Below are 230,686 nucleotides of genomic sequence, written 5' to 3' on the forward strand. Positions count from 1 at the left end.
GATACACTCGTTACTTCAACGGGTTTTAAAGTGTATGAAGGTTTGGATCTGAAAATCGGGACAGGTTCTATGAATGATGGAGATTTTAAATTTATCAGAACCAATGCTTCTTCGTTATTCAATTATTCTTCAACCACAGGCTATCAAGGTCTTGCGAATCAGGCAAATTCTTTTAAAAGAAGTAATTCCGGGCTGACATTTAAAGTGAAAAAAATAATGCCGAGAGGAAACAAAAAAAATGGCTTCGTGTACTATGCTAAAATCGGAAGCGGTCTCATGAACTATGAAGTAGATCTGGAAAATGCAATCAGATCAGGCGAAGTAATTGTTCCCGATGAATTTTTACCTAAAGAAAAATCTCAACATATAAATTCAGAAACAAAATATGACCGACTGAAAAAAATCAAGGAACTCAAAGATTCAGGAGTTTTATCTGAAGAGGAATTCCAAAAGGAGAAAGATAAAATAATGGCTGAAAAATAGCTTTTATGCAAAACCGTTCTGTTTTCAGGGCGGTTTATTTTTTTCCTAACATCTAAAGATATTTTACTCTATTTTTACAAACATCTAAAGCAGGATAAATTTATAATGAACAATGAAGTTTTTTATAAAAAATCACTGACTTCAGATAGTCAATAAACTTATAACTAACAGGCACAAAATAAATATGCAGAATTATTGTAAACAACTGTTTTTACTTTTCACCTCTTTCCTTCTTCTTTCTAATCTGCTATTTTCCCAAACAAAAAAAGCTGTACAAATTGATTCTTTAATGAAACAGTTCAGCCAAAGCGGAACTTTTAACGGAAATGTTTTAGTTTCAAAAGATAATAAGATCATTTATAATGCTTCTTTTGGTTTTACGGATGCTACAAAAACAAAGAGACTGACGGGTGAAGACAGGTTTAATATAGGTTCGATCACAAAAGAATTTAGTGCTGCTGCTATATTACAATTACAGGAGCAGGGAAAATTGAAAACAGAAGATCATGTTTCTAAATATATTCCGGAATTACCCAAATGGGCAAATGATGTTACCGTAAAAGATTTATTGCAATACACAAGCGGTATTCCCGATGTAAACTGGAAAAAAATTAAAAATGATAAAGATCTTTTCGATGGTTTATTGCTTGTAGATTCCCTGGAATTCAAACCTGGAACGGATTACGGTTATAACAATAATAATATATTTCTACGTCATTTTATCGTTGAACGATTAACAGGAATTCCCTTTAATCAATATGCAGAAAAATTTATTTTCAAGCCTTGTCACATGACTTCTTCTATGATGACTCCTTTTGAGAATGAGCAAAATATGGCTAAAGGATTTAATATTGATTTAGTGCCAGACAAAGCTGATCTGCCTATTACCGGAGGAACTTATTTAACGACTACAGATTTATTAAAATGGACAAAATGCCTTCATTCAAATAAAATAATGACCGAAATTTCTTTATTTGAACTGGGACAGCAATTTAATCTCCCGGAAACTCAATCATCTATGGGGGAAGCAAAATTTAAAAACAAAAAATTGGTTGAGCATATACATGATGGAAGAGCCGGAAACTATGAAGCTCTTTTGGTTTCTGATCTGGACGAAAAGCTGACCATTATTCTGCTGGGAAATAATTATCACGGAAAGCTATTTGAAATTTCTGATGCAATTAAAGTTATTATGAATAATAAAAAATAGTATTTTTCAATACGTCATTAAGTCAAATAAATACTTATTGAGTAATTAATATAACAGTTATAGTGATCTAAAAATTATGACCATTCAAGACCAAATCAAAGAATATATCAATAGCCAACCAGAGCCAAAACGTAATGATATGATGGAACTTCATCATAACATTCTGGAACTTATGCCGAACTGCAAACTCTGGTTTCTGGATGGAAAAAACAGTGAAGGTAAGATTGTTTCCAACCCTAATATCGGATACGGAGCTTATACTATTTCATATACTGACGGAACTACTAAGGAATTTTATCGCATTGGAATAAGCGCCAATACAACAGGAATTTCTGTGTATATTATGGGTATTGATGATAAAACTTATTTAGCACAGGCATTCGGAGAAAAAATAGGCAAGGCTAAAGTGACAGGATATTGTATTAAATTTAAGGCATTGAAAGATATTCATATTGAAGTTCTCAAAACTGCAATACAGTATGGTTTTGCACAAAATTCTTAAAATTGACACATCAAAACCATTAAAATTTAAAGACCATGAACATAAAAAAAATTCTAAAAACCATAAGTATTACCCTTGGAATTATTATCATATTTCTTATCGCAAGTAACTTTATCTGGCTGAATGACAGGGAAAACCTTCTATACAAAATACAACAGTACATTACATACAATGAAGAAGACTGGAAAAACTATGAAACCAATCAAAAAATTCTGGCAGAAAACCCTTCCGGAACAAACCAGACAGTTGTAGTAGAATCGGTTCCAGATTTCCATCCTTATAATATTGATCTATTAACCGGAAATACGAAAAAAGAGGAATTAAAGAAAATTGAAAATGCTCATTTTGAAAATTTAGTCCCGGCAAGAAAGAGTCCGGATGATGAAGATGCTCAAATTGCTCTGATCAAATTAACACAAAGACGATTGACCGATGTTATCATCAATCAAAAATTAAGCATCAAGATCGGAAAATGCTACGAGAACCCTGATAAAGGAGAAAACTATAGTTGTGTAAGCTGTATGATCCTTCTGTACAATAGAGAAAAAAATGATTGGCAAGAGGCTCCGGACGGAGAGAATTTCCTTGATAACTCTTATGATTTTTATCAGACCTCTGAAGGTGGAGAATGGGAAGCAAAAGATTTGTCAATGTATATTCCTTATGATGATGCCCTATTTAAAAAGTATGAAAACAAATCCAGATAAATTCTGATAATAATTAAAATAAACCGATAATGTCAGACGCAGAAAAAATCATTAATGATATCAATATATTTTTAGAAAAATCCATGTTGAAAACCTCGCAAATTACCAAGGAGGAAATTATTGATTTTATTGAGAAAAAATGGGCTGAAGCTGATGAAGAAAAATATGAAAATTATTCGGCATATATAATCAGCAGCAGAATGATTCACGAATATATGTGGAAAAAGGATTTCAGCAATATGATGCGGTGGCTAGACATTTTAAATCTTCACAATGCTTCCAGAAATACCCCTTCCTATTTCCGTCATTACTATGCCGGAAAATGTTGCCTGGAATGTGGTAATGAAGAAAAAGCACTCGAATATTTCAATCTATGTTATACTGAAAACGCAGATTATATTTTTTCTCAGGATTCGTTCTGCTATGAATTTTTCAACAGACATCTTGAACACCCAAGAGATCTATCCCACAAAGAAATTCAGGAATATGAATCCGCGGATTATACTCCATTGAAATTAGAATACTGGCAATCTTTTTTCAATGAAGACAACGACGAATTTGACTATGAAATTTGGGATGAAAATGATGAATACACAGATGAACCAACACGGGAACAACACAATGGATTTGATTATTTACAAATAAATCAAAAGATGATCTTAGAAAACATCTTATCTGAACTGTTAAAAAAATATCCTGAATTACAAAAAATATATAATTATCCGGAAGAAGACAAAGTTGATTTTATGCCGGATTTAAATAACATTCAAGGTTTTGCTACTCTCTTATCTCCAAACGGTTTTTATATTACTTCAATAATTAAAAATAATCACCCGTATATTGGTATCAGCTTTTCATGCTCATGGGATTGTGAACACGGGCTTGGAATAATGACTCATAAAAATAAAGTGATTGAAATTGGAGAAGCAGATGTTGCTTTTAGTAGCTGGGCAGCTGAGGATGATTTATAATTCATTCAAAGTCCAAAGTTCTGTGCTTAATTTTCAAAAATTCAATCAATATCAATGAAATTTATTTTTTTCCTATTATCTCTTCTTTTTCCATTACATATTTTAGCCTGTAAGTGTGATGGTGAGCCCACTTTAAAAAGTTCTTTTAAAAATGCTACGTTTGTTTTTATCGGCGAAATCTATGATATAACTGAAGTTCCGTCCGGATTCAAAACTTCTCAAAATATATTAAGCAAAGTAAAAATTAACACCATCTATAAATCTGATTATCCAGATGATTTTTATACAGAAAATGCAACTTTAATAGGCTCTCCGCTTAACTCTTGCCATGTTCAGTTCAAAGAAAAAGGAAAATACCTGATATTTGCATATTCTCAAAAAGACACAGATTTTCTATACTCTGATCACTGTTTTGTTCAAAAAAAACTTCAGGAAGTTTCTCCAGATGACTTAAAAGAACTGCAAAAATTAAGCAATGATCACCTTAAACAATTACAGGATCAAAATACTCCAACAGAGATCGTTGAAATTATTGATAAAGATTTTCATTCACTTACTCATACCAATAAAAAATTGAGAAAAGAAATTTCAAAAATCAATGATGAGAATAAAAAATTAAAAGTAACTGTATATTCTGCAATTATTATTTTAATATTTTTAATTATCATTTTGATACTATTTAAAAGAAAAATATTTAACTATAATTCCGAAGGAAATATATAATTTCTGGATCATATTTTACTTACTTTTATCATTCAATTTTCCACGATGAAACTCAGATTATTTTTTATTTTTTTCACTTTTTCAATTATAAAAATCCTTGCTACAGGGCAGGTACCGGACAGAATCATTATTAACAATAAAGAATACAAATTATTAAATAATCCTCTCGAAAAATATTTTGATGAGCATCCGGATGAACATCCCGTTTATGGAAATAAAGACTTAAAAGAAGGAATAAATGAAGTAATAACGATAGGTACAAGCTCAAATCACCGAGGCTATATCGCGACATTTAAAATTGAAAATAATATCCTGAGTGTAGTAGATATTAAGATTCTAGATGTAAATTCAGATAAATACGAATATATTTCTGTTTTCAAAAAAACATTCGGTGACAAAAAAATAGAACTCAATTATTCTGGAGTATTGATCATTCCACAAGGAAAACTGATTCAATCTGCGGATTTCGGTTACTCATCTTTATATGATAAATATCAGGTAATAACCGTTCAGCGCGATAAGATTGTAAAGGATAAAGAGCTGGATCAGGATGGTTTTATAAGGTTTAAAGTTGATCAGTTTGAAGCCTATAAAAAGACTGAAAAGTATAAAGCCGATGTTAAAAAATATCTTGAAGACTGGAATGACAGTAAAAAATCGGATCTATCCAGAGAAAACACCCGTGGAATGTCAAAAAAAGAAATTGCTCAACTGAAAAAAGAGTATGAAACACCACCTAATGAAGAATATATTGAAAATTTTCTTTTCGTAATTGAAAACCTGGATGATATTATAGTGGATTACTAAATATATATTTTATTTCATATGTTTAAAACACATGCTTTTCTTCTCATTCTCCTACTCGTTCTCTGCACAGGCTGTAAAGAAAAAATAAAGCATGATGATCATTTTGTAATCTATCAGGTAAATCCTAAAACACAAAACATAAAATTCTACTGGAAAAATAATAGAAATGAAACTCTGAAAAGTATCGAACATTTAAAAAATGAAGTAGAATCCGGCAATGAAAAATTAATATTTGCCATGAACGGAGGAATGTTTGAACCGGACAACTCCCCGAAAGGACTTTATATTGAAAATTTTAAAATCCTCAAATCAATAGATACTCTCAACGGTTCCGGAAATTTCTATCTGCCTCCCAATGGAATTTTTTATATTACCAAAGACAACCAGGCTGGGATTGTAGAAACAAAAAAATACAAACAAAATACAGCGACCAGATATGCTACCCAATCCGGTCCGATGCTGCTGATCAATGGTAAAATAAATCCAATATTTAAAGAAGACTCTAAAAATCTGAATATCAGAAACGGTGTCGGAATTTCAGAAAATGGAGACGTTATTTTCGCGATGTCTAAAAAGGAAATTAATTTTCACAACCTTGCGCAACTCTTCAAAGAAATGGGCTGTAAAAATGCTTTATATCTTGATGGATTTGTTTCAAGAACTTATCTTCCTGAAAAAAACTGGATTCAGAAAGATGGAAACTTTGGAGTGATCATAGGAATTACAGCACCTCAATAAATTCTTTTTTCCACCATAAAATATACTTAACTTTCTTCAGAATTTTAAAGACAAATTAACTTCATCACTAACTATTAAACATGAAAAAAATCATATTAGATCTTGCAACCACCCTAGATGGATTTATTGAAGGACCCAACGGAGAAATTGATTGGTGCATTATGGATGATGATATGAATTTTGATGGTTTTATATCCGAAATTGATACTATTTTCTATGGAAGAGTAAGCTATGATGCATGGGGAAATTATGAACCTACTGAAAATGCAGCTCCGGAAGAATTGGAATTCTGGAAAACCATTCATGCAAAGAAGAAATATGTATTTTCAAGCCAAAACCGGGAAGATGAGAAGGCAACATTCATCCATTCTGAGCTTGTGGAAAAAGTTTCGGAAATCAAAAAACAGAGTGGAAAAGATATCTGGCTGTATGGCGGAGCAGGTCTTATCAAAACTTTTATTGATAATAATCTGATTGATGTTTACAGAATATCTGTACATCCGATTGCATTAGGGAGTGGCAAACCTCTTTTTGAAGATTTAAAAGAAAGGTTAAATTTAAAACTGGTTGAAACAAATGTATTCAAATCCGGCGTGGTACAACTTATTTATCAACCAATTATTCCTCTGAAATGAATATAAAATTTGACTCCATTATCCTCTATGTTCAAAATATCAATGTATTGAAGTATTTTTATGTTGAAAATTTTAACTTAAAAGTACTCGAAGAAGATAATGTATGGATTCTGATGAATACAGGATCTATAAATATTGGACTTCATAAAATTGGAGAACAATATCTTGAAAAAATGGCAGAAGGACATCAGTTTGACAATAATACAAAGCTCGTTTTTCAAATAGATACAGATATTGAATCAGCAAGAAATGAATTACTCTCAAAAAATGTTCAGATGAGAGAAATCAAAACTTTTGAGGGGTATGATTTCTGGTTATGTGACGGAATAGATCCGGAAGGAAATGTTTTTCAGCTTAAATGTAAAAAGTAAATAATGATTTATCTTAAATCAACAGGCAATCCTATATCATAGTTGAATAAAAAGATCGGCTGAATGGCTAAATTGTATTAAACAGATGTAATAGACCTTCTCTTACAACTGTCTTATAATAAAAAAATACATGAAATCTATTTTAGCATGCCTTATTTTACTATTGGCAGCTCAGCCTGTTTTTTCACAAAAGGCTAAACAGCTTGAACAATTATTCAATGCTTATGACAAAATGGGCGGCTTCAGCGGATCTGTTCTTGTTGCAGAAAAAGGAAAAATTATCTTCGAGAAAGGTTACGGCTACAGAAACGGTCCCAAAAAAGACAAAAATACAAACAACAGTCTTTACCGTGTTTTCTCCACCACCAAAATGTTTACTGCAACTGTTATTCTGAAACTGGAAGAAGAAGGAAAATTATCTTTAAATGATAAACTGTCCAAATACTACCCTACTTTTCCTAAAGGAGACAACATTACCATTGCCAATCTTCTTTCTCATACCTCCGGAATTCCCGATGAAACCTCCTCAGAAAATACAGTAAATGAAGAAATACTGATGAAATATCTTGCTTCAAAGCCATTAGATTTCTCACCGGGAACCCAATGGAACTATTCCAATTCCGGATACTATATTCTTGGACATATCATAAAAAAAGTAACGGGAACAGACTATGATAAAGCTATTGAAAATTACATTCTCAAGCCTTTACAGATGAATAACAGTGGTTTTCATTTCAATGAAGTTACTGATGAAAATAAAGCTTTGGGATATGAGTTTTTATCAGATAAAATGTCCAACGAAGCTTTACGTTTCAAAACAGATCACCCTTTTGCGGCAGGAGCTATGTACTCTACCGTTGGCGATATTTTTAAATTTAACGAAGCTTTTAAAAACTATAAAATCCTGAAAAAAGAAACTGTTGAGAAAATGATCACTCCTTACCTTAATGATCATTATGGATTCGGTTGTGATACTTCGATCATAAATGGTAAAAAAAGAATTGGACATGATGGTGGCGGACCTGGTTACCGAAGCAGATATTACAGAATTCCTGAAGATGACATTTGTGTTATTGTACAATCAAATTACAACTTATCATTCACAGAAATGATTGTTCCACAGATTGAAGATATACTATACAACAGACCTTATAGCATTCCTACTAACAAAAATATTAATCTACAGGAACTGAAAAAGCTGGAAGGAACTTATATTGCTGATGGCACAAAATATTATATCAATATCATAGACGGACAGATTATTTTAAATGGAGGAAATTATGCAAGACTTCCTTTGCTTCCGATTACCAATACAAAACTTCAATTTAGTGAAAAGTTCACTTTTACATTTCAGCCTGACAAAACGGGAAAAATTGAAAACATTACCATTCATTTCTTTGATGGCAGTGTAAAGACCGGTAAAAAAACGAATACGACTCCTGTATGGGGAATTATCGGCGATGCGACTCCTGCGGGATGGGGAGAAACCGATATTCCGTTACAGACAGATACCCAAAAACCAAACGTCTATTTTCTTAAAAATTATAAAATGAAAAAAGGTGGGTTCAAATTCAGATGTGATAATCGCTGGGGCTATAATTTTGGATTGAATAACGATGGTAAAAGCATTGCCATTGAAGCCTACGATTTCCAGATAGAAGAAGATGGTATGTATGATATTGTATTTGATATGACCAATAAAATGATCCCTCAATACAGCATAAAAAAATCTGTTCTATAATATTTAATACTAAAAAATTAAAAACCGTTCTTTTCGAGCGGTTTTTTTGATTTGAAACTTTGGGTTAATATTTTTCTTACTTTTATATAATCCAAAATCACCATTGAAACCAATAAATATTAATATTATGAGCCTAAAAGCATTAATCACCAAAACTGTTCAATACAATAATTGGGTTGTGAATAAATACATTGACTGGTTATCCACAAAATCTGATGAACAGCTTAACCAGGAAACAATTTCCAGCTTCCCTACCATTTTAATAACTCTGCATCATATCTGGCAGACACAGGAATATTGGTGGAGCCATATTTCTGAAAACAATAACTTTGATTTTGCAAAAACAACTGCTGAAACAAGTAAGGAAGAAGTTTTTAGAAACATCAAAAACAATTCACAAAAATTGGTGGATTATGTGGAAGGTTTATCCGAAGAAGAGCTTTCAAAAAATGTCAAGATTGAATCCCAATGGTTTCAGTGTGATTTCTCAAAATATGAATACATCCAGCATGTGATTCTTCACGGAACTTATCACAGAGGACAAATTGTAACGATAGGAAGAAATGTAGGCATAACCGATGCTCCAATGACGGATTTCAACTATTGGAATATTTATAAGGATAAGGAATAAGATCTAAAAAGAATTTCGTTCAATATAGATCATGAAGGCTGCAAAAAATATTATCAATCGTTTTACTTAAGATTACTTTGAATATATCGTAGAAAAAAATATTTATTTCCTTCTCTATTTATTTTTTTTCGCATATTTTCGTTCAAAAATCAACCATGAAAAAAATCTTAAAATTCTTAAAGTACGTTGTACTTTTTGCTGTTACTGCTATCTTAATATCAATCCTCTATGTATTCATAAGCAATAAAATTTTTATAGGAGGCAAAGACTCTGCATTTACAGATTATCTCAGTAAAAATAACGTACAGCTTACGGATAAAATAGACGGTAAATTATTTGACAGTGATTTTTACAATTCTCAGGTTATACTTTTAGGTGAAGTTCATGGATATGCCGACAATCAAAAGCTGGATCAGTATTTTCTGAAATTTTTGAACCAAAAGGCAGGAATCAGATATTATATTGCTGAAATAGATAGTGCGAATTCTCATAAACTTAATCTTTTTCTTCATGGCAGCACAAAAGATCAAAATCTGCTTAAAGAAGTAGTAATCGCTATTCAGAAAAGAATTCCTCAGCAATCCAGTAAAGAGCTATTGGAAAAATGGAATGACATTTATGATTACAATCAGACATTAAAAGATTCTTTAAAAATATCAGTGATTGGCGTTGACACAGATTTCAATGATAATTCCCATAAGATCTCCAGAGATTCGGCAATGATTGTTAATTTTAAAAACTCAGTAAAAAAACTAAATATTGGAAACGAAAAATTTTATGGACTTTTCGGGTTTTATCATGTTCTTCAACATGCTATAAAAAAAGATGGAAAACCTTTTGCCGAAAGACTTAAAAATTCAGGATTCAAAACATCCAGCATTGTAAGCTATACTTTAGACAGCGAAATGTATCTTCCGAAAAATCCACAGTTCCCTACTCCTGAGGATCAAAAAATAGACTGGATCAATGCTGATGGACCCTTTATGCTGGTAAAAGGAATTAATGATTTTAAAGAATTAACGCAACCGAACTCCATGACTTTATTCAAACTAAATTCTAAAGATTCGCCTTATCAAAATTCAGATAAACTGATTTCTATTAAATCCAGAATGTTTGGAGAAAGTTTTACACCACAAGAGAAAACCAACACTCTGGATTATTTTCAATATATGGTATTATTGAAGAATTCAAAGGCATTAACACCAATACAATAGATATTTTACAACTGCATATTATTTCAATGAAAAAAATTATTCCGTTTTTATTACCGTTCATGATTCTTTCCTGCTCAACGAGGAAAACAGCATCTAATGTTGATAAAAATTTTGATTACAACAGACTAGAAAAGGTGCCTGACAGTGTAAAAGTTGAAAATATTGTTATTAAAAACCTTTTCAAGCATCAGCTGCTTGCCAATAGAGACACTCAATACGACTCAACAAGGATTGTTAAAAATGTTTATCTGCCTCATAAAAAACTATGGGACAGCTGCTATGGGGTAATTTTCGGTGATGAAAATGCTCATCTTTTCAACAATCCTAAAGGTATGATTACATGGAATAAAAGTCTGTATGAAAAAAATAAGCAGGATTTTGAAAATAAAGCCAATACCGTTTTAAGTATTGATCTTAAAAAACAGCTTAAACAAACCCTGACTAAATTCAACAAACTGGTTCCCTATAAGCCTACAGCAAAAATAAGTTTGATCTTTACGCCCATCACAGGAATTATTTTCGGAGGATGTAATAATGATCAGTTTGCTTTGGAACTGAATTATAAAGGTGCCGATCTTCTGTATACAATTGAAAAAGGACTTCCTCATGAACTGAATCATATGGTTTATGAACATTTCAGGAATGCTGACCCCAATAGAAATACCGCTCTGAATCAAACCATTGACGAAGGATTTGCATGCTATTTTACATATGAATTCTTTGACAGAAAAATCCCGAAGTATGAAACGGTCAGTATTTCTCAACAAGATTGGGATTGGTTTATCAAAAATGAAAAAAAGCTTTACACTGAATTAAAACCTTACTTTTCTGATACTTCAGGAAAAAATCCATTGCTTCAGAATGATAAGATAAAATTATTTCCTGATGCTCCGAAAAATATTAATTACTGGATGGGATTCAGAATTATCGAAAAGTATGTTGAAAAAAATGGTCCCGATTCCTGGAAAGATGTTTACCAGTTATCTGTGAGAGATCTTTTGGAAAAAAGCAATTATGAAAAATTCATAGACAGTTTATAGTTATCCACAATTTCTAAAGCAAATAAAATCGTCATAAAACCTATATTTCCCTCTTCCAGAGGGGTTTTTCATTGATATCCGTTCCTAATTGTTCAAAAGTATGTGGATAACTTTTCCACATTGATCTCAGCTTTATCAACAAAATGTGGATAACTTTTTAAACACTCTCAAAAATAGCAAACAAAACACTAATAATCAAAACATTAAATTAATTTACTTATTCACAGTAGTTTTCCAACAAATAAAAATCAATGTGAATAATTGATTGTGGATAACTTTTTTAATCGATTTTATTATACTTACTCATAAAGACAATACTTTAACAAAGTATATTTTAAAATATTCCTATACAGAAGCTTATTTTAAAAATTTATATTTTGTTTTTTCGTAAGTTCGTTCTACAAAAAAATCACCCATTCTTACTCTTCTGCTAATAAAAATGAGATGAAAAAAATATTATTCGGGATTTTATTATTTATTTTTCAATGGAGTTTTTCTCAGAACTTACCTTCTTATGAGAATTTTAAGCACTACTCAATTCTTAAAAAAAACGATACCATTAATTACTATGTATATTCGCCCGAAAAGATCAGTAATACAACCGGAATACTTTTATTCATACATGGATCCGGAGCTTTCCCGATGTTTAATATCACTAAGGAAAATAAATCAGTCTCTGTAGTTTCAACGATTCCTTTTGATCTTGAGAAGCTTCCAAAAGATTATGCTTTCATTGTTGTATCCAAAAAATGTGTTCCCTTTGCAACGATTAATCAAGAATACCGTCCTTCAAAATGTTTTTATGAAAATGAATCTCTTGATTACAGAGTTTGGCAATATGATAATGTTATCAATGATCTCAATAAAAAAATAAAGACTCCTAAAAATACAGTAGCAATTGGGCATTCGGAAGGAAGTGATGTTGTTGCAAAACTGGGAACAGTGAACAAAAATCTTACTCATATTGGTTTTTGGTCAGGAAGCGGTAACAGTCAATACAATGATTTTGCCTTAATGATCAGGAAAGAAGTAAGCAAAGGGAAGATTGATGAAAATCTTGCAGCCAAAAAATTAGACAGTCTTTACGAAAAATTAAGTGAAATAGAAGCTCACCCTAATGACATTGATAAATTTTGGCAGGGTAATACGTACAGAAGATGGCATCAATTCTCAGAACCCGCTGTTGAAAACCTGTTAAAAATAAACGTTCCTATTTTCGTTGCTATTGGAACCAAGGATCAGGCAGTTCCTGTTGAATCCTCTCTCCTGATTAAGTCTGAGTTTATCAGAAGACATAAAAAAAATCTTATATTCAAAACATATTCTGATTATGATCACGGATTTGAAACAGTTCCCAAAGATCCTAATGAAGAACCACAGGACAAATGGATGGATGTTTTTAAAGAATTTATGGATTGGGTTGAAAAAAAATAAGCCAATAACGATCTCCATTTGTAGAATTTAATTAATTTAATCTACTGAAAATCAAATTAAAAAAAGTTATCAACCTGCAAATGATCGTATTCATTAAAAATATATTCATCATTTTATTTTCTCTCACCATAATGAGTTGCAGTACTCAGCGTAAGGAAAATTTTAAGGCAAAAGAAATTTATAAGTCTGAAAACTTAATTATTACTCAGATTTCAGAGAACTCTTATATTCATACTTCTTTTAAGCAAACCAATGATTTTGGGAATGTTCCCTGCAATGGGCTTATTGTTAAGAATAATCACGAGACCATTGTTTTTGATACTCCTACCAATAATCAAAACTCGGAAGAATTAATTCATTGGATCACTGAAAATCTTCATTCTAAAATAAATGCTGTTATTCCCACTCATTTTCATGATGACAGCTTGGGAGGATTACAGGCTTTTCACTACAAAAAAATTCCTTCTTATGCCTATTCCGGAACTATTTCTTTAGCAAAAGAAAATAATTTCGTGGTTCCTGAGAACAGTTTTAATGATTCTATTGTTTTAAAAGTGGGTAATGAAAAAGTTATCGTCAAATTTTTCGGTGAAGGTCATACAAAAGATAATAGTATAGGTTATTTTCCAAGTGAGAATATTCTTTTCGGAGGGTGCCTTTTAAAAGAGCTTGAAGCGACCAAAGGTTATCTGGGTGATGCGAATGTTTCACAATGGTCTGCAACTGTTGAAAAAGTAAAGAAAGAATATCCGAATGTACAAATTGTAGTCCCGGGACATGGTGAGTATGGAAATAAACAATTACTTGATTATACTATAAAACTATTCGGAATTCAATAGAAATTACCATCATTCTACTGAATATCAAAGAACATAATTTTCATTTTAGTATAATTTGATTCTTCTCTTTTTCTTATAAAATCAGGATTACAGCAAGATATTCTTCGTTTTCCAAAGGCTTTTTGTAATTTAGATTTCTTTAAAACCAATTCAACCTCATCATAAAATAAATTTCTATGGAAAAATATGCAGTATCATCGGATCGACAGAAAATTCATTATAAGGAATCCGGAAATGGAAATACAGCAATCATACTGATACACGGCTGGCTTGGCAATGCTGAATGGTGGGCAGACCAGGAAAATTATTTCAAAAATGATTATCGTGTGATACAAATGGATCTTGCCGGGCACGGAAAATCTGATTCTACACGAAAAGACTGGGCAAGTGCTTTGTATGCAGATGATATTAAAGCAGTTGCAGAAGCTGTAGATGCTCCGGAAATTATTCTTGTGGGACATTCCATGTCAGGAGCTTATGTTCTTGAAGCATCATTGAAAATTCCAAACGTAAAAGCCATTGTTTTGGTAGACACATTAAAGGATCTTGATGAGTCTTTTACAAAAGAGCAGGCAGAAGAAATCATGTTCACTCACTACCGTCGGGATTTTAAATATGCTGTAGAAAACTTTCTTCCTCAATATCTTTTTGCAGAGCAAACACCGAACGCTGTAAAAGAAAGATTGCAGCATGAGTTTCTTCAAAATGATTCGGAAAAGGCAATCAATGTACTCAAACCTTTATATGCAACAGATTTCAAAAGAATTGCAGAACAGGTTCAGATCCCGGTAATAGCTATTAATTCTGACGCATCACCCACCAGCCTTGAAAATAACCGTAAGTATTTAAAAAACTATGATTATGTAACAATCAAAGGTGTGGGGCATTATCCAATGCTTGAGAAGCCTGAAGAATTCAATGTAATCCTTGACGGAGTTTTAAAAAAATTAACCTAAAAACCTCAATTCACGGCTGCAAATCATGCAAAACACTAAGATATTTACCACCGCTTTTGCCAGTGTTTATCCACATTATGTTCAGAAAGCAGAAAAGAAAGAACGTACCAAACAGGAAGTAGATGAAATTATCTGCTGGCTTACCGGATATGATGAAAAGGGTTTACAGAAACAACTGGATAAAAGAACTGATTTTAAAACTTTTTTTGAACAAGCTCCTCAGATGAATCCTAATGCATCATTGATACAAGGCGTGATCTGTGGTTATCGTGTAGAAGAAATAGAGGATGAACTGATGAGAAATATCAGGTATCTGGATAAAATGATCGATGAGCTAGCGAAAGGAAAAAAAATGGAAAAGATTTTGAGAGAATAATTTTCTGCGATCTTAATTATTAAAACTGCAGAAATAATCTACTATAGATATTTTAACACAATTAAATGAAAAAATTACAACGAGAAGACATTCAGATTCTCAGCAGATACAGTGATTTGTCTGAGAAAGATGTCAGTGAAATTCTTAACCAGAATATTTACAATCAAAAACCAGCGTGGGAAAAATTCTTAAAGCTGATTTTTATAAGCCTTGGTATAGGTTTTACTGTATCCGGGATTATTTTCTTTTTTGCCTACAACTGGGCAGAATTACCAAAGTTTGCAAAAATCGGATTAACGGAAGCATTAGTTATAGCAACTACTAGCTTAGCTTTATTTCTGAAAATCAATAATAATATTCGGAACATTATTCTTACGGGAGCATCGGCGCTTGTAGGAGTTTTATTTGCTGTATTTGGACAGATTTATCAGACGGGAGCCAATGCCTATGATTTCTTTCTGGCATGGACTATTTTCATCACTCTTTGGGTAATTGTAGCTGAATTTGCCCCTTTATGGCTTATGTTTATCGCCCTGGTGAATACTACATTGGTTTTGTATTCACAACAGGTCGTTAAGGATTGGGACGGATCAATTGTCACGACTTTGCTTTTTATTTTAAAGTTTTCAGGAAAAACCTATATCGGTTGAATACAAGTCTTTTATAGAGATTCTCAAAGAAGTCAAGTAACGATTTGGTAACGGTGCTTATTGCTTTGCTTTTCAACGTGTTTCCGTTAGCTCAAAGCAAATATACAAAATTTTAATTTTTCGTTATCAATATATTTATGCAGTTTCTACTCTTCATATATACTTTGAATATTTCTAACAGTTGATTTTAAATCATCAATCAAGCTTTGAGGTTTAAGTACTTCAAGGTTTTCTCCAAAGGATAAAAGTTCCATAAAGAAATCGTGTGTAATGAATAGTTTGAGCTGTATTCTTAATTCATGTTCATTGTCTATCAAAATTTGTTGAGAATCGTGTAACGGTAATGATTTGATATATTTCCCTTGGAATGCATTGAAAGAAAGAATTACATCTTCTGGCTGATGACCGTTCGGACTGATAATACCAAAGCAGTATCTATAATGTTCATTTACATCAAAATCCTTTGGGAAGTTGAATTTCTTATTCAAAATTTCTAAATCTGTTAAACGGTCAAGGGCAAAACTCTTTATCTTATCATCACCTAAATCTTTTGATAAGACATACCATCTGTTTTTGAATTCTTTCAGAGCATATGGTTCTACTATGCGTTCAGTTAACTCATCTTCCCAATATTTTTGATACACAAATTTTATTTGAATCTGATTTTTAATAGCATGAAGTACTCCATACAGATGTTCAGTACCTTGAGGTTTCCGTTTTTCAAAATGAATATGCTTAGAAAGCCTATCTGTTAAATTCAAAGCATTAAAGGTGTCGAAAGCTTCTAATATCCTTTCATTTGCTTCTGGTTGTTCATCAAAATCTATGTAATAGACTTTTTTAGAAAAGTCAAACAAAATATCGATATTGTATAAAGAACGAATATCGTCTCTATCTCGTTGAAATGTACGCTTTGAAATATTGAAATTGTAAGCTTGAATTTCTGATTCCAAGGCAAGATATTCTTCAATTTCAGCAAATGTTGCAGGTCGTTTTCTTAATTTTTTTATGATGATATTATACCTTGCTATTGATTCTCTTTTTGACATAACTTATGATAAATAGATGCGTTAATATACTGAATGTTTTTGTATTTTGTTTTTCCATAGTTGGAATGATTGTGACCAAATATGTGGTATTTTGGTGCCAACTGAAATATAAAATTACTAATTTCTTCACTGCCAAATCCATTGTCTAGAATACCGTAAGGAGGGTAATGTGACGCAATGATGTCAATTTTATTTTTCGTTTCAATACCATTATAAAAAGGGAAAGCACTGATTCCCATTATGTTTATTTCACTTATTACTATCGCTTCGTCATTTAACCAAATAATGTCTTTAGGAATCAATCTTTTACCCCATTCTGGTTCAAACTCGAAAGGCAAATCATGATTTCCGTGAATAAATATTTTATGAGGTATTTCTAATTGAGCGTACCATTTAAAAAAATCCAAAACTTCATCCATATCTCCTGCATTACAAATATCTCCACAATGAATTACAATCTGAATGTTTTTAGGAATATCGATTAAACGATGTTTGCCATGCGTATCTGATAACAATAAAATGTTTTGGCTTTTAATTTTAATCGTGTGCATAGCCAAATCCAATTTTAGTTGTTTTTGTTATTATGGATTCCTCGCTACAAAATGAATGTATTTCTTCAAAGTTGGTCATTGTGCCGTGAACGATTTCCTGTATTTCACTTTTACGAATAATATTATCTATCTGTCCACCTGAAAAGTCAAATTTATCTGCGAGTATTTGACAACTCTTTTCATCTAAATGTGATAATTTTGATTTCCATATTTTAGCTCTTACCTTTTTTGTGGGTTTCTTGAACTGTACTTTAAATAAAAATCTTCGTTCAAAAGCAGTGTCCAAATTATTAGCTAAGTTGGTAGTTGCCATTAAAATACCTTCAAAGTTTTCAAGCTCTTCCAGTATAATATTTTGAATAGCATTTTCAGTTTGAGCCACATTGGAATTACTGTTTTCTTTCCTTTTAGAAATAATGGCATCAGCTTCATTGAAAAGTAAAATAGGTGTTAGTTTAGATTCTTTTGCATAAGCTCTGTAATCTGTGAAAATACGTTTAATGATTTTTTCACTTTCGCCAAACCACATGGATTTTGACTGACTGATTTCCACTTTCATTATTTCTCTGTCTGTAGCTTTTGCCAATTGTTTTACAATTTCGGTTTTTCCTGTTCCAGGTGCGCCATGTAACAAAACTGCAATTCCTTTGGGTAAACCTTTATTTGTTAGTCTTGTCTGTGTTTCATTAAACTTGTCTTCTTGAAGTAAATTTTGAAGTGTTTCTAATTGATTCATCTCGCCCCTATCAAAAACCAATTCACGATAAACAATTTCCGAGGGAATAATGATATTATCTTTTCTCTTTTTGTTTAGAAAAAGTTTAATGTCACAATCATTCAGAAGTTGAAGAGAAGTGTCCGTCAATCTCATTTCTGTATCATTGAAAAATTGAGCTTCTATAATTTCAACCAAATTATTGTTAATAAGGATATGATTGCCAGATAACAATTTTTGTACTTCATTTACTCTCTCTGATGGACTATCATAAATACCATCCAAAGCTCTTCCAATATCTGTAGATTCATTTCCTGATACTGTTTTCCATATTAGGTACAAAAACATATAAGCATCCTCTGTGCTAAAGTTGAATTGCTTTACTTTTTCTATTAACGGAAAATGTGTGTTGTCTGCAATCAATTTTTCAACTTCTCGAAATAGTTCAAAGGTTGAAATTTTATCATCGTCCCGTTGGTCGCCCAGTTTGTATAACTGTTCTAACAAATCTATTATACCATTTATCTTCTTCTTGTTGATTTTGGGCAAAGGTTTGTTTTGCAAAATAGCTTCTGTTATTTTTTCGTGAATAACAAATTGGTCATTAGCTCCCGCCAATTTCACACGGTGTCTTGATTTCTTTTTTTCAAAAATCCCAACTTTATGTAAATACTCAAAATCATCGCTGTATTCCAAAATTTTCATTGGATTACAATCAAAATACTCTATCAAATCGTTCAAATCAACAGTGTCTCCTTTGTAGTTTAGAGCAAAAACCATTGCAATAAAAAAGGTTTGATTATCCGATGTTTTGAAATATTGGGAAAGTGTATGTAGTTCAGATTTTATGCTTTCAAAAAATAAATTTTCAAGCTTACAATTTTTTGATTGTTCGTACACTTTCCCAATGCTTTCCAGAATTTGTTTCTTTGTAATACTTGTCATAAACCTATCTTTTTTGACAAAGGTATATCGAGAGTAAGACAAAGCATGGCGTGGTTGTGAAGATAGAATGCTTGTTATTTATGTAAAACCAAACAATTCCGATATTTCTAAATATCGGAATTGCTCTCATAAAGATTTAAAACTTCAACAAGAGGGATTAATTCATCAATTAAGTTTTCACAACTTAAAATATAGCAGTTTCTCTCTTCCTCAAATTTAAAAGATGAATGATTGAATTCTTTATCCAAATTGTAAACAACCCAACTGTTATTGATTTGTTCCAATTCAACACCATTTTTTAAATGTAATCTGCTAAAATTTGAGTATTGAGCACAAGAGTCAGATTCATTGATATGAATTCTAACATTTTGTGGGCTATGATATCTAAACCAAAATACAAACGGATTATGATGATAAGAATTCAAACTTTGGTTATAAAAAATTTCAACTTTATTCTCATAATTCTTTGTATAAATAGGGTGGTCAAGTATAGTTTTATACTTGGGGTTTAAACAGTACCATAACCAACTATCTTTATAGCTTTCTATATTTTCTGAAACTTTGGTTTCAATAAAATTTTGCCAATCACTAATGTTTTCTTTGGAAAATATTTTAAATAACTCTTCAAAATTTGACTTAATTTCTTCATCTGGCGATGCTAACACCCGATGCCATTTTCCTTTCTGTCCGAAAAATCTAAACTCTCCCAAGTTTGAGTATCCTACATTTATGGAATAATCTCCGAAACACAATAATAGACGGATAATATCTTGATAAGATACTTCTCTATACAAGCTATAAAAATTATCTGTAATGTTTTGTAACTCATCATTGGTATATGAAGTAAAATCAAAATTGAAAATCAACCCTCTTAATGTTGAATGGTCTTCAATCTTGAAAATTAAATCTTTTCGAAAAATATCATCTTGAAAAAGATTATATTTTGCTATTTCGTATTGAATATACTCTTTTCTAAAAGATACTGGTGTAGTATTCAGATTTTGAAAAGGATTAGATATTGATAACGAAAAAACAGTGTTTAGTATATCGTTGTAATAATCTGTTCTTAATTCTGAATCTAAAGATGTTTTGTTTTTCTGATTGATATTGTTGATGTAATTTCTAATAATTCGTAAAAAGTCTTTTAAGTCAGAAGTGACATTTATAGAATCTGCTTTTGCGATATAATTTAACCATCCAAATAATAAAAGATTTTCAAAATGTGAGAAATTATCATTGTTAAATATTTTCAGAATGGGATTTAGTGATGGCTGGTTAATTGCTATTCTGTCTTTCTGAAATTTTTCAGAGAAAATATCACCAAAATAATCTACCCATTCGTTGTACCCAAGCCCAATTACTAAATCAAAGATTTGAATTAATATTTGCAGGTTTTCTTCTTTTGAATAAATAATATCAATAGCTACATCATTGAATTGATAATTTCTACCAATATTATCTTTATAGTATAGATATTCGGTTATTTTTCTGATAAATGAAAGCATCAATTCATCACATCGCTTCGTGAATTTAGAAACATCTTGTTCTACATCGACCGTTTTATTGAAACTTTCAATCGTGAATTTCCAAAAAGCATCTAACCATACACCATCTATTTTTTCTATGAAAAATTTAGATGATTTATGTGATGATATTACATTTTCAAAAGAAGCCTTAAAATTTTCAAAGTCTGCAAGAGGTTTACCTCTTGCATTCATTTTTATGTATAAATTGTCGCCTAATCCGTATTCATTAATTTGTAAAAAGTGAAAATTAACAGGTCGTTTTTCTTTTAATGTTTCGAATGAAATATCTGAAAAAAGTTTTGATACCTCTTCCAATGTTTGTAGAATGCCTTTTACAGTTGGGTCATAGTCCCAATTAAGATTGTACCATGGCTGGTTTTTTATTGTACAAACTATTTTTTGCGTGTTTTCTTCTGTTTCAATTCTTATTTTTTCTATGTTTTCATCTTTATTTAATGATTTTAAAAATTCTTTAGCAGATTGTCTCGTCTTGTAACTAAACAAGTGTAGACCATTTTCATAAAAAGACACATCGTCTTTAAAAGCAAGAAACCAATAGATAATATACAGCGTGGTTAATCTTTGCTGACCATCAAGAGGAATAAAAGTTGAATTTTCAATATAACCATACACAAAATCTAAATTCAGATATTTATCACTTCCATTTTGACTTTCTCGCATAACGCTGTGTAAATCTTTAAGAAATTTTTCTCGGATATAAGCCGTTTTTTCATCATTTCGACCTTGAGCATAATCTCTCTGAATCATTGGGATTTCTATTCCATTTTCGATTTGAATATGTTCTTTTGCGATATTTTTCCAAACAAAGATATTATTGGTTAATATATCTAAGAGCGTATAATTAATATTCATAGGTTTCTAAATTTTGGTTTTTACAAAATTCATCTGCTCCTGAATTTTGAATAAGTATTCATCTCTGTCTTCTAAAGTCCAATAATTAAGGTGTTTTGGATAATCTGAATAGTACTTTAAGAAAGAGTTTTTTGTTGCGTTTGGTATGTAAAGACCGTTTAGCTCAAAATCAATTATTGACTTTCTTTTCACCCCAAATGCACTATTTCCTAATGAAGAATTTTTTTTCGTATCCAATAATGCCATATTAGAAATATGATGTTCTCCAATCAATTTTTCAAATGGTATCTTTGATTTTTTACTGATACTTTCCATATTGTTCTCTTTGTAATCAAGATTTTCTAAAACTTCTCTGGATAAATCTTCAAATTGTAGTTTAAGGTTTTTTGCATTTGTGTCCTTTAATTCTACAATAAGGTTTTCTATTCTATCAGTTAATTCATCATCAGAATCTATTGTTTTAAGAACTTTTTTGTGGTCTTCAAGCCATTGTGAATACTCACTTTGTTTTACATCTAAAGCATTTTGTGGATGGATGTGTTCCAAACTCCATTTAATTTCTTTAACTTTTAATTGCTTGAAAGGAAATCTATTAGTTTTGGAACGGTATACTTCCATTACATTGAAGAATACTAATGTTTTTTCAACTTGATTGTAAGAATTTTTATAATCTAAATCTTCAATCTTAATATAACAAAAACGTTCTTCTATTTCCTTGAAAAGGTACTTGACAAATAATGTCTTGTTGGATTCTTGATACTCCTTTATAAGAATTAGTAGATCGGCACCATCCCAAATAAGTAATCCTACTAAATGATAATATTCGTGATTTGAATACCAATCTTGAAGGATGGTAAAATATAAGTCAATTTCATTCCAATTCGACTCAATAAAATCATATTCTTTAGACTCTCTAGATTTAACATAAAGCGGATAGTAATATCTAAAGACATCAAACTCTTCTTTTATCGCTATATTTTTATTTCGTACAATTAGTTGAAAGATATAATCTATTCTGGTTGCTAATTTGTTTTCAGATTTAGTAATAAAATTCCAAAAATCATCGTTTTGTAAGGCATTTTCTATTTGATTCCATTTGTTAGAAATATCTAATTGATGCGTATATATATCTTTTGATTGATTTTCAAAATTCGCTTTACTCAAAAACAATGCTTTTATTAATTCTGCATTAGTTAAACCTATCTTTCCACTATTCAATCGGGTAAATACTTTTACAAGTTCTTCTCTGTTGCTTTCTTCGACATCGTACCAAATTACTTCAACTTTTTCCAACAGAGTTTGAAAAATATTCATTTCGATATTAGAATCAATTTTTGTTTCTTTCTTAATGTTCAGCCAAGAATCAATTACTTTGTAAGCATTTGATATGTGTGAGAAATCGGGATTGGAGTAATCAAAAATTCCTGTGTCTAATTTTTTGAAAAAATCTACACAATTTTGCCTTACTTCAAAATCTAATTGGAATTTTTCATCAATAAATCGTTTGAATCGAGTCAACAATATGTATATGGTTGTTAATCTCTGCTGTCCATCAATTATTTCATACTTGTTTTCTTCAATCTTACTTACTACAATAGGTTGCAAGCAATAGGACTCTTGTTTAGTCACATACACTTCATAGATATCATCTAAAAGTTCTTCAACTTGTTTTTTATCCCAACGATAGCCTCGCTGATAGGAAGGGATAAAATAAATATTATCCGAGAAATTTATCTCTTTAATTTTTTTAGGTTCTATCATATTTTATTATAAACTATTACTTTGCAAATGTATCAAAAACAATTCAGCACAGGCTTTAGCATCACTTAAAGCATCATGATGATTTAATGAAATTTTATACTGATTACACAATGACGCTAAATTTTGTCTAAAAAGACGATACGTGCAATGTTTTTCATATTTGGGGTTTTCCATGCCATAATATTCCAATGTTTTTTCTAAAACTGGAAAATCAAAGGACAAACCATTGTGAGCTACAACGGCTTGTCCTTTGATATAAGGTTCTAATTTATGCCAGACTTTGTCAAATGTGAGGGCTTCTTTTGTCATATCTGGAGTAATGCCATGAATATCTATAAATCGATCCCAGTAATAATTATTAGGAGGTTGTATTAATAAATTGATTTCATCCGTGACAATACCATTATTGACACGAACAAGCCCAACCTGGCAAATACTCCAACGATAACCTTGTGCAGTTTCAAAGTCTATTGCTGTAAAACACTCCATTTATAAAGCAGGTGCGTGTTTCCCCTTACCAACACCATTTGGATGTCTATTACAGGTACCACTTGTTAGGCTTGAAAGAGAAGAATACTTTGTTCCACAATACTTACAGACATACTGCGATTTCTCGCTTCCCTCATATAGTTTATGTTTCCCCTTACCAGCACCATTAGGATGTCGATTACACGTGCCACTTGTTAGACTTGATACGCTGGAATACTTTGTTCCGCAATACTCACAATAATAATTTGCCATAATCTATAATATTTTATATTATGCCTACTCTCAAAGTTTTCAGCTTTCCTTATTTTACATAGCAAAAATACTTAAAGACTAAGTCAATCCGTGTCACACTCTAAATTAAAAAAAATAGCACTAAGAATCTGTATATTATCTTCTATGTTTTGGATGTTTTTTCTTCTTCATCCGATTAGCAAACTGCTCTTCTTCGTAATCCTCGCCTTGTGCATCGGATAACAGGCTAAACAATCCCAAATCGGTATTAGGCGAATGTTCCTGTGAGAGAAACTCAAAAAGGTCTTTTGTCGGTAGATTGTCTATTTCATTTGCTTTAGAAACAGGGTTATCTTGTATCTTCAATTCGGGTTTATTGTCATTGTTCCACCAATCGTTAAACATATTTGCCGATAAGTTTCTGTCTAATTGTGAGCCGTTCCAAACGGTTCGAACTTCGTGATCAATAAAGGTCATACCGTAAATTCGTCCTTCACTATTACGCCTTACAACTGTATTAATACCCTGCTCGGTCAACTGCTTTTTAAAATCTGTTTCGTTGCTTGTGGTATGTATGGCAAGCTCCACCGTGTTTTTTAGAACAGACCTTGCAGGATTCGCTTTCATTTTCTCTTTGGACTGTTCAAAGTGTTTTTGGAGTTGTGCCACGCCTGCGTCTTTTCCGAATAAAGATGCTTTGAACGGATTACTTACTTTGTTCCCATTTTCGTCCAATGCCACATAAACCAATCCGTTTACGGTTTCACCGTTCCGTTCGCCTTTGACTTCTTCCGCTGTGATGTTGAACAGAGACAATAAAGCATTGTAACTGCCCATAGTTGAAAAGCTGTAATATTTTGGCAGATGCCGTACTACCGAAGCAATCTGACTTTTGATGTCGCCTTTGTGGCAATCCACAGGTTTTAAAACTTTGTTGGCTTGTTTCTGCTCCTGTTGGGTGGCTTTTTGCAGATTGTATTTCGTTTCCAAATCCCTACAGATTGCCATTGAGCGTTTGTGGTCGTAATCATCGGGTATTTTCTTTCCGTCAATACCTACACAAGTTGAAACAATGTGTATATGCGTTCTGTCAATATCCGTATGCTTGAAAACTATGTAAGGTTGATTGCCGTATCCCATACGTTCCATATACTCCTGTGCCATCGCCGTAAACTGTTCATCGCTGACTTTATCCGCAGGATCTGGGTTCAGTGATATATGCCGTACCGTCTTTTCAGTTTTAATATTTGCAGACAAATATGGCTCAAAGCACTTATTAAAATAGGCTAAGGAATACCTGCCGTCCACCGTATCGGGTATCTTGTTCAGTAATAAAACCGCTCCGTTTTCATTGTCCACTTTCTGCTGATTATATAAAATTGCACCATACATATTGCTTCCTTTTCCAATTTTTGCAATCATATTTTTATTCTTTATTTAGATATTTCTTTTCAAATTCTTCGGTAAGAATTAAAACCTTTTGCAATAATTCTTTCATTTCTTTGGTCTCCTTTTCCAATTTAAAGAGGTATGCAGATGCTTTTTTATCTGAAAAGTTGGCGTTCAAAAGCTTTACAATTTGATTGTAATTCGTTGCTATTCCTCGAAACTGACCGAAAAACTTGGTCAAACCTGCGTGGTATTCTATCGCATCCATATCAATTTTTACGGTCTTTACCGTCTTCTGAAAGATGCTAGCCGTAATGAAATGAGCCGTTACTTTCATTCCCGACTGGTCAAAAAGTGCAAGAAACTTGGCACTGTCCTCATCATTCAGATTAAAGGAATACCGATGAACCGCAGGGTCAATCTTCGGTTTTCGCCCTGTCTTTTTAATCTGATTTCTATTTTTCTCTTCCATAATATCCATTTTTAATTTTTAATAAACGTGCGACTTCGGAGCCGTTTCCAGCCCCCTGCAAGGGCAAGTGCTTTTGAGGTGCCGAAATTCATTTCGAGTACCTCAAAAGATAACTTGCTCTGAACAGGAGTTCAGAAAAATCCGTTTTGCAAACGGATTGTAGTTAGCAGGGAAAACCCATAGCTTCCATTACAAATTTCGGTAAGACTATTTGAATAACAGATATTTACAATCACGACAATGAACGCCAAATGCTACCTTTGAGTGCCACATCAACATAGACTGGAATTGCTTTCGCTTCCTTTGTATATGGTTAGCTGGCTGATTGGTTATAACCTTAACTATGTAGCCAATCAGCATAAATCCCGACAGCAAATCTGCGTGATTGAATGCAGACGAATTACAGATTTTTGAGTTAATGAATTAACCAATTAAGGGTATGCAGGTGCTTAGGTAGTTACATAAATACAACAGTATATACAGCTGATTGCTTAGTTAACCAAACAGCTAATTGGATATAATATTAAAAATGAGAGATATGATACACGAAGAAAACAAAAATCAGCAACCCGAAAAAGAGGATTTCTCTATTGAAAATTTCATAACTGATGAAAATAAACAATCTTTCACGGAACAACAGGCAGTAACACATCGGGAAGATTTTGTCAAACCCAAAGTAGATGAGGAAGCTATTATGCGTGTAATGGCAGGCGAAGAACCTTCGGAAACTGAAACGGAAAACACAAAAACACCTGAGAGTAATACAAAAAGGATGACTTACAAGCCAAAGAAGCTGACCAAAGAGGACTACTGCGGACGGTTCTTCAAAATTCCCACGACAACGGCAAGCAGGGGGAAATCAGTGTATGTACGGCAGGAACACCACGAAACATTTAACAGGCTTACAAATATTATGGGCATCGACAAACTGACGATTTATGCGTATCTGGACAACATTATCGAATACCACTTTCAGGAGTTCGGGGAATTGATTAGGGAAATCTATGACGAGAAACACAAACCGTTGTTTTGATAACTATACGTGGTGGGTGGTACGTTTCTACCTCTTAAAATTATTTTCCAAAAGAAAAAAACAGAAAAAAAAGAAAGCCATTTTAACAAGGGGGAAAGGCGGAAAAACCAAAAGGAAACGGAATAAGTCCCGAAGGGTGGCAGGGCACACAACAAACTCGGCGAAGCCACCATATTTGCCCTGCCATTATGCCGTAGTCTTTTGGTTGGGTGGTGCGGTGGCTGTCCACCTTATCTTTGCTCCCTTTTTTATTCTTTTTTTAATCAATTCCAATCAAAGAAAGGGTACAAAAAACACGTAAGGGCTAAGGATAGGGTGTTTTTTGTATGCTTTCCTTTATCCTTACAAAACTCTTTAAATGTGTGAGGGCTTTGCGAGGAAAATTTAAAGTGTTTTGAGGATTACTTTCTATTCATGTTGTGCCAACATAAGCTAAATACTGCCACATAATGCCAAATGAAAACAATACATTCCCTTGTGTTCTATATTGGGTGCAAATTTTGAACCTATGGCACAAAAAGTAATACCTGACAAAGAGCAGAAAGAGAAAGAACATAGTCCTTTGATACAGGTTGATAAGCAGAGCGACCCGATTTCCAATTTCATCGCTAATTTAAAACGTCAGTTCAGGGAAGCAAAAGGCTTAATAGATTGGAACAAACTATTCGGGGGAAAACGTACTGAACAACAAAAGCAGACTTCCGAACCTGAAAGCATAATAGGTGCGACAAAAACGCTTATCCGTTCGGACTTCAAAAATGAAGAAAAAAATCAGGCTATACAGACCAATAAAAAGCCTGCTTTAAAAAAGGAAAATACAATCATAACGCAACAGTCTCGTCCTAAAAGTAATAAACCAAAGTTAGGATTATAGCCTAGTATTTGGCAACTGTACGCCAAATACCGCCATCGGATGCAACATTAAAATGACCTATGTGAATAGCTTTTATTTTAGAGGTTTAAATGATGCAGATATGGAAATAACAGTTTTAGACATTCAGATTTTGAAAGCATTGCATAGGGAAGTTAAGGAAGTTTCCAATTTGATAGCGGAAATGACTACACCCTACAAAGCACTGCAACAGGCAACTAAATGGCTCGACCAACAGGAAGCCTGCCAATTGCTCAACATCAGCAAAAGAACGTTGCAGACGTATAGGGCAAAAGGCATTCTTGGAGCAACGCAAATTAATCGGAAAACGTATTTCAGATTATCCGAAGTGGAGTTAATTATGCAGGGAGAGCGACCATTAAAAAAGCAAAAGAAATGAAACAGATTGGAAATTCAAACGAAGATACGCTTGCCTTGCTCGAAACTGTGGTAGGCATCAAAAATGAACTGTTGTATATCAGAGAATATTTCCACCCATTACTAAAAGGGGAAATCTACCTGTCAGGCGAACAGGTTTGCGAGATGTTACATATAAGCAAACGGACATTGCAACAGTACAGAGATGACGGACTGATACCTTTTATCAAACTCGAACGGAAAATCCTTTTCCGTGAAAGCGATATTGTAAAAGTATTGGAAGATAACTATCAGCGTTAGCCCATTAAATGAATGCTTTGAAACTGTAACCCGTATCGGTCAATTAAAGAAACAGCCCACTGCTTAAAGCGGTGGGCTGTTTTACATTATATAACTTACTTTATTAATGTTAAATCAAACGTTTATTATTTCTTTAAGCCTTGTCGATATATTTTTCCAATTTGTGTCAAGATTAACAGTCCGTATCTGAATTTTATGATTGTCATATTTAAAATCTAAATCATAATCTCTCTCAATAGTTGGGTACAAAAGTATTCCAGTTGCCATTTTAGTTTTTTCACTACCATCTTGCTGATTTAATAAATAACTAAATAGCTGATATAGGTTAGATGACCTAATTCGCTCTTTGTCGTAATTGACAGTCATTGTCTCTTTATAGTATTTAGCATCAATAATTATCTTTTTTTCTTCATTTTCCAATGAAATATCAGTTTCCATTTGAGGTAGATACTGATGACTTTCAATATCATCTTCTTGAAACTGCCATTTAATTATTTCTTTTTTAACAGTATTAAATTTTCTCTGCTCAATACGATAAAAATTTCTAATAAACGCTTCAAACAACTGATTCATTTTCTTTTCATCCCTTGTAAAGTCAGAAAATTTGTATTTTCCTTTTTCTTCTGATGGTAATGTACTTTGAAAAATAAGATGACATACATTCATCACAAAACCATAAAAACGATTATTTCTGTTTAACTTGATTTGTTTAAAGTGACTTCCTTTGATTTCAATTAAGTCAACTCCGAGTAACATTTTTTGCAATTTTGCTAATTCCATTTTTAGGATAGGGTCAATGCCTTTTGTTCTTGTGAGCCTATAAATTGTTGAGACCAAAATTTGATTTGTGATTATATTGGCAGAGAAATCATCATAAGTACAAACAGTTTTTTGTTTGAAAAGTAAATTTCCCTTGAGAGTCTGACTGATTTCAATTTTGCCTTTAATCCCTGAAATTTCTTCTTGGTGGTCAATATAGCTTTTATCGATTCCTCTTTTGAGTAAAAGCTTTGAAGATGTAATTAGTACCTTAGCAAATAAATCAAGTAATTCTGTTTTGTCATCTATAGAAACATCAACACGCTCTTTTTCGTCTAACTTATTCCAAGCATAGCAAAGCAAAAAGTATATATTTTCAATTGGGATTGCCATTTTTTATCTTGAAAGCTGTTTTAATATATCAGAAACTTTTGAAAGATCGTCAAACCAAATCTCTTCCAGCAACGGCTTTAGTTCATAATTTAATATGTCCGACCACCATATATTTTCAATTCCAGCATTTGAGTATGTACAAAAATAGCTATGTCCAATTTGAAAGCCTTCTCCAAGGTTAACATCTTCTCTTATTTTGATATTTAATTTTGAAATTGAAGTGCATATGTGTTCAATAATTCCCTCTGATAAACCTTTGTCACTTAAAAACGAGCGAAAGTTTAGACCATAATCAGGCTGTAAAGAAACAAAAGCAAATCTTCTTCTCAAAGCATAATCTACTATTGCAAGAGAACGGTCAGCTGTATTCATTGTGCCAATTATATACAGATTTTCTGGAACATAAAATCGGTCTTCTTCATCTTCTGAATATGTAAGTTTTAATGCAAATTTTTCATCTCTTTTATCAGCTTCAATTAACATCAATAACTCGCCAAATATTTTACTTAGGTTACCTCTATTGATTTCGTCAATTATGAAAAAGAAAGGACGGTCAGGATGAGCCAACGCTCTTTGACAAAATGAGTAAAAAATCCCATCTCGTAAATCAAAACCTCCTTTTTGGGTAGGGCGTAGACCTTGTATAAAATCCTCATAACTATAAGATTGATGAAATTGAACCATTTCAATATTAGTATCTTTTATCTCTTGCATAATTTCATATGCAAGTTTTCTAGCGATAAAAGTCTTTCCTACACCTGGAGGACCTTGTAGAATTATATTTTTCTTCCGCTTTAATAGAGAAACGGTATTCGAGAAATCTTCTTCACTGATAAATGGTTTGTCTGCATCTTCAGAAAATTTGTAACTCTTGATGTTTTCAGACTGAAGGAGTTTTTCTGTGATAATATTTTTATTATCAATGATCTCTCTTATAATTTCATATTCTTCCTCTGTCAACTTGAATAAACTTCCTTGGTTATTTATAAAAACTTCACATTCTTGAAGCGAGGGATTGTTTTTCAAATCATTCCAATGAATAGGAATTTCTAATTTTTCAATCAGTTCAAACTCAATTTCTTCTCCTTTGACTGTATTATGAATTCCTTGTGTAATTTCATAAATAGCTTTTATTTGCTTAGTAGGGGTGCTTTCATACCCAATCATTAAATCACCTCTTTTGGTAGCTTCGAAATGTTTGTAGATTCTTCTTTTGTTTCCTTTTTCATTATGGGTGGTATAGGTCTGTTTCTCCCCAACATTATGTTTACTAATTGACCAAATTTTTGGATTTGCATTTAACCACCAATAATTTATGTCGTCATCTGGTTCGTGAGTAGTATCTTGTGGTAATTCAATATCTCTATTCTCTTTAACTTGCAATGTTCTGTTCAATAAACTATGAAACTTGTCTTCGGGTATGATTAATTCTTCTGTAAGATTAAATTTTTCAAAAGTCTCTATAAATATTTTCCACTCGTTTGAATAGAAAGAGTTAATTATTTTTATGAAATCTGTTTCAGGATAATGCTTATAATAATTGCCTTTACCTTTTTTTTCGAATCCTCCTATTTTCTCAATTATTTCTTCATAAGCTTGTATAATTTGTGTATCTTTTTCTGATTGAAATGCTAACTCAAGATAGGCGTTGGGATTTTCAATATCCCAAAAATTAAATACCAAACCTGCTTGTCTAGTTTTGTTTTTCCAATCACCTTTATTTACCAAACCGAGAAAAATGTAATGACTTCCTTGAAACCAATATCCTTTTCTAAGTCTTTCACTATCTTTTTTTCTAAGCCAAAAAGTTAGGTCAGTATATTTTTCTTCTTTGAGTTTCAGTAAATGTTGAAGGATTTTATCGCTCCAATTTATTATCAGTTCTTCTTGTGTCATACTTTCTTTTTTGCTCCTGATTTCGGTATTTTCTTTGCTGTTTGTATAACCCCGAAACTGGTCAATATTTATACTATTTTAACTTTTGGTAGATATTATTTTTATCAATGCCTAAAGTACAAAAAAAGCCAAAGCGGTTAGCATTGACTTTAATACTTATAATTTATAATGATTTTTCAGAGGCTCGCAACAAAGGACTCCTCCATACCCTTAAATTTATGCGATACCTTTTGCATATCCTTTCCGACTTTCTCGTTGAGTATCTTGGCGTAAATCTGAGTGGTAGCAATGTTTTTATGCCCTAGCATCTTGCTCAAACTTTCAAGCGGAACACCCTCGCTTAAAAACAGAGTGGCAAACGTATGACGTGCCAAATGAAAGGTTACTTTCTTTTCTACAAGGCAGTCAATCAGTTGAGATATTCTCTTTAAGCTGTCATTACAAACCGTATTTGATGGTACAGGAAATACCTTTCCGTCCTTTGACAATCCTGCATATTTTTCAATAATCATTTTCGGAATATCCAAGAGCATCACGTTTGACGATGTAGCCGTTTTCTTTCTACGTACAATAATCCACTGGTTACCATCAAAGAAATCCTGAATATTACTGTTTTTAAGTCCTTTCATATCCGAATAGGAAAGCCCCGTAAAACAACTGAAAACAAACATGTCTTTAACTAATTCGTCTTTCTTTTTCTCGCAGTTGAACGTTACGAGCTGTTCCAATTCATTACGCAACAGATAACCACGGTCTTTATCCTTTTTGGTATTCTTGTACTCGCTGAACGGATTAAAAGCAAGGTGCTTTCTGCTCATTGCCAATCGGCAAAGTGTAGTAAATCCAATCATATACAGCCAAATGGTGTTGTGTGTTAAACTTTGGTCGTCACGCAGGTAGTAATCAAAGTCCTGCACAAAATCAGGTGTAAGGTCGTTAAAGGGCACATCGGAATAGCCGTATTTTGTAAGTGCAAAATTTTGAAGATGTTTCAAAAGTATTTTGTATTTACTGCGTGTGCCATTCACTCGAAGTCCACTATTAACCTTTTTCTCATAGTCGGACAGGAACTGTTCATAGAATTTGAAAAAGGTCAATTCTCCGCTTTCCATTCCAAGAACGGCATTTTTAAGTTTAGCACTGTTTACAGCTCCCTCGTTCTTCAGGATTTTGGAATAGCATTCCTCAATACCCGAACGAATTTTGTCAAGTTTGCTGTTTGTGTCTTGGGCTTCTCGGCTTTTACCTAAAACCCTGCCGTACTTCAAATCCCAATTTGTTGCGGAAATATCCAGCTTTGTACTGAATGCAGACTGTTTGCCGTTTACGGTAATCCTGCACATAACCGTGACTTTTCCGTTTTTCTTTGGGGCGTTCTTTTTAAGGTAGAACAATACCTTAAACGTTGATTTTTTTGTCGTTTCCATACTCACAATTCTTAATGATAAAATTAAACCTATGTGAGCTACGGAACAATATGAAAAACTATGCAGAAAGCTGAAATACAGTATTTTAAAACGATTGTTTCTAATATTTAAAAGTAACGTTTTAGTAACCTTACTTTTGCCAAACCTCGCTTTTTCCTGCTTTTTGCCTCATTACCAAAAAATCACAAAACGGCTGTAAAGCCTTTATTTACAACCGTTTTGCCTGTTATTAATCTTTAATGTATTTTTACTGAAACTTTATTTTAAATACAGCAGTTCTTATTGGTTCACTTCTTCTTTCACATTATAAAAAGTCTGTTCAGGTTCCGAACTGGTTTTCCAATATTTTGTCATTAGCAATTGTCTGCATAGCAACTTTTGGAGTGTCCTTAGGAATTATAGACAGACACACTTCTTCATCATTTTTTATTTTAAGTGTTCTCAGCATTATCACATATGCATTGGGAATCTGGTATGGGCTGAGAACTAAAAATAGTTTTTATTTTGCCATTATTCCTTTCAGTATTGTCTTTATTATTTGTTCAGCAATATTCAGAGTGGCAGAGAATGAAGGAACATACCTTGTCGTTTCTTTATTTGTGATTGTCAGTATTACGCTTATCATTAAAAACCTGATGAACCTTCAAAAAAAATGGAAAAATGAGAAATAAAGAAGATATTAAAAAACTGATGAATGAGCTTCAGGCAGGAAGTCATAAAGAGATTCGTTTTGATGAAGAAGCTGTTTTTGCAGCTTATGAAGAGAAAAACACGAACCATCAATCATTATCCATTAAAATATTATCCATTTTTGGTGGGCTGCTAGCCTGTATTACGTTCCTGGCATTCATGTTTGCAACCAATATGTTTGAATCGGAGACAGGAATGATAATAACCGGGCTTATCTGTATTACAGGATCTTCTCTTGTCAGCAGATTATCAAAAAAAACAATTATGGATACGTTGAGTGTTACTTTTTTCATCACGGGGTTTGCATTACTTGCTTTTGGTTTATCTAAGGATGAGAATAGTATTTACATATCTTTCAGTATTCTGGCATTATGTACAATTTTGTTTGTACAGAGTTACATACTTTCTTTTATCTCAATATTAATTATAAATGGATGCATCGTAACATTTGCAATAAGCAACGATCTTAATATCCTACTACATATCATTATTGCTGTTCAGGCACTGTTCATTACTTTCCTATTTTTACAGGAAGCAAAAATAATTACCACCAATAAAATATTTTCAAAACTATACGACCCTATCCGGACGGGAATGATGTTTTCATTTATTTTTACTTTGGCTACTTTAGGAATAGATCTTATCAGAAATATTGATATTTCTTTTAACTGGATTCCTTCTGCCATTATCGTTCTTGCCATTCTGTATGTAGTCTCGCTTTTATTTAAAAAACTAGAAATTACTAATACAACCCATAAAGTTATTATCTACATTTCCACTGTTTCAATGTTATTACCTACTTTATTAACTCCTACCATAGCGGGAGCAGTTCTTATTCTTCTGTTAAGTTTTTTCGTTAATTATAAGACAGGATTCGTACTGGCGATCATTGCCCTTATTTACTTTATTGGTAAATTCTACTATGATCTATATTTTACTTTACTGACAAAATCCATAATTCTGTTTGTTTCCGGGGTTATCTTTTTGGCAATTTATTTCTTTACTCACAAAAAACTGACAGAAAATGAAAAAATATAAATGGATCATCATACTTTTAAATTTAGTACTGCTACTTGTATACTTCAATTATTCCGTGGCAGAAAAAGAAACTTTACTAAAAGAAGGGCAACCCATTTTATTAAAGCTTGCACCCGTTGATCCCCGTTCACTCATGCAGGGCGATTACATGAACCTGAGATATGATATTTCAAATAATATTAATGCTGAGCAAATCCCAAGACGAGGCTATTGTGTAGTAACACTTGATCCAAAAGGCATTGCCCAATTTGTTCGTTTTCAAAAGGACCAAACTCCATTAAAAACCAGTGAACACCTCATCAAGTATACTTCTCCCAACCAATGGAATATCAATATTGGTGCAGAATCTTTCTTTTTTCAGGAAGGACATGCAGAAAAATATAGCAATGCAAAATATGGTGGAATAAAAACAGATAAAGACGGAAACAGTCTCTTGATAGGATTGTATGATGAACAATTAAAACAAATTAAATAAAAAATGTATAAAATATTGTTAGTTAAATTTCTACTTCTTTTTACAAGTATGAATTTCTATTCTCAAAACATCAATCTAAATGAGTATGAAGTTTACCTTGGAGATGTTTTAATCTATAAGCAAGATTTCATAGAGCAAAACAAATCTTTTAGTGAAGAACAATTAAAGACGATTCAATTCAAGCCTATTACAGATGGTTTTAAGAAAACATATTATTTAAGTGGTAAAATATCTTCAAGTGGTAAGATTGAAAATTTAAAAGAAAATGGAACTTGGGAATACTGGCATCCTAACGGTCAGATAGCACGTAAAGGTGAATTCATTGATGGAAAACCAAATGGAAAACACGAATATTGGTATGAAAACGGAAATCTTAGAGCTATTGGAAATTGGAAAAATGGAGTATATGACGGAAAATGGGAAATGTATAGTGAAGATGGAAAGCAGAAAATTATTCAAAATTATGAGAACGGAAAAGAGATTTTATAAAAACTCCTTAATAAATTTATAACTATGTTAGCTCTTCACATTGAGTACCTTGTATGAAGAATCCATAACTTATTGATAAAAAAAATTGAAGACACTTCGCCATTTCAAAAAACTTCCCGAAATTAGCAGCCTGTGCATTAAATTTATTCAATGAAATAAAAATTTAAATCAAAACATACAGTAAAACTTAGTATAAGTTTTCTTCGGGGCAGGGTGAAATTCCCTACCGGCGGTTACAGTCCGCGACTCCTTTCTTTTGAAGGGACTGATTTGGTGAAATTCCAAAACCGACAGTTAAAGTCTGGATGGGAGAAGAAAATGAGATGAACAGTAAGATTCCTTATGGGCTCTTATTGTGGCGTATTTCATTTCCATGTACCGAAGACTATTTTAACTTTTAAAAGTAAAATAACATGGAAAAATTATTAGAACAATTTGGAGCAACCTCCAAAGAACGTGTAGAAAAAGCACTTTCAACTTTACAACAGGGAAAAGGTATTCTTTTAGTAGATGACGAAAATCGTGAAAACGAAGGCGATATCATCTTTCCCGCTTCCACTATTACAGAACAGGACATGGCACTTTTGATCCGCGAATGCAGCGGCATCGTTTGTTTATGCATTTCCGAAGAAAAAAGTAAGCACCTGAACTTACGTCCGATGGTGGAAAACAACAATTCAAAAAACCAGACAGCATTTACCATCTCTATTGAAGCTAAAGAAGGTGTAGAATCAGGAGTTTCAGCAAAAGATCGTGTCACTACAATCAGAACGGCTGTAGCAGCAAATGCTCAGGCAGAACATATCGCCAGCCCGGGACACGTTTTCCCTTTAATCGCGAAGAAAGAAGGAGTCTTTGAAAGACGCGGACATACTGAAGGCAGTGTAGATCTTGTAAAAATGGCAAATCTTGGTGATGATGCTGTTCTATGTGAACTGACTAATGAAGATGGTTCTATGGCAAGACTTCCGGAAATCGTGGATTTTGCCATCAAGAAAGGAATGAGCGTTGTTACTATTGAAGATATTTATGCGTACCGCAAAATGATTATGAGTAACTAGACATACAACAATTTAATGCACAGAAAAACCGCCTGATAGAAAATTATCAGGCGCGTTTTATTTTATGATCATATTTTTTAAAAAGTAGCAGCCGGAGCTGTATCATTGTTCAGTTTTTTCTGGATTTCGGTTTTCTTTCCTTTAGAGAAATCATAACTTAAGCCTAATACAAACATAGATTTATTGTTCATAATCTGGGTATGAATTTTATAATCTACCAAACTTTCAGGTAAGCTTTTCGTTTTATACTCTGACGGCATTCCCATCCAGTACATTCCTGTGGAGAACGTCCAGTTTTTATGTTTATAGCTTACAAAAATGTTATTCTGATTTTCATTGGTATTGAGAAACGCTCCGCTGAGGCTATAGGTAGGAATATTAAACTGATATTGCAGAGAAAAAGCTTTATACTCTGAAGACAGCACAAAATAATTTCCCAGGAAATCATTTTTAATCAGTGCTCCGGTACTTGTTTTTACCATTTCGGAAGTAGGTGTGATTACAGCTTTTACAACAAGTAAATTATTTCCGAAAGGTTTATAAGATCCTGTAAGCTGTATTCCGTATCGCTGCCCGCTTTTTCCATTTTCATAGGTTAAAGCATATCCACCCAATTCATCCAAAACATAATACTGATTGATTATCCTATCCGTATACCTGTAAAATAACGCAGCATTAAAGTCAAAATATTTATTATTAAAAGAATACGTCAAATTATTGGAGAATACCTGTTGAGATTTCAGAAAGGGATTTCCGCGTTGTACAATATTGGGAACCAATTGTACAATATTACTGCTCAAAGCATTACTCCACGGGCTTACCGGGCTGTAACTTCCTGTAAAACGAAGATTCTGATTATTTTTAAGCTGATATCCAAGAATAACTTTGGGTGTGAAGGTCCATTCATCAAAAACATTTTCTGCACTTTTATTATGAATATTGGTAAGCCCTGCCCCTACCCTATAACTGAACTGATCTACCTTTCCGGAGAATTCCGTATAAAAATACTGTTCCAGATAATTTACATTGTACTGAGAGTATCCTGCAAGATTATTCAGATCATTTGAAATAGAAGACCTTGAGATACGATAGCCTGACGAAAGTTTTCCAGCTTTAAAATCATGAACATGAACCAATTCTCCTACAAAACTTGTTTGTGTTGCCTTTAACATCATATCATTATCATATACAGAAAGTCCTGAAGCTGTAATCCATTCTTTCGCTGTTTCGGAAGTATTGGTTGTGTAATGAGAACCGACAAGATTGATACTCAATTCATCTTTTTCACTAATCTTTTTGGAATAATACAGATCCAGTTTAGGAATCACATAATCTGATCCGTTATTTTTAAACATTGAATGCTCTTCACCCAAGTTATCCTGTGTAAAAATACTTTGCCCGACACCTTTTGAAAACCTGCTGAAAATATCCATATTCAATTTTGCCTGAAAAGCATAATCATCCGGAACCATTCTCGTATATCGTAAAGCAATATTCTGAAAAGTATATCCAAAGTGGTCTTTTCTGTTTTCATCCGAACGGTAATGGCTTCCGTTCAGTTGATAATCATAGATACTGTTTACCCTTCTGTCGTTATAATCTCTCAGACTCAAAGAATATTCAAGACCAAAATTATTTTTTCCTTTGGTATAATTGGCATAAGCTGAGCCGTTAATAAATCCAGTATTCAAAGCTGAAAAGACTTCTGCACCAAAAACATATCCTGTTTCTGTAGATCTTGTAAGAATATTAACCACTGTATCTGCTCTCGTTGCCCATCTTGCCGGCGGAATATCATAATACTCCACTTTTACCACTTCACCGGGAGTCACACTTCTGATCTGTAAATCCGTTGCTTCTACTCCATTGATAAGAAACAATATTGTTCCGCCTTTTGTACTGGTAATGGTATTTCCCACCAGGTCCAGTTGCAATTCGGGAAGAGTTTGCAGTAAATCTTTTGCATATCGCGCCCGTTCTAAGGCTTCTTTATCAAAAGTGTATACCGCTTTATCAGCAAATTGTTTTTTTCGTTGCGTCTTTACAATCACTTCCTGAATTTCTTTAGTATCTGAGACCTCTACTGTATCATTCTTGCCTTCTTGTGCCAACATAAAAGTTCCACAAAGGATGAACATGGTATATATAGTTTTTTTCATATCAGAAATAGAATTATACTTTTATGACAATCAATTCCTGAAATCCATTACATTGAATTTTATTTTAATCGTAAAAGCATTTTATCATTAAGAATAAAAACATTTTCTTGACTATCTAAATTATTATGTTAAATTCAGCCCGTTTTTTGCTGTTAATTTTTTACACCTCAAAATATAAGATTATGAAAAAAATAATCCTATTCATTCCCTGTCTATTATTTTCAACATTAGGAGCACAGGAGAATCAGGAAGTTTCGTCTGAAAAGATGAATATTATCAAGACGAATGTTACCGCTTACGCATTCAGGAATATCAACTTGTCTTATGAACGCGCCATTAATCAATGGTTTTCTGTAAACATTGGTTTCGGGACCATGCCGGAAGGAAAAGTTCCTTTTATCAATGCTTTTCTAAAAGATAAAGATGAAAAAAGATTTGAAAATCTAAGAGTAAAAGCTACCAATTTCACGATTGAACCCAGGTTTTATATCGGAAAAGGTTATGGAAAAGGGTTTTATTTTGCTCCTTACTACCGATATTCAGACGTTTCTTCCAATACGTTTGATTTCTACTATGATTATAACGGACCCAATGGAGTTACTTATCAGATCCCGCTTAAAGGTCAAGGAAACACCAGTGGAAACAGTGGCGGGCTGATGGTAGGTGTGCAGTTTTTTCTTACCCGAAGTCAAAATCTTGTGCTGGATTTCTGGATTGCAGGTGCTCACTACGGAAGCGGCAAAGGTGATTTTACAATGACCTCTGATTATGTTCTTACTCCGGATATGCAGTCTCAATTAAAAAAGGAAATCGAAAATCTGGATATTCCGTTTGTAAAATATACCGTGGAAACCAATGCCAATGGAGCTAAAATAAAAGTGGATGGTCCCTGGGCTGGTTTCAGAAGTGGGCTTTCTTTAGGATATAGATTTTAAAATAGTTTTGATTGAGCGTTGCTGTTCATTATTTTTTATGCAATAAATCTTAAGCTTGATCGTCAATTCTGAAAATTTGTATCTTCAGCACCGCAATATATTAAAACTATGAACTCATCTTCCATCACCACAGGTCAAAGAATCAAAGCCATTGTGGGCGGGTCTATCGGAAATCTTGTAGAATGGTACGACTGGTATGCTTATGCTGCATTTGCAATCTATTTTTCCAATTCATTTTTTCCGGATTCGGATCTGAATGCTCAATTGATGAATACTGCCGGAATATTTGCCGTCGGATTTCTCATGCGTCCCATCGGAGGATGGATGTTTGGAAGTATTGCTGATAAAATTGGAAGAAAAAGAGCAATGACACTTTCTGTTTTACTGATGTCTTTCGGTTCATTGCTTATTGCTTTAACTCCCACTTACAAATCTATCGGAATACTTGCTCCACTGATACTACTTCTGGCTAGGCTTCTTCAAGGATTAAGTGTGGGTGGAGAATATGGTGTATCCGCTACTTACCTCAGCGAAATGGCAACGCAAGACAGAAGAGGATTTTATTCCAGTTTTCAATATGTAACGCTAATTGGCGGGCAACTTATCGCTCTTGGAATCCAGCTTATTTTACAGAAATTATTATTGACAGAAGCTCAGCTGGAAGATTGGGGATGGAGAATTCCTTTTGTAATCGGAGCCCTACTTTCCGTTATTGCTTTATATTTGAGAGCTAATCTTCATGAAACAGAAGCTTTTGAAAACAAAAAGAAGGTTGATGAAAAGAAAAAAGGAACGGTAAAAGAACTTTTAAAACATCCTAAAGCTTTACTTACGGTAGTCGGATTAACATTAGGTGGTACATTGGCTTTTTATACCTACACAACATACATGCAGAAATTCCTCGTCAATACGGTTCATCTTACCAAAGAGGAATCTACCTTGATCTCATTTATCACTTTATTCATTTTTGCGTGTCTTCAACCTGTATTTGGAGGATTGTCCGATAGAATTGGGAGACGTCCGCTTCTTCTTGGATTCGGTATTCTTGGAACATTGTGTACAGTTCCGCTTCTTACTGCACTTAGCACTACAACTTCCATGTGGGGTGCGTTTTTACTGATCATGGCTGCTCTTATCATTGTTAGTGGCTACACCTCTATCAACGCAGTAGTAAAGGCTGAACTTTTCCCTTCTGAGATCAGAGCACTTGGTGTAGGTTTACCCTACGCTATTACAGTAGCTGTTTTTGGAGGAACGGCAGAATATATTGCACTTTGGTTTAAAAAGATCGGATCAGAAGAATACTTCTATTGGTATATCACCGGCTGTATATTATTTTCTCTTGTAGTGTATATGGGAATGAAGGATACTAAAAAGACTTCAACACTGGATAAGGATTAAAATCTAAAATATTTAGTTCAAACAAATATGCGCCACAGGTTCTCTGTGGCGCATATTATATTTTTAATGATAAGCTTGTTTAAATTTTTCTATCATACTGTCCAGATTATGACGCTGAACATACACGCTCTTTACCTCTTCATACCTTGGAGATTTATAGAAAACTTCATGAAAATCCATACTTCCGTTTCCTACTTTTACCACTCTCTGTACTTCGATATTCAACTTTTTCAATTCGTCTTTAAAGACTTTAAATTCATCTTGGATATTATTGCTCATTTATATTTTTGGATTTAATTAAAAAAATATTATTTACACCAGACACCCTTCTGATATCAGGGGTACCATCTAAAATTTTGATTAAAGTTAATAAATTTATCAATATCAGCATAACACTTTAATATCATTTTGTTGATTTTTTTACAAATACTAAGTTTATTTTAAAATATCTATACACATTCCGTATTTTTAACCTTATCAAAATTTCTAAAACGACTATGAATATGAGTGATTATTGCTTTAATTAAAAATATTTTTGTTGCCGTTTTACCTTTACTGGAAAGCATTTGAAGGAAGAGAGACATTTTTTTTGAAAAAAAATTCAAGTAAAGTGTAACATTTTAAAAAGGTTCGTCTCTAAAAGACAAATAAACCTTAAAACTTTAGAAATCATGAAAAAATTTACATTCCTTCTTATCATCATGTTATTTTTTGCTGCTATATGCAATATATTCGGACAAACAAAAACTTATCCTTTTGAAGTCAAAAAGACAGGAAAAGGAAAACAATCTTTAATTTTTATTCCCGGTTTTGCTTCTTCAGGAGATGTATGGAATGAAACAGCGGCAAAATTTGAAAAGGATTTCACATGCTACACCTTGACTATGGCAGGATTTGCCGGTACAAAGCCAGAAGCTGAGCCAAGCTTTAAAGAATGGGAAAAAGGAATTGCTGCTTATATTAAAGATCATAAAATTGAAAAACCAATTATCATCGGGCATAGTATGGGTGGAGGTTTTGCCCTTGCGATTGCAGCAGATTATCCTGAGTTGGTAGGTAAAGTTGTTATTGTAGACACATTGCCTTGTCTGGCGGCAATTTCTGACCCTAATTTTACAGCGAAAGAAAACAATGACTGTTCTTCTATTATCAGTAAGTTTACAGCGATGTCTGATGATCAGTTTCATCAGATGCAGACTCAATCGATTCCAAGACTTTTAGCAGAAACTTCCATGCAAAATACCGTTATTGACTGGAGCATGAAATCAGACCGAAAGACATTTGCTAAAATGTATTGTGATTTTTCCAATACTGACCTTAGAGAAAAGATTAAAAACATACAGTGTCCGTCTCTTATTCTTTTAGAATCTTACTTTGCATTCATGAAACCTGCTATTGAAACACAGTATAAAAACCTTAAGAATGCCGATCTTCAATATTCTACCAAAGGACTTCATTTCATTATGTATGATGACAAAGATTGGTATTTTAATCAGTTGAATAAATTCTTATTTGCGAAATAATGGTGTTTGAGGATATATATGAGCATTACTGGCAGAAGATATTCCGTTTGTGCATGGGATATGTTAATGATTCAGAAATGGCTCAGGATCTTGCTCAGGAAACCTTTATCATCGTCTGGCAACAGCTTCCAAAATTCAGGAATGAATCAAGCATCGGGACCTGGATCTTCAGAATTGCATCAAACAATTGTCTCCGGCAGATTGAAAAAGAAAAAAGGTTTTCAAAAACTGATTTACCCATCAATCTTGAAGAAAAGAAACAGGAATCTATGGAACCTCAGATCCAAATGCTTTATCAGCTGATCTCCGAATTGCCTGAAACAGACAGAATTATTATCTCCCTGGAACTGGAAGAAGTGAAACAGGCTGAAATTGCACAGATTGTAGGACTCTCGGAGGCAAATATCAGAGTGAAAATTCACAGGATAAAAGAAAAATTAACACAAAAATTTAAGCAAAATGGATACTAATATAGATTTCAAAAATATATGGAAACAACAGACTTCCAACAAGCCAGACTTAAAAGAACTTTTGGGAAAGCTTAAGAAATTCAAGAATGAAAATCTACGTAAGATCATCATTATGAATACTTTACTCATCGCTACATCTTTAGGAATTGCTTTTATCTGGTATCGTTATCAACCGCAATTAATCACTACCAAAGCAGGCATTATACTCGTTATTTTAGCAATGGTTATCTTTCTTTTCGCATATAATAAAATGTTTATGATGTTTTATAAAATTGATGATACACAATCCAATAGCGAGTATCTACAGAGTTTATATGTGGTAAAGAATAAGCAGAAATTCATGCAGACTACAATGCTTAATACTTATTTTATCATGCTGTTCCTCGGGATTAGTTTCTATATGTATGAATATACTACACTCATGACGCTTACTTCAGCTGTCATTGCTTATGCTGCTACCTTTTCATGGATTGCTCTCAATTGGTTTTATGTAAGACCGAAGACCATAAAAAAACAAGAAGCAAAAATTGATGGATTAATTAATAAATTTGAAGAAATAAACAAACAATTAAAGGATTTATGAATTCTTCTGAAAATAAAAACCACTGGGAAACAGTATACGAAACCAAAACTCCTGATCAGGTAAGCTGGACGCAAAAAAAGCCTGTTACCTCACTTGAATTCATCTACTCTTCCGGATTGGGGAAAGATGCAAAAATCATTGATGTAGGTGGTGGAGACAGTAACTTAGTAGATTTTCTTCTTGCGGAAGGTTATGAAAATATTACCGTTTTGGATATTTCATCTAAAGCACTGGAAAGAGCCCAGAAAAGATTAGGGGAATCTGCTCATAAAGTAAAATGGATTGCTACAGACATTACAACATTTCAACCCACGGAAACTTATGATATCTGGCATGACAGGGCGGCATTTCATTTTCTTACAACTCATGAACAGGTTTCCAGATATGTCGATATTGCAACAAAATATGTCACTGGATTTATGATTCTGGGAACTTTTTCTAAAAACGGACCGACAAAATGTAGTGGATTGGAAATTACACAATATAACGAAGCATCTTTAAGTGAAAAATTCAAATCCGGTTTTGAAAAAATAAAATGTATCACTGAAGATCATACAACACCTTTTGATACTATTCAAAATTTTGTATTCTGCAATTTTAAAAAGGTTTAGTGAATTATTGCACTTTTTATTTATCTTTAAAAAACAAAAAACATTAAATAAAAAGCAATGAAAAAACTATTATTCCTCTGTATAGCAGGGACTTTATCTATGTCCTTGTATTCACAAACAGGAGAATTTCAATTATGTGGAACTGATGAATTAATGCAAAAACATTACGCCAGATTCCCGGAACAAAAAGCTAATGAAGATGCGTTCAATCTGGAATTGTCTCAGATGATCAAAAGCGGAAAACTGGCTTCAAAACTAAACAGAAATGCAGTGTATGAAATTCCTATCGTAGTACACGTTGTAGGAGACGGAAGTCCGATAGGAACTGCTTATAACAAATCTGATGCTGATATTATTGCCTGGGTTAATTATACCAATGGTGTTTTTGCAGGAAATTCTTCCAGCGGAATGGCATCCACAAGCTCTGTTTTACCTATAAAGTTTGTTTTTGCAAAAATAAATCCAAATTGCAACCCTACTAGCGGAATCAACCGAATTGATGCATCCAATCTCCCTAAATACGTAAATGGTGGCGTGAATAACGATAATACCACCAATGCAGTAACCGCTGCAGAAATCACTGCAATGGGACAATGGGATACTGGTAAATATTACAATATTTATGTTGTTAAAAAACTTACATCTAATTCAGGAGCTTTAAATGGTTTCGCCTATTATCCTGAAAGCAGCCTCGATTATGCTTTCATGTCATCAAGTGCTTCAGCTGTAAATGCACAGACCTTAGCCCATGAATTTGGTCATGCATTAGGGCTCAAACATACCCATGACGGGTATAATGCAACTACAGGAGCTTGCCCTACCAATAACGATTGTACGCTGGATGGTGACCTTGTTTGTGATACAGAACCAATGAAGAGCCTTTATCATCCTACAGTACCTTCTACCTGTCAAACCGGGCAAATTAATCCATGTACTAACCAAACCTATGCAGGAGGAGAAAGAAATATCATGGCTTACACATACTGCTTTAGAAATTTATTCACACAGGGACAAGCAGACAGAGCCACTGCACAGCTTCTCCGTTACAGACAATCGTTGATAGATTCTCCTGTTGCTTCTACAACCGCTATTGACAATAATGCTTCACTTACTACAGCATGTGTACCTACATCTATAACAAATCCAGGAAATTATAGTATTGGTATTACGTCTGTAAAGTTTGCAAACATCAATAACTACTCTACCAATTATACCTCTGCAGCCAATAATTTCTACGAAAACTTTACAGGAACCTATTGCTTAGGAATTACAAAAACCACCCTTCCACAAAATACAGCAACAACACTTACGGTTGCCCCTGGAACATATAATGCCCACACGATAAAAGCATACATAGATTACAATAATAACGGACAGTTTGATGAATCTACAGAATTAATTCTTAATCAAAGTGGAATAAACTACGGCTCATTTGCTACAGCTTCTGTAACACCTCCAGCAAATGCTGTAACCAACACTCCTTTAAGAATGAGAATCATTGGAGATCTTAATGGTACTAGTATTACAGGATGTTATACTCCTAGATATGGGCAAGTAGAAGACTATACAGTAATTATTGAACCTCAGGCTTCATTATCGGTACAAAACAATATGAAGGCAAATGATTCATTCATTGTGAAAGATGGAAGCTCAGTATATGTAAAAAGTGATGCAAAAATTTCTACTTTACATATTTATGATGCTTCAGGAAGATTACTTACTTATAAAACAAATGTAAACACATCAGAATTAAAAGTTCCGGTAAATCAAACCAATACAATCATAACAGTTGCAGTTGTTTTAAAGGATGGAAAAACCATTACTCAGAAAATAAAATTCTAACACTTTGTAAATAAAAAAGAGAGCGGTTGCTCTCTTTTTTAGTATTAATTTAACTTCTTTAATATTTTTTCATCAGACCTATAAATTAACAACCCATGAAAAACTACAAATTATTCCTTTTCATTGCATTTTTTTTCTCAGTATTTATTTCTGCCCAGAAAACAAATGAAATTGTTGTTCTTACTCAGCAAAAAGGAAAGAAACATGAAATAAAAGAAGAAAATATTCCTCACTTTATTCAATTTGGACTTCTTTCAAAAAGCCACGAAGAATTCAAGAAAAAATACCAGACAGGTGTAGTATATCAAAACTGCGTAATAAGCCCTGAAATATCAAAACAAGCTTCGGAAAATAATCTTGCGATTGCCAAAATTTTAACGGAAAAATATGGTAATGCCTGGAAAAATGATCTTGGATTTATTCCTTATGGATTATGATTTTTTCTCTTCTTCCAATTCCACCTCCACCTCATGACGCAATTGAGCTTTGTAAAGGGTAGAATAATATCCGTTCTTATCTAAAAGATCAAGATGTTTTCCTTCTTCCACAATCTTACCGTGCTCCATCACAATAATCTTATCTGCTTTTTCAATGGTGGAAAGTCTGTGGGCAATAATGATTGATGTTCTGTTTTTGGTAATTTTTTCTGTTGCTCTCTGAATCAGTTTTTCACTTTCATGATCGATAGAAGAAGTTGCCTCATCCAGAATCAATATTTTCGGATCTGATAAATAGGCTCTCAAGAAAGACAATAATTGTCTCTGACCTAAAGAGATCGATGATCCTCTTTCGCTTACCACATAATCATATCCTCCCGGAAGCTGCTCAATAAACTGATCTACCTCAATTTCCTTAGCACCTGCTTTTATTTTTTCTAAAGTAATTGTGTCATCTCCAAAAGAAAGATTTTCAAAAATGCTTCCATGGAAAAGAAATACATCCTGCAATACCACTCCGATATGACTTCTCAGATTATAAAGTTCATAATCCTTTAAATTCACATCATCGATAAGAATATTCCCGGAATTGATATCATAAAGCCTCGTGATCAAACTGATAATAGTAGATTTCCCGGCACCTGTAGCACCTACAATAGCTACAGTTTCTCCAGGATTTACTTTAAAATCAATCCCTTTAAGTACTTCCTGTTTTTCATCATAGGCAAAATGTACTTTCTGGAATTCTATTTTACCGGCAAAGTGATCTTTTTTCACTATGCCTGTATTCGGCATCGAAATTTCCTCATCCATTAATCCCAACACTCTTTCCGCTCCTACAATACCTCTTTGGATGTTATTGAAACGGTCTGCAATCTGTCTTAAAGGACGAATTAACATTGAAATATATTGAATAAAGGCAATCACAACCCCTGCGCTGATCGTAATATATCCACCATAAAACAGGATAAACCCGATAAATAATGATGAAATAAGTTCTACAACAGGGAAAAACAATGAAAAGATAAAAACAGTTCTCAATAAAGCTCCTTTCAAGGTAATATTGATATCATCAAACTTCTTGAATTCCGATTCCTGTCTGTTAAAAACCTGAATAATAGACATTCCCGCCAATCTTTCCTGTACAAACGAGTTTTGGTTAGCCGTCCAGTTTCTTTCATCTCCAAAAGCTTTTTTAAGTCTCTTCTGGAAAAATCTGGTGATCACTACCATTAAAGGTAAAATTGCCAGCGTAATATAACTCAGGTGAACATTTGTACTGAACATCATTACCAAAACAAAGACAATTCTCAGAATATCCCCAAAAACCATCAGGAAACCGTCTGTATAAACGGTTGCAATAGTTTCCACATCTCCTACGGCACGGGTTACCAATTGCCCGATCGGAGTTTTATCAAAAAATGATGTTTTAAAATAGATCAGTTTAGAATACAATCTCTCCCTGATATCTCTGATTACATTTTGAGAGATAAAGTTTGAAAAATAAACTAAAAAGAAGTTAAGAACGGTTTCTGCAAACACTAATCCCACCAAAATATAGATATGTTTCATCATCAAAGCTTTATCCTGTAGCTTGGTGATGTCATTATCCACTACTTCCATGGTAAGATATGGTCTGTAAGTAGAAACTATTGAAAGTATTACGGAAATTATTAAGGTAAGGATGAACCATGAACGAAATTTCATTCCAATAAAGAACAGCCTTTTTACAATTCCCCAGGTATCTTGTTTTTTCATTATTCGAATTGAAGAAAAGAATTAAAATTCTATGCAAAAATAATACTTTATAAATTCTCAGCCTTTACAACTTTTGCAAATCATCATAGAAAATTCCAGATACCTATCATTTACAGAATGAATATCTTTCGTCTGTGAAAAGGTTCTATTATTTAATCCTCTGAAATTTCTCCGATCTTTTGTATATCAATAGAAGGCTTATAAAGTTTCTCTCTCTTAAATTTTCTGGCAAGCACCTCATAAACAGCCCAAACTGCAACAAGGGAAATCAACCAGCTGACAATATTTACCGCGGAAAACCCTGTATAATTTACATTATCCAAAGATTCAGGATTAGTAGAAGCCAAATAAAACCCATAAGAAAGTCCTAAAATAACCTGAGTTCCTAAATATACACCTATGGCAAGAAGCCCGAAATGCCACTTTACCTTTCCAAATCTCTCAGCTAATTGTGCATAATACCGGTAAGCACCGATAAGAATAATAATTGATAACATGATTAAATAGTTTTTTAGTTTTTATTAGAATTCGTAACCTACATCCACAAGATACAATCCGTGGGCAGGTGCAGAAGTTCCGGCAGCATTGCGGTTTTTGTCTTCAATGACTTTACGCATATCTTCCGGTTTCAGTTTTCCGGTACCGATCTCTACCATTGTTCCTACAATAGCACGAACCATATTTCTCAGAAAACGGTTGGCAGAAACAGTGAATTTTAGTTCAGCCCCATTCTGTTCCCATTCTGCTTTATACATTTTACAGATATTGGTCTTATTGTCGGTTTTTAATTTTGCAAAACTTGTAAAATCCTCATATTCAAATAAGATTTTACATGCCTCGTTCATTTTATCAATATCGATCGGTCTTTTCCAGTGTTGCCATGCAGATTCCTGGGTAAATGGATTTTTTGACAAAGAAATATAATATTCATACGTTCTATAAGTTGCATCAAAGCGTGCATGAAAATCATCTTTCACCTTAAAAATCCTTTCGATGGAAATATCCGGAGGCAGAAAACTGTTCAGTCTGCGTGGAAGCTCATCACTAAGCTCCTTTTCAGTATCGAAATGGGCAAATATTTTCTTGGCATGAACCCCGGTATCCGTTCTTCCGGCACCGGTAGTTTTAATTTCTTCTCTTAAAATCGTGGAAAGCGCTTTTTCCAGTTCTTCCTGCACAGAAATCGCATCCGGCTGTATCTGGTAGCCGAAATAATTCTTTCCGTTGTAAGAAAATTCAATAAAGTATCTCAAAGTATTATAATAACTCCACAAAAATACTTTAATTTAACGAAATATTTGTTGAAAAGTCTTTGATAATATTACAGTAAATCCTTATGAAAATTCCTATTTTTGCAATCGTATGAAAAGATGGTACCTTTATCCTTTTTCCCTTGGTTATCATTTGGTAACGGGTATCCGAAACACAATGTATGATTGGGGAATTTTTAAGTCAACAAAATTTAAGACACCGATAATCAATGTCGGGAACCTTTCTGTGGGCGGAAGCGGAAAATCACCAATGGTGATGTATCTTGCCCAATATCTATCCAAACACTATAGAACCGGAGTCCTTTCACGTGGCTACGGAAGGCTGACCAAAGGGTACGAAGTGACCAATTATGACAGCAACTATAAGATGGTAGGTGACGAAGCCATGCAGCTTTTTGAGCGTTTCAAAAACCGTTTTGTTATTGCTGTATCCGAAGAACGTGTTCCCGGTGCCAAGAAAGTGATTGAAGATATGGATCTGGAAGTTCTGGTTTTGGATGATGCTATGCAGCACAGAGCCATCAAACCAGGATTTAATATTTTGATGACTGATTTTAATGATCCTTTCTTCAAGGATTATCTGCTTCCTGCCGGTGATCTTAGAGAATCAAGATCAGGATATAAAAGAGCAAATATTATCATGGTCAGCAAATGTCCTGATGAACTGACTGAGGAAACGAAAAGATATTATATCTCAAGGATAAAACCTGCTTATAACCAAAAAGTATTCTTTTCATCTATCGGATACGACGAAAATGTGTACGGAAAAGATAAAATGCTTCCGGATAATAATCTGAACTATTACGATATTTTACTGATTACAGGAATTGCCAACCCTAAACCTCTTTTGGAACACCTGGCAAAATTCTCAAAAAGAGTTAAGCATTTAAAATTCAGAGATCATCATAATTTCACGGATGATGATATTAAAAAAATTCTTGCTGAGTATAAAAAATTAGGAGAATATAAGCTGATATTAACCACAGAGAAAGATTACGTTCGTCTGAAAACTTTTGACTATCTTAGAGAAATTGTTTACTACTGGCCGATCAATGTCATCATTGATAAAAAGGAAGAATTCAATCAAATCATCTTAGATTATGTTAGAAAAAATTAAAGAGACAGCTGATTTTATCAAAAATATAATTCAGGAAACTCCTGATTTTGCTGTTGTTTTAGGATCCGGACTTGGAAAATTACAGAATGAAGTAGAACCGATCCACGTTTTAGAATACAAAGACATTCCAAATTTTCCACAGACCACAGTAGTTGGGCATACCGGAAAACTTATTTACGGAATTCTGGAAGGGAAAAAAGTTTTAATGATGAGTGGGCGCTTTCATTACTATGAAGGACATTCCATGGAAACAGTAACTTTTCCAATCAGGGTTTTCCATTTATTAGGAATTACAAATCTAATTCTTTCCAATGCTTGTGGCGGAGTGAATCCTGCGTACAAAATTGCTGATATCGTTATTTTAAAGGATCATATCAACATGATGCCTGAGCACCCGCTTCGAGGTAAAAATATTGATGAACTCGGACCACGATTCGTGGATATGAGTGAACCTTACAACAAAAAGATGATCGCCGTAGCAGAACAGGTTGCTTCAAATCAAAATATCAACATTCACCAGGGAATTTACGTTGCCCTGCAAGGTCCAACATTTGAAACTCCAGCCGAGTACGGAATGATCAAAGCCATTGGTGGCGATATGGTAGGAATGAGTACCGTTCCCGAAGTTATCGTAGCAAAACATATGGGAATGGACGTTTTCTGTATGTCTGTTATTACCGATCTTGGCGGACCAGACATTGCTTTTGCTGTTTCTCACGAAGAAGTTTTAAATGCAGCCAATAAAGCCATGCCGAATGTAATCACCGTTGTAAAAGGATTGATTAAAAACTATCAATAGGAAACACAAAATAGATTTAAACACTATTATATTTATCGCCACAAATGCCTGTTTTTTATTTAATCCTTGCATTCGTGGCAAAAAAATATTTCGGAAGAAAACCGGCTTTCCTCAACATTTATACAAGATCCATAGAAAATTTCAATAATATAAATTTTTACCAATTCATAAAAAATCAATCTAAGATTGCAAAGCATTGTTTAGATTTGTATAAATGAAATTGTAAGAAATGAAAAAGTTGTTATTAATATTTATGATAGGATTATTTGGATTAAGTTATTCACAAAAAGTTCCTACCGTTCTTAAAACCGGTTTCTCCAAAGAAGCCTTAGCTCAAAAACTGGAAGATGAAGAAGGAAAAGCAATTACAATCCAACAGATTCTTGATCAGCATAAAGGAAAAGTTTTAGTAATAGACTTCTGGGCAGGATGGTGCAGAGACTGTTTACTTGCACTTCCGAAGGCTGAAGTATTAGAAAAGAACAACCCGAATGTAGACTTTGTATTCCTTTCTCTGGAAAGATCTAAAGAAGGGTTTGATAAAAGTCTTGTAAGATTCAATATGAAAGAGAAGGATAATTATTGGTTTGCCTCCGGATGGAAAAACAACTTCAATAATTATATTGATCTGAACTGGATTCCACGATATATGATTATCGACCAGAAATCGTCTATAGCAAAATATTATGCTATTTCTCCGGAAGACCCTGAAATTCAGCAAACCATAGACAAACTTTTACAATAACTTTAAATAACAAACATATTATTAAGCACTTACTTCAAGTGCTTAAATTTTTTATCTATATTAATTTAAACCATGATCACAAGAGAAGCCACAGAACAGGATTTAAAAATTCTTTTAGAATTTGAACAGGGAATTGTTACTGCAGAAAAACCTTTCAACAGTACATTGATTGACGGAGAGATCCATTATTATGATCTGAGACATTTTATAAAATCACCTGACGCCACTTTAATTGTTGTAGAGGATAAGGATGAAATTGTCGCGTCTGGCTATGCATTAATCAGAGAAACAGAAAAGGATTATTATAATTTTAAAACATACGCTTACCTAGGGTTTATGTTTGTAAAACCTGAATACAGAGGAAAAGGAATTAATAAAATTATTACCGATGAGCTTGTAAATTGGGCAAAATCGAGAAATATTTCAGAAATAAGACTGGATGTATATGCACAAAATGAATCTGCCATCAAAGCATATGAAAAAGCAGGTTTTGAACCATTATTACTCACAATGAGACTGAAAGAATAAATAAGGTATGAAGACAGAAACAGAAAGTAATCTTTTTATCTAATTCTTCTTCCATTCTATAAAAAATTTACCGTAAATAAATGAATCCATATCTTTGTATATGGATTTTTCTTTGCCCCTTCGTAAAATTATTCACGTAGATATGGATGCATTCTATGCTTCCGTGGAGCAGCATGATAATCCAACATTGAAAGGAAAGGCAATTGCTGTAGGAGGTCAGCACCGAGGTGTGGTAGCCGCAGCTAGTTATGAAGCAAGAAAGTTTGGTGTACGTTCCGCTATGCCTAGTAAAACGGCAAAAGAAAGATGCCCTGACCTTATATTTGTCCCACCGCGTTTTGCCCGATATAAAGAGATTTCTAAACAGATCCGTGAAATTTTCTATGAATATACTGATCTGGTAGAGCCATTATCTTTAGATGAAGCCTATCTGGATGTCACCGAAAATAAAAAGGAAATGGAATCTGCTAATCTGATTGCCAGAGAAATCCGTCAGAAAATATTTGAACAAACGGGATTAACTGCTTCCGCCGGAATTTCTGTAAATAAATTTCTGGCAAAAGTCGCTTCTGACATCAATAAACCTAACGGTCAAAAAACTATTCATCCTGATAAAGTGGAGAGCTTCCTTGAAGAATTACCTGTGGAAAAGTTTTATGGTGTTGGGAAAGTTACGGCTAATAAAATGTTTAGTTTAGGGATCTACAAGGGAAAAGATTTAAAGAAAAGATCACTGGAAGATCTGATGAGAATTTTTGGAAAATCAGGGCAACATTATTACAATGTGGTTCGCGGTATTCATACTTCTGAAGTAAAACCTCATCGTATTCAGAAAAGTGTGGCAGTGGAAAGAACATTTTTTGAAGACCTTTTTGATGAGCAGCAAATCAATGAAAAACTGGAAAGTTTAAGTCAGGAACTTCACCAGCGTTTACAGAAAAACAATATCCTCGGAAGAACTTTAACCTTAAAAATTAAGTATAAAGATTTCTCTCTTTTCACAAGAAGTATAACTCGCGAAGAATATTTTAACTCCCCTGAGCAGTATTTCAATACCGGAAAAAAGCTTTGGGAGCTCCGCCCGTTTGATAAAGCAGTCCGTTTGCTTGGTCTCTCTCTTTCTCACCTTAATACAGAAGAAAAAAAACTGGTTTCCGTTCAACTAAAAATCCCGTTTAAGGAATTTGAAAATTTATAGGTAATATTTTTTTGCTAACTTGTATTCACCAAATCAGCAAATTATGAACCCAACAATGATTCAGTTTTTCCACTGGTATTCTGAAGGAGATGGAAAATTATGGAACGAAGCTCAGAAACAAGCCAAATATTTAGCGAAACTTGGAATTACCTCTGTATGGTTTCCACCCGCCTATAAAGGAACGAATGGAGGATACTCGGTAGGCTACGATGCTTATGACCTTTATGACCTTGGAGAGTTTGATCAGAAAGGAACTACAGCTACCCGATATGGAACTAAAAACGATTATTTAAAAGCAATCAAGGCTTTAAAAAAACAAAATATAGAGATCATAGTCGATATTGTACTGGGACATAAGGCAGGCGGTGATGAGCTGGAAAAGTTCAAAGCGGTAAAGGTAGATGAGAATAACAGGGAAAAAGTAATTTCTGATGTTCTTGAAATAGAATCGTATACTAAATTTACATTTCCAGGGAGAGGAAAAAAATATTCTGATTTCGAATGGAATTTCACATGCTTCAGCGGCGTGGATTATGCGGAAGGAATGGATTCACATATTTACAAAATACAATCTGAATATGGCGATGACTGGGAAGAAATGATTGATAATGAGAAGGGAAATTATGATTACCTGATGTATAATGATATTGAACATCGAAACCCTTTTGTAAGAGAGGAGCTTAACGATTGGGCAAAATGGTATTTTGATCAAACTGATTTTGATGGAGTCCGACTGGATGCTTTGAAACATATTTCTTTTGATTTTTACAAGGAATGGCTTACTCTACTCCGCTCCAATACAGGAAAAAATATTTTTGCTGTGGGAGAATACTGGGCTCCAGGATATCTTCATCTGCTTCAGAAATATATTGAGGTGACTGAAGGTTGTATGAGCCTTTTTGACAGTTCATTGCAGAATAACTTTCATAATGCATCAAAGGAAGGAGCATCTTATGATTTAAGACGAGTTTTTGATGAAACTCTTACGCAGGCTGATCCGATGCATGCTGTAAGCTTGGTTGCCAATCATGATACGCAGCCTCTTCAGGATCTTGAAGCGCCGGTTGAACCATGGTTTAAGCCTATTGCCTATGCCTTAATTCTGTTACGAAAGGATGGTTATCCATGTGTATTTTATCCTGATTTGTATGGTGCTCATTATATTGATAAAGACCGGAATGGAAATGAACAGGAAATATTCATGCCGAAAGTGGATGGTATTGAAGCGCTTTTAAAAGCCAGAAAAGAGTATGCTTATGGAGAACAGCAAGATTATTTTGAAGATGCAAATTGCCTTGGCTGGGTTCGCAAAGGGGATGATCAACATTCCGGATGTGCTGTTGTTCTAAGTAATAAAGATGCTTACAACAAGCCTATGGAAGTGGGTAAAAACTATTCAGGAAAGAAGTTTAAAGACGTATTGAAAAGGTTTAAAAATAAAGTAATCATTGACGAAAACGGTTGGGGAGATTTCCTTGTTCCGGCTGGAAATGTAAGCGTCTGGATTCCGGAATAAAATATAAAAGCGTACATCAGTGATATACGCTTTGTTTTTTATCCTTCCGTAATATTAGCATTTAATACCTCGGCAATTCCTTAGATCCATAGCCCATTCACAGCAATAATTGTCTTCGTTATAAAAACAACATATTCTGTCTCTGATGATGATTCCTCCTTGTACGTGTTTAAGTTCCTCTCTGTCAATTTTTCTTGCGTTCTGAAGGTTTTTTGTTTTCATAGTTCAATGTTTTAGAATTTGGTTTTATAAATATAATGAAAAAAACTTTATTAAAATTCACAATCGCCTATAAAACAATGAAATAAGAATTTAAAATCACACAAATAAAACATTTCAATTTAAATTAATAACAATTCATTCATCATTAATTACGATTCTATCTTCTGTATTTTTAAGATTTCCGGACGCTCAGATTGGTCAGAAATTTTTCCCGTTCTGGCAAATTCTGCCCAAAGTGCCCTCAATTTCTTTCCATGTTCATGAATATTTTTCCACGGGATATCTTTTAACATTTCCGAAGATTTCCATGCTTCTTCATTTCCAAAGATCAGAGGAAGGTCTATACAGTGAGGCGCTCCGATATGATTATCTTTTAACCTTGAATGTATTCTGAATAAATAAACATTTCCACCGCCTTTTGCATGATTTTCTGCGAAAATTTTAGCGGGGGTTCCGTAGATGAGATCGGTAGTTTTTTCAACCGTTTTATCCATGATTTTTAATCCCAGACCTTTCCCAAAATATTTATTTAAAGCTTCTGAGGTTTTAAGGTAAAAGGCGGTTTCATCATTATTCAATCCTATCAATACGTCATATTTTTTCGCAGTCGATCTCCACTTTTCTACCGATTCTTCTTCACGGCATAAAGGAGGAAAACCATATTGAGTACCAAAAGGCATTGCTGCTTTCAAACCATATTTTATGACAGACGGAACAAATTGTCCATAATCATCCATCATTTTATAAACATCTGTTTCGTCTTTAATGATTTCTGTTTTCTTCAAAAATTCAGCAGACATTTTCTGTCTTTTATGACGTAATCCCAAAGGTGCACTTTGAATAATTACTCTTTGAAATAAATGATCAACCCCCTCGGAAATCATCAAATGTGCGATAGCATCCCCACCGGAAGACTGCCCAAGCATCGTAATATTATCTGCATCTCCGCCAAAGTCTTCAATATAATTTTTGATCCATTTTAAAGCTTCAATCATATCCAACAGGCCCAGATTCGGAGCTCTTTTTTCATCTCCGCCTAAAAAACCAAAGAGTCCCAGACGATATGAAACAGCTACCACAATGATATTCTGTTCTTTTACCCATTCCGCAGGGTCAGCAGTAGGTAAATCCCCACAGCCTATTTCATGAGATCCCCCATGAATCCAGATTACAACGGGAAGTTTTTCATTTTCAATAATATGTTCCGGACGGGTTATAGAAAGATATTGAGTAGATTCATCCGGCTCAAATTCATCAACAGGGGTTGCTCCAATCATTTTTTCAACCAATGGACTCAGCTTCTGCGGGCAAACCGGTGTTTTATCCGGAAAAGTAATATCCATACCAGAATATTCTACAGGAACGGGCTTTTGAAATCTTTCGGAACGGGCATAACGAATACTTTTTGCCTTGATCACGCCTTCTTCTTTCAATGCTGTAATTTTTCCGAATCTGGTATTGAAAACATAAGTTTCTTTCTGCTGTGGTTTCATGCTAAATGTTGAAAACTTTTACCATTAAAGATAATTCTGTTTTTTGAGAATAAAAAATTAAACTTGTCTTTTTAAACTCAAATACTCCTAATGAATACATTAATTTCCAGAAAAATAATTTGTCCTCAATAAGTCTTAATTTGGATGAGATACCCTTGAAAATCCGTGCATCCGTGGTATAAAAAGTATAGCCACGGATGCACGAATTTTTTCTTTATGTGTATTTTTTAATTTTAATGAATTTGTTTCTTTAAAGAATAATTTGTGGGAGTTCTGGTTGCAATTAATTCAGGGTTTTATATTCGCTTGGTGAAACTCCTACTTTAGTTTTGAACAGTCTGGTAAAATGCTGGGGATATTTGAATCCTAAATCGTAAGAAATTTCACTTATAGATTTTCCATGATCTAAGATCTGTTCTTTGGCAATATCTATCAATTTGTTGTGGATCAATTCCTGTGGAGAAATTCCCAGTTCTTTTTTGATAAGATCACCGAAATAATTTGCTGACAGGTTTAATTTTTCTGCAAAATAATTGACCATTGGAAAACCTATATTCTTTGGATTATCAGACTTTAAATAATCATCAACGAGATTTTCAAATTTACCAATCACCCCCTGATTGATATGATCTCTTGTAATGAACTGACGGTCGTAGAAACGCATGCAATAGTTCAGGAAGAGTTCAATATTATTTACAATTAATGATTTACTATGTTTATCAATGGATTGCTCCAGCTCCAGTTTTATATTTTTAAAACATTCAAGGATAATTTCTCTTTCTTTTTCTGAAAGATGCAATGCTTCATGTACGTCGTACGAAAAGAAGTTGTACTCTTTTATATTTTTTCCAAGATTGGTTCCTTTTAACAGGTCTGGATGAAAAATCAAGGCAAAGCCTGCGGGTTGAACATAGTTTCCGTTGTTATAAATTCCATAGGTCTGCCCCGGGGCAATAAAAACCAACGTTCCTTCCTGATAATCATAGCTGTGTTTTCCATATTGCATATCTCCACACATGACATCTTTAAGAAAAACGGTATAAAAACCAAATTTTCTCCTATATTGGCAAATAGGGGCTGATCTGGAAAAATCAATCACACTTACTAACGGATGCAGTGTTTCATGATTTGCCATTTTATTATATTCTGAGACGCTGTTATAGATTTCAACCTCCTGATTTTCCATGAAGTATATTTTTATGATTCAAAATTACCAATTTCCGGCATAACAGATATTATGTCTGTAAAATTGGTAAGTAATTCGGTAATCTGTATAAGTAAGATTTCTCTAAAAGTTTCGACTTTTGTACCGTTATGGAAACTTTTAATACAAACATTTTTCCGAGGGGAGAAAAAGCTCCTTCGGACTATTTTTCAGGAGGAACAGCATGGGTACACATCATAAAACCAAATGAAAATCAGCTCAACTGCCAGATCGGAAATGTAACGTTTGAACCCGGCTGTAGAAATAACTGGCATTTTCATGGTGGCGGACAGATTTTAATAGTAACTTCAGGAACAGGTTTTTATCAGGAGAAAGATAAGCCGGCACAAATTTTACGTCCTGGAGATGTTGTTAATATTCTTCCGAATGTTATCCACTGGCATGGGGCAGCTCCTGACTGTGAATTCACTCATATTGCCATCAATACCAATACTCAAAACGGAATTGTGGAATGGCTGAATTCTGTGACAGATGAAGAGTATAACAATTTATAAAAAGAATTTATTAATCTAAAAAATAATCAAATGAACACATTTACAGTAAAAGCTTATGGTGCTGAGTCTACCACGGCAGATCTGAAAGAAATGAATATTGAAAGAAGGGATGTCACTTCAAAGGATGTAGAAATTGAGATTCTATATTGTGGAGTATGTCACTCTGACCTTCATACGGCAAGAAACGATTGGGGCGGAACTATCTACCCTGCTGTTCCGGGACATGAAATCGTGGGAAGAATTACAAAAGTTGGAAGTGAAGTTACCAAGTTTAAAGTAGGTGATCTTGCAGGAGTAGGATGCATCGTAGATTCTTGTGGACATTGTAACAGTTGTAAACATGATCTTGAGCAATATTGTGAGAATGGATTCACGGGGACTTATAATGGAAAAGACGAACACTTAGGGGGTCATACTTTTGGTGGATATTCCCAAAAAGTAGTTGTGGATTCTCACCATGTTTTAAAAGTTCCTGAAAATCTTGATCTTGCTGCTGTAGCTCCTCTTCTTTGTGCAGGAATCACGACCTGGTCACCATTAAAGCATTGGAATGTTGGACCGAATTCTAAAGTAGCAGTTGTAGGTTTAGGGGGATTAGGGCACATGGCAATCAAGCTGGCGAAAGGTTTAGGTGCGGAAGTTACTTTATTTTCAAGAACGCCAGGAAAAACTGAGGATGCAAAACAATTGGGGGCTGATCATGTTATCATTTCTACGGATGAAGCACAAATGGATTCTGTAAAAGGGAAATTTGATGTGATCATTGATACGGTTCCTTATGTACATGATGTAAATCCTTATGTAACAACTTTAAATATCAACGGAACGCATGTTCTTGTGGGATATTTAGGAGGACTTGAGCCTATCCTGAATACAGTTCCTATGATTCTTGGAAGAAAATCTGTAGCAGGATCCGTAATTGGAGGTATTGCTGAAACTCAGGAAATGTTAGATTTCTGCGGAGAGCATAATATTGTTTCTGAAATTGAAATGATCAAAATGAAGGACATCAACGAAGCGTACGAAAGGATGCTTAAAAGCGATGTAAGATATCGTTTTGTGATTGATATGCAGTCTTTATAATTTACGTATAAGATTTTTTAGAATAAGATGGCTACCTCTGTGAGGTAGTCTTTTTTTTTGCCACGAATTCACTAATAAACTTATTTGCTTATGAGGCTTAAATTCCTTTCTAAAGTTACATAGATTAAGAATTATCCTTTATATATGCTTGTACATTCTATATTATTTCTTTCCATATCCTGAAATGCCCAATCTGCCATAGCATCAATAACAGGAGCGAGTTCGTTACCGGCTGTACTCAGTTTATAAGTAACATGTGGCGGAACAACAGGTCTTGCTGTTCTTATGATCAGCCCGTCTGCTTCAAGCTGTTTTAAATGCTGAATCAACATTTTTTCCGTTACGGCCGGAATGGCTTTCTTCAGTTCACTGTATCTTTTCTCTCCAGTGGAAAGGTTGAACAGAATAATAGGTTTCCAGAAACCACCGATCCTTTCCATGACATACATCACAGGACAATCCTGCACTATTTTTTTGTTTTCCTGAATGGTAGAACTTTCTTTAATTGCTGTCATAACATACATACTTTAGGGTAAGTACTTGTATAAAAGTAAGTACAAATATAACTTTGTCTCAGGAAATAAAAAAATATTTTTCATAAAATTTCTTCACCGAAATCAGTTTTAAGATATTAATACTCAACAATTACAAACAATAAAAAATTTAAATATGAAAATTATAATCACAGGATCACTCGGAAATGTAGCTAAACCTTTAGCAAAGCAATTGGTAGAACAAGGACATGATATCACAGTAATCAGCAGCAATGAATCAAAAAAACAAGACATTGAATCTTTAGGAGCAAAACCTGCTATCGGATCTATTACTGATGTTGATTTTTTAACTCAAACATTTAACGGAGCCGACGCTGTATTTGTCATGACTCCTCCCGCAATCAGTGCAGATAATATTGTTCAGAATACCATCGATGCCGGAAAAAATTATGCTGAAGCATTAAAAAGCACAGGAGTAAAAAGAGCTGTAATGCTAAGCAGTGTAGGAGCGGGATCTCCTGTAGAAAATGGTCCGATCAAAGGGCTACATCATATTGAAAAGCTATATCAGGAAATTGACAACACCTCATTTACATTCTTAAGAGCGGGATATTTTTATACAAATTTCTTTAATGATATTCCATTGATTAAAAATGCTGGAATTATTGGTGGAAATTATCCTGAAAATACAGAAATCCCAGTAGTCCATCCTACTGATATTGCTAAAGCAGCAGCAGAGGAATTGGTAAAAAATGAACCCGGAAAAAATATCAGATATATTGTAAGTGATTCCCGAAAGGCATCTGATTTCGCGAAAGTGCTTGGCTCCTCAGTAGAAAAACCTGAACTTCCATGGGTAGAGTTTTCGGATAAAGATTCTTTAAACGGAATGCTACAGGCTGGTTTGCCTCAGGATATGGCTGAACTTTATGTGGAAATGGGATTGGGAATGAAAACCGGAACTGTACAAAAAGATTTTATTGAGCATGGATCTCCAGTAAACGGAAGTGTAAAATTAGAAGATTTCGCTAAAGAATTTGCTGCTCAGTTTTAATGAATTCTATACTAAATAATAGAAATTGTATTTCTTGTTAGACGGTTTAAAATAATAGTTTCGGCGCACCTTTGGTGCGCCGAAACTATTATTTTTTAGAATGATAATATTATTTCTTTTCTTTTAATATCTTTTTCAATACTTTGATTTTTCCATCGATAGGCTGATCAATTTTTAACCCTAAAATATCAGCAACAAGCGGATAAACATTTACATTAGCAAATTCATCGATCACCAGATTGTTTTTAAATTCCGGTCCCCAAGCGTAGAATGTTGCCTTCATTTCAGGAACTGTTCTTGGGTTATAACCATGTTTTCCGACTGATGTTTTTTTACCTTTTTCCAGGAAAATCTTCGGTGCTTTTGGTAATAAAAGAATTTGTCCTATTCTGTTGTACTGATCATCTTTTGTTGCAAAATGTAAGTATTTAGGAAGCTTTTTATCCAGACACACTTCATAATCGCCTGTTTTATTGGCTTTTAATTCTTTGTAAACCGCTTTTACCTCATCCGGATTTTTCACGTATACTCTTAAAAGTGTCTGAGAATTATAAAAGTCAAATCTGGTTTTATCAAAAAGAAGAGCCGGGATTTCCAGTGGAGTTCCACCATCTACTTTTATCATTCCGTGATCGGAAACGAATACAAAGTTGACATTTTTTAATCCTAAATCATTGACTTTCTGAACTAGCTCCCCTATTGCCTTATCAATCAGATGTACAGCGGTTTCTGTTTCTTTGGTATCAGGACCGTAATGATGTCCGCTTCCATCTACTTCAGGGAAGTACAACGAAATAAAGTGAGGTCTTTTATCTTCAGGAAGCTTTAACCAGTTGACAACTTTTTCCACTTTTTCCGAAGGTGTAAATTTTTCGTGATATGGATAGTAATAAGAAGGTCTCATTCCACCTGCATCACTTGCAGAACCTACCCACATTAATGAAGCAGACACTACACCTTGTTTTTCAGCTAATCCCCAAAGAGGAATTCCTCCATACCAACTTCCGTCTTCTGCATTTTTTTTATTGCTCATCGCATAAGTTTCCTTTCGCTTATAATCATAGAAAAAATTGTCTATTAAACCGTGATGTGCTGGATACATTCCCGTAATAAGGCTCCAGTGGTTGGGGAAAGTAATGCTTGGATAACTTGGAATCATTGCTTCAGCTTTTACACCGTTCCCGGAAAGTTTCAGCAGATTTTCAGCATTGTATTTATTTGCGTAATCGTATCGGAAACCATCTGTGGAGATCATGATAACATATGGTTTTGATTGGGCTTCCACACTATTTTGTCTACCCGGAACGACTACCTGAGCCGTATCCACATTTACCTGCTGGGCAAAAACTGTTAAGGAAATAAACAGCAGTAAAAAATGTATTCCTCGCTTCATTATTTAAAATTTTTGGCAAAGTTACATTCTCTACTGCTCCCTGAAAAGTTTAAGAGGTTAAAAGTATATTAAAACCAATTATTTTTGAATTAAACTAAATAGTTCTTTTCATTTCAAATTGTGATAACCAGTTTTCAAGACCGATTTTCTGATCAAGAAACTCTTTGGTCTCTTTGGAAACATCGTCTACATTATTGATAGCAATTGGACTTCCATCAACAATAGTTTTGAAAAGCATCCTACCTATTCCTTGTTTTCTGTATTCTTTATGAACAGCAACCTGAAGTACTTTTCTCGCTGTGGAATTGTAAATAATATACCCTACAAGCTTGTCATCAGCATAAGCTCCCATAGTTGTGTAAATTTCAGGCATAGGATCCAATACATAAACAGATCCTTGCCAGGAAGGTTCAATATCCCAGAAAGAACGAAGACTATCCCATTGGAACTCTGCCATTTTCTTTATAGTGATCTCAGCGTTTTCCTGTTCTGAGCGAATATTTCCTCTAAAGCAAAGCAGTTTTCTGACAATTTTAAATCCTAAGTTTTCATAAGCTCTGATTGCAGCTGCGTTCCCTTCAATCACCTCCAATAACAATACCTCAGCATTTCTTTCTTTTAAAACAGGGATAATAAAGTCATACATTTTTCTAACCAGACCTTTTCCTCTGCTTTCCGGAATAACTCCTGTTCCGCCATTATAGATGATTTTCTGTCCGTCTTCTATTGCTTCAGACTGAAGAATAAAGCTTACTAATTTTCCATCTTCAAAACCACCTACGGAAATATCCATATTTAATTTTTCTGCGGCAATTTTTGAGGTAAGCACTTCTTTCGTTAAGTGAAAAGGAACAATATAATCTGAGAAAGACAGATTAAATACTGTTAAAATTTCATCTACACTTACATTTGTCAAGGTTCTAAACTCCATTAGTCTTTATTTAAATTATTACCATTCTCTGTCAAGGTCTTCTTTCCAGTCGTAAGGCATTAGTTCTTTTAAGGTTACAAATACTCCGTTTTTCACTTCGATTATCGCATTAAGATTGTCTTTCGACAACTGGCTCATCAGTTCTCTGCATCGTCCACATGGTGGAACAGCGTTTCCATCATTTCCTACAGCAACGGCTGCTTTAATATGGCTTTCTCCATTTTTCAACATTTCAGCCACGGCACTGTGTTCGGCACAAAATCCCATAGAACAAGCTGTGTCTATGCTAATTCCTGTATATATATTTCCTGCTGCTGTTTCAATTGCCGCTGCTACTCCACCATATTCTATAAAATCATTCAGTATCGTTGATTTTGCAAATTGGCTGGCAATTTCCTTCAAATCTTTTCTCATGAAATTCATTTAATTTGATTATTTAAATACCATTGAATCGCATTCTGTTCTTCTTTTTTGATAAAAGGATCTTTTCCCTCATTATAATCATTGCCATCAATCCATTCCAGCTGACTGAGTTTTTCCTTTAATTGCTGATATTCTTCTTTAATATCGGGATGGGAACGGAGATAATCCCGAAATGCAATGTGTCGAAGCCAATGTTCTGATGACGTTGGAATTGTATGAATATGTGCTATACGAAGCTGATGATTGTGTAGTTCTTCGGGAATTTGATCACCTAAATGAATAATTTCAGGAAAGCCTAAGGTCTGAGGTTTATCTTTAAGCTTAATAAAAAACCGCCGGTATGGCATTTCTTCGTTATACTTTTCATAATAAACATAATCTTTTCCCTGTAATAGAGATGGAATCTGATCTAATTCCGTTTCATTTTTTACACCGATCATAATATCAATAATCGGTTTGGCAGACAAGCCCTCTACTGAGGTACTTCCGATATGTTCAATTTCCGGCTGTAAGAAACCAATATTTTTTTCCAGATCTTTTTTAATGGATTCAAATTGTTCTTTCCAAATCGGATTGTATTTTTCAAAAGTAACTTTCATGGAAATTGTGGTGACTAACAAATATATGAAAAATTAGTCAAATCCTTTATTATTAGGCATCTCAAGATATTTCATATGGATACTAAAAATAGTACCTCTTAAAAAGAAGAGGTACTATTTAATATATTTTAATTGTTAGAAATTATTCTTTGATCATTTTGTCATAAGAAACACTTCCATCCTTGAGTCTGATTTCAAGATAATAGTTTCCAGATTGTAGATCTTCAATATTAATATTTTGTTTATCAGGGATTATTGATTTTATTTTTCTTCCAGTTGCTTCGTAGATTTCCACAGATTTGATTTTCTCAAAGTTTTTGAAGTTCACACTTGTTTTTGCCGGATTAGGATAAACATTTACTTTTTTGCTATTGGCAAATACTTCATTTGTTGACAAAGTACTTGCTGTCATTGTTAATGTTGCATATCCTCTTCCTGCATCATGATAGCCTATAGACGGACTTGATTTCCTTGCATAAAAAATATTAATCGTTCCAGCAGTATTAGGAACGGTAAAATCTCCGCCTCCACCCGAAAGTGATCTTGTTGCTACAATGGTTCTGATACTTCCAGCCACAGTATTAGATGTTTCTGTCCAATCCTGAGAAGGATCTGCATTAGGTGGATTCCCGAAACCGGTAAACGTATAATCTCTGTTTGCAGAAGAATTATATATAAATCCATCGGCTCCTGTTGCCATACCAGTACTTCCAAAACCAATTCCAAGCATTGAATTACTGTCACCTGTCAATGTAAGTGTTACTCCAGTAGGAGTTGTATCTAATTTCACCGTCATGGATGTAGCCAATAGATTGACCACTCCTGACGAAAATTGTGCCCAGGCAAAATTTGCAAGAGCTAAACTCAGTGTTAGTAAAGTTTTTTTCATATCAATTTTTTAAGAGATTAATGATTTCCTTGTTGTTCGTTTGTAATGCATATTCAAAAGGGGTCATTCCCATTGAATCTTTTCTGGATTTGTCTGCTTTGTACTTCAGAAGCAGCTCAACCAAATCTTTGTTTCCAAATTTCACTGCCCAGAATAAAGGAGTATATCCTGTAGCATCTGCAATATTAGGATCTGCACTTCTTTTCAATAAAGATTCTGTCAGTTCTCTGTTATACTTTACTGCTAGTCCCGCCAATGCAGTTCCTTCTCTACTTTTATAGTTTACATCTTTTACGTGATCAATCAGGAATTTTGCCACCTCTATATTCCCCCTGTAACATGCCAGAATGAGAGGTGAAAAACCACCCTCATTAGTTTGGTTAATGACATCAGGGTTTTGTTTCATCAGTTCCTGAACTTCAGTTACAGTACCAGATCTTGCAATATCAAATATTGATTTTACCTGAGCTGTTAGAAGTGAGCTTAAAAAAAAGCCTGTCAATACAATTAGATTTTTCATTGTTTCGTCAATATATATTTATACTCCACATTTACACTTTCAGCTATTTTCTTCGTTACCATTTTAGGAATTGTAACTTTATACTCTGCAGGTTTTGCCACAAAATTCCCTTGCACATAGATTTTGCCATCCTTTGCATATATTGTTGCCGCTGAGGTAACCGCTTTGTCAACTCCATGAAAATTGTGAGTTCCCTGAATAGTATATTTTTGTGGGTTAGAAGTCAGTTTTGCAGCATCGAAATTGACAATCTTACCTTTGAATGTTGTTTTGGGATATTTGGCTGTTTCGGCATAGCTTTCGTTGAAGTGCTCTTCCATTAATTTAGTTTTAAAATGAAAGTTTTTGACAATTGAAACGGATGCTATTTCTCCATTATCGGCATTTAAAACCACCAGATTATTATCATCCGAGGCGTAAATATCTTCGAATAAAGGCACAGAAGCTTCAAAGTTCACAATCCCTGTTTTGGAACTGTATTTTTGAGCATAGGTATAACTGACACACAGAGAAATACCCAATAATATTATTTTTTTCATATCAAATCTTTTTAATTTTCAATTAATCCATCGGCTTTCCATTTAAGGAAAATATTGATTTGTGTAGCAGATAAAGAACCTCCTTTTGGCATTTTCTGCTGATCACCATTTGCTCTTTGAATCCTGTCCAGAATACCTTCTATATTATTTTTTACCTGTTCATAATTTGTTAATGGTTTAAAGCTTCCGGCAGAGTGACATCCTATACAGTTATTTTCTATGATTGGTTTTATATCCGCGGTATAGTTTACAGCCACTGTTATAGGGGTATTATCTGAAATTTCTTCATATGTTCTGCTCTCACAGGCAATTATTACCATTGCCAAGGATACTGTCAGTAGGTATATTAACTTTTTCATATTAAAAAACTCTATAAAGATTAAACCCAAAGAAAATATGTCCTTTCCCCCAGTTTCCTGATGCATTTGTAAGGTATCCTATATCGGAATTGATCTGGGAATTGGTAAATAAAAGCTGAAAAACATGTCCCCCGGTTTCTATATCTACTCCCAGCGATAATGGATTTTTATAGAAACTGTGATTATCGAAATTCACAAAATATTCTGCATTCAGAGATATTCTTTTTGAAATTTTATATCGTCCGCCCAAGCCTGCTAAAAATTGGTTTTTATCTTCAATATTGGGTTCGTACAGATTTTTATGAACGTACGAAGGGGTGAGCTGTAGTGAAAGTTTATCACTGAATCTTCTAGAAATCAAAGCCTGGGTAAGGTATGCAAGTCTGTCGTTGAACTTAAGATGCGGATAAGTGTCTTTATCCAGATCCGTATTGGCTGCCACTACATTATAGCCTACGATATCTACAGGAAAGTTATCGTTTTGTCTCACCAGTCTGTATTTTACTCCACCTTCAAAGGTTTTCATATTGGTTTCCCGGGAAAGACTTACAGATACGGCATCCGTAATCCCGTAAATTACACCTAATTTGGTGGAGGCATTATCCAATCCGAAAAAGTTTTTAAACCCGGTACTTACATCTCCAAAACGGTGCGCAATGACCACGTACCATTCTTTCTTTGCGGTGAGTTTGGTAGATTGCCCGGTAACTATCTGTAGAGCTTTAAAAGCCGGTTGTGAGATTTCGGTATTGGTTTTAATGGTATCAATATCTTTCAGCAGATCTTCCTGTGAGAAGGCGAAACCTGATGTAAGTACTGATAAAAACAAGAGAGCTTTTGTCATATACAATTTGAATTAAATTATGATATAACAAACTTATCAAGTTATTAATTCAAAAATATGTGACAAAAGTCACCTTAAAAATAGTTTTTATCAATCATAAAAACAAAACTATTAAAACAATATAAATTAGATTAATCTAACATCTTCATTTACAATAATTTTGATACCTTCTTTAGTCTGTAAAATTTCGCCATCACTTTCTATTTTTTTTAAAACCCTGCTTACAACTTCTCTGGAAGTCCCCAAACTATTGGCTATCTCCCGATGTGTAATTTTGATCGGATTTTTTCCTGTGGCAGAAATCTGTTGCCCGATATAATTGAGTACTCTTTTATCCAGCCTATGGAAAACGGCATCATTGACCATATTCATAACTTCTGAAAATCGCCGATCATACTCACGATAAAAAAGTTTATTGATTTCAGGAAATCTGATTAGCCAATCATGGATCACAGAAACAGGAATGAGTAAGGCTTCAGAGTCTTCTTCAGCAATAGCGTATACTCTACTTGTATAGTCTGTAAATATTGAAGAAAAGGTCATCAGACAACTGTCATTTTCTTTGATATAATAGTAGATCAGTTCCCGCCCGTCATTCAATGTAAAAACTTTAATAGATCCTTTAATCAGAAAGGGCACATATTTATTTTTCTGACCTTCTCTAATGATCTCAGTCTTTGCTTTTATGTCTGAAATGATCCCATGCTGCTGAAGTGCTGCTAAAAATTCATTACCTAAAAACCCAAATTTATTTACAACAAAAGGACTATTGACCATATTAATATTTTTCTACTTTTTCTAGCAACAAATATATAGATTTGAAATATTGATATGATATTTTTTTGTTTTATTATATAAAATTAACAATTCAACAAAAACATTTCATCAAACACTCATCGATTTAATTTTAAAATGTTTCATTAATTTTCATCTTGTATAAAATCAAAAAAAATGCCCCGATAAAAACCGGGGCATCTTATTTATTGTAAGAAAAATCTTAAGCTTGTACGTTGTTTCCTCCTAATACGAAAGGCTCAACTTCTTTGATTTCTCCGAACTGCTGCTCGTAGTTAGCGATGTTCTGTTGAAGAGCGTTTAATACTCTTTTAGCATGAAGTGGAGCAAGAATAACTCTTGATCTTACTTTAGCTTGCTGAACACCCGGCATCAACTGAATAAAGTCTACTACAAATTCAGATGGAGAGTGGTTTACTAATGCTAAGTTAGCATAGATTCCAGCAGCTACCATTTCGTTTAATTCGATGTTGATGTTTCCGTCTTGTGGATTTTGATTGTTGTCCATTGTTATAAATTATGTTTTTAAAATTCGAAATTTGAGATTGTGAAAATATAAAAATAATTTCAAATCCCAAATTTCAAATCATTAAATTTAGTTAAGGTCTTCGAATTCTTTCTTAGAACCTACGATAACATTCTGATATTCTTTAAGACCTGTACCTGCAGGAATTCTGTGTCCTACAATTACATTTTCTTTAAGACCGTTCAGATCATCGATCTTACCTGCTACAGCCGCTTCGTTTAGAACTTTAGTAGTTTCCTGGAACGACGCTGCAGACATGAACGATTTAGTTTGAAGAGCTGCTCTTGTAATACCTTGTAATACTGGTGTTGCAGTAGCCGGTAAAGCTTCTCTTACATCAACTAAAGCTTGATCTTCACGCTTCAATTTAGAGTTTTCATCTCTTAATTCTCTTGCAGTAATCATCTGACCTGGCATGAATTCTTTAGAATCACCAGCATCTACTACTACTTTAAGACCGAATACTCTGTTGTTTTCTTCTAAGAAGTCATATTTGTGCTCAAGAGCTCCTTCTAGGAATTGAGTATCACCTCCATCCACGATAGATACTTTTGTCATCATCTGTCTTACGATGATTTCGAAGTGCTTGTCGTCGATTTTTACCCCTTGTAGACGGTAAACCTCCTGGATTTCGTTTACTAAGTATTCCTGAACAGCTGTTGGACCTTTAATTCTTAAGATATCGTCTGGAGTGATTGAACCGTCAGAAAGTGGCGAACCAGCTCTCACGAAGTCATTCTCCTGTACTAAGATCTGGTTTGATAATTTAACTAAGTAAATTTTTCTTTCTCCAGTTTTAGCTTCAACGATAAGTTCACGGTTACCTCTCTTAATTTTTCCGTAAGAAACTACCCCGTCGATTTCAGTAACAACCGCTGGGTTTGAAGGGTTTCTTGCTTCGAATAATTCGGTAACTCTCGGAAGACCTCCGGTGATATCCCCTGCTTTTGCAGATTTTCTTGGGATCTTGATTAAGACTTTACCAGCCTTAATTTTTTCACCATCGTTTACCATTAAGTGGGCTCCTACCGGTAAGTTGTATGCTTTTTGCTCAACACCTTTAGAGTCTACCACCTTCAAGGTAGGTACGGCTTTCTTATTTCTAGATTCAGAGATTACTTTCTCTTCGAATCCTGTCTGTTCATCAATTTCAAGCTGGAATGAAATACCCTGGATAATATCCTCGTATTCTACCTTACCTGAAGTTTCAGCAATGATAACCGCGTTATACGGATCCCATCTACAGATTGTATCTCCTTTCTTCACTTTATCACCTGGTTTTACAGATAATATCGATCCATAAGGAACGTTAGCTACCATTAATGGAGTTCTAGACTCATTATCAGCAACTAATCTAAATTCTGTTGAACGAGAAACCACAACCTCAGCTGTATTACCGTTTTCATCTTCAGAAGTAATTGTTCTTACTTCGTCCATTTCAACGATACCATCTCTTCTTGCAACGATAGATGGGTTTTCTGATACGTTTCCTGCAGTACCCCCTTGGTGGAAAGTTCTCAACGTAAGCTGAGTACCTGGTTCCCCAATTGATTGTGCTGCAATTACACCTACCGCTTCACCCATGTGGATCATCTTACCTGTTGCTAAGTTTCTACCGTAACATTTCGCACAGATACCTTTCTTAGCTTCACAAGTTAACGGAGAACGTACTTCAACTGCTTCTAATCCTGCTTCTTCAATTCTCTTAGCTAATTGCTCAGTGATTACCTGATCTGCTTCAGTGATTAATTCGTCACTTTCCGGATCATAGATATTGTGAAGAGATACTCTACCTAAGATTCTTTCAGAGATTTTTTCAACGATCTCGTCATTTTTCTTAAGTGCAGTAACTTCTGTTCCTCTCAGTGTTCCACAATCGTCTTCTGTAACGATAACGTCCTGTGCAACGTCTACCAATCTTCTGGTTAGGTAACCAGCATCGGCAGTTTTAAGAGCGGTATCCGCAAGACCCTTACGAGCACCGTGGGTAGAGATAAAGTACTCTAAGATGGAAAGACCTTCCTTAAAGTTTGCAAGGATCGGGTTTTCGATGATCTCCGCACCGGTAGAACCAGCTTTTTGCGGTTTTGCCATCAAACCTCTCATCCCTGATAACTGACGGATCTGTTCCTTAGAACCCCTCGCCCCAGAGTCAAGCATCATGTATACAGAGTTGAAACCACCTTGGTCAGTTTTCATTCTGCTCATGATCATTTCAGTTAATCCAGCGTTGGTGTTAGTCCAAACGTCGATTACCTGGTTATAACGTTCTGTATCGGTAATTAGACCCATGTTATAGTTAGCTCTAATTTCGTCTACAGTTTCAATTGAAGTAGCAATCATCTGCTTTTTCTCCACAGGTACTACGATATCTCCAAGAGAGAACGATAGACCTCCTTTGAATGCGTTTGAATACCCTAGATCTTTCATTGCATCCAAGAACTTCACAGTTGTAGGGAAATCTGTATCAGCAAGGATCTTACCGATAACGTTTCTCAATGATTTCTTAGTAAGAAGTTCATTGATATATCCTACTTGCTTAGGTACGATTTGGTTGAATAAGATTCTACCTACAGAAGTTTCGATTAATCTTGTTACGATTACTCCATCTTCTTTAACTGGTAGTCTACATCTTACCTTAGCATTTAATGAAACTCTACCTTCTGCGTAAGCGATTTCCGCTTCTTCAGGAGAATAGAATGCAAGACCTTCTCCTTTTACTTTCATATCTTCTGTAGAACTCAATTCTTTAGTCATGAAATAAAGACCAAGAACCATGTCCTGAGATGGTACTGTAATTGGAGAACCGTTTGCAGGGTTCAAGATGTTTTGAGAACCTAACATCAATAACTGAGCTTCAAGAATCGCTTCTGGTCCTAACGGTAAGTGTACCGCCATCTGGTCACCATCGAAATCGGCGTTGAATGCTGTTGTTACTAATGGGTGTAGTTGGATAGCTTTACCTTCAATCATCTTAGGTTGGAAAGCCTGAATACCAAGTCTGTGAAGAGTAGGTGCCCTGTTCAATAGTACCGGGTGACCTTTCATCACGTTTTCAAGGATATCATAAACTACTGGTTCTTTTCTATCGATAATTCTCTTCGCAGATTTTACTGTTTTTACAATTCCTCTCTCGATTAGTTTTCTAATGATGAACGGTTTGTAAAGTTCAGCTGCCATATCTTTAGGGATACCACATTCGTGAAGCTGTAAGTTTGGACCTACAACAATTACCGAACGCGCAGAGTAGTCAACCCTTTTCCCTAGTAAGTTCTGACGGAAACGACCTTGCTTACCTTTCAATGAATCAGAAAGTGATTTCAATGGTCTGTTTGATTCAGATTTTACTGCAGAAGATTTTCTTGTGTTATCGAATAATGAATCTACTGATTCCTGAAGCATACGCTTCTCGTTTCTCAAGATTACTTCAGGAGCTTTGATCTCCAATAATCTCTTCAAACGGTTATTTCTGATAATTACTCTTCTATAAAGGTCGTTCAAGTCAGAAGTAGCGAAACGTCCTCCATCCAATGGAACTAATGGTCTTAGTTCTGGTGGGATAACAGGAAGAACACGCATAATCATCCACTCTGGTCTGTTGATCATTCTTGTATTAGCACCTCTTAATGCTTCTACAACGTTCAATCTCTTAAGAGCTTCAGTTCTTCTTTGCTTAGATCCTTCATTGTGAGCTTTGTGTCTCAAGTCGAAAGACAATGCATCAAGATCGATTCTTTTTAATAAATCTTCTACAGCTTCAGCACCCATTCTGGCGATGAATTTGTTTGGATCAGAATCATCAAGATATTGGTTTTCTACAGGAAGAGTTTCCATGATATCAAGGTATTCTTCTTCTGTAAGGAACTCCATATTATCAAAATCAGAACCGTCTAATTTCTTAGCAATACCTTGTTGGATCACTACGTATCTTTCGTAGTAGATGATCATATCTAATTTCTTAGAAGGAATTCCAAGAAGGTATCCGATTTTGTTTGGTAATGAACGGAAATACCAAATGTGTGCAATTGGAACTACAAGGTTGATGTGCCCGATTCTCTCTCTTCTTACTTTTTTCTCAGTAACTTCTACTCCACAACGGTCACAAACGATCCCTTTGTAACGAATTCTCTTGTATTTACCACAAGCACATTCGTAATCCTTTACAGGACCAAAGATTTTCTCACAGAATAGCCCGTCTCTTTCAGGCTTGTGAGTTCTGTAGTTAATAGTTTCCGGCTTTAAAACCTCCCCTCTTGAATCTTGTAAAATAGACTCCGGTGAAGCTAAACCGATGGTTATTTTATTAAATCTACTTGATTTATTTTTATTTGACATAATTTTTTTTAGATTTTAGATTTCAGATTTCAGATTTCAGACGAAATCATCATTCCAAATTCAAGGATTATAAAATTCTTAGAGTGTCATAGTCTGACATCTTGTGTCTGACATCTGATATCTTACTCCTCTAATCTTACGTCTAATCCAAGTCCTTGTAACTCGTGAAGTAATACGTTGAATGATTCTGGAATACCTGGTTCAGGCATCGATTCACCTTTCGCAATTGCTTCATAAGTTTTTGCTCTACCAATCACGTCATCCGACTTCACAGTCAAGATCTCTCTAAGGATGTTAGATGCACCGAATGCCTCAAGTGCCCAAACCTCCATCTCTCCGAATCTCTGACCACCGAACTGAGCTTTACCTCCTAACGGCTGCTGAGTAATCAATGAGTAAGGACCAATAGAACGTGCGTGCATCTTATCATCAACCATGTGTCCTAGTTTCAGCATGTAGATAACACCCACTGTAGCTGCCTGTGTAAATCTTTCTCCGGTACCACCATCATAAAGGTGAGTGTGACCGAATTTAGGAAGACCTGCTTTCTCAGTATACTCAGTAATCTGATCAAGAGTTGCTCCATCAAAGATTGGCGTAGCGAACTTCATTCCTAATTTCTGACCAGCCCATCCAAGAACTGTTTCATAGATCTGTCCGATGTTCATACGAGAAGGTACCCCTAGTGGATTCAATACGATATCTACTGGTGTTCCGTCTTCTAGGAATGGCATATCTTCTTCACGAACGATTCTTGATACGATACCTTTGTTACCGTGACGTCCTGCCATCTTATCTCCTACATTCAGTTTACGTTTCTTAGCGATGTAAACTTTAGCCAACTTCATGATACCTGCTGGAAGCTCATCTCCGATTGAAATTGCGAATTTCTCACGGTTTTTAACCCCTTGGATATCGTTATATTTGATTTTGTAATTGTGAATCAATTGTTTGATCAATTCATTCTTGTCAGCGTCAACTGTCCAGTCTGCACCACTAACGTTTACATAATCTTCAACTGATGTTAATAACTTGTGAGTGAACTTCACACCTTTACCAATAATTTCTTCATCAAGGTCATTTTGTACCCCTTGAGAAGTTTTACCGCTTACCAGTGTATTTAATTTTTCAATTAAAGTGTTTCTCAACTCATCAAACTTAGCCTTGTAAGTGTTTTCAATCTCTTCAAGCTTAAGTTTTTCTTCAGTTCTTTTCTTTTTGTCTTTAATGTTTCTAGAGAACAATTTCTTGTTGATAACAACTCCTCTTAATGAAGAGTCAGCTTTCAATGATGCATCTTTTACATCACCAGCTTTATCACCGAAGATTGCTCTAAGAAGTTTTTCTTCAGGAGTCGGGTCAGATTCACCTTTTGGAGTAATTTTACCAATCATGATATCTCCAGGCTTCACTTCAGCACCGATTCTGATCATACCGTTCTCGTCAAGATCTTTAGTAGCTTCTTCAGATACGTTTGGAATATCAGCAGTAAGTTCTTCCATACCTAATTTAGTATCACGAACTTCTAATGAATATTCATCTACGTGGATTGAAGTAAACCAGTCTTCACGTACAACTTTTTCGTTGATTACGATCGCATCCTCGAAGTTGTATCCTTTCCAAGGCATGAACGCTACCACTAAGTTTCTACCAAGAGCCAATTCTCCTTTTTCAGTAGCATAACCGTCGCAAAGTACTTGTCCTTTCTCCACTACATCACCTACTCTTACGTTTGGTCTTAGGGTAATAGTTGTACTCTGGTTAGTTTTTCTGAACTTAGTAAGTTTATATGTTTTAGTAGCAGACTCAAATTGTACTAAATCTTCGTCTTCGCTTCTTTCATATTTAATAACGATTCTGTCAGCATCTACGTACTCTACAGTACCTGTACCTTCAGCGTTAATTAAGATTCTAGAGTCTCTTGCAACTTGTTGCTCAAGCCCTGTACCAACAACTGGAGCCTGTGGCTTCAATAGAGGAACGGCCTGACGCATCATGTTAGATCCCATCAATGCACGGTTCGCATCATCATGCTCCAGGAATGGAATTAATGAAGCGGAAATACCAGAGATCTGGTTTGGTGCAACGTCGATAAGGTTAACCTGAGCTGGCTCAACTACCGGGTAGTCACCATCTAGTCTTGCAATAATTCTGTCTGTTAAGAAATCACCATTATCACTCAATTCAACGTTTGCCTGAGCAATTACTTTATCTTCTTCGTCTTCTGCATTTAGATAAATAGGATCAGCGTTAAGATTAATCTTACCATCTTCTACTTTTCTATATGGAGTTTCGATGAAACCAAGGTTGTTGATTTTAGCATAAATACCTAAAGATGAAATCAATCCAATGTTTGGTCCTTCCGGAGTTTCAATCGGACAAATTCTTCCGTAGTGCGTATGGTGAACGTCACGAACCTCGAAACCTGCTCTTTCTCTTGATAAACCACCAGGTCCTAGTGCAGATAATCTTCTCTTGTGAGTGATCTCTGATAGAGGGTTGGTTTGGTCCATGAACTGAGATAGCTGGTTGGTACCGAAGAATGAGTTAATTACAGATGTTAAAGTCTTAGCGTTAACAAGGTCAAGTGGAGTAAAGATTTCGTTATCTCTAACGTTCATTCTCTCCTTGATTGTTCTTGCAATTCTTGAAAGACCTACTCCGAACTGTCCTGCTAATTGCTCACCAACAGTTTTAATTCTTCTGTTTGATAAGTGGTCGATATCATCAACCTCAGCTTTAGAGTTTACAAGCTCGATTAAGTGTCTTACGATTGCAATGATATCTTCTTTTGTAAGAACTTCAGTGGTAGTTGGGATATTAAGACCTAACTTTTTGTTTAGTCTGTAACGTCCTACTTCACCTAATGAATATCTCTGCTCAGAGAAGAATAATTTTTCAATAATTCCTCTTGCAGTTTCCTCATCTGGTGGATCTGCGTTTCTTAACTGACGATAGATGTACTCTACAGCTTCTTTCTCAGAGTTCGTAGGGTCTTTCTGTAATGTATTCTGGATGATAGAGAATTCATTGCTGTTTTCTTTGTGAATCAAGATAGATTTCACACCAGCATCCAAGATAAGATCTAAGTGTTCTTTTTCAAGGATTGTTTCTCTATCCAGGATGATTTCGTTTCTTTCGATAGAAACTACTTCACCTGTATCTTCGTCTACGAAATCTTCGAACCAAGTGTTCAATACTCTCGCAGCCAATGTTCTCCCTTCTACTTTTTTAAGTGCCGCTTTAGAAACTTTCACTTCTTCAGCAAGGTCGAAGATCTGAAGGATATCCTTATCAGATTCATAACCGATAGCTCTTAATAAAGTTGTTAATGGTAACTTTTTCTTACGGTCGATATACGCGTACATTACGCTGTTGATATCGGTTGTAAATTCCATCCAAGATCCTTTGAAAGGGATAATTCTTGAATAGTAAAGTTTGGTTCCGTTAGCGTGGTAAGTTTGTCCGAAGAATACACCCGGAGATCTGTGTAACTGAGTTACGATTACACGCTCTGCTCCATTGATAATGAATGAACCAGAAGGAGTCATGTAAGGAACCGGACCTAAATATACATCCTGAACCACTGTTTGGAAATCTTCGTGTTCCGGGTCAGTACAGTACAATTTAAGTCTTGCTTTTAGAGGAACTGAATAAGTAAGTCCTCTTTCCACACACTCATCGATTGAATAACGTGGAGAATCTACCAGATAGTCTAAGAATTCTAATACGAATTGGTTTCTTGAATCCGTAATTGGGAAATTCTCTTGGAAAGTCTTGTAAAGAGCTTCTGTCTTTCTGGCTTCAGGAAGTGTATCAAGCTGGAAAAATTCTCTGAAAGACTCAATTTGGATGTCCAAAAAGTCTGGAGTGATAATTTTTCCTTTCGCTGATGAGAAATTAATTCTCGGATTTCCTTGAGTTGTTGATTTTGTTTTACTCATAAAACTTTTAAGAAAGGGTTAAAAAATATTTTGATTCATTTAAAAATATCAGGAATAGAAGAAAGAAAAGGGAGAAAAGAGAGAAGACTTCAAATATTTGGCGCTATTAGAAATAGTCTTTATTCTTTTTTCTTTATTCTTAGAATTTTACTCCTAACTGCAACACTGGTATATCTTTTCACAGCGTAATGCAAAATATTTTTCTTACTTTTGAGACGGTATTACCGTAATATCTATAAACAAGAAACCCCTTTCATGCTATTACACAATGAAAGAGTTGATTTTCAGTATTTTATAAATTTACAAACAATTTTTCGCGCCAAAAGAGTGGCAAAGATACAAAAAGTTATCCACAATCACAAATAAATCATCCTCATTTTGAGGGTTTTAAAAAATAAAAGGGCTGTTCATTTCTGAGCAGCCCTTATTAATACCGGGATTTGTTATGTTTTATTGAACAATAACTTTATAAGATTTCACTGCTGATTTCGTTTCGATCTTAATGATATAAATTCCCGCAGGTAATGAAGAGGTTTCAATACCTGTACGTGACGTGAATTTATTAGTCTTCACAACCTTTCCTTCTGCTGAGAATAAAGTATAAACGCCTTCTTCTGCTGATGAAACCATAAGATTCTCACCTGCTTTTACAGGGTTTGGATATACTTTAACATCGTTAGCAGCTCCGGCAATTTCCGTAGCTCCGATAATTCTTGCAGAAGCTGCACTAGTTTTCAGGAAGGTTGCGTATGGAGAAAGTGGAGAGTTTGGAGCTCCTCTTTTCACAAGATCAGTGTCTACCAGTGCCTGAATACCGTCCTTATCTTGATCATCAATCGTAGAAATAAATCCACCACCTAATGTATCCAGATTACCTTTTCCGATCAGATACAGATCAAGGTCTACACCATTAGACATCACATCCAGGAAGTCAGGTTTATCATCTCCATTTGTATTTTTGATGCTATATTTCAATACTCCTGAATCAGGAAAAGTTTCAAGGATATCTGCGATACCATTTTTACCAACCGGAATATTATTGTCAATAATACCGTTACGATCTGTATCAATCTGATTAATAACTGAAGTTGGAATTCCTGATTCGAAAAGATCAAGAATACCATCATTATCGGAATCCAGATCAAGGTAATTAGGAACAGAGTCTCCAAGCACTGAAGTAATTATAATATTTCCTTCAGCATCATCATCCTGGAACTTACCATTATGATCAAAGTCTTCAATACTGTCAGGAATGCCGTCATTGTCGGAATCCAGATCACATGCGTCTACAATACCGTCTCCATCTGTATCTAATACAGGAGATTTGTCATTAACTACGGTACATCCTTCTGCACAATCTGGAATACCATTACCATTATTATCTATACTGTCGTCTCCTCCCGGACAACGATCGAAGCAATTCGGAACGCCGTCATTATCATCATCTTTACTTGCAAAAGCATTGTAGATATAATAGTTTTGAGGAATACGAACCGCCGTTCCACTATTGAATGTAATTTTCATACGGTTGAAAGGTCGTGTAGCTTTACCACCTACATAAAACTTATTGGAATTCGTTGTAAAGAAGTTTCCGCTAATTAAACTTCCCGAGCTTGTAAAGGTATCTGTTGCTGTATTTCCATTATATAATGTGACTGTAATATTTTCCAGAACACTTACCCCAAGAAGGTTTCCTGCTTTTTCCACTGTAAATCCTGCCATGGTGTTTGCTGGTAACATTGAATTACTGCTTACTGTTGCAAACGCTGAGAAAATACTAAAGATAGATGCTGCAGGTACTGTTGCCGTTGCATAATTAGAAGTGTTATTATCAACAATTGCCCCTGGATTTACCATTTTAGCTAAAATAAGACCGAAGATTCCAGGTCCTGACGTCCAACTTCCTCCAGTCACTAAATTTCCGGGCACTGCTGAACCGCTGGTCTGGATTTTATCATCACATTCACAAGAAACAGGTTCTTCAAAAGCATAGAAAACTTTCATTGCTCCAAAATTAAATCCTATGGTCTGGGTAATTTTTAGCCTTACTTCATTAAACGGCTTAGTAGTGGTAAGCGTTAACTTTTGTTTTCCTGAGCCGTAACCAAGAACTTTAATATTGATCAAGCCGCCGCCGTCCGACAATTGTCTTGATTCCTGACGTTCACCAAATAAGTAAGTCTCAATAGTGATATTTTTTAAAAACTCAGCACTTAATAATTTTCCCTGATCATCAGGTTCTATTACAAATCCTGTTCTATTTCCCGCAGGGTATACCTGGTTTTTATCTAAAACTCCAACTGAGTATGATCCTAAGACCCCAATCGGAAGAATTATTTTTCCAAAAGTATTTTTATTTCCATCTCCTATATTTTCTTTGTTTTCAACGAAAGAAAGTGGTGCAAGAAAACTACTGTCACCAGAAATATTACCATCTACTCCACTTCCTGCAATGATATCATCACAAATACCGTTGTTCTCTGTAGGTACTTTAGTGGGGTCAAACGCAAATGCATAATACACATTCATTGAGCTGAATACAGAAAGAACATTGGTTTGATACAATCTTACTTCATCAAATTCTTTTGTAGTTTTGAAGTGTAGAAAGATTCTGTTTTTAGTTCCTCCAAATGCAGGTACTGACGCTAACGTAGTATTACTTGTAGTCTCCTGAAGAACTCCATTTTTATAGGTACTAATTCTTAATGAATTTAAAAGAGCTACTGTGATAAAACTTGTCCCTAAATCCACATTAAACCCAGTAATATAACCCGCGGGATATGATGTGTTTTTATTTTTAACAGATATTCCGTTTCCACTGACAAGGGAAGCAAAATTCCCCATGCTCACCTTATTATCCAGATCAGCATCTATCACCGGATTCATACTTCCATTGTAACATGCTAAGCAGATTCCTGAATTATTTACAGGTTTTGCTTCTACTCCCATCCCTCGGATAGGCTCATAGCCTTGCTGTGCAAATACTACTGCTGACAATGCTAAGGTCATAAGCATTGCCGCTAATTTCTCGAATAATTTTCTGGTCATTTCTTTTTATTTATTTGGTTGTGTTTTTTTCAATTAGTAGAAAGGCTTCCATAAAGTTCCGTTACAGCCTTCATGTACACGAGCCGTAGCATTATAACGAATCGCTCCTTCCTCTGCAGAAGTACATGAAGAAGATGGACTGGTAATTCCTTTGATTTGGATAGCTGCACCTGTAGCAGTATCTGCCGTAGGAATCATATTGACTCCAAGAATAGCATTAGCACCATTACCTTTATTAAAAAAAACATGTGCTTTATTAGCATAGACTGTCTGCCCGGCTAATGCTGTTGCATTGAATCCCATTGTGATAGCTTCTACACCTGACGCGTTTCCTCCGGAACCAATCGCAATATTATTAGTAGAAACTATATTCCCTGTTCCGATAGCAATTCCGCCACTGTTTGTATTACTGTTTCCAACCGTAAGACCTGTGATACCTGTTACTGTATTTGAGTTTCCAAGCACAAGATTATTTGCTCCTGACGCTGTATTGGAATTACCAATTACTTTCGCTCCATTATTTGCTTTGTTCAGCAACCCAATAGCTACTGCCGGAAAATTTCCTTGTGCTGAAACAGTATTATCCTTTCCTAATGCTATATTGGATGAAGTACTGTTTGTCAAAATATTATTAGAGCCCCATGTAAATGAAGCAAAAGGTCCTGATGCGCTATTAGCATTTCCTCCTTGTAATGTTCCGTTGACATCTAATACTCCTTTTACATTTTTTTGAGTAGCAAGAATTAAATTTTGTCCATCACTCGTTCCCAGATAATTCCCTGTAGAAATATCGGAACCCAAAACAGCAGTGGCCGCTGTTGTTCCAGCATTTCCCACCGTACGCCAATTCTCATTTAAATTCCCCCATTTTACACCATTGAAAAAGTAGTATCCCGGGGTCACTACATCTATAGTCTGTCCGCTGGGTGAGGTTTCAGCTACAGTAACATATACAATTGCTCCAGTCTGAGCAGTTGTATAATTTTTAGCTTTTAATTGTACTCCTGTAAGCCTAGGTGCAATAACACCATCCAGCTTATTTATGTCTAATGGAGAGCCCACCACATCAAGGGTAGCTTTAGGATCACTTGTACCAATCCCAACTTGGGCAGATATTGAAAGTGAAAAAGACAAAAGTGCTAATGTGAATAATTTGTTTTTCATTGTTAGTTGATATTTGTTGTTTTTTTTGTGTGTTTTTATTTGAATATAATTCTCTTCCTTTTTCATTCATTTCATAAATGAAAAGTGATAGTCCAAGTTAGGAATCGTGAAAAAAATTGAATATTAATTTGTACAGCAGTTATCTGCCTGTCCATGATCTCACTCCCTTAAGCCATGGATTAATCTTACAACTATTCTTTTAGGATACTTATAAACCGATCCTATCATTTGTTTCCATTGACAAAAATGAATTATTCTCTGATGACAGACTTCATCATTTATAATGGCTGAAATGTAAATATCCTGCTTAGGTTTTAGTGAAAAAATATAAGTGAAATATAAATGTACATCCGTAAGAGCTATCAATGCACAGTATTGCAGTCCTTGTCTGCTTATTCTAGCAGGCACTAATTTAGTGCTTAACTTCCCTATAGCCAGCAATAATAGTAGTAATGCGAGGAGACTATAGGAAAAAAAATAAATTTTTTCCATTTGTGTTGTGTTTTTTCCTATCGCAAATATAGCATTTTTTCAAACAAAACAATATTTTAATAATAAAAATTCACCAATTCAAACAAAAACACAATATTAAATGTAAAATAAACAATAAATAAACGATTAATTAATAATAATAAATATATTATTACACTATAAGGTGCAATAATATATTAATACATTTAAGAAATAAATTATCATTAAAAAATTACAAACAAAAAAGCCTGAGCAAATTGCTCAGGCTTCTTATATTTATAATAAAATTGAAATTATTTCAATTCTACTTCAGCACCAGCTTCTTCTAATTGCTTCTTAAGAGCTTCAGCTTCGTCTTTAGAAACACCTTCTTTAATTGCAGAAGGAGCTCCGTCTACGATATCTTTAGCTTCTTTAAGACCAGCACCAGTTAAATCTTTTACTAATTTAACGATAGCTAATTTAGAAGCACCTGCAGACTTAAGAATTACGTCGAATTCAGTCTTTTCTTCAGCAGCTTCACCTGCACCACCTGCAGCAACAACTACAGCAGCAGCAGCTGGCTCAATTCCGTACTCATCCTTAAGGATAGTAGCTAATTCGTTTACGTCTTTTACAGTTAGGTTTACTAGCGTTTCAGCTAAATTTTTTAAATCTGACATTGTTCTAATGTTTTTGTTGATTATTTATTTAATTTCTTGAGTGTAATTATTCAGCACTTGTTTCTTCAGTGCTTTCTGCAGCAGCTTCTGGAGCTTCAGCAGCAGGAGTTTCTTCTACTACAGGAGCAGCTTCTTCAGCTTTAGCTTCTACAGTTTCAGGTTTGTTTTGAAGAGCAGAAACAACTCTTTGGATTGGAGACTGAAGTAATCCGATGATTTCACCGATCATTTCTTCTCTAGACTTGATGTTAGCCAACATGTCTAGGTTGTTGTCACCTAAGTAGAAAGTTTCCTGAACAAAAGCAGACTTTAAAGCTGGCTTTTCTTCTTTCTTTCTGAATCCTTGGATTAACTTAGCAGGAGCGTTTGCTGTATCAGCAATCATCAACGCTGAGTTTCCTTTGAAAGTAGGGAACATTTCAGAGTAATCTACTCCTTCGATTTGTTCCATTGCTTTCTGTAAAAGTGTATTTTTTACAACTTTTACTTTGATGTTTTGCTTGAAAGCTTGTCTTCTGAAGTCAGAAGATTTACCAGCGTTCAAACCGTCTAAATCTGCTACGTATACTACTTTTGCATCCTGAAGCAAATCTTTGATCTCTTGTATTGCTACAACTTTTTGGTCTTTTGTCATTGTCTTAAGGATTATTATTAGTTAACAGATTTAGTATCAATTGCAATACCAGGGCTCATTGTAGAAGACAAATAGATAGACTTCACATAAGTTCCTTTAGCAGCAGTTGGCTTCATTTTGATCAATGTAGAGATCAATTCCTGAGCATTTTCTTTGATCTTATCAGCGTCGAAAGATACTTTTCCAATACCTGCATGAATGATACCATACTTGTCTACTTTGAAATCAATTTTACCTGCTTTCACTTCAGTTACTGCTTTACCAATTTCCATTGTTACAGTTCCTGATTTAGGGTTTGGCATTAAACCTCTTGGACCTAATACTCTACCTAATGGACCTAATTTACCCATTACAGCTGGCATAGTAACGATAACGTCAACGTCTGTCCAACCTTCTTTAATTTTTTGTAAATATTCGTCAAGACCTACATAATCAGCACCAGCAGCTTTAGCTTCTGCTTCTTTATCTGGAGTTACTAAAGCTAAAACTTTAACATCTTTACCAGTACCATGAGGAAGAGATACAACACCTCTTACCATTTGGTTTGCTTTTCTAGGGTCTACTCCTAATCTTACAGCGATATCTACTGAAGCATCAAACTTTGTAGTGTTCACTTCTTTTACAAGAGCTGAACCTTCTTCAAGGTTATAGATTCTTCCTTTTTCTACTTTGCTTAAAGCTTCCTTTTGCTTTTTAGTCAATTTTGCCATTTCTAAATAGTTTTAAGCGTTAAAAGTTGGTTTAGCTCCTGTTACTCTTAATCCCATAGATCTAGCAGTACCTGCAACCATAGAAACCGCAGAGTCCATTGTGAAACAGTTAAGATCCGCCATTTTATCTTCAGCGATTTTCTTTACCTGTTCCCAAGTTACAGAACCTACTTTGTTTCTGTTTGGTTCACCAGAACCTCCCTTGATTTTAGCTGCATCCATTAATTGGATTGCTGCAGGTGGAGTTTTAATAACGAATTCAAAAGATTTGTCTTCGTATACTGTAATTACTACAGGTAAAACTTGCCCTGGCTTATCTTGGGTTCTTCCGTTAAATTGCTTACAAAACTCCATGATGTTCACACCTGCAGAACCTAATGCTGGACCTACTGGTGGAGAAGGGTTAGCTGCGCCACCTTTCACCTGAAGCTTTACCATTTTAAAGACTTTCTTAGCCATTGTTTGTTTTTTAAATTTGAATAATTAATGAGTTTGGAAGCATTTATTATTCAGCAGGTTATCCTACTCACCTATGATAAGCCTACTTTTTGGACTGCAAAAGTATAAAATATTTTTGAAACTACAAACGGATAACGCTGATTTTTAAAAAGTTTTATATTTTTTTTCTAAAAATCATTTTCAAGCTCAATAGTTTATAAGTTCCATAGTTTAGTCTTCAGAAAGTTAAATTGAAAAACCATGGCATTATTAAATATAAAGAAAAAGAAGAGTCAACACATACCCTTCTTTTTCAATTGATACAAACTTATTACTATGGATGAATTATTTTTTAATGAATTTCATTCCTTCCGGGATATTTTTTATTTTTAAAATATAAGTCCCTTTCATAAGATCTCTTACTTCTATGTCTCCGCGCTTCATAGATCCTGATTTCACGATCTGCCCTAAAATATCATAAATCTTAAAACTCTGATCTTCTACTCCATTTATATGAATAAGATCTACAGCCGGATTAGGATAAAGCACAATAGTTGATCTTTTATCTAAAATATCCTGAGTTCCCATTGTACCTTCCGGAAAAATTAAATTCTGAGCATACACTCCTAAAGTATTATCTGTAACTTTTTTTTCCTGAAAAACAACTACACTTTGTCCATTTACAGGTTTCAAAACTGTAGTATATGCTTTAGATGCCTGAAATGTTGCCACAGGAAGATATTGCTGAGCCCACGCAAAGCCACCATTATCATTCAGTAATACTGCATTGAGAGATACATTAAGTGCTGTTCCTTCTTTTTTCTGAACCATAAAATATGGATTCCCCCCCACGAGTTGAAGATCACTGTAATGATACATTGAAATCGCATTGACCGGGAAAACTTGTTTACCATGATCTGTTAAAAGTCTTGCCCCTGTAACTTTATCAAATTTTTGTACAAATTCTCCATTTTCACCTTGTGAGGAAGAGCTATAATTTGCGATAGACCAAATGTATTTTGTTCCAGGCTGAAAAGCGATCTTCATATCTTTTTCAAAGTAGGTCTGATTGGTATCAAAATCTACTCCTGCAAGTCCCCATGGAAGGCTACCATCTGCATTTACTCTCTGAAGATACCCGTCAAATCTCAAATTTTCTCCGGTACTGTATCCGTAATACACTACATTACCATCTACCGCTCCAGTATATTTTGCATTGTATGCTGTGGTTTTAGGTGCAATCTGTTTTGCGCTGTACCACATTTTCACTCCATCTTTTAAATTAATTTTCTGAGCAAACAGATAACTTGTAGTACCAAAAGATATTTGTTTGTGAAAAATAATTTCACATTCTTCATTAGTTAATTCAAATAGATCCGCTGGAACCGTATTTTTAGTATTATCATCAGAAATGATTTGGGTAGGGCTTGCCCATACAGGCTGTCCGGAAGGATTATACCTTTGTATTTTAGTATATTTCTGACTCGGTGGGAAATAAGCAACTGCTATATCTCCTCCTGACAAAGGCAAAATGGTAGGCAAATAAGCTTCTCCCAAACTAATACCATTAGGCCATGCTGAAGTTCCCTGTGGTGTAATTTTGAAAACATATCCTGGGGTTCCGGCGCCTGTTCCTGTAACTCCTATATAAAGATTATTGGAAGCATCTACTGCTGTTTTTTCAACCACAGTATAGGTTCCCATTGGAATCTGATCACTTACTTTGATCCCTGTAGGACCAAATTGTTTATTTCCATTCTTATCCAACAACTGAACCCAAAGTTCAAAATTCACCGGAGCCGGTACGCTTTTCCAGTAACCGATATAAGTTTTTCCATCACTTGTAGTGGCTGCAAAGGAGGAACCATTGGGAGACGTTACCAAGAGATTCTGATCAAGAGCAGCATTCCATTGTGCTTTTCCCGTAAAGCCTATTGAAAGACCTATCAAAAGAGTAAGTAATTTTTTCATAGTGGTATTGTTTTAAATATGGAGCAAAGGAATGCAATGTCTTCAAATGACATTCAAAATTCCACACACAATTACCACTTACAAGTAAAAACACACCACATCATTACCACCTACCAAAACACAATCAATTAATATTAAAGAACTTACAATTCATTCAAATATTGTGAAAGGTCTTCTTTTGTATTGGTAAGATTCATTTTTTTTCTAAGCCGTGTCCTTGAGTTTTCGATAGTTTTAGGAGTAACATTTAAAAGATTTGAGATCTCTTTTGTGGATAACTTAAGTTTCAGCATTGCTGCCAAACGTTTGTCATAATTGGTAAGTCCAGGATGTTTACGATCTAAATTGTCATAAAAGGACTCATGGATATTCAGAAAATGATATTCAAAATCTCCCCAGGAATCATGTTTTGTATTCAGCTTAATATCATTAATGATTCTTGATACTTCATCAATTTCACTGTCTTTGAGTTTAAATTTCAATACATTCACCTGTTCCAAAAGAGATTTAAAGATTTCTTCGATCTTGGATTGCTCCATAGATTTATATACAAGCATTTTCTCCTTCATCTGATTATCTATTTCCAGCTGCTTTTCTCTATTTTCAATCAATTTTTTTTCCAGCCGAAGCTTTTCTGCTTTGTTTCTGAAATTGATAAGCAGAAGAATACTGATGATGATAATCAACAGAAGGATAATAACCATCACTACATACAGCATATTTTTTTTATCCTGCTCTATTTTATCCAATCTTTTCTGCAATTCGTAATCATGCTGCACTTTTAATCTTTCTACATTCACTGCTTTTTCTTCTACATTCAACAGTTCACGAATAGAATCATACTTTTTAAAAGTTTCAGTGGAAAGTTGATAGTCTTTTTTTAATTGATAAGCTCTATATAATGTTCTCAGATAATTTGTATTATCAAAACTCACAGCATTTGCCACTGTATATTTTCCCACATTTTTGGCGTATAGCAATGCTTTATCTGGATTTTGGGTTTCGATATAGAAATTGGCAAGGTTATAATTGACCTGGTAATTTGATTTATTGTCTTCAATATGATTTTTCCTGAGGATATCCGACGCTTCAATAAGATAATTTTCTGCCTTTATATTATTTCCTTCCAAAAAATTAAGCTTACCGAAGTTCGAAAATACGAATGCCTTTAAAACGGGATCATTATACGTCTCAAAAGAAGCCAACCCCTTTTCAAAATAATATCTTGAAGAATCAAGCTTTGATAATACCAGATAAGCATTCCCTAAGTTATTAAGCGCTTTGATAGTTTCCGTTTTCCGTTTTTGTTTTTGATAAAAGACAAGAAGTTTTTTATAATAGCTAACAGCTCTTTTCGTATCGTTGAGCTGTGAATAAATATAGGCAAAGATTCCGTCTATTTTGGCAGTCTTTTCTTCATTCTTATTCAAAAACAGATAATGAGCTTTACCTGAATAATCCAAGGCAAGATCAAAGTAATTAACATCGCTGTAAATTTTTGCCGCTTCTATATAAAAATCTCCCACATCATTTTCTGAAACACTTTTTCTTGCCTGCTGTATATTGAACTCTGCTTTTTTCCAGTCTTTGAATTTCAATTCATTCGCAATATTTATATATTGCTCATAATCTTTCTTACCCTGACCAAAACAGAATACTAATGAAAATAAAAGCATTAATGTAAAAAATATATGTTTTCCCATTTCAATCAAATTCCATATAAAAGTATAAAATCATTTGAAAAAAAGCAATCAATCTTCACTAACACCCTACGAACTGTTAAAAATTTCAATATACAGCAATAAAATTATCAAATTTTATTTTCAACAGACACATTAATATTTCACATAAAAAGCCAGACTATTTTTCAATAATCTGGCTTTTTCTTTATCCTTGTTTTGTGTTTTCTGTTTAAAAACCTGAAGGTTTATTAATAGTTTGTGTAGAACCATTAGTCCCTCCTAAATCGGCATTCACATCACTGATATTATGTTTAGTGATAAGTCTTTTATAAGCCATCAGATAAAGGTCAACTGTAAAGTTGTTAAAAGTTCTGGATGGTCCTGTAGATATATTAGCGATAATTCTACTATCTGTAAATCTCGCCTTGATATGCCATGTTCCATTCTTTTTAAATGCTGCAACATCAGGAGATCCCTGCTTGTTATCATTAATCCCGTTATCACCGTAGTCAAGCATTACGTTTGTATTTCCATTATTCAGTTTGAAAGAATAATTATGTAATACTACAAGAAAATTATTAGCATCAATCTTTGTATCATAGTCTGTGATACCTTCTCCTGAAACACCAGTCAAAGTCAATTTTAAATAATTGAACAATCCACTACTTTCAAGATTCGGGTCATATAATTGCAAAGCATTTTCCGATGTCGCCAGGAAGCTACCTCCTGTCATTGTAGGTTCACCAGGGTTTCTAAGATATAAAGAATTGGTATGTGTTTTACCGTTTACGTCAAGTGTTTCCGTAGGCTTATCTGTTTTGATTCCTACTTTTCCGGTCTGGGCATTCAAAAATAATCCAAGACCCATCATCAGTGTAATATAAATTTTTCTTCCCATATTTTTTATTGCAGCCCTAGCGGCGTATTAGTTGATACTCCCGAAAATGAAGGTGCAGAAACTGAACCATTAAACGTACCCCAATCTTTAACCAAAGATTTTTCAAAAACATTTAAAGTTAGCGTCCATGTTCCGTTTTGTGCAGATACAGTACCTGCTCCTTTAAAACTTAAATTGATAGCCTGATAGTTTTTGCCATCCTTCACTACTTTGGTTACTTCTGTAGAATATGCTCCGTATAATCTTGAAGTATCAGTAGTAGTTGCAGAAACTGCGTTTGAAAAAACAGCACCTGTAATTGCTACAACATATTTATCAGCATCTAGTCCGGTATTAAGGTTAATTACTTCATCCTGTTTTACATTTTTCAAAACAACAGTATACATATTCACTGGTGCTACATTACGAAGGGTAATGTCTAATAGTTTAACTTTTCCTACTGGTGAGCTATCTTTTGAACGGGTAAGTAATAAATAGTTTCCCTTTGCAGTTGTGTTTTCAGTATCCACTAAATAAGACTCAACTAATGTTTCTCCTTCAACATCTAAAGTTCCTTTTGGGTTAGCTGTATTAATTCCAACCTGAGCTTTTAAGCCTAAAGAAGCAACAGCCACAAAGAATAATGCGGTAATTTTTTTCATTATGATATTATGTTTTTTTATTGAATTAAAGGAGCTGAAGCAGCACCTGTCGTAATAGCTTTCATATCTTGAGTAGAATTAACTTCTCTTGCATATGATCTATCATAGACCAATAAGTTAAGAGTCCATTCACCAGTTGGCAATGATGATGTTGGAGAGAAACCTTCATAATCTGCTTTCAGTCTCCATGTACCCCCCGAAGCATAAGCAAATATCTGAGGAACCGGAGTCAACCAGTCAGCAGTATTCGTTCTTATCGGTTGCGTAAATCCAAATGAAGAAATTACAACCAGGAACTTTTGAGAATTGATTTTAGTATCAAATTGATTTACCCAATCTTTATCTGTAGGATCACAAGCAATTTTAAACTGAATAATGTTAATAGGAGCCGGTGAATTTGGAACGAAAGAATCATTATAAGCTGTAATCTTGTTCTCCGGTGCCGGGGATTTGATAATGAAAGTATAGTTTTCACTAGCCCCCAGTTTTTCCATTGGTTTTTTGAAAACCATTCCTGAAGTTTTCATTGTCCCATTAACGGTAAGTTCTTTTTCAGGTTTTGCGGTATTGATACCAACTTGTGCACTCATGAATACTGCTGTACTCATTAAAAGAATCGTCGAAATAATTTTTGTCATTGTGTAGTGTGTTTAATTTTTAACGTTTCTCTTAAAAACACCATGGTTTAAATTTAAAACACAAGAATGTTCCGTACATGTGCTGAGCAATGTACCAAGTGAGAAAATAGAAAGTTTTATGGGTTAATCATCGAGTAAGTTGCAATAAGCATGCCATATGGAGTGAATGAAAATCCAAGAAAGCCCATGAACAAAGGAAAATATCATTTTATCTCAACCGTGTGATTAATAAATACCGTATAATCCCCTTGTAGAAGCACTACACTTTAGTTTAGTTTTTAAATTTTTAATAAAAAAATATTTGAAATTTTATTAAAAATAAAATAAACAGGTTAAAATATGCTTATTTTTTTTCAATAATTAATTAGTATAGAAAAATACACTTCCAAATCCTGTTAAATATATTGTATATCTATATTAGATTTGTTAAAATTAACGAATGATATGATCATTTAACCTGGATAAAACTTCGCTTTAGAAATAGAATAAACAGAGATGATTTTCCATCATCTTTAATGAAGTGATAAAGGTATTAATCTTGAAATGAAAAGAATTGTAAAAAAGATAAATATATAATTCTGAAATTGACTACCTAATTAAGAAAAAACATTACAAAAGAAAAAAGACCGCTTAGATAGCGGTCTTTTTATATTTTATAAGTATTGATTATACTTTTTCTACTTGCATGTAGCTCAATTCCATTGGAGTTTTTCTACCGAAGATTAATACAGAAACTTCAATTTTCTTTTTATCTTCAAGAATTTTCTCAACTGTACCATTGAATCCGTTGAAAGGACCATCGATCACTTTTACGTTTTCACCTACTACATATGGAATCTCAACATCGCTTGCGAATTCTGAAAGTTCATCCATTCTTCCAAGCATTCTGTTCACTTCTGATTTTCTCATTGGAACAGGATCTCCACCTTTTGTTAAACTTAAGAAAGAAATAACACCAGGGATGTTTTTGATAACGTGAGGAATTTCTCCCATCAGGTCAGCTTCAATCATCAAGTATCCAGGATAGTAAGGTCTTTCTTTAGGAACTTTTTTACCGTTTCTAATTTGAATTACCTTTTCCATAGGAATAACCACTTGAGTAACGTACTGTTCAAACCCTAAACGTTTGATTTCTGTCTCAATATAGTTTTTCACTTTATTTTCCTGTCCGCTGATAGCTTTCAGCACATACCATTTCAATTCGCTCATTTTGGGAAAATACTTTTATAATTAATTGAACAAGTTGATTAGCATTCCAATAATGTTGCTGATTGATTTAGAAAACAATTCATCAACTCCAAATGTAAATAATGCCAGAATCACTGTCGCAATAGTCACTACGATTGTAGAAGACTGAAGGTCAGCCCATTTCGGCCATTCAACTTTATGTCTGAATTCGTTATAAGAACCTTTTAAAAAATCGACAAATGAACTCATAATTTATATTTGCACGGGCACAAGGATTCGAACCCTGATCAACGGTTTTGGAGACCGGTATCCTACCATTGGACGATGCCCGTAGTTAAAAAGCTTCCGAGAGTTTCCTTTCGGAAGCTTAATTTATTTTAAGATGATTAGTCTAAGATTTCAGTAACCTGACCTGAACCAACTGTTCTACCACCTTCTCTGATCGCGAATCTAAGACCCTCGTTAAGAGCGATTGGTTGTAACAATTCTACAGTGATCTCTAAGTTATCACCAGGCATTACCATTTCTACACCTTCTGGTAAGAAGATCTCACCTGTAACGTCAGTAGTTCTTACGTAGAACTGAGGACGGTACTTGTTGTGGAATGGAGTGTGACGTCCACCTTCTTCTTTAGAAAGGATATAAACAGATGCTTTGAATTTCTTGTGAGGTTTCACAGAGTCTTTCTTAGCGATTACCATACCTCTCTTGATGTCAGTTTTTTCAATACCTCTCAACAATAGACCTACGTTATCACCAGCTTCACCTCTGTCTAGGATTTTTCTGAACATCTCAACTCCTGTAATAGTAGAAGTTAATTTTTCTTCACCCATACCAACGATATCAACTGGATCTCCAGTGTTGATAACACCAGCCTCGATTCTACCAGTTGCTACAGTACCTCTACCTGTAATAGAGAATACGTCTTCGATTGGCATCAAGAATGGCTTATCAGTATCTCTTACTGGCTCGTCGATCCACTCATCAACTGCATCCATAAGAGCTTCAACAGTTTTGAACCACTTATCTTCTGAGTCACCGTTAGTAGCTGCAGTAAGTGCTCCAAGAGCTGAACCTTGGATTACTGGAGAGTTATCTCCATCAAAGTCATAAGTAGCTAATAGATCTCTAAGTTCCATTTCAACAAGCTCTAACAATTCTGGATCATCCACCATGTCAACTTTGTTCATGAAAACAACGATCTTAGGTACGTTTACCTGACGGCAAAGTAGGATATGTTCTCTAGTTTGAGGCATTGGACCATCAGTTGCAGCACATACTACGATAGCTCCATCCATCTGAGCAGCACCAGTTACCATGTTCTTAACATAGTCGGCGTGACCTGGACAGTCAACGTGAGCATAGTGTCTTTTTACAGTTTCGTACTCGATGTGAGCAGTATTGATAGTGATCCCTCTTTCTTTTTCTTCTGGAGCAGAGTCAATTGAAGAGAAGTCTTTTTTCTCAGCAAGACCTTTGCTAGCTAATACAGCAGAAATAGCAGCTGTAAGAGTAGTTTTACCATGGTCAACGTGACCAATAGTACCAATGTTCAAGTGTGGTTTGTTACGATTAAACGTTTCCTTTGCCATGATTTAAAATTATTTATTTATTGTTTTTCAAATTTTCGGTGTGCAAATATAATGAATTTTTAAATACCAAAAACTTTTTATTCAAAAAACTTTCAATATTCTCATCCAATGAAGGACAAACCTTATATTTCGATGCATTGAGACTGCAAATTTACACATTTTTCCGGATTGAAAAAATCTTTATGAAACCTTTTACAGCCTGTTTTACAGAAAAGCCTGAAATACAGAATATTTCAGGCTTAATTAATATATAAAATGAAAGATAAATCAGGCTTGACTTAGCCTTTTAGTCCTGTTAAAGATCCAAAATATGATTGGAAAAATAAGCAGAGTAAGTACTGTAGCAGTTATAAGACCACCAATAATTACAATGGCTAAAGGCTTTTGAGATTCAGATCCGATTCCTGTGGATAAAGCTGCCGGCATCAATCCGATAGATGCCATCAGAGCGGTCATAATCACCGGTCTGGTTCTTGACTTCACTCCGTTGAGTATGGCTGTATCTATATCCATCCCATCTTTTACGTTCTGATGAAATTCTGTAATAAGAATTACTCCATTCTGTATACAGATCCCTAAAAGAGCGATCATCCCTACTCCCGCGGAAATTCCGAAGTTCATTCCTGTAACATGAAGGGCAATAATTCCTCCTATCAATGCAAAAGGAACATTTGCTAATACAAGAAGTGAGTCTTTCATATTCCCAAAAAGGATAAATAATAAGAAAAAGATCATCAGAATACTAACTGGAACAACCTGAGTCAACCTGTGTGAAGCACGCTGTTGGTTTTCAAACTGCCCTGTCCATCCTACTGAATAACCGTCCGGAAAGTCAATTGTCTCTACTTTTTTCTGGGCGTCGGCAATGGTACTTCCCAAATCTCTGTCTCGAATAGAGAATTTTATACCGATATATCTTTTAATATCATCTCGGTAAATAAATGCAGCTCCATTATCCTTAACGATATTACTGATCTCTTTTAAAGGAATTTTTGCTCCATCTTGAGTAGGAACCATTAATGAAGCAATATCATTCTCATTTCTTCTGTATTCTTCAGAATAACGAAGGCGGATTGGAAATTTTCTTTCACCATCAAACATTTCTGAAGCGGTTTTTCCTCCGAATGCCATTTCCAGGACAGCTTGTGCATCGGCAGGCATTACTCCATAAGCAGCCATTTTATCTCTGTCTAACACTACACTCACCTCAGGCTGACCTATATTTTTAATGATACCCGGATCTTTTACTCCGTCTACATCTTTAATTTTTGCCAATACTTCGTGAGCCAGTTTATCAAGAGTCTCCAAGTTATCACCGTATATTTTAATTCCATTTTCGGCTTTAAATCCTGCTACTGCTTCTGCTACGTTATCTGAAATAGGCTGGGAATAATTGAAAGTAATTCCCTGATAATTTCTTAGTTTATGATCTATTTCATTGATTAATTCATCGTAGGTTATTTTTCGTTTCCATTCTTCTCTTGGCTTAAGGTTTACCGCAAACTGTACAAAACCGAATCCATTCGGGTCTGTTCCGTCATTACTTCTACCAGTCTGTGCCAGAACATCAGTTACTTCAGAGAAACTCATAATATCTTTCTTGAGAAGGTTGGCTGTCTTCAATGATTCTTTTAATGATGAGCTCATCGGCATTTCAGCAGTGATCCAAAGGGAACCTTCGTTAAGCTGTGGTAAAAACTCTGTTCCAAGAAACTTCCCTGAAAATAATGTAACAGCTAAAAATGAAGTAGCTACAATCATACTCATTTTTTTATGCTTGAATGTAATATTGAAACCTTTTAGTACGATTCTATCCCAAAAATTCACAAACGGATTGTTCTTTTCTTTTACATTTTTATTTAAAAGGAGATGAGAAAGCACTGGAACAAGAGTTAATGTAAATATCAAAGCTCCTATCAATGCAAATCCTAAAGTAAATGCTAATGGTGAAAACATTTTACCTTCTACTTTCTGGAATGAGAAGATGGGAATCAAAGAGGTGATGATGATTAACTTTGAAAAGAAAATAGCTTTCCCTAATCCAGTTCCTGTTTGCTTGATCCAGCCGCCTTTTGCCAGTTTATTGAATTTCTCCATTCCATATTTATGGGCTTTATGGTCGAGCATTACAAAGAGTCCTTCGACCATGACGACGGCTCCATCAATGATGATCCCGAAGTCTACTGCTCCCAGAGAAAGGAGATTGGCACTCATTCCTGCAAGTTTTAGACATAGAAAAGCAAATAATAAGGATAGAGGAATGATGATAGAAACAATCAAGGTTGTTCTCCAGTCTGCCATAAAGATCAAAACGATTACCGTTACCAATACAATTCCTTCAATAAGGTTATGCATTACAGTATGAGTGGTAAAATCCATCAGGTTATCTCTGTCGTAGAAAGTCACCATTTTCACATCTTTCGGAAGGACTTTCTCATTCAGTTCTTTGATTTTTGCTTTTACTCCTACTAGAACTTCTCTTGGGTTTTCTCCTTTTCTCATCACGACAATTCCTTCTACGGTATCATCATGATTATTCAGGGCTGCCTGCCCTACTCTAGGCATTGAGCTTTCATGAACTTCTGCTACATTTTTAACTAAAACAGGGTTTCCGCTGTCATTCTGAATGGTAATATTTCCAATATCTGTAATAGATTTTACCAAACCTATACCTCTTACAACATACGCCTGTCCGTTCTTTTCAATAACGTCTCCCCCTACATTCAAATTACTCTTCGTAACGGCATCATAGACCTGAAGCGGTGTAAGATTATATTTATCTAATGCTCTAGGATCAATACTTAGCTCAAATACTTTATCCTGCCCGCCAAAAACGTTAATATCAGCAACTCCCGGAACCCCTCTTAAAGCACGATCTATCACCCAGTTTTGCAGGGTAAGCAGTTTACGGGAGTCTTTTGTTTTACTTTCCAGCGTATATCTGAAAATTTCCCCGGTTGGCCCGTAGGGTGGCTGTACTTCAGGATCTACCTCATCAGGAAGGTTAATGGTTCTTAATTGGTTATTGACCTGATTTCTGGCAAAAGTATCATCCACCCCATCGTCAAACAGAATTTTCACAATGGAAAGTCCAAACATTGTGGTACTTCTCACACTGGTTTTCTTCTGAACCGGGCTCATTGCCAATTCGATGGGTGTAGTGACAAAACGTTCTACTTCTTCTGCACTACGCCCGTTCCATTGGGTAATGATTACAATCTGGGTATTGGTTACATCTGGAAAAGCTTCAATTGGCATGTTCTTGAAACTTATAAAACCTGCAATGGCTAAAATAGCTACCCAGATAAAGGTAAATGCTTTATTCTTTAATGAAAAAGCGATTATATTTTTAATGAATTTATTCATGATAGATAAATTGATGACCTAAAAAAGTCGTTAAAAGAATTTATTTTAAATCATACAATTTTTAGCTGTTCAGGGAACGGTATATCAACAATTGATTATTCGTGATCACTTCTTCTCCTTCTTTAAGTCCATCGGCAATATAAGTAACATCGCCAACCTGCTTCTGAACTTTGATTTCTCTTACTTTCACATCTGTCCTTGACTTAAAAATTACAACAAAACTTTTATTATCATCAAAAATGACAGCTTTAGAAGGAACAGTAAGCATTGTATTACTTTCTAAGCTGGAAACCTTTATGGTTGCTTTACTATCAGGTATCAGTAAGCCATTAGCATTATCAAGTACTACTCTAGCCTGCATTGCATTGGTTTGTGGATCTATAATTTTAAAAATTTTATCAATTTTACCATCGAAAACTTTATCAGGATACGAAAGTGTGGAAACCTGCGCTCTCATTCCAAGGCTGATCTTATCTATATCCGATTCATTAACGTTCATAATTGCCCATACATTCGTAGTATTTGCCACATCAAAAATATTTTCACTTCTATCACTTCTCAGCTGCATATCTTTATTGATGCTTTTCTGAACAATATATCCGCTGATTGGTGCTACAACGCTATAGATATTTCCTTTATTTACATTATAAACCGTACTTACTGCTGTAGCACGCTGTAATTGATCTTCTGCTTTCTGTAGTTGACTTTTAGCTTCCAGAACATCTCTTTCGGTATTTAGCTTTCCTTCATAAAGTTCTTTAGCAACACGAAGATTATTCTTAGCGACAACCATATCTGTTTTTGCATCACTTACATCTTTTTGGATTTCTGCCAGCTCTGTACTTCTTATCGTCGCCAACACTTGTCCTTTTTTGACATAATCACCAAGTTCAACATTCACGCTCATTACATTTCCTCCTACCAATGGATAAACATCAATATAACTATTTTTATCTGCTGAAATTTTTCCGTAAAAGCTGTATTCATCTTCTATATTCTTTCTTTCAACCTTTGCTGTAGAAATGGAACTCAGCATAGTATTACTCAATTCAAACCCTTTTTTAGCCTGATTATTTTTTTCTTCCTCTTTTTTTGAACAGGCAATTAATGATAATGCCATCAAGACAGGGATAATATAATTTTTCATTGTTTAATAGAAGATTTTCGTTTGTACTAGTTGATTAAGTTGTTCAGCCGATTGCATGATCTCATTTTTCATATCATAGATCTGAAGCGCAGTTTCCCGGTAGCTGTCCATGAAGTCTGTAAATTCGATAAGGTTTACATTGCCTTTTCTGAAATTGGTCATCATTCCGTTATACACCAGATCCATATTCTGAAGATCTGTTGTTTTTATGTCAAGAAGCTGTTCGTATTGTGCTTTCCAGGTTTTATAAGCAGACTGAACTTTTGTTTCAAGAGTCAATTTTTGAAACTCTACTTTTTTCTGGTTTTGCTGAATTGCAAAATTGGCTTTCTCTACATTTCCTTGGTTTGCTCTCCACAGCGGTAAAGGAATTCCCAATGTTAAATTGGCTTCGTTATTAAAAGTTCCCCCAGCTTGATCCCATGCAGCTCCTACATTTAAATCCGGTACATTAAGAGATTTCTGCCATTGAGCATATAATTTGCTGTTGTCAACAAGTTTTAAATTATATCGATAATCTGCATTATTTTCCAATGCCTTAGCTTTAAGTTCTTCTTCATCTCCGAAAGGCTGTGCAGCAAGTGCTTCTTTGGCTTGGGATTCTGAGATTACAGGCTCAATATCTTCTGATATACCTGTCAAGACCTTTAAGTTCTGTTCAAATTCCAGAATATTTTTATTAATCTCAAGTTTATCATGATTCAACTGAATCACCAGACTTTGAAGCCTTACAGCATCTTTAAGAGATACATTTCCTTTTGCAGACTGTACCCGATAAGCACTTAAAAGGTCATTCATATACCCCAGTTGCTTATCTGTGTTTTCCAGTTTTAGTTTTTCGTAATAAAGATTGAAGTATGTGGTACGAAGCTGCGCTCTCAGATCAACCAAAAGTTGTGAAAACTGAAGTTGTGCCAATTCTTTGTTCGATTTTGCAAAGGCTATCTCATTTTTCTTTTTACCACCCATATAGATCAATTGGGTAATTCCTGCACCTTTTGAATGTCCTACATCAAAAAATTTCTTATCCTGAGGATTATAAGCATTGAATTGCCCACTCAGCTGAGGAAGTTCCCAGATTTTAGACTGCATAATATCTGCATCCGCCATATTAATATTGTATTGTTCGGCGAGCAGCTGGAGGTTGTTCTTCTGAAAAGCTTCTTCGCAATCCAAAAGAGACATTTGCTGTTGCGCTGCCATGAATGAGGAAACGGCCAGGCACAGCACTGCAATTCTGTTCATTATTTTTTTCTTTTATTTACAAAATTGATTCGATGTAATTAAAAGAAACTTAAAGGATGCTTAAAAAAATATTAAAAATGCCCTTAAATAAACTATTTACAGAATATCTGACACAGCCTGAAAATGTCTATTTTTCTCTAAGTATTGAATTTTACTTCTAAAATTTAATCACTGGTTTAACGAAATGACTTTATTATTTCTTCCAGAGTAGACGTTTTGAAATTTATTTTTTGAAAATAACAGTGAATTTGTTCATTAATTCTGTAGGAGAAGAATATATGATTTCTGCATCGTGATATTCCAGAATTCGTTTTACAATTCTAAGCCCTAAACCGGAACCTGAAATATTCTGAGCATTATTTCCTCTTGTAAAAGCTTCAAATAGTTTTGGCTGTTCTTCCTCCGAAATAGTATCACCGTTGGAAATCACTTCTACTGAAAGGCGATCACTTGTTTCTGTGATTAAAACACGAACCTGACTATTGTCTGAGTAAACAGCTGCATTTTTAAACAGGTTGATAAAAACAATCACTAATAATGATTGAATTCCAGGAATCGTCAGAAAAGCATTTTCAGAAGTATCTTCGGTAATCAGAAAATCAAGTTTAAGGTCCGGGTAGCTTTTTTCTACCGCTTCAAATGCTTCAAAAATTACTTCATCAATTCTCACCTCTTCATAAATACTCTGAATATTCTCCTTATCAAACTTTGTAAGAAGTAATAATGAATTGGTAAGATCGGATAATTGATAAACATCTCTCTGAATCTGCTGTAGAGAAGACAAGGTTTCTGGAGAGTGTTCTTCAAATTTAATAAGATTTTCCAACTGAAAAGCCATTCTCGTAATCGGAGTTCGGATCTCGTGTGAGGCACTGGCTGTAAAATCCTTTTGAGACTGAAATACATCATCAAGCCTTGAGATCATCGTATTAAATGATCTTGCAAGAACACTAATCTCATCACTGGAATTTTGAACCGGAATTTGCGTTGTAAGTTTATGAGCAGTAACTTCTGAAATCTCCTTGTTAAGATCTTCCAGCGGACGTAGAAACTTTTCTACAAAATAATAGCTGAAAAAACCAATAAGAAGTGTACTCATTGCATAAGACGCAATCAAAAGGTATTTAAGATAATCAAGTTTTGATTTACCATTGGTATCAAAAGCACTTGTAAGGATGTAATAATTTTCTCCATTAATATTTCTAAGAGCTGCATAGATTTCAGGAACTGTTTTTTCCGTATAGATAATTTTCTTTTTATCCAGCTCCTTCAACATGGCATTATCCCAGGTAACATTCCGGTCTTTAATCGTACTATAGATAAGCTCTTTCTGATCATTGAAAATTAAAATCTTTTCGTTCAAAAGAATATTATCTGAATTTTCATTGAAAAAAATGGGAGCTTCTTCTTCAAAATCTCTGGACTTTGATATAAAGTGAGTCGTGAATTCAAGCCGTTGCCTGAATCTTTCTTTAAACTCATCTCTTCTGAAATCATTAAAAGATAAATAAATAACAGCCATCACCATTCCAAAAAGCAATGAAAAGGCGATACTGATTGTTAAGGCTATCTTTCTTTTTAAAGACATTTTATCTATAATGGGCTTAGGTAATATCCGAAACCAGAACGTGTATGGATTAATTTTATTTTAAAATCTTTGTCGATTTTTTTCCTTAGAAAGTTGATATATACTTCTACCGTATTGGTATTGGTGTTAAAATTATGCTCCCAGACATGTTCTGTAATCTGTTGCTTAGAAACAGTTCTTCCTTGCGCTTCCGCCAGATAAACTAATAATTGAAACTCCTTTAAAGTAAGAGTAATTTCATTTCCCCCACGATATACTTTCTGCTCTGTTTTGTTAATGATCAGGTCATCAATTCGGATAATGTCCTGATCGGAATTATCTGAAGGCATTTTTCTTCTTAATAAAGAATTAATTCTTAGAAGCAATTCTTCAAATTGAAATGGTTTTACCAGGTAATCATCAGCAAGCCTTGTAAAGGCGTCTTTTTTATCTGAGATGTCTCCATAAGCTGAAATAATAATGATAGGGGTATTCTTATCAAAAGAACGAATGGTTTGGCAAACATCCAATCCATTTATTTTAGGAACATTAATGTCCAGTAAATAGAGATCATAAGTATTGTTCTTAATCTGGCGAAGAAAAGTTTCTCCGTCATAGATTTTATCACAGGTAAAATTGTTTGATTCTAAAAATCGGCAAAGCTCTGCAGAAAGAATGAGATCGTCTTCTAATAAAAGAATATTCATCAAAAATTATTTTACACGAATTTAGCGAAAATTTTCATGATGATTATGGATCAATGACAAAAGTTAAGAAGAATAGGAAAGTAAAGATTCCTCCATTAGGAAAATTCAGGATTTAGTTTTTATATTCTAGCGGTTTAAAGGCAAGACTCTTTTATTATTTTTTTAAACAGTTGTATAACTATTTTTCTTTACGAGCTCTTTATAATTCTAAAATCAGAATATTTATTGTGTGCTTGTTTAGTATAGTATTAATTTAGGAAGCTTCATTTTTTGAAAACTAGTATCTTCATCAATGAATAGTATTTCGAACTTTTAGGAAAAAAAAATCCCGAAGAAATTCGGGAGATTCGAGAGCCAACTACGGGACTTGAACCCGTGACCTCTTCCTTACCAAGGAAGCACTCTACCGCTGAGCTAAGTCGGCATCAATTAAAAAAATCACACTGAATAGCGTGATTTTTATTGAGCGGAAGACGGGGGTCGAACCCGCGACATTCAGCTTGGAAGGCTGACGCTCTACCAACTGAGCTACTTCCGCAATTTTGTTTCCAAAACTATTGGTAAACGCTTTGCAAAACTAAGAATTAATTTCTAATTCTGCAAACTTTTTTCTAATATAAAATATAGTGGGGAGAGCAGGATTCGAACCTACGAAGCCGAAGCAACTGAGTTACAGTCAGTCCCATTTAGCCACTCTGGAATCTCCCCAGATATTTTATATTAAATTGAGCCTCCAGAGGGATTCGAACCCACGACCCCGAGATTACAAATCACGTGCTCTGGCCAACTGAGCTATGGAGGCAATTTAACAATTAGACTGAAAGCGATTGAGAAACTCTACTCTACACATTTCAGTGTTAAAAAAACATCACCGATTAAAGTGATTTTATTGAGCGGAAGACGGGGGTCGAACCCGCGACATTCAGCTTGGAAGGCTGACGCTCTACCAACTGAGCTACTTCCGCAATTTTGTTTCCAAAACTATTGGTAAACGCTGTGCAAAACTAAGAATTATTTTTTAATCCTGCAAACTTTTTTTTAAAAAAAATATAGTGGGGAGAGCAGGATTCGAACCTACGAAGCCGAAGCAACTGAGTTACAGTCAGTCCCATTTAGCCACTCTGGAATCTCCCCAGATATTTTATATTAAATTGAGCTTCCAGAGGGATTCGAACCCACGACCCCGAGATTACAAATCACGTGCTCTGGCCAACTGAGCTATGGAAGCATTTAAATAACAAAGAATTCAAAAGAACGCTGTTCCCTTTTTGCGAGTGCAAATATAGAACGGTTTTTTTGAATTCTCAAATATTTTATAAACTTTTTTTTACTTTTTTTTCTATGCCATTTCTTTTTTCTTGATTAATAGCTTTTTAGCTGTATCAACACAAAGGTCCAAACTTTCTTCAAAACTTACAGAAGTCTTCTTTACTACGATATCGTCACCCGGAACCGCCAAAATAATCTCAGCTGTCTTATTAGCTTTATCAGCGTTATTTTCTACTTTTAGAAATACTTTACACTCTTGAATTTTATCATAGAATGTATCTAGCTTGCTTACTTTTTTCTCGATGTGTGATTCTAGTGGTTCGTGTGGAGTTAAACCAATTGATTGAACTGTGATCTTCATAATTCTTCTTTTTTTGACGCTCGAGGATGAGCTTGATTAAACACTTTTTTCAATTGTTCAATATTAGCATTCGTATAGACTTGAGTACTGGCAAGACTGGAATGCCCTAATATTTTTTTTACTTTGGAGATCTCCGCCCCATTATCCAATACGTGAGTAGCAAAGCTATGCCGAAGGATATGAGGACTTTTTTTTTCTTTCGTTGTAACAAGACTAAGATACTTATTAACTACCACATAAACAAATTTTTCGTTGAGTTTTTTCCCTTTCTTATTGACAAAGAAATATGATTTAAATTCTGTCTGTGGATTTCTTATTTCCAAGTAACTTTTAAGTAGTTCAGACAAATCATTGGAAATAGGAACTACCCTTTGTTTATTCCCTTTTCCTATGATCCTTAATTCATTTTCATTTAAATCTACATGTTCAAATACCAGACCACAAAGTTCTGCCTTACGCATTCCTGTTTGATAAAGTACCTCTATTATAGATTTTTCCAATATATCATCGATATGATCAAACACGTGCTCACTAAGATCCGTCATTTCTTCTTTAGACATAGGAATCTGTTTTTCAGCATAAAACTTTAAGGAAGAAATCCCTTCAGTAGGAGAAACTTTGATCTCACCAATTTTTAAAAGAAATAGATAAAAACTTCTAAGAGATGAAAGTTTCCTATTAATACTTCTTTTGGAAATATTATTCTCGCTTAATTCAACAATAAAGTTTCTGATTATTTTCTTGGTTGCCTTGGTTATATCTTCTGAAGATTCAGTTCGCATATAGAAATGGAAAAAGTCGTCAAGGTCTTTTTTATAGCTTGTAATAGTATGAGGAGAGTACCTCTTTTCGAACTGCAAATATTCTAAAAATTTATCCAGCATCGTTATAGTATAAAAACAAAAAATTCACTTCTCAAATATAAGAATTTAAGAAGTGAATTAATATGTGGTTAAGAAAAATCTTAAGCCTGCTCTTCCTTGCTAAGTGCTCTTTGTTTGTAAGCAGCTTTCAACTTAGATTGTCTCAAAGTTACAGAAGGCTTGATAAACGCTTGTCTAGATCTTAATTGACGAACTGTACCTGTTTTATCAAATTTTCTCTTGTATTTTTTTAAAGCTCTATCGATGGATTCACCATCTTTTACTGGAATTATTAACATATTTTACATCTCATTTTGGATTGCAAAACTAGGCATTTTTTCTTAGAACACAAAATATATTACGACAAAGAATTTCAAGCAACCATAAAAACTATATAAAAATATAGTATTGAAGGACATTAGCACAGAATAATAATTTTATCCACAATGAAGAAATAATCCTATTTATAGTCTTTTCTCTATTCATTTCTATTCAACTTTCTCATTAAAGTAAATGAGAGTAATGATATATAAACAAAAAGCTTTATCTTTGCATTCACTTTATTCATGGGGTTGACTGGTTTCGACAGCAAGACCAATGGGTAAGTAAGCATGCAGAGAACCGTAGCGCGATCTCTATAATCCCTTGCTACAAAATTTTAACTGGCAACGAAGAGTTCGCTCTTGCAGCTTAATATCGAAGTATAGTAGATCAAGCGTTTTCCCGAAGATTTCAGTAGGGAAGCAAGATATTCCACAAATGCTCTGTTCTGCGGCGTTTGATTCTGGGATATAGGAATGCGGAAATAAGGTTTCAAATGCTTCGGCTGAAACTCGAAAACTTTAGAAGATAAGCTGGAAGTTGGGTGTCTATCCTCTGCCTTCAGTCGAAAATTAATGGTAGAATAAGCATGTAGAAAGCTTATGTATTGCTTGTTTGGACGAGGGTTCGAATCCCTCCAACTCCACTATAAAAGAGAATTTGTATTATACACTTTCTCTTTTTTATTTTTGTGCCCGAAAATGTTCCCAGACTTTAATACAACTTTGCTACTACCCATAAAGAATGGATACAATTCATTTATAATAGTTAAAACTGTTTAACAAAACAAATATAAATATTTTAATTGCTATTTAATTCTAAAAAGGTAACTTTAGACAAAAACCATGTCAAATATTTATTGGCCGGTCTATAAGAATCTTGAAAGAGGAGTGTTAGACCTTAGCTACAGCATCCACATTGACGATACTCAATTAGCTGTTTATTCATCACAAATTTCCGACCTAATACTAAGAGCATCAGCAGAGATAGAATCCATTTCCAAAGAGCTATACAAGCAAAACGGTGGCATAAAAACAGAAAGAATTAAATATGATACAGACGCTCTTGTACATTTAAACGATTTGTGGAAGTTAGAATCCAAAATAGTTTTAATTAGTTCTACTAATTGCTTTCAAACCAATAAAGAATTAAAACCCTTTATACAAGATGAAGCAAGCACTATCCATGGAAGATTAACATATAGTTGGAATAACTCTTATCAAAATCTAAAACACGACAGAGCAAACTCCCTTAATTTTGGTAGTATAAAATATCTTTTTGATATTATGTCCGCTCTTTTTATATTAAATTTATACTATAAGAGCGAAAGTATCTTACTGTATGACGATACCAATGGATTAAATTTTCCAATTAGTCTTGGCTCTGATTTGTTTTCTATTAAACTCCATAAATGGGTTGGTCATGACGGAGAATTCAATTTTAAGAAAGAAAATGACTTCGATGAATGCCTCTATTATGTTCATTATACAGAGTCAACTTTTGAAGAAGTCAAAGCAGGGTCTGAAAAAGCTCAAGAAAAGTTTAAAAAATTAGTTGAAGAGCATCCAAAGTATATTGAATATATAACTACAAATCTCCACAATACTTATCAGGGAGATAACTTCGCTTATGATATACTTGGACAAGATGAACATTTCAAAATTACTATAGAATCACATAGAGAATACTTTGAAATATTAAGGAAAGCGAACTATGAGGCTATCATCAATAAACAAGACTTTTAACAGCTTTTTGCTAGATTTAAAATATTGTGCAGTAGTTGTTAGATAGAGCTACAATCCGTGGCTCTAATGACTTAGCTTAGGTACAATATAAAGCTATAAATTTATAGTATACTCGTAAATCTTGTCTACCATTTTCTTAATACCTTCTTCAATTTTATCATTGTCAACACGAACCTCAAAAGCATTTTCATTGTAATTTGCCCTCAAAACTATATAAGTATCATTATTTTCTATTAATATAGTGATTTTAATACCATTTGGTACATTGTTATATCCATATTTTTTAAAGTCACTATAACCCAAGAGATATTCCGTAGATTCTATTGAACTAAACAATGTATTGTCAAGATTAATTGTCTTTTTATTACTGTTTTTATCGATAATTGTTGTAACTGTAATTAATTCCAAATGTTTCTGTTGAATATTATCTACCTTTTTGATTTTAGTAACAATTTTAGATGAAACCTCTTTATTGTTTAAGCCCAAGTTACTATATTTCTCACCTACAGAACCCTTAACTTTTAAATTATAATTGTTATTCTCTACAATTCTTAACACTGGCTCAAAGATTTGATTTCTTTCTTCATCTGTATAGTTATTCAAAATTGTTGCTAGCTCCGTATTGGTAATATCATTATCCAAAACAATTTTTTTATAATTATCACCAACATTATCAGCCCATTCCTTAACCTCTTTAAATTCAATATTGGATTTCATTAACTTATCCGTTGATAAGCCAATTTCAAAACTACCAAAATTTAAATCTACCATCCTTAAATCAGTATCAGCAAAAACAGATTTTAATACTTTATTTCTTTTGTTGTCTTCTGGTATTATACTATTAAATTTCTTCTCAAAATCAATTGTCACAAAGTGTTTAAAGGATGTTGATAAGTTGGTTAACAAAGTGTTTGTTAGCTCTCTTAATCCTATTGTATCCCCATACTTTCTATCATTCGTAGAAAACTTTAAATAAAAAGCATTTTTTCTTAAATCATGTAAATAAAGCTTTCTGTTATAGTCGTTAATCATTTCATAATAAAATGAATTTTCTAATGGCTCATACTCAAGGAAAGAATTAGTTTCTGGTAAGTAATCCTCAGATAAACTTTCACATAAAATAGATTGTGTATTTATAACCGTCCCTTCATAGTCTTGCTCAAGTATCAAGAGGATATTATTACCTTTTATAATTTCACGCAACGAAATTGATTTGGTTAAATATTTTAAGATGGTATCTGTATCTATTTCAAAGAATAGAAAGACATCATAATCTTCGATGCTATCAACAAGATACAGAAAATAGTCTTTTTCATTTAGCTTTAAATGAGAAAGTATTGGTTCATCTAAATAGATTATATCTTCTACTTTCTCAAATGCTGATAAATCAAAGTATGAATTAGTTTTCATCTTCTATAATTTGGAAGTTTGTAATTAAATCAAAACTACTTTTGGGATAAAAAGTGTAATGATGTTTTTTATTGCCTGACTGATGTTTGACACCATCTTCATCTTTCACTTTACATAAAGCAATTGCATTATATTTTTTTCTAATATTCTTAGATAAATTATTAAGCTCTTGAATTGCTGAATCTTTGCTATTAAATGTTGATAACCCCCACGCTAAGCAGTTGTTAGCATGCTTTGGTCTAACTCCATTAGGCACAAAGGATTCTATAAGATTATCCTTATGAACCCATCTAAATAGAGTAAGTTCACCCTTCTGACCATCAATCGGACAATTTTCTATTTTATTTATATGTTCTTGGTGTAGCAAATCCATTTACAAATCTAATATGTTTAAATTAGCCAGCAACAAATATACACTATTCATAATCTTGAACTACATAGTTTTTAATAACCTATGACAAGTCAAATTACAGTATAAATCTATTACTTTATTAGCCCTTCAATTTACAAACTATCCTTCTTATGGAAATACGGGAAACCATAATCAAATCATCTTATGCCTTGGCAATCCAATTTCTTGCTCTTGTGGATATGGCTTTCTATATGTTAAACTAATATCTTCCTTAATGTTAGTTTAAACTATTTGAGCCATTCTTGGGTCTGGAATAAAGGGCATTTTTGCCATTTTTTTAATGGTTACTGTAGGGAAATGAAAATCAACCCCAACAGTTCCTAGCAATAAATAACAGCCACCTCCTTGAAATGGATATTTTTCACTACAATCAGCAAAATGAGCAGTATCAAAGTATTCCCCTTCAGCATCAATCCAAGTACCGAAAAACATAGTTCCTCTATGAGATTGAATGGAAAGACATTCGAGAGATTTGGGAGTTTGCAGGAAGCATCAACACAAAAGAGCTAGAAACTCCCAGCAATGATATTGATGAAATAAAAAAATGCTTGAAACTTTAAGAGCTGATATTATTAATATTAAAACTAAATATAGTTAAATCAATCTTGTAAACATGTCTACTTTATTTATGTAACCAAATAATATTTCTATCTCCAAATCTTTAGAATCATATCTACTTTTCATTTCTGTAATAATCTCATTTATACCCTCCATCATTACTACTGGTCCAGTAACCACCACTATCAATAATTTTTTATAAGCAAGAAGTCTAGCATGTTGAACTGAACTACTCAACATCCTTGTCAATCTTTTTCTCAAGTATGAATCAAGCCTAGTGACGTATAAAATTTCAACGCCACTCTCTTTACCATCATCATCACTTAATATAATATCTGGAAATCCACTTTCATTGGACATTACATAGGAACCCGCATTGTTCTCTAATAACCACATTTTAACTTTCTGCTCAATATCACTATGAGTTTGATGATTATTAACTATATCATTTAAAACAATTTCATGAAGATTCTGTTCTTGTTCTTCAATTTCAAGTTCTTTTACTACATCATCATTTGCTCCAAAAAGACCTAGGAGTTCAGAAAGTTTAATTATGTTAAAAGACTTATTGGGAGCTTTAGTTCTAAATTCTGTAATTAGTTCAAATCTAGGATATAAAGCTTGACCTTCGCTTTGATAAAACCAATCTTTTTTCTCATCACCTGAAACGAATACAACATCTTTATTATATTCCTCTGCTAAATGTAAGATGGTATACCAAATTAACAAATCACCTATACCCTTATCTCCTTTGTTCTCGTCTTCAAATCCTGGAGGTATTTTATGGTCATATCTAAATTTTAGCTGAGCCTCTATTTCGGCTTCATTAATCTCTATATCAACCACAACATTTTCTTTAAATAAGGATTTGTAAACTTGGCTAACTGGGTCATCCCAAGACCAGTTTCTTACATGTTCTATTATTGCTCCTATTTTTTGTTTATACTCTTTTATCTGTTTATCAATTTCCTTTTCTTGGTTTATTAGTTCATCATACTCCGGTAGCCCATTAAGCAAAGGGAATTTACCATCGTATAGATTTTGTGTCTTACTACGCTTTCTAGTTAATTTTGAGAATAGTTCTTTTAGTTTTTCAGGTCTCGTTTTTGCAAACTCTCGTGCAACTTGACCAGGAACAAACAATCTCTTTTCTTTAATTATTTGAGTATATACCTTCTTTATTTCATCAACACTTTCAGAGCTAGTAGTATATGGTAAGACTAAAGCATTTGTATCAAGGACGAATAAGCATTTGGATTTAACCAAAGAAACGGGTGAACCTGACAATGAAAAAATATCGCTTGCTTTTGGAAAAAGTTTATTGTTTATAAAGATGTCCTTGTTAGCCATGGTAATTAGTAATTATAGTTAATAATAGAGCTAAAGATACCTATAAAATAAGAAAACACAAAATGTAGATAACCTGCCCACCTATACAGATTACATCGCCCCCTATAAATTTCGATTTAGGTTATCCCCCCGACAAAAAAAGACAAAAAAAAGCTATATAAAACACTATCTCTCAAAGTTGTTTTAATTTTAGACTAAAGTCTAAATGTGACACATTAAAGGTTCATTAAAACCGATGATATAAAAGGTTTAAAATGTATCAAAAATACCTACTTTAAATTTGGTACAATAAAAAAGATTTTGTATATTTACTTTAAATAAAAAAGCCTAGTAATATTGGCGTATCACTAGGCATATCAATAAATTTTAACTCTTACTTAAAATTATCGACTATGGCAAATTTACAAAATTGTCTCGACAATTGTGCCATTTACTGTGGCACTTATGCAAAGTACAACAACGGAAGCTTGTTTGGAAAATGGCTCAATCTTTCAGATTATTCAGATTATGAAGAACTTTACCAAGCTATGAAAGAGCTTCACGGCGATGAGGAAGAACCGGAATTCATGTTTCAGGATTATGAATTCCCAAAATTCTTTATCAATCAGGGGGTTAATAAGTGAAAGTCACATTTCAAGTGACATCTATGAGATTGCTGAGAAAATCAACGATTCGGGCTTAGAATTTGAAATCATTGAAGCCTACGTAGATTGTATTGGTAACTATTTTAAAGATACAGAGGAGCTTTTAGATAGGGTTTTGGATTCTTATTATGGTGAATTTACTTCAGATGAAGACTTTACACAGGAAATGTTAGAACAAGATGGTAGCATTCCAGAAAATCTTCCTTCTTACATCTTCATAGACTGGCAAAAAACAGCATATAATTTCATGTTTGACTATTCATGCTCAAACGGACATTATTTCAGAAATTAACTATAACCTTGCACCCTGTTATCAGGGTGCTTTATACGATAATCAAATGAAAGCAAGATATATCAGGGTTTCTACTGGAAACCAGAATACAGCGAGGCAATTACATAAAAGCCACCCCAATGAGAAGCTTTACATTGACATTATTAGTGGAGCTACACCATTCAGTCAACGACCGGAGGGGAAAAAGATGCTTGAAGACATAGAAGCTGGTTTAATAGATTATATTTCGGTGCATGCTATTGACAGACTAGGAAGAAACCTATTTGATATTTTAGCTACTTTAGAGTTTCTAAATGAAAAGAAAATAATTTTAGAAGTCGATAATTTAGGGTTGAAAAGCCTAGTTAATAATAAGCCTAATTCAGCTTTTAAACTAATTATATCAGTAATGGCTAATATAGCTGAAATGGAAAGGAATTCACTCCTAGAAAGGCAACAAGAGGGCATAAAACTAGCTATAGCACGAGGCGTGTACAAAGGAAGAACTAAAGGCTCGAAGGAAACAGATGAACAGGTTTTAGATAAATATAAAGAAGTCGTTAAATATCTAAAAAAAGGACAATCTTTGAGAGATATAGCAAAACTGTGCAAAGTTAGTTTAGGAACTGTTCAAAAAGTTAAGAAAATTATAAATCAATAATTCATACTATGATTTTTATAGACACACCTGAAAAGGTAAATAATTTTATTATCTCTAAAATAAACTTTCAGGATAATGAAATCGAACTTAATAAAAAATATTACATATTAATAGAGGATGAACCTTTTGAGGTAGATTCTGAGGATTATGATTGTTCGGATATAAATTATAAACAGTTTCTATCTCAGCCTGATATTAATTTCATAATTCAAAAGTATGAAACCTTATTAGTTTCAGAAATAGAATACTATCAGCAGGATTTCATTACAACTGTTGCCAATAACTTTAGAGCCTATAATACAGAACTGAGCCAAAAGAAGTACTATGAAAACACAATCTTATCTCTAAAGAACTGTATTTCTCGATTTACAGAAAAGTTAGATGGTAAAGATGATTTCAATATTCCTTTAAATAAGATTCAGAGAATTACTATTACTAACATAAATGATGCACACACAGGAATTATACGTATGCTTAATGATGAATATGATAAGTACATCAATCCCACTATTAAAGTTGATAACCTTAGAACTATATTTGGTTTAGACCTACACTTTATTACAAAGCTACATACTGAGCTTAAAGCATATGAATTATTGAGCACCTCTATTTCTAATGATTCATTTTTTGAGATATTAAATATTAATTACAGAGGTGAAGATAAAATAATCCTAAAACTAAACAACTTGAACGAGTTTTACTATTTAGTAAGGTATTTAAAAGAAAAGTTTTCAAGTAAACATATGGATTTCTACCAGCAAATTTCAGATAGGTTTTTAGTTGATACAAACGAGAAAACTAAAATACATCTAAAACCCAAAAAGATATCCGGAGGAATCAGTGATTTAAATAACCAAGTTACAAGTCGTGAAGTTTCAAAGAGCTCAGAAATCAAAAATGTAGTTATAAACTTAGGATAAAAGAACACAATCCCCCAAAACCACTATAAAACCACTGTAAATCAGACAAATAAATTCAACCAAACAAAGATATTCCCTCAATAATCCCCCAAAATCCAGTGTATTCTTGTATTTGAAAATCAATAAAATACAAGATTATGTTCAGAACTTATAAAAATGTAAAAACAACCTATTCAACGACCCAATTTTCAGACCTTCAGGAAGTGATTAACTATATCAAAGATGGTTCAAGACCTGAAGTAGAAAAAATTAAAAAACTAAGAACTTTAGAGAAAGGAACTAATGAATTTGATAAAATAAAAGAGCTTCAGCTACCATGTGTTCTCTGGAATTTTACCACCAACGGTAAACGTAGAACAGAAGACATAATCCAGTCTACAGGCTACATTTATTTCGATATTGATGATAATTTAGACTTTAAATTCAATCCAGAATACTTCACAGCTCATTGGAGGAGTGTAAGTAATACGGGTTACGGGTGTATTGTTAAGGTTTCGGGAGTTAATTCAAGTAATTTTAAAGAGGCTTTTAAGCATATAGCAGAGCTTTTGTCTATTCCATTTGACCCGAAAGTAAATAGCATTAGTAGGGTTAATATTCTTTCATATGACCCAGATATATGCTATAATGAGTATGCACAGACTATAAAATGTAGTTTTCTGTCTACTGATGACATTGCAGATATTAATACAGAAAATCACCAATCCAGTAGTAACTTTAGAGAATTTTATAGTTATAACCGGAATGGTGAAAATGTTTCAATCAGGTATGATAATCTGGAAGAAAGGAAATCCCAGATTTCAATAAACTATGATGAAAGAGGGGTTTGTGATTTAAAAGATAATAAGCTGCTTTATTCCAGAGCAATAATTCCTAAAAACATCAATAATGGTAGAAGAAATACTATATTATCTAATATAGGAATAATGATTATTGCTTTAAATCCTGAATTATCTGATGGTGGATTTATTGAGTTTATAAGGAAAGTAAACCAAACTTGTTGCAGACCTTCAATGTCAGATAGTAATATAATGTCTATTTGCAAGAGTATTTTAGACAAAAGAGAAATATGGAAGCTTATTCCCAACCAGAAAAAAAGGTTTTTTTTTGACCCTTTAATGGAGCTTACAGCAACTCTAAAACAAAGCCTTGCCAGAATCTATGTAAATAAATATAGAGGAGAGTTAAAAAAACAGTCAATAAGTGATTCTTTTGCTGGTCTGCTTAGTGAAGGTAGAAAATTTAAGATTAAAGATATACAGGAAGAGACAAAGGCTTCCCCCACAACCATTGCTAAATACCTTCCTGAAATACTAATGGAACAATACGGAGGTGATATTGACCACATGCAGCCATTTTTCAATGCTAAAAAACAAATTCAAAAGTTATTGGCTACTGCTGCTTAGGAATGCTCAAGTTGTACAGGAATTGTACTGTTGTTAGATTCCAGTATTAGAAATACCCATGAAAAAGGTTCTATCATACTGAAACAACACAAAAGCTATTTTACAAGAAATAGAATTGAAACATTCAGTTTGATTTAATACCTTTGTCCTACTTCAACGAAAAAAAGAGAAAACTTTTGCAATTGTAATACGAATCGGCAAAATTCAAATTTGACACAAAATGCAAACAGTTTAGCTCCTTGCCATATAATGGTGAGGGCTTTCCTGTTATGTGTCAAAGCTTTGCCGAGCTTGTATTACTAACACGGATAAGTGCCTCACTTTTTTTGTTGTTTATATCTCAGATTATGAACAATAAAATTCGATTTATATGAAACATTTATTTCTTATAGCTTTAGTAGCTATTTCTTTTGTTAACTGCTCTGGTAACGATGATGATTCAACACCACAGCAAAACAATCCTGTAACAACTCAGTACTTCCATCCCCCTCTTTTCATCCAAGGAAGCTGGAAAATCTCTAATACGTCAACAAGTTATTTCAAATTCACCAATGATGATTTTATTCTGGTAACACCTTACACCAGTTACAAGGCAGTTTTAACTCAGACAGCAGCTATGGGGCAACCTGCTAAAGTAGTAGAACAGACCTCAGACTATTACTATGAGTTTACAATAACAGCAGGTGCTTCCTCCGGGCAATACAAATTCAAGAAAATCAGTGATACAAAGATTCAATGGGTTGGTAGTACTCCTTTCTTTTTGGATAAAGAATAAACAACTTTAAAATTTAATTAATATGAAAAAAATATTACTTCCCTTAGTTTTGTTTACAGTTCTTGCAAGTGCACAAACACAACGAGACTATTATAACGAATCCTCTTCAGCAATAGACCCCGTAATAGGTATGAATAACACAGAGAGTGAGAGTGTTAAAATGGCTAATGAAGCCTTGAAAGCTAATAAACAGAGTAAAATCGGACAAAAGCTAGAAAAGTCTTTAGAAAAAGTTGAGAATTTGGAAACTCCAAAATTTGAAGATGTTTATCAAAACACCTCAACACCTGAAAATAGAAGTTATAATCAGTCTGGAAATATCCAAACCAACCCTCAAAATAACGAGGTTGACCCATTCAGTTCACCGGAAGACAAATCCCCCTCTTTTCAAGGTGAAAGAGTTAATGTTGATGAACATTATATCCAGCAACCCGACGGAAACTACATTAAAAAAAATACTGGCTACCAAAAAACGAGTAATGCTGGCAGTGATAATACAATGTTGATTGTAGTTATCCTTATCGTTGGAGCTGGAATTATCGGGGCTATCGTAACTAACAGCCAGAAAAAGCCAAACACCGACCATGATAACTTTAAATAAGTTGTATGATAAAATCCATGACTGGCTACTTCCAATGCCAGAACAGGAATGTGATATGTTTCCACCTGTAGACCATCTCTACTCTACATCATTTCAAAAAGTAGTAATGAATTATCTAAAATGGTATGGAGTTAATAAAAAAGGGAATACTACCAGTAGTAAAGTTTACCCCACATTTGTTGAAACTCTGGAAACTAAAAACATACTAAGAAAATGTGGTTTTACAACTGGTGAATACATTGAGAAACTTGTAATCTATGAGTTTCTGGAAATGAAGGAGAGAATGCCCGATTTGAATCCAGTAATGTTTGCTCACTTTTTTGAAGACAGCTACCACAATTCTAAACTTGTTAAATTTACATCTTTAGAGGTTCAAAAATTGAATCAAAACACAAAAGAGTATTATGATAAAACAAGAAGGTTTTTAATTGAAATTCAAGGCTATTTAAAGGTTAGTGATTTGAGAATCAGAATTGAGTGTATCCATACTGAAAATAAAAATTGGTTTAACCATTCCAGAGTTCAGGAATTCATAACCCCATTTTGCAAGTTAGCATTAAACTGTAATGAATTAGGCAGGTTTAGTATTACTTACTTTATTAATCCTCACTTTAAAGAGTTTATAGGGGAATCACTAGCTAATACTCTAGAAAAACAATTTAATGAGCTGGCTAATAGTGAAATCAAAGATTTAGTAAAAATGACTCCATTGAATCGAAGATATGACAAATGGTTTAAACAGATTCAGAGCATTCCAAACTATAAAGTAACTATTACAGAACAAAATCTTTTATAGATCGAAAGACAGCCATAGAACTCTTAAGGTAGATTAGAAACAATACTTCCCTCTAAATCTATGGAGGGAAGCTTTATTATCCATTTGTCTTGTAATCACATAAACCTTGCGTTACATATAATAATAATCTGATTATCATCAAGTTAATCAAAACAAAAGACAGATTGAAATTTAGTTCTAAAAACCAGTTAAATATATCATTCTTCAACAAAGCTTTGAGCAGACTTTACAACCGATATTTTACCACCAACAGAGCACTGGCATGTAGAGCTATCTAATAGCTCTTTTTTGCCTTCAATTTCAAAATCAGAAGTATTATCCCACTTAATAGGTGAAGGCATACACGAAGACTTTAAAACACTACACATTCCAAACGGTTTAATGTTAGTATTAGATTGTTTATCCTCTTCCGTAGCTTGTAGCTTTCCTTCAATCTTCATAAAAGACTGACTTGTTACTGTGAGCGGAGTTGGTGAAGTTCCTTTATCACATTTTAGCTGGGTTGTATCAATTAGATAGTTAGGCATAGTTTATTTTGTCTTTTTATCTTGCCATGTCTTTCCTCCATCAACAGTATATAAAGCCTTCCCTTCTCCATAAATCATAATTCCATCTTTATCATTATAAAAATTTACTGAGGTACATGTTTCTTTAGGAGAAATTGCATTCCAAGTATCTCCATTATCATGACTGTAGTATATGCTATATACAAGATTAGAACAATCACATTCAATACATGATTTTAAATGATAGAACCAAATAGTATTACCATTTGAATTAATATCATCAAATCTAGAACCCGATGGAATAGCATCTAATATAAAACCCCTTAAATTTATTGTTGTCCAGTCTTTATTATCCTTTGAAACTTGCAAAAGAGGATAATCTCCTTTATTACCATACTTGAAGATTAAATTTTTATACTTGAAAATTTTTATACTTGAATTATTAGCCTCTTCACTAATTTTTTTTGTAGATATATACTTATACGCGTACAATCCTGTAATTAGTAATCCAACTATAACAATAAAACTTATTAGTAACTTTTTCATATTAGTAATCTTCCAAGGTTTTAAACTCTGCTTTTCTTTTCTGAAAATAATCTATTAGACTTCCTAGTTTATTCAATTCATCAGTATTTGCTAAATCGACTTTACCATTAATTAATTTACCTTTCCTAAACGCCCTTTCATGCATTAATAATACAACCTTTCCTTCTGTTTTTCCTACCTCATCCCAGCCCCCACCATAGTAAACCATATCCAACAATTCATCTCTGACAGCTCCCCAAGAATCCGTTACCCTGTCTTTTGAAACATACTCCTTCGAATACATATCAAAATAAGGATGTGTCTCTTCCCATTTGCCATAGTCTAATTTCTTTCCTTTTTCCCTCTCCATAGCAATATTATGAAATTCAAATTTCATTTTCCATTCTGCATCCCAACCAAAAATTTTATATCCCTCTTTATACAATTCATCTGCTTCTTCCTTTGTATCTTTTTGTGAAAGCTCCCATCTATTTCCTCTATCAGTACTTTTTATGTCTTTTAGCTTATCATTAACATACCAAGTGTTTGTTCCTGGAAATCTTGCTAAAGGTTTTTTTTGGTTTTTAGCCAAGGGAAACTTAAGCTTTGAAAAGTCTTTATTATAAATTTGCCCCAAATAATAATTAATCTGGTTTTTACATTTCTCAAAATCAGTAACTACGCTCATTCTTGTATTCTTGTTATCAACAAGTACTCCTCCACTTCTATAAAAGCTTGAATAGTGGTCATTTGCATGTGAATATGAATGGTTTGCAATTATATGATTCTCATATATATCCTGCAAAATCTTTTTTGCTTTTTCTGGATAATATGAGAAGGCATACCACAAATGTACCCCTGTTAAGAAAAATGTTCCTTTGATTCCTTTTTCCTTTAGTAATTGTAAGACCTCTTCTGTTCCTGCCTGTATTCCATCATCAAAGGTTAAATAGATTTCTCTCTGGACAATCTTAACAGGCTTAGTGTCTTTCAATTCACGTATAGCCAAAATTTTAGTATCTCCCATTACTTTAGAATTAAGCTTGTTGTTTTTCTACTTTTACACTTCTCTTTAATTCTGCAAAGCCATCCTTTTTAACATTACCCGTAAGAGTTATTTCCTTTTCTCCATTATTGATGTCTTTATCATCTACTTCGTATACAGTTAGTGTAACCGATTCTCCCTCTTCATAGTTTCTGGTATAAACAAATAAACTTATTTCCTCATCATAAGATGCCATTGAAATTTCTTTATTCATTTCTGCATCCATCCATTGAGCACTTACAATTTGTTTCTCTTTAGTATAATCAAACTCCCCATTTTGAGGAAGTTTATTCATCTGAGGGGCTTTATACTCAATCTTGTCTTTAGCAGTCAATAATGAGTTTGCTCCATAAACATGCATTCTGTCTTTTGCTCCGAACTCAGTCTGTCCATCGGTATAACCTATGAATTTTTCTTTACCATAAAGGTCTAGGTGTGCTTTTGCTGATATTTCAGTATTAGTTCCAGCATTGATAATAGTTTTCTTTCCACTGTCTTGGCTTATCTCCTGCTTGGCAATAATCTTAATATTTTCACCAACATTGGTATCCATATTCTTTCCTGCTTTGGTTTCAATATTCTCTTCAATATCAAACTTAAGGTTCTTTGATTTTATGGTTATGGTTTCGGGAGCAGTAATGTTAATGTTACTTCCCTTTGTATCAAATCTCAATTCATTACCACTTTTATCGGTCAGTAAAATGCTTTCATCCTCTGTAAATACTAATCTGTGCCCACTTCTGGTCTGTAGGGATTTTACACGGTTATCCATTCCACCTCCCAAGCCTACACCACCGTGGAACATTCCACCCATTGCAAAGGGAAAATCTGGGTTATGGTATTCAAAATTGACCATTACTTGGTCTCCTATTTCTGGAACGGCCACAAAGCCTCTATTCTGGGTTATGGCATCTGTTCCCCCTGCATCTGGGCTCATCATTCGGATAAAATGGGTGTTATCATTCAGCTGCCAATCAAACTGCACTTGTATTCTGCCCTGATTCAAAGGGTCTACATTAGAAATTACAGTTGCCACTTGTGGTTCTGCTTTGGGTGTTACAAAAGCTGGTTTCGGCATGAATCCTGTTCCTTCAGCTATAGCTTCAAAGCTTCCTGTATAATAACCTCTTGCATCAACTTCGTGGGTCACCTCTGTTATCATCAAAGTTGTAAAGTGTGAAGTATCGTTACTATCCTGTTTTCTCATGTCTATATCTGCTACGCACCCTATAAACAGAAAAGGAACTGTTGTTTTTCCTGAAACCGTAAAAACTTCTACTGCTTTACTTCCTCTTGCACTCTTTTGGGAATCATCTACATCAAGAAACATATTGGCATTGATAGGAGTGGGAGTAAGTGACCTTGTTTTGAAAATATTATCATTCAACTCATAGGCTTTGGATGATAGGTCTCCTAAATGCTTAATCTCATTGTTAGAACCATTCATTTTAGCATGACTACTGCTATTATAACCAAAGTATTCAGGTTTAGTGTGTACTGCTTTTAATTCTACCTGTACATCTATAACGTTGCTTCCATAGATAAGCTGTATAGGCTTTTCAGATGGAGGGAGTTTTCCAAAATGTAGAATATATCCATCATAATAAAACTGTTCTCCATAAGCTTCTGCAAGTCTTGCAAGGTAGTTATAATGAGTTTCACAATATTGAGAACTGTAGTTAATGTAGCCTTTGTTCTGAGTGTCTATTCTGAAATCAAATTTACTCGTTCCTAATGCTTCCTTGATTATTCTGTCAGCTATGATGGAAGTATTTACAGATTGACTCCCTCCAAAACTCTGAGTGTGGGGGGCTGAATCCATCAAAATAGTTGGACTATATCCTTTAAGCACAATATTACCAAGGCTCATTTGCTCCTGACTAAATGCAATCTTTGTAATGACACCAACAAATGTTCTTTCAGGACTTTCGTTTTCAGTATCTTTATATTTAAATGTTACTGTAATTCGTTTTCCTAAAAATTGTTGGGCTTCTTCAAGATTATGGTTCTGCACTTCACCTAATGAATCATGAGCTAAAGTCAGTTCAAAATAGTGGTGTTTTCTAGCACTTTGCTGTAAACGAAAGTGTTTAAAATGACTGATAGATTTCCCCTCAACCACAATGTCAAGCTTAACCACACGGTTAATGCCTGCTATATGGTTCTCTGAAATCTTTTCAGAATTGGAAATATTCTTTCTCATTAATACTGTGGTATTTGTGTTTATATCACCAAATATAGATAAATGTATAATACCACATAAACAAATTTTGGAAAACTTTAAAAAGTGTAGTAAAACTACGATTGAGCTCTACTTAATAATAATATCAAAAATGACAAGAAGTCAACTTTTATTTTATCAAAAAGCGAGAAAAATAATAGGTATACACTTTCTTTGATTTTAGAATTCAATTTGTGAGCTACTAATAGTTCTGAATGATTTATAGTTTCAAATAAAAATGTAACACACTAACCAGTAGCTTATTTTGATAGTTGTTATAATTTCTAACAAACCATTGATAGCTTTCCCTAGTTTTGTTTTCGGTCAAAATGTTGATGCCAGGTTCTTTTGATAACCAATCATTCTTTAGAGCATAAAAATCTCCAAATCTTTCTACATTCGATGTCATTCAACTTACTTTTAACCTATAAAACCTTATAAGTATTTTACTTATATTTGTTATTAAACATTTAGCCATGACATCAAAGAAAAATGAAGAATTAGAAAATGATAACAATGCTCAAGAAAAAGCAAACAGTCAGAAAGAAGACATACGTCCAGTTTGTGGTTTAATTATGCCAATAGCTGATACAGACGGCTACCCTACAGGACACTGGAAGGAAGTAAAAAAAATTATAACATCTGTCGCTGAAGAAGCAGGATTCAGAACAAGACTTGTCAGTGAAAGCGAAGATGTACGTGTTATCCAGAAAACCATTGTGCAAAATGTTTTTGATGATGATATCGTAATATGTGATGTAAGCTCAAAAAATCCAAATGTAATGTTTGAGTTAGGATTACGGTTTGCATTTGATAAGGCAGCAGTAATTATAAAGGATGATGAAACAGGCTATTCTTTTGACACCAGTCCAGTAGAACATATTAATTATCGAAAAGACCTACGGTTTTCATCGATTGAACAATTTAAAAAAGATTTATCTTTAAAACTACTTGCTACATTTGAAAAATCAAAAGATGCTAATCATTCAATGTACTTACAAGATTTCGGAAAGTTTGTTGTCAAGGAATTAGATACTAAAACCGTATCTGAAAATCAATATATTCTAGAAAAACTGAATGAAATGCAAAGAGAAATAAGGAATATTTCGAATGCAAATGTAGCTGATGCTAAAAGAGAAATATACGAAAGTCCCAAACAGATAAAGGAATTGGTAAAATTGCTTTACAATGAATTTAAAAACGATGGGGCAATTTCTAGTAAAACTGGATTAGCAAACTTAATTAGTGATACTATGGAAAATGCACATAGCATTTTAATTTCTCCCAAAACAATTATTAGATATATAGAACAATTCAATTTAGAAGAGCTTAATTAACTCCAAACCTAAGTTGTTTAAATCATAATCTCCTGTCATGTAACAGGAGATTTTATTTATGTTAGATTTATTAAAAACCTTCTTGATATTTCAGATTTCACCAACTCGATTTCGTCATCTGTAAGGAATCCTAACGGACTATAATTAGTGTATTTTCTCTTAAATAAGGTAACCTTGTTATGATAACCTTCATCTTTTTTTACATGAGGACTATTATAAAAAGACAACTCATTATATTCATAATTTTTAATATTTTGATAAAAGATTTCAAAGTATACCTTATCAACCTTCTCAGTATTCCAAAGAATAAAAAAATTAACATCTCCAGCTATCTCATCACGATGATTATCAGAATCATCAAGAGTAAATTTCCATTTTCCCTCACCTACATCTTTATAAGTTAAGTCATAAGATGTATTCAATCTTGCATTGTAATCCTCAAGGTTAAGTTTTGCAATACTTATTTTCTTTTCAAATTCATCAGATGATAGAATCTCCTGTGATAGTCCGTTTTCAATTAAGATATTATTCATTGTTAAAGTTTTATTTAAATATACATTTTATTCTGTACACTCAACGATACCCAGAAAGCAAAAAGTTTTAATAAAGCAAAAATTAATATTGGCAGATACTCTATAACAAGATATTTAGAAACCAAGACTTTTAAAAATCTTTGCCGTTGACTTTGCTTTCTCAACATCTGTTTTGCTGATATAAGCTAACAATTGCCTTTCCGTCTTATGTCCAGTAAAGTTTAACAAGTACGTTATTGGGATTTTCTCATAGAAATTTGTAGCAAAACTTTTACGTCCAATATGAGAGGTTACAAGTTGATATTTTGGATAGTCCCCAAATACCTTCCTTGTTATTCTAGGTAAACCGTCCCTCTCAATTGTCATAACTTTTCCGTTATATAGAACCTCATTTATATCAGCTAGCTCACAGACATCTTTAATATATAGATTAAGATTTACATCAGATATTTTACGTGGAAATTCTCCTTCTCTTTTCAGTAGAATGTTTTCAACTTTTTGCAGTACTGGAATTTGCATTTTAGTTCCCGTTTTAATTTGATTAAACTCAATGTATGATTGATTCTCATCATCATGTATAATCATACTGGAATTAAACCTTAAATAATCACTAACTCTCTGTCCTGTATAGCAAGCTATAAGAAGCCAGTCCCTCGCATTGTCCAGGTGCTCATTAGGCATTATTGTTCGTTCAATTCTATCTAATTCATCAAAAGTCAAGTAAATAGATTTAGGGACATTCCTAGAAGCTTTTTCAATATCAAACGTCCACAAAAAAGTATGTTTATGAACTTCTACATCAAGGGAATCAGCAACCTTACAAATCATTTTCAGAAATTTAAGATTTCGATAAGTAGTGGATGTTTTATAGCTCTCTCGCAAACAATACTTCTCAAAATCAATTCTAAAAGAATTATCTAAATCAGAAAACTTCAAATGCTTAAAAGTCTTCTTTCTTGCCCTTACATCATCACAATAGCGTTTTATCAATTGCTTAACAACATTTGCTTTCTTAATAGTTGATTCACTTACAATATCTTTCTTCAAGCTAATGTAATCATCAATAAATAAAAGTACATTGTCAGATTGTGGTTCATCTTTTTCTGGAACGACCCTTTGGGGACAGACAGTAGCTTCAAGCCAACCTTTTACATCTATTTCAGGTTTAAAACTTCTATAATCTGAAATTATTTTTGTTTCAAGTCTAATAAGTTCTATATTCACTTCACCTAAATCATTATCTGTATTTCGTGAACTTATCACACATTTACCATTTTTCCAATCTTTTGGTTTACACTTTAAGTGTGAGATGGGTACTTTTACATCTACCTTCTTATCCCTTAACCGTACCCAAATTGTACTGTACTTGTTTTCAACTTTACCCCTGTTAAAAAAACTAACTGATGCCATAAATTTTCGATTCAAAATTGTTCCCAAAATTGTATCCGAACTCTAAAAGATAAGCATAAAACAATGGGTCTATTTTATCTTCGGGCATGTAGAAAGCTTATGTATTGCTTGTTTGGACGAGGGTTCGAATCCCTCCAACTCCACTATAAAAGAGAATTTGTATTATACACTTTCTCTTTTTTTTATTTTAGGCTTATTACACAATAAGGGAAATTAATAAGACTATATAATAATTCCAGCTATTTCATAAAAATTTATGTTAATAACTGGAATTAAAAATTATTATATCAAAATATTTTATTCTACCAATCCTGGGATTTCTTGTAGTTCATTGACTTCTACATCATAATCTATACTATCATATCCAAAGCCAAACAATTTAAAGAAATCATTTCTGTATCCTTCCAGATCTGCTATTTCTCCAATATTTTCAGTGGTTACCTTATCCCATAATTGCGATACTTTTTCCTGTATATCAGGTCTCATTTCCCAATCATCAATTCTGATTCTACCTTTTTCATCCGTTGGAATTTCTCCTGAAAATAGTTTAGTTTCAAACAATCTATAGATCTGTTCGATACAGCCTTCATGAACCCCCTCCTCCTTCATTGCCTTATATAAAAGGGAAATATAAAGAGGAATTACCGGAATCGCAGAACTCGCCTGAGTAACTAAAGCTTTATTAACTGACACGTAAGCTTTCCCATCAATATCTTTAAGTTTTTCGGAAATTTTAAATGCCGATTGTTCCAAATGATCCTTTGCTCTACCAATACTTCCGTTTCTATATATAGGAGTAGTAACTTCAGGTCCTACATACGAATAAGCAACAGTTAAGCATTCAGGAGATAATACATCTTCCTTTTTAAGGACATCAATCCATCTTTCCCAATCATCACCCCCCATTACTTCTATCGTATTGTTTACTTCTTCTTCAGTACATGGTTCTATTACAACATTAGAAACCGTTCCTGAATGAAAATCTACCGTTTTATTTTCAAAAGTTTTTCCTATTGGCTTGATAACTGAATTATAAACTTGCTGCGTATCAGGATGTACTTTTCTTGGAGAAGCAAGACTATATATTACCAAATCGATTTTCTTCAAATCAGATTTAATAAGATCTATCGTTTTTTGCTTTATTTCATTTGAAAACGCATCTCCGTTGATGCTTTTTGCATATAATCCCTTTGCATGAGCCTCTTTCTCAAAAGCAACAGTATTATACCAACCTGGTGTAGCAGGCTTTCCTTCCATTGGAGGTTTTTCAAAGAATACCCCTATCGTAGAAGAATCTGACCCAAAGGCACTCACAATTCTGGACGCTAATCCAAAACCTGTTGACGCTCCTATAACCAGAACATTTTTAGGTCCATCAGCAATTTCACCTTTTGATTTTGTAAAATCAATCTGATTGGTAACATTTTTCTCACATCCCTCAGGATGAGCTGTAAGGCAAATAAAACCCCTTACTCTTGGTTTAATAATCATAAAATTTAATTTATTACCTATCTATAATTTCAGAAAGATGACACTGTGAAGACACTGGCTTAAATCCAAGTTTATGCGCGTTACAATTTCATCAGCCATTCCGAAAATACTTCATTATATATTAAACCGACAAGATAAGAAAAATTTTAGATTGTATTCTTAAAAGAATCATTCATTAAATATCCTAATAATATTCAAGAGTGAAGGATAAAGTATTTAAAATTATTATAAAAACAAAAAGACTCTGCAACAGAGCCTTTATATTTCATTTCATATTTTTATAAAATTCATACAGCTTTTCAATATCCACAGAACAAAGAATTGGTATTACATCTTTCAGAATACTTTCATCCCATTCCCACCATTTCATTTCGAGAAGCAGCTGAATATGATATTCATTAAACCTTTTCTTAATTGGTTTTGCAGGGTTTCCTCCCAAAATGGTATAAGGTTCTACATCTCTGGTAACCAACGCGCGGCTTCCAATCACTGCTCCATCACCTATTTTAATACCAGGCATAATCATAGCTTCTGCACCTATCCAGACATCATTACCAACAATAGTATCTCCAGCCAACATGAAAGCATCTTTACTATCTTTAAAACACTCCACTTCTGACATATAAAAGAAAGGAAAACTTGAAATCCAGTCATAACGATGTCCCTGATTTCCACACATGATAAAACTGACACCGGTTCCAATAGAACAATAAGAACCAATAATCAATTTATCTACATCATCTCTATCCGGGATTAAATACCGGGCACATTTATCAAAAGAATGCCCGTGATAATATCCGGAATAATAGGAGTACTTACCGGCGATAATATTAGGATTTTGAATATGGTCTTGGATAATCTTGCCTTTAAAAGGACTTTCGAAGAAATTTTGCATTTTTTAGCTTTTAAATATAACATATAGAAATAGTAGAAAACTATTCCTTTAAATACACTTGAATTTGTTAATTCAAAAAAGCTAACGTGTTAATTTCATAACAAACAAATATAGACAAAAATGCAGAATCTTTCTCTCGATTTAATGCTCTACATGACAAAAACTAACCTTATTTAATGATTTTATCTACAAAATAAGTACACTAATCAGAAAAAATATTTTAATCCTCTATAATACAATAAAATATAAACAACTGAAAACTAAAACACTAAAGCTTATTAATCCAAAATGATATTTACTGCACCACAAAAAAGACTAAAAAAATGTTTTATCGTAAAGAATTTTATATATTTGCACCATCTAACAATTAAAAAAATAATTTACTATGTCAGACATTGCATCAAGAGTAAAAGCTATCATCGCTGATAAGCTTGACGTTGAAGAAACAGAAGTAACTCCTGAAGCTAGCTTCACTAACGATTTAGGAGCAGATTCACTAGATACAGTTGAACTAATCATGGAATTTGAAAAAGAATTTAACATTCAAATCCCTGATGATCAAGCTGAAAAAATTACTACTGTAGGACACGCTATCGCTTACATCGAAGAAGTAGTAAATAAATAATATTCTTCAACAAAAAAGAAATTAAACAAAGTTTATGGAATTAAAAAGAGTAGTTGTAACAGGTTTTGGAGCAATAACGCCAATCGGAAATAATGCAAAAGAATACTGGGAAAATCTTGTGAAAGGTGAGAGCGGAGCCGCTCCGATTACTCTTTTTGATGCCACAAACTTTAAAACGAAGTTCGCTTGCGAAGTGAAAAATTTCGATCCACTACAGCATTTCGATAAGAAAGAAGCTAAAAAGATGGACCGAAATACTCAATTGGGACTTGTTGCTGCTAAAGAAGCAGTAGCACATTCTGGTATTATTGAAGATAATGTAGATAAAAACAGAGTTGGTGTAATTTGGGGTTCCGGAATCGGAGGTCTGGAAACATTTGAAACGGAAGTTTTAGGATGGGCTAATACGGAAATTCCTAGATTCAACCCGTTCTTTATTCCTAAAATGATTGCAGATATGACACCAGGTCAAATCTCAATTGAATATGGTTTCCACGGACCAAATTATACAACTGTATCTGCTTGTGCTTCTTCAGCTAATGCTTTAATTGATTCCAAGATGCTTATCCAATTAGGGAAAGCAGACGTGATTGTGTGCGGAGGCTCTGAAGCAGCCGTTACTGCAAGTGGTGTCGGTGGATTTAATGCAATGATGGCACTTTCTACAAGAAACGATGATCCAACAACAGCTTCAAGACCTTTTGACAAAGACAGAGATGGGTTTGTACTAGGTGAAGGTGCTGGATGTATCATTCTTGAAGAATATGAGCACGCTGTAAAACGTGGTGCTACAATTTATGCAGAATTATTAGGAGGCGGTATGAGCGCAGATGCATATCATATGACTGCTCCACATCCTGAAGGTCTTGGCGCTTATCTGGTAATGAAAAACTGTTTGGAAGATGCAGGTTTAACTGCTGATGAAGTAGATCATATCAACATGCATGGTACTTCTACTCCATTAGGAGACATCGCAGAATCCAACGCAATTTCAAAATTATTGGGAGAGCATGCTTTTGACATTCAGATCAATTCTACAAAATCAATGACAGGTCATCTTTTAGGAGCTGCCGGTGTTATTGAAGCTATCGCTGCGTTAGGAACTATTATTCATGGTATTGTTCCTCCTACCATCAACCATTTTACTGATGATGAAAAGATTGACAGCAGACTAAACTTTACGTTTAACACTGCCGTTAAGAAAGATGTAAAAGTAGCCATGAGCAATACTTTTGGATTTGGCGGGCACAACGCTTGCGTTCTATTTAAGAAAATCTAAATTCAATGAATGGAGTTACAGAAATACTTTTCTAAATTCCTTCTCAAAAAAAGAAAAAGACAACTAACGGAGAGAGATTATTTTCTCAGTACTGAGCTTAAAAAAGTTTTAGGTACCGAGGTACAAAATATTGCTCTTTACCGCGAGGCTTTTTCTTTAAAAAATTCTTCTAAAAATCAAGACAGCAATTATGAAAGGCTTGAATTTTTGGGAGATTCTGTTTTGGGTACAATTATTTCTTGTCATTTGTTCCAGACTTATCCTCAAGCCAATGAAGGATATCTGACACAGATGAAATCTAAGATTGTTAATAGGAAAAATCTTAATAAACTAGGAGAAGACCTTAAGCTTACGAACCTTCTGCAAAAGCAGAATAATTCTTCAGCTTTAGGGGAGAATATCTCCGGAAACTTATTCGAAGCCTTAATTGGTGCCGTATATCTGGACTTTCATTATGATGCTTGCAAAAGGATCATTTTGGAAAAACTTTTGACCCCTTCCGAGATTAACAAGCTTGAGAACAAAATTGTAAGCTACAAAGGGCTTCTGCTTGAATGGAGCCAGAAAAAGAAGGTGAATATAAAGTACGAAACCTGCGAAGAAATACAGGCTAATAAAGCTGTGGTCTTCAGGTGTCATGTATGGCTGGGAGATGAAAAGATTGCCAACGCAACGGAAACTTCCAAGAAAAAGGCTGAGGAAAAGGCAGCACAAAGAGCTTTTTATATTTTAAATAAAAAAGAAAATATACTTGGAAATTCAAAAACTTTATGATCTTGATGATATAGAATTTGAAGATATTGCCATAGGATTGGTAAGATTAGCAAAAAATATACCTGCTCATGAGTTTTTCTACAAAATAAATCAAACCAATAATCTCAACTTTTCAAGAAAGAAAGATCTTGTCTTTCATGGAGATTATTATGATTATTTTTTTCCAAGATTTGAAGCCTATCACAAGTATTCTAAGACTTGTTTCACCTTTATTTCAAATAAATCTTCTGAAAGTAAACAAAAAAAAGTTCAAACCGAGCTCTTTACAGAAGAAGAAAACATTAAATTTTTATTAAATAATCAGGTAGATGTAGAATATATTCTACATAGTTCGGAACAGTTTCCTGATTTTTCCGTAATTTTGCTCCCTGAAAATCTTGTGTTTCCAATTCAAGATTACACACTGAGTTCTGAAGAGGAACTTTATCAAATTATCCAGTATTATGAATAAGTATTTAAAGAAGACAAAAATTATCGCAACACTAGGTCCTGCTTCTTCATCGAAGGAGGTGATGTTAGATTTAATGAAAGCGGGTGTTGATATTTTCAGAATAAATTTTTCACATGCAGATTACGACTTAGTTCGAAAAAATATTGAAATAATTAGAGAGCTAAACAGCGAGTATGGTTATTCAGTGGGTATTTTAGGGGACCTTCAGGGACCTAAACTAAGAGTAGGTGTCGTAAAAGAAGGATCTTACCTGAACCCTGGAGACATTCTTACCTTCACTAATGAAAAGATGGAGGGAGATTCTACAAAGGTATACATGACCTACCAACAATTTCCACAGGATGTAAAGGTAGGTGAAAGAATCCTTATCGATGATGGTAAGCTTGTATTGGAAGTTACTGAAACAAACGAAGTAGATACTGTAAAGGCTAAAACAATTCAAGGGGGACCTCTAAGCTCTAAGAAAGGAGTAAACCTTCCTAATACACAGGTATCTCTTCCTGCATTGACAGAAAAGGATATTCAGGATGCTAATTTCATGATGGACATGGAGGTAGACTGGATCGCTCTTTCGTTTGTACGTCATGCACAGGATATCATTGACCTGAAAGAATTAATCGCAAAACATCCAAACGGTAAATTCAAAACTCCAATTATTGCGAAGATTGAAAAGCCTGAAGGTGTTAAAAATATTGAAGAAATCTTATTGGAATGTGACGGACTGATGGTTGCCCGTGGTGACCTTGGTGTAGAAGTTCCAATGGAAGAAGTTCCTGCTATCCAGAAAAACCTGGTAGAGAAAGCAAGATTCTACTCTAAGCCTGTAATTATCGCTACTCAGATGATGGAAACGATGATCAACAGCTTAACACCAACAAGAGCGGAAGTAAATGATGTTGCCAACTCTGTATTGGATGGTGCTGATGCAGTAATGCTTTCAGGAGAAACTTCTGTAGGTAGATATCCTGTACAAGTGGTAGAAAACATGGCTAAAATTGTGAAAAACATTGAAACCACTCACTTCTACCAACACAAGAATGAACCGATTGAAAAAGACTATAACTGTATCGATGAGAGATTCATTACAAACAGGGTATGTCTTGCAGCAGTAAGAATTGCAAAAACAACAAACGTTTCTGCTATCGTAACGTTGACTCACTCTGGATATACAGCTTTCCAGCTTGCAGCTCACAGACCGAACTCTCAGATTATTGTATACAGTGGAAACAAAAGAGTAATTACTATGCTGAACCTTCTTTGGGGTGTTCACGCTTACTATTATGATATGAAAAAGTCTACTGACGAAACAATCATTCAAGTAAATATGTTAACGCATAACTATGGTTATATCGAAACAGGAGACTTCGTTATCAACATCAATGCTACTCCATCATATGAAGGTGGTAAAACAAATACGTTGAGATTAACGACAGTATAAGCAATAAACAAAGCTACTTGTTAAAACATAAAAAAACTCCCGAAAATTGATTTCGGGAGTTTTTGTTTATAATATGATACGGTTCTTAATTACCTACGATCGTCTTTGCTGTTACAAACTCTTTTAAAGCATGTAAAGAAAGCTCTGTTCCATATCCTGAAGCCTTGGAGCCACCAAATGGAAAACGTGGGTCAGAACTTGTCATTCTGTTGATATTTACCGTTCCTGATTCAAGGTTCTCGATAAAGAATAACTGACGGTCTTTGTTTTGTGTCCAAACTGAATTAGAAAGCCCAAAAGGAATATCGTTAGCAATCTGTAATGCTTCTTCCGCATCTTTAGCAATCATCACCATTCCAAGAGGACCAAAAAGTTCTTCTTTTAAAATTGGATTTCCTTCTTTAACTCTGATTAAACCAGGTTTAAATTCATTTTCTGAAACTCTTTCTAAAGGAAGAATGATTTCTGCACCATTTTCCAATGCTCTGTTGAATTGAGCTTCCAACTCGTCTGCAAGATCAGGTCTTGCCATCCCAGCTAACTTTGTTTCTTTATTGAAAGGATCTCCGATTTCGTATTTTTTATATTCTTCAATGAAAACAGGTAAAAACTGATCTTCTACTTTTTCATCGATAATAAATCTTTTTGCTGCTGTACAGGTTTGACCACAGTTTTGAAGTCTTGATTTAGCTCCGGCTTTTGCTGCTGCTTCAAAATCTCCATCCTCAAAAATGATAAATGCATCACTTCCACCTAGCTCCAGTAAAGATTTTTTAATATTTAATCCAGCAATTGAAGCTACTTCTCCTCCTGCTTTTCCACTTCCTGTAAGACTTACTCCTTTTACAGCATCGTGCTCAAGGATTTCTTTTACAGCTTTATGTCCTACTTCAAGGTTTTGGAAAATTCCTTCAGGGAAACCTGCTTCCAAAAGAACTTCTTCAATGGCATTTCCACTTCCGAAACAAATTGAGGCATGTTTTAAAACAACTGTATTTCCAGCTAAAATTGCAGGGATAGCGAATCTTAGTACCTGCCAGAAAGGAAAATTCCATGGCATTACTCCTAAAATTACACCTTTCGGAACATAATGTACTTCAGAATAGGCAAATTCAGATTCTACTTTTTCGGGTTTTAAAATATTCTCGGCATCGGCGTAATAATTCATCATCAATGCACACTTTTCAACCTCAGCAATAGATTCAGAAATGGGTTTATTCATTTCAGTGGTAATAATCCTGCCAAATTTCTCTGAATTATTTTTTAGTATTTCTGCTGCTTTTGCAATTAACTTCTGCCTTTCCTCAAACGGCACTTTTCTCCACACCGAAAACGCTTTATCTGCTTTAATAAGCTTGTTTTCAATTAATTGTTCCATAATATAATTTCTGTTTTAAATTCAGCTAATGAATTTATGAGCGCTTTTAATCTAAAAGCACGATAAGGGCAGCAAATTCTATTCCTTAAGGGTAAATAAAAGAATGATTTTCTCTATCGGAAGAATATAACTTTATCTTAAATCATTAGCCATTCATTCACCAGACAAGCAGCAAGCCTAGCCGTTCTGTCTTGAATATCGAACGGCGGATTCACTTCTGCTACATCCAGTGCAACCAGTTTTTTGTTTTTAAGGATATGTCTGTAAAAATGCATAAAGGTTGCGTCTGCAAAGATACCATTATATGCCGAAGCTGAAACCCCCGGAGCGATAGATGCATTAAAAACGTCCATACAAATAGTAAGATAGGCGAAATCTACATTTTCTAACAGGTCATCAATGCGCTGATAAACGGAAGGAAGGTTTTCAAAGAATAATTCGTCGGAAAGAACATATTTCATTCCATATTGATGTGCTGTATCAAAGAGCTTGAGGGTATTAGAATTTCTCTGAATACCGATATGGAGAGAATTGATAGGTCCTTCCTGCGCGATCTGCCAGAATCCTGTTCCTGAGCTTGGTCCTACTCCTTTTTCCGGTTGCCTGTTATCAAAATGAGCATCAATATTAATAATCCCGATTTTTTGCTCTGGATAGGCAGTTTTAATACCTAAATAATGGGCATAGGTTACTTCATGACCACCACCTAAAACAAGAGATTTCCCTCCTTTTAAAAGAACTTTTGAGACATTCTTGGCAAGGTTATTCTGAGCATTTTCCAGATTACCGTCTTCACACGTAATATTTCCAAAATCCAGCATTGAGAAATTAGGAAGAATAACCGGAAAATTGGACATATTTTTCCTAATCACATCTGGAGCGTCTTTTGCTCCCTGGCGCCCTCTATTTCTCCTGACTCCTTCATCCACGGCAAAACCATGCAGTGCGAAATCATTCGTGGAAATATTGTCGTAATTCTGTTCTTCTTTTACTCTCTGAAATAGTCTGTGGAAGAGAAGTTCTTCTCCGTCCAATCTACCCTGCCAAATATTTTGAAACATATTCCTTTAAAATTCAATTTTAGTCACATCATTCTATTCAGTAAAGCTAATTAATATTGTTTAGATATAAAAACTCCTTGTGCATATTATATAAAGAATTCATTGTAAGAATAATAGTAGGTGTTTTAGACTTTATTCTCGTTGGCATTACTGCTAATAAACATTTCATTTCGCTCTTCTGAAATAATTTCCAAAAATCGTTCGTAATGTTTCAAGACATCAGAAATCAATTCATTTTTGGTAAAATACTGCACATCATAGCCTTCTCTCCCATCTCCAAAATAAGATCTTGGGTAATGGGTTTTATTATCTTCAAGATCCGGAAGGTTCTCTTCATTGATGATGTATTCTGAAACTGTTTTTATTTTATTCTCAACTCCGTATACAAAATTATTAACCACACCCTGATGAATTTCAATTTCTACTCGGGTAGGGTTTTCATGATGGTTTATTTTGGCTTCTATCCCATTAGCAGCAAATTCCTGTTGCAGATCAGTAAAAGCTTCTTTTGCTTTCACATTAATAAAACGGTCTACGGAAGTATTATCTTTAAAGGAAACGATATTTTTTAAGCGTTCTTTCCAGAATTCACCGGACCATGGAACGGTAGACACGGAGAAGTTTCGGTCATAATATTTTTGGTCAATAGCTAATCCTTTCATCAGACTTACAATGAATAAAATCACTACAATGGAAAACGGTAATGCTGTAATTAAGGTCATACTTTGAAGCGCTTTCAAGCCTCCTACATTTAATAATAAAAGTGAAAGAACAGCTAGTAAAACACCCCAGAATACAATTTGCCATTTGGGAGATTTGCTGGCATTTTTAGTCGCAATACTATTCATTACAAATATCCCAGAGTCTGCTGAAGTAACAAAAAAGATAAGGATGATTAAAATGACAAAGAATCCTGTAAATTGTGATAAAGGAAGATAATCCAGAAAACGGAACATTAATGCATCAGGATCTGAGGCAAACTGGCTCAATTGTCCGTTCGCAATATTCAAATCAAACCAGATTGCACTGTTTCCAAATACAGACATCCAGATAAAATTGAATAATGTTGGTAATATTAAAACCGCTAGAATAAATTCTCTGATTGTTCTTCCTTTGGAGATTCTTGCGATAAACAATCCTACGTAAGGAGACCATGAAATCCACCATGCCCAATATAAAATTGTCCAGTCATAAAACCATGGCAAAGCATTTTTTTCATAAACATGGGTATTGAAAGTAAGATTGAAAAAATTATTAATATAATTTCCTAAACCATCTGTAAAGCTTCCGATCAGATAAACCGTAGGTCCTAATATTAATACAAAAAGTAAAAGTCCGATCACACTGATCACATTAATATTACTCAAGATCTTCACTCCTTTTCCGACTCCGGAAATTGCCGATATCACAGAAAGCGAGACAAGAGTAACCACAATGATAATCTGATACATAAAACTATTCTCCGGAGTAATATGAAGTATATTCAATCCTGAACTGATCTGTACCACTCCAAATCCCAAAGTGGTTGTAATTCCAAAAAAAGTACAGCATAATGCAAAAACATCAATTGCATTTCCCCACTTTCCATTGATTTTATTCTTGAGCAAAGGATAAAAGCAGCTTCTTAATGAAAGTGGTAATCTATAACGATAAGCGAAGTAAGATAAAGAAAGTCCTACTACACCATAAATTGCCCACGCGTGAATTCCCCAGTGAAAAAAGGTATAAAGCTGAGCCTGTTTTGCCCTGCTTACATAATGATTATCTGCAAAAACTTCAGAGGAATAATGCTGCATTGGTTCTGCAACACTGAAATAGATCAATCCAATTCCCATTCCTGCTGCAAACAACATGGAAATCCAGGAAAAGAAAGAGTATTCAGGTTTACTGTCATTGGCACCAAGCTTAATGTTTGCATATTTACTGAAAAGCAGATAGACAAGGAAAATAACAAATAGCGTTACAGACCATACATATACCCAATTCAAGTTGACAAATATGAATTGTTTTATCTCGTTCAAGATGTTTTCAGTCGGTTTTGGATAAACTGCTGAGAGAAAACAGGTACCTATAATAAATATTAAACTCGGAATCGTGACCCCTTTGTTAAAAGTAGATCTAACATTTTGAAAATTCATCATTTTTTATTTTCGTTTATAGTATTGACAAGTCTTCCTGGTATGGGATATAGCTGTAAAAAAAGTACTGAGAAATAAGAAAATATCCAGGTTTTCCGGAATCTCCGGCGCACTTAAGAACTATGAAAAATACGTTATTTATCTAAAAATCAACGCTAATTGCAGCGCAAGATAAGAAAACTTATAGAGAAAATGAAAAATATCAGGAACTTTATGATTTTGCCTTCCTTCAATTCAAGTTTATGTATTGAATATATTTTACTTCAAAAAAAAGGAAGTTTCCTACAGATCTCACAGATTACACAGAGGATTGAAAACATTGAATATGATGCTTTTAATAAGCAACGTTTTTTAGCTTCTGGACTCATGATTTTAAGGAATAAAGATGTATAATTTTATCCACAAAAAATGTGGAAAAGAAACTCTTCCACATTCATATATTTTAGAACTTTACTTTTATTCTAGAATTTGCGGCACATAAAATTAAGGGTATTTTAATTCTTAGAAAATTCATGAATTAAAATTGTTTTTATTTAATCAACAAGGTTTCCATCAATATAAACATGTTCAGCTTTAAGGCTTCCTTGATTATACAATACATTCTGGAAATTATTAGTCTTAAAAGTTACAAAGTCTGCTTTTTTCCCAGTTTCCAATACTCCCCTGTCTTCCAGATTAAGTGCATATGCTGCACGGAAAGTCATTCCTGCTAAAACCTCAGCCGTCGTCAGTTTCTGGAATGTTGCAAGAATTGAAGCTTGAGTAATTAAGTTCCCCATCGGTGCTGACCCAGGATTCCAGTCACTCGCAATGGCAACAATAGCTCCGGCATCTAATAGTTTTCTAGCTGGTGTAAATTTTTCTCCCAGTCCTAAACTTGCTCCCGGAAGTGCGGTTGCTACCGTATCCGATTGTGCAAGAAAATCTATATCTTCATCAATAGTAGCTTCCAAATGGTCTGCTGATTTTGCTCCTACTTCTACCGCAATTCTTGAGCTTCCCGGCGTAAACTGGTCAGCATGAACGGTTATCTCAAAACCTAAATCTTTAGTTTTAAGTAAAAAATCTTTACTTTCTTCCGGTTGGAACGCTGATTTTTCAATAAAGATATCTACACGTTTAGCTAGATTCTCTTCTTTTACTTTAGGAAGGATTTCCGTAAGAATATAATTCAGATATTCAGGATTGCTTCCTTCAAAATCTCTTGGCTTTAAATGAGCAGAAAGGCAGGTAGGAACTAAAGTTGCTTTCGTTGATTCCTGTGCTTTTTTAATAATTCGAAGCATTTTCAACTCATTTTCTACGTCAAGTCCATAGCCACTTTTTACTTCAATGGTTGTAATTCCAAGATCAACAAGGAATTTAATTCTTTCCAATAATGTTTTCAATAATTCTTCTTCAGAAGCATTTCTTGTATGTTGTACGGAACTCCAGATTCCTCCACCACTTTCAGCAATCTCAAGATAGGTCTTCCCTGCATTACGCATTGCAAAATCATTGGCGCGGTTTCCACCAAAACAAATATGAGTATGTGAATCTACAAAAGCAGGCAGAACAACTTGTTCTCCTTCAGTGTGCTCGATTTGTATTCCAGGGTTTTCGCTTTTTAAGGCTTCAAAATTACCAACTCTCTGAATGGTATCATTTTCTACGATAAGTCCTCCATCAACAATGATTTCCAATTGCTCATCGGAAAGTTTTCCTCTTAATGGTAAATTGGCAAGGGTTACAACTTGCTTAAATGGTCCTATTAATTTCATTATCTAAGGTTAATGTTATAAAATAAATTATATTATCATTTATGGAAACCTGGTAAGGCAATTATAAATTCAAAATAAAATAATTCAAGTATTAATTTTCCTCTCAAAAATACTTAAAATATATCAATTCATCTCTTAATCTCAATCAATATTAGACTCTATGTTCGTGTAAACCTCAGCCCTACGATGAATCATTGCTTCAATTTAACCTTTTCTTAATCTTCATTTCAATCTTAGTCTAAATTTGCTATCTTTGAGGTAAATGAAATGAATTAATGCCAGATTTTTTACATCCAGATAAGGAAAACTACTCACGGGAGGAGTTGATGCAGGAAGAACAAATTCGTCCCCAAAGCTTTAAGGATTTTGCGGGACAAAGAAAGACGCTGGAAAATCTTGAGGTTTTTGTAACTGCTGCCAAAAGGCGTGGCGGTGCACTTGATCATGTCCTTTTACATGGTCCTCCAGGTTTGGGAAAAACTACTTTATCCAATATTATAGCCAATGAGCTTGGGGTAAACTGTAAAATTACTTCGGGTCCTGTATTGGATAAACCTGGAAGTTTAGCAGGATTACTTACCAATCTTGAAGAAAATGATGTTCTTTTCATTGACGAGATTCACCGTCTTTCTCCGGTTGTGGAAGAATATCTGTATTCTGCCATGGAGGATTATAAGATTGATATCATGCTGGAAACTGGTCCTAATGCAAGAAGTGTACAGATAGGGTTGAATCCTTTTACATTGGTAGGAGCTACAACAAGGAGCGGAATGCTTACAAAGCCAATGCTTGCCAGATTTGGTATCCAAAGCCGACTGGAATATTATTCTATTGAGCTTTTATCCACAATTATTCAAAGAAGTGCAAGGGTTCTGGGAGTGGCAATTTATGAAGATGCAGCAATTGAGATTGCAAGAAGAAGCCGTGGAACGCCAAGGATCGCCAACGCTTTACTTAGGAGAGTACGTGATTTTGCAGAAATTAAAGGGAATGGTGAAATTGAGATCAATATTACTAAATATGCTTTAGATTCTCTGAATGTAGATGAATTTGGATTGGATGAAATGGATAATAAGATCATGCGTGTCATGATTGAAAATTTCAAGGGAAAACCTGTGGGAATTTCTGCTTTGGCAACCTCTATCGGAGAAAATCCGGAGACTTTGGAGGAAGTATATGAACCGTTTTTGATACAGGAAGGTTTTATTATCAGGACTCCGAGAGGTAGAGAGGTTACCGATAAAGCTTATCAGCATTTAAATATTTCAAGACCTAGAAATCCTGGAGAACTTTTTTAATGTAAAGTTCAAATTTGGATTTAAAGCTTTAATATATAAGTTATTAATTGATGTTTGTTCCTAAATTATTTAGAAGTGAAGATTTGAATCTGATGAGGGAAATTATCAGGGAGAATTCTTTTGCTTTACTGATTTCTTCTGTTGATAAGATTCGGGCAACTCATTCCATGATGATGCTGAATGAAAGTGATCCGGAAAATGCTTATATTGAAACTCATATTTCCCGGGCAAATCCTCAGGCGAAAATACTGAAAAACGGAGATGAAGTTCTTTTTGATTTTTTAGGCGCTCATACTTATATTTCCAGCAGCTGGTATGACCATATCAATGTTTCTACCTGGAATTATGAAGCTGTACAGATCTACGGAAAAGTAGAATTAATGGATCAGGATGAACTTTACAGTCATCTGGAGAAATTAACATCAAAATACGAACAGTTTCAGCAGTGCCCCATAATGGTAAAAGATATGGGAAAGGAATTTGTAGAAAAGGAAATGAAAGGTGCCTTTGGAATTAAGGTGATTCCTACAGAAATATTTATCAAGCAAAAGCTGTCTCAAAACAGAAAGGAAAATGATTTTAACAATATCATTTCACAGCTTGAACAATCGGATGATGATGCCAGGAGAATTGCTGAAAAAATGAAACTAATAAAGAAATAATCAAAATATACATATGAAGCTATATCCAATACAATGTGGAAAATTTAAATTAGACGGCGGTGCCATGTTTGGAGTCGTCCCAAAAAGTCTGTGGGAAAAAACCAACCCGGCAGACGAAAAAAACCTGATCGAATTGGGAACCCGCTCTCTTCTTATTGAGGACGGAAAAAAACTGATCCTTGTAGACTGCGGTCTTGGAAATAAACAGGATGACAAATTCTTTGGACACTACTCTCTTTGGGGAGATGATACTCTTGATAAAAATTTAAAAAAATATGGTTTTGTAAAGGAAGATATAACAGATGTATTCCTTACTCACCTTCATTTTGATCACTGCGGTGGCGCTATTGAATGGAATGACGACAAAACCGGTTACAGACCTGCTTTCAAAAATGCACAGTTCTGGACCAATGAAAATCACTGGCAATGGGCAACGGAACCTAACACGAGAGAAAAAGCGAGCTTCCTGAAGGAAAATATTATGCCTATACAGGAAAGTGGACAGCTCAACTTTTTGCCGCTTCCTACTACTGGAAACTACGGTTTCGCACCAGATCTGAAAATGGATGTGATCTTTGTAGACGGACATACAGAAAAGCAAATGCTTCCTGTGATTCAATATCAGGAAAAAACAGTTGTTTTTGCAGCAGACCTTATTCCTACCGCAGGACATATTAATCAGGTATATGTGATGGGATATGACACAAGACCTCTTTTAACACTGGAAGAAAAAGGAAAATTCCTAAAACAGTGTATAGATAACGAATATTTATTATTCTTTGAACATGATGCTCATCACGAGCTGGCAAGTCTTAAAATGACCGAAAAAGGGGTAAGACTTGATGAAACGTTCAGTTTTAATGATGTTTTCGGTTATTAATTTTTAATTATGGAAGAATTACATTCAGAAGCACAACAGGCAGAGCCGCCCGCACCCAAGGTTATTGGATTAACAGGAGGAATAGGTTCGGGGAAAACTACAGTAGCTAAATTTATTGAAGAATTCGGTTTTCCGGTTTATTATTCGGACGATAGAGCAAAAGATATCGTGAATGATAATGAGGAGCTGAAAATTAAGATCAAAGAACTTCTTGGGGAAGAATCTTATGATGAAAACGGAGTATATGACAGAAAGTTTGTTGCCGGTAAGGTTTTTAATAACAAAGACCTTCTTCAGCAATTAAATGAGATCATCCATCCGGCAGTTCGCATTGATTTTGAAAACTGGGTAAAACAACAGACTAAGTATTTAGTATTTAAAGAAACAGCATTATTATTTGAACTAAAGCTGAACAGGCAATGCTATAAGTCTCTTTTGGTAACGGCTGAAGATAATATCAGAACCAAAAGAGTGATGGACAGAGATAATAAAACCTATCGTGAGGTAGAAGCTGTCATGGAAAAACAAATGCCTGAAAAGGATAAAATCAAAATGGCAGACTGTATCATTTATAATAATACAAATCTGGAAGATTTAAAAGAGCAGACGGAAAAGGTCATCTTTGCTATTGAATAATATATTCTTAGATTTCTTCTAAGCTTTACATATAAAAAGCCCTCTGAAAAAGAGGGCTTTTTTGTACTATTCTTTGATAAACTTCTTTTCTATTGTTTCTCCATTATCATCAATATATATTACATATACACTGTTGACTAGTTTACTTACATCAATTTTATTATGTAGTATGATGCCGCTTTCGAGTAATTGACCTGAGAGACTATAAAGTTTATAATTCGCTTTTGAACTGATATTCTTTACATGCAATACAGTATGTACCGGATTAGGATAAATCGTTATATCATTATTCTGATCTAATAAGTTTGGAGCTGCTTTTTTAGAGATTATTACTTTATAATCTTCTACTTCTCCGTTTTTGAATTTGGTACAGCTTACAGGCACTCCATCTCTTTCCATAGCCACTCTCATCACGATATATTTATTATCTGTCATACTTACAGAAGCATTAGCTGGTACATTAAATTTACCTGAGATAGGACTTGTAGAATTCGGTGACGAGATTAAGATTTTCTCATCAATATCAAAATCTCCGTTTCTATTGAAATCAATCCATACAGCAACTCCTTCGTTTTGGGTATTTCCAGTCCATTTTTTATCAATAATGATTTCGTTATCTACAGATCCTTGAATCAATTCAATAATTGTACTAGGAACTCCTGTATAATTTGTATAATTAGAAGCTCCTGAAGAGTTTTCCATAACAGGTTTTCCATTTGGTTTCACTGTTATTTTGGAAATATGCTCTCCTACTGAACTTTCTGAAATCATTTGACAGTAACCGACTGTAGGAGTTGTAAAATAATACATCGGAGTAAAATTTCCAGCTGTTCCATTACAGATATTGGCTACCTGCATTTCGTACTTAGTTAATTCCGTAAGGTTATTCAAGATCAAATTATTAACGGGTGTAGGAATCTCTGTCCAGCTTGGAATCCCCACTTTTCTATATCTGAGAATGTAAGTAGCCCCAGGAAATGGATCCCATGTAATTTCTGCCCATGTAGGTAATAATTGAATTATTGTTAATCCTGAAGGAGGCGTTTGACATTCTCTTTCTGTAGTAAATACTTTAGGATTTGAATAAGGATTTAAAGTACCGCCTATACACTGATTAGCAATTTGAACTTCATATGTCTTATTAACTTCTAAGTTTGAAAGTGTAAAGGTATTGGCAGGTGGAGCAGGTAAATTCTCCTGGTTCCACGGGATTGTCCCCACTTCCCTCCATCTCATCACATAGGTAGCACTTGCTGCAAGGGGTGACCAGGTAATCAAAGCGGAGGTAGATGTAATACTACTGATTGTTACAACGGGAGGTGTAGGATCACATTTAGTTACAAATTCATCATGAGAAAAAGTTCCGGTTGTACCGTTACATACAGCAGCTACTTCTACTTCATATAATGTTGCAGATAATAAATTCGTTAAATTAAATGTATTCATTGTAAGCGGAGGTAAAGCTACCGGTGCATTTGTTGTGGTCCAATTTAATGTACCAACGGGTCTGTATCTTACCTGGTAATTATCTACTTTGTTCGTTCGTGGCCATCGTAAAGTAGCAGAATTATGGGTTACATTACTCACTGTAATTACCGGGGTTGTTATATCGCAAGTAGGTGTACTAAAGTTGCCACCAGAAACCCAGATACTTTTATCGGTTGTACTACATGCTGAACGTACCCACCAATAATAAGTAGTATTAGGAATCAGTTGAGATAAATTCGCTGTCAGAATACTAGTGGTTCCTGTAGGAGTTGTTCCTGAATTCGGCGGTGTATTGGTTGTAGTGATATAGTATTCATATCCGTCTGCCGGCGGTGCTGCTGGAGCAGCCCAACTTAATATTGCTGTAGTTGGTGTTATCGCTGATACTTGTAAAGATGTTGGAAAAAAGCATTTTCCTAATGAAATATTATCTACTGAAGCAGGAGGCTGAGTTCCACCGTTGTTATTATTTACCCATTCAAATATCAGACGCATATCTGCACCGGCAAAAGTATTAAGATCCAAATTAGCATTAATATAGGTCTGCCACGCAGTCTGCATATTAAAATCATTACCAACTCTGACCCTTCCAGCTCCGGCAGTAATACTGGTTCCGGCTGCAGGTGTAAAAGTAGAGGGAGCAAGCCATACTCTCAGATAATCTTTAGTACTCTCCCCACCTGCTCTCCAATCGAATGAAAAAATTGTGTTTCCGGTCCCCGCAGGAATTGCAATGTCTCTGTAGGTATGCACTATACTTGAACCGGTAACATTATAGGCATTTGTATTTCCATTCGTATTAGAAATATAGATGGCATTGGGGGGATTTCCCACAGCACTTCCGTGCATCCATTTATTTGTTTGCGATCCATTGACAAAAGTAAGGTCACCGTTACCTGCACTAAAATCTTCTCTATATGGAAAAGTAGCTGAAGTGGATGGAAAACAGGATCCCAGCAAAAAGCCTAAAATAATAGTACAAAAGGCTTTCAGCAAAAAATAATGTTGTTTCATAGTTATTAGTTTTATAGTTTCTTTATAAACTTCTTATAAACACTCCTTCTGAAGCTATTGGAATTCTTTTAAAAAGATTAGGATTTAGCCAAGGTCGAACATCGCAACGTTTGGCAACAATTATTGAACAATTCGTGAAAACAATTGCCAATATATTAAGGGATTTTAATGATGTAAAAATTTTTCTCATAATTACCATTGATATTTTGTAATATTCTCACAAACTTAAACAAATTTGTCAAATACAAACAATAAAAAATAAATAATTCAACAAAAAATGATTAATAAATATTTTATAACATTAAAACCGCCATATATAAAGGAAACTTAAATATTAACTTCAACATATATTGATTTAGTTCATTAAAAACCCATCCATTTTTCAATAATAAAGCCTCCATTTCTGGAGGCTTATTCTATATGAAATTCTATCTATTATTCTTTGATAAATTTCTTCTGAGCGGTATTACCATTATCATCAATATCTATTACATAAACACCGTTAATCAATCTGCTTACATTGATCTGGTTATTCAGTAAGATACCGTCTCCGATAACCTGTCCTGCTGCATTATAAATTTTATACTTCGCTTTCTTGCTGATATTTTTAACATACAATATTGAGCTTACAGGGTTTGGATAGATCATAATATCCGTCTGATCAAGTGGATTAGGAACTCCTTTTTTGGAAATTCTTACGGTATAGTCTTCCACTTCTCCATTATTGAAGTTGGTACAACTTACAGGAACTCCGTCTCTTTCCATTGCCACTCTCATTACTACATATTTGTAATCTGTCATACTTACAAATGCATCCGAAGGCACATTGAACTTACCTGATACAGGACTGTCTCTATTAGGAGATGAAGTAAAGATCTTTTCGTTGATATCAAACTCTCCATTTCTGTTGAAGTCGATCCAAACTGAGACTCCTTCGTTATATGTATTTCCTGTCCATTTTTTATCAATGATGATCTCGTTATCTGTAGATCCCTGGATCAATTCAATAAATGTCTTAGGAACTCCTGTATAATCTGTATACGTTGATGCTCCTGAAGGATTTTCCATTTTTGGCTTACCGTTAGGAATAACTGTTACTTTAGAAATATGCTCTCCTGTTGAACTTCCTGATCCCATTTTACAGTAAATTACTGTTGGCGTGGTAAAGTAATAAGGAGGAGTATAATTTCCTGGGGTTCCGCTACAGATATTAACTACCTGCATTTCGTATTTTGTCATTTCTGTAAGACCATTCAATATTACAGTATTGACAGGGGTAGGAACTTCTGTCCAACTTGGAATACCTACTTTTCTATATCTAAGAACATACGTTGCTCCTGGGAAAGGATCCCATTTGATCTCTGCCATTGTTGGCAATAACTGAGTAATTGTCAAGCCCGGAGGTGCAATCTGACAAATTCTTTCCGTTGTAAATACTTTAGGATTTGAGAATGGATTTAAACTACTTTCTCCATTACACTGATTGGCAATCATTACCTCATAGGTTGTATAGGGATCCAAAGGAATTACACTTCCTAATACATAGGTATTTGCAGGTGATGCCGGTAGTGCAATATCTGCATTTGACCATCCCGTTACTCCTACTTTTCTCCATCTCAGTGTATAAGTAGAACTTGCTGCAAGTGGAGACCAAGTAATCAATGCTGTAGTGGGTGTTATACTACTTATTGTCACATTCGGAGGGGTAGGATCACATCTCGTTGTGAAGGTCTTAATTGCGGTAGGGGTACCAAGTGTAATTCCACAATTGGCTGTAATCTGAACCTCATAAGTAGTAGCAGGCAACAAGTTATTCAGTATATATGACACATCTGAAACATAAACATCTGTCCATACAATTGTTCCTAATATCCTATATTGAACAAGAGAGGTAAGGTTATTTGTTGCCGCTGTCCAATTCAGAGTTGCAGAATTATGAGTAACCGCATTTACTGCAAGCCCTGTTGGTGTTTCAGTACTACATGGTTTCAATTTTACAACATAATCCTCCACTTCTCCATCTACAATATTTTGACACATGGTAGGAGCATTTCCTCTTCGCAGGGCTACTCTCATCACTGTAGTTAAAGGACCAGAATAGGCATTTGCAGGAATATTAAATGTACTTGTAACAGGCGTATTGATCCCTGCAGCAGAAATAAGTATTCTTTCGGAATTTATAAATTGTCCGTCTCTGTTAAAATCTATCCATGCCGTAATTGCATCATTTTGAGTTGAACCTGTCCATCCTTTTGCTACAGAAATTTTATTATTTGTTGAACCTATTTCCAGTGTAATTAACGTAGCTGGTGTTGTATAATTTGTATAGTTATTTTGAACAGAATTATTATTCATTATTGGTAACGCTGGATTTATAGGAGTTACCATTACATTTGAAATATGATCATTAGTCCCGGTTCCGGTCATTGAACAGTATGATACGGCTGGTGTTGTAAATTGTTGTAAAGCAGAAAATGACCCTGAAGTATTATTACAATTTGTTGCTACCTGAACCTCATATTGAGTCTGCTCTTCCAAGTTTGAAATTGTATAATTATTACCAACTCCTCCTACAGGATCTATCGTAGTCCATGCAGTGGTTCCTACCTTTTTGTATCTTAATATATAGGTTGCCCCAGTACTTGCTACCCATGATACAGCAGCAGAATTAGGTGTAAGGTTAGTAATAGTAATACTACTTGGAGCGGAACTATTACATGCTTGCATATCTATTATTTTAACACCATAATCTTCAACTTCTCCATTGGCAAATAATCCACAGGCAGCCGGATTATTCAGGTCTCTCATTACGACACGCATTCTTGTCTCAAGAGGTCCAATATAAGCTGTTGCAGGTACAGTAAAGTTTCCTGACACAGGAGTAGTCTGATTATTCCCTATATTTAAAACTCTTTCGTTCGTATCAAAAGTTCCATTTTTATTAAAATCTATCCAGACACTTACAGCTTTATTAGCCATAGCACCTGACCACGATTTAGATACTGAAATTGTATTACTTATTGTTCCACGAACCAAAGTAATTAATTTTGTCACATCTGATGAGTAATCAGTATAATTATTAGCTCCCGAATTATTACTCATTGTATAAGAACTGGCAGCAGCTACTATCACATTTGATATATAACCACTATCAGTATTACTTGAAACTGCACTACAATATGGAGTTGTAAAAGTCTTAATTGGTGAAAAACTTCCCGTTACACCTGAACAAATATTTGCAATCTGAACTTCATACGTTGTCCCTGCTGATAGACCATTAATTGTTATGGTATTTGAAGTTGGATTGGGATTAGCGTTAATCCAGGCAGCTGTACCCGCTACACGGTATTGCACTAAGTAAGACGCATTATAAGATGCATTCCAGGTAACAGTAGCCGTTGACTGTGTAAGAGCTGTAACTAAAACTCCTCCTGGAGGAGTTAATACACAAGTAGGAAGAGTTTCTATCGGAGCATTTCCTATAGCATAGAATACATTATTAATAGCACTTATTCTTATTTTAGCTGTACCTCCTGTAGGAAGAGGAAATGCACTAAAATCCAATGATTCAGCACCATCATTAGCTGTAGAGGCTGTTACCACATGCCAGGTTAATCCGTTATCTGAAGTAAAATCAATTTTTACATTAGTTGTATTATAGGGAGCTGCATTGGTAGCTGCAACATCCCATGTCACAGTTGTTGGTCCGTTATTATAAACTGTTGTTGGATTTACTTTGAAAGGACCATTATTTCCTACAATAATTGTTTGAATTGCAGATTGCGTCTGCTGCTGACTGACAAGAGGATTATTATCTCTTACAGTTATTGAGAATTTTGTTGTTCTTGCTACAGTAGACACAGCTTCCCATCCATTATTATCATGTAAAACTCCGGCTAATACTGAAGACAGCTTAGGAAAATAACGTGTAGGACTTGCAGATGGAGTTAACGACCTGAATGACGCTCCTGTGGTTGTATTTCCTAAATTAATATTATCTATTGAAGGACCGCCGGAAATCATTGCATCAGCCTGTTCCCAAGTATATGTCATCGGATCGTTTTCTGCATCCGTAACTGAAGCTGTTAAAACAAAAGCCGTTCCCTTTGGAATATTATAAGTAGGTAATGAAGCAATTGCCGGAGGAGTATTTGTAGCCGTAGTTTCTATATCACATGTTCTGGTTATTAAAGTACTCTGAACCTGTTTTATACTATTATTAATAAAATAAGGATCCGTATTGGGCTGTATATCGAAAGTACCTCCGGGCGAAGGAAAGATCCCATAATTAGCTGCGTTTCCATTAGCAATTCCGGCATATGCCATAATTGTGGAGCCTGAACCAGGTTCAAATTGGGTATTGGGTGTTTGAAATTGATAAGAAAAGGTATGATTTCCTCCTAATTGATGTCCCATTTCATGGGCAACAAAGTCTATATCAAAAGTATCACCCTGAGGTCCGGAATTGGCAGGAGAAGTAAATGCAGAACCTTTTCCCTTTCCTGTACTTGGATCAGGATTACCTGGTTCTAAGCAAATACAACCTATACAACCAGCATTCCCTCCACCTCCACTTGCCCCAAACAAGTGACCTATATCATAATTAACGTCTCCAACATTAGCGGTAAGTGTTTGCTGCAACTCTGTATTCCAAGCATCAGGAGCCTGCCCTCCTGTTACCGCGGAATAAGGGTCTGTACTTGGGTTGGTATAAATAACATTTGGAAAGTTTTGTAGAATTAAATGCAGAGCAAAGTCTTTTTCATAAATACCATTTACTCTGGTAAGCGTTGCATTTATTCCTGTTAAAGCACCAGCCACTGTCCCACCAAAAAATTGAGTATATTCACCTGTTACAGATATGGCTAGCCTTAGTGTTCTGTATTTTCTATCAGAAGATCTGGCAAAACTATTAGGTTGATGATTAAAAAGCTGCCCATTTTGACGGAGCTTTTCTATTTCTTTTTTATCGTGAAGATTTTCCTCGGTAGAGCAGATGAACCCCGACTTACCTTTCTGTGTTTTTGGATGAACTTCATAAATGGTTTTATTAGCATTTGCAGGTTCAATAAATTCTGATCCTTCATTTGAAATCATCATCGATTGAAAATCATTTGGAGCAAGACTAAATCTTATGTATTTGGAGGGGTCATCAATCCCTACTCCAGCATATGAGCCCAATTGATATTGATCAGCCAGCTCTTTCACCATAACCGGAAAACTATAAACAGCAAACTGTTCTATTTTCCCACTGAGAGTAGGTATTGAAATAGTAACAGGCTTTGCATTGGTTCCTGCTTCCTCAGCTTTTGCCAGTTGTGATTTCAACAATGAAATGTCCAAAGTATAGTACCCTTTGGGATGAATATCATTTCGAAGTTCTCTTTCATTAAAAACTGTTTGAGCCCATTGTGCATGAAACATTGTGAACAAACAAAGAAAAAAGAAGGATGTAAAGATTTTCTTCATAATTTCTATCAAAAATTTGTATTAATCTCACAAAAATAAACCATCCATTACCAAAAGACAATACAAAACGCTCGATTGCATGAAAAATCACTAACAAATCATTATATAAATTAAAAAAACAAACAATAAAAAGTAATTCAAGTGAAAATTTCAACATATGTAGATTTATCTTTTAAATTATTACAAAAAAATAAGCCTCCATTTCTGGAGGCTTATTCTATATGAAATTTTATCTATTATTCTTTGATAAATTTCTTCTGAGCGGTATTACCATTATCATCAATATCGATTACATAAACACCGTTAATCAATCTGCTTACATTGATCTGGTTATTCAGTAAGATACCGTCTCCGATAACCTGTCCTGCTGCATTGTAAATTTTATACTTCGCTTTCTTGCTGATATTTTTAACATACAATATTGAGCTTACAGGGTTTGGATAGATCATAATATCCGTCTGATCAAGTGGATTAGGAACTCCTTTTTTGGAAATTCTTACGGTATAGTCTTCCACTTCTCCATTATTGAAGTTGGTACAACTTACAGGAACACCATCTCTTTCCATTGCCACTCTCATTACTACATATTTGTAATCTGTCATACTTACAAATGCATCCGAAGGCACATTGAACTTACCTGATACAGGACTGTCTCTATTAGGAGATGAAGTAAAGATTTTTTCATTGATATCAAACTCTCCATTTCTGTTGAAGTCGATCCAAACTGATACTCCTTCGTTATATGTGTTTCCTGTCCATTTTTTATCAATGATGATCTCGTTATCTGTAGATCCCTGGATCAATTCAATAAATGTCTTAGGAACTCCTGTATAATCTGTATACGTTGATGCTCCTGAAGGATTTTCCATTTTTGGCTTACCGTTAGGAATAAATGTTAATTTAGAAATATGCTCTCCTGTTGAACTTCCTGATCCCATTTTACAGTAAATTACTGTTGGCGTGGTAAAGTAATAAGGAGGAGTATAATTTCCTGGGGTTCCACTACAGATATTAACTACCTGCATTTCGTATTTTGTCATTTCTGTAAGACCATTCAATATTACAGTATTGACAGGGGTAGGAACTTCTGTCCAACTTGGAATACCTACTTTTCTATATCTAAGAACATATGTTGCTCCTGGGAAAGGATCCCATTTGATCTCTGCCATTGTTGGCAACAATTGAGTAATTGTCAAGCCAGGAGGTGCAATCTGACAAATTCTTTCCGTTGTAAATACTTTAGGATTTGAGAATGGATTTAAACTACTTTCTCCATTACACTGATTGGCAATCATTACCTCATAGGTTGTATAGGGATCCAAAGGAATTACACTTCCTAATACATAGGTATTTGCAGGTGATGCAGGCAATGCAATATCTGCATTTGGCCATCCCGTCACTCCTACTTTTCTCCATCTCAATGTATAAGTAGAACTTGCTGCAAGTGGTGACCAAGTAATTAAGGCTGTCGTTGGAGTTATACTACTTACAGTAACATTTGGAGGCGTAGGATCACATCTCGTTGTGAAGGTCTTAATTGCTGTAGAAGTACCAAGTGCTCCACCACAAACTGCTGAAACCTGAACTTCATAAGTTGTAGCAGATTCCAATCCATTGATTGTAAGCGGAGATGTAGCTGTATATAAATCTATCCATGTAAGATCTCCTAATTTTCTGTATTGTACACGATAAGTAGTAGCTCCACCAAGAACAACATCTACAGAATTGTGAGTAAGCGTTGCAACAGGGAATGTAGGTGCATTTGGAATTGTTGTACCACATGTTCTGATTCTTACTGCATAATCTTCTACTTCTCCATCAATAGCATTTGCACATGCCGTAGGAATAGATGATGAACGTTTTAACACTACTCTCATTGTAGTAGGATAAGGACCTGTATTTGCATTTGTAGGAACGTTAAACTGTGCCGAAACCGGTGTAACTGTACTTCCAGCAATACCAAGAATTCGCTCTGTTGCATTATCAAATACACCATCTCTATTGAAGTCTATCCATGCTGCAACAGCATCATTACCTGTAGATCCGTTCCATCCTTTTGCTACAGAAATTTTATTGTTCTGAGATCCTGCATCCAATGTAATAAGTGTTGCAGGAGTTGTATAGCTTGTATAGTTATTCTGCCCTGTATTATTACTCATTGGAGGAGTTCCAAGGTTAGCAGAAGTAATTGTTACATTAGAAATATGGTCATTATCTCCACTACCTGTTACCGGGCAATACTGCAATGGTAAAGTTGTAAATGGTGTAGGTGTAGACCATGATCCAAAGCTACCTGTACATTTTACAGAGATTCTCACTTCATATTGAGTCTGCTCTTTTAAAGGAGGTGTAGCTGGTACAGTATAAACGTTACCTGGAGCAGGTACTGGATTTACCGTTTGCCAAGCTCCACTTGGTAATTCTCTGTATTGTATCTGATATGTAGCACCTGTAGCAGCTATCCAAGAGAAAGTAGCACTCTTATCTGTAATGTTTGAAACAGTAATAGCCGGAGGTGTCGTAGAACATGCAGGCTGATCAATCAATTTCACTGAATAATCTTCTACTTCACCGTAGTCAAATGAACCAAATGTTCCACAAGGTGTAGAAACAGTACCATCCATCATCACGACTCTCATACGTGTAAGAAGAGGACCATTATAAATAGCTGGGTTTGGAGGAAGCGGTATAGCAAAAGTACCGGTTCCGTTTGTTACTGGAGTTGTAGTACTGCTTGAAGATGTAAGCACTTGCTCACTTGCTTCAAAAACGCCATTTCTATTAAAGTCAATCCATACCCCAACACCATAACTTGATGTTGAACCTGGCCAGAATTTAGTAACACTTATTTTATTGTTTGATGTACCTCTTACAAAAGTAATTAATCTCGTAGGATCAGCTGTATAATCCTTATAAACGTCATATCCGGAATTACTTACCATTAATGGTCCGTTTGTAGGCGTAACAACTACCTTACTGATATAACCATCTGAAGTAGTATTGGTAGGTGTATTGTTACAATAAGTAAGCGCAGGAGTAGTAAAGAACACACTTGTAGAATATGTCCCCTGGTTACCTTGACAAATAGTAGCAATATGAACTTCATACTGAGTCTGATCTGCCAAATTAAACAGAAGAGCACTACTTGTAAAAGGTGTAGTCACATTGATTGTCTGCCAAGCTCCTGTTCCTGTTCTATACTGAATCACGTAAGTAGCTCCTGCAGCCGGCAACCAGCTTACAATAGCTGTACTTGGAGTAACGTTAGAAACGGTAACTCCTGTAGGAGGTGCTGCTGAACACGGCTGTAAATCTACTGCTGTAAGCATCAATCTTGGAATATCTGCATATCTGCCAGAAGCCGTTGGAGGAGAAGCCGGATCAGGATTGTTTGTATCACTACGATATAGAATTCCTCTATTTGCTCCTGCATTATAAGATCCCCATTCCGCAGTACCTGATGTTAAACCTGGTGTGTTTTCATCAACTGCAATTACAAGGTTGCTAACGCCATCCCATACAAATGGTGCTGTTAATTGAATTGTCACCCAAGTCCCATTGGTCATTGTAGGAAGTGTCCCAGAAAACACCTGAGTCATATTACCTACAGGAACCCAATCAGTTGTACTTGAGAAGTTTGCTTTAGTTGTATTTCCTAAATAAACATTCCAACCATTATAATTAGTTTGAGGCGTTTTAGTCGTTTCTGCAAAGAACTTCACTGAAGTAATTAACCTCGTTGTTCCCAATGCTGTTCCAACTTCTGAAGCCGTATAAAGTTGTTGAGAATAATTGTATTCCCAGTTAGAATTCACCGGAAGCTGAGTTGAGATCCCTGCCCCTGAACCAATTTGTCCTGGAACAAATCTAGGTCCCGCTACCCAAGTACTCTTATCAGTTGTTGTACATACCCCTCGTACCCACCAGTAATAAACAGCACCTGTCGTTAAAGGAGATATTGTAGCAGTTGTTCCAGTTGGAACCACCAGAGAAGGAGTTGTTCCTACCACAGGAGGTGTATTTGTTGTACTATAAAAAATTTCATACCCCATTGCAGGTGGCGTAGCAGGTGCATTCCAGTTAAGAACTGCACTTGTCTGTGTTACTGTTCCTACTGTTAACGTAGAAGCTGTCAAAGGAATACATGTAGGAGGAGTTGTAAAACTTCTCGGTCCCGACCATGTACTTTGATCTGTTGTACTACATCTTGCTCTCACCCATGCGTAATATGTTGTATTAGGAATTAGAGGTGTAAGAGTTGCCGTTGTTCCTCCTGGTACATTTTGTTGAGGTATAGATGTACCTGTTGGAGCAGTGTTGCTTGTACTGTAATAAATATCAAAACCTCCTGCTGGTGCATGAGTATAAGCAGTCCAATTCAATACAGCGGTTGTTGCTGTTATAGTTCCCATTGTCAAGGTCCCTCCTGTTGGCATTGCCGGACAAGTAGCCGGTGTACTGAAAGAAACTGGTCCTGACCAAATACTTTGCTCTGTTCCACTACATTTTGCTCTTACCCATACATAATATGTACTTAGAGGAGTTAAAGGAGAAAGTGTAGCTGTTGTCCCTGTTGCAACCGTTTGTGTTGGTGGTGTTGCAGCATCTGGGGCTGTATTGGTTGTACTATAGTAAATTTCATAACCCATAGCAGGAGCAGGAGTAGGTGCTGTCCAGCTAATTACAGCATTAGTTGCTGTTACTGCTCCCAAACTTATTGCACCAGATGGTAAACATCCAGTAGCTGGAGCAAATGTTAATTGAACATTTGGTCTTTGCCCATTAAGAGTCAGGTTGTTTGTAGCTCCTGGAGGAGTAGTATCTTTTTGTAAATACAAATGCTTTGCAGTATTACTTGTATAAGTAAAAGAACCACCTGTACTACCTGTCCCAGCACCTGATCCTCCAAAATTGGTTTCAACCATCACCATAAGGTTATCTGCTCCGTTATAATAATAAGGAGTTTGTAATGCTATGGTATTCCATCCAACTGTTATATTATTTACAGTTCCATCATATACCAAAACTGCTCCCGTAGTTAAAGTATTCCAACTTTGAGCTGTAAGAGCTGTTGTTGAGCTTGGTACAGATTTAAGATATACTTTCACAGGAATATTTACAGTTACTGCCGCCGTAGCATTCCATGCAACAGACTGAATACTTCCGGAAGCACTAATTTCTGCAGACGTATAAAGCCCTGCAGATCGCTCGTACCCATAATAAGTACCTAAAGGATAAATCTGGGTACTGGTCCCAGTACCAATGGTAACTGTTTGTGCCTGCATAGACAGTCCGACGACCATACAGAGCAATGTAATGAGCACCTTAAAAGTTCGGCTCATTTTACAGAGTAAAAGTCCACTCATATTTTTCTTAATTTAATAATGATAACGATAATAAAAGAATTATAGTATTTTCAGTTTAAAGATGTTAAAATAGAATTCAGAAACATCTTATTTTACAGTTTATCTGTAGTAAAAAAGTAATTTCATTCCATAGGCTAATATTTTAATAATTACACAAATCTAATCATTTTTTCATTATAATACATTTATTAAAATGATTTTTTGGAAAAATTAAACCACAATACAACATAAAATTAAAAATAAAATAATCCCCAGAAAATCTGAGGATCATTTACTATTTAAAGTTATTATTACTTTTTAATAAATTTAAAGCTCTCTGAAATACTTCCATATTTTATGGTAATTATATAGTTTCCTTTCAACAATTCACCCACATAAACCTTATTATTATCAACAGTTCCTTTTTTAACAATTTGCCCTACTACATCATGAATTTCAAACATTGCTTTAGAAGAAACCTTAGTAATGTTTAAGATATCATTTACAGGATTTGGATAGATTCCAAAATTATTATTCTTCTTAGTAACTTCATTTGTTCCCAGAGTCTGAACTTTCAATAATTTCTTTTGAGAAGTTGTAAAGCTACCACCTGAAATCAAAGGAGTCCCAGAAGTAGTTTCAATTGAGTAGTAACCTCCATAAAACGCAAAACCATCACCATATTCATCTTCAATTGTAAATGTATAGCAGTCATCAGGTGCTAATTCCCAGTTTTGAGTAATTAATCCTGGTAAAGCAGGGGGAACTGAATCATCATAGCCAGCTCCACTACTATATACTACAACTCCTGCACTGTTTTTCAAATTCCATGTTATTTCACTTCCATAATAATCTAATTGAAGTTTGAATACCACTTTTGATGGAACTGCCATAGGAGCCCCTACATAAGTAGAAGTAACAGTATTATTAGATGCTCTCTGATCCGCACCTCCATTGGCAGTTTCAATATTAATAGTCATTGGTCCCGCCATAGTACCGGAAGCTACTGGAAGACTTAGCAACTGAGATTTATCCTGAGAAAGGTTACCTGTCCAGTTATAAGGAGCTTGAGCGACTCCGTTAATTGTATAATTAATTTTAGCTGAAGTAAGAACACTGGTTCCTCTGTTAAATAAAGAAACAGGAACATTTTGAGAAACAGCACAAGTACCAGTTGTACAAGTTCTTTCCAACTTAACTTCAGCATCGTTTGCAAATAAAGGAATAGCAACATCCTTTACAGAATTTTTCAATGAGGATCTTCTTGGAGAGTTATTCATAACAGCTGCAATTCTATCTTTCTGATTAACAGTAAAAATATTCATACAAGCATCATCAGAATAATCCATATAGTTCTGCACCATTTCCATTACTGAAGGATCGGCACAACTTTGTAATGCTGGAGAACAGCCAAAATTAGAATGATGCGCCACAGGAGTATCTGCACAGAAATCATCTCCACATTGAGAATCTCCCCAAATATGTCTTAATCCTAAAAAGTGTCCTACTTCATGGGTCATAGTCCTTCCTTTATTATAAGGATCTGCCAACATAAAATCACTACCGTAATTTATACTCCCAAAAGTGTAAAAGCCAGCTACAACTCCGTCCGTAATAGCATCTCCATTTATCGGATCCAATCCTGGAAGTGTTGAACCATCCGGAAACTGTGCATAACCCAACAGATCATCATCTGGAGAATCAAATGCCACACTCCACATATTCATATATTGATTAGGATCCCAAATAGTTTCAGGTTTTACAAAAGCTTCAATCACATCTCTTTTAAACACAGATTGACATAGATTAACTCTATCAATACCATTTGTTGGATTTCCATTAGGATCCACTTTCGCTAAGGCAAACTGAATTTGTACATCTGCTCCTACGGGATTATTATTGAATCCAGGAGTTCCTGTCATTCTACGATAATCCTCATTCATTACAGTAATCTGTGATTCTACCTGTGCATCTACAATATTAGGAGCACTTCCAACTGGCTGCCCTCCATGAATAACGTGAACCACTACTGGAATAGTAATAATACCTCCATTCTGTGATCTTTCATTTTTAGCTTTCTCAACTAATGGTTTCAGCCAAGCTTCAAACTGATCCTTAGTCATTCTTCCAGGAAAATTTCTTCTCAAGAATTCTTCATAGTCAGTAGTACCACATCTGTCGAAGCCATGAGATAAAGCCAATTCTTGTGGAGATTTTTTTTGAAACATTCCTTTTTGCCTAACTCCTTGCGCACCCAATAAACCGGCACATAATAAAGGGAGTAAAAACAAAGATTTTGAAGTAGTAGATTTTTGCATTTATAATTTTTATTAAGTTCACAAATATATAAGTTTTACAAACAATCAATAACATATATTCAAAAAATGAAAACAAACAACACGAAAACAACACATAATAATTAAAAACAATTAATAATAAAAACACAATAAACATAAATTTGTGCAAAAAAAAAAACCCCAGAAAAACTCTGAGGTTATAATATGTATAATATTTTTTTATCTAAAACTTATAGGCAATATTCCATGCAAAGCCCATATTAAATTTTGAAGAACTCTTTCCAAATCCAGGAATAATCATCGGAGATATATCTTCCTGCTTAGAGGTATATACCCAATAGCGTGGTTGAAGATTTACATCAATATAGAAATTAGATTCAAAAAGCTGTACTCTGCCCCCTAATGTTCCTTCCAACCAAAATGAAGATTGCGAAGAAGAAGGAAATGCCACCGAAGAGTTGCTACCACCAAATCCACGAACCGGAATTGCCATATATTCCTGATTATAAAATGATCCAGCAACCTTTCCTCCAGCATAAAACCCATTAAACTCGTTTTCGGGATCTTTTGCCAGCATATAAAATGCTCCCAGCTTCACAAAGGGTCCGCTTGCCTTAGCATCGTAACCATTCTTTTGATAGACATTTTTCTCAAATCCAGCTTCGGCAATTGCATGAAGATTTCCTTTTATCTTTGAAGAGATAAATCCTTGATACAATTTTCTATCTGAGAAAAAACCTACTCCGGTATTCAATACATCAAGCCCTACCATAAAGTTGGGTTCATATTTTAGTTGCTCCTTTTTCTCGGCTCCTTTCTTATCTTGCGCCCAGCTTATTATTCCTAATAAACTAAAAAACAAGGTATAGATTAGTCTTGTCTTCATTTTCTATTTGATTTTGTCCTGCTTCCAATTTAACAACAGGAGTCGTAGTTATTAGTTCTGAGGTTAAATTCTCATAAGACTTCTTCATACCGCATCCCGGAGACACATAAGTAGCTTTAGTCGTATAATTAACCCTTATTTTAGACTCAGGTCCTTTAATTGATCTCTTAAAATAAACATCAGTATAAGGCGATTCATCTACTCTTAAAGGAAAAACCTTGGACTCAATTTTTTTATCCCATCCTAATTCAACTTTTCCGGAACCATAATCTACTGATACAAGTAATGAATCAAGGGTCATAACCTTTCCATCTGTAGACCTGAAAGCTACTTTCATTCTTGGAGTTCCTTCACCACTTTCGCAGATGTCATCATCTCCGCCACAGGAAAAGAACATTCCAACGAAACATAGCATTATGAGAAATTTAAAGTACTTCATATTAAGATTTGAATCCAAATTTAATTATTTTTTAATCAGCAATGCAATATTTTCCACATGGTGAGTTTGTGGGAACATATCTACAGGTAAAATTTTCACCAATGTATAATGATCTTTCATTAAAGCCAAATCTCTTGCCTGTGTTGCAGAATTACAACTTACATAAACAACTTTTTCAGGAGAAAGCTTTAAAATTTGCTCTACAACTTTCTGGTGCATACCATCTCTTGGTGGATCGGTAATCAGAACATCAGCCTTTGGATGATTTTCCAAAAACTCATCATTAAAGACATTTTTCATATCTCCACAATAGAAAGTTGTATTGGTAAGCCCATTTAATTCAGCATGCGCAATAGCTGCATCAATAGCTTCCTGAACCGACTCTATTCCAATAACCTGCTTTGCGTTTCTCGCTACATATTGAGCAATGGTTCCAGTTCCTGTATAGAGGTCATAAACTACTTCATCACCTTTCAGGTCTGCAAATTCCAATGTTTTTCTATATAACTCTAATGCTTGTTTATAATTTGTCTGAAAGAATGATTTTGGTCCGATTTTAAACTGCAATCCGTCCATCTCTTCCATTAAATATCCTTCACCATGATAGATATTGATATCCAGATCATAGATAGAGTCATTTTGCTTTGGATTAATAGCATACACCAAAGTTTTGATCTGCGGGAATTTTTCTAATAAGAATTGGAAAAGATTTTCTCTGTTTTCTTTTTCCTCTCTGTAAAGCTGGAAAAGAACCATCCATTCGCCTTTAGAGTTTTGTCTCATCATTAAGGTTCTAAGGAAACCTTCTTGGTTTCTAACATCAAAGAAATCTAATCCGTTTTTAACACCATATTCTTTTACAGCCAATCTGATTGCATTAGACGGATCTTCCTGAAGGAAACATTCTTTAAGATCTAAAATCTTGCTCCACATTCCAGGAATATGGAATCCTAATGCATCTTTGCTTCCAAAGTTTTCCTCTGAGCTGATTTCATATTGAGTAAGCCATCTTGCATTAGAGAAAGAGAACTCCATTTTGTTTCTATAAAAATACTGTTCTTCCGAACCTAAAATTGGAAGGGTCTCGAAATCTTCGATACCACCAATTCTTTTGATATTATTATATACTTCTTCCTGCTTAAAATCAAGCTGCTTTTCGTAAGTCATATTCTGCCACTTGCATCCTCCACAAGTTCCAAAATGAACACATTTAGGTTCAGCTCTAAAAGGAGATTTCTCTAAAACCTCTACAGCTTCTCCTTCATAATATTTCGATTTCGCTTTTTTAACTCTTACATTTACCAAGTCTCCTGGAATTGCCCCAGAAACCAATACGGTTTTACCATCTTCAGTTTTACCGATAGCTACCCCTTTTGCTCCGGCAGTCAACAGCTTTATATTTTCAAGAACTAAATTTTTCTTATTCTTTCTGCTCATTCTAAAATTTTCTATTTTTCTAATCGAAACTTGGAAAGTTTCATTTTGCAAAAATACAATAAAAAAAAACCTTATCCGAGGATAAGGTTCTGATCTATATTAAAGTTTATTATTTCGCTTGAGCTGGCTGAGGTCCTGCAGGCTGTGGAGCCGTTGGATCAATCTGCAGTTGTGGCTGCATTGCCGGGTCAACTTTTGGTGCTGAAAGACCTGTTAATTTGTCTAAAATTGTCACCAATTCCTGCTCTCCAAGATTTACAAAAGATCTACTAGCAATCTTACCATCTTTGTCAATGATTACAAAGCAAGGTAATTTGAATCCATATACACCATATTTTTTAGCGATATCAGATTCCATTCCTCCTTCTCCATAAACATTTACTCCCTGGATTCCTTTCAATAAAGAATTGCTTGTTTTTGTAAATTGATCTTTAGTATCGTCTACATTTACAAATACAAAGTTCATTTTAGATTTATAGAAGTTCACTACTTCTTTCAATACAGGAACAGTAGCCTCACCAATGTATGGATTCCATGATGCATAGAAGAATAACATATAAGGTTTTCCTTTGTTTTCAGAAAGCTTGTACGCTTTACCATCTTGCTTTACTAAAGAAGCTTCAGGAGCTGCTTCACCAATTTTAAGACCGGTAATTGCTACCTGCATTTTTAAAAGATCACTTTTAATAGTAGCATCCTTGATATCTGTATCAATTAATTTTTTGATTTTATCAATATTCTGAGCTGAAGTTTTTGGGTGAATATCAGCCTGAGCCATTACAAATGCTAAAAGGTAATCTTTAGCTGTCTGAGAAAGATCTTTTTTAGTTCCTAAATATTTGGCAAACATTTCTGAAGTTGTAATATCAGTTTTTCCTTTACTGTTCGCTTCAGCATATTTTTGGAAGTCAGGAGTCATTTTTACAAGCAGATACTGTCTGTATAATGGGATTGACTTCACCATTGATTCTTTATCGCTATCTAATTGAGCCTGGTAATCTGTCAAGGCTTTAGAAGCCTTATAAGCAGGGTTTCCAGCCATTGGTCCGTGAGACATTTCATAGTTAGCAAGCAAATTAAGAATTGTTACTTTCGTATCATTCTTCTTCCATTCTAAAAGGCTTTTGCTTGGGTTATGTTTCTTTGCTAGATCTTCTACACTTTTGTTGATATCAGCTTCTACTTTATGCATTCCTTTTACAAATGCAGATTCATCACCAGCCATCAGCTGTCCTAAATTAATTTTATTTCCATAGTCACCTAAAAACTTCTGACTTGCCGTAAGGAAATCATTGTTGTTTTTAGCATCACCAGTAATCAAATATTCATTCGGGAAAGTAGCTCCGTTACCGGAAATATTAATTTTTTGTCCTTTTTCAAGATAAATCAGGTTTTGTTTGTTAGCATAATTGATCACATACATTCCATCTTTAGGAGCATCAAAGCTTCCTGAAAAATTACCATCTTTATCTAATCCTATATTAATTAGAGGTAGGGTTCCTACTCCTGAAGCTTCTACAAATTCAATTCTTTCTAATGGTGAGCCTCCAGTAATTTTTCCTTTTACCTCTACTTTTTTTGAACAAGACATCACGAAAACCGCGATGATAAACAATAAAAGATATTTTTTCATTTCAATTTTAATATTACACAAAAATACGCTTTTTAGCGTTTCTTAATTCACAGTGATTATTTTTTTTAAAAATTTTATTACGCCGATGAAAAGGGACATTCAATCAAATCATTTATCAATTTTTCAATGCTAAAAAGATAACTGAAATACAAATATCCAATACAGTTCAAGAGCCCTCAAATATATACTTATTAAATAAAGAAAGCATAAAGTCTGATAATAAGTTAACAAACTTTAACAACTTCTCATTTATATCAACAAAAATCGCCCCCAAAATGGAGGCGATTTTTATGTATTTTGAATCAATTCTATCCTTGATCTACAAGAGCAGCCATGTATTCTCTGTTCATTCTTGCGATATTTTCAAGAGAAATACCTTTAGGGCATTCTATTTCACAAGCACCTGTATTTGAACAGTTACCAAATCCTTCTTCATCCATAGCTTTCACCATGTTCAGAACTCTTCTCTTAGCTTCTACTCTACCTTGTGGAAGTAATGCATACTGAGAAACCTTAGCTCCTACGAATAGCATTGCTGAACCGTTTTTACAAGTAGCCACACAAGCTCCACATCCGATACAAGCAGCAGCATCCATAGCTTTATCTGCATCTTCTTTAGGAACCGGAATTGCGTTAGCATCCAAAGTATTACCTGAAGTGTTCACCGAAATGAAACCACCTGCAGCCATTACTCTGTCGAAAGCACTTCTGTCTACCATTAAGTCTTTGATAACCGGGAAAGCAGCACTTCTCCAAGGTTCAATAACGATAGTTTCACCATCTTTGAACATTCTCATGTGAAGCTGACAAGTTGTGATACCTGTATCCGGACCGTGAGCTCTACCATTGATGTATAGAGAACACATACCGCAGATTCCTTCACGACAGTCGTGGTCAAAAGCAATTGGTTCTTTTCCTTCGTTAATTAAGTTTTCGTTCAGAATATCCAGCATCTCCAAGAATGAAGAGTCTGTAGATACATCTGATATTTTATAGGTCTCAAACTGACCTTTAGATTTATTATTTTTCTGTCTCCAAATTTTCAGCGTAAGATGTAAGCCTTTTTTTGCACTCATAATGTTATATTTATAGGTTGGAGATTATTTGTAACTTCTAGTTTTAACCTCGATGTTGTCGTAGATCAGTTCTTCTTTATGCAACACTTCCGCGTTGATATCATTCCCCTGATATTCCCAAGCTCCAACGTATTTGAAGTTTACGTCGTCTCTTTCCGCTTCCCCATCTGGAGTAGCGTGATCCCAACGGAAGTGACCACCACAAGATTCTTCTCTGTTTAGCGCATCGATAGCCATTAATTGTCCTAATTCCAGGAAGTCTGCAACTCTGAATGCTTTTTCAAGCTCAGTGTTCATTCCTTCTCCTTCACCAGGAACTTTTACGTTCTTCCAGAAGTCGGTTCTTACTTCTTCAATTTCTTTGATCGCTTCTTTCAATCCTTCAGGAGTTCTACCCATTCCTACTTTATTCCACATAATGTGTCCTAGTTTCTTGTGGAAGTGGTCTACTGAGTGAGTTCCTTTATTATTGATGAAGAAATCAACTTTATCTTTAATTCCTTTTTCAGCTTCGTCAAACGCTGCTGAATTGGTAGGAATTGCTCCTGTTCTGATGTCTGCAGAAAGGTAATCTGCGATCGTATAAGGTAATACGAAATATCCGTCTGCAAGACCTTGCATCAATGCAGATGCTCCAAGTCTGTTAGCTCCGTGATCAGAGAAGTTAGCTTCACCAATTACGAAACATCCCGGAATTGTAGATTGCAGGTTATAATCAACCCATACACCACCCATTGTATAGTGAACTGCAGGATAAATCTTCATTGGAGTTTTGTAAGGATCATCAGCAGTAATCTTTTCGTACATTACGAATAGGTTACCGTATTTCTCCTCAACCCAGCTCTTACCAAGATCATAAATCTGCTGATCTGTAGGATTGTGAATATGTTTTTCAATAGCGGCTTCTTTACCTTTTTTCATGATCTCTGTAGAGAAATCAAGGTAAACACCTTCTTGAGTATCATTATTTTCGATTCCGAATCCAGCATCACATCTTTCTTTAGCTGCTCTTGAAGCAACGTCTCTCGGTACAAGGTTACCGAATGCAGGATATCTTCTTTCTAAATAGTAATCTCTATCTTCTTCTTTAATGTTTTCAGGTCTTAATTTACCTTCTCTGATCGCTACTGAATCTTCAATCTTTTTAGGAACCCAGATTCTTCCTGAGTTTCTCAATGATTCAGACATCAAAGTTAGTTTAGACTGCTGAGTTCCGTGAACAGGAATACAAGTAGGGTGAATCTGTACGTAGCAAGGGTTTGCGAAGTAAGCACCTTTCTTGTGAATTTTCCAAGCTGCAGAAACGTTTGATCCCATAGCGTTGGTAGAAAGGAAATATACGTTTCCGTATCCTCCTGAAGCAATTACTACCGCGTGAGCAGAGTGTCTTTCGATTTCACCTGTTACCAAGTTTCTAGCGATAATCCCTCTTGCTTTTCCGTCAACAATTACAAGGTCAAGCATTTCATGACGGTTATACATCTTGATTCTTCCTTTACCGATCTGACGGCTCATTGAAGAATATGCTCCTAACAATAACTGTTGTCCTGTTTGTCCTTTTGCGTAGAATGTTCTTTTTACCTGAACCCCACCAAATGAACGGTTATCTAGCTGACCGCCGTAATCTCTCCCGAAAGGAACTCCCTGAGAAACACACTGGTCAATAATATTTGCAGAAACTTCAGCTAATCTGTAAACATTTGCCTCTCTTGCTCTATAGTCACCACCTTTGATGGTATCGTAGAACAATCTGTATGTAGAGTCACCATCTCCCTGGTAATTCTTAGCTGCGTTAATACCTCCCTGAGCTGCAATAGAGTGAGCTCTTCTAGGAGAATCCTGATAGCAGAATGCTTTTACATTGTATCCTTGCTCAGCTAAAGTAGCTGCAGCAGAACCTCCTGCCAAACCTGTACCTACAACAATAATATCAATCTTATCTCTGTTGTTTGGTGCAACAAGGTTCATATGATCTTTATGATTTTTCCACTTGTCTTTAAGAGGACCCGCTGGAATTCTTGAATCTAATTTACTCATACTAGTATATTGATATTATTGAGTTATATAATGAAAAACTGCCACGATGATAAATCCTGCCGGAATAAGGATAGAATACCATGTTCCGAAAGCTTTGATCACTGGCGTATATTTTGGATGTCTTGCTCCGATAGACTGGAATGAAGACTGGAATCCGTGAGCTAAGTGTAAGCCCAATAGTACAAAAGAGATCACATACAAAGCGACTCTCCAAAGGTCAGCAAACTTCTCATGAAGCTCTGGCCAGAAACGTTCTGAATCAGGAGCTATTCCCTCTACATACTTATAGTTGATTTCATGTAACCAGAAATCATATAAGTGAAGCGCCAAGAAAGCCAACACAACTGCTCCGGAAATAATCATATTTCTGGACATCCATGATGAATTTACAGCAGCATTGTTAGATGCATACTTTACTGGACGCGCTTTATTATTCTTGATCTCCAATACAAATCCCATCGCAAAATGGAAAATTACTGCAAAACCAAGAATAGGCTGCATTAAGAACTGCACAAAAGGATTATAGCCCATAAATTCAGATGCTGTATTGAAAGCATCCCTGTTCAGGACTGATAACAAATTGGTTGTCAAATGCAGTATAAGAAAAATCAGCAAAAACATAGCTGATAATGCCATAGCGTATTTTCTACCTATCGTAGAACTCGTTAAACCTGCCATATAAGTTTAAATTTGAATTTCCCACAAAATTAAGAAATGTTAACAATATCGAAAAGTGAGAAATCTCACAATTAGACAGTTTGTAATCTTTCTAAATAAGAGCTTTACACGTTATTGATAAAGGAAAGTGAAAAATTAGGAAATCATTATTTCAGCTCATAAACCCGACCTTGAAAAACCATTTTTTCTATAGACTTTGGAAGCATTTTTATTTCAAAATGATCCACTCTTCTGGAAGAACAATAAGGCATAATAATAAACTGTACAACCTTGTCCCTGTCTGCGATATCCGAGATCCAAAAACATGCGGTATTTCCTTTTTTCACAGAGATAATTTCGTGTTTTCCAAATGTATGAAACAGCATTTCTTCTTTCTGATTTTCAACAATATTACTTCCAATTTTCATGATGAAAAATACAAAAACAGCTATTGTCAAATTCATGGAATTTTTAAAGTTATATTTTAAAATCATTGCTCTCAGAAAATAAATAGCAATTGATATAGAAAATAGCTCAATCAGATTCATCGGAATATTACTCATAAACAAGAAATCGACCTCAGCAAACCAGTGAATAACTTCCAAAAGAATCTGAATAACGACATCGTATATTTTCTCTATCCAGTTAAAATTCAGACCAAAAGCAATCAAAGCAGTCATAAGAAAGGAAAACACGATGATCATTTCGGAAAAAGGAACAATAATAAAGTTAGCAATGATTGAAATCAATGAAAATTGATGAAAATAATACAGCACCAAAGGAAGAGTTGCCAACTGTGCAGACAAAGATATAGTAATGGTATTAAAAATCAGTTTTTTGAAATAATTATCCTGCTTTGGAAAATATTTCAGAAGAGGTTGATTAAGCCAGAAAATCCCCAATACTGCGACAAAGCTTAGTTGAAATCCCACATCAAAAAGCTGTTGAGTATCCAAAATCAGAATTATAAAGGCAGACAAAGCTAAAGAATGAAGCAGATCAGGTTTCCTTTGAAGCAAAACAAATATAAAATATACCGTCAGCATTATACAGGAACGCAGAACTGAGCTCCCAAACCCAATGAATAACGCAAACAACCAAATAAAACCCAAGCTCAAAACAACCGCATATTTTCTTAATCTTAAAGGAATAATACGAATCATTAAAAAATAAAAAATCCCGAAAATAACAACAATATGAGTTCCTGAAATGGCTAGAAAATGAATCAAGCCTGCTCTGTTAAAATCTTTTACAGTGGCAGCATCCATTTCAGTTCTGTCGGCAAGAATAATTCCTTTTAAAAACGCTCTAGTCTTCACTGACATTTCAGTATTGTCAATTCTTTTGAGAACATCTAACCTACTTTGTCTTACTTTATCTTTAAAGTTCAGATCACGTCGCTCTGATGAAAAAACTTCACTTGAAATAAAAACCTGATATCCGATATTTTTCCGGTTTAAATATCTAGCATAATTAAATTGGTAAGTGTATTGAGGAAGCGCAGGTTTCATTATATAAGATTCCGCCTTGTAATAATGTTCAAAATCAAGTTCTTTATGATCTCCCGGAATATAAAAAATTGAGTTAAAGCTATGTTTCCCTGCCTGAGCTATTCCTTCATACTTTTTATACTTTTCTGTTGAATTTAACTTCTGGGATATTTTAAAAATAATAGTTGATTTTTTATTAATATCTATATCTGTGCTTTGAGAAATATTATTACAAAAATGGAGAATTATCCCTAAGCCAAAAAACATTACCCCAAGCAGAATAACCTTAGTCCTGTATAAAAAATAAGTAGTAAAAAAGAGGGAAATTAATATACTAAGATTAAGAATAGCCACACCATAGATGTATTTTTTTCCTAATAAACAATTATCCTGAAAAAAAATTCCAAGAATAAAACATATAGCTAAGATTAGTAAAGGTTGCTTATTCAATTTCAATCATTTGTATCACCAAAATAAGAAATTGAACAATCATTTACTATCACTGTAATTACTAAATAAAACACCCTGCCAACCTTAAAAAGATTAACAGGGCGCTTATTTTTTTGCTATAAAATTGAGCTTATACGAAAAACTTTTACTTTCCTTTCAGAAACTTATCCGTCAAGCGCTTAGTTTCTTTAATATACATCCATGGATCTTTTCCATAATCTTCGTAGATGAAATTGTCTATCTTCTTGGGAATTGCAGGTTCTATCTGTGTACCTTCATGCCATTCGTTAAATGAAGTAATTCCTATAAATTCAGGATTCACGTTAATAGCGGCATCAAACATTTTTTCATAATATTTACCATTATCCCTGCTTTTAAAATTCGCTTCATTCCATGGTCTGATTCTCGTATCTGAATACCCCGGACCCACGCAAGGAATAAAAATAAGGTGATGATCTTTTGCATATTGAGCCATATCCTTCCAGTTGGAAGTTGTACTCCCAAACACAAAACCTTCACTGGCAAAATAAGTATAGAAACCATCGAATCCTGACTTATCAAAAAACGCTGAATCATTTTTTTCTACCCATAATCCAATATACAATGCATCCAACTCCGTATTGCGTACTGTTTCCTCACCATTTTCGGAAAGTAGTTTTGACCATTCTTCCGGGGCAATTTTATAACTGTCATATACATAATACATAGGCTTTCCATCTTTTTTGTAAAAAGCAGGATGTTGAGAATATGTTGTAACAAGATAAGAAAGCTGATTTCTAAGTTCAGCAATCGTTTTATAGAAAGGTTCTATATGAAAGGCTATTTTCAAATTAAAACGCTGTGCAGCTTCAAGGTACTTCATCACGCTTTTATCTGTAAAGGAATCTTTTCCCAACCAGCTTATCACCACAACACCCACTCCTGAATCCTTCATCATCTGCATGTGTTTCTCTATGATCTTTTTGTCATTGGAACTATAATTTCCTAATGCCGGATAAAAATTAGCCCCAATATCATCACCTCCTTTGTAATGTCCAAGATTATTCCATTTCGGATTGTTCCAGTGCGGAATGATTTCATGGTTCCAATGCTGCAGACTTCCATCTGTTTGTTGATTTCCATACCATCCATAATAGAATATTTGTACTTTATCTCTTAAAGCGGTTTCTTTCTGAGCAAAAGTTTTCGAGAAAAATGTACATGCAAGTATTAACAGAAAGTTCTTTAAATGTTTCATTTCAATACAGGAATTAAAATTTCAGGGAATCTTTTCTCAGACTTTTAAAATCACCTCAGCAGCATGATCACTGGCACCTTTTCCACCAAGTTTTTCTCTTAAAAGGCTATAATCATTCAATACCTGTTCTCTTTTTGCCCCATCAAGAATATTAGTAAGCTCTTGTACAAGATTTTTTGTATTCAGATCGCTCTGGATCAATTCTTTTACCACTTCCCTATCCATAATTAAATTCACCAAAGAAATATAATTGATATTCTTCACCAGTCTTTTGGCAATGGCATAAGAGACAGCACTTCCACGGTAGCAAACTACCTCAGGAATATTCAGTAAAGCGGTTTCCAAAGTTGCAGTTCCGGAAGTTACCAAAGCTGCTTTTGAACATCTCAGTAAATCATAAGTTCTGTTGGAAACAAAATGTACATTGTCATCCACATATTTCTGGTAGAATTCTTTGGGAAGACTTGGTGCGCCTGCAATCACAAACTGATAGTCTTTAAAATGCGGCCTTACAGAAAGCATGATTTCAAGCATTTTCTCCACTTCCTGTTTTCTTGAACCAGGTAAAAGAGCAATGATTTCTTTTTCATTCAATCCATTTTCTGCCTTGAATGTCTCAATATTTATTTCCTGTAAATCTGATATGGCATCAAGCAAAGGATGTCCTACAAAATGAGAATGCACCCCATGTTTTCTATAGAAATCTTCTTCAAACGGAAGAATCACCATCATCTCATCCACATATTTTTTGATGATCTCCACCCTTCCTTCTTTCCAAGCCCAAAGTTGTGGAGAAATATAGTAAACCACTTTAATTCCCAGTTCTTTCGCAAACTTAGCAATCCTTAAATTGAATCCCGGATAGTCTACCAAGATTAAAACATCCGGTTTATTATTCAGAATATCTTGCTTGCAAAATTTAATATTGTTTAAAATAGTTCGCAGATTCATGACCACTTCAAGGAAACCCATAAAGGCAAGATCGCGGTAGTGTTTCACCAAAGTTCCGCCTTGCTTTTCCATAAGATCACCGCCCCAAAATCTAAATTCGGCATGGGAATCTTTTTGTTTAAGAGCTTTCATTAAATTGCTTCCGTGTAGATCACCAGAAGCTTCACCTGCGATAATGTAATATTTCATTTCTTCCGAAATCTTTATTATTGTTTAAACAGCCACCTAAAACCTTATTGAATCATGGGTGGTTTCTATGGTAAGGATAGAGAACAAATTAAAATATATATTGATCTTAATTCGTAAATTTGTTCAAAGATAATGATAAAAATGTCAGAAGAATTTGAAATCAGAAATAAAGTTGCGGAAAGCGGTCTTATAAATTTCGACCTCACTACTTTGCTTCCAAAAGGAGAGAGAAAGGGTATTGATCTTAAAGATTTTCTTTTCCAGGAAATGATCCTAAAGGAAAAAGATTTCCGCGAAAAAGTAGAAGCCATCAATGTTGAAGACTACAAAGATTCCTATATCTATATTTACAATTCTGTAGATACAATAATCCCTCTTTGGGCTTATTTTGTACTGACAGCAAAGCTTACCGAAGTTGCAAAAAAGATTGTATTCGGAAATCGTGAAGATCTGGAGGTTATCCTGATGCATAATGCAATCCAAACTTATGACTTTGAGGATATGAGAGGAAAGAGAGTTCTGGTAAAAGGCTGTTCGGATAAAGAGATTCCTGAAAACGCATATATAGAATTGGTAGAACAGTTAAAACCTCTTGTAAAATCACTGATGTTTGGTGAAGCTTGTTCCAATGTTCCTATTATAAAGAATTAAGATAAAATATACTCAGGAGGAGGGTTGAAAACTTTAACAATAATTATGAACCTGAAATATTTTGTCAGGCATATTTTTTGATAACTTTGATTCAATTAATACTAGAATAAACACAATGAGCTTAATCGACCTACTTACAGGGAACACGAGCAACCAGGTTGCTGAACAGGCTGAAAACAAATTTGGAATCAGTAGAAATCAAGTCATTGCCTTATTGGCAGTAGCTACCCCTCTTATTATTTCTTATCTTAGAAATAAATCTCAGGATGCAAAAGAAGCAGAAGCTTTGAACAGTGCGTTGGATAAAGATCACAATGGAAGTATCCTGAACGATCCTTCACAAATCGAAGCCAGACAAGCTGAAGGCGGATCTATTCTTGATCATATTTTTGGTGGGCAAAAAAGTTCTGTAGAGAACCAGTTATCACAAAATACAGGAATTTCAATCGATAAGATTGGTCCTATTTTAGCGATGTTAGCACCAGTGGTAATGGGATATATTGGGCAACAAAAGCAACAAAGTAATGTAGGAGCAGGTGGTTTAGGAGATCTCTTAGGAGGGATTCTTGGAAATGCATCTAACCAGGCTCAAACTCAGCAATCAAATCCTTTGAATGACATTTTAGGAAGCGTTTTAGGTGGCGGACAGTCTCAGGCATCAGGCGGAAATCCTTTAAATGATATATTAGGAAGTGTACTTGGCGGTGGAGGAAACCAACAACAGCAAGGAGGTGGATTAGGAAGCATCCTTGGAAATATTTTTGGAAAATAATTAGTTTAATTTTTTATAAAAAAAGACCAGAGAGTATTTCTTTGGTCTTTTTTATTGATTTACTTTTTAGATTTTTCTTCTACTGCCGTAAACGATTTTGAAGCTTTTCTGGGTCTTCTTTTTCCGTAGCTTCCCGAATTAATCTTACCTCTTCTTGATTTTTTATCTCCTTTTCCCATAGTAATAAGTATTTGTTGTTACTACGAATTTAAGAAATACACTCTTAAAACGCAACCAATTAACCTGTTAAAGTTTTATAAAACAAGTTGAAAGCAAGAAGACGGAGGCTATAAGTTACACCTGAATTGTTTTCCATTTTCCTTTTTTAAACAGGATAAATGCAACTATAGTGATCAATGTCTCTGCTGCCGGAATTGAAATAAAAACTCCTTTAGGTCCCATTTCCAGATATTTTGAAAGAAAATAAGCCAAAGGAATCTGAAATAACCAGAATCCGAAAAGATTAACCCAAGTTGGTGTCCATGTATCTCCTGCGCCATTGAATGCATTGATCATAACCATTCCTATTCCATAAAAAATAAATCCTACACTCATAATATGCAGTGCATTTTTAGCAAAGTCCTTGATCTCCGCTTCCTGAGTAAAGAAACTTACCAGAAAATCACCTAAGACCAGGAATATTAAACTCACGATCAACATAAAGATTACATTATACTTTACAGTCTTCATTACAGACTGTTCGGCTCTCCCCATTTCATTGGCACCCATATTCTGTCCCACTAATGTAGACGCGGCATTACTTAATCCCCAAGCTGGAAGCATAAAAAACATCATTAATCGCAATGCAGTCTGATAACCCGCAGAAGCATTTTCTCCTCCTGTGGTTGCTACTAACTCTGCAAGAAAAATCCAGCTGCATGAAGCAATGACAAACTGAAAAATTCCAGGAGTTGCAATTTTTACAATGGATTTTATCTGATCAAATTGAGGTTTAAAATAAGGCAATTTGATACGAATAAGAGTATCCGCAACTAAAAGATGATACAATTGATATATAACCCCCACACTTCGCCCGATTGTTGTCGCCAGTGCAGCTCCTGTAAGTCCCATTGCCGGAACTGGTCCAAATCCTTTAATCAAAACCGGACACAGGATTATGTTCACAATATTAGCAATCCATAAACTTTTCATGGCAATCATTGCATTTCCGGCACCTCTGAAAATTCCGTTAATCAGGAATAAAAGCATAATAATCGTGCTGCTTCCCATCATAATTCTTGTAAAGTCTTTTCCATAAGCTGCAGCTTCAGGTTTTGATCCCATCAGAATTAAAATTTCTTCAGCATAAACTACACCAAATACGCTTAAAATAAAAGTGATGATAAATGATACCAATAAAACCTGTGCGGCACTTCTGGAAGCCTGTTCTGGATTTTTCTCACCAATTCTTCGCGCTACAAGAGCCGTAGCTGCCATGCTCATTCCAATCGCAATAGAATACATTATAGAAAGTACAGATTCTGTAAGTCCCACGGTCTGAATTGCAAATCCACTTTCTTTCAGATGTCCTACAAAATATAGATCTACCAAAGCAAATACAGACTCCATAGCCATTTCCAGCATCATTGGTATTGCCAAAAGAAGAACAGCACTTCTGATATTTACCTTCGTAAAGTCAGTTTCTTCGCCGCTGAACGCTTTTTTAATGAAGTCAATATATTTTGTCATGATTTTTATTTTTTTTAAAAAACAAAAGTATTGATTCAAAATCAATTAAAAACTGACATATGAAAAGTTTTTAAAAAGAAACTACGATTAAAGTTTTAGATTGAAAACTGGGCTATCAGTAAGTATAACATTTAAACAATCTTACAAACAACAACAATTTTTTATCGTAATACAATAATTTTTTATACATTTACAACAATAAAAAAACGAACACCATGAAACTCATCGGCAAAAGATCTGCATCAACGATCTTAAATAAAATCTTATTGATGGGCTGTCTTGCTCAGCTTCTATATTTAGGTTACTTAATCTTCGGATTTATCATTGCTTATATAAATCTACATCATGGAACCCAATATTTTCCGGATACTTTTAAAACAGGAAACTTCAATAACGAGCTTGGGAAAAACTCTAGTGAAACTTTGAGCTTTCAGTTCTTGATGCCTTTTTCAGATTCTGTAACTACAGGAAATTTTACACTCCATACCCTTGCGTCAATTGTATTCTTCCTTGGATTTTACAGTGCTTTTACGTTCTATTTATTTAAAATTTTTACAGAAATGAGCATGGATATACTTTTTAATAAAAAAGTAATATAATATTTAAAACAATTTGCCAGACTTAATATATTATTTATCCCTATCTATTGTCTTATTTTATATTTCACTGAACAATCTTTTTATACTATTGATCCCATATTTATATTGCTTCATCTCGCAATAGGAATCATTATATTATTCATGATAGAATTCTTTAAAAAGGGATATGAACTACAGATACAGAATGATTTAACAATATAATTATGTCAATTATTATCAATATAGATGTAATGCTTGCCAAGCGAAAAATGCAATCTCAGGAACTCGCTGAAAAGATCGGAATTACACAAGCTAACCTTTCAATTCTGAAAAACGGAAAAGCAAAAGCTATTAAAATATCAACTTTGGAAGCGATCTGCCTTGCTTTAGATTGTCAACCCGGAGATATTTTAGAATTTAAACCATAAAAAATATACCCATGAAATTATCTCAAGTAATTAACAAAACACTTATCCTGCTGGTAGGAATACTTACAATTAACCTTGCCTATACCCAAGAATTAACGAATGAACATAAACAGATGCTGAAGTATGATAATATCGCTTACTTTTCTACATTAATCAATAAAGAGAATATCAATGTCTGTTACATAATAGAAAATAATGCCTACACTTTACTGGGACTGGCAATTAAAATGAACAGTAAAGAAGTATTTAAAAAACTTATTCATGAAAAAGCTGATCTAGAAAAATCATGTGATGGAAAAACTCCATTAATGTTTGCTGCAAAATATGGTAACGTAGAGTTTACAAAAAAACTGTTAGATCACGGAGCAAAGAAGGAAAGCAAAACTTTAAAAGGGTATACAGCATTGGATTATGCAAAAAAATATGAAAAGCCGGAAATCGTTCGGCTATTAGAATAAAGATATCTATTTGCTTTAACTTCCATATTTTGATATTTTTCATAAACTATTTAAATAATTCTTAAAGTACAATTCCAATTATTGACGATAACTTATCAATTGATCATAAAAATTAATTAGATTTGTATATTCTAAAAAAATAATTCTTATGAAAAAAATAACCTCTACAATTTTTCTGTTTGGAATTTTAGCATCTGCCAATATGCTTTCTGCTCAAATTATGACACAGGAGAAAATGAAAGCTATCCATACTGATGATGTAGCAATATTTAAAAAACATTTTGCACCAGGGGATTATAACAAATGTTTCGCCGTAGGGTCAGCCTCATATTCTCCACTTGGATTCAGTGCATCTGCGGGAAAAAATAATATTATCAAATTTCTTTTAGACAATAAAGCACAGGTCAATAAAAAATGTCAAAACATGACTCCTTTTGAAATAGCGGAAAGCGGAAAAAATCAAAAGACAAAAGATTTATTACTTTCCAGAGGTGGTAACAGAGACTAAAAAGACCTAAAAACAATATTCAAACTTCCGAAAGGAAGTTTTTTTTATTTATAAAACCTGCAAAAATCTTATCTTTGCAAACGAAAAATTCAAGGTTCGGAAAAGAACCTTAAACATTGAACTTTAAACAAATAATTATGTTTCGATCACACACAAACGGAGAGCTTTCTCTAAAGAATCTGAATGAAGAAGTTACACTATCAGGATGGGTACAGACTATCCGTGATAAAGGATTTATGATTTGGGTAGATCTTCGAGATCGTTACGGAATTACCCAGCTGGTATTTGACCAGGAGCGTTCTTCAGCACAATTGATGGAGGAAGCTAAAAAACTAGGTCGTGAATTTGTAATTCAGGCTACCGGAAAAGTTATTGAAAGAGTAAGTAAAAATCCTAATATTCCTACAGGAGAAATTGAGCTTTTAGTTGAGAAATTAACTATTCTGAATGATTCTCAGCTTCCCCCTTTCACAATTGAAGATGAAACTGACGGTGGTGAGGAATTAAGAATGAAATATCGTTATCTGGATATCAGAAGAAATCCAGTAAAAGATAAATTGATCTTCCGTCATAAAATGGCTCAGAAGGTAAGAAATTATTTATCTGATGAAGGTTTTATTGAAGTGGAAACTCCTGTTTTGATCAAATCTACACCGGAAGGAGCAAGAGACTTTGTGGTTCCAAGCAGAATGAATCCAGGACAGTTTTATGCATTACCGCAATCTCCACAGACTTTCAAACAACTTTTGATGGTAGGTGGAATGGATAAATATTTCCAGATTGTGAAATGTTTCCGTGATGAGGATTTAAGAGCAGACAGACAGCCGGAATTTACACAGATCGACTGTGAGATGGCGTTTGTAGAGCAGGAAGATGTAATGAATGTTTTCGAAGGAATGACTAAAACTCTTATTAAAGATATTACAGGTCAGAAATTCGGAGCTTTCCCAAGAATGACTTTTGCAGAAGCTATGCAGAAGTACGGAAATGACAAACCGGATATCCGTTTCGGAATGGAATTCGTAGAGCTTAACGAGCTTGTAAAAGGAAAAGACTTTAAAATATTTGATGAAGCAGAATTAGTTGTCGGAATCAATGTGGAAGGATGTGCAGACTATACAAGAAAACAGATTGATGAGCTTGTGGATTGGGTAAAACGTCCACAAATAGGAGCTTCAGGAATGGTTTGGGCTAAATTCCAGAATGATGGAGTGAAAACTTCATCAGTTAACAAATTCTACAACGAAGAAGACCTTGCGAAGATTATTGAAAAATTCGGAGCAAAAGAAGGTGACTTAATGTTAATTCTTTCCGGAAATGAAAATAAAGTAAGAGCTCAGCTTTCTGCTTTAAGAATGGAGCTTGGTAACCGTCTAGGATTAAGAAAAGGAAACGAATTCGCACCGCTTTGGGTTGTTGATTTCCCTCTATTGGAATGGGATGAAGATACTCAAAGATACCATGCAATGCACCACCCTTTCACGTCTCCAAAAACTGAAGATATTCACTTATTGGAAACTGATCCGGGTAAAGCAAGAGCTAACGCTTATGATATGGTATTAAACGGAAACGAAATCGGAGGAGGTTCTATAAGAATTTTTGATAAAGATCTTCAATCAAAAATGTTTGATTTATTAGGTTTCACCAAAGAAGAGGCAGAGGCTCAGTTTGGATTCTTAATGAATGCGTTTAAGTACGGAGCACCTCCACACGGTGGTTTGGCATTCGGATTTGACCGTTTGGTAGCTATTCTTGATGGAAATGAGGTAATCAGAGATTATATTGCCTTCCCTAAGAACAATTCAGGACGTGATGTGATGATTGATGCTCCGGCTTCCATTGCTGATGCACAGCTCGATGAATTAGAGTTAAAATTAAATTTAAAAGCATAAATTTAAAGCGGGGTATTTGCCCCGCTTTTTTATACATGAAAACTTTTATTCCACTACTTTCTTTAATTACTTATGCTTCAGGTTTTGGCGCCGTAATTTTTATAATACAGATTCTATTAAAAAAAGTAATATACCATCCTCCCAGCACAAGAGATGAAGCTAAAGAAAAATCTTTAAAATATCAGTCCATGCTAGGACTCTGTTTTACATTAAGCATCGCCAGTAATATGGTGAGCAAAGAACTCATAAAACATGATTTCATAAAAATGCTGAAAGAAAATAAGATTACTTTAGTAGAAATCAACGGGTTTTCCTTCTCTCAGGAAGATGCCGCTGATCTTTTCACAAAATTTGAGGGTGATTCCGGACGTTTTCATTGTGAGTCTTATTTAGGATATATTACTTTTGAAAATAATGAATCAATTCCTATTAAAGTTATTCAACATTGTTATGAGGAAAATCAATACATTATTGTCTCCAAGAAATATTCAACTGATGTTACAATTGGGATCATTACAACTTCAAAATTTGACTATATAAAAAATAAAACACTTTCTACAGATCAACAATAGTTCTTAGGATGATTATTTCATCTTCAAAATCTCCTCTCTTCCCGGTCCTATAGAAAGGTACCCCACCGGAACGCCTAATTCTGCTTCAAGAAAAGAAAGAAAATCTGTTAATTCTTTCGGAAGTATAGAAACATCACTGATTGCTGAAAAATCTGCATTCCAGCCATCCAGCCATTTCAATACTGGTTTAGCGTTTTCAGGAAGCACTGCTGCTGTTGTTTCAATAGCTCCACCTTTCAATTCATAATGTGTACAGACTGCTACCGATTTTAAACCGCTTAAAACATCTGCTTTTGTCAGTACCAATTGAGTAACTCCATTGATCATTACAGCATATCGTAAAGCCGGAAGGTCCAGCCAGCCAATTCTTCTCGGACGACCTGTATTGGAACCAAATTCATTTCCTTTAATTCTCAACTCATCACCTAATTCATCAAAAAGCTCTGTAGGAAATTCTCCATTACCGACTCTTGTACAGTAGGCTTTTGCAATTCCAAAGATCTCACCTATCTTTTTCGGTGAAACACCTAAGCCACTACAAGCTCCTGAAGCAGTGGTAGAAGACGATGTTACATAAGGATAAGTTCCATGATCAATATCCAGCATTGCCGCTTGGGAACCCTCTGCCAATATTGTTTTCCCTTCCACCAAAGCTTTATTTAAAAAGAGTTCGGTTTCTGTACAATTAAACTGTTTTAAAAACTCTACAGCATCAAAGAATTCTTCACATAAAGTTTCGAAGTCAGGTAACTTCATTCCTCCATCTGCAAGAAATTGATAATCTCTAACCAAAATATGTTCTACTCTTTCTTTAAAATCCAGAGAGTACATATCCCCGATTCTTACGTTTTGTCTTAAAATTTTATTTGAATATGCCTGAGCGATTCCATTCTTTGTAGTTCCTATGGTAGTATAAGCAGGATTTTCTTCCATGTAAACATCCAAAAGCTTATGAGTAGGTAATACAAAGTGAGCTTTTTTAGAAATAATCAGATTTTTTGCAGGCTGAATAGATTCGTCAAATACCTGAAGATTTAAAATTTCCTTTTTGAAACTTACAGGATCAAGAACCGTTCCTGTACCAATGATATTCTGAACGCCTTCCATAAATATTCCGGAAGGAATCATTTTAAGTGTAATTCTTTTATCGTTTCTCTTAATACTGTGTCCAGCATTCGCTCCGCCATTAAAACGCGCTGCAATATCATAATTCTCGCTGATAAGGTCAATAAATTTTCCCTTTCCCTCATCTCCCCATTGAAGTCCTAATACGATGTCCATATAATTATTTTATGATGCAAAGCTAGGTTGGTTTTAAAAGGAGACCATTGCCATTTGACAAAAACGTGTCTGTATGAATGTATAACGTAGATATTTATTAATCTAGATTCAGTTTTAAATTGGTTATTGAAGATGATTTTTTAGGTTTTGGCTAAAGCCAATTGGAATATTTTTGTAACTAAAGAACGGGTTAAAGCCCGTTCCTATTGAATATTTACAATTCCTATGTTTAAGTTATTTTTTCTACATTACTCATTGATGTTCCTTCTGATACGGCTCAATGATGAAGGCGTTACACCAAGATAAGAGGCAAGCATAGATTGTGGAACTCTGTTGGCAAGCCCCGGATAATGATTCAAAAAGTGAATATATCGGGATTTCGCATCCTGATTAAGCATGATACTTGCTACTTTAAGCTTATTTTCAGCTACAAAACCATGAATTCTGGCAAATAGTATTGGCCAAATGGTTATTTTTTTCTCTAATATTTTGAAATGATCAAGATCAATTACCAATAAGATTGCATCTGTGATCGCTTCGATATCTTCATGGGCTGGTAATTGTTCAGTAAATCCTTGAAAGTCGCCGATAAAACGTCCTTCATATATAAAGTAACGGGTGAAATCATCACCTTGTTTATTATAATACAAAGACCGGAAGACTCCTTCTTTTACAAAAGCAATTTTTTGACCTACCTTTCCTGCTTCTATAAAAGTTTCTCCTTTTTTTACAGTAATTTCACGAATGCCTTCAGCAATAAGAAGCTCATCCTGTTTATTCAGTAGTCCGAATTTTTTGATGTAATTAAAAAGTTCTTCCATATTTTTTTATCCACAGACTGTGGAAAAGTAAAGGTATAAAAGTAGAACTTAAAAACAATTGTCATTTGGTAAAAAGCTTATAAGAGCGTACATACAGAAGCTTGGAAACACATTAATCAATTGATTTTCAAAACGTAATACAATATACATATTAAGCATAATTTTGATAAAGTAAAAGCCTTTATTCATCTCATGATAAAAAAGAAGAGAAACAATCTCGTCTTTTCTATTATTCTTTAATAAACTTATGGGTAGTTTCTCCAACTTTAAGGAAGTAGACTCCTTTCACAAGACTACTTACATCAACTTTGTTGTTATTGATTAAAAGCTTTATTATTATTTTTCCGCTTATATCTATCACTTCTGCATTTGAATCTTTGCTTTTAAGATTTTTCAAATAAAGAATGTCTTTAACAGGATTTGGATAAATACCTAGGCTTACTTTTTGAGCCTCCTGATTTTTCACAGACAAAGTATTTGTGTTATTCAATACTCTGGTGATAATACCTTTACTAGGTGTTTGATGATTTCCAAACATCATGATTTTCTGATCGGGGGTTATAATAGCTGACCTCGAAGTGTCTCTATACCCCAAATCTACATCTACCACTCCATTATTCCCAAAGCCTGTATCAACAGATCCGTTTGGTTTGAATTTCTTGATAAACTGATTCATATCAATAGAATTTCCAGTAGGGCTTGCCATATGCACAACAAATATATTATTACTATTATCTAATAGTAAAGTTGGAAACAATCTATTATTATCAACATAATAATTATCACTGTTATAATAGGGTTCATTTACTATTCCATTGGTACCAAAAGTTGTATCTAAGTCTCCATATTGATTTAATTTCATTAAGGTAATAGCATATTCCCCTGTTACTGAGCTGGAAAACCCATATATATAGATATTATTATCACTATTAGCCGTACCAAAGAGATAAGTAACATAACCTGATAAAGGAGCATATTGTAAATTGTTATTATTATAGGTAGTATCTAAAATACCATCTGTGGTAAACCTAGACTTAAAAAAAATTCCATCGTACTTTTGCCCTATAAATACTAATTTTGAATCATTTTGTTGCATTAAATACCCAGAATTACTTTCTTGTAGTATTATTCCATTATTTCCAAATGAAGTATCAATAGTACCATTTTCATGAAGCCTTGCAATCATATAAACAGTTTCCTGATTAACAGATGTTTGCATACATAATAAAATCTTATTATTATTGGTTAACAGTATATTTGATAATTGAAATGGTCCCACTATTCCATTAGGGTTAAAATAAGAGTCAAAAATAGAATTATTAACAACTCCGTTATTACCGAATGTCATATCATAAGTTCCATTTTCATTTAATCGTAAAATTCTTGATCCCATTATATCTCCCAAAATGATTTTCTGATCAGGTTGAAGACACATTTTTTTCAAACGAATATAAGGGTTAGGATATACAGGCTGAATGGTTACTGTATTGAAACTACTATCTATTGTTCCATCAGCATTTAGTCGTTGAATGAAATTTGTAATATTCTGATTTGCAATAGAAGAACTCCCACTCACAAGTATTTTATTTTGAGCGGTTACAACTCCTGATTCATAAGTAAAATTGGTTGTATTATTCGGAGTATATGTAAATACTCCATTCGTTCCAAAAGTAGGGTCTAAAAATTGATTTTGTGCTGAGAAAACGGCTGCACTGAAGATTCCTAAACAAAGGAATAGTTTCTTAATCATGGTTATTATGTTTGCCAGCAAATATAATTCAATTCTATTAAGAATAATAAATAAAAATTCCTGTATTACTAATTAATACAGGAATGATTATAGACAAATATCTTATAATTATTTATTGTAAATATGCACATCTCTCTGCGGAAAAGGAATTCCGATTCCCGCCTGATCCAATGCTTCTTTACAATCAATAATAAGTTCTTCATTCATTTTCCAGAAATTTTCAGTAGAGGTACTTACTCTGATAGATAAGTTGATCGCGCTATCACCAAGCGTTGTAACCACAACTTGTGGAGCAGGCTCTGTAAGGGCAAGTTGATTCTTTTGAATTACCTCCATTAATATCTCTTTTGTTTTTCTAAGGTCTGCGTCATACGCTATACCAATATCTAAAGATGTTCTTCTCGTACCCAATTGTGTAAAGTTGGTAATACTATTATTAGAAACAACTCCATTAGGAATAATGATAAGCTGGTTTTGTGGTGTAATTAATTTCGTATGGAAAATATCAATTGCCTGTACTGTTCCGGAAACACCCGAATTGGTAGAAATAAAGTCTCCAATTTTAAATGGTTTTAATAACAAAATAAGAATTCCTCCTGCAAAATTTGTCAGAGATCCCTGTAATGCTAAACCTACGGCTAAACCCGCGGCACCAATCATAGCGACGAATGCTGAAGTTTGTACTCCCAACTGAGTTACCACAACGATAAAGAGAAGAATATTAAGTCCCCAATTGATAATATTTAAAAGGAAATGCTGTAAGGAAGGTTCCATATTACGCTTTATAAAAGCTTTTTCTACAAGCTTTTTGATCATCCTGATCATCCACGAACCAATCAGGTAAATCAATAATGCAGAAACTATTGCTGTAAAGATCTTAGGAGCCCAGGCAATTGCTGAAGAAATTAAGGTGTCCCAATGTTTTTGAATGTTATTCAATTCTAAATCGTCCATTTTTATATTACTTATTTATATTTCATATGAATATTTATTCTTTATGGTATAAGTTTTAAAAATGTGCAAAACATTGATTTTTCAAAAGAAATTTGTCCTCAACCCTATAGAGTTAAAGTCATAGCATCATTTATGAAAACAGATTGACAGCAGATCAGATATTTTCTGCTTACTGAATGATCATTTTTAAAAACCGGATCTTACCGATAAGAAATAATTTCGTGTTCTAGAATAACAAAAAAAATACCGAAGTCTATTTATATAATGACTTTTCTGACTTTAATCGGTTAAATTATGTATGATTAGGGAAGTTTTGCAGCTAAACTTTCCGGTAAAAGTCTAAGAATATGATAAATAATTTTCCATTTTAAATTCGGGACAATGGTAAAAGAATTGCCAGCATTAACGATAAACTTTGCAACGTAATCAGGCTCCATGATCAAAGATTCATTAAGTTCAAGTCCGGCATTGATCTTTGTTCTTATATAGCCGATCACCAAAGCGTTCACTGTTATTTTCCTTGAAGCCAGTTCCTGTCTTAATCCGGCAAGATATTGGGTAAATGCAGCTTTTGTACTCCCATAAACAAAGTTACTTTTTCTTCCTCTTACACCAGATAATGAAGATAGTCCGATTATTCTTTCCAGACTTTTATTACTTTCATCCATGGCAATAATGCTCAGAATAGAAACTCCCCCCATATAATTAACCTCCATCATTTGCTTTGCTCCTTTAAAATCTCTTAAAGCCTGGTGATTATCTACCAAAAAACCAGCAGCATATACTGCGATATGCGGTTTCACAGAAAGTTCTTCATAAAATTTCTGATGTGAATCAAAATTCGCAGCATCAAAATACAAAACTTGAACTCTTGAACGATCCAGATTATTAGTGTTCATAAAATCCTCCAAAGACTGTGTGTTTCTTGAAGCGGCTATTACAGAAAAGCCTTTTTCAATATATTGCTTGATACATTGCTTTGCAACATCTGAATTTGCTCCTAGAATGAGAACGGTTTTGGCTGTATTTTGATTCATATCACAAAGATAATTTTTACTAAACACTAATATCGCTAATGTTTTCATAAATCTCCTTAAACAGAATGGTTCATCCTGATCATTTGGTATAAAAAAATTGCGGCGGGTGAACAAGTTCACCCGCCGCAGCTTATTATTTTCAGACTGATTTATTTATTTTCTTCAGTTCCTGTTTCTTTTTTCTCTACTGATTTATCAGCAGTTTTAGCTTTATCTCCGAAACGGCTTTCTGTCATTTCTCTTGATACAGCAGCTTTCTCAAATTTCAGTTTTCCTGACAATGTTTCGATTACGAATCCATCATCCTGAACTTGAGCAATTCTTCCGTGAAGACCAGAAGTAAGTACTACTCTCGTTCCAACTTTAAGGTTTTCCTGAAAGTTTTTTTCCTGCTTTTGCTTCTTCATCTGAGGTCTGATCATCAGGAAATAAAACCCGACAAACATTACTCCCATCATGATCAGCATCATAGGTGAAGATCCACCCTGTGCCTGTAAAAATACTGTCAACATATTTTAAAAATTACGGTTGAATGTTCGCAGTGAACGTTAATTTTATTGGAGACTTCTCTACGTTTGCAAAAACATCAGCATATTTCTGAACGTTTCCGTCAAAGCTTGAAGAATCAAAATGTAAAGTAATTTTTCCTTTTTTTCCTGGTAAGATTGGTTCTTTTGTAAAGTCTGGAGCTGTACATCCGCATCCTGGTTTTACTTCAGAGATCACTAAAGGATTTTTTCCTGTATTTGTAATTTCATATACATGCTCTACTTTGTCTCCTTTTTTGATTTTTCCGAAATCAAAGTTGTTTTCAGATAAAGCGATAGAAGTAGATGGCTCGTTAGATACTGGCGCTGCAGGAGCCTCTCCTGTTACTGCTGCAGTAGAATCTGCTGTTGTTACCGGAGCTGCTAAAGCTGAAGAATCAGTAGCTACAGTTTCTGGGCTTTGAGTTTCTTTGTTTTCTTTTTTACATGAAACTAATCCAAAGCCTATAATTGACAAGGCGATAATTGATAACGTCTTTTTCATTTTATATTCTATTTTGATCTTTACAATATTTATCTAAAATACCATTAATGAAGATATTCGAACGGTCTGTTGCAAATACTTTTGCGATCTCGATATATTCATTAATAATGACTCTTGAAGGTGTGAAAGCAAAGTTATCAAGCTCTGCAAGTGCTGTAGACAAGATTACTTTATCCATTAGGGAAACTCTTTCCAGATCCCAGTTTTCTAATCTTTCCTCAAGCTTTTTCTCATTGTTTTCCCAGTTGTTCAGGGTATCTTTCAATAATTTGCTGGCGAAAGTTTTGTCATCCTCATCTTTAATCATTTTGATCAAAGTTCTGCTTTCTTCATCTTCTCTTAGGAATCCGATGGTTTTCTGCACCATTGAATTGGCAATATGGATATCATCGTACCATGAAAGTTCTTTATCTCCAAGATAATCATGAAAATCTTCATTTTCAGCAATATATCTTAAAAATAATTTTCCGATAAACTTTTGATCTTCTTCAAAAGAATATCCTTCTTCTTTCATGAAATCCTGATAACGTTTTCCAGCAGTAATTCTTTGGAAAGTCTTCACCAATAAATCATCATGCATATCCCATTTCAACTGCTTGTGCTGACCTGTGAAGAATAATCTTTCTGGATTTTCTTCCAGTTTAAGCAATACCTGGTTGTTGATGAATTTTTGGTTAGGATTAATATCAGCATCGGTTTTAAGAAACTTATTCTTACCGATTTCAATTTGATGTTCAGCCAATTCTTTTAGACTTACTAAAAAGTTAAGCTGATAGATATAGAGATAATAGATTTTCTCTATACCAGCGAACATGTTTTTCTCTAAAACATCAAATTTCATAGGGTTCTGATAGTATGAATACACTGACTGTACTACTTTTTCACGGATTTGTCGTCTTCCTAACATTCAAAGAGCTTTTTAATGAGTGCAAAGATACAAAATTTAAAATTGATTGAATTCGTAGTGTGACTACATTTTTGTAATTTTGTAAAACTATATGAAAGCGCTAAAAACCTTAAACCCTTATTTTTGGAAACACAAAATACTATTGTTTTGGGGGGTACTATTTATCATTGCCAGTAATTTTTTTAATATATATAAAGTTCAGTTTGTAGGAAAGTCTGTAGATGAGCTTACAAAAAGTGGAAATCTGGGCTTTAACAATCAGGTTCTGATCTATGTCGGGATCATTGTGGGATGTTCTCTTTTAACTGGGTTCTTCACTTTTATGATGCGACAGACTATTATTGTAGCCTCCAGAAGAATTGAATATGAACTGAAGAATAAAATTTACAGACATTATCAGGATTTATCTTTAACGGATTATAAACAGACTACCATCGGAGACTTAATGAACAGATTAAGTGAAGATGTAGTCGCTGTAAGAATGTATCTGGGTCCAGGAGTAATGTATGTTGCCAATCTTATTGTCCTTGTAGTGATCACGGCGATTTATATGGTAAAAACGGATGCTTCAATGACGTTATGGACTTTGTTGCCACTTCCTATTTTGTCGTATGCTATATATAAGGTAAGTTCTATTATTAATAAAAAGTCGAAAATTATGCAGAAAAGTCAGTCTGCTATTTCGACTTTTGTACAGGACAGTTTTTCAGGAATCCGTGTGGTAAAGTTTTTTGCAAGAGAGAAATATATTGAAAAAAATTACGGAATTAAAGTAACTGATTACCAAAACAAGGCATTGGACCTTGCCAAAACAGAGGCTTACTTTTTTACCATCATTTTATTTGTAATCGGATTATTGAATGTAGCGGTTATCTGGATCGGAGGATCAAAATATATCGCAGGAGAATTAAGCATCGGTAAAATTGCAGACTTCTTCATGTACATCAATACACTGATTTTCCCATTCTCTATGGTAGGTTGGGTAACTTCTGTAAACCAAAGGGCTGAAGCATCTATGCAGAGGATCAATGAATTCATGGATAAAAAATCAGAAATTGTAAATACTAATTTCGAGAATTATCCTATTAAAGGAGATATTGAATTCAGAAATGTTTCTTACGTTTATCCTAATACAGGAATTAAAGCATTGGAGAACCTTAGCTTTAAAATTAAAGCAGGAGAATCTTTAGCAATTATGGGTAAAACCGGAAGTGGAAAGTCTACGATAGCCCTTCTTCTTTGCAGATTAATAGACCCTACGGAAGGGGAAATTCTGATTGACGGTAAAAACCTGAAAGAGCACAATCTGGACAACTATAGAAACTTCATTGGATATATTCCTCAGGAAAGTTATTTATTCTCAGATTCCATTGAAAATAACATTGGTTTTGCCATCGATAATTCATCTCATGAAAAAGTAGTGGAGTATGCTCAGATTGCAGATGTTCATAAAAATATTGTAGAGTTTAAGGAGCAATATAAAACACTTGTTGGTGAACGCGGGGTAATGCTTTCGGGGGGACAAAAGCAAAGAATTTGTATTGCCAGAGCCTTAATTAAGGACCCAAATATCATTATTTTTGACGATTCTCTGTCTGCTTTAGACACCGAAACAGAGCAGAATATTCTTGAAAATATTGATAAAAAAATCAGTAATGCGACATCCATAATTATCACACACAGAGAGTCTAGCGCTCAAAAAGCGCACCAGATCATCAACCTTACCGAAATTACCAATTCTGTAACCGCATAGCTGTTTCGTTCTCAATTGTTAAATAAATCATAAAAAAAATTTTGTGATTAAAAGAATTCTTTTATATTTGTTCTTAACAAGATTAAAAAATATCTAACAATGAGTGAATACAAGGAACGCCATGAAAATGAGATTTTCACTAAGGTGTTAAAAGCAGGGAGAAGAACTTATTTCTTTGATGTGCGCGAGACGAAAGCAGGAGATTATTATCTTACAATCACTGAGAGTAAGAAAAATTTCGGAGAGAATGGGGAAGCTACATTCGAGAAGCATAAAATTTACCTTTATAAGGAAGATTTTAAAAGTTTTCAGGAGATGTTTAATGAGTCCACAGATTTCATCATTAATGAAAAGGGTGAGGATGTAATTTCAGAAAAACATGACAAAGATTTCAAAAGCAGATCTTACACTATAGATTCTGACGACGAAGTTTAAAAAAGAATATCTAAAAACACAAGCATCTGAAAAAGGTGCTTTTTTTATGCCTACAATTGGCTTATTGCAAAAATAAAAGGTACACTTTTGAAAGCATACCTTTTTGATTTTTATTTTCTATTTATACATATTCACGCTTGATCTGTGATAGTATAGTTGGGTCTTGTATTTCATTATCCTTCGCCAATAATAAAACTTTGGATATTACTTCTGCAGATTTCGGATCATCATCTGCAAAAGGAAGGAATAATCTTCCTCTATGCTGTGAATGAACAGGCAATATGGATAAATATATTCCCGGCATCTGATGTCCAACAGCACTTCCCAAATGCACACTATATTCTGCCAACTGCCCTTTTATCAATACATGAGAGCCTTCAATTCTGATATTATCCAGCTTAAATAAGCGTGCAGTTTCTTTCATCAATACACTTCTCATTTCAATAGATGACTGACTAGCCTCGGGATCTATACCACCAACATGAGCTACCGAAACCACAAGGTCTACATCACGCATTACCTCAGAGAACAACCTTGGATTGATGTCTTCAAAAGGAATGTTTTTATAATCCTTTAATGAATGGAATTCTATTGTTTCAAGTGTTGGACTTTCTATATCAGCAGGTGAAAACCAATCTGCCATTGCATAAAGCTTTACCTGGAAGCCTTCTTTATGATATACTTTCTGTAATCCTTCTTCATAATCTACTTTCCAGCCTCTTGTTTTAAGTAATGCCAGTGTTTGCTTCGGCTGAATCTGATGTCCGGCGTAACGACGAGATATTGATTTTTCTTTTAATTCGTCAGGAGTAGGAACATACAGCTCACGGAAAATCTGCTTGAACGGCTGAATCAGTTTTTCTTTAAAGCAATAGTGCTGATAATCGCTCCAAACCGAATGCTGATGTAAGTCTACACAATGAGCAATACGTAAAGTATTTTCTTCATTCAACTCCTGAATTTCACCATGAACATTTACAAGAGCTCCTTCGTGATAGAATCCTATTTTATGATCATTGGAAATGAAGACAAGCTTTTCCAGATGTTTTACGATGACAGGATGTTCAAAAAGGGTTTTAATTTCTTTTAAGAAGAATTCATCTCCCCTGATCATTGCTTCTTCCAATCCTTTTCTTGAACGGGTCCATTGTTCACGCATGATCTTGCGGTTATTGGTTAACTCCACAATGGCTTTATCTTTCTTAATTTTCGGAGGAATAGATTTTAACTGTTTATCATCTCTGAATACAACCAATTCTGCTTTACCATTATCATCTATGATTAAACCAATTGTGACTCCGTCAATGGTAACTTGAGTATCTTTTGATAAAAGGGTTTGAATTTGCTTCGTTTCCATTGCCCATGTAAGTCTTACAGGATCAGGATAGCCGGCATTTCTTGCCAAATTTTCTAAAGCCACACGAATTGCCAAAGCTTCACTCGCCTGCTTCATTGAGCCAAACTCTTTGCTTTCTTTCTTAAATTGCTGGATATATTCATATCGGTTCAGGACATCTTTCTCCGGATTGGCTTTACTTAAAGGAACAAGCCCATATACCCGAAGGTAATCCTGATCACGTTTGTCTTTTACTTTAGCCGTAACTTCTTTGATCTTTAAACTTCCCGATAAGGTATCAGAATACAAGCGGGCTCTTCTGTGTCCGTTTCCGTCTGAAATATATTTTGCAGATTCATATAACATTTCCCAACGGGCTTTGCCAAGTTCTTTATAAGCTTTTGTAAACCAGTCTTTATCCACTGCTCCATCTTTAAATTCCTGAATATCTACAGATGAATATTTGGCAACTCCACTTTCCAGCTTTGAATTCTGTTCTTCATAAGTTCCTGTTTTGGTATGAGCGTGCATCCACCAAATTGCGGAATCCAATCCTTTCCAGCCTAAATAATTACTGATAAGTGACTGCCATTGCGGTGCATATACTGCTGCCTGAATTAATCGGAGTTCTGATATTTTTTCTTTCTTTATAATGTCATCAAAGACCTTCTGTGTATCACTTTCTAAAGGATAACATTCTGAAATGAGTTTAGAAAAGAGCTTTTGCTTCGTCATATTTTCTCTCGCATAAGCATAAATATAATTAGCATATAATCCTGATTTTCCCAGTCCTTTCAGGATTTGAACAAAACGATCCGCTCCATATATTCGCTGAAATTCTTGCACAAACTGAGACACTGCAGTATTGGCATCACCACGAATAAGCTCTACATCAAGAAATTTATCTTGGATTTCAGAAATCATAGGTTTCAGAAAAGCGAATTCTTCCAAAAGGTTTTCATTACTATTGATTAATTTTCCTCTTGTGAGATCCTTGATCGCAGAATCAGCGGTAAGTATTCCTTCATAAAGTTCTTGTTGGGTAATGAGTTTTAATTCATAAGCTTTACAGAACAAATACAATGGAGGAGCCGTTAAGTTTACATTTTCCTTCAAACCTGTCAACTGTGTCCATCTGTAGAGATTCCAGGTTTTAATATATTGCTGATCTGTAAGATTTCTATGAGGAATTCCATCTAAAAATACATTGAAAAAACCAAGCTGCTGCCATCCGTTTCCTCTGTAGCTATAATAATATTCATTGTCTTTAGACTTAAATTTAATGACCTCTTCCGGAAGATCAGCAAACAAAGTACTACAAGCATCAATCAGAAAATCTGTTCTTTCCTGAAACGAAAATTTATACTGTAGAATTTCCAGAATTCTCATAACCGGATTATCCCAATAATAACCATCTTTCAATGGATTAGGAATGAAATCTTTATGATAGAAAACATAATTTCCTAAAAAATCTCTGAATTTTTTACGGTCACAACTATCTATAAAAGTAAGTAAAAATAGATCCTGAGGTTGCAAACCAGAATCTTTGAACCATTGTTCCCATACTTCATGCAAAGGATAGTTTTCAGTAATCTGTTCAGGAGAAAAGCCTTCAATACTATATTTTACAGCCCTGAAACTATTCCCCAATAATAACGTTTCAGAAGAACCATCCCACCCCTCAGCTTCATACTCATGATCTTTATGCTTCAGATAGAGCTTATTCAGTTTTTGTAGTTCATCTTTGATATATTCAACGGATTGGGTAAATCCGTATTTATTTTTTTTAACTGATTGAGAATATATTGATTGGGAATCTACTTTCGGTAAGGCAAATTCTGACATCGCATTAGGGTCATAAAAACCATATCCATTTTCCTCAGAAAGAATTGTTTGATCTCCAGATGGGTTGATCTGATCTAATAATCCTTGTTCTCTATCCGTTATTTTTGATCTCTCAGAGTATTGTGCAATCCAGATTTTAATCTGAGGAGATACTCTTTTCTCTTTTTGAAGCTGTAACATAATATCTAAAGATGCCATCCTTTGCTCAAGGTCGCCTTTATTTATCAATTCCTCCACCAAAGGAATCACCACAATATCTTCCTGCGCAATAACTAATTCTATAAGCTTTTTACGCATTACGCCGCCTTTTCTTTTAAACAGATCAAAGAAAGCCATTACTTCCTCCTTCTTTAAAGGGTTTTGCATCAATACATTGATTCCTGATGCCGTAAGTGCCTCACCTCGGTCTTTTAAAATTTTAAAAGCAAATTCTTTTTGGAATGCAGTTACTTTTTTATCCTTTTTTCCTAGCCCATAAGACAGCGAATAACAATAAAATTCTCCTAAAATATTTCTGGTTAACAACTCTCTCAATGAAAGATCAAATTGGTCAAAATAAGAAAGAACAATATCGAGTTTATTACTATCATCCCCTACCAGATAAAACATAGAAGCATACAGATCACTCTTTTTAAAAGTCGCGTTAAGCCATGAGAATACCTTCCCTTCAAACTTTTTCTCTTTTACATCTGTTTTAAGAGTCAGCTCATGGAGCTTTTCAAAGAAATCTGGAGAATCCGCGTTATTGATAAAAAACTTAGAATCCGTATTAGTATTTAATAAATTAGACATTGGATAACCTGAAAATGCCAATACCTGGATATTTCCATCCAAAATAGCTTTATAATACAAAGGCATCTGAATGTATGGGTCCGCCGTTTCTGTTGCAAATTTAACAGCAAGACATTTCTTTTCCACATCTCCTTTATCAAACAGCTCGTGCAGATATGGAACAGTTTTTTCAACATCCCAGATTCCCTGCACCCAAAGCGCCATATATACTTCATTATTATTTTTACTTTTCATCGCAACCGAAATTTCTTCCGGATTTTGGAAGTAATGATTTGCTAATGATAGAATATTTTTAATGACAGATTCTTTCTCTGCTTCCCAACCTAATCCTGTCCAGGTATCTATAGCTCTTACAACAGATGAAAAACGGGTAAGCTTTTGGTCAATAATCACATTAATCATATACTCCAAAGCCCCAACACTCGTTTCATCCAGCCCTTCTAAGATCGTCTGACGTAAACCTTCCTGACGTTGTGCCGCAAGTAAAAGTTTCTCCACAAGCTCCCAACATTCTTTTTTCTCACTGTTAAGTAAAGCTTTAATGATATTTAGCGATACTTTTCCTTCAGGATGCTTATTGAAAATAATATCTTCAATCAATTGATAGATCGCTGTATTTCCAGTATCGATTGCAGCAGCCCAAACATAAAAACGACTTGAATTATGAACAAATTCGTTATCATAGATAATCTGTTCTTCCAAAGACAAATCAAAATTCTGATCGCCGTTATAAGAATAAACACAAGGAAATATCATTAATTCCCTTATAAAATTAATCTGATTGAGTAATATATAATCTTCGCGATGAGGAGCTCGGAAGGAGCGTCTGGAATAATTACTCTGATACATTTTATACGGCATTTTATTCCATGCATATTTTACAAGCTCAGCATTCTCACCAAATAAATAGACCAACAAATTGTAATATTCCTGATCTTCCCAAATGTCAGGCTTTATATATTCTTTAAATTTTTCAGCATCTTTAGATCCTAAATAAACTCTTTCAAAATAATTAGGTTTTCCTTTTAATAATTTTCCTAATTCGGCAACTTCCTTTGTAAGAATTGGTCTGTCCGGATAAAGCGAAGAGGGGATTCCTTGTTCTGCATGTTCCAATAGATCCTTTCGTTGCTTTTCGTAAAAGTTTTTGACAAGTTTTTTCGATTCTAATTTTTTTGTGATTTCCATGTATTTTGTTTGTTAGTATAATTTGATTACCAATAACTCCCTGCCAGAAAGGTGAGCCTTATAAAGGTAAAGGTGTGTTGTAAATTCAGATCGATTATTTGGGTAAGGTCTTCGAGCTGCTCATCATTGTAAAAAACAGCAAACATTCCATCTTCAAAAGCCAGAATAACATTATCCTGTGCTTTTTTAATGTCAGCTTTTTTAAGATTATAAATACTTCCGAAACCAACTTTACCCGTATCTGTAAGGATATTAAGATAATTATCTGTTGGGATTTTAGTATAGTCTTCATCTTCCAGCTCAAATGATTTTGCATTAAATGCCTCAACCTGCTGCTGAACGATTAGCTTTAATAAATTTTCTAAAGAGATGATTGAATCTTCGAAATTGATTTCAATTTTTTGCTCAGAAAGAACAGGATGTTTCCTCCCCAACTGCTTTACAGTGACTTTTATTTCCATATTTGAACTTAGTGCAGTTAAATATAGGAAATTTTTCGCCTGTTAATGGATCAAATTGAGGTTTTATGATGAATATCAAGAATGGTTAGCAATAAGAAACAGTGAAATTAATTTTACGTTGTTATTATAATCAACAAACAGAATATTAAATAATCAGCAGAATCTATAATTGAAACAATTTTTACCGTTTTTAGTGTCAACAAAGGATATACAAATAAAAAGCAATAAAAAATAATCTGGAAAAGTATAAAAGAGGATATATATTTTTTCCTGAGATTGAAATAAAATAAAAAAGTACACTTTCAAAAAGTGTACTTTCTTTGGGTGAATGAGGGGTCTCGAACCCCCGACCTTCGGAACCACAATCCGACGCTCTAACCAACTGAGCTACAATCACCGTTTTCTGAGTGCAAATATAGGACAAATTCCTCAACTACCAAACAATTCCATCAAAATTTTTCAAAGAAATTAATCTTTCTGACGTAAATCCCTCAGCATAAGCAACTCCCGATAATCGCCCTAAATCCTGAGCACGGTACGTTAAGCTCTCATAAAAGTCTTTTGTGGTAATTGGAGTTTCAGGTTCCTTAGAAGTTGGGTCATAAAATTGAGTTTTATAAGCCATACATGATGCAATCTTCTTGTCAAGAAATTCTGAGATGTCAATAACGAACTCCGGTTTAATATCTTTCCACTGAATATAATGAAAAACATGTTTGGGTCTCCATACTTCCTGAGCCTCTCCCTCTAAAACAGTTTCAATTTTTCTCAGCCCAGACAAAAAGCACGCATCGGATACTAATTTCGCCCCTTTCGCATGATCTGGATGTCTATCATCAATTGCATTGGCTAAGACGATTTCCGGACGGTATTTGCGAATCATTTTTACGATCCTCATTTGATACTCTTCGGAATTTACAAGGAAGCCATCTTTCATTCCCAGATTCTCTCTTGCGGAAAGTCCGAGAATCTTTGCCGCATCAGCCGCTTCTACTTTTCTTGTCTCATCAGTTCCTCTTGTACCAAGCTCTCCTCTGGTAAGGTCTACCACTACACATTTTTTTCCTTCTGAAACCATTTTAGCAATAGTTCCTCCACATCCTAATTCTACATCGTCAGGATGTGCTCCAAAAGCAAGTATATCAGTTTTCATATAATCAAAGATAAGGTTTAAAATAAAAACTTCCCAAACATTACGAATGGGAAGTTTTAATATTTATAATTTAAATTTTAAATTATTTGTTGATCTCTGCATTTAATTTTACAGCATCCTGGTAAGTAGGATCTAACTGTAAAGATTTTGCAACATAATCTTTAGCTTTTGCTAAATCAGAATCTTTGTTCATATAAGCAACTGCGAAGTAAGCATAAGCTAGAGTCTGCTTGTTAGCTTCCTGATCAGCTGGTTTTACAGTACTGATGAATTTTTCGTAAGCTAATTTTGCAGCTTCGTTATTTCCTGCCTGTTGGTAAGAATATCCCTGACTGTAATAAGCAGGAGCCCAATCAGGAAGAAGAGCTGACATTTTTTGCCATGTAAGGATAGCTCCATTCCAGTTTTTAACATCCTGATAAGCTGTAGCTAACTTGAATAAAGCATCTGAATCCTGGCTGTTAGCAGCAACTTGTTTTTTCAATGCATCAATAGCAGGGTTAGTAGGTCCTTTATCTGCTTCTGCTTGAGAAGCACCACCACCTCCTGCGATGTTAGCTAATTCAAGATCCCACTTCATTGTTTCGTCTTTTGCAGCTTTTGCAATAGCGATCTTTTGTTGAGATTCAGTAGTTAAAGCTGATTTCTTAGCAGCATCTTTTTCGTCTTTAGCTAATCCGGCAGCAATAAGTCCTTGTAAACCTTGGTCAGCTGGCTGGATTCTTGTTTTTTCAGCCTGCGAAACGAAAGTGTCCATGTTTTGTTTTGCATCAGTATAGTTTTTGTCTGCATATGCCTGATAAGCTCTTAATTTGAACTTAATAGGGTCATCAATTTTATCAAAAATCTTATCTAATACAGTTTTAGAATTTGCATAATCTTCGTTTGTGAAGTATAATTTTGCAATTTCTAATTGAGTATATGGATCCTCATCAGCATACTTTGTATAGTTGATAAGGTCTTGTGTAGCCTTAGCATTTTGTTGGTATCTAATGTCATAACCAGCTAATGCTTTATATGCAGGCGCATAAGTAGGGTCTACAGCAATCGCTTTATCTACACTTTCCTTAGCTTTCTGCCATACCTGAGCAGCCATCCATAGTGTAGCCATTCTTGTGTATACAGAAGCTTTATTTTTAGCTACAGGCAATGCTTTGTCATAAGCAGACATAGCCTCTCCCGGAGCTCTTTTCAATCTGTAAGCATCTCCTAATGTATAATAGTAATGTGCAGGAACTCCTTTTTTCTCAGCTTTTTCAATTGCTTTAGTTAAGAACTGGATAGCTAAGTCAGGTGAACTGTTTTTCTCAAATAAAGTCAAAGCTTCAGCAGCTCTGAACAATACTTCAGCGTCTTTTTCTCTTGAATCAGTAACTACTTTCTGAATTTCAGCTACAGCATTTTTATCACCTTTACCTAGTTTTACAGTAGCTAAACCAATTTTATTAAGATAGCTTTTTCCATCTGCTGCTAAACCTTTGTTGAAATTTTCAGTGGCTTTAGCATAATCAGGTTCTCCTTGCTTTAAGAAAGTATTTCCTAAATAGAAGTAGTTTTCAGCAGTAGGCTCTTTAGCGATCATATCAGTGAAGTTAGTCTTTGCCTGAGCAAATTTATCACTGTCTATACTATTAATACCATCCTGCAATGTCTGTGCAGAGGCGAAACCGGTAAAAAATACCACAGCTGCTCCAAAAGCAATCTTCTTTACATTCATATTCATTATATCTTTCATTTTATATTTTCTAATAATTGAGTTATATTCTACACAATTTTCAGACCAAAATATTAATTTTAGTGGAGATAAATTGTGAGTTTAATAATTTATTAACGCATCTGCACTTCTCTCTTGTAGATATTATAGGGCTGCAGACCTTCTTTTTGAACAATTTTTTGTCCTAAGTGAGTACATGAGAATCTGATAAATCCGTTAGCGATATTGAAGTTTCCTTCATTGGCAAGGAAATAAAGCACTCTTGTAAACGGATATTCCATACTACGAAGTCCTTCGAAATCTGCAGTGTATGATTTTCCATTGTTTACTACAGGAAGAATCTTTACCATATCTCTCAGTTTTTCGGAATTTTTATCGTAGGGACGACTGAATGTATTAAGTCCTATAACTCCAATTTTATCAGGATATTTTCCTAATTCCTCTACAATCTTCTGATTTCCCGGAATAATGGAAAATTTAAGGTCTTTCGGTTGCTTTTTTAATTTTTCTGCTACAAAGTTCAGATTACTGGAATTTGTTCCATCAAAAATAAAATCTTTATTATCTGATGAAAGCCCATTATTAATTTCTTCCATCGTAATACTTTCCTTAGGAGAGTCTTTTGGAACTACAAAAACTACAGCGTCTGCAGCAAATTTAGCAGGAAGAAACTTCAAGTCTGTTCTTTCTTCGTAAGTTTTGATTTCTTCGGGATTAAGGTTTCTGGACATCACAACAACCTTAGCATTTCCTTTTAAAAGATCAAGGAGTCCTAAATCTTCTTTCTTAGTCTCTACTTTAATATGTGTTTCCGGATAGTTGATCATATAACCATCAGCTAGCGCTTCTGTAACACTTTGAAAGGATTCGTCAGTAAAAATCGTAAGATCTCCTTTGTAATAAGAAGGTGTCTTTTCTTCTTTTTTGCATCCTGTAACGATAATACTTATTATAAAGACAAGTGCAATTTTAAAACTATTCTTCATCTTTCGATTTTTTGATTTTAGCAACTGCTCTATAGATTCTAAAAATACCATATACAATTAAAAGTCCACCCATTGCGTAAGCCACACCAGGTTCCAAAATGGTAAAGAAGAATTTATAGATAATTACTACAATTCCTAAAACGATATAAAACAATCCCGTAACGAGAGATAACCAATTGAACATCATGTAACAAAAATACCAAAAAAAATAAAAAAGAGAAGCATAACTGCTTCTCTTTTTATTTATAATTTGAATAAATAAGTCTTATTCAAAGTTCATAGTAAATGGTACGCTATAGTAAGATCTTACGCTTTCTCCATTTCTCTTAGCAGGAGTCCACTTTTTAAGTTTCTTAACTACACGCATTGCTTCACTGTTGAAGTCGCCGTTTGGAGATTTCTCTTCAATCGTAACATTAGAAACAGTTCCGTCTTTTTCTACAACGAACTTAAGTTTAGTCTTAAGGGTACCTTCACCTCCTTCCATTAGGGAAGTATCGAAGTTATCACCTAAGAATTTTCTCAACGCACCCATACCTCCAGGATATTCTGCTGACTGGTCTACATCTTTGTAGATTTCGTTAGGGTTATTCGCTTTCACTTCTACTGTACTAGCTTTAGTACCTGTAGATGGTGGTGGCGGTGGTGGTGTGTAAGCCGGAGCTTTTACCCCCTCCTGATTCTGTAAACCAGTTGTAGTTTCCAACTGCTTAGAGATCGGTGGTGGTGGAGTTTCAATTTTCGGAGCTTTTACAGGCTCAGGAACTACGTTCTGAATCACCTCAATTTTCTCCTCTTCTTTTGGAGGTGGAGGTGGTGGAGGTGGTTCTTCCTCTTTAGGCTGCTCGATAATCGGATCTTCTTCGATAATATCTACTAGATCTGCCTTTACTTCTTGCTTAGGCGGAGCTGTAAGATTTTTAATCGTAAGATAGATGAACGGAGACAAAGCTGCCAAAAGGAATAAAGCTGTTCCGATGATAAAAGACTTTGTTAAAAGTCTCGGATACTGATGTCTAAGATCATAGGCACCATATTCCTTGTTTCTATTTTCAAATACGATCTCGTCTAAAGAAAGCTTCTGACCGTATACATTTTCATCTGCCATAGATTAGTATAACAATTTTATGGTTAAATTACTTTGTAGCAGCTGGTGCAGCAGCACCTCCTACTTTCTTCTCATAAACAGCTTTTTCCCAAGGCTTGATATCAGTAACACCGTACTGCTCACTCTTAGTAATTGCCATTTCATCAAGAATATCTACAAAGTTCTTATATACAGCATCATCAGTTGGCTTAATGATCACGGTAAATTTACTTTGATCTGCTGCTCTAGATTTTGCTTGCTGAATTACTTTTCTGATTCCTTCTCTATCAAGAGTAGTTTCCATAAGAGTCTGGTCATTCAAGGAAGTTGCATCCTGCTGGTGCCAAAATACTCTATTGTCTTTTCCTAATAAGATAGAAATTGAGTTAGAAAGTTTAATTTCTGTTGGAGGTGGCTTCGGCATATTATCCTTTGGTTTAGCCGGAAGACCCAAATCCATAACATTCGGTTTACTGAATGTAGTTGTGAACATAAAGAAGGTAATCAATAGGAAACCTAAGTCCACCATCGGAGTCATATCGACTCTGGTACTCTGCTTCTTGGAACGGACCTTGCCGCCCTTGCCGCCTTTTTCTTGTACTTGTACTTCTGCCATTTCTATCGATATTATTCGTTAGGTTTACCTTCTTGTGATGTAATCAACCAAAATTTAAGAAAATCAATATCTCTTAAACCTTCAAACAGGCTTTTAACTTTAGGGTACTGAGTAGTAACGTCACCTTTAATAGCTAACTTGTAGTCAGGGTTAACGCTCAAACTTTCTTTTACCCAATCAATTAATTGCTTATTTGTACTGTCCATAGGAATACCTGTAGGACTCTTATAATTTTTCTGCTCATCTCCAGACATATCCAAGTAACCTTTAAGTTGGTTCATTGGAACTCCAATTGCCTGAACTTTCTGGAAAGCAGCTTTTTGGTTGTTGTCAAAAGTAATTCCATACTTTTGTCCCATTTTTTCCAAAAGAGCAACTCTTTCTGATGCGTTTTCTACTGGCTGGAAATAGAATTTTCCGTCCGGAGTAGCGTTGATAGTCATTAAACTAGCATCAGGAAGCAATTTTTCCGAAATTGAAGATGGCGGTTTGATCTGCTCCACGTCAGGTTTTTTAAACTGAGTGGTCAAGATAAAGAACGTAAGGAGTAGGAACGCAACGTCACACATTGCAGTCATGTCCGTAATTACTCCATGTCTTTTTGGTTTGACTCTCGCCATTATTATAAAATATTTTTAATTAAACTTCTTTTAATTGCTAATGCAAATTTCTTGCTAATTCTTAGTTGAATTCAGCGAAAGATTGTTGGATACTCATAGAGATCTCGTCGATCTTGTAAGTTAATCCATCAATTTTAGAAGTAAAGAAGTTATAAAGGATAATAGCGATAGCTGAAGTACCAATACCTAATGCCGTGTTGATCAAGGCTTCAGAGATACCTGTAGATAGAGCAGCAGCATCTGGAGTACCACCTCCTGAACCTAACGCGAAGAATGCCTTGATCATCCCGATTACCGTTCCAAGTAGAGCTACTAACGTTGCAACTGTACCTAAAGTAGAAAGGATCATCATGTTTTTCTCAAGCATTGGCATCTCAAGAGTTGTAGCTTCTTCGATAGCTTTGTTAAGCGCTACCATTTTTTGCTCTTTATTTAAAGTAGTATCGTGAGAAAGTGCTTTGTAAGTAGTAAGACCTTCTTTTACTACGTTACCTACAGAACCTTGTTGTCTGTCACACTCTTCGATAGCTTCGTCAATTTTGTTTTGGTTTAGTAAGCTTCTTACTTGTACAACGAAGTTGTCTAAGTTTCCTTTTCCAGCAGCTTTCCCTAAAACGAAATATCTTTCAAAAGAGAAAACGATTACAGTAATCATGAAAGTAATCAAGATTGGTACGATAATCCCTCCTTTGTAGATAATACCTAAAAACGACTCTGGGTGAATGTCTTTACCTTCAATACTTGAAAAAGCTACAGATCCGCTTCCTAGTTTGTCTGCGTCTTTAAAGTTTCCTGGGCTACCAAGAACGAATAAATAAATACATACTCCTATAGCAAATAGAATAGGAATAATAACAGCTGGATTTAAACCTCCTGCCTTTCTAGCAACTACTTGCTCATCATTTTTTGAAACATTCATTTCCATATTTAACTAAATTATATTGTTTTAAAATTTTACAGGGTGTAAATTAAAGGCAAAATTAATTAAAATGCAAGAGTCTGAATTAAACATTTTGCTTTTTTTTAATAAAGAAAATTTAATACGATTTTGATATTATAATTATTCGCAAATATTTTATTTATTTTTTTCAAATTTAACATTTGAGTTAAAAAATCAAAAAAATAAGACCTTCATTTTTTTTAATTTCCCAATGTTAATTTTTTTTTAAATTACGATATTCACAATACGGTGAGGGACTACAATGATTTTTTTAGGGGTTTTACCCTCCAAAATCTGTTGCATTTTCTCATTAGAAATCACCAAATCTTCTACCTCCTTAGCAGATAATTGAGCTGAAAGCGAAATTTTGAACTTCATTTTACCATTTACGCTTACCGGATATTCAATTTCGTCTTCTACTAAATATTCTTCATTCAACACCGGGAATTTCTCAAATTCAATAGATGTATCGTGCCCTAATAAACTCCACAGTTCTTCACAGATGTGAGGCGCATATGGAGAAATGATAACGGCTAACGGCTCTAAAATATTGCGTTTGTTACATTTTAATTTTTGAAGTTCGTTTACAGCGATCATAAATGATGATACTGAAGTATTGAAAGAGAAGTTCTCAATATCGTAAACTACTTTCTTTATTAAGGTATGTAATACTTTATATTCTGCTTTTGTAGGTTCTTCTTCAGAAACTTCAAATACGTCTCCATTAAAATACAGGTTCCAGAATTTCTTAAGGAAACCATATACTCCACTAAGACCTTGTGTATTCCAAGGCTTAGATTGCTCTAATGGTCCTAAGAACATTTCGTATAATCTTAATCCGTCTGCTCCGTATTCTTCACAGATATCATCAGGGTTTACAACATTATATTTAGACTTCGACATTTTTTCTACTTCACGGTCTGTGATGTATTTTCCATCTTCTAAAATAAATTCTGCATCTGCATAATCTGGTCTCCAAGCTTTGAAAGCTTCAGTATCCAATTCATCCGATGTTCCTTTTAATAAGGATACGTCTACGTGAATCTGCTGAGTCTGATATTCGTTGGCAAGATTTTTAGATACATATTGGTTAGTACCGTCAATTCTGTAAACAAATGCACTCATCCCTAAGATCATCCCTTGGTTGATCAATTTCTGGAAAGGTTCATCATGATTGATGTATCCTCTGTCTTTTAAGAACATATTCCAGAAACGTGAATATAATAAGTGTCCGGTTGCATGCTCGCTACCTCCTATATATAAGTCGACTTGTCCCCAATAGTCTGAAAGGTCTTTTGCACAGAATTCTCCTTCATTATGAGAATCCATATATCTAAGGAAATACCATGAGCTTCCTGCCCAACCCGGCATTGTAGATAATTCTAATGGGAATACTGTTGTATCATCAATTAAATCTGTAGCTACTACTTTCTGGTTTGCCTCATCCCAAGCAAATGTTTTAGCATTTCCTAATGGTGGATCTCCATCTTCTGTAGGTAAGTATTTTTCAACTTCAGGAAGTTCCAATGGTAAAGCAGAAACTGGCAACGTATATGGCATCCCTTCCTTATAATATACAGGAACTGGTTCTCCCCAATAACGTTGTCTGGAGAAAATAGCATCACGTTGTCTGTAGTTCGTAGTTCCGTGACCGATTCCCTTAGTTTCAATCTCAGTAATTATTTTTGATTTTGCATCATTATAATTTAATCCGTTTAAGAAATCAGAGTTTACACAAACAGAGTCTTTAGAGTCAAAAGCTTTTTCCTGAACGTCTTCTTCTGTAGCTACTACTTTTTTAATTTCTAAATTAAATTTCTTTGCAAATCTGTGGTCACGTTCGTCATGTGCAGGAACAGCCATTACAGCTCCTGTTCCGTATCCCATCAATACATAATCTGAAATATAGATCGGCATTTTCTCTCCACTGAAAGGATTGATCGCATAACTTCCTGTGAAAGCTCCACTCACGTTTTTCACGTCAGACATTCTGTCTCTTTCGGATTTTTTGGAAGTTTCTTCTATATAAGTATCTACTTCTACTTTCTGAGCATCTGTAGTAATAGTATCTACTAATGGGTTTTCCGGAGCCAGTACCATAAAGGTTGCCCCAAAGATCGTATCAGGTCTTGTTGTGAAAACTTCAACAACCTCATCATGACCTTCTACCTGGAACTGAACCTGTGCTCCCTGAGATTTTCCGATCCAGTATTCCTGAGAATCTTTCAAAGGCTGTGGCCAGTCTAATGTAGAAAGACCTTGTAATAATCTTTCAGAGTATGCAGAAATTCTCATACTCCACTGCATCATTTTCTTTTGGAATACAGGGAATCCTCCTCTTTCAGATTTCCCGTCTTTTATCTCATCATTTGCCAAAACGGTTCCTAGTGCCGGGCACCAGTTCACTGTAGTTTCAGCTCTGTAAGCTAAACGGTAATTTAAAAGAATATCTTCTTTATCAATAGCTGAAGCGTTAGCCCACTCTTCTGCTGTAAAATTTAATTCGTCGTTTTGATTGGCATTTAATCCTTCTGTTCCTTTTTCTTCAAAATGTTTGATCAAAGTTTCAATAGATTCTGCCTTATCTGTATTTTTATTATACCAAGAATGATATAGCTCAATGAAGATCCATTGTGTCCATTTATAATAAGAAGCATCAGAAGTTCTCAGTTCTCTGCTCCAGTCGAAAGAGAACCCGATTTTTCTTAATTGCTCTTCGTATCTGTTGATATTTTGTTCTGTAGTGATTGCCGGATGCTGTCCTGTCTGGATCGCATACTGTTCAGCAGGAAGCCCGAAGCTGTCATATCCTACCGGGTGGAGCACATTAAACCCTTGGTGTCTTTTATATCTCGCATAGATGTCTGACGCAATGTATCCCAGTGGATGCCCTACGTGAAGTCCCGCTCCTGATGGGTACGGAAACATATCGAGTACATAAAATTTTGGTTTATCTGTGTTATTGGAAGTTTTATAGGTTTGATTTTCCTCCCAGTATTTCTGCCACTTTTTTTCTATCTGCTGATGATCGTAAAACACTTGATATATATATTATATGTTAGACTTTAAATATTTAATTGTTTTTCTTTTAACAAGATTCACAAAATTAATGATTTTAAAAGAAATAAAAATTTAATTTATGATGAATTATAATTTACTACTTAACAAAAAAAGTCTCACCCGAAGATGAGACCTGTTTTTATATCTTGAAGTACACTTATTACTGCTGAGGATTTACTCTTTTAAAAGTATAGGTTCTTGTTTTGAATACAGTCGGATCCTGGGTTTCTTCTCTGATCGCCAGATTGAGGGTAGTTTCATCCAATGAAACAACTTTTGCACTTACAGGCTCTACAGTTCCCTGAACTTTCATCACTACCGCTTTACTATCTTTATCATAAGAGTAGGTGAAATTGCTATCCGGCTGAATATCACAAGGACCGGGAACAGCAGGATCTTTCACATCTATTCTCTTTCCTGTAGTTTCATTACTGAACCACCATCTGGACATCATCTGACAATCTGTATAAGTAATCACATCCGAAACCGGTTGTTCATCTACTTTTACAACAGTTACGACTTCTTTTATCGGTTTCCAAAGCCCAATAAGTGGAGCTTCCTGGACAAAATCGTTACTTGTAGAGCATCCGGAGGCTACCAATAATGATAAACCTGAAAACAGTAGTGCTAATTTCTTCATAGATTAATTTTTTCAAGCGCTAAAATTATAATTTTTTTGATTTATATCACCATTTTTTGTGAAAAATTATTTTATCAGCTTTTATTTATATATATTTTAAAACAGTAAGAGCCCATATTGCCTTTATTTAACAAATATTGAATAGTCCAATTAGACTATATTTTATTAAAAAAGTTATTTTTGTAGGAAAGAAAAAAAATGCAAAATATAGCGAAAAACAATTTTGACTTCATCCGCGTTCTCCTCGCCTTCATTGTCTTTGTAGGACATTTGGGAGCACTAAGTGGCTCCGATCAGCTTACTATTCTTACGCACAGCCCAGTAGAAGTTGCCGTTTTTTCGTTTTTCGTTGTAAGTGGGTTCCTGATTGCCAGGAGTTATGAGAGATCTTCCAGCCTTAAAAGCTATGCAAAAAAAAGATTCAACAGAATTGTTCCCGCTTATCTGCTCGTTGTTTTTCTTTGCGCCATTCTGCTGAGTTTAGTCAGCACTATTTCTTTTTCTGAATACTTTAGTAACACTCAGGTGTATAAATACCTGTTCTGGAATTCACTATTTCTGAATTTTAAAGCTCCGTGGCTACCCGGAGTATTTGGTAACCAAGCAGTAAACGGAGCTTTATGGACATTGAAAATAGAAATGTGTTTCTATATGGCAGTTCCTTTAATGTTTTTATTATTTGGAAAAAATAACAAATACAGAAACATCAGCCTGATTGTATTATATTTTCTTTCATTGGTTTTCCTCAATTATTTTGAAATGGCAGGAAAGGCTTCCATTTCAAGACAACTTCCCGGATCTCTATGTTATTTCATTGGGGGAATGCTTCTGTATTTTAATTTTGATAAATTTATTAAGCATAAGAACATTCTTTTTATCATTGCTATTGTCACCGTATGGCTGGATCTTATTTTAAAGATTAAACTATTCTCTCCGATCATGATCAGCATTATTGTTCTGTATATTGCTTATTCATTTAAGTTTCTGAATAATTTTGGAAAATACGGAGACTTCACTTATGGAATTTATATCTTCCACTTCCCCATCATCAGAGTGTTTGCTACATTGGGGCTTTTTGCCAATTACAACCCTTTCTTCATGGGATTTGTGTGTATGATTGTAGTAATTGGTGTAGGAATTGCTTCATGGCATCTTTATGAAAAAAGATTTTTATAATTTTAAATATATTTTAACGCACGAATGAAAGACCTTGTTTCCATCATCACCCCCTGTTATAATTCTGCAGAATTTATCGAAGAAACGATAGCATCTGTCCTGAACCAAACCTATGAAAACTGGGAATGGCTGATCACTGATGATCTTTCAAAGGACAACACGGTTGAAATCATCAAAAAATATAATGACCCCAGGATAAAACTTCATGTGCTGGAGAAAAATGGAGGTGCAGGAAATGCAAGAAACAAAAGTCTTGAAAGAGCCCAGGGAAGATATATAGCCTTTCTGGATTCGGATGATTATTGGTATCCCGAATATATTGAAACAATGACAGGTTACATGGAAGAACATCAGGTTGAGCTTGTCTATTGTAATTACTCAAGATGTAATGAACAGCTTCAGCCTATTCTTAAGGATTTTCTTGCGGATAAAGTCGTTACATTCTCTAACCTGTTAAAGACTTGCCGTCTTGCCCCTGTTTCCACCATGTATGACACCAAAAGGGTCGGAAAGTTTTTATTTCCTGTAAAAAGTAAACGTGAAGACCACGTGATGTGGTTAAACCTATTAAAAGTAATCCCCGAAGGAATGCCTATTAATAAAACAATGGCAAAGTACAGAATGCGCGAAAACAGCGTTTCCAGAAAAAAGAAAAACATTATTAAAGACCAATACTTGGTATATAAGGACTTCATGGGATTCTCTACACTGAAATCACTTTATTACACGGCTAATTGGGCACTAAACGGATTCATGAAATATTCAAAAATATTCAATTAATGGAGTATTCAAAAGAGTTTAAAGCAGCTTTGAGTGCTTTTTCAAGTACTGAAAAGGATAAACTGATCTTCAGACTCCTGAGAAAGGATAAATTACTTTCCAAAAAACTGTATTTTGAACTTATTGATCCGGAAACTACCGATGATAAGAGAAATGCAATGGAAGAAAATGTAGAAGAGAAAATTCTTTTAGCATCAAAGTATATTGGAAATGCAAAATATTTTCTGACTATAGTCCGAAAAATAAGCGCTGAGATTACGGAACACGTAAAAATAACAACAGACAAGTTCGGAGATGTTTCTCTGAATCTTCTGATGATCAATAAGATTTTAGATTACAATAATGATCTTAGCAGACAGAGGTTTGATAATGTATATAAGCTTTACCTTTATATCATCAATAAGATTTTTAAATCATTGATCTTAGTAAAGAAGTTAGATGAAGATTACTGGATGGAAATTGATGAGCTTTTCAGAGAAACTCAAAACAAAATTTCTGAGAACAATTATCTTCAAAAACTGTGTATTAATAACGGATTAGATCTTAATTGGCTTGAATGTGATAATATTCCAGATAATATTGAACAGACAATGAAGGAGATTAAAAGCCAGGGATTTTTAAGATAAAATTTTCTGTAAAATCATTTCTGTAGAATTGGGCTTCTCATCAATGAAATTCTTAGCATTCTGAGACATTGTGACAAGCTCTTCCTCATTATCTTCATTTGCCAGAAATAAAACAAATTCTGCCGCCTCATGTTCATCTGCAAAAGACTTACCGCCATTTCCGGCAATAAGATCATCTGCTTCAGGGTTCTTTTTATAATGATTACCAAAGATCACCGGAACTCCAAACGTTGCAGCCTCCAGAATATTATGCAATCCGGCGCTATGAAAACCACCGCCTACAACAGCAATATCTGCGTAAGAATATAGCTTTGAAAGTAATCCTATGCTGTCTATAATCAGAAGTTGAGAATTAAAAACTGAAGGTTGAAAATCTTTCAATTCACTGTACAATAGAGCATCGGGGAAAATATTTTTCAGATGCTCTACTCTTTTAAGATCATGAGGTGCAATAATTATTTTAATTGCGCTGTTTTTTCGGGAAACCATCTCCGCGATCTTCTCTTCAGCCTGCCATGAACTGCCAAACACGACAGCTTTATTACCATTAATAAAATCTGTAATATAATCTACATGGTTATCACGAATCTGAAGCTGTTTTACTCTATCAAACCTCGTATCTCCCGTCACCGATGACTTTACCAGTCCTACACTTTTTGCCAGTGCAAGAGAAAATGGTGTCTGATGAAAAAACCAGTCTACATTTCTTTGTAGCTGTTTCACAAACCATTTTCCGTAAGAAGTAAAAAAGGATTGACTTTCGTAGAACAAGGCTGAAATCACATAGATTTTAACGTCTTTCTCCTTAAGTTCTGTAAGTAAATTATACCAATAATCATACTTAACCGTAAAAAATAGTTTAACATCAAAATGTGACACAAATTCTTTTACAGTAGTCTTTTTATCAAATGGGAGATAACAGATTACATCAGCAATATGTTTCTTTTTAACAACATTTTCATAACCTGAAGGAGAGAAGAATGTTACCAGAATTTTATGATCGGAAAATCTCTCTTTAAGCTTTTCTAGAACAGGAAGACCTTGTTCATATTCTCCTAAACTAGCAGCATGCATCCAAATAACTTTATCCGTTTTTGAAAAAGCAGATTTCACTTTATCGAGGGACTGCCTCCTTCCTTCGACGCCCTTTTTAGTTTTATCATTAAACAATGAAAATACCTTCATCCAAAAAATGAGAAGACTGACAAATATATTATATAATAAATTCAATTTCTGATTGATTTAATCATTAGGTTTTCTGGAACTTTCACGAATAGACTTTATAAGACCTATCCCAATCACTGCAAACATTAATCCCACAATAAAGAAAACGGTATTGCTAAGCTCTTTTTGTTTTCCTTCTGCAATACGGATACTTTCAACAATAATATCCAAAAACAGGATCATTACAGGAAGTTGTAAAGAAAAAATATACAACTTATGGAATTTCGAGCGACGAAAACTATCAGGAATATTTAATAATGGTGAATTGGGGTTTCTTGTTGCTCTTATAAACAGAAAATGGATAAAAGTAGCAATACATGGCAATACCCAAATAGTCTGCTTTCCAGATTCTCCATCTACATTTCCGTGAAAGTCAAAATGAGTAGGAATCATTTCAGGTAATCCGGCGTATTTAAATCCAGTAAAACCCCATATAACAATGAGCAATAGAGTATTTACAATTAATAATAAACCGGAAGTTTTCATATTTTAAATAATCTTTTTAAGGACTCTTAATTTATGAGTATGTTTATTCATTTCCTGATTAAAGATTCCTGTAGAGTCCAAAGTATCAATTCTTACCTTTCCTGATGCATGAATGATCTTTTGATTATCCAGCATAATTCCTACGTGAATAATTTTCCCTTCAGCGTTTTCGAAGAAGGCAAGGTCACCAGGTTGTGTTTCTTCCACAAAAGTAAGCGCCTCTCCCACTTCAGCCTGTTGTGAAGAATCTCTAGGTAGTTTAATGTTGTGTATTTTATATACCAACTGAGTAAATCCGGAGCAGTCTACGGCAAAAAAGCTTTTACCACCCCATAAATAAGGTACATTAAGGAATTCTTTTGCTGTGAGTGCTATACTTTCTCTTACATCATGACTTCTTCTTGACGCGACTACAGGAAACTCCACTTCAGAACCCATGGAAAGCAACGTTTTACCATCATTCATCAATACTGAAGAAAAATCCTCCGTTACGAGAGTCACTTTTCTGCTAGCAAGTTCTTCATCCGTTACATGCTTGATCTGTTTAGTATCCATCCATCCTTCATAGCCGTCATAATGCATTTTTATTTTAGTCCAGTTTTTATTAACCTCTAAAATATCTGCACTTTCTCCAAACAATATTTCAGTAACAATTTCCGCTCTGTCAGATCCTTCTGCACGAACCGGCGCTACTGTAACATTACAAATTCCTTTATTCATCTTATTTATTTAGAAATTAGGAAACTAAAAGATTTGGAAATCATAATATATCTTAATTCCCAAATCTCTTAATCTTTAATTATTTTCTTCTCAGAAAATTTACTCCATCCCGCAAAGGTAGAATAAGATTTTCAAAATCGTCGTCTTTTGCTGCTAAATCATTCAATTCCTGGATAGATTGGGTAGATTTTAACTTTGGATTTTCCTCCAGTACTTTTCCGTACCAAAGAACATTATCAAACATCACTACCGTCCCTGATTTTGTATGTGATTTTATTAACCTGAAATATTCTGCATAGTTTTCCTTGTCAGCATCTACAAAAATTAAATCAAAAACCTCATCTGTTTCCTTTAAATACTCTTTTGCATCCTGAAGCCTGAAATCAATTTGATCGGCATATTCACTGGATTCAAAGTATTTCTTCGGCAGATAAGCAAGGTCTTCATTGACATCTAAAGTCGTAATTTTTCCGCCTTTTGCCAATCCAGAAGCAAGACACAAGGTAGCATACCCTGTAAAAGTTCCTATCTCCAGTACATTTTTAGGCTGCATCATTTGAGAAATGATCGTTAACAGTCTTCCCTGCTGATATCCGGAGATCATATGGGGTTGTGTTGTTTTCTGATAGGTTTCTCTTCTCAGTTTTTTCAGAATTTCAGATTCTGAGGAAGCGTGCGCCTCCAAATATCTATCCATTTCAGGATTCTTTTCTTCAAAAAAACTCATATCTTTTTTTATTTAAACAAATTTACGCATTTTAAAACTTCTTTTAACCACCTTATCTTTACCCTACTTGGCAAAAAAAGAGAGAAATGAATTCCTCTCTTAAGACAATCTGCTTGTATGTAGAAAAAGTAATTAGTAAGCGATGCAATACTCTCCTTTTGTACCACATACCCATCCCGGGCAGCAATCACTTGTTCTTTGACAAATAATCTGAGGATTGCAGTCTAGAGAAGCACCTTGTACATTTTTCATTTGCCCTCTTGAAAGTTTCGTTAAATTTTTCATAGTAATAATTTTGATTTGTTTTCCTACTCTATAAGATTTTCGGAGACCTCTTTGTATTTATTTCCTTTTATGGAGAATTAAATATACACAATAATTTATCAATCAAATTACTTTAAACAGATAAATTATTAATACAAGAATCAAAATTTAAATTATAAAATGGGGAAAACCTCATGTGAAATACCGGGAAAATACGGATACCATTTGCGGGGTATTAGTAATAAATTTGCAAAGACATCAGAGGGGTAAAAACACTAAGAGAAACAAAATGATTGCAGGAGAAAAATCAATTAACCATGAGAATCAAAAAGCCGTCTTATCGAAAGGTAAAACGCGCTCTTCTGCAAGAAAACCCAAGACTGAAATATCCAATTCATTTTTGCAACGAATTATTTCCCTTTTAAAGAAAGAAGAATTAATTTGATTAAAAAAAAATCCCGAATTTCTTCGGGATTTTTTTATGTATAGTTTATAAATTATTTCTTTGCTGGAGCAATATCCATCAGCTTCATAAACTCATCCAGTTTAGGCATAATGATAATTTCCGTTCTTCTGTTTTCTCCTCTACCAGATACACTCATATTAGTAGCTTTAGGATTATATTCAGAACGTCCACCTGCTGTAATTCTTGCCGGATCTACTCCAAACTGTGTCTGAAGAACCTTAGCAACAGAAGTACCTCTCAATGCAGAAAGATCCCAGTTGTCTCTCGGTAGATTTACTGAATTCAATGGAGCATTATCCGTATTCCCTTCAATCAAGACAGAATATTTATCGTAATCATTGATTACTTTAGCTACTTTACCTAGTACTTCCTGAGCAGCTGGTAAAATATTGTAATCTCCAGTTTTGTATAACATTTTATCAGAAAGGGAGATCATTACTACACCTTTCAATACTTTTACCTGTACATCTTCATCTGATACATTATCCAAAGATCTCTTCAGCTTGTTAGACAAAGCAAGGTTTAAACTGTCATTTTTAGCATTATTTGAAATCAATTGCTTGATATATGAATTAGAAGCATTGATTTCTCCTACAAGTTTATCAATGTTAGCAGAGCTTTTTCCTGTATTTGAAAGACAAGCGTCAAGTGATGATTTCAAAGCATCATGTTGACTTTTCAATAAATTATTTTCACCCGTCAATGCAGAATTCTGAGATTTCAAATCCTGAATTTCTCTTTGTCTTTCTCCAATATTTTCAATACACTGCTTATAGTTTGTGCTCAGGGCATCATACTGCTTCTTGCTCACACAAGATGTCATCCCCAACGCCATTGCAGAAACCGCTAAAATTTTTAAAATCTTCATAAGTAATCTTTTTTAGACTACTCAAAGTTAGGGAAATTCAATTGAATTATATCGGTTATCTTTGCATAAAAGAAATTCTCAACAGATATGTTGGAAAAATCAAGCTTTAAAAATCAACTAGAAAATCTAGTTTCTCAACCGGAAAATCAAAGTTATCTTCTTGCCGTTAGCGGGGGAGCCGACTCTATGATTCTAACCTCTTTATTTCTGGATTTCAGAGATAATATTAAAAATTCAGAAACCGAATTTCAGGTTGCTCATATTAATTATAAACTTCGTGGTGAAGACTCAGATCTTGATCAAAAAGTAGTTCAGGACTTTTGTGAGAAAAATCATATAAAATTCCATTTGTATGAAGTCTCTGAAAAAGATAAAAAACCAGAGCATTCTATTCAGCTTTGGGCAAGAGAGCTTAGGTATAAATTTTTCAAAGAAATTCAGGAAAAGGAACAACTTGAATTCTTGGTCACCGCTCACCATCTGAATGATCAGTTGGAAACATTCATCATTAACCTCTCAAAAGCAGCAGGAATCAACGGATTGAGTGGAATCCCAGCCAATGACAATAATATACTCCGTCCTCTTTTACATTTCTCAAAACAGGAAATCTATCAGTTTGCAGAGGAAAATAATATTGAATTCAGGGAAGATATCTCCAATAAAAAGAGTGATTACCTTAGGAACAAGATAAGAAATGAAATTGTTCCAAAATTGTTGGAAACCAATGATCATTTTCTGGAAAATTTCAAAAAAAGCTCTTCATATCTGAATCAAACCAAGGATTTTGTTCAGGAACAGATTCAGCAGATAGAAAATAAGCTTACCGTATTTAACAAAGACTATAAAATCTTATCAAAGGAAAAACTAGAGCAGGAAAGCGATTTTGTCAAGTTTGAAATTTTAAAGAAATTCGGATTTAATCAGGAAGAAGAAATTCCCAAAATTTTTAAGGCTGAAAACAACAGTACTTTTTTTTCCAAAGAGTATCAGTTAGTGGTTAATCGTGATGAATTGATCTTAACTCTTAAAAATGAAAACCAAGAAATCAGGAATGAATTTGTATTGATCAATGATTTTAATTTTTCACAAAAGTTAACTACAATCAATATTCAGACTGCTATTGAAGACATTGAAGGAATCTATAAAGATTTTGAATGGGATTTCAATGCTCAAAAACTTCAATTTCCTCTGCGTTTGAGAAAACAACAGGACGGAGATGAGTTTTACCCGACTGGTTTTTCGGGAAAAAAGAAAGTTTCTAAATTTTTTAGGGACGAAAAATTATCTATTTTAGCGAGGCAAAAAATTTGGATACTGACTGACAGTGAGAATTCCGTACTTGGAGTACTGCCACTCAGACAGGATAGAAGATACGCAAAGGATGAGAAAACAGAATGTGTTCTCAAAATTTTTAATGAAACGAAAAATGAAATTTAGAAATTGGTTTTTATTAATTCTACTATTTTTAGCGACAGGGATTAATGCACAGATAAAAAATCCTGTAAAGTTTAAATTCACCATCAACGACCTTGGCAACAATCAGTATGAAGCTGTTTTGAATGCTACCATGGAAAGTGGCTGGCACATTTATTCCAAAGACCTTCCTGAAGACACGGGAATTCCTACTGAGTACAAGGTTACAGGAAAGAATATTGAACTGATAGGAAAGTTTTCTGAGGTTGGAAAAAAGCATGAAGAGTTTTCTGAGGCATTTGGAGGAACTATTGTTTACTACTCTAACTCCGCGGGATTCAAGCAAAAATTCAAGTTAAAAGATCCTACAAAACCAGCAGATGTCACCTCTGAAATCACTTACCAAACTTGTGATGACAGAGTTTGTCTTGCTCCGAATACCTTGGAGTTTAATCAAAAAGTAACTCCAAAAGGAGCTACTGAGGAAGCCGTAACAGAAGAAACTACAGAGCCAGCAAAGGATTCTGTAAAAACTATTGAAACCGTTACTGAAAATCCTGCAAAAACAGAAGCTACTATTTCAGAGGCATCAAAATTAGATCCTAAACAGCTTAAAATCGAAACACTGGACTTCAAAAATCCACTGACAGATTGCGGAACAGCGACTACGAAGGTAGACGAAAACTACTGGACTTATCTTTTCCTAGGTTTCATCGGTGGTTTAATTGCCTTATTGACACCGTGTGTTTTCCCTATGATTCCGCTTACGGTTTCATTCTTTACTAAGGGAAGCAAGGATAAAGCAAAAGGTAAAAGAGATGCTCTTATTTATGGTTTCTTTATTCTTTTGATCTTTGTTTTATTAAGTATTCCTTTTCATATTATTGATGGAATAGCAGGAAATATCTTCAATGAAATCTCCACGAGCGTATGGCTGAACATTGTATTCTTCATTATATTTATATTCTTTGCCGGAAGTTTCTTCGGATATTATGATATTACATTACCGAGCTCTATTGCCAATAAATCATCAAGAGCTGAGGAAGCTGGTGGTATCATCGGAATCTTCTTTATGGCATTAACTCTCGTAATTGTTTCTTTCTCTTGTACTGGTCCTATTTTGGGAAGTTTATTAGGAAGTGCGGTTACAGGCTCATCTAACGTCCCTATGTTGTTAACGTTTGCATTAGCAGGATTCGGTCTTGCATGGGCTATTGTTTTTGGATTATTGGCGTTATTCCCGCAGGCATTACAAAGTCTTCCAAAATCAGGAGGATGGATGAATACGGTAAAAGTTGTTTTAGGATTTGTAGAACTTGCTTTGGCTTTAAAATTCTTATCAAAAGCAGACTTAGTATCTAAAACATTTTTCTTAAAAAGAGAACTTTTCATTGCTATATGGATCATCATTGCGCTAGGTTTAGCTTTATATTTATTCGGATTAATTAAGTTCCCACACGATGATAAGAAACCAAAAATTTCCATTACAAGAAAAATTCTGGGAGCATTAGGAATCGGTTTTGTTATTTATTTAGTTCAGGGACTTATGCCATCCGATCGTCCAAAACTTCAGCTGTTAAGTGGTATTTTACCTCCACTAAACGTAAGTTATTTCCACGATGAGAAAGACGGAATTCTTGGAATGCATCCTGAGCATGATTTCTTCAATGCTATAGAGATTGCTAAAAAAGAAAACAAACCTATTTTAATTGACTTTACAGGTTACGGTTGTGAAAACTGTAGAAAAATGGAAGAGTTTGTATGGAGTGAACCCGATATTTTACCTATCCTACAAAACGATGTCGTACTTGCATCATTATATGTTGACGACAAAGAAGAGCTTCCTGAAGATCAGAAAACAAAAATCGATCTTGGGGAAGGACAGATCAAAAAGGTTAAAACAATTGGGGACAGATGGAGCTTATTCCAGCAGGTTAATTTTAATAATAATTCACAACCTCACTACGTTTTAATAACACCGGATGGAAAAGTAATCAACACACCTGTTTCTGGATACATGCCGAAGGAAGACTTCAAAAAATTCTTAGAGTGTGGAGTGAATTACTTCAAAAAAAGTAAATAGATTTTATATCAAAATAATTTAAGCCTTATCAATTCATTGGTAAGGCTTTTTTAATGCATTGATTTTAACAACATTTAAGGGTAATTCTTTAACAAAATTGCAATTTTATTAATGTTTTCAAATTTTAGGTATAAACTTTGCATCAATTCTTCAAAATCACGATCGGGTTTTTATTATTTTCATCAAATACCGTTTAACATTTTAAAAACATTAATTATGGCTGAAGTAATTGCACAAGAGAAACAAGGCGGCAAACAAAAGAAAAAGCTGATCAGAGTAGACATGACACCAATGGTTGATTTAGGATTCCTCCTTATCACCTTCTTTATGTTTACCACAAACTTTACCAAACCCAATGTAATGGATCTTGGTTTACCGGCAAAGGACCACCACCCTAATCCTCCTACTACCACTGTAATTGGAGACAAGAATCAGGTAACCTTTATCCTGGGAAAAGATAATCGTGTTTTTTACCATCAAAGCAATGCGAAAGATTTAAATACAACCAATCTTAAAGAAACTGATTTCAGCGGAATAAAAATTTCGAAAATCATTTCTGAAGCTTATAAAAATGCTCCGGTACCTGAAAACTTCACTGTAATTGTAAAACCGACAGATGAAGCTAACTACAAGAATTTTGTAGATATGCTGGACAACCTGGCTATTGCCAAAAAGGAACGCTATGGTGTAACAGACATCAAGCCATGGGAAACAAAAATTTATAAAGAGTTAGTTCAATAGAAAGAAGGCTGTTTCAAGATTGAGACAGCCTTCTTTATGCATTTTGTTTTTATTTAATTCACCTCACGAACAATTCTTCTTTTTTGTTTAAATTTGAAAATAGAATTCAACGGAATTATCTTATTGCATTCATCTAACCTTTTATACTATTGATATCATGCTGAACTTTGAAAAAAAAGGAAACGGAAAAGAAACACTGGTACTTCTTCACGGCTTTATGGAGAATCTATCTATCTGGAGCGACATGGAGCCTCATCTTTCTGAAGACTTCACGCTATTAAAAATAGATCTTCCCGGACATGGACAATCTGAAATCCTAAGTGAAGTTCACACTATGGAACTTATGGCTGATGAAGTAAAAAAAGTTTTGGATCATCAGAATTTAGAAAAGATACATCTATTGGGGCATTCTATGGGTGGATATACTTCCCTTGCTTTTGCGGAAAAATATCCTGATTCTTTAAAAAGCTTGACCTTATTCTTCTCCACATATTTCGCTGATGATGAAGAAAAGAAACAACAACGCATCAAAAGTTATAGAATAATTAAAGATGCCTTTGCTCATTATGTAAGAGCAGGAATTCCGAACCTGTTCAATCCCAATGAAAGAGATATTCTGGAAGGGAAAATTGAAACAGCATTGGAAACAGCCCTTTCAACTAATAATCTAGGAGCCCTAGCCTGTGTAAAAGGAATGGTAGAAAGAACCGACAAAAAGCACATCATGCAAAATCTTGAAGCAAAGATTCTGGTATTAGCTGGAAAACATGACAACGCCGTTAAGACAGATATCACTATAAAAAATCTCCCGGACAGAACCAATATAAAATCTTACATTTTGGATTGCGGACATAACGGACATTGGGAAAAACCGGCTATCTGCGCTGAAATTATCAACACAGAACTTCTTCACAATCTTCCTAAAAAGTTGGTTTTATAAGCTCCTGAACCACATAAGGACTAAACAAGTGTTTATATAAAAATCCTGTATATTAGTAAGGAATAATTTTTCCAATGGGTTTATTCTCGTTCAAAAAAAAGAAACCACAAAAACCACCGGTTATCGGTCTTACACTTTCAGGCGGAGGAATGCGTGGAATTGCTCATATTGCCGTTCTAAAAGCCCTGGAAGAATATAATCTGAAGCCACATATTATTTCAGGCACAAGCGCAGGTTCTATTATTGGAGCTTTTTACTCATTTGGGAAAACACCTGACGAAATGATGGAGATTGTAAAACAAACTTCTTTTTTTTCCAGATCAGCTTTAAAACTATCAAAAAACGGAATCTTCAGCTCTAATTTTATCTTAAAACTTTTTAAAGATCATTTTCCTGAAGACAATTTCAATATACTAAAAATCCCAGTATATGTTGCTACTACAGAAATGACTCACGGCATTGTTGATTTCTTTTCCGAAGGAGAGCTTTTCACTCCTCTTCTTGCATCTTCCAGTGTCCCTTTTATTTTACCACCTGTAAGAATGGGAGATAAAATCTATGTAGATGGCGGTGTATTGGATAACCTTCCTATTGAACCGATCATGGATAAATGTGATTTTCTGATCGCATCTCACGTCAATTCAATAAGCTACGATGACTTAAAAAAACTAAGCCTGATGAAAGAATTTGACAGAATTCTTCACTTAGCTATTGCAAAATCTGTATACTCCAAGGTAAAATACTGCAATATATTTCTGGATCATCCTAAAATGACTATGTACAGTCTTTTCAATAAGAAATATATGGACGAAATGTTTCAGCAGGTATACGAATATACATGCTCAGAGCTGGAAGAAAAAGGATACAAGAAAGGTTTGAAAGTTTAAATGCTTGTGAATTTCAAAGCTTATAAGTTTTAACTATAACCTTTCCCAACTTTCTATACTCTTTCTACAGATTCTCTTCGATCAGCCTTGTTTTGAATACTTCAATAGTTCCTGGTAAAGAATCAAGGGATTTCCCTCCAGCCGCGTTGATATGACCTCCTCCGTTAAAATATTTTCTGGAGAATTGATTTACATCTACATCATCTTTACTTCTGAAAGAAATCTTCACAAAGTCTTCATATAGATCTTCCATAAAGAATGCAGACATCTTCACTCCGGCAATACTTAAACCATAGTTTACAAAGCCTTCTGTATCTCCTTTCTGGAAACCAAATTCTTTAAGTTCATTTCTGGTAAGACTAAGAATAGCTACTCTACCTTCATTCACTACTTCTATTCTTCCCAATACCAAGGCAAGCAGGTGAAGTCGGGAAACTGTATTGGTATCCCATGTATTGGAAGTAATCATTGCCGGATCTGCTCCTTTCTCAATCAGGTTTGCAATAATTCTATGCGTAGTGGCACTTGTTGAACGAAAACGGAAACCTCCGGTATCTGTCATTATTCCTGTATACAGACATTCAGCAATATCAAGATTCACTAGTTTTTCATCATCCATTGCTTCAATGAAATGATAAATCATCTGTGAAGTTGCAGGAATTACAGTATCTGAATATACAAAATCAAACTGTTCAGGCTGTTGGTGATGATCAATAAGAATTTTCTTTCCTGTAGCTTTTACCAGCCAGTCACCCAACAATCCGATTCTTGATGGAGAATTAAAATCCAGACAGAAAATAACATCTGCTCCGGCAATCATATCGGAAGCCAGTTTTCTTTTATATTCTGCAATAATAACCTTTTTAGATTCCGGCATCCATTTCAGAAATTTTGGAAAATCGTTCGGAACGATTACCTCTGCATGAATTCCTTTTGCTCTTAAATAATGTTTTAATCCCAGACTGGAACCAATAGCATCACCATCCGGATTATAGTGAGTAAGGATAACTATTTTGTTTTCAGGTGTTAGTAATGTATTGATTTCTAAAAGTTCTGCTGGTGTAAACATCTTGTGTTTATTTTCGTTAAAATTAAAGTTTTCAAAGATAGAGCTTTTATATAAATCATTTAAATATTATTTTTGCATCCGGAATTTAGTTTTCCATCAGGCTTTGTAAGTATTTGATTAAAAAACATTCTAAATATTTTCAAAAAAAGATTATTAAAGTTTGTATCTTATAAAAATTTCTATATCTTTGCAACCTGAAAATTAATAGATTAATTACGATTTAAACATATAGTAATGAGTAAAAGAACATTCCAGCCATCAGAAAGAAAAAGAAGAAACAAACACGGTTTCAGAGAAAGAATGTCTACGCCAAATGGAAGAAGAGTTTTGGCTGCGAGAAGAGCTAAAGGCAGAAAGAGTTTAACTGTAAGTGCTGCACGCGCTAAGAGATAATCTTTTTATTATCATATACAAAACATGCTTGAAAAGTTTCTTTTCAGGCATTTTTTGTTGTTAAAATTTATTAAAATTAGAGTCAAATAGACTTCTTTTTTCTATTTTTAAAGATTGAAAATTTTTTGTTAGAAATAGCCTTTAAAATTAAATTATGCCACATACAAATATCTCCGGAGACAATATTATAAGTTTACAGCACGCAAAAATTGCCCAAAAAAACTTTACTGTTCTTTCTGATGTAAATCTTAATATTAAAAAAGGCAGATTCTGCTATCTTATTGGAAAAACAGGTTCCGGAAAAAGCTCCCTTCTGAAAACACTTTATGGACACATTCCATTAGCTTCAGGACATGGATCTGTAGTAGGATTTGATTTGGCTAAACTAAAACCGTCTGACATTCCTAACTTAAGAAGAAAACTAGGAATCGTATTTCAGGATTTCCAATTACTTTCCGACAGAACTGTTGAGAAAAACTTAAAATTCGTTCTGGAAGCTACGGGATGGAATGATAAGGTAAAAATAGAAGACCGCATCAATGAAGTATTAGGAAGCGTGAACATGAAGAGCAAAAAGCACAAAATGCCACACGAACTTTCCGGAGGTGAACAACAGCGTATCGCCATCGCAAGAGCTCTTCTAAATCATCCGGATCTTATCTTAGCAGATGAGCCAACAGGAAACCTTGACCCTGAAACATCCAATGAAATCATGACTTTATTAAAGCAGGTTGCCCTTGAAAACGGAGCCGCTGTAGTAATGGCAACGCATGATTACCATATGATCCAGAACTTCCCTGGCGAAGCAATCAGATGTGAGGACGGAAAAGTTTCCGTATTGGATACTGCTGAGTTATTTGAGTAAAAATAAAGGTTATTTCAACCTTAAATATCCTTTTTAAAGACATGAAACTCCTTAGTGAGTTCAAGATATTGGTCCGAGTATATTCTCGGACTTTTTTCTATAATAAATTCTGATACTTCAGTGATTTTTTCTACCTGAGAAAACTCTAAAATAAGTCTTTTTACACTTGAATTTTCAATTCCTTTAATATTCACCTTTCGATTCAGAAATAAATTATTTTCTGATGCAATTTGATCAAAAATCTCTCCGGCTTCAACAGGAATAATCACAGAAAACAACCCTTTTTCAGTCAGAAGAACAGCCGTTTTTTCAATCAATTGTCTGAAGTTTAATTCGACTGTCTGACGGGCAATTTTGTCTTTTTCTGAGCCTGATTCTTCAAAGTAAGGTGGGTTTGAAACAATGAGATCGAATTTACATTCTGTTTCAAATGTTTTAAAATCCTGATGATTATTTTTTAGTCTTTCCCGAAAAGGAGAGCTTTCAAAATTGAGTTTTGTAAGCGCAACAGCTTCTTCATTAATATCCAATCCGAGAAAATCTGCATTAAGGTTTCTTTGTGCTAACATTAATGAAATTAACCCTGTTCCTGTTCCTACTTCCAGAATATTAGAAGCTGATTCAATATTCGCTAAAGCTCCCAGCAAAACACCGTCTGTTCCTACACGAAAGACATTTTTAGACTGTTGAATCTGAAATTGTTTAAATGTAAAAGGTTTCACTATAAATTAGTAGGCAAAGTAATAATAAATGTAGATCCCTTCCCTACTTCTGACTTCACAGAAATCTCACCTTTGTAGTCTTCGATCATTTTTCTCACCATGGATAAACCAAGTCCCATACCGCTATTTTTAGAGGTAAAATTGGGTTCGAAAATTCTCTCATACATGTTTTCAGGGATTCCGATACCATTATCCTGAACAGAAACAATTACCCTTCTCTGGTGTTGTTCTACATCTACATTGATAATCAGTTTTCGTTGATCACTTTCTGCCTGTTTAGCATTGGTTACAAGATTAGTAATGATCCTGGAAAGATAAATTCTATCCATATTGATCATAATATTACTCTTATTAGCATGCATAAAGATACTATCATCATTGAATACACGAAGGATATCTTCAACCTCAGTATTCAGATTGATCACCTCATTATTTTTTTCAGGAAGTTTGGCAAATTCTGAAAATGCAGAAGCCACAGTAGCAATCAGATCGATCTGATCTACCATCGTTTTACTCATCTGCTTTACTCTTTCTTTAATATTCGGATCTTCGGGATCAAATTTCCTTTCAAAGTTCTGAATAGTAAGTTTCATTGGAGTAAGCGGGTTTTTCACCTCGTGAGCAACCTGTTTCGCCATTTCTCTCCACGCTTCTTCTGATGCTTTGAATCTTAATCTTTCTTTTTGATCCTGAATCTGTAGAATCATTCTGTTATAGGCTCTTGCTAAAGCATTCAATTCATCATTTTTATAATATCTGATAGGACGCATTTCATTTTCAAATAATGTAATACGGGTAATCATATCAGAAAATTTCGTAATTGTTTTAGCAAGACTGTTAGAGGTCACCCAACTGATCCAGATACTAAATAAAATAAGAAATATATCAACTAAAAGTATATATTTTACGTATTGGTGAAGAACCTCCAGATACGCGGATTCATTATGATATAAAGGAATATAAACTACACCTATTGGTTCGAGTTCATTATTTTTCAACAAAAGGTACGAGGAAGTAAGCTTAGCATCTTTGGACGCATCATATCTGGTCATATCAACTCTCGCATCAGTAGCAAGGATTTTGTTGATAATATCTATTGGAAGTGATTTCTGATCAATCAGACTTTCGTCTTTATTAGAAAGCAGATAGTTTCCTTTCAGATCATAAATAACTATATCATGCTGATTAATATCTGCTATTTCAAAGATTTTATTACCTAAAACTTTCGGAAGATCTTTCGTTTCTACCAATGTACGGCTTACCGCATAGTCCAGATACCTCATTACAGCATTGGTCTTCTCCTGCATATCGATATTACTTTGCTGCAGAGAATTATTTCTCAACACAAAGTAAGGAACCAATGAAGTAGCTACAACACTTAAAAAGCATACCAATAAGAAACCGAAAAAGACACGGTTCCTTAAGCTATATCCTTTATATTTATTAATTGACATCCTACTTTTTAATTAACCTAGCAATATACTTACCAATGATGTCAAATTCTAAGTTAACTTTATCACCAATCTTCAAATGCTGCATATTGGTAAATTCCCAAGTATAAGGAATAATCGCCACTGAAAACTGTGCGTCCTCACTTTTAGCTACAGTTAAACTGATTCCGTTTACAGTAATTGATCCTTGAGGCACTGTTACAAAACTTCCGTCTGATTCATATTTCATGGTAATGAAATAACTTCCGTCTTTGTTTTCAATTCCTACTACTTCTCCTGTTTTGTCAACATGTCCCTGAACGATATGACCATCTAGCCTTCCGTCCATTTTCATGCAACGTTCAAGGTTTACAACTGTTCCCAATTCCCATTTTCCAAGATTGGTTTTTTCTAATGTTTCGTTGATGGCTGTTACTACATATTGATTATCTTTAATCTCAACCACAGTAAGACAACATCCGTTGTGAGCAAGACTTTGATCAATTTTAAGTTCGTTTGTAAAAGGGCATGTCAGGGTGAAATCTATGTTGCTTCCTTTTTCTTCAATCTTTTCAATAACACCAACTGCTTCAATAATTCCTGTGAACATATTATTTTTTGCTAAATTTGTAAATTATAATCTTCAAAGATAATCAAAATGAGCCCAAAAAACCATAAAGTACGAGTAGGAATTTCAATCGGTGATTTCAACGGCATCGGTCCGGAGATCATTATGAAGTCTCTGAAAGACAAAACCATTACAGATTTTTTCACTCCTGTAATTTTTGGTTCCGGGAAATTATTCACTTATCAGAAAAACATTTTCAAGCTGAATCTTAACTTCAACTATGTAAATGAAGCTTCCCAAGCCCAGCCCGGAAAACTGAACATGGTGAATCTTACTAAGGAAAACGTCAATGTAGAATTGGGAGTTCCTACGGAAGAATCAACTAAAATGGCTATCGACTCTTTAGAAGCTGCTACTGAAGCTTTAATGAAAGGAGATATTGATGTTTTGGTAACAGCTCCTATCAATAAGGACGAAATGGTAAAGATGGGCTTTAAGCATGCTGGACATACAGGATATTTTGAAGAGAAATTCAGCAAAAAGGGATTAATGTTCCTGGTAACTGAAGATCTTAAAGTAGCGGTATCTACTCATCATATTCCTATTGCTCAGGTTGCAGAGAATATTTCCAAGGATAAAATCAAAAAGCAGATCAGAGTATTAAACCAGACTCTTATTGAAGATTTCTGTATTCAGAAACCAAAAATTGCCATATTAGGGCTTAATCCTCATGCAGGTGACGGCGGAGTAATCGGAAATGAAGAAATTGAAATCATCAGCCCGGCTATTCAGGAACTTTCAGATAATGGAATTCTAGCGTTCGGACCTTTCCCGGCAGACAGCTTCTTTCAACCGAACAAATACAAGAACTTTGATGCGGTTTTAGCAATGTATCACGATCAGGGACTAGCTCCTTTCAAGACACTTGCTTATGAAGAAGGTGTAAATTATACAGCAGGTCTTCCTTTTATCAGAACTTCTCCAGATCATGGAGTTGCCTATGATATTGCGGGGAAAAATATTGCTGATGAGCAGAGTTTTACGGAAGCTATTTTCACAGCTATCAAAGTATTTAAAAACAGGAGTGAATACGATGAACTGATGAATAATCGTCTCCAGCCTAGAAAAATGGTTATAGACAACGGTATAGATGAAGATCTGCCCGAGGAAACTGAAGCATAAATCGTTGAAACAAATTTTAAATTAATTTGTTATAGATTTTATTTGTTATTTTAAAAAAAATGCATATTTTTGCACACTCATTTTATGGACAAGTTAAGAAACTATGACGTAAGCTTTTCCGGACTTAAAAACGGAAAACACGAGTTCAAGTTTGAGATAGATAAAACGTTCTTTCAATTATTTGACACTGAGCAGGAATTTACAAATCCAAAGATAGAAGTAAGTGTATTACTTGATAAACATACTACTTTCTTGGAATTTGAGATTAAAATCAAAGGGTTAGTTGAGTTGGTTTGTGACATTACAAACGAAGATTTTAACTATCCTATTGAGAATGAAATTAAGATTCTGGTGAATTTCGGGGAAGAATATGATGACAGCAATGAAGAGGTCATTACAATTCCTACCGGAGAGCATGCTTTCAATGTAGCACATTTGATCTACGAAAATGTAATGCTTTCTATCCCAATGAAAAAGATTTCACCGAATGTAAGTGATGAAGATATACAAATTCTTGATCAGTTCAGTCCAAAAGATATTGAGGAAGTTGAAGAGGAAGAACATGAAAGTGACCCTAGATGGGAAGCGTTAAGAAAATTAAGAGACAATAATTAAATAGAATAATTTAAATATGATGAGATGATGAATCTCATCGCTCATCAATTAAAAAAGTTATTAGAAAATGGCACATCCAAAGAGAAGACAGTCGTCTACAAGAAGAGATAAGAGAAGAACTCACTACAAAGCTGTAGTTCCTCAATTAGCTAAAGATGCAACAACAGGAGAGCTTCACCTATACCACAGAGCTCACTGGCATGAAGGAAAACTTTACTACAGAGGTAAAGTAGTATTGGAAAAAGAAGTAGCTACTACTGAAGAAAACTAAGAGTCGCTTTTCATTGAAAAAGCCTCATTTTAATACAAAAACCGCCCAATTTTGATAAAATTTGGCGGTTTTTTGTTGTTTTTTACGTTTTTTTGGTATCTTTGACACCAAATCAAATATCAAATTTATGGACATTAAAGACATACAGAATCTTATTAAGTTTGTATCTAAGGCTGAAGTTTCAGAAGTGAAGTACAAAACTAAAGATTTCGAAATCACTATTAAAACTCCATTAGCTGGAAGCGACGCTGTTTACGCACAACCTGCAGTATACCACACAGCTCCACAGGCTGTAGCTGCTCCGGCTCCTGCTGCAACTCCTGCTGCTGCACCTGCAGAAAAAGCTGAGGCTGCATCTGATGATAGCAAATATGTAACAATCAAATCTCCGATGATTGGTACTTTCTACAGAAAGCCATCTCCGGATAAAGACGTATTCGTAAATGTAGGTGATGAAGTTTCTGTTGGTAAAGTAGTTTGCGTAATTGAAGCAATGAAGTTATTCAACCAGATTGAATCTGAAATCAGCGGAAAAATCGTTAAGATCTTAGTTGACGATGCTACTCCTGTAGAATACGACCAACCATTATTCTTAGTAGATCCATCTTAAGGAATTTTAGATTAAAGATTATAAATTTTAGATGAAACTTCTTCATTTAAAATAATTTAAAATTCAAAATTTATAATTTAAAATTTCGGAGAGATGTTCAAAAAAATATTAATAGCCAATCGTGGCGAAATTGCAATGCGTATTTTACGTACTTGTAAAGAAATGGGGATCAAAACCGTTGCAGTATACTCTACTGCAGATAAAGACAGTCTTCACGTAAGATTTGCTGATGAAGCTGTTTGTATTGGTCCTGCGATGAGCAAAGACTCATACCTTAAAATCCCTAACATTATTGCTGCGGCAGAAATTACAAATGCTGACGCCATTCACCCAGGTTATGGATTCCTATCTGAAAATGCTAATTTCTCCAGAATCTGCGAAAAGAACGGTATCAAATTTATCGGTGCTTCTCCTGAACAGATTGAGAAAATGGGAGATAAAGCGAATGCTAAAGCTACCATGAAAGCAGCTGGTGTACCTTGTGTACCAGGTTCTGACGGATTAATTGAATCTTACGAACACGCTGTAAAAGTTGCTGAAGAAACAGGATATCCAGTTATGATTAAAGCAACTGCCGGTGGTGGTGGTAAAGGGATGAGAGCTGTATGGAAAGCTGAAGACCTTAAAGATCACTGGGAATCTGCAATTCAGGAAGCTGTAGCTGCCTTTGGAAACGGAGGTATGTATATGGAAAAACTGATTGAAGAGCCAAGACACATCGAAATTCAGGTTGCTGGAGACCAATATGGTAAAGCTTGTCACCTTTCTGAAAGAGACTGTTCTGTACAAAGAAGAAATCAGAAATTAACTGAAGAAACTCCTTCTCCGTTCATGACAGACGAACTTCGTGAGAAAATGGGTGATGCTGCTGTAAAGGCTGCTGAATTTATTGGATATGAAGGGGTAGGAACTATCGAATTCCTTGTAGACAAGCACAGAAATTTCTATTTCATGGAAATGAATACAAGAATCCAGGTAGAGCACCCGATCACTGAGCAGGTAATTGATTATGACCTTATCAGAGAACAAATCCTTCTTGCTGCGGGAACTCCTATTTCAGGAATCAATTATTACCCTAAATTACATTCAATCGAGTGTAGAATAAACGCTGAAGACCCTTACGCAGACTTCAGACCATCTCCGGGAAAAATCACTGGATTAAACATCCCTGGAGGACACGGAATCAGAGTAGATACTCACGTTTATTCAGGATATACAATCCCTTCCAACTACGACTCTATGATTGCTAAACTTATCACTACGGCTCAAACCCGTGAGGAAGCTATTGCAAAAATGAGACGTGCTCTTGAGGAATTCTATATTGAAGGTGTAAAAACTACAATTCCTTTCCACAGACAACTAATGGATAACGAAGATTATCTTGCAGGAAACTACACTACAAAATTCATGGAGGATTTTGTAATGGACAGAAAATACGACAATCATCACTAAGATGATGTAAAATAAAACTTCAATAATCCGTCATACAAATTTGTATGACGGATTATTTTTTTCTTGATATCTTTGAATACAACCATGAATAAAGTTTTAAAATGGATACTGATCATCTGTACAGGTGGCATTCTGCTTTACCTGGCTACAAGCTTTTTTGCGGTTTTCATGCTTACTTATTTCAGTTCATCGAAAAGAATAAACCATCCAGAGGAAGAAAGAATATTTGAAAGAATAAAAAAAGATTATCATATTGAAACCATAGAGCGCAACCCGGAATTTGAAAGACAGGTTAAAAATCAGGATACCCTAACGTATACTCTTTATCTTTACAGTAAAAAAAATTGTAATATAGAGCCTGATTCTATGAAAAACAATGCTTTAGGAATTGCTAAAGAAATCAACAATATTCATCTTGAATCTAAATACTACAAATATCGTTTAGTATTTTCATGTAAAGCTTACAACCCTAACGGAAGTAATTTTGAATTTTTAAGAAAAGATTTAATTCCTTAATATATAAATTGTTAAGAGATAATTGTAAAGGAAAAAGCTGAAACATTGAAGAAATATAGGATCAATACTACCTTATTTATAAAGATAGAATACCTGCAACAGTTTATCCGTTCAAGAAATATTCTCTAAATCCCTTCATTTAACCCTCAAAATACACTTCATTTACAGCTTTATACTCTACTCCATTTTTGTTCATTCATCTCATTAATATTATGTAAATTTGTGAAAAACCAAACATATGTCAACAGCAGAACAAACAAAAAACTCGCAGTATTTTATTGACCTTGAAGACAAACATGGAGCACACAATTACCACCCTCTTCCAGTAGTTCTGGATCGTGGAGAAGGTGTTTTCATATGGGATGTAGAGGGCAAAAAATATTATGATTTTCTTTCAGCATATTCTGCTGTGAATCAAGGACACTCTCACCCTAAAATTGTAGGGGCATTAATAGAGCAGGCTCAAAAACTAGCTTTAACTTCAAGAGCTTTTTATAACTCTAAATTAGGAGAATACGAACAAAAAATCACTACTCTTTTTGGGTTTGATAAAGTATTACCGATGAACTCTGGTGCTGAAGCAGTAGAAACAGCCGTAAAACTTGCCAGAAAATGGAGCTACGAAGTAAAAGGAATTTCAGAAAACGCTGCAAAGATCATCGTTTGTGAAAATAATTTCCACGGAAGAACGACAACTATCGTTTCTTTCTCTAATGATCCTGATGCCAATCAAAACTACGGTCCTTTCACACCTGGATTTATTAAGATTCCTTATAACGATATCGCTGCACTGGAAGAAGTATTAAGCAGAGAAGCTGGAAACATCGCAGCATTCCTTGTAGAGCCTATTCAAGGAGAAGCCGGAGTATATGTTCCGGATGAAAATTTCCTTAAAAATGCTTCTGAATTGTGTAAAAAGCACAATGTCCTTTTCATTGCTGACGAGGTTCAAACGGGTATTGCAAGAACCGGAAGACTAATCGCTTGTCACCACGAAAATGTACAACCGGATATCTTAATCCTAGGAAAAGCACTTTCAGGAGGAATGTATCCTGTATCTGCAGTACTTGCTAATGATGAGATCATGAACGTTATCAAGCCAGGACAGCACGGTTCTACTTTCGGTGGAAACCCAATTGCATGTGCAGTAGCAGTGGCAGCATTAGATGTGGTAGCTGACGAAAAATTATCTGAAAGAGCAGAAGAGCTTGGACAGTTATTCAGAGCTGAAATTGAAAAATTAATTGAAAAATCTGATCTTATCACTAAAGTAAGAGGAAAAGGTCTTTTAAATGCTATCCTAATCAATGATACACCAGAAAGTTCCACAGCATGGAATCTTTGTTTACAATTGAAAGAAAACGGTTTATTAGCAAAACCTACACACGGAAACATCATCAGATTAGCACCACCATTGGTAATTACTGAAGAACAGCTATTAGACTGTGTGAAGATTATTGAAAAAACAATTCTTGAATATAAATAAGAATTAAATACAATATAAGTGAGCAATATTTCACTTGTCTCCTTCCAAAAATGGGTATGGTTTTTTTGAAAATCATACCCATAATTTATATATCTTAAGCCTATCAAAAAATGATATTCTACCGATAAATACATTTAGGAATCGAATTTGCAGTATCTATTCAATAAGGTAGTCTATTTGGATATATAGAATAGTTATAAATGGCAGTGATTCGTTTATAAAATTCAAATTAAAACTTATCTTTGACAGATAAAAAACAGATTGAAAATGATATTAAGAGAGATAGCAACTATTTCCTTACTAAACAATACGTTATGATGCAAATAAGTGGTTTAATCATAACATACAATGAAGAAAAAAATATACAGGAAGTCCTGGAATGTTTTGATTTCTGTGATGAAATTATCGTGATAGATTCATTCAGTACGGACAAAACTGTAGATATTGCAAAAAAATTCCCTAATGTAAAGGTGATTCAGAACAAATTTGAAGACTTTACAAAGCAAAGAAACCTAGCCTTGGATGCAGCAACTCATGATTGGGTATTATTTCTGGATGGAGATGAAAGAATTACTCCTGCCTTAAGGACAGAAATTATAGAGGAACTGAATAAACCTGAGCAAAAAGATGCTTACTACTTTTACAGAAAATTCTTTTTTGCTAAAAAACCAATCCATTTTTCAGGAACTCAATCTGATAAAAACTTCAGGCTTTTCAGAAAGTCGAAAGCAAGATATATGGCTGGCAAAAAGGTACATGAAACCCTTGACGTAAACGGGGCTATCGGGGTATTAAAAAATAAATTACTCCATTATTCCGTTTCAGATTATGAATCATATAAACAGAAAATGATTCATTACGGGGTATTAAAGGGAAAAGAACTGGCTGCAAAAGGAAAAAAATACAGTATTGGGGTTCAATATCTTAAAACTGCTTTTAAATTCTTTAAAGCCTATATAATGAGACTTGGTATTTTGGACGGAAAAGAAGGATATCAGCTTTCATATCTGCAATCCTTAAGTGTGTTTGAAACCTATGAATCATTAAAAAAAGAGCAAAATTAGTTGAATGAAGATTTGTATCATTAGTTATGACTTCTGGGATTATGATAAGTATATTGTTGAAGCATTATGCAAACGAGGTATTGAATCCCATCATATAAAAATAAGTGCTGTCACCCATTCCAACTTTAATGAAAGGGCTGTAAATGCCTTGAGCAAAACTTTTTTAAATAAGAACCTTAAGACTGAGAAAAGACAGAAATACGTTCTTGATTCCCTTGAAAAACTAGGACATCAGGATCAGATTCTTGTATTAAATCCGGACACATTTGATCTTATCACTCTGGAAAAGATCAAAACATATACAAACCGCCTCATCACTTATCTTTACGATAACCTGGAAAGAGTTCCGGTAGAAGATAAGCTGCATCTTTTTGACAAAATATTCTCTTTTGACGGGATAGACGTTAGAAAACATGGTTTTGAAAAGATCACCAATTATATTTATCTTCCACATATTTCACAGGAAAAACAGAACCCTCAAATGGATATGTTCTACATCACTTCCTATGACAGCAGAAGAGTTTCAATGGTGAAGTTACTGGCAAAAAAACTAATGGATCTTGGATTAAAATTCCAGATTATGGTAATCGGAAAAAAATCATGGAGACATCAGCTGACTAATATGTTTATCCAGATTCCTAAAAACCTGTTTCTTATTTTCAGCATTAAAAAGATACCGCACAATGATCTTCCCACTTATTATAAAAACTCCAGAGTTTTACTTGATCTGATGCGTGAAGGACAATATGGATTAAGCTTCAGAGTTTTCGAGGCTATGTCTCTGGAAAAGAAAATCATAACAGATAATGAATCTATTAAAACTTATGATTTTTATAACCCGAATAATATTTTGATTTTAAATAAAAATATCACTAATCTTGATCAATCTTTTTTTGAAAGCCCTTATGAAAAGATTCCAGAGGAAATCTATGAAAGATATACTCTTCAAAGCTGGGTAAACAAGGTTTTTGAATTAGATAATAAAAACTAACTGATGGGAATCTTAAAGGACATAAAAAAACATTTCAGAAGAAAAAAAAGACTTAAAGAGCTTCAAACTCAGGACATCATCAACATTCATTTGTATGATGCATCCAAAAAAACTATTCTTTTTACCTCGAGAGATTTCCCGACTCATGATAAGGATTCCGGATCCAACAGATTGAAAGAAATTATTTTAATCTATAAGGAATTAGGATACAATTGCATTCTGTTTGCTCCTCATATGTTTGAGGATAATACGTATGTGCATTTCTATCAGCAACTTGGTGTGATTGTCTTTGTAGAAAACAACAAATACAAAAACATTTATGAGTTTCTGTCTTCCTTCAAAAATGTAGATTACGTTTGGTTCAATGGACCTCTAGCTCTGAATCTGTTCTATAAAAAGATGAAGAATATCCTTCCTCGTACCAAATTTATGTATGACATGGTGGATATTCATTTCTTAAGATACAAAAGAGCAATTGAACTGGAGCCAGCCCGTATTTCTTTAAAGAAAAACTATAAGCATTTTTTCCGTTTAGAGACTGTGATTGCACCTCAATTGGATTATATTGTTGCGATCTCAGATAAGGAAAAAGAGACTATGGCACAGTATGCGGATAAGAATAAGATCATTACCATTTCCAATATCCATTATCCTAAAATTGATATTTCTGAACGAAAAAACTTCAATGAAAGTAAAGGAATTATTTTCATCGGGTCCATTCATGAACCTAATATTGATGCGGTAAAGTTTTTATACGAAAAAATCATGCCTCTAGTTTGGAAAACAAATCCTGAACTGGAAGTAAGTGTCATTGGAAATGTAGCAGATAAACTTGATATCAAACAATATCCAAAGTTTAAATTTTTAGGCTTTGTGGAAAGTATTGAAGAACATTTCATGAATTCCAGAATTATGGTAGCACCGTTAAGATTCGGGGCTGGAGTTAAAGGAAAAATCGGTCAGGCTTTTGAATACTTCTTCCCAGTTGTTACTACCGATATAGGAGCCGAAGGAATGCAGCTTACCGATCAGAAAAATGTACTGATTGCCAATGATGAAAAAACGTTTGCAGAAGCCATCATTCAGTTGAATAATAATGAGGAACTTTGGAATACGCTGAGTAAAAATTCTGTTGACAGCTTAAAACCTTTTTCAATAGAAGCCGTAAGCAATACATTAAAAAAATTATAGTCAATCATGGGTAATTTTCTGGTAAGCATCATTGTTCCTTGCTATAATGCTTCATATTATGTAAAAGAAGTATTGGAAAGCATACAGAATCAGACTTATAAAAATATTGAATGTATTGTGATCAATGATGGCAGTACAGATAATACTTTAGATATAATTACAGCATTTTCTGATCCACGATTCGCTGTTTACAGTCAAGAAAACAAAGGATTATCAGATACCCGTAACGTCGGTCTGGAAAAAGCTACCGGTAATTTCATATTTTTCTGTGACAGCGATGACTGTCTTCCTCAGAATGCTATAGAATCTTTACTGTCAGCTTATACCGGAAAAGAAGATATCATTGCAGGAAAAACAGCATTAGTAACCTGGAATGACAAGAAAGTTCTTTCTTATTTACCTCATCCTGAAAACAAACAAACCTTTGAAAATAAGCATTC

Annotated in this window: 211 protein-coding genes, 9 tRNA genes, 1 other RNA gene, 1 pseudogene and 1 riboswitch (2 of these 223 only partly in view); of the genes and pseudogenes, 96 read left to right on the top strand and 126 right to left on the bottom strand. The window is 34.5% G+C overall.

The features are described from left to right. The 19 genes from BW983_RS08265 to BW983_RS08355 form a co-directional block, all read left to right on the top strand. Positions 1-483, top strand: the 3' portion of a protein-coding gene (locus BW983_RS08265) for an SHOCT domain-containing protein (RefSeq protein ID WP_076551518.1). It extends 78 nt beyond the left edge of the window; only the last 483 of its 561 coding nucleotides appear in the window; its start codon lies off the left edge, out of view; the stop codon is at positions 481-483. Between the two features lie 289 nt (positions 484-772). Continuing rightward, positions 773-1,693 carry a serine hydrolase domain-containing protein gene (locus BW983_RS08270; RefSeq protein WP_228408984.1) on the top strand — a complete coding sequence of 307 codons (921 nt, stop codon included), beginning with the start codon at positions 773-775 and terminating at the stop codon, positions 1,691-1,693. Positions 1,694-1,769: 76 nt separating this feature from the next. Next, positions 1,770-2,195, top strand: a complete 426-nt coding sequence (locus BW983_RS08275) for a DUF1801 domain-containing protein (RefSeq protein WP_076551521.1) — start codon at positions 1,770-1,772, stop codon at positions 2,193-2,195. Between the two features lie 35 nt (positions 2,196-2,230). Further along, a complete protein-coding gene (locus BW983_RS08280) occupies positions 2,231-2,902 on the top strand; it encodes a hypothetical protein (protein ID WP_228408985.1) in 672 nt (223 codons plus the stop codon). Between the two features lie 29 nt (positions 2,903-2,931). Continuing rightward, complete coding sequence (locus BW983_RS08285) at positions 2,932-3,873, top strand: DUF6985 domain-containing protein (RefSeq protein ID WP_076551522.1); 942 nt, start codon at positions 2,932-2,934, stop codon at positions 3,871-3,873. A gap of 54 nt (positions 3,874-3,927) precedes the next feature. After that, positions 3,928-4,596: a hypothetical protein gene (locus BW983_RS08290; protein WP_076551524.1), complete on the top strand. Its 669-nt coding sequence runs from the start codon at positions 3,928-3,930 to the stop codon at positions 4,594-4,596. A 45-nt stretch (positions 4,597-4,641) separates the two neighbouring features. Beyond that, positions 4,642-5,403: a hypothetical protein gene (locus BW983_RS08295; protein ID WP_076551525.1), complete on the top strand. Its 762-nt coding sequence runs from the start codon at positions 4,642-4,644 to the stop codon at positions 5,401-5,403. An 18-nt stretch (positions 5,404-5,421) separates the two neighbouring features. Next, positions 5,422-6,141: a phosphodiester glycosidase family protein gene (locus BW983_RS08300; RefSeq protein ID WP_076551526.1), complete on the top strand. Its 720-nt coding sequence runs from the start codon at positions 5,422-5,424 to the stop codon at positions 6,139-6,141. Between the two features lie 80 nt (positions 6,142-6,221). Continuing rightward, entirely contained in the window at positions 6,222-6,776 is a 555-nt protein-coding gene (locus BW983_RS08305) for a dihydrofolate reductase family protein (protein WP_076551527.1), read from the top strand. Then, positions 6,773-7,147, top strand: a complete 375-nt coding sequence (locus tag BW983_RS08310) for a VOC family protein (protein ID WP_076551528.1) — start codon at positions 6,773-6,775, stop codon at positions 7,145-7,147. The genes BW983_RS08305 and BW983_RS08310 overlap by 4 nt, the downstream gene beginning before the upstream one ends. A gap of 130 nt (positions 7,148-7,277) precedes the next feature. Next, entirely contained in the window at positions 7,278-8,888 is a 1,611-nt protein-coding gene (locus BW983_RS08315; protein WP_076551529.1) for a serine hydrolase, read from the top strand. Between the two features lie 127 nt (positions 8,889-9,015). Continuing rightward, positions 9,016-9,519: a DinB family protein gene (locus BW983_RS08320; RefSeq protein ID WP_076551530.1), complete on the top strand. Its 504-nt coding sequence runs from the start codon at positions 9,016-9,018 to the stop codon at positions 9,517-9,519. 155 nt (positions 9,520-9,674) lie between these two features. Further along, entirely contained in the window at positions 9,675-10,733 is a 1,059-nt protein-coding gene (locus BW983_RS08325) for an alkaline phosphatase family protein (RefSeq protein WP_076551531.1), read from the top strand. A gap of 26 nt (positions 10,734-10,759) precedes the next feature. Further along, positions 10,760-11,773, top strand: a complete 1,014-nt coding sequence (locus BW983_RS08330) for a gliding motility protein GldB-related protein (RefSeq protein WP_076551532.1) — start codon at positions 10,760-10,762, stop codon at positions 11,771-11,773. 444 nt (positions 11,774-12,217) lie between these two features. Next, positions 12,218-13,207, top strand: coding sequence for a dienelactone hydrolase family protein (locus BW983_RS08335; RefSeq protein ID WP_076551533.1), 990 nt, complete (start codon positions 12,218-12,220; stop codon positions 13,205-13,207). Positions 13,208-13,287: 80 nt separating this feature from the next. Then, complete coding sequence (blaCHM, locus tag BW983_RS08340; RefSeq protein ID WP_084184382.1) at positions 13,288-14,046, top strand: CHM family subclass B1 metallo-beta-lactamase; 759 nt, start codon at positions 13,288-13,290, stop codon at positions 14,044-14,046. Positions 14,047-14,222: 176 nt separating this feature from the next. Next, positions 14,223-15,002, top strand: coding sequence for an alpha/beta fold hydrolase (locus tag BW983_RS08345; RefSeq protein WP_076551535.1), 780 nt, complete (start codon positions 14,223-14,225; stop codon positions 15,000-15,002). 25 nt (positions 15,003-15,027) lie between these two features. After that, positions 15,028-15,378 (top strand): DUF2200 domain-containing protein, encoded by a 351-nt coding sequence (locus BW983_RS08350; RefSeq protein ID WP_076551536.1) that lies wholly within the window; start codon positions 15,028-15,030, stop codon positions 15,376-15,378. A 65-nt stretch (positions 15,379-15,443) separates the two neighbouring features. After that, complete coding sequence (locus BW983_RS08355; RefSeq protein WP_076551537.1) at positions 15,444-16,028, top strand: DUF2157 domain-containing protein; 585 nt, start codon at positions 15,444-15,446, stop codon at positions 16,026-16,028. A 146-nt stretch (positions 16,029-16,174) separates the two neighbouring features. Here BW983_RS08355 and BW983_RS08360 read toward each other — a convergent pair whose 3' ends face one another. From BW983_RS08360 to mobA, 8 genes are all read right to left on the bottom strand, one after another. After that, a complete protein-coding gene (locus BW983_RS08360) occupies positions 16,175-17,077 on the bottom strand; it encodes a helix-turn-helix transcriptional regulator (RefSeq protein WP_076551538.1) in 903 nt (300 codons plus the stop codon). Continuing rightward, positions 17,056-17,628 carry a metallophosphoesterase family protein gene (locus tag BW983_RS08365; RefSeq protein WP_123850480.1) on the bottom strand — a complete coding sequence of 191 codons (573 nt, stop codon included), beginning with the start codon at positions 17,626-17,628 and terminating at the stop codon, positions 17,056-17,058. Before BW983_RS08365 ends, BW983_RS08360 begins: the two co-directional genes overlap by 22 nt. Further along, positions 17,615-19,288: an AAA family ATPase gene (locus BW983_RS08370; RefSeq protein WP_076551540.1), complete on the bottom strand. Its 1,674-nt coding sequence runs from the start codon at positions 19,286-19,288 to the stop codon at positions 17,615-17,617. Before BW983_RS08370 ends, BW983_RS08365 begins: the two co-directional genes overlap by 14 nt. A gap of 107 nt (positions 19,289-19,395) precedes the next feature. Next, positions 19,396-21,687, bottom strand: coding sequence for a DUF262 domain-containing protein (locus BW983_RS08375; RefSeq protein ID WP_076551541.1), 2,292 nt, complete (start codon positions 21,685-21,687; stop codon positions 19,396-19,398). Positions 21,688-21,693: 6 nt separating this feature from the next. Further along, positions 21,694-23,448 (bottom strand): DUF262 domain-containing protein, encoded by a 1,755-nt coding sequence (locus tag BW983_RS08380; protein ID WP_076551542.1) that lies wholly within the window; start codon positions 23,446-23,448, stop codon positions 21,694-21,696. A gap of 6 nt (positions 23,449-23,454) precedes the next feature. Beyond that, a complete protein-coding gene (locus tag BW983_RS08385; RefSeq protein ID WP_076551543.1) occupies positions 23,455-23,937 on the bottom strand; it encodes a 3'-5' exonuclease in 483 nt (160 codons plus the stop codon). Between the two features lie 387 nt (positions 23,938-24,324). Beyond that, complete coding sequence (gene mobB / locus BW983_RS08395; protein ID WP_076551545.1) at positions 24,325-25,590, bottom strand: conjugal transfer protein MobB; 1,266 nt, start codon at positions 25,588-25,590, stop codon at positions 24,325-24,327. A 4-nt stretch (positions 25,591-25,594) separates the two neighbouring features. Next, on the bottom strand, positions 25,595-26,029 hold the full coding sequence (gene mobA, locus BW983_RS08400; protein WP_076551771.1) for a conjugal transfer protein MobA: 435 nt from the start codon (positions 26,027-26,029) through the stop codon (positions 25,595-25,597). A 538-nt stretch (positions 26,030-26,567) separates the two neighbouring features. On the opposite strand from mobA, the gene BW983_RS08405 reads away from it, so the two are divergent. From BW983_RS08405 to BW983_RS08420, 4 genes are all read left to right on the top strand, one after another. Beyond that, positions 26,568-27,062 carry a DUF3408 domain-containing protein gene (locus BW983_RS08405; RefSeq protein ID WP_076551772.1) on the top strand — a complete coding sequence of 165 codons (495 nt, stop codon included), beginning with the start codon at positions 26,568-26,570 and terminating at the stop codon, positions 27,060-27,062. 508 nt (positions 27,063-27,570) lie between these two features. Beyond that, complete coding sequence (locus BW983_RS08410) at positions 27,571-27,936, top strand: hypothetical protein (protein ID WP_076551546.1); 366 nt, start codon at positions 27,571-27,573, stop codon at positions 27,934-27,936. A 52-nt stretch (positions 27,937-27,988) separates the two neighbouring features. Continuing rightward, on the top strand, positions 27,989-28,333 hold the full coding sequence (locus BW983_RS08415; protein ID WP_228408987.1) for a helix-turn-helix domain-containing protein: 345 nt from the start codon (positions 27,989-27,991) through the stop codon (positions 28,331-28,333). Continuing rightward, the gene (locus BW983_RS08420) at positions 28,330-28,611 is read left to right on the top strand and encodes a helix-turn-helix domain-containing protein (RefSeq protein ID WP_076551547.1); all 282 of its coding nucleotides are present in this window, start codon (positions 28,330-28,332) and stop codon (positions 28,609-28,611) included. Before BW983_RS08415 ends, BW983_RS08420 begins: the two co-directional genes overlap by 4 nt. A gap of 114 nt (positions 28,612-28,725) precedes the next feature. Here the strand turns inward: BW983_RS08420 and mcrC are convergent, their stop codons facing one another. The 3 genes from mcrC to BW983_RS08435 all read right to left on the bottom strand — a co-directional run bounded on the left by mcrC (position 28,726) and on the right by BW983_RS08435 (position 33,086). Continuing rightward, positions 28,726-29,763, bottom strand: a complete 1,038-nt coding sequence (gene mcrC / locus BW983_RS08425) for a 5-methylcytosine-specific restriction endonuclease system specificity protein McrC (protein WP_076551548.1) — start codon at positions 29,761-29,763, stop codon at positions 28,726-28,728. Positions 29,764-29,766: 3 nt separating this feature from the next. Then, on the bottom strand, positions 29,767-31,659 hold the full coding sequence (locus BW983_RS08430) for an AAA family ATPase (protein ID WP_076551549.1): 1,893 nt from the start codon (positions 31,657-31,659) through the stop codon (positions 29,767-29,769). A 176-nt stretch (positions 31,660-31,835) separates the two neighbouring features. Beyond that, positions 31,836-33,086 carry a site-specific integrase gene (locus BW983_RS08435; RefSeq protein ID WP_076551550.1) on the bottom strand — a complete coding sequence of 417 codons (1,251 nt, stop codon included), beginning with the start codon at positions 33,084-33,086 and terminating at the stop codon, positions 31,836-31,838. A gap of 347 nt (positions 33,087-33,433) precedes the next feature. On the opposite strand from BW983_RS08435, the gene BW983_RS08440 reads away from it, so the two are divergent. The 5 genes from BW983_RS08440 to ribB all read left to right on the top strand — a co-directional run bounded on the left by BW983_RS08440 (position 33,434) and on the right by ribB (position 36,839). Next, positions 33,434-33,757 carry a hypothetical protein gene (locus BW983_RS08440; protein ID WP_139329245.1) on the top strand — a complete coding sequence of 108 codons (324 nt, stop codon included), beginning with the start codon at positions 33,434-33,436 and terminating at the stop codon, positions 33,755-33,757. Continuing rightward, complete coding sequence (locus tag BW983_RS08445) at positions 33,747-34,814, top strand: DUF4401 domain-containing protein (RefSeq protein ID WP_076551552.1); 1,068 nt, start codon at positions 33,747-33,749, stop codon at positions 34,812-34,814. Before BW983_RS08440 ends, BW983_RS08445 begins: the two co-directional genes overlap by 11 nt. Beyond that, positions 34,801-35,289: a GDYXXLXY domain-containing protein gene (locus tag BW983_RS08450; protein ID WP_076551553.1), complete on the top strand. Its 489-nt coding sequence runs from the start codon at positions 34,801-34,803 to the stop codon at positions 35,287-35,289. The genes BW983_RS08445 and BW983_RS08450 overlap by 14 nt, the downstream gene beginning before the upstream one ends. 3 nt (positions 35,290-35,292) lie before the next feature. Further along, on the top strand, positions 35,293-35,778 hold the full coding sequence (locus tag BW983_RS08455) for a toxin-antitoxin system YwqK family antitoxin (RefSeq protein WP_084184384.1): 486 nt from the start codon (positions 35,293-35,295) through the stop codon (positions 35,776-35,778). 195 nt (positions 35,779-35,973) lie between these two features. After that, a riboswitch (FMN riboswitch) is annotated at positions 35,974-36,099 on the top strand. Positions 36,100-36,191: 92 nt separating this feature from the next. Further along, positions 36,192-36,839, top strand: a complete 648-nt coding sequence (ribB, locus tag BW983_RS08460; protein ID WP_076551555.1) for a 3,4-dihydroxy-2-butanone-4-phosphate synthase — start codon at positions 36,192-36,194, stop codon at positions 36,837-36,839. A 77-nt stretch (positions 36,840-36,916) separates the two neighbouring features. On the opposite strand, the gene BW983_RS08465 is transcribed toward ribB, so the two are convergent. Next, complete coding sequence (locus BW983_RS08465) at positions 36,917-38,998, bottom strand: TonB-dependent receptor domain-containing protein (RefSeq protein ID WP_076551556.1); 2,082 nt, start codon at positions 38,996-38,998, stop codon at positions 36,917-36,919. A 182-nt stretch (positions 38,999-39,180) separates the two neighbouring features. Between BW983_RS08465 and BW983_RS08470 the strand changes: the two genes are divergently transcribed. Together BW983_RS08470 and BW983_RS08475 are read left to right on the top strand one after the other, a co-directional pair. After that, the gene (locus tag BW983_RS08470; protein WP_228408988.1) at positions 39,181-39,933 is read left to right on the top strand and encodes a DUF3575 domain-containing protein; all 753 of its coding nucleotides are present in this window, start codon (positions 39,181-39,183) and stop codon (positions 39,931-39,933) included. A gap of 108 nt (positions 39,934-40,041) precedes the next feature. Continuing rightward, the gene (locus BW983_RS08475; protein ID WP_065395222.1) at positions 40,042-41,334 is read left to right on the top strand and encodes an MFS transporter; all 1,293 of its coding nucleotides are present in this window, start codon (positions 40,042-40,044) and stop codon (positions 41,332-41,334) included. A gap of 63 nt (positions 41,335-41,397) precedes the next feature. On the opposite strand, the gene BW983_RS08480 is transcribed toward BW983_RS08475, so the two are convergent. Then, a complete protein-coding gene (locus BW983_RS08480) occupies positions 41,398-41,613 on the bottom strand; it encodes a hypothetical protein (protein ID WP_065395223.1) in 216 nt (71 codons plus the stop codon). Between the two features lie 392 nt (positions 41,614-42,005). Between BW983_RS08480 and BW983_RS08485 the strand changes: the two genes are divergently transcribed. The 6 genes from BW983_RS08485 (at position 42,006) to BW983_RS08510 (ending at position 46,800) form a co-directional block, all read left to right on the top strand. Continuing rightward, positions 42,006-42,857, top strand: a complete 852-nt coding sequence (locus BW983_RS08485; RefSeq protein ID WP_076551558.1) for an alpha/beta fold hydrolase — start codon at positions 42,006-42,008, stop codon at positions 42,855-42,857. Beyond that, the gene (locus tag BW983_RS08490; RefSeq protein WP_076551559.1) at positions 42,857-43,327 is read left to right on the top strand and encodes an RNA polymerase sigma factor; all 471 of its coding nucleotides are present in this window, start codon (positions 42,857-42,859) and stop codon (positions 43,325-43,327) included. The genes BW983_RS08485 and BW983_RS08490 overlap by 1 nt, the downstream gene beginning before the upstream one ends. Next, complete coding sequence (locus tag BW983_RS08495) at positions 43,317-43,910, top strand: hypothetical protein (RefSeq protein ID WP_076551560.1); 594 nt, start codon at positions 43,317-43,319, stop codon at positions 43,908-43,910. Before BW983_RS08490 ends, BW983_RS08495 begins: the two co-directional genes overlap by 11 nt. Next, on the top strand, positions 43,907-44,521 hold the full coding sequence (locus BW983_RS08500; RefSeq protein WP_076551561.1) for a class I SAM-dependent methyltransferase: 615 nt from the start codon (positions 43,907-43,909) through the stop codon (positions 44,519-44,521). The genes BW983_RS08495 and BW983_RS08500 overlap by 4 nt, the downstream gene beginning before the upstream one ends. 57 nt (positions 44,522-44,578) lie before the next feature. Continuing rightward, positions 44,579-46,363 carry a M43 family zinc metalloprotease gene (locus BW983_RS08505; RefSeq protein WP_084184386.1) on the top strand — a complete coding sequence of 595 codons (1,785 nt, stop codon included), beginning with the start codon at positions 44,579-44,581 and terminating at the stop codon, positions 46,361-46,363. 95 nt (positions 46,364-46,458) lie between these two features. Beyond that, complete coding sequence (locus BW983_RS08510) at positions 46,459-46,800, top strand: FEKKY domain-containing protein (RefSeq protein WP_076551563.1); 342 nt, start codon at positions 46,459-46,461, stop codon at positions 46,798-46,800. On the opposite strand, the gene BW983_RS08515 is transcribed toward BW983_RS08510, so the two are convergent. The 3 genes from BW983_RS08515 to truA form a co-directional block, all read right to left on the bottom strand. Beyond that, entirely contained in the window at positions 46,795-48,558 is a 1,764-nt protein-coding gene (locus tag BW983_RS08515) for an ABC transporter ATP-binding protein (protein WP_076551564.1), read from the bottom strand. The two genes, BW983_RS08510 and BW983_RS08515, sit on opposite strands and share 6 nt — an antisense overlap. 152 nt (positions 48,559-48,710) lie before the next feature. After that, on the bottom strand, positions 48,711-49,055 hold the full coding sequence (locus tag BW983_RS08520) for a hypothetical protein (RefSeq protein ID WP_076551565.1): 345 nt from the start codon (positions 49,053-49,055) through the stop codon (positions 48,711-48,713). A gap of 24 nt (positions 49,056-49,079) precedes the next feature. Then, on the bottom strand, positions 49,080-49,811 hold the full coding sequence (truA, locus tag BW983_RS08525) for a tRNA pseudouridine(38-40) synthase TruA (RefSeq protein WP_076551774.1): 732 nt from the start codon (positions 49,809-49,811) through the stop codon (positions 49,080-49,082). Between the two features lie 109 nt (positions 49,812-49,920). Here truA and lpxK point away from each other — a divergent pair, with 109 nt between their 5' ends. From lpxK to BW983_RS08555, 6 genes are all read left to right on the top strand, one after another. Then, positions 49,921-50,946, top strand: a complete 1,026-nt coding sequence (gene lpxK, locus BW983_RS08530) for a tetraacyldisaccharide 4'-kinase (protein ID WP_076551566.1) — start codon at positions 49,921-49,923, stop codon at positions 50,944-50,946. After that, positions 50,930-51,745 carry a purine-nucleoside phosphorylase gene (locus BW983_RS08535; protein ID WP_076551567.1) on the top strand — a complete coding sequence of 272 codons (816 nt, stop codon included), beginning with the start codon at positions 50,930-50,932 and terminating at the stop codon, positions 51,743-51,745. Before lpxK ends, BW983_RS08535 begins: the two co-directional genes overlap by 17 nt. A 229-nt stretch (positions 51,746-51,974) precedes the next feature. Continuing rightward, the gene (locus BW983_RS08540) at positions 51,975-52,490 is read left to right on the top strand and encodes a TlpA family protein disulfide reductase (protein ID WP_076551568.1); all 516 of its coding nucleotides are present in this window, start codon (positions 51,975-51,977) and stop codon (positions 52,488-52,490) included. A 72-nt stretch (positions 52,491-52,562) separates the two neighbouring features. Further along, on the top strand, positions 52,563-53,018 hold the full coding sequence (locus BW983_RS08545) for a GNAT family N-acetyltransferase (protein ID WP_076551569.1): 456 nt from the start codon (positions 52,563-52,565) through the stop codon (positions 53,016-53,018). Positions 53,019-53,118: 100 nt separating this feature from the next. Then, positions 53,119-54,216 (top strand): DNA polymerase IV, encoded by a 1,098-nt coding sequence (gene dinB / locus BW983_RS08550; RefSeq protein WP_076551570.1) that lies wholly within the window; start codon positions 53,119-53,121, stop codon positions 54,214-54,216. A 43-nt stretch (positions 54,217-54,259) separates the two neighbouring features. Next, on the top strand, positions 54,260-55,732 hold the full coding sequence (locus BW983_RS08555; RefSeq protein WP_076551571.1) for an alpha-amylase: 1,473 nt from the start codon (positions 54,260-54,262) through the stop codon (positions 55,730-55,732). Between the two features lie 54 nt (positions 55,733-55,786). Here the strand turns inward: BW983_RS08555 and BW983_RS24005 are convergent, their stop codons facing one another. From BW983_RS24005 to BW983_RS08565, 3 genes are all read right to left on the bottom strand, one after another. After that, the gene (locus BW983_RS24005) at positions 55,787-55,954 is read right to left on the bottom strand and encodes a hypothetical protein (RefSeq protein ID WP_167369975.1); all 168 of its coding nucleotides are present in this window, start codon (positions 55,952-55,954) and stop codon (positions 55,787-55,789) included. Positions 55,955-56,103: 149 nt separating this feature from the next. Beyond that, entirely contained in the window at positions 56,104-57,447 is a 1,344-nt protein-coding gene (locus BW983_RS08560; RefSeq protein WP_084184388.1) for a carboxylesterase family protein, read from the bottom strand. A gap of 283 nt (positions 57,448-57,730) precedes the next feature. Beyond that, positions 57,731-58,633: a helix-turn-helix domain-containing protein gene (locus BW983_RS08565; protein ID WP_076551572.1), complete on the bottom strand. Its 903-nt coding sequence runs from the start codon at positions 58,631-58,633 to the stop codon at positions 57,731-57,733. Positions 58,634-58,761: 128 nt separating this feature from the next. On the opposite strand from BW983_RS08565, the gene BW983_RS08570 reads away from it, so the two are divergent. Next, a complete protein-coding gene (locus BW983_RS08570; protein WP_076551573.1) occupies positions 58,762-59,166 on the top strand; it encodes a cupin domain-containing protein in 405 nt (134 codons plus the stop codon). 30 nt (positions 59,167-59,196) lie between these two features. Further along, positions 59,197-60,249 carry an NAD(P)-dependent alcohol dehydrogenase gene (locus tag BW983_RS08575; protein WP_076551574.1) on the top strand — a complete coding sequence of 351 codons (1,053 nt, stop codon included), beginning with the start codon at positions 59,197-59,199 and terminating at the stop codon, positions 60,247-60,249. A gap of 131 nt (positions 60,250-60,380) precedes the next feature. On the opposite strand, the gene BW983_RS08580 is transcribed toward BW983_RS08575, so the two are convergent. Further along, positions 60,381-60,764 carry a winged helix-turn-helix transcriptional regulator gene (locus BW983_RS08580; protein ID WP_076551776.1) on the bottom strand — a complete coding sequence of 128 codons (384 nt, stop codon included), beginning with the start codon at positions 60,762-60,764 and terminating at the stop codon, positions 60,381-60,383. Positions 60,765-60,918: 154 nt separating this feature from the next. On the opposite strand from BW983_RS08580, the gene BW983_RS08585 reads away from it, so the two are divergent. After that, entirely contained in the window at positions 60,919-61,797 is an 879-nt protein-coding gene (locus BW983_RS08585) for an NAD(P)H-binding protein (protein ID WP_076551575.1), read from the top strand. A gap of 109 nt (positions 61,798-61,906) precedes the next feature. On the opposite strand, the gene BW983_RS08590 is transcribed toward BW983_RS08585, so the two are convergent. The 43 genes from BW983_RS08590 to rpsU all read right to left on the bottom strand — a co-directional run bounded on the left by BW983_RS08590 (position 61,907) and on the right by rpsU (position 104,455). Continuing rightward, complete coding sequence (locus tag BW983_RS08590) at positions 61,907-63,190, bottom strand: alkaline phosphatase family protein (RefSeq protein ID WP_076551576.1); 1,284 nt, start codon at positions 63,188-63,190, stop codon at positions 61,907-61,909. Between the two features lie 94 nt (positions 63,191-63,284). After that, positions 63,285-64,121 (bottom strand): GNAT family N-acetyltransferase, encoded by an 837-nt coding sequence (locus BW983_RS08595; RefSeq protein ID WP_076551577.1) that lies wholly within the window; start codon positions 64,119-64,121, stop codon positions 63,285-63,287. Between the two features lie 18 nt (positions 64,122-64,139). Further along, entirely contained in the window at positions 64,140-64,535 is a 396-nt protein-coding gene (locus BW983_RS08600) for a cytidine deaminase family protein (protein ID WP_139329246.1), read from the bottom strand. A gap of 5 nt (positions 64,536-64,540) precedes the next feature. Beyond that, positions 64,541-65,143 (bottom strand): GrpB family protein, encoded by a 603-nt coding sequence (locus BW983_RS08605; RefSeq protein WP_076551579.1) that lies wholly within the window; start codon positions 65,141-65,143, stop codon positions 64,541-64,543. Positions 65,144-65,285: 142 nt separating this feature from the next. Next, a complete protein-coding gene (locus tag BW983_RS08610; RefSeq protein ID WP_076551580.1) occupies positions 65,286-66,032 on the bottom strand; it encodes a T9SS type A sorting domain-containing protein in 747 nt (248 codons plus the stop codon). Between the two features lies 1 nt (position 66,033). After that, the gene (locus BW983_RS08615) at positions 66,034-66,552 is read right to left on the bottom strand and encodes an ankyrin repeat domain-containing protein (protein WP_076551581.1); all 519 of its coding nucleotides are present in this window, start codon (positions 66,550-66,552) and stop codon (positions 66,034-66,036) included. After that, positions 66,549-67,091, bottom strand: coding sequence for a YceI family protein (locus BW983_RS08620; RefSeq protein ID WP_076551582.1), 543 nt, complete (start codon positions 67,089-67,091; stop codon positions 66,549-66,551). The genes BW983_RS08615 and BW983_RS08620 overlap by 4 nt, the downstream gene beginning before the upstream one ends. Positions 67,092-67,102: 11 nt before the next feature. Continuing rightward, entirely contained in the window at positions 67,103-67,450 is a 348-nt protein-coding gene (locus tag BW983_RS08625; RefSeq protein ID WP_076551583.1) for a c-type cytochrome, read from the bottom strand. A 1-nt stretch (position 67,451) separates the two neighbouring features. After that, a complete protein-coding gene (locus BW983_RS08630) occupies positions 67,452-68,294 on the bottom strand; it encodes a DUF5777 family beta-barrel protein (protein WP_076551584.1) in 843 nt (280 codons plus the stop codon). Between the two features lie 126 nt (positions 68,295-68,420). Next, positions 68,421-69,071 (bottom strand): Crp/Fnr family transcriptional regulator, encoded by a 651-nt coding sequence (locus tag BW983_RS08635; RefSeq protein ID WP_076551585.1) that lies wholly within the window; start codon positions 69,069-69,071, stop codon positions 68,421-68,423. Between the two features lie 220 nt (positions 69,072-69,291). Continuing rightward, a complete protein-coding gene (locus BW983_RS08640) occupies positions 69,292-69,597 on the bottom strand; it encodes a DUF3467 domain-containing protein (RefSeq protein ID WP_002976436.1) in 306 nt (101 codons plus the stop codon). An 87-nt stretch (positions 69,598-69,684) separates the two neighbouring features. After that, positions 69,685-73,950, bottom strand: a complete 4,266-nt coding sequence (gene rpoC, locus BW983_RS08645; protein ID WP_076551586.1) for a DNA-directed RNA polymerase subunit beta' — start codon at positions 73,948-73,950, stop codon at positions 69,685-69,687. 122 nt (positions 73,951-74,072) lie between these two features. After that, entirely contained in the window at positions 74,073-77,894 is a 3,822-nt protein-coding gene (rpoB, locus tag BW983_RS08650) for a DNA-directed RNA polymerase subunit beta (RefSeq protein ID WP_065395246.1), read from the bottom strand. A gap of 450 nt (positions 77,895-78,344) precedes the next feature. After that, entirely contained in the window at positions 78,345-80,942 is a 2,598-nt protein-coding gene (locus BW983_RS08655; protein ID WP_076551587.1) for a T9SS type A sorting domain-containing protein, read from the bottom strand. A 33-nt stretch (positions 80,943-80,975) separates the two neighbouring features. Next, complete coding sequence (locus BW983_RS08660) at positions 80,976-82,106, bottom strand: hypothetical protein (protein WP_139329247.1); 1,131 nt, start codon at positions 82,104-82,106, stop codon at positions 80,976-80,978. Between the two features lie 764 nt (positions 82,107-82,870). Then, on the bottom strand, positions 82,871-83,239 hold the full coding sequence (gene rplL, locus BW983_RS08670) for a 50S ribosomal protein L7/L12 (RefSeq protein ID WP_045501110.1): 369 nt from the start codon (positions 83,237-83,239) through the stop codon (positions 82,871-82,873). A 46-nt stretch (positions 83,240-83,285) separates the two neighbouring features. Continuing rightward, positions 83,286-83,873: a 50S ribosomal protein L10 gene (gene rplJ, locus BW983_RS08675; RefSeq protein WP_045501111.1), complete on the bottom strand. Its 588-nt coding sequence runs from the start codon at positions 83,871-83,873 to the stop codon at positions 83,286-83,288. Positions 83,874-83,890: 17 nt separating this feature from the next. After that, a complete protein-coding gene (gene rplA, locus BW983_RS08680; protein WP_076551590.1) occupies positions 83,891-84,583 on the bottom strand; it encodes a 50S ribosomal protein L1 in 693 nt (230 codons plus the stop codon). Between the two features lie 12 nt (positions 84,584-84,595). Then, entirely contained in the window at positions 84,596-85,042 is a 447-nt protein-coding gene (gene rplK / locus BW983_RS08685; RefSeq protein ID WP_065395252.1) for a 50S ribosomal protein L11, read from the bottom strand. A 324-nt stretch (positions 85,043-85,366) separates the two neighbouring features. After that, the gene (locus tag BW983_RS08690) at positions 85,367-86,992 is read right to left on the bottom strand and encodes a T9SS type A sorting domain-containing protein (protein WP_076551591.1); all 1,626 of its coding nucleotides are present in this window, start codon (positions 86,990-86,992) and stop codon (positions 85,367-85,369) included. Between the two features lie 143 nt (positions 86,993-87,135). Further along, complete coding sequence (locus BW983_RS08695) at positions 87,136-88,695, bottom strand: tetratricopeptide repeat protein (RefSeq protein ID WP_076551592.1); 1,560 nt, start codon at positions 88,693-88,695, stop codon at positions 87,136-87,138. A 208-nt stretch (positions 88,696-88,903) separates the two neighbouring features. Continuing rightward, positions 88,904-89,572 carry a hypothetical protein gene (locus BW983_RS08700; protein ID WP_076551593.1) on the bottom strand — a complete coding sequence of 223 codons (669 nt, stop codon included), beginning with the start codon at positions 89,570-89,572 and terminating at the stop codon, positions 88,904-88,906. A gap of 5 nt (positions 89,573-89,577) precedes the next feature. Next, positions 89,578-90,213: a hypothetical protein gene (locus BW983_RS08705; RefSeq protein ID WP_076551594.1), complete on the bottom strand. Its 636-nt coding sequence runs from the start codon at positions 90,211-90,213 to the stop codon at positions 89,578-89,580. 17 nt (positions 90,214-90,230) lie between these two features. Beyond that, positions 90,231-90,851 carry a hypothetical protein gene (locus BW983_RS08710; protein WP_076551595.1) on the bottom strand — a complete coding sequence of 207 codons (621 nt, stop codon included), beginning with the start codon at positions 90,849-90,851 and terminating at the stop codon, positions 90,231-90,233. Positions 90,852-91,517: 666 nt separating this feature from the next. Continuing rightward, positions 91,518-92,060, bottom strand: coding sequence for a transcription termination/antitermination protein NusG (gene nusG / locus BW983_RS08715; protein WP_002976412.1), 543 nt, complete (start codon positions 92,058-92,060; stop codon positions 91,518-91,520). Between the two features lie 21 nt (positions 92,061-92,081). Next, the gene (gene secE, locus BW983_RS08720) at positions 92,082-92,288 is read right to left on the bottom strand and encodes a preprotein translocase subunit SecE (RefSeq protein WP_045501119.1); all 207 of its coding nucleotides are present in this window, start codon (positions 92,286-92,288) and stop codon (positions 92,082-92,084) included. A gap of 12 nt (positions 92,289-92,300) precedes the next feature. After that, positions 92,301-92,371, bottom strand: a tRNA-Trp gene (locus BW983_RS08725). A 54-nt stretch (positions 92,372-92,425) separates the two neighbouring features. Further along, a complete protein-coding gene (gene tuf / locus BW983_RS08730; RefSeq protein ID WP_045501120.1) occupies positions 92,426-93,631 on the bottom strand; it encodes an elongation factor Tu in 1,206 nt (401 codons plus the stop codon). Positions 93,632-93,898: 267 nt separating this feature from the next. Next, positions 93,899-96,997: an efflux RND transporter permease subunit gene (locus tag BW983_RS08740; protein ID WP_076551597.1), complete on the bottom strand. Its 3,099-nt coding sequence runs from the start codon at positions 96,995-96,997 to the stop codon at positions 93,899-93,901. A gap of 61 nt (positions 96,998-97,058) precedes the next feature. Beyond that, positions 97,059-98,144, bottom strand: coding sequence for an efflux RND transporter periplasmic adaptor subunit (locus tag BW983_RS08745; protein ID WP_076551598.1), 1,086 nt, complete (start codon positions 98,142-98,144; stop codon positions 97,059-97,061). Positions 98,145-98,147: 3 nt separating this feature from the next. Continuing rightward, positions 98,148-99,389: a TolC family protein gene (locus BW983_RS08750; protein ID WP_084184392.1), complete on the bottom strand. Its 1,242-nt coding sequence runs from the start codon at positions 99,387-99,389 to the stop codon at positions 98,148-98,150. A 223-nt stretch (positions 99,390-99,612) separates the two neighbouring features. Then, a complete protein-coding gene (locus BW983_RS08755) occupies positions 99,613-100,977 on the bottom strand; it encodes an ATP-binding protein (RefSeq protein ID WP_076551599.1) in 1,365 nt (454 codons plus the stop codon). 5 nt (positions 100,978-100,982) lie between these two features. Continuing rightward, positions 100,983-101,663: a response regulator transcription factor gene (locus tag BW983_RS08760; RefSeq protein ID WP_076551600.1), complete on the bottom strand. Its 681-nt coding sequence runs from the start codon at positions 101,661-101,663 to the stop codon at positions 100,983-100,985. 352 nt (positions 101,664-102,015) lie between these two features. Continuing rightward, positions 102,016-102,087, bottom strand: a tRNA-Thr gene (locus tag BW983_RS08765). A gap of 41 nt (positions 102,088-102,128) precedes the next feature. Further along, positions 102,129-102,201: transfer RNA gene (locus BW983_RS08770), tRNA-Gly, on the bottom strand. A gap of 89 nt (positions 102,202-102,290) precedes the next feature. Next, a tRNA-Tyr gene (locus BW983_RS08775) sits at positions 102,291-102,371 on the bottom strand. 20 nt (positions 102,372-102,391) lie between these two features. Further along, positions 102,392-102,465: transfer RNA gene (locus BW983_RS08780), tRNA-Thr, on the bottom strand. 90 nt (positions 102,466-102,555) lie between these two features. Then, positions 102,556-102,628, bottom strand: a tRNA-Gly gene (locus tag BW983_RS08785). An 88-nt stretch (positions 102,629-102,716) separates the two neighbouring features. After that, positions 102,717-102,797, bottom strand: a tRNA-Tyr gene (locus BW983_RS08790). Between the two features lie 20 nt (positions 102,798-102,817). Continuing rightward, positions 102,818-102,891 (bottom strand) — tRNA-Thr (locus BW983_RS08795). Between the two features lie 111 nt (positions 102,892-103,002). Beyond that, positions 103,003-103,293: an HPF/RaiA family ribosome-associated protein gene (locus BW983_RS08800; RefSeq protein WP_076551601.1), complete on the bottom strand. Its 291-nt coding sequence runs from the start codon at positions 103,291-103,293 to the stop codon at positions 103,003-103,005. Beyond that, positions 103,290-104,177, bottom strand: a complete 888-nt coding sequence (locus BW983_RS08805; RefSeq protein ID WP_076551602.1) for a tyrosine-type recombinase/integrase — start codon at positions 104,175-104,177, stop codon at positions 103,290-103,292. The genes BW983_RS08800 and BW983_RS08805 overlap by 4 nt, the downstream gene beginning before the upstream one ends. An 80-nt stretch (positions 104,178-104,257) precedes the next feature. Then, positions 104,258-104,455: a 30S ribosomal protein S21 gene (gene rpsU / locus BW983_RS08810; RefSeq protein ID WP_045501128.1), complete on the bottom strand. Its 198-nt coding sequence runs from the start codon at positions 104,453-104,455 to the stop codon at positions 104,258-104,260. A 269-nt stretch (positions 104,456-104,724) separates the two neighbouring features. On the opposite strand from rpsU, the gene ssrA reads away from it, so the two are divergent. Beyond that, positions 104,725-105,126: a transfer-messenger RNA gene (gene ssrA, locus BW983_RS08815) on the top strand. Positions 105,127-105,322: 196 nt separating this feature from the next. Then, positions 105,323-106,222 carry a hypothetical protein gene (locus tag BW983_RS08820; protein ID WP_076551603.1) on the top strand — a complete coding sequence of 300 codons (900 nt, stop codon included), beginning with the start codon at positions 105,323-105,325 and terminating at the stop codon, positions 106,220-106,222. A 93-nt stretch (positions 106,223-106,315) separates the two neighbouring features. Here the strand turns inward: BW983_RS08820 and BW983_RS08825 are convergent, their stop codons facing one another. The 4 genes and pseudogenes from BW983_RS08825 to BW983_RS08840 form a co-directional block, all read right to left on the bottom strand. Beyond that, positions 106,316-107,632, bottom strand: coding sequence for a hypothetical protein (locus BW983_RS08825; protein ID WP_076551604.1), 1,317 nt, complete (start codon positions 107,630-107,632; stop codon positions 106,316-106,318). Next, positions 107,622-108,005: a hypothetical protein gene (locus BW983_RS08830; protein WP_076551605.1), complete on the bottom strand. Its 384-nt coding sequence runs from the start codon at positions 108,003-108,005 to the stop codon at positions 107,622-107,624. The genes BW983_RS08825 and BW983_RS08830 overlap by 11 nt, the downstream gene beginning before the upstream one ends. A 171-nt stretch (positions 108,006-108,176) precedes the next feature. Further along, positions 108,177-108,497 (bottom strand): annotated as a pseudogene (locus BW983_RS08835) (DNA polymerase III subunit alpha); the annotation flags it as partial. A gap of 141 nt (positions 108,498-108,638) precedes the next feature. After that, positions 108,639-109,952, bottom strand: a complete 1,314-nt coding sequence (locus BW983_RS08840) for a PIN domain-containing protein (RefSeq protein ID WP_076551607.1) — start codon at positions 109,950-109,952, stop codon at positions 108,639-108,641. A 392-nt stretch (positions 109,953-110,344) separates the two neighbouring features. Between BW983_RS08840 and BW983_RS24495 the strand changes: the two genes are divergently transcribed. The 8 genes from BW983_RS24495 to BW983_RS08875 all read left to right on the top strand — a co-directional run bounded on the left by BW983_RS24495 (position 110,345) and on the right by BW983_RS08875 (position 116,026). Beyond that, a complete protein-coding gene (locus tag BW983_RS24495) occupies positions 110,345-110,575 on the top strand; it encodes an antirestriction protein ArdA (protein ID WP_262484588.1) in 231 nt (76 codons plus the stop codon). Then, the gene (locus BW983_RS08845) at positions 110,532-110,888 is read left to right on the top strand and encodes an antirestriction protein ArdA (protein WP_262484589.1); all 357 of its coding nucleotides are present in this window, start codon (positions 110,532-110,534) and stop codon (positions 110,886-110,888) included. The genes BW983_RS24495 and BW983_RS08845 overlap by 44 nt, the downstream gene beginning before the upstream one ends. Positions 110,889-110,934: 46 nt before the next feature. Continuing rightward, positions 110,935-111,528: a recombinase family protein gene (locus BW983_RS08850; protein WP_076551778.1), complete on the top strand. Its 594-nt coding sequence runs from the start codon at positions 110,935-110,937 to the stop codon at positions 111,526-111,528. Positions 111,529-111,536: 8 nt separating this feature from the next. Beyond that, entirely contained in the window at positions 111,537-112,448 is a 912-nt protein-coding gene (locus BW983_RS08855; RefSeq protein WP_076551608.1) for a hypothetical protein, read from the top strand. 137 nt (positions 112,449-112,585) lie between these two features. Beyond that, the gene (locus BW983_RS08860; RefSeq protein WP_076551609.1) at positions 112,586-113,854 is read left to right on the top strand and encodes a BT4734/BF3469 family protein; all 1,269 of its coding nucleotides are present in this window, start codon (positions 112,586-112,588) and stop codon (positions 113,852-113,854) included. A gap of 370 nt (positions 113,855-114,224) precedes the next feature. Then, the gene (locus BW983_RS08865) at positions 114,225-114,629 is read left to right on the top strand and encodes a hypothetical protein (RefSeq protein ID WP_076551610.1); all 405 of its coding nucleotides are present in this window, start codon (positions 114,225-114,227) and stop codon (positions 114,627-114,629) included. A 22-nt stretch (positions 114,630-114,651) separates the two neighbouring features. Continuing rightward, complete coding sequence (locus BW983_RS08870; protein WP_076551611.1) at positions 114,652-115,230, top strand: hypothetical protein; 579 nt, start codon at positions 114,652-114,654, stop codon at positions 115,228-115,230. Further along, positions 115,214-116,026 (top strand): hypothetical protein, encoded by an 813-nt coding sequence (locus BW983_RS08875; protein ID WP_076551612.1) that lies wholly within the window; start codon positions 115,214-115,216, stop codon positions 116,024-116,026. The genes BW983_RS08870 and BW983_RS08875 overlap by 17 nt, the downstream gene beginning before the upstream one ends. A 197-nt stretch (positions 116,027-116,223) precedes the next feature. Here BW983_RS08875 and BW983_RS08880 read toward each other — a convergent pair whose 3' ends face one another. From BW983_RS08880 to BW983_RS08895, 4 genes are read right to left on the bottom strand one after another with little or no spacing between them, the layout of a single operon-like run. Further along, entirely contained in the window at positions 116,224-116,553 is a 330-nt protein-coding gene (locus BW983_RS08880) for a DUF4280 domain-containing protein (RefSeq protein ID WP_076551613.1), read from the bottom strand. A gap of 3 nt (positions 116,554-116,556) precedes the next feature. Next, positions 116,557-117,078, bottom strand: a complete 522-nt coding sequence (locus BW983_RS08885; protein ID WP_076551614.1) for a WD40/YVTN/BNR-like repeat-containing protein — start codon at positions 117,076-117,078, stop codon at positions 116,557-116,559. A gap of 1 nt (position 117,079) precedes the next feature. Continuing rightward, entirely contained in the window at positions 117,080-118,084 is a 1,005-nt protein-coding gene (locus tag BW983_RS08890; protein ID WP_076551615.1) for a polysaccharide deacetylase family protein, read from the bottom strand. Positions 118,085-118,094: 10 nt separating this feature from the next. Continuing rightward, complete coding sequence (locus BW983_RS08895) at positions 118,095-120,305, bottom strand: type VI secretion system Vgr family protein (RefSeq protein ID WP_139329248.1); 2,211 nt, start codon at positions 120,303-120,305, stop codon at positions 118,095-118,097. 494 nt (positions 120,306-120,799) lie between these two features. On the opposite strand from BW983_RS08895, the gene BW983_RS08905 reads away from it, so the two are divergent. Next, positions 120,800-121,660: a hypothetical protein gene (locus tag BW983_RS08905; RefSeq protein ID WP_076551617.1), complete on the top strand. Its 861-nt coding sequence runs from the start codon at positions 120,800-120,802 to the stop codon at positions 121,658-121,660. A gap of 56 nt (positions 121,661-121,716) precedes the next feature. Here BW983_RS08905 and BW983_RS08910 read toward each other — a convergent pair whose 3' ends face one another. The 4 genes from BW983_RS08910 to catB form a co-directional block, all read right to left on the bottom strand. Continuing rightward, positions 121,717-122,193, bottom strand: a complete 477-nt coding sequence (locus BW983_RS08910; RefSeq protein WP_076551618.1) for a hypothetical protein — start codon at positions 122,191-122,193, stop codon at positions 121,717-121,719. 114 nt (positions 122,194-122,307) lie between these two features. After that, positions 122,308-123,603, bottom strand: a complete 1,296-nt coding sequence (locus BW983_RS08915; RefSeq protein WP_076551619.1) for a phage integrase SAM-like domain-containing protein — start codon at positions 123,601-123,603, stop codon at positions 122,308-122,310. 297 nt (positions 123,604-123,900) lie between these two features. After that, positions 123,901-125,094, bottom strand: a complete 1,194-nt coding sequence (gene fabV, locus BW983_RS08920) for an enoyl-ACP reductase FabV (protein ID WP_076551620.1) — start codon at positions 125,092-125,094, stop codon at positions 123,901-123,903. Positions 125,095-125,359: 265 nt separating this feature from the next. Further along, the gene (catB, locus tag BW983_RS08925) at positions 125,360-125,989 is read right to left on the bottom strand and encodes a type B chloramphenicol O-acetyltransferase (RefSeq protein ID WP_076551621.1); all 630 of its coding nucleotides are present in this window, start codon (positions 125,987-125,989) and stop codon (positions 125,360-125,362) included. A gap of 385 nt (positions 125,990-126,374) precedes the next feature. On the opposite strand from catB, the gene BW983_RS08930 reads away from it, so the two are divergent. From BW983_RS08930 to pyk, 5 genes are read left to right on the top strand one after another with little or no spacing between them, the layout of a single operon-like run. Then, positions 126,375-126,614 carry an acyl carrier protein gene (locus BW983_RS08930; protein WP_002976354.1) on the top strand — a complete coding sequence of 80 codons (240 nt, stop codon included), beginning with the start codon at positions 126,375-126,377 and terminating at the stop codon, positions 126,612-126,614. A 34-nt stretch (positions 126,615-126,648) separates the two neighbouring features. Continuing rightward, positions 126,649-127,893, top strand: coding sequence for a beta-ketoacyl-ACP synthase II (gene fabF / locus BW983_RS08935; RefSeq protein ID WP_076551622.1), 1,245 nt, complete (start codon positions 126,649-126,651; stop codon positions 127,891-127,893). A gap of 9 nt (positions 127,894-127,902) precedes the next feature. Next, positions 127,903-128,667, top strand: coding sequence for a ribonuclease III (gene rnc, locus BW983_RS08940; protein ID WP_076551623.1), 765 nt, complete (start codon positions 127,903-127,905; stop codon positions 128,665-128,667). After that, positions 128,645-129,118: an IPExxxVDY family protein gene (locus BW983_RS08945; protein ID WP_076551624.1), complete on the top strand. Its 474-nt coding sequence runs from the start codon at positions 128,645-128,647 to the stop codon at positions 129,116-129,118. Before rnc ends, BW983_RS08945 begins: the two co-directional genes overlap by 23 nt. Continuing rightward, a complete protein-coding gene (gene pyk, locus BW983_RS08950) occupies positions 129,111-130,556 on the top strand; it encodes a pyruvate kinase (protein ID WP_076551625.1) in 1,446 nt (481 codons plus the stop codon). Before BW983_RS08945 ends, pyk begins: the two co-directional genes overlap by 8 nt. A gap of 85 nt (positions 130,557-130,641) precedes the next feature. Here pyk and BW983_RS08955 read toward each other — a convergent pair whose 3' ends face one another. The 4 genes from BW983_RS08955 to hutI form a co-directional block, all read right to left on the bottom strand. Next, complete coding sequence (locus tag BW983_RS08955; protein ID WP_076551626.1) at positions 130,642-131,934, bottom strand: aldehyde dehydrogenase family protein; 1,293 nt, start codon at positions 131,932-131,934, stop codon at positions 130,642-130,644. A gap of 137 nt (positions 131,935-132,071) precedes the next feature. After that, complete coding sequence (hutG, locus tag BW983_RS08960; protein ID WP_076551627.1) at positions 132,072-132,995, bottom strand: formimidoylglutamase; 924 nt, start codon at positions 132,993-132,995, stop codon at positions 132,072-132,074. A gap of 125 nt (positions 132,996-133,120) precedes the next feature. After that, complete coding sequence (locus tag BW983_RS08965) at positions 133,121-135,136, bottom strand: BCCT family transporter (RefSeq protein WP_084184394.1); 2,016 nt, start codon at positions 135,134-135,136, stop codon at positions 133,121-133,123. Between the two features lie 530 nt (positions 135,137-135,666). Continuing rightward, complete coding sequence (gene hutI, locus BW983_RS08975; RefSeq protein WP_076551629.1) at positions 135,667-136,893, bottom strand: imidazolonepropionase; 1,227 nt, start codon at positions 136,891-136,893, stop codon at positions 135,667-135,669. A gap of 275 nt (positions 136,894-137,168) precedes the next feature. On the opposite strand from hutI, the gene ruvB reads away from it, so the two are divergent. Genes ruvB through coaE form a run of 4 tightly spaced genes read left to right on the top strand, consistent with a single transcriptional unit; the run spans position 137,169 to position 140,369 of the window. Continuing rightward, complete coding sequence (gene ruvB, locus BW983_RS08980; protein ID WP_076551630.1) at positions 137,169-138,191, top strand: Holliday junction branch migration DNA helicase RuvB; 1,023 nt, start codon at positions 137,169-137,171, stop codon at positions 138,189-138,191. 50 nt (positions 138,192-138,241) lie between these two features. After that, on the top strand, positions 138,242-138,853 hold the full coding sequence (locus BW983_RS08985) for an FMN-binding negative transcriptional regulator (RefSeq protein ID WP_076551631.1): 612 nt from the start codon (positions 138,242-138,244) through the stop codon (positions 138,851-138,853). 13 nt (positions 138,854-138,866) lie between these two features. Next, positions 138,867-139,733: an MBL fold metallo-hydrolase gene (locus tag BW983_RS08990; RefSeq protein ID WP_076551632.1), complete on the top strand. Its 867-nt coding sequence runs from the start codon at positions 138,867-138,869 to the stop codon at positions 139,731-139,733. 9 nt (positions 139,734-139,742) lie between these two features. Beyond that, complete coding sequence (coaE, locus tag BW983_RS08995; RefSeq protein WP_076551633.1) at positions 139,743-140,369, top strand: dephospho-CoA kinase; 627 nt, start codon at positions 139,743-139,745, stop codon at positions 140,367-140,369. A gap of 66 nt (positions 140,370-140,435) precedes the next feature. Here the strand turns inward: coaE and BW983_RS09000 are convergent, their stop codons facing one another. From BW983_RS09000 to lpxB, 14 genes are all read right to left on the bottom strand, one after another. Beyond that, on the bottom strand, positions 140,436-142,871 hold the full coding sequence (locus BW983_RS09000) for a fibronectin type III domain-containing protein (RefSeq protein WP_076551634.1): 2,436 nt from the start codon (positions 142,869-142,871) through the stop codon (positions 140,436-140,438). Between the two features lie 435 nt (positions 142,872-143,306). Beyond that, positions 143,307-148,340, bottom strand: a complete 5,034-nt coding sequence (locus BW983_RS09005) for a GEVED domain-containing protein (protein ID WP_084184396.1) — start codon at positions 148,338-148,340, stop codon at positions 143,307-143,309. Between the two features lie 236 nt (positions 148,341-148,576). Then, on the bottom strand, positions 148,577-153,643 hold the full coding sequence (locus tag BW983_RS09015) for a fibronectin type III domain-containing protein (RefSeq protein WP_167369976.1): 5,067 nt from the start codon (positions 153,641-153,643) through the stop codon (positions 148,577-148,579). Between the two features lie 353 nt (positions 153,644-153,996). Continuing rightward, positions 153,997-156,003, bottom strand: coding sequence for a M43 family zinc metalloprotease (locus BW983_RS09020; RefSeq protein WP_076551638.1), 2,007 nt, complete (start codon positions 156,001-156,003; stop codon positions 153,997-153,999). 202 nt (positions 156,004-156,205) lie between these two features. After that, positions 156,206-156,868: a DUF6048 family protein gene (locus BW983_RS09025; RefSeq protein ID WP_076551639.1), complete on the bottom strand. Its 663-nt coding sequence runs from the start codon at positions 156,866-156,868 to the stop codon at positions 156,206-156,208. Then, complete coding sequence (locus BW983_RS09030; RefSeq protein WP_228408989.1) at positions 156,834-157,283, bottom strand: DUF6452 family protein; 450 nt, start codon at positions 157,281-157,283, stop codon at positions 156,834-156,836. Before BW983_RS09030 ends, BW983_RS09025 begins: the two co-directional genes overlap by 35 nt. A gap of 48 nt (positions 157,284-157,331) precedes the next feature. After that, a complete protein-coding gene (rlmD, locus tag BW983_RS09035; RefSeq protein WP_076551641.1) occupies positions 157,332-158,744 on the bottom strand; it encodes a 23S rRNA (uracil(1939)-C(5))-methyltransferase RlmD in 1,413 nt (470 codons plus the stop codon). Positions 158,745-158,853: 109 nt separating this feature from the next. Continuing rightward, complete coding sequence (locus BW983_RS09040) at positions 158,854-160,377, bottom strand: TlpA family protein disulfide reductase (protein ID WP_076551642.1); 1,524 nt, start codon at positions 160,375-160,377, stop codon at positions 158,854-158,856. A 308-nt stretch (positions 160,378-160,685) separates the two neighbouring features. Then, a complete protein-coding gene (locus tag BW983_RS09045) occupies positions 160,686-161,453 on the bottom strand; it encodes a succinate dehydrogenase/fumarate reductase iron-sulfur subunit (protein WP_076551643.1) in 768 nt (255 codons plus the stop codon). A 24-nt stretch (positions 161,454-161,477) separates the two neighbouring features. Next, on the bottom strand, positions 161,478-163,490 hold the full coding sequence (locus tag BW983_RS09050; RefSeq protein ID WP_076551644.1) for a fumarate reductase/succinate dehydrogenase flavoprotein subunit: 2,013 nt from the start codon (positions 163,488-163,490) through the stop codon (positions 161,478-161,480). A 15-nt stretch (positions 163,491-163,505) separates the two neighbouring features. Beyond that, positions 163,506-164,168, bottom strand: coding sequence for a succinate dehydrogenase cytochrome b subunit (locus BW983_RS09055; protein ID WP_076551645.1), 663 nt, complete (start codon positions 164,166-164,168; stop codon positions 163,506-163,508). Positions 164,169-164,314: 146 nt separating this feature from the next. Next, entirely contained in the window at positions 164,315-165,904 is a 1,590-nt protein-coding gene (locus tag BW983_RS09060) for a ComEC/Rec2 family competence protein (protein ID WP_228408990.1), read from the bottom strand. Positions 165,905-166,232: 328 nt separating this feature from the next. Beyond that, positions 166,233-167,324 (bottom strand): glycoside hydrolase family 99 protein, encoded by a 1,092-nt coding sequence (locus BW983_RS09065; protein ID WP_076551646.1) that lies wholly within the window; start codon positions 167,322-167,324, stop codon positions 166,233-166,235. A gap of 36 nt (positions 167,325-167,360) precedes the next feature. Beyond that, complete coding sequence (lpxB, locus tag BW983_RS09070; RefSeq protein ID WP_076551647.1) at positions 167,361-168,464, bottom strand: lipid-A-disaccharide synthase; 1,104 nt, start codon at positions 168,462-168,464, stop codon at positions 167,361-167,363. A gap of 141 nt (positions 168,465-168,605) precedes the next feature. On the opposite strand from lpxB, the gene BW983_RS09075 reads away from it, so the two are divergent. Together BW983_RS09075 and BW983_RS09080 are read left to right on the top strand one after the other, a co-directional pair. Further along, positions 168,606-169,115, top strand: a complete 510-nt coding sequence (locus BW983_RS09075; RefSeq protein WP_076551648.1) for a DUF2480 family protein — start codon at positions 168,606-168,608, stop codon at positions 169,113-169,115. Positions 169,116-169,230: 115 nt separating this feature from the next. Continuing rightward, entirely contained in the window at positions 169,231-169,887 is a 657-nt protein-coding gene (locus BW983_RS09080) for a DUF937 domain-containing protein (protein WP_065395290.1), read from the top strand. 59 nt (positions 169,888-169,946) lie between these two features. Here BW983_RS09080 and BW983_RS09085 read toward each other — a convergent pair whose 3' ends face one another. Both BW983_RS09085 and BW983_RS09090 read right to left on the bottom strand, forming a co-directional pair. Next, positions 169,947-170,066, bottom strand: a complete 120-nt coding sequence (locus BW983_RS09085) for a 30S ribosomal protein THX (protein WP_076551649.1) — start codon at positions 170,064-170,066, stop codon at positions 169,947-169,949. Between the two features lie 115 nt (positions 170,067-170,181). After that, positions 170,182-171,576 (bottom strand): MATE family efflux transporter, encoded by a 1,395-nt coding sequence (locus tag BW983_RS09090; protein WP_076551650.1) that lies wholly within the window; start codon positions 171,574-171,576, stop codon positions 170,182-170,184. A 215-nt stretch (positions 171,577-171,791) separates the two neighbouring features. Between BW983_RS09090 and BW983_RS09095 the strand changes: the two genes are divergently transcribed. The 6 genes from BW983_RS09095 to BW983_RS09120 all read left to right on the top strand — a co-directional run bounded on the left by BW983_RS09095 (position 171,792) and on the right by BW983_RS09120 (position 176,012). Next, positions 171,792-172,175, top strand: a complete 384-nt coding sequence (locus BW983_RS09095; RefSeq protein WP_076551651.1) for a hypothetical protein — start codon at positions 171,792-171,794, stop codon at positions 172,173-172,175. A gap of 203 nt (positions 172,176-172,378) precedes the next feature. After that, positions 172,379-172,582, top strand: coding sequence for a helix-turn-helix domain-containing protein (locus tag BW983_RS09100; RefSeq protein ID WP_076551652.1), 204 nt, complete (start codon positions 172,379-172,381; stop codon positions 172,580-172,582). 11 nt (positions 172,583-172,593) lie between these two features. After that, positions 172,594-173,040: an ankyrin repeat domain-containing protein gene (locus BW983_RS09105; protein ID WP_076551653.1), complete on the top strand. Its 447-nt coding sequence runs from the start codon at positions 172,594-172,596 to the stop codon at positions 173,038-173,040. 148 nt (positions 173,041-173,188) lie between these two features. Next, positions 173,189-173,548 carry an ankyrin repeat domain-containing protein gene (locus tag BW983_RS09110; protein WP_065395293.1) on the top strand — a complete coding sequence of 120 codons (360 nt, stop codon included), beginning with the start codon at positions 173,189-173,191 and terminating at the stop codon, positions 173,546-173,548. Positions 173,549-173,685: 137 nt separating this feature from the next. Continuing rightward, positions 173,686-175,440, top strand: coding sequence for an aspartate--tRNA ligase (gene aspS, locus BW983_RS09115; protein WP_076551654.1), 1,755 nt, complete (start codon positions 173,686-173,688; stop codon positions 175,438-175,440). Positions 175,441-175,475: 35 nt separating this feature from the next. Next, positions 175,476-176,012 (top strand): hypothetical protein, encoded by a 537-nt coding sequence (locus BW983_RS09120; RefSeq protein ID WP_076551655.1) that lies wholly within the window; start codon positions 175,476-175,478, stop codon positions 176,010-176,012. A gap of 12 nt (positions 176,013-176,024) precedes the next feature. On the opposite strand, the gene BW983_RS09125 is transcribed toward BW983_RS09120, so the two are convergent. From BW983_RS09125 to BW983_RS09160, 8 genes are all read right to left on the bottom strand, one after another. Then, the gene (locus tag BW983_RS09125) at positions 176,025-177,293 is read right to left on the bottom strand and encodes an adenylosuccinate synthase (protein WP_076551656.1); all 1,269 of its coding nucleotides are present in this window, start codon (positions 177,291-177,293) and stop codon (positions 176,025-176,027) included. A 248-nt stretch (positions 177,294-177,541) separates the two neighbouring features. Further along, positions 177,542-178,114: a Crp/Fnr family transcriptional regulator gene (locus BW983_RS09130; RefSeq protein ID WP_076551657.1), complete on the bottom strand. Its 573-nt coding sequence runs from the start codon at positions 178,112-178,114 to the stop codon at positions 177,542-177,544. Positions 178,115-178,343: 229 nt separating this feature from the next. Next, positions 178,344-179,864, bottom strand: coding sequence for a T9SS type A sorting domain-containing protein (locus BW983_RS09135; RefSeq protein WP_076551658.1), 1,521 nt, complete (start codon positions 179,862-179,864; stop codon positions 178,344-178,346). Between the two features lie 108 nt (positions 179,865-179,972). Further along, positions 179,973-180,818 carry a mechanosensitive ion channel family protein gene (locus BW983_RS09140; protein WP_076551659.1) on the bottom strand — a complete coding sequence of 282 codons (846 nt, stop codon included), beginning with the start codon at positions 180,816-180,818 and terminating at the stop codon, positions 179,973-179,975. Positions 180,819-181,120: 302 nt separating this feature from the next. Beyond that, entirely contained in the window at positions 181,121-181,855 is a 735-nt protein-coding gene (locus BW983_RS09145) for an SDR family NAD(P)-dependent oxidoreductase (protein WP_076551660.1), read from the bottom strand. Between the two features lie 149 nt (positions 181,856-182,004). Next, the gene (gene yajC / locus BW983_RS09150; RefSeq protein ID WP_076551661.1) at positions 182,005-182,367 is read right to left on the bottom strand and encodes a preprotein translocase subunit YajC; all 363 of its coding nucleotides are present in this window, start codon (positions 182,365-182,367) and stop codon (positions 182,005-182,007) included. Positions 182,368-182,377: 10 nt separating this feature from the next. Continuing rightward, positions 182,378-182,887, bottom strand: a complete 510-nt coding sequence (locus BW983_RS09155) for a DUF1573 domain-containing protein (RefSeq protein WP_076551662.1) — start codon at positions 182,885-182,887, stop codon at positions 182,378-182,380. Position 182,888: 1 nt separating this feature from the next. Further along, positions 182,889-183,794, bottom strand: coding sequence for a transcription antitermination protein NusB (locus BW983_RS09160; protein WP_076551663.1), 906 nt, complete (start codon positions 183,792-183,794; stop codon positions 182,889-182,891). Between the two features lie 91 nt (positions 183,795-183,885). Here BW983_RS09160 and BW983_RS09165 point away from each other — a divergent pair, with 91 nt between their 5' ends. Together BW983_RS09165 and BW983_RS09170 are read left to right on the top strand one after the other, a co-directional pair. Beyond that, positions 183,886-185,547, top strand: coding sequence for an ABC transporter ATP-binding protein (locus BW983_RS09165; RefSeq protein WP_076551664.1), 1,662 nt, complete (start codon positions 183,886-183,888; stop codon positions 185,545-185,547). A gap of 99 nt (positions 185,548-185,646) precedes the next feature. Continuing rightward, complete coding sequence (locus tag BW983_RS09170; protein WP_002976288.1) at positions 185,647-185,982, top strand: DUF3276 family protein; 336 nt, start codon at positions 185,647-185,649, stop codon at positions 185,980-185,982. Between the two features lie 121 nt (positions 185,983-186,103). Here BW983_RS09170 and BW983_RS09175 read toward each other — a convergent pair whose 3' ends face one another. The 13 genes from BW983_RS09175 to BW983_RS09235 all read right to left on the bottom strand — a co-directional run bounded on the left by BW983_RS09175 (position 186,104) and on the right by BW983_RS09235 (position 202,420). After that, positions 186,104-191,143 (bottom strand): DUF4132 domain-containing protein, encoded by a 5,040-nt coding sequence (locus BW983_RS09175; protein WP_076551665.1) that lies wholly within the window; start codon positions 191,141-191,143, stop codon positions 186,104-186,106. Positions 191,144-191,169: 26 nt separating this feature from the next. Continuing rightward, positions 191,170-191,604 (bottom strand): hypothetical protein, encoded by a 435-nt coding sequence (locus BW983_RS09180; protein ID WP_076551666.1) that lies wholly within the window; start codon positions 191,602-191,604, stop codon positions 191,170-191,172. Between the two features lie 322 nt (positions 191,605-191,926). Further along, positions 191,927-192,002: transfer RNA gene (locus BW983_RS09185), tRNA-His, on the bottom strand. Between the two features lie 35 nt (positions 192,003-192,037). Next, entirely contained in the window at positions 192,038-192,757 is a 720-nt protein-coding gene (bshB1, locus tag BW983_RS09190) for a bacillithiol biosynthesis deacetylase BshB1 (RefSeq protein ID WP_076551667.1), read from the bottom strand. A gap of 82 nt (positions 192,758-192,839) precedes the next feature. After that, complete coding sequence (locus BW983_RS09195; RefSeq protein WP_076551668.1) at positions 192,840-194,492, bottom strand: tetratricopeptide repeat protein; 1,653 nt, start codon at positions 194,490-194,492, stop codon at positions 192,840-192,842. Positions 194,493-194,584: 92 nt separating this feature from the next. Beyond that, a complete protein-coding gene (locus tag BW983_RS09200) occupies positions 194,585-195,457 on the bottom strand; it encodes a PstS family phosphate ABC transporter substrate-binding protein (protein ID WP_076551669.1) in 873 nt (290 codons plus the stop codon). Further along, positions 195,447-195,644 (bottom strand): DUF308 domain-containing protein, encoded by a 198-nt coding sequence (locus BW983_RS09205; protein WP_185116862.1) that lies wholly within the window; start codon positions 195,642-195,644, stop codon positions 195,447-195,449. Before BW983_RS09205 ends, BW983_RS09200 begins: the two co-directional genes overlap by 11 nt. A 78-nt stretch (positions 195,645-195,722) precedes the next feature. Further along, on the bottom strand, positions 195,723-196,565 hold the full coding sequence (locus BW983_RS09210) for an energy transducer TonB (RefSeq protein ID WP_076551671.1): 843 nt from the start codon (positions 196,563-196,565) through the stop codon (positions 195,723-195,725). A gap of 28 nt (positions 196,566-196,593) precedes the next feature. Beyond that, positions 196,594-197,160: an ExbD/TolR family protein gene (locus BW983_RS09215; RefSeq protein WP_076551672.1), complete on the bottom strand. Its 567-nt coding sequence runs from the start codon at positions 197,158-197,160 to the stop codon at positions 196,594-196,596. A gap of 11 nt (positions 197,161-197,171) precedes the next feature. Then, entirely contained in the window at positions 197,172-197,780 is a 609-nt protein-coding gene (locus tag BW983_RS09220) for an ExbD/TolR family protein (protein ID WP_065395314.1), read from the bottom strand. Positions 197,781-197,841: 61 nt separating this feature from the next. Beyond that, positions 197,842-198,705 (bottom strand): MotA/TolQ/ExbB proton channel family protein, encoded by an 864-nt coding sequence (locus BW983_RS09225; protein WP_076551673.1) that lies wholly within the window; start codon positions 198,703-198,705, stop codon positions 197,842-197,844. A gap of 240 nt (positions 198,706-198,945) precedes the next feature. Then, on the bottom strand, positions 198,946-201,759 hold the full coding sequence (gene leuS / locus BW983_RS09230; RefSeq protein WP_076551674.1) for a leucine--tRNA ligase: 2,814 nt from the start codon (positions 201,757-201,759) through the stop codon (positions 198,946-198,948). Positions 201,760-201,940: 181 nt separating this feature from the next. Continuing rightward, positions 201,941-202,420 carry a lipocalin family protein gene (locus tag BW983_RS09235; protein ID WP_076551675.1) on the bottom strand — a complete coding sequence of 160 codons (480 nt, stop codon included), beginning with the start codon at positions 202,418-202,420 and terminating at the stop codon, positions 201,941-201,943. A 198-nt stretch (positions 202,421-202,618) separates the two neighbouring features. Here BW983_RS09235 and BW983_RS09240 point away from each other — a divergent pair, with 198 nt between their 5' ends. Genes BW983_RS09240 through BW983_RS09250 form a run of 3 tightly spaced genes read left to right on the top strand, consistent with a single transcriptional unit; the run spans position 202,619 to position 205,002 of the window. After that, positions 202,619-203,596 carry an acyltransferase family protein gene (locus BW983_RS09240; RefSeq protein WP_076551676.1) on the top strand — a complete coding sequence of 326 codons (978 nt, stop codon included), beginning with the start codon at positions 202,619-202,621 and terminating at the stop codon, positions 203,594-203,596. Between the two features lie 24 nt (positions 203,597-203,620). Next, the gene (locus tag BW983_RS09245) at positions 203,621-204,376 is read left to right on the top strand and encodes a glycosyltransferase family 2 protein (protein WP_076551677.1); all 756 of its coding nucleotides are present in this window, start codon (positions 203,621-203,623) and stop codon (positions 204,374-204,376) included. Then, the gene (locus tag BW983_RS09250; RefSeq protein ID WP_076551678.1) at positions 204,376-205,002 is read left to right on the top strand and encodes a calponin homology domain-containing protein; all 627 of its coding nucleotides are present in this window, start codon (positions 204,376-204,378) and stop codon (positions 205,000-205,002) included. Before BW983_RS09245 ends, BW983_RS09250 begins: the two co-directional genes overlap by 1 nt. Here the strand turns inward: BW983_RS09250 and BW983_RS09255 are convergent. The 6 genes from BW983_RS09255 to BW983_RS09280 form a co-directional block, all read right to left on the bottom strand. Next, complete coding sequence (locus tag BW983_RS09255) at positions 204,994-206,232, bottom strand: 3-deoxy-D-manno-octulosonic acid transferase (RefSeq protein ID WP_139329249.1); 1,239 nt, start codon at positions 206,230-206,232, stop codon at positions 204,994-204,996. The genes BW983_RS09250 and BW983_RS09255 overlap by 9 nt on opposite strands. A gap of 12 nt (positions 206,233-206,244) precedes the next feature. Further along, positions 206,245-206,712, bottom strand: a complete 468-nt coding sequence (locus BW983_RS09260) for a DUF1648 domain-containing protein (protein WP_076551680.1) — start codon at positions 206,710-206,712, stop codon at positions 206,245-206,247. 3 nt (positions 206,713-206,715) lie between these two features. Continuing rightward, the gene (locus tag BW983_RS09265) at positions 206,716-207,432 is read right to left on the bottom strand and encodes a C40 family peptidase (protein WP_076551681.1); all 717 of its coding nucleotides are present in this window, start codon (positions 207,430-207,432) and stop codon (positions 206,716-206,718) included. Positions 207,433-207,511: 79 nt separating this feature from the next. After that, the gene (locus BW983_RS09270; RefSeq protein ID WP_076551682.1) at positions 207,512-208,159 is read right to left on the bottom strand and encodes an O-methyltransferase; all 648 of its coding nucleotides are present in this window, start codon (positions 208,157-208,159) and stop codon (positions 207,512-207,514) included. Positions 208,160-208,291: 132 nt separating this feature from the next. After that, positions 208,292-208,444: a CCPGW family putative bacteriocin gene (locus BW983_RS23840; protein ID WP_139329250.1), complete on the bottom strand. Its 153-nt coding sequence runs from the start codon at positions 208,442-208,444 to the stop codon at positions 208,292-208,294. A 476-nt stretch (positions 208,445-208,920) separates the two neighbouring features. Further along, the gene (locus BW983_RS09280; RefSeq protein ID WP_076551684.1) at positions 208,921-209,757 is read right to left on the bottom strand and encodes an OmpA family protein; all 837 of its coding nucleotides are present in this window, start codon (positions 209,755-209,757) and stop codon (positions 208,921-208,923) included. A gap of 87 nt (positions 209,758-209,844) precedes the next feature. Here BW983_RS09280 and tilS point away from each other — a divergent pair, with 87 nt between their 5' ends. The 5 genes from tilS (at position 209,845) to BW983_RS09305 (ending at position 215,821) form a co-directional block, all read left to right on the top strand. Beyond that, on the top strand, positions 209,845-211,194 hold the full coding sequence (gene tilS, locus BW983_RS09285; protein ID WP_076551685.1) for a tRNA lysidine(34) synthetase TilS: 1,350 nt from the start codon (positions 209,845-209,847) through the stop codon (positions 211,192-211,194). Further along, on the top strand, positions 211,184-213,253 hold the full coding sequence (locus tag BW983_RS09290; protein WP_076551781.1) for a protein-disulfide reductase DsbD family protein: 2,070 nt from the start codon (positions 211,184-211,186) through the stop codon (positions 213,251-213,253). The genes tilS and BW983_RS09290 overlap by 11 nt, the downstream gene beginning before the upstream one ends. A 216-nt stretch (positions 213,254-213,469) precedes the next feature. Then, positions 213,470-213,994: a biopolymer transporter ExbD gene (locus tag BW983_RS09295; RefSeq protein WP_076551686.1), complete on the top strand. Its 525-nt coding sequence runs from the start codon at positions 213,470-213,472 to the stop codon at positions 213,992-213,994. 157 nt (positions 213,995-214,151) lie between these two features. Beyond that, positions 214,152-214,934: an alpha/beta fold hydrolase gene (locus BW983_RS09300; protein WP_076551687.1), complete on the top strand. Its 783-nt coding sequence runs from the start codon at positions 214,152-214,154 to the stop codon at positions 214,932-214,934. Positions 214,935-215,008: 74 nt separating this feature from the next. Continuing rightward, positions 215,009-215,821: a patatin-like phospholipase family protein gene (locus tag BW983_RS09305; RefSeq protein WP_076551688.1), complete on the top strand. Its 813-nt coding sequence runs from the start codon at positions 215,009-215,011 to the stop codon at positions 215,819-215,821. Between the two features lie 64 nt (positions 215,822-215,885). Here BW983_RS09305 and BW983_RS09310 read toward each other — a convergent pair whose 3' ends face one another. Continuing rightward, on the bottom strand, positions 215,886-216,890 hold the full coding sequence (locus BW983_RS09310) for a DHH family phosphoesterase (protein ID WP_076551689.1): 1,005 nt from the start codon (positions 216,888-216,890) through the stop codon (positions 215,886-215,888). 234 nt (positions 216,891-217,124) lie between these two features. On the opposite strand from BW983_RS09310, the gene rpmH reads away from it, so the two are divergent. Together rpmH and BW983_RS09320 are read left to right on the top strand one after the other, a co-directional pair. After that, entirely contained in the window at positions 217,125-217,283 is a 159-nt protein-coding gene (rpmH, locus tag BW983_RS09315; protein WP_039365072.1) for a 50S ribosomal protein L34, read from the top strand. A gap of 154 nt (positions 217,284-217,437) precedes the next feature. Continuing rightward, positions 217,438-218,148: a cell division ATP-binding protein FtsE gene (locus tag BW983_RS09320; RefSeq protein ID WP_068944857.1), complete on the top strand. Its 711-nt coding sequence runs from the start codon at positions 217,438-217,440 to the stop codon at positions 218,146-218,148. Positions 218,149-218,168: 20 nt separating this feature from the next. Here BW983_RS09320 and BW983_RS09325 read toward each other — a convergent pair whose 3' ends face one another. Genes BW983_RS09325 through BW983_RS09335 form a run of 3 tightly spaced genes read right to left on the bottom strand, consistent with a single transcriptional unit; the run spans position 218,169 to position 220,910 of the window. After that, the gene (locus tag BW983_RS09325) at positions 218,169-218,870 is read right to left on the bottom strand and encodes a tRNA1(Val) (adenine(37)-N6)-methyltransferase (RefSeq protein WP_076551690.1); all 702 of its coding nucleotides are present in this window, start codon (positions 218,868-218,870) and stop codon (positions 218,169-218,171) included. After that, the gene (locus BW983_RS09330; RefSeq protein ID WP_076551691.1) at positions 218,870-220,324 is read right to left on the bottom strand and encodes a sensor histidine kinase; all 1,455 of its coding nucleotides are present in this window, start codon (positions 220,322-220,324) and stop codon (positions 218,870-218,872) included. Before BW983_RS09330 ends, BW983_RS09325 begins: the two co-directional genes overlap by 1 nt. A 1-nt stretch (position 220,325) precedes the next feature. Beyond that, complete coding sequence (locus tag BW983_RS09335; RefSeq protein ID WP_076551692.1) at positions 220,326-220,910, bottom strand: riboflavin synthase; 585 nt, start codon at positions 220,908-220,910, stop codon at positions 220,326-220,328. A 48-nt stretch (positions 220,911-220,958) separates the two neighbouring features. Between BW983_RS09335 and pdxA the strand changes: the two genes are divergently transcribed. The 11 genes from pdxA to BW983_RS09390 form a co-directional block, all read left to right on the top strand. Then, positions 220,959-222,050 carry a 4-hydroxythreonine-4-phosphate dehydrogenase PdxA gene (pdxA, locus tag BW983_RS09340; protein ID WP_076551693.1) on the top strand — a complete coding sequence of 364 codons (1,092 nt, stop codon included), beginning with the start codon at positions 220,959-220,961 and terminating at the stop codon, positions 222,048-222,050. Positions 222,051-222,134: 84 nt separating this feature from the next. After that, positions 222,135-222,665 (top strand): YceD family protein, encoded by a 531-nt coding sequence (locus BW983_RS09345; protein ID WP_076551694.1) that lies wholly within the window; start codon positions 222,135-222,137, stop codon positions 222,663-222,665. A gap of 67 nt (positions 222,666-222,732) precedes the next feature. Next, positions 222,733-222,936: a 50S ribosomal protein L32 gene (rpmF, locus tag BW983_RS09350; RefSeq protein WP_007843326.1), complete on the top strand. Its 204-nt coding sequence runs from the start codon at positions 222,733-222,735 to the stop codon at positions 222,934-222,936. Positions 222,937-223,063: 127 nt separating this feature from the next. Continuing rightward, on the top strand, positions 223,064-223,546 hold the full coding sequence (gene accB, locus BW983_RS09355) for an acetyl-CoA carboxylase biotin carboxyl carrier protein (protein ID WP_076551695.1): 483 nt from the start codon (positions 223,064-223,066) through the stop codon (positions 223,544-223,546). Between the two features lie 93 nt (positions 223,547-223,639). Beyond that, entirely contained in the window at positions 223,640-224,998 is a 1,359-nt protein-coding gene (gene accC / locus BW983_RS09360; RefSeq protein ID WP_076551696.1) for an acetyl-CoA carboxylase biotin carboxylase subunit, read from the top strand. Between the two features lie 84 nt (positions 224,999-225,082). Next, positions 225,083-225,514 carry a hypothetical protein gene (locus BW983_RS09365; protein ID WP_076551697.1) on the top strand — a complete coding sequence of 144 codons (432 nt, stop codon included), beginning with the start codon at positions 225,083-225,085 and terminating at the stop codon, positions 225,512-225,514. Positions 225,515-225,752: 238 nt separating this feature from the next. Then, positions 225,753-227,000: an ornithine--oxo-acid transaminase gene (gene rocD, locus BW983_RS09370; protein WP_076551698.1), complete on the top strand. Its 1,248-nt coding sequence runs from the start codon at positions 225,753-225,755 to the stop codon at positions 226,998-227,000. Between the two features lie 314 nt (positions 227,001-227,314). Further along, a complete protein-coding gene (locus BW983_RS09375) occupies positions 227,315-228,064 on the top strand; it encodes a glycosyltransferase family 2 protein (RefSeq protein ID WP_076551782.1) in 750 nt (249 codons plus the stop codon). Positions 228,065-228,068: 4 nt separating this feature from the next. Then, entirely contained in the window at positions 228,069-229,055 is a 987-nt protein-coding gene (locus tag BW983_RS09380) for a WaaS/CpsH family glycosyltransferase (protein WP_076551699.1), read from the top strand. Positions 229,056-229,058: 3 nt separating this feature from the next. After that, the gene (locus tag BW983_RS09385) at positions 229,059-230,246 is read left to right on the top strand and encodes a glycosyltransferase (RefSeq protein WP_076551700.1); all 1,188 of its coding nucleotides are present in this window, start codon (positions 229,059-229,061) and stop codon (positions 230,244-230,246) included. Between the two features lie 6 nt (positions 230,247-230,252). Next, a protein-coding gene (locus tag BW983_RS09390; RefSeq protein WP_076551701.1) for a glycosyltransferase family 2 protein crosses the window boundary here: on the top strand, positions 230,253-230,686 show its 5' end (the start). It continues 604 nt past the right edge of the window; the window shows 434 of its 1,038 coding nt (coding positions 1-434); it begins with the start codon at positions 230,253-230,255; its stop codon lies beyond the right edge, outside the window.

The organism is Chryseobacterium ureilyticum (genome assembly GCF_900156735.1).
Lineage (GTDB): Bacteria > Bacteroidota > Bacteroidia > Flavobacteriales > Weeksellaceae > Chryseobacterium > Chryseobacterium ureilyticum.

Bases quoted from the DNA above. Each gene is read 5' to 3' on its own strand.
- BW983_RS08270 (WP_228408984.1), top strand. From the start codon at position 773: ATGAAACAGTTCAGCCAAAGCGGAACTTTTAACGGAAATGTTTTAGTT.
- BW983_RS08275 (WP_076551521.1), top strand. From the start codon at position 1,770: ATGACCATTCAAGACCAAATCAAAGAATATATCAATAGCCAACCAGAG.
- BW983_RS08280 (WP_228408985.1), top strand. From the start codon at position 2,231: ATGAACATAAAAAAAATTCTAAAAACCATAAGTATTACCCTTGGAATT.
- BW983_RS08285 (WP_076551522.1), top strand. From the start codon at position 2,932: ATGTCAGACGCAGAAAAAATCATTAATGATATCAATATATTTTTAGAA.
- BW983_RS08290 (WP_076551524.1), top strand. From the start codon at position 3,928: ATGAAATTTATTTTTTTCCTATTATCTCTTCTTTTTCCATTACATATT.
- BW983_RS08295 (WP_076551525.1), top strand. From the start codon at position 4,642: ATGAAACTCAGATTATTTTTTATTTTTTTCACTTTTTCAATTATAAAA.
- BW983_RS08300 (WP_076551526.1), top strand. From the start codon at position 5,422: ATGTTTAAAACACATGCTTTTCTTCTCATTCTCCTACTCGTTCTCTGC.
- BW983_RS08305 (WP_076551527.1), top strand. From the start codon at position 6,222: ATGAAAAAAATCATATTAGATCTTGCAACCACCCTAGATGGATTTATT.
- BW983_RS08310 (WP_076551528.1), top strand. From the start codon at position 6,773: ATGAATATAAAATTTGACTCCATTATCCTCTATGTTCAAAATATCAAT.
- BW983_RS08315 (WP_076551529.1), top strand. From the start codon at position 7,278: ATGAAATCTATTTTAGCATGCCTTATTTTACTATTGGCAGCTCAGCCT.
- BW983_RS08320 (WP_076551530.1), top strand. From the start codon at position 9,016: ATGAGCCTAAAAGCATTAATCACCAAAACTGTTCAATACAATAATTGG.
- BW983_RS08325 (WP_076551531.1), top strand. From the start codon at position 9,675: ATGAAAAAAATCTTAAAATTCTTAAAGTACGTTGTACTTTTTGCTGTT.
- BW983_RS08330 (WP_076551532.1), top strand. From the start codon at position 10,760: ATGAAAAAAATTATTCCGTTTTTATTACCGTTCATGATTCTTTCCTGC.
- BW983_RS08335 (WP_076551533.1), top strand. From the start codon at position 12,218: ATGAAAAAAATATTATTCGGGATTTTATTATTTATTTTTCAATGGAGT.
- blaCHM (WP_084184382.1), top strand. From the start codon at position 13,288: ATGATCGTATTCATTAAAAATATATTCATCATTTTATTTTCTCTCACC.
- BW983_RS08345 (WP_076551535.1), top strand. From the start codon at position 14,223: ATGGAAAAATATGCAGTATCATCGGATCGACAGAAAATTCATTATAAG.
- BW983_RS08350 (WP_076551536.1), top strand. From the start codon at position 15,028: ATGCAAAACACTAAGATATTTACCACCGCTTTTGCCAGTGTTTATCCA.
- BW983_RS08355 (WP_076551537.1), top strand. From the start codon at position 15,444: ATGAAAAAATTACAACGAGAAGACATTCAGATTCTCAGCAGATACAGT.
- BW983_RS08360 (WP_076551538.1), bottom strand. From the start codon at position 17,077: ATGTCAAAAAGAGAATCAATAGCAAGGTATAATATCATCATAAAAAAA.
- BW983_RS08365 (WP_123850480.1), bottom strand. From the start codon at position 17,628: ATGCACACGATTAAAATTAAAAGCCAAAACATTTTATTGTTATCAGAT.
- BW983_RS08370 (WP_076551540.1), bottom strand. From the start codon at position 19,288: ATGACAAGTATTACAAAGAAACAAATTCTGGAAAGCATTGGGAAAGTG.
- BW983_RS08375 (WP_076551541.1), bottom strand. From the start codon at position 21,687: ATGAATATTAATTATACGCTCTTAGATATATTAACCAATAATATCTTT.
- BW983_RS08380 (WP_076551542.1), bottom strand. From the start codon at position 23,448: ATGATAGAACCTAAAAAAATTAAAGAGATAAATTTCTCGGATAATATT.
- BW983_RS08385 (WP_076551543.1), bottom strand. From the start codon at position 23,937: ATGGAGTGTTTTACAGCAATAGACTTTGAAACTGCACAAGGTTATCGT.
- mobB (WP_076551545.1), bottom strand. From the start codon at position 25,590: ATGATTGCAAAAATTGGAAAAGGAAGCAATATGTATGGTGCAATTTTA.
- mobA (WP_076551771.1), bottom strand. From the start codon at position 26,029: ATGGAAGAGAAAAATAGAAATCAGATTAAAAAGACAGGGCGAAAACCG.
- BW983_RS08405 (WP_076551772.1), top strand. From the start codon at position 26,568: ATGATACACGAAGAAAACAAAAATCAGCAACCCGAAAAAGAGGATTTC.
- BW983_RS08410 (WP_076551546.1), top strand. From the start codon at position 27,571: ATGGCACAAAAAGTAATACCTGACAAAGAGCAGAAAGAGAAAGAACAT.
- BW983_RS08415 (WP_228408987.1), top strand. From the start codon at position 27,989: ATGACCTATGTGAATAGCTTTTATTTTAGAGGTTTAAATGATGCAGAT.
- BW983_RS08420 (WP_076551547.1), top strand. From the start codon at position 28,330: ATGAAACAGATTGGAAATTCAAACGAAGATACGCTTGCCTTGCTCGAA.
- mcrC (WP_076551548.1), bottom strand. From the start codon at position 29,763: ATGGCAATCCCAATTGAAAATATATACTTTTTGCTTTGCTATGCTTGG.
- BW983_RS08430 (WP_076551549.1), bottom strand. From the start codon at position 31,659: ATGACACAAGAAGAACTGATAATAAATTGGAGCGATAAAATCCTTCAA.
- BW983_RS08435 (WP_076551550.1), bottom strand. From the start codon at position 33,086: ATGGAAACGACAAAAAAATCAACGTTTAAGGTATTGTTCTACCTTAAA.
- BW983_RS08445 (WP_076551552.1), top strand. From the start codon at position 33,747: ATGAGAAATAAAGAAGATATTAAAAAACTGATGAATGAGCTTCAGGCA.
- BW983_RS08450 (WP_076551553.1), top strand. From the start codon at position 34,801: ATGAAAAAATATAAATGGATCATCATACTTTTAAATTTAGTACTGCTA.
- BW983_RS08455 (WP_084184384.1), top strand. From the start codon at position 35,293: ATGTATAAAATATTGTTAGTTAAATTTCTACTTCTTTTTACAAGTATG.
- ribB (WP_076551555.1), top strand. From the start codon at position 36,192: ATGGAAAAATTATTAGAACAATTTGGAGCAACCTCCAAAGAACGTGTA.
- BW983_RS08465 (WP_076551556.1), bottom strand. From the start codon at position 38,998: ATGAAAAAAACTATATATACCATGTTCATCCTTTGTGGAACTTTTATG.
- BW983_RS08470 (WP_228408988.1), top strand. From the start codon at position 39,181: ATGAAAAAAATAATCCTATTCATTCCCTGTCTATTATTTTCAACATTA.
- BW983_RS08475 (WP_065395222.1), top strand. From the start codon at position 40,042: ATGAACTCATCTTCCATCACCACAGGTCAAAGAATCAAAGCCATTGTG.
- BW983_RS08480 (WP_065395223.1), bottom strand. From the start codon at position 41,613: ATGAGCAATAATATCCAAGATGAATTTAAAGTCTTTAAAGACGAATTG.
- BW983_RS08485 (WP_076551558.1), top strand. From the start codon at position 42,006: ATGAAAAAATTTACATTCCTTCTTATCATCATGTTATTTTTTGCTGCT.
- BW983_RS08490 (WP_076551559.1), top strand. From the start codon at position 42,857: ATGGTGTTTGAGGATATATATGAGCATTACTGGCAGAAGATATTCCGT.
- BW983_RS08495 (WP_076551560.1), top strand. From the start codon at position 43,317: ATGGATACTAATATAGATTTCAAAAATATATGGAAACAACAGACTTCC.
- BW983_RS08500 (WP_076551561.1), top strand. From the start codon at position 43,907: ATGAATTCTTCTGAAAATAAAAACCACTGGGAAACAGTATACGAAACC.
- BW983_RS08505 (WP_084184386.1), top strand. From the start codon at position 44,579: ATGAAAAAACTATTATTCCTCTGTATAGCAGGGACTTTATCTATGTCC.
- BW983_RS08510 (WP_076551563.1), top strand. From the start codon at position 46,459: ATGAAAAACTACAAATTATTCCTTTTCATTGCATTTTTTTTCTCAGTA.
- BW983_RS08515 (WP_076551564.1), bottom strand. From the start codon at position 48,558: ATGAAAAAACAAGATACCTGGGGAATTGTAAAAAGGCTGTTCTTTATT.
- BW983_RS08520 (WP_076551565.1), bottom strand. From the start codon at position 49,055: ATGTTATCAATTATTATTCTTATCGGTGCTTACCGGTATTATGCACAA.
- lpxK (WP_076551566.1), top strand. From the start codon at position 49,921: ATGAAAAGATGGTACCTTTATCCTTTTTCCCTTGGTTATCATTTGGTA.
- BW983_RS08535 (WP_076551567.1), top strand. From the start codon at position 50,930: ATGTTAGAAAAAATTAAAGAGACAGCTGATTTTATCAAAAATATAATT.
- BW983_RS08540 (WP_076551568.1), top strand. From the start codon at position 51,975: ATGAAAAAGTTGTTATTAATATTTATGATAGGATTATTTGGATTAAGT.
- BW983_RS08545 (WP_076551569.1), top strand. From the start codon at position 52,563: ATGATCACAAGAGAAGCCACAGAACAGGATTTAAAAATTCTTTTAGAA.
- dinB (WP_076551570.1), top strand. From the start codon at position 53,119: ATGGATTTTTCTTTGCCCCTTCGTAAAATTATTCACGTAGATATGGAT.
- BW983_RS08555 (WP_076551571.1), top strand. From the start codon at position 54,260: ATGAACCCAACAATGATTCAGTTTTTCCACTGGTATTCTGAAGGAGAT.
- BW983_RS24005 (WP_167369975.1), bottom strand. From the start codon at position 55,954: ATGAAAACAAAAAACCTTCAGAACGCAAGAAAAATTGACAGAGAGGAA.
- BW983_RS08560 (WP_084184388.1), bottom strand. From the start codon at position 57,447: ATGAAACCACAGCAGAAAGAAACTTATGTTTTCAATACCAGATTCGGA.
- BW983_RS08565 (WP_076551572.1), bottom strand. From the start codon at position 58,633: ATGGAAAATCAGGAGGTTGAAATCTATAACAGCGTCTCAGAATATAAT.
- BW983_RS08570 (WP_076551573.1), top strand. From the start codon at position 58,762: ATGGAAACTTTTAATACAAACATTTTTCCGAGGGGAGAAAAAGCTCCT.
- BW983_RS08575 (WP_076551574.1), top strand. From the start codon at position 59,197: ATGAACACATTTACAGTAAAAGCTTATGGTGCTGAGTCTACCACGGCA.
- BW983_RS08580 (WP_076551776.1), bottom strand. From the start codon at position 60,764: ATGACAGCAATTAAAGAAAGTTCTACCATTCAGGAAAACAAAAAAATA.
- BW983_RS08585 (WP_076551575.1), top strand. From the start codon at position 60,919: ATGAAAATTATAATCACAGGATCACTCGGAAATGTAGCTAAACCTTTA.
- BW983_RS08590 (WP_076551576.1), bottom strand. From the start codon at position 63,190: ATGAAGCGAGGAATACATTTTTTACTGCTGTTTATTTCCTTAACAGTT.
- BW983_RS08595 (WP_076551577.1), bottom strand. From the start codon at position 64,121: ATGGAGTTTAGAACCTTGACAAATGTAAGTGTAGATGAAATTTTAACA.
- BW983_RS08600 (WP_139329246.1), bottom strand. From the start codon at position 64,535: ATGAGAAAAGATTTGAAGGAAATTGCCAGCCAATTTGCAAAATCAACG.
- BW983_RS08605 (WP_076551579.1), bottom strand. From the start codon at position 65,143: ATGAAAGTTACTTTTGAAAAATACAATCCGATTTGGAAAGAACAATTT.
- BW983_RS08610 (WP_076551580.1), bottom strand. From the start codon at position 66,032: ATGAAAAAAACTTTACTAACACTGAGTTTAGCTCTTGCAAATTTTGCC.
- BW983_RS08615 (WP_076551581.1), bottom strand. From the start codon at position 66,552: ATGAAAAATCTAATTGTATTGACAGGCTTTTTTTTAAGCTCACTTCTA.
- BW983_RS08620 (WP_076551582.1), bottom strand. From the start codon at position 67,091: ATGAAAAAAATAATATTATTGGGTATTTCTCTGTGTGTCAGTTATACC.
- BW983_RS08625 (WP_076551583.1), bottom strand. From the start codon at position 67,450: ATGAAAAAGTTAATATACCTACTGACAGTATCCTTGGCAATGGTAATA.
- BW983_RS08630 (WP_076551584.1), bottom strand. From the start codon at position 68,294: ATGACAAAAGCTCTCTTGTTTTTATCAGTACTTACATCAGGTTTCGCC.
- BW983_RS08635 (WP_076551585.1), bottom strand. From the start codon at position 69,071: ATGGTCAATAGTCCTTTTGTTGTAAATAAATTTGGGTTTTTAGGTAAT.
- BW983_RS08640 (WP_002976436.1), bottom strand. From the start codon at position 69,597: ATGGACAACAATCAAAATCCACAAGACGGAAACATCAACATCGAATTA.
- rpoC (WP_076551586.1), bottom strand. From the start codon at position 73,950: ATGTCAAATAAAAATAAATCAAGTAGATTTAATAAAATAACCATCGGT.
- rpoB (WP_065395246.1), bottom strand. From the start codon at position 77,894: ATGAGTAAAACAAAATCAACAACTCAAGGAAATCCGAGAATTAATTTC.
- BW983_RS08655 (WP_076551587.1), bottom strand. From the start codon at position 80,942: ATGACCAGAAAATTATTCGAGAAATTAGCGGCAATGCTTATGACCTTA.
- BW983_RS08660 (WP_139329247.1), bottom strand. From the start codon at position 82,106: ATGAAAAACAAATTATTCACATTAGCACTTTTGTCTTTTTCACTTTCA.
- rplL (WP_045501110.1), bottom strand. From the start codon at position 83,239: ATGTCAGATTTAAAAAATTTAGCTGAAACGCTAGTAAACCTAACTGTA.
- rplJ (WP_045501111.1), bottom strand. From the start codon at position 83,873: ATGACAAAAGACCAAAAAGTTGTAGCAATACAAGAGATCAAAGATTTG.
- rplA (WP_076551590.1), bottom strand. From the start codon at position 84,583: ATGGCAAAATTGACTAAAAAGCAAAAGGAAGCTTTAAGCAAAGTAGAA.
- rplK (WP_065395252.1), bottom strand. From the start codon at position 85,042: ATGGCTAAGAAAGTCTTTAAAATGGTAAAGCTTCAGGTGAAAGGTGGC.
- BW983_RS08690 (WP_076551591.1), bottom strand. From the start codon at position 86,992: ATGAAAAAATTACTTACTCTTTTGATAGGTCTTTCAATAGGCTTTACG.
- BW983_RS08695 (WP_076551592.1), bottom strand. From the start codon at position 88,695: ATGGGAAAACATATATTTTTTACATTAATGCTTTTATTTTCATTAGTA.
- BW983_RS08700 (WP_076551593.1), bottom strand. From the start codon at position 89,572: ATGGGAAGAAAAATTTATATTACACTGATGATGGGTCTTGGATTATTT.
- BW983_RS08705 (WP_076551594.1), bottom strand. From the start codon at position 90,213: ATGAAAAAAATTACCGCATTATTCTTTGTGGCTGTTGCTTCTTTAGGC.
- BW983_RS08710 (WP_076551595.1), bottom strand. From the start codon at position 90,851: ATGACAAAAATTATTTCGACGATTCTTTTAATGAGTACAGCAGTATTC.
- nusG (WP_002976412.1), bottom strand. From the start codon at position 92,060: ATGAGCGAATTGAAATGGTATGTGCTGAAAGCTATCAGCGGACAGGAA.
- secE (WP_045501119.1), bottom strand. From the start codon at position 92,288: ATGAGTTCATTTGTCGATTTTTTAAAAGGTTCTTATAACGAATTCAGA.
- tuf (WP_045501120.1), bottom strand. From the start codon at position 93,631: ATGGCAAAGGAAACGTTTAATCGTAACAAACCACACTTGAACATTGGT.
- BW983_RS08740 (WP_076551597.1), bottom strand. From the start codon at position 96,997: ATGAATAAATTCATTAAAAATATAATCGCTTTTTCATTAAAGAATAAA.
- BW983_RS08745 (WP_076551598.1), bottom strand. From the start codon at position 98,144: ATGAAAAATTATATTATCCCTGTCTTGATGGCATTATCATTAATTGCC.
- BW983_RS08750 (WP_084184392.1), bottom strand. From the start codon at position 99,389: ATGAACAGAATTGCAGTGCTGTGCCTGGCCGTTTCCTCATTCATGGCA.
- BW983_RS08755 (WP_076551599.1), bottom strand. From the start codon at position 100,977: ATGTCTTTAAAAAGAAAGATAGCCTTAACAATCAGTATCGCCTTTTCA.
- BW983_RS08760 (WP_076551600.1), bottom strand. From the start codon at position 101,663: ATGAATATTCTTTTATTAGAAGACGATCTCATTCTTTCTGCAGAGCTT.
- BW983_RS08800 (WP_076551601.1), bottom strand. From the start codon at position 103,293: ATGAAGATCACAGTTCAATCAATTGGTTTAACTCCACACGAACCACTA.
- BW983_RS08805 (WP_076551602.1), bottom strand. From the start codon at position 104,177: ATGCTGGATAAATTTTTAGAATATTTGCAGTTCGAAAAGAGGTACTCT.
- rpsU (WP_045501128.1), bottom strand. From the start codon at position 104,455: ATGTTAATAATTCCAGTAAAAGATGGTGAATCCATCGATAGAGCTTTA.
- BW983_RS08820 (WP_076551603.1), top strand. From the start codon at position 105,323: ATGTCAAATATTTATTGGCCGGTCTATAAGAATCTTGAAAGAGGAGTG.
- BW983_RS08825 (WP_076551604.1), bottom strand. From the start codon at position 107,632: ATGAAAACTAATTCATACTTTGATTTATCAGCATTTGAGAAAGTAGAA.
- BW983_RS08830 (WP_076551605.1), bottom strand. From the start codon at position 108,005: ATGGATTTGCTACACCAAGAACATATAAATAAAATAGAAAATTGTCCG.
- BW983_RS08840 (WP_076551607.1), bottom strand. From the start codon at position 109,952: ATGGCTAACAAGGACATCTTTATAAACAATAAACTTTTTCCAAAAGCA.
- BW983_RS24495 (WP_262484588.1), top strand. From the start codon at position 110,345: ATGGCAAATTTACAAAATTGTCTCGACAATTGTGCCATTTACTGTGGC.
- BW983_RS08845 (WP_262484589.1), top strand. From the start codon at position 110,532: ATGAATTCCCAAAATTCTTTATCAATCAGGGGGTTAATAAGTGAAAGT.
- BW983_RS08850 (WP_076551778.1), top strand. From the start codon at position 110,935: ATGAAAGCAAGATATATCAGGGTTTCTACTGGAAACCAGAATACAGCG.
- BW983_RS08855 (WP_076551608.1), top strand. From the start codon at position 111,537: ATGATTTTTATAGACACACCTGAAAAGGTAAATAATTTTATTATCTCT.
- BW983_RS08860 (WP_076551609.1), top strand. From the start codon at position 112,586: ATGTTCAGAACTTATAAAAATGTAAAAACAACCTATTCAACGACCCAA.
- BW983_RS08865 (WP_076551610.1), top strand. From the start codon at position 114,225: ATGAAACATTTATTTCTTATAGCTTTAGTAGCTATTTCTTTTGTTAAC.
- BW983_RS08870 (WP_076551611.1), top strand. From the start codon at position 114,652: ATGAAAAAAATATTACTTCCCTTAGTTTTGTTTACAGTTCTTGCAAGT.
- BW983_RS08875 (WP_076551612.1), top strand. From the start codon at position 115,214: ATGATAACTTTAAATAAGTTGTATGATAAAATCCATGACTGGCTACTT.
- BW983_RS08880 (WP_076551613.1), bottom strand. From the start codon at position 116,553: ATGCCTAACTATCTAATTGATACAACCCAGCTAAAATGTGATAAAGGA.
- BW983_RS08885 (WP_076551614.1), bottom strand. From the start codon at position 117,078: ATGAAAAAGTTACTAATAAGTTTTATTGTTATAGTTGGATTACTAATT.
- BW983_RS08890 (WP_076551615.1), bottom strand. From the start codon at position 118,084: ATGGGAGATACTAAAATTTTGGCTATACGTGAATTGAAAGACACTAAG.
- BW983_RS08895 (WP_139329248.1), bottom strand. From the start codon at position 120,305: ATGAGAAAGAATATTTCCAATTCTGAAAAGATTTCAGAGAACCATATA.
- BW983_RS08905 (WP_076551617.1), top strand. From the start codon at position 120,800: ATGACATCAAAGAAAAATGAAGAATTAGAAAATGATAACAATGCTCAA.
- BW983_RS08910 (WP_076551618.1), bottom strand. From the start codon at position 122,193: ATGAATAATATCTTAATTGAAAACGGACTATCACAGGAGATTCTATCA.
- BW983_RS08915 (WP_076551619.1), bottom strand. From the start codon at position 123,603: ATGGCATCAGTTAGTTTTTTTAACAGGGGTAAAGTTGAAAACAAGTAC.
- fabV (WP_076551620.1), bottom strand. From the start codon at position 125,094: ATGATTATTAAACCAAGAGTAAGGGGTTTTATTTGCCTTACAGCTCAT.
- catB (WP_076551621.1), bottom strand. From the start codon at position 125,989: ATGCAAAATTTCTTCGAAAGTCCTTTTAAAGGCAAGATTATCCAAGAC.
- BW983_RS08930 (WP_002976354.1), top strand. From the start codon at position 126,375: ATGTCAGACATTGCATCAAGAGTAAAAGCTATCATCGCTGATAAGCTT.
- fabF (WP_076551622.1), top strand. From the start codon at position 126,649: ATGGAATTAAAAAGAGTAGTTGTAACAGGTTTTGGAGCAATAACGCCA.
- rnc (WP_076551623.1), top strand. From the start codon at position 127,903: ATGGAGTTACAGAAATACTTTTCTAAATTCCTTCTCAAAAAAAGAAAA.
- pyk (WP_076551625.1), top strand. From the start codon at position 129,111: ATGAATAAGTATTTAAAGAAGACAAAAATTATCGCAACACTAGGTCCT.
- BW983_RS08955 (WP_076551626.1), bottom strand. From the start codon at position 131,934: ATGGAACAATTAATTGAAAACAAGCTTATTAAAGCAGATAAAGCGTTT.
- hutG (WP_076551627.1), bottom strand. From the start codon at position 132,995: ATGTTTCAAAATATTTGGCAGGGTAGATTGGACGGAGAAGAACTTCTC.
- BW983_RS08965 (WP_084184394.1), bottom strand. From the start codon at position 135,136: ATGATGAATTTTCAAAATGTTAGATCTACTTTTAACAAAGGGGTCACG.
- hutI (WP_076551629.1), bottom strand. From the start codon at position 136,893: ATGAAATTAATAGGACCATTTAAGCAAGTTGTAACCCTTGCCAATTTA.
- ruvB (WP_076551630.1), top strand. From the start codon at position 137,169: ATGCCAGATTTTTTACATCCAGATAAGGAAAACTACTCACGGGAGGAG.
- BW983_RS08985 (WP_076551631.1), top strand. From the start codon at position 138,242: ATGTTTGTTCCTAAATTATTTAGAAGTGAAGATTTGAATCTGATGAGG.
- BW983_RS08990 (WP_076551632.1), top strand. From the start codon at position 138,867: ATGAAGCTATATCCAATACAATGTGGAAAATTTAAATTAGACGGCGGT.
- coaE (WP_076551633.1), top strand. From the start codon at position 139,743: ATGGAAGAATTACATTCAGAAGCACAACAGGCAGAGCCGCCCGCACCC.
- BW983_RS09000 (WP_076551634.1), bottom strand. From the start codon at position 142,871: ATGAAACAACATTATTTTTTGCTGAAAGCCTTTTGTACTATTATTTTA.
- BW983_RS09005 (WP_084184396.1), bottom strand. From the start codon at position 148,340: ATGAAGAAAATCTTTACATCCTTCTTTTTTCTTTGTTTGTTCACAATG.
- BW983_RS09015 (WP_167369976.1), bottom strand. From the start codon at position 153,643: ATGGTCGTCGGACTGTCTATGCAGGCACAAACAGTTACCATTGGTACT.
- BW983_RS09020 (WP_076551638.1), bottom strand. From the start codon at position 156,003: ATGCAAAAATCTACTACTTCAAAATCTTTGTTTTTACTCCCTTTATTA.
- BW983_RS09025 (WP_076551639.1), bottom strand. From the start codon at position 156,868: ATGAAGACAAGACTAATCTATACCTTGTTTTTTAGTTTATTAGGAATA.
- BW983_RS09030 (WP_228408989.1), bottom strand. From the start codon at position 157,283: ATGCTATGTTTCGTTGGAATGTTCTTTTCCTGTGGCGGAGATGATGAC.
- rlmD (WP_076551641.1), bottom strand. From the start codon at position 158,744: ATGAGCAGAAAGAATAAGAAAAATTTAGTTCTTGAAAATATAAAGCTG.
- BW983_RS09040 (WP_076551642.1), bottom strand. From the start codon at position 160,377: ATGAAAAAATATCTTTTATTGTTTATCATCGCGGTTTTCGTGATGTCT.
- BW983_RS09045 (WP_076551643.1), bottom strand. From the start codon at position 161,453: ATGAGTGCAAAAAAAGGCTTACATCTTACGCTGAAAATTTGGAGACAG.
- BW983_RS09050 (WP_076551644.1), bottom strand. From the start codon at position 163,490: ATGAGTAAATTAGATTCAAGAATTCCAGCGGGTCCTCTTAAAGACAAG.
- BW983_RS09055 (WP_076551645.1), bottom strand. From the start codon at position 164,168: ATGGCAGGTTTAACGAGTTCTACGATAGGTAGAAAATACGCTATGGCA.
- BW983_RS09060 (WP_228408990.1), bottom strand. From the start codon at position 165,904: ATGTTTTTTGGCTTAGGGATAATTCTCCATTTTTGTAATAATATTTCT.
- BW983_RS09065 (WP_076551646.1), bottom strand. From the start codon at position 167,324: ATGAAACATTTAAAGAACTTTCTGTTAATACTTGCATGTACATTTTTC.
- lpxB (WP_076551647.1), bottom strand. From the start codon at position 168,464: ATGAAATATTACATTATCGCAGGTGAAGCTTCTGGTGATCTACACGGA.
- BW983_RS09075 (WP_076551648.1), top strand. From the start codon at position 168,606: ATGTCAGAAGAATTTGAAATCAGAAATAAAGTTGCGGAAAGCGGTCTT.
- BW983_RS09080 (WP_065395290.1), top strand. From the start codon at position 169,231: ATGAGCTTAATCGACCTACTTACAGGGAACACGAGCAACCAGGTTGCT.
- BW983_RS09085 (WP_076551649.1), bottom strand. From the start codon at position 170,066: ATGGGAAAAGGAGATAAAAAATCAAGAAGAGGTAAGATTAATTCGGGA.
- BW983_RS09090 (WP_076551650.1), bottom strand. From the start codon at position 171,576: ATGACAAAATATATTGACTTCATTAAAAAAGCGTTCAGCGGCGAAGAA.
- BW983_RS09095 (WP_076551651.1), top strand. From the start codon at position 171,792: ATGAAACTCATCGGCAAAAGATCTGCATCAACGATCTTAAATAAAATC.
- BW983_RS09100 (WP_076551652.1), top strand. From the start codon at position 172,379: ATGTCAATTATTATCAATATAGATGTAATGCTTGCCAAGCGAAAAATG.
- BW983_RS09105 (WP_076551653.1), top strand. From the start codon at position 172,594: ATGAAATTATCTCAAGTAATTAACAAAACACTTATCCTGCTGGTAGGA.
- BW983_RS09110 (WP_065395293.1), top strand. From the start codon at position 173,189: ATGAAAAAAATAACCTCTACAATTTTTCTGTTTGGAATTTTAGCATCT.
- aspS (WP_076551654.1), top strand. From the start codon at position 173,686: ATGTTTCGATCACACACAAACGGAGAGCTTTCTCTAAAGAATCTGAAT.
- BW983_RS09120 (WP_076551655.1), top strand. From the start codon at position 175,476: ATGAAAACTTTTATTCCACTACTTTCTTTAATTACTTATGCTTCAGGT.
- BW983_RS09125 (WP_076551656.1), bottom strand. From the start codon at position 177,293: ATGGACATCGTATTAGGACTTCAATGGGGAGATGAGGGAAAGGGAAAA.
- BW983_RS09130 (WP_076551657.1), bottom strand. From the start codon at position 178,114: ATGGAAGAACTTTTTAATTACATCAAAAAATTCGGACTACTGAATAAA.
- BW983_RS09135 (WP_076551658.1), bottom strand. From the start codon at position 179,864: ATGATTAAGAAACTATTCCTTTGTTTAGGAATCTTCAGTGCAGCCGTT.
- BW983_RS09140 (WP_076551659.1), bottom strand. From the start codon at position 180,818: ATGGACGATTTAGAATTGAATAACATTCAAAAACATTGGGACACCTTA.
- BW983_RS09145 (WP_076551660.1), bottom strand. From the start codon at position 181,855: ATGAATCAAAATACAGCCAAAACCGTTCTCATTCTAGGAGCAAATTCA.
- yajC (WP_076551661.1), bottom strand. From the start codon at position 182,367: ATGTTGACAGTATTTTTACAGGCACAGGGTGGATCTTCACCTATGATG.
- BW983_RS09155 (WP_076551662.1), bottom strand. From the start codon at position 182,887: ATGAAAAAGACGTTATCAATTATCGCCTTGTCAATTATAGGCTTTGGA.
- BW983_RS09160 (WP_076551663.1), bottom strand. From the start codon at position 183,794: ATGTTAGGAAGACGACAAATCCGTGAAAAAGTAGTACAGTCAGTGTAT.
- BW983_RS09165 (WP_076551664.1), top strand. From the start codon at position 183,886: ATGAAAGCGCTAAAAACCTTAAACCCTTATTTTTGGAAACACAAAATA.
- BW983_RS09170 (WP_002976288.1), top strand. From the start codon at position 185,647: ATGAGTGAATACAAGGAACGCCATGAAAATGAGATTTTCACTAAGGTG.
- BW983_RS09175 (WP_076551665.1), bottom strand. From the start codon at position 191,143: ATGGAAATCACAAAAAAATTAGAATCGAAAAAACTTGTCAAAAACTTT.
- BW983_RS09180 (WP_076551666.1), bottom strand. From the start codon at position 191,604: ATGGAAATAAAAGTCACTGTAAAGCAGTTGGGGAGGAAACATCCTGTT.
- bshB1 (WP_076551667.1), bottom strand. From the start codon at position 192,757: ATGAAAACTGATATACTTGCTTTTGGAGCACATCCTGACGATGTAGAA.
- BW983_RS09195 (WP_076551668.1), bottom strand. From the start codon at position 194,492: ATGAAAGATATAATGAATATGAATGTAAAGAAGATTGCTTTTGGAGCA.
- BW983_RS09200 (WP_076551669.1), bottom strand. From the start codon at position 195,457: ATGAAGAATAGTTTTAAAATTGCACTTGTCTTTATAATAAGTATTATC.
- BW983_RS09205 (WP_185116862.1), bottom strand. From the start codon at position 195,644: ATGATGTTCAATTGGTTATCTCTCGTTACGGGATTGTTTTATATCGTT.
- BW983_RS09210 (WP_076551671.1), bottom strand. From the start codon at position 196,565: ATGGCAGATGAAAATGTATACGGTCAGAAGCTTTCTTTAGACGAGATC.
- BW983_RS09215 (WP_076551672.1), bottom strand. From the start codon at position 197,160: ATGGCAGAAGTACAAGTACAAGAAAAAGGCGGCAAGGGCGGCAAGGTC.
- BW983_RS09220 (WP_065395314.1), bottom strand. From the start codon at position 197,780: ATGGCGAGAGTCAAACCAAAAAGACATGGAGTAATTACGGACATGACT.
- BW983_RS09225 (WP_076551673.1), bottom strand. From the start codon at position 198,705: ATGGAAATGAATGTTTCAAAAAATGATGAGCAAGTAGTTGCTAGAAAG.
- BW983_RS09235 (WP_076551675.1), bottom strand. From the start codon at position 202,420: ATGAAGAAATTAGCACTACTGTTTTCAGGTTTATCATTATTGGTAGCC.
- BW983_RS09240 (WP_076551676.1), top strand. From the start codon at position 202,619: ATGCAAAATATAGCGAAAAACAATTTTGACTTCATCCGCGTTCTCCTC.
- BW983_RS09245 (WP_076551677.1), top strand. From the start codon at position 203,621: ATGAAAGACCTTGTTTCCATCATCACCCCCTGTTATAATTCTGCAGAA.
- BW983_RS09250 (WP_076551678.1), top strand. From the start codon at position 204,376: ATGGAGTATTCAAAAGAGTTTAAAGCAGCTTTGAGTGCTTTTTCAAGT.
- BW983_RS09260 (WP_076551680.1), bottom strand. From the start codon at position 206,712: ATGAAAACTTCCGGTTTATTATTAATTGTAAATACTCTATTGCTCATT.
- BW983_RS09265 (WP_076551681.1), bottom strand. From the start codon at position 207,432: ATGAATAAAGGAATTTGTAATGTTACAGTAGCGCCGGTTCGTGCAGAA.
- BW983_RS09270 (WP_076551682.1), bottom strand. From the start codon at position 208,159: ATGAGTTTTTTTGAAGAAAAGAATCCTGAAATGGATAGATATTTGGAG.
- BW983_RS23840 (WP_139329250.1), bottom strand. From the start codon at position 208,444: ATGAAAAATTTAACGAAACTTTCAAGAGGGCAAATGAAAAATGTACAA.
- BW983_RS09280 (WP_076551684.1), bottom strand. From the start codon at position 209,757: ATGAAGATTTTAAAAATTTTAGCGGTTTCTGCAATGGCGTTGGGGATG.
- tilS (WP_076551685.1), top strand. From the start codon at position 209,845: ATGTTGGAAAAATCAAGCTTTAAAAATCAACTAGAAAATCTAGTTTCT.
- BW983_RS09290 (WP_076551781.1), top strand. From the start codon at position 211,184: ATGAAATTTAGAAATTGGTTTTTATTAATTCTACTATTTTTAGCGACA.
- BW983_RS09295 (WP_076551686.1), top strand. From the start codon at position 213,470: ATGGCTGAAGTAATTGCACAAGAGAAACAAGGCGGCAAACAAAAGAAA.
- BW983_RS09300 (WP_076551687.1), top strand. From the start codon at position 214,152: ATGCTGAACTTTGAAAAAAAAGGAAACGGAAAAGAAACACTGGTACTT.
- BW983_RS09305 (WP_076551688.1), top strand. From the start codon at position 215,009: ATGGGTTTATTCTCGTTCAAAAAAAAGAAACCACAAAAACCACCGGTT.
- BW983_RS09310 (WP_076551689.1), bottom strand. From the start codon at position 216,890: ATGTTTACACCAGCAGAACTTTTAGAAATCAATACATTACTAACACCT.
- rpmH (WP_039365072.1), top strand. From the start codon at position 217,125: ATGAGTAAAAGAACATTCCAGCCATCAGAAAGAAAAAGAAGAAACAAA.
- BW983_RS09320 (WP_068944857.1), top strand. From the start codon at position 217,438: ATGCCACATACAAATATCTCCGGAGACAATATTATAAGTTTACAGCAC.
- BW983_RS09330 (WP_076551691.1), bottom strand. From the start codon at position 220,324: ATGTCAATTAATAAATATAAAGGATATAGCTTAAGGAACCGTGTCTTT.
- BW983_RS09335 (WP_076551692.1), bottom strand. From the start codon at position 220,910: ATGTTCACAGGAATTATTGAAGCAGTTGGTGTTATTGAAAAGATTGAA.
- pdxA (WP_076551693.1), top strand. From the start codon at position 220,959: ATGAGCCCAAAAAACCATAAAGTACGAGTAGGAATTTCAATCGGTGAT.
- BW983_RS09345 (WP_076551694.1), top strand. From the start codon at position 222,135: ATGGACAAGTTAAGAAACTATGACGTAAGCTTTTCCGGACTTAAAAAC.
- rpmF (WP_007843326.1), top strand. From the start codon at position 222,733: ATGGCACATCCAAAGAGAAGACAGTCGTCTACAAGAAGAGATAAGAGA.
- accB (WP_076551695.1), top strand. From the start codon at position 223,064: ATGGACATTAAAGACATACAGAATCTTATTAAGTTTGTATCTAAGGCT.
- accC (WP_076551696.1), top strand. From the start codon at position 223,640: ATGTTCAAAAAAATATTAATAGCCAATCGTGGCGAAATTGCAATGCGT.
- BW983_RS09365 (WP_076551697.1), top strand. From the start codon at position 225,083: ATGAATAAAGTTTTAAAATGGATACTGATCATCTGTACAGGTGGCATT.
- rocD (WP_076551698.1), top strand. From the start codon at position 225,753: ATGTCAACAGCAGAACAAACAAAAAACTCGCAGTATTTTATTGACCTT.
- BW983_RS09375 (WP_076551782.1), top strand. From the start codon at position 227,315: ATGATGCAAATAAGTGGTTTAATCATAACATACAATGAAGAAAAAAAT.
- BW983_RS09380 (WP_076551699.1), top strand. From the start codon at position 228,069: ATGAAGATTTGTATCATTAGTTATGACTTCTGGGATTATGATAAGTAT.
- BW983_RS09385 (WP_076551700.1), top strand. From the start codon at position 229,059: ATGGGAATCTTAAAGGACATAAAAAAACATTTCAGAAGAAAAAAAAGA.